This window comes from Nonomuraea sp. CA-218870, from assembly GCF_050936535.1.
Classification (GTDB): Bacteria; Actinomycetota; Actinomycetes; order Streptosporangiales; family Streptosporangiaceae; genus Nonomuraea; species Nonomuraea corallina.
Genome location: NZ_JBNJMN010000001.1, coordinates 1,668,483 through 1,895,732 on the forward strand (window position 1 = coordinate 1,668,483; position 227,250 = coordinate 1,895,732).

The window sequence follows — 227,250 nt, forward strand, 5'->3', positions numbered from 1 at the left end:
ATCTTCGCGGTGGCCACGATCGACGGCGTCACCGGCCTCTACCGCTCGGACGACACCGGCGCGAACTGGCTCCGGATCAATGACGACGAGCACCAGTGGGGCAACATGGGCGAGGCGCTCACCGGTGACCCCCGCGTGTACGGCCGCGTCTACCTGGGCACCAACGGCCGCGGCATCATCTACGGCGACCGCACCGGCCCGCCGGTCACCGTCACTCCCACCGTTACGCCCACCATCACTCCCACGGTCACCCCGACCGTCACTCCCGGGACCGGTTGCACGGCCACCTACACGCCGGGCAACCAGTGGCCCGGCGGCTTCCAGGCCGAGGTCGCGGTCCGCAACACCGGCGGCTCGGCCCTCACAGGCTGGCGGGTGACCTGGACCTGGCCGGGTGACCAGCGGATCACCCAGCTCTGGAGCGGCTCCCACACCCAGACCGGGGCGAACGTGAGCGTGACCGACGCCGGCTACAACGGCAACCTGGCGCCGAACGCCACCACGTCGTTCGGCTTCAACGCCAGCCAGTCCAGCGCCGGCTCCCCGCCGGCCCTCACCTGCACCCCCGAATAGCCTGAGGGCGCCTCTCGGCCTCATTAGTTGGTTTGCCGCCCAAACAAATTAGGTAGACTGTGACCGCGACCCCGAGGGAGCGTCGCGGTCACAGGTTGGTGGAGGGCGCCGGCGATGCGGCATGCTGGGGTCACTTCTCGGCGGGAACGGGGCTCAGATTGATCACTTCCACGACCGGCCCGCAGCCGGCCGACTTCGCGGACGTCCGGGCCACCAACCTCGCGGTCGTGCTCCGGTTCGTGCGCGAGCACGCGCCGTGCTCCCGCGCCGACATCGCGGCCGGCACCGGCCTCAACAAGGCGACCGTCTCCAGCCTGGTCGCCGACCTGATCGACCGCCGCCTGGTCCGCGAGACGGGCCTCACCGAGAACCGCGTGGGCAGGCCCGCCACCATGCTCGTCCTCGACGGCTCCCCGTACGCCGCGATCGGGGTCGAGATCAACGTCGACTACGTCTCCGCCGTGGCCACCGACCTGGCGGGGGAGCGGCTGCTGGCCTGGCGGCGCTCCTTCAGCGCCGGCGAGTCGGTCAACCAGGGGGTGGCCAACGTCGCCGCCGTCGTCCGGCGGGTGGTCAACCGCATGGCCAAGGAGGAGCGGCAGGTCCTCGGCCTGGCCGTGGCGGTGCCCGGCCTGATCGACGTGAACGGCACCGTGCGCATCGCGCCCAACCTCGGCTGGCGCGACGCCGACCTCGGCGGCGACCTGGCCAAGGCGCTGCGCGACCCCGGTTTCGCGATCCAGGTCGACAACGACGCCAACCTCGCGGCGCTGGCCGAGCAGCGCTTCGGCGCCGGCGCGGGGGCCTCCGACCTGGTCTACCTCACCGGGCAGATGGGCGTCGGGGCGGGCGTCATCCTCGACGGGAGGCTGCGCAGGGGCCGCCTCGGCTACAGCGGCGAGCTCGGCCACGTCCAGCTCGACCCCGAGGGCCCCGCCTGCCGCTGCGGGCGGCGCGGGTGCCTGGAGGCGATGGCCGGCGTCGGCGCCGTGCTGCGCCGCGCCGACCCGTCCCCGGCCGAGATCGAGATCGAGCTGGAGGAGGTCGTCAGGTCCGCGCGGGCCGGCGACGCGGCCACGCTGTCCACGCTCGGCGCCGTCGGCGCGGCCCTGGGCCGGGGTGTGTCGATCATCGCCAACCTGCTCAACCCTCAGCTGATCGTCCTGGGCGGCTACTACGTGCCGCTGGCGCCGTGGCTGCTGCCGCCGGCCCGCGCGGCCGTGCTCGACGCCGCCATCGCGCCGCAGGCCGGCGGCTGCGAGGTGGTGGCCTCCACGCTCGGCCACGACGCGGCGGCCCTGGGCGGCGCGGCGCGGGTGCTCGACTCCCTCGATTCCGGAAGATTGCCGGGCGGAATCTCACGAACCTCTTGACCCGGCTTCACGCCCGCGTGCACGCTTCAGGAAACCCGGAGAAACACTGAGGTAACTCCACCGGCCGGTCATCGAAGCGCTTCGACACTCCCCTCAGAGGATGGCCATGCACGAACCCTTCCGCGACCCTGAGCTCCCCCTCCACGACCGGATCGCCGACCTGTCGCGCAGGCTCACGCTCGACGAGAAGATCGGCCTGCTCCACCAGTACCAGGCGCCCGTCGACCGGCTCGGCGTGGCCGCGTTCCGCACCGGCACCGAGGCCCTGCACGGCCTGGCCTGGCTCGGCCCCGCCACCGTCTTCCCGCAGGCCGTCGGCCTGGCCTCGACCTGGGACCCGGACCTGGTCCGCCGCGTCGGCGAGGCCGCAGGCGACGAGGTGCTCGCCTTCCACCACAAGGACCCGACCGGCGCCGGCCGCAACGTCTGGGCCCCGGTGGTCAACCCGCTGCGCGACCCGCGCTGGGGGCGCAACGAGGAGGGCTACTCCGAAGACCCGTGGCTCACCGGGCTCATGGCCGCCGCCTACGCCTCCGGCCTGCGCGGCAGCGACCCCCGCGTGCTCAAGACCGCGCCCACGCTCAAGCACTTCCTCGCCTACAACAACGAGACCGACCGCTGCGTCACCTCCAGCAACGTGCCGCCCCGGGTGCTGCACGAGTACGAGCTGCCCGCCTTCAGGCCCGCCATCGAGCAGGGCGCCGCGGTCGCCGTCATGCCCTCCTACAACCTGGTCAACGGCCGGCCCGCGCACCTCAGCCCGCTCATCGGCGAGGTCCTGCGGGCCTGGGCGCCGGACGACCTGCTCGTGGTCAGCGACGCCTGCGCGCCCGGCAACCTGGTCTCGCCGCAGGGCTACCACGCCGACCCCGCCGAGGCGTACGCGCACGCGATCAGGGCCGGGCTGGACAGCTTCACGCAGGACGACGACCGGTCCGAGGCCACGCTCGGGCACATCAGGGAGGCGCTGGAGCGCGGACTGATCGGCGAGGCCGACCTCGACGCCGCCGTGCGGCACCTGCTGTCGATCCGGTTCCGGCTCGGCGAGTTCGACCCCGCGACCCCGTACGACCACCTCACCGAGGAAGTGGTCAACTGCCCGCGCCACCAGGACCTGGCCCGCGAGGCGGCGCGGCGCTCGTTCGTGCTGCTGGAGAACGACGGGCTGCTGCCGCTGCGCGACGTCGCCACCGTCGCGGTCGTCGGCCAGCTCGGCGACACGCTCATGGAGGACTGGTACAGCGGCACGCTCCCGTACGCCGTCACCGCCCGCGCAGGGCTGGCCGAACGGTGCGAGACCGTCTTCTGCGAGGCCGTCGACCGGGTGACGCTGACCGCCGAGGCGGGTCACGTGGCGGCCGACCCGGCCGGCGGGCCGCTCAGCCTCGGCGCCGAGCCCGGCCTGTTCGACGTGTTCGACTGGGGCGGCGGAGCCTACGCGCTGCGCGCCGCCGCCACCGGCCGGTTCGTCTCCGTGGACGACGGCGTGCTGGTCAACGACCAGCCGGGGCCGAACGGGTGGGAGGTGCGCCAGACGTTCCGGATGGAGGAGCGGCCGCGCGGCGCGGTGACGCTGCGCCACATCTCCACCGGCTGCTACGTCGGCGTCGCCGGCGACGGGACGCTGCGCCTGGTCGACGACGCCGACCAGGCGCTCTGGCTGTCGCTGGAAGTGGTCAGGAGCGGCGCCCGGCAGGCCGCCGAGCTGGCCGCCACCGCCGACGTGGCCGTCGTGGTCGTCGGCGACCACCCGCTGGTGAACGGCCGCGAGACCGAGGACCGCAGCACGCTCGCCCTCGCCCCCGCCCAGGACGCCGTGGTCCGGGCCGTGCTGGCCGCCAACCCGCGCACGGTCATGGTGATCAGCAGCGGCTACCCGCTCACCTGGACCGCCTCGGGGGTGCCGGCGGTGCTCTGGTCCGCGCACGGCGGGCAGGAGTACGGCCACGCCCTGGCCGAGGTGCTGCTCGGCGACGCGGAGCCGGAGGGTCGGCTCACGCAGACCTGGTACCGCTCCGAGCAGGAGCTGCCCGACCTGCTGGACTACGACATCATCACCGCCGACGCCACCTACCTGTACTTCCGCGGGACCCCCCGCTACCCGTTCGGGCACGGCCTCGGCTACACCGACTTCGCCTACTCCGGCCTGGAGGTCGCCTGCGACGGCGACCGGGTGCGCGCGACGGTGACCGTGACCAACACCGGGCCGCGCGAGGGCGCCGAGGTCGTCCAGTTCTACACGCACCAGCAGCGCTCCCGCGTCAAGCAACCGCTGCGCCGGCTGCGCGGCTTCGAGAGGGTGCGGCTCGCGCCCGGAGAGAGCCGCGCCGTCCATCTCGACCTGCCGGTACGCGAACTGGCCTGCTGGGACGTCACCAGCGGCCGGTTCGTCGTGGAACGCGCCCCGCACCGGCTCATGGCCGGCCGCAGCGCCACCGACCTGCGGGTCGGCGCCCGCTTCGAGGTCGACGGCGAGGTCATCCCGCCGCGCCGCGGCCTGCTGCGCGCCGTGGACCACGACGAGTACGACGCGATCACCTTCACCGCGTCGGACCGCGAGCGCGGCGAGGCGGTCCGGGCCGGCACCGAGGGCGCCTGGATCGTGTTCCGCCAGGTGGACCTCACCGGCGCGGCCTCCTGCCTGGCCGTGCTCGGGAGCACCGAGGGCGGCATGATCACCTTACGGATCGGCGACCCCCTCTACGGCCGGCCGATCGCCGCCTTCCCCGTGCCCAGGACCGGCAGGTACGACCTGCGCGCCGTCGCCGCCTCCCTTGCGGGCACGCGGGGAGTGCACGATCTTTATGTCGTGTTCGAGAACGAAGGGGTCACGCTGAGCCAGATCGACGTCGGGGCCGGGACTTGAGCGGGCGCACCGTCACCATCACGGAGGTCGCCCGGCACGCCGGCGTGGCCGTGAGCACCGTCTCGTACGTGCTCAGCGGCAAGCGCACGATCTCGGCCGGCACCCGGCGCCGGGTGCTCGACAGCATCGCCGCGCTCGGCTACCACCCGCACGCCGGCGCCCGCGCCCTGGCCAGCAAGCGGGCCAACGTCATCGCCCTGGTGCTGCCGCTGCGCGCCGGCATGCACGTGCCGGTGCTGATGCGCTTCGCCAGCGCCGTCGTCACAGCCGCCCGCCGCTACGACCACGACGTGCTGCTGCTCACCGCCGACGAGGGCACCGACGGCATCAGGCGGGTGGCGGCCAGCGCGCTGGTGGACGCGTTCGTGCTCATGGACGTCGAGCTGGACGACAGCCGGGTGCCGCTGCTGCGGGAGCTGGCCGAGCCCAGCGTGCTCATCGGCTTCCCGGCCGAGCCCGCCGGCCTCACCTGCGTCGACCTCGACTTCGCCGCCGCCGGCGGGCAGTGCGTCGCCCACCTGGCCGAGCGCGGCCACTCCAGGATCGCCCTGCTCGGCGCGCCCGCCGTGGTGTACGAGCGCGGCACCGGCTTCGCCCGCCGCACCCGCGAGGGCTTCGTCGCCGCGGTCGCCGCGCACCGGGTGGCGGGGGTGGCGCTGCCCTGCGAGGAGACGTTCGACGAGGTGTACGCGACCCTGGCCAGGCTCCTGCGGGACCAGCCGGACCTGTCCGGGCTCGTGGTGCACAACGAGGCCGCGGTCGGTCACGTGCTCAGCGCCCTGCGCCAGCTCGGCCGGCGCGTCCCCGCCGACGTGGCGGTGGTGGCGATCTGCCCGGACGACGTGGCGGAACGTGCCAGCCCGGCCCTCACCTCGGTCCTGATCCCGGCCGAGGAGGTGGGGCGGGAGGCGGTGCGGCTGCTGATGGAGAAACTGGACGGCAGGACCGTCCCGGACGCCACCCTGCTCGCGCCGCACCTCGCGCTGCGCGCCAGCACCTGACCGGGAACGGTCCTCCAGCGGATCAGGAAGTCTCTAGCGGATCAGGAAGAACGCGAACGCGGCCAGCAGCACGGCGGCGACCGCGGGGGACAGCCAGGTGTGCCACGTCACCGGCTTCGCGCTGACCGGCAGCACCGGCCGGCGGGCCACGGCGGCGGCCACGGCGGCGCCCAGCACACCCGCGCCCAGCGCCCACACGAACGGCGGCACCACGTCCCAGCCGCCCGCCGTGTGCCCCAGCCCGAGGAAGAGCACCGCCCACAGGGCCCGGGTCGCCACCGAGATCCGGTCCAGCCCCGACGCCCGGAACGCCGAGTGGAGCAGGCCGAGCCCGAGGAAGGGGAAGACCAGGGCGAAGATCAGCGGCCGGATCTCCGGACCGCCGCCGGCCGGCGGCTCGGCCCCGAGCAGGCGCAGGCCCACCCCGTCGACCGACGTGCCGGTGTTGCCCATGACCACCACGCCCCGGCCGGACGCCCGGTCGAAGCCCGCGTACGTGCGGAACCCGCCTGTCCCGCCGTTGTGCCAGGTGATCTCGCGCTCCCCGTACCGGGTGGTGAACCAGCCGTAGCCGATCCGCTCGCCGTCACCGGCGTCGAAGCGCGGGGTCGCCGCGTCCGCGCCCGGCGCGGAGCCCGCCATCACCGCCTGGACGAGCCGGGCGACGTCGTGCGCGGTGGACCAGACGGCGCCGCCCGCGCCCGCGTACCCGTGGTCGCGCCACGGCTCCATCGGCAGCCCGTTCACGTTCCGGCCGCGGGCGTGCCGGGCCGGCAGCGGCTCGTCCGGCTGGAGCACGACGGTGGAGCCCATGCCGAGCGGGGCGAGCAGCCGCGTGCGCAGCAGGGTCTCGTAGCCGGTGCCCGCGTGCTCGGCCAGCGCCTGGCCGAGCAGCGCCACGCCGAGGTTGGAGTAGGAGACCTCGCCTCGCCTCCCGGCTGAGACGGCCGCGGCGTCGTCCAGCATGCTCCGCGGCCCCGCGGCGGCGTACGGGTCCTCGCCGGCGAAGACGTACAGATACGAGCGCAGGAAGCCCACCGGCGTCATGCGCAGGTTGGGGATCCCCGCCCGGTGCGAGGACAGCTCGGCGAGGGTCGCCGCGGCCACGGCGGGGTCGGAGAAGGCGACGCCCGGCAGCAGGTCGCGCACCGGCGTGCCGGGGGAGAGCCCTTCGTCCGCCAGGTCGGCCAGCAGCATCCCGGTCATCGGCTTGGTGATCGACCCGAGCTCGTAGGCGGTGTCCTGGTCCACCGGCCGGGGGTCGGCCCCGCCGGTGTCGCCCACTCCGGCGTGGCGGATCCGGCCGTTCTCGATGAGCGCCACGGACAGGCCCCGGTATCCCTCCTGCCCGGCGGCGTTCCGTACCAGCTTCGCCAGGGCGGGGTCGCCGGTCGTCGCGGAGCCCAGCGTGGGCGGGGCCGGAGCGACGAACAGGGCGAGGGCGGCCACGACGAGGGCGGCCAGGGCGGAGGCTCGCTTCATGGTCCGAATCTACGTAACTTCGAAACTTCGGTCAAACCGATTTGCTGGGTTTGCCCGCTGTGCGCACCGGCACCCCGGCCGACATGCCCGCGTCTCGCCGTCCATCACGCTAAAGTTGGATAATCATCGAACTTAGGAGTTGGACATGCGTGCTGTGCGGATCGACCACTTGGGAGATCTTGAAGTGCTGGCGCCGGTCGACGTACCGGAACCGCGACCGGCCGAGGGCGAGGTGCTGGTCCGGGTCATCGCCTCGGCCGTCAACCCGGTCGATGAGAAGACGCGGGCAGGGGCCATCGGTGAAGGCACGCCGCCGTTGCCGATGACGCTGGGCTGGGAGCTGGCGGGGATCGTCGTCGATCCGGGCACGAGCGGGCTGCCGGTCGGCGAGCGGGTGTTCGGCATGGTGCATCAGCTGGCGACCGGGCGCGGCTCATGGGCCGACCTCGTCGCCGTCCCGGCCGCCTCCATCGCCCGGGCGCCCATGTCGGTCAGCCTGGCCGAGGCGGCGACCCTGCCCCTGCCGGGACTGACCGCGACGCAGACCCTGGACTGGCTGCGGATCGGACCGGGGGACAAACTGCTGGTGGCAGGCGCGGCAGGAGCCGTCGGCGGACTCGCGGTGCAACTCGCGCGCGCCCGCGGAGCGCGGGTGGACGCGCTGGTGTCCAGGCAGGCGCAGATCGAGGTGGCACACGAACTGGGAGCCGACCACGCCACCACCGACCGGGCCACCTTGCAGGTGGGCGGCTACGATGCCGTCTTCGACACCTTCGGCGCCTTTGTCACCGGCGCGGTGGCCGACGGCGGCAGGTACGCCTCGATCGCCACTCAAGCCGGGCCCGTGCCCGACCTGTCGCACCGCCGGGTGCGCACCACGGTCAACCAGGTTCGCGAAGACGGCCGCGGACTCGCCGAACTCGCCGCGGCCGTGGACGGCGGGCGGCTGAAGATCCGGGTCGAGGCGCAGTACGCGTTACAGGACATCAAAGCCGCGCACGAGCATTTCCGGCGAGGGAGCCTGAACGGGAAGATCGTGTTGATCTTCTGAACCTCCGCACCGCGATGGAGACGCCAGGCCTGGACGGTGCCCGCGGCGTGCTCCTCCTCCCGCGGAGGAAGAGGTCTCAGCGGACGGCGGCGGTCAGCGGGCCGGCCACCGCGTCGATGATGTCCCGCGCGGCGGCTTCCGGCAGCGGCCTGCTCTGGCGCACTTGCCGGCCGGGAACGTCGGAGCCGCTGGCTCTGATGGTGATCAGCACGTTGTGCTTACGGATGACCACAAAGCCCTCACCTCGCCTCGCTTCGGCGATCTGCCACACGTAATAGACGTAGTAGCCCTCGTCGAAGTCCCGCCCGGCTTTCGCGGACCCCACCTGCTTGATCATTCCCTTGCGCTGCGGGGCGCCGCCGAACCCACTGGGCCGGCGGTAGTCGGCGCGCCTCTTCTGGTCGAAGGACCTCTTGGCATCGTCGAGGTCGGTCACGCCCTCGAAGCCGACGGAGTAGCTGACCTTGAGGTCCCTGAACCTGAACGGCGGCCGGCGACCTGGATCGTTCGTCCACTGGCAGGAGACGTCGACAACCGAGCGTCTGCCCTTCTGGGTCTTCGGCATCCCGATCTTCGCCCGGATCCGCGCGTTGAGGGCCTGGCAGGGCCGGGCGGGAACCCGCAGCAAGGTGGCCTCGGCAGGCTGGGGACTCCGTGTGCCGGTACCGGCCGAGGTGATCACGGCCGGGGGCGCGGTGGAGGGTGGCGGCGCCGTCGGCAGGGCGCCGCAGCCCGTTGCCACTGCGGTGAGGCACAGCATGCTCACAGCTCCGCGCGTCCGTGTCGTCATAGCGGCCCCCAAGAACGTGATCAGGCTTCAGCGGAAGTGGGGGATCATCCTGCTGGCGTTTTCGAAGGCGGGAACAGAGTCCTTTCTGCCAATTCGGCTCGTCCCAGTGCCTTGATCACCGGCCCCTTCTCCGGACGGGGGCCGTGACGAGGACGTCATCCTCGCATTTCCGCCAAATATCGCTGAGATGCCGACACCCCCGCCATTTGCGGTATGCCGTGTCGGCGTGCCAACTACGGTGCGAAACCATCGCCTGCCCGCCACCCGGCGGGCGCCGGACGGGCAACGACGACAAGGGGACTTGGTGCAGGCGGACCAGACGCGACTGGGTGTGCTCGGACCGCTGGAGGTGCGGATCGGCGGCAGGCAGGTGTCCTTGCCCGCGGGCAAGCACCGCGTCCTGCTCGCCGCGCTCCTGCTCCGGGCCAATCGCACCGTCCGTACGGACGAACTGATCGACTACGTCTGGGACGGCGCGCCCCCGGCCGGCGCGCGCGGCACCGTGCAGACCTACATGGCGCGATTGCGAGCGGCCCTCCACCCGGCCGACGTCATCGTCACCCAGTCCGACGGCTACCTCATCGAAACGCCCGACACCACCCTGGACCTGAACCGTTTCCGGGATCTCCGCGACCGGGCCGAGACTGCGGTGGCACACGGCCGGGCCGCGGAGTCGGCCCTGCTGCGGCAGGCGCTGGCACTGTGGCGGGGGCCCGCCCTCGCCGACGTGCCGTCCGAGACCCTGCGCACGCTCGCCGCGCTCCCGCTCGCCGAGGAGCGGCTGGCGACGCTGGAGCGCCGCATCGAGGCGGACCTCTCCCTCGGCAGGCACCGCCAGGTCGTCGCCGAGCTGCGGACGCTCACCGCCGAGCACCCGCTGCACGAACGCTTCTGGGGGCAGCTGGTCATGGCGCTGCACGGCAGCGGCCGGCAGGCCGAGGCGCTGGAGGCGTTCCGCCGGCTCCGCCGGCTGCTGCATGACGAACTCGGCATCGAGCCGGGCGAGGACCTGCAGGACCTGCACCGTCAGGTGCTCAACGGCACCCCGGCCCTCCCCCTTGGGGCGCACTCCACCCCTGCGCCCCGCCCATGGCGGGCCTCCTGCCATCTGCCGCCGGACCTCGGCGCCTACGCCGGACGCGCGGAGCTGGTCGAGGAGGGCGTGTCCCTGATGGTGAGCCCTGCCCGCCGCACCGTGGTGCCCATCCTGGCGGTGTGCGGCGCGCCGGGGACCGGGAAGACGGCGCTGGCCGTCCGGATCGCGCACCGCGTCCGCTCCGCCTTCCCGGACGGCCAGTGGTTCGTCCGGCTGCGCGACGCCGAGGGCAGGCCGCGCGACCCCTCGGACATGCTCGCAGAGGCGCTCCTCGCCGCCGGGGTCGACCGCGCCTCCCTTCCCGACGACCTGGCGGCGCGAGCGGCCCGGCTGCGCGCCGAACTGGCCGGCCGCTCGCTGCTGCTGGTCCTGGACGACGCCGCCGAAGCGGCCCAGATCAGGCCCCTGCTGCCCGGAGTCGCGGGATGCGCGGTGCTGGTCACCTCCAGGACCGACCTGGGCGGCCTCGCCGCGCTGCACGACGCCCGCGTCGTCACGCTGGGACCGCTGCGGCGTGCGGAGTCGGTGGGGCTGCTCGCGGAGCTCGTCCCCGGCGGGGAGGCCGGCGACGAGCACGCGCGGGCGGAGATCGCCCGGCTCTGCGGCGACCTGCCGCTGGCGCTGCGGCTGGCCGCGGCCAACCTGATCGGCCGCTCTCCTGCCGAGGCGAGCCGCTACCTGGCCCGGCTGCGCTCGGGAGACCCGCTCGGCGCGCTTACGGTCGCGGGCGACCATGAGGCGTCGATCCGGGCCGCGTACGACCGCTCGTACTCGGCGTTGCCGCCCGCGGCCCGCCGGCTCTTCCGCCTCCTGGCCAAGACACCGGGCGACATCACACTCGACGCCGCGGCGGCGCTGCTGGCCGCGTCGGCCGGCGCGGCCGAGCCGCTGCTCGCCACGCTGACCGCCGCGCACCTCCTGCGGCGATCAGGCGCCGGCGACCGCTACCGGCTCGACCGGCTGCTGCGGCTGTACGCGGCCGAGCGGCTGGCCGCGGAGGAGCCCCTCGCCCTCCCGGTCCCGGACGGCCGCGGCGCGGCCGTCCGTCTCCCCGGACCCGAAGGCCGGGGACGCCCGACGCGGCGGCCCGGCGAGCCGCTCCGGTGCGCCGTCCTCAGCGACCGCCCCGCCCCGGCGGACGGGCGGTGACGGCGTCGCCGTCACCGCCCGCTGACTCCGGGGGCGGCAGGCCAGGGCAGAGGCGCGGCCCGGTCCGGGGGCGGCGCCGCGGACTCGACGGCCGCCGCCAGCGCGCCGAGGTCCACCGGCGTCTCCTGGATCCTGCGCAGCGCCTCCCCGACGGCCTCTATCCTGCCCTCCCGCCCGATCGGCAGGTGCTCCTGGCCGGTGAAGGCCGCGCTGACCTGGGCCGCCCACGCCTGTACGACCTCACGCAGCCGCGGCGGGTTCACCATGACGGACAGATGCAGCGAGCCCTCCGGCCCGGCCATCGCCCGGTGCCCCATGCCCAGCGGCACGTACAGTCCCTCGCCGGCGCGCAGCTCGACCTCCTCGGTGACGGCGTCCTCCCCGGGGATCTCGGCGAGGTCCCAGTCGTCGCCGGCCGGTAGGTCGTAGAGCGTCCAGCGCTTGCTCCCCTCCGCCTGGACGACGAACACGTGGGTGGCGTCCCGGTGGGCCCGCGTCCCGAAGTGCCCGGGAGGGGTCAGGAACGCGACGGTCTGGACGCGCGCCACCAACGCCCGTCCCAGCTCGGCCGACAGCCGGGCGAGGTGCTCGTCCCAGACCTCGATGCCCGTCAGCGACAGCGTGGCGCCCTCGCCGATCGCCGCGGCGATCCGGCCCGGGTCGGCGCAGCCGGTGTGCCGGTGTTCCCCGACGACCTGGGCCCGGGTGTAACGGTTGGGATGCAGCGCCTCGCCGCCGAAGGTGAGGCTGAACTGGGGGTAGCGCAGGTTGCCGTGGGCGAGCCAGCGCTCGACCCGCTCGCGGTCGATCAGCGCGCGGGCCTCGTCCGACGTGGTGAAGCGGAGCGCGCTCCGCCCCCAGTCGATGCGCTCGGCCTCCTGCGGCTCGGCGAACAGCCAGGCCCACGCCGATGCGAGGCCCTCCTGGACGCCCTCCATCAGCGTCTCCCGAGGGGACCGTCGCCTATAGGCGACGGGGGAATCGGGAGCGGGAGGGCCGGCAAGGCCCGAGTGTGCGGTGACCCGCCTGGTCTGCGCATCAGAGATCTCCGTTCGTCGCATGTCGGATGGGTGATGATCGTGTGACTCGTCGGGTGCGCACTACTCCCGGCGACGGCGCAGCGCGACCACCCCCGGAACCCCGAGCGTCGTCGCACCGCCGCTCACCGCACCAGCAGCGCCGCGTCCCAGCCGCTCTCCGCGGGCCGGTCGCCGGCGTACGCGTGCAGCGCCAGCGCGATCCCCGTCGCGCCCTCCAGGAACCCGGGCAGGTCGACGCTCGTCCCGTGCCGCTGCGTCGCCGCCCGGAATCCGAACGGGGCCTGCGGGTCGTACAGGTCGAGCGCCCGGACCGCGAGCCGGTCCGCGGCGCCGGCGAGCTCGGCGTCGTCCGCGTCCCGCGCCACCAGCCGGGTCAGGTGGAGCAGGCCCGCCCATCCATGGCACAGCCCCGCGTCCTGCACGCCGTGCTGCTCCTCGGGCAGCGCCAGCGTGCCGCGCAGCGCCTCCACCGCGAACCGGCACCAATCCGGCCGCCCCAGCGCCATTCCGGCCAGTTGCAGGGCGCGCGCCGCGCCGGGGACGCCGTAACACCACGCCGTGCGGCTGCGGGGCAGCTCTGCCGGGGGCCCGTCGAGGTCCTCGCGCCGCACCCAGCCGGGCCAGTACGTGCCCGCCCCGTCCGAGTCGTGCCAGTCGAGCATCCACCGGGCGATCCGCGCCATGGCCTCGTCCTGGCCGGGCACCCGCACGCCGGCACGCCAGGCCAGGGCCAGCAGGGCCAGCGGTCCCGGCGCTCCGTGGGCGAGTCCCAGGTTGCCGTGGCCGCCGTACCCGTCCGACCACTCGCCGAACGGTGTGTGGGACACCCACCAGCCCGGCAGGGCCGTCCCCCCGTCCTTTTGCGGCCTGCTCAGCGCGACCAGGTAGGCGAGGATCTCCTCCAGGACGGCGCGGGCGGGCTCGACGTCGAGGAGGTATCGCCCCACGCCCGTGACGCCGCCGATGACGTCGTAGGCCGCGAACGAGGTGCCGGCCCTGCCGTCCTCGATGCGCTGCCACTCGGGGCGCAGCCGCGCCTGGACCTCAGCCGTGAGCCGCTCGTCGATCGACGTGCGCAGCCTGGCGTACTCGCCGGGACGGCGCGCGGCCCGCGAGGCGGCGAAGGCGAGGGCCGTGTGGCCGCTGTAGAGCCCGCCCAGGGGAGCGTGCGCCGCCTGCGCGGCGGCCTGCGCCAGATATGCGTGCGCGACCCGGCGGCAGGCGGGGTCGTCGTGCGCCAGCTCGGCGTACAGCAGGGCCACGGCCGGATACCCGTCGGTGAGGCAGACCGGCTCCCAGATCGGCAGGCCCGCCCCGTCCGGCGTCGGACGGAGGTTGTCCGGGGCGGCCGCGCGGCCGGCGACGAAGGCGGGGTCGGCCAGCCGCCTGGCCAGGTCGGTCACGACCGCGGCGGCTCTGGCCCGTGTCGCTCCGGCGCTGCCGGTGTGTGTGGCTTCCTGGCCGGTGGCGGGTGTCACGAGGTGAACCTCTTCCTGGAAAGGCCGGCCTCCACGACGCCGCGCAGGATGGCCAGCGTCCGTTGCTCCGTGGTGGGGCGGATGCCGAGCAACCGGTTGTGGTGCATGTGCAAAAGCGCGCCGGTCACGGTGAATCGCGTGCCGGTGAGCCGCCGCGCGGCCAGCGCCTCCCGGACGGCCTGTCCGTAGGCCGCGAGGGCGGGCCGGCGGGCCTTCCAGGTCTCCAGCAGCTCGGCGCCGCCCGGCCGGGCCGCCAGCGCCGGCCAGTCCCCGTCGGGGTCGATGAGCGTGACCGCCTCCCGCCGCTGGTCGCGGAAGGCGGCGTGGTGCTCCCCCTTGGGCAGCACCGACAGCAGCCACGGCTGCCAGTCGGGATCGCCGAGGCCGCGCAGGATGTCCACGTAGTTGGCCGCCGCCAGCAGTTCCGGGCCGAGGTTCAGGCCGCGCTCGCGGAGGCGGAGCTGGGCCAGGACCGCCGCGCTGTCGGCGGCGAACACCCGTTCGGCGACCTCGACGGTGCCGGTGCCGCCGTACCTGGCGACCTCGGGCTCGTAGGCGTCGAGCGTGAGGCGCGCGGCCAGCCCGGCATCGCACAGCAGGCCGGCCCAGTCGTGCAGGGCGGGCAGCAGGAGCGCGTTGACCTGGGCCGGGTCCCCGTGGAAGCGGAGCCGCAGGTGCGGGTCGGGATCCTGGTAGCGGATGAAGAACCAGCGGTCCACCGAGGTGGGCAACTGCGCGATCAGGGCGGGCAGGTGCCGTTCCAGCAGCTCGTCCTGCCTGTCGCGGGTGCCGTACAGCTTGGCGTAGAGCCAGGCGCCGCCCGGCAGGTGGCGCGGGCGCGGCGCCCGCCCCGGCGGCAGAGGCCTGGGGCGGCGGGCGGCGCCGGTCACGAGCGTCAGCGGGACGACGAGCTCGTTGGCGTGCCCGTCCAGCCAGCCGGTGTCCTCCGGGGCGCCGGGCGGCTCGCACACCGATGCGTGCGGGCGGCGCGACAGCTCGTGCCGCAGCACCCTGCGGTGCAGGGGAGCGGTCAGGTCGAGCTCCACCCGATGGTCGCCGTGGACCACCTGCACCCGGTCGGGCACCCGCCATCGCGCCCGCCAGGCGTCCAGCTCGGCCGACCATTCGTCCTCGCCCAGCTCCCGTTCGCCCAGGCGGGCGGTGGGCCGCCAGCGGGCCGGCGCGAGCACGGTCCGGCCGTAACGGACCCTCGGCAGCCAGGGCAGCGCCTCGGCAGCCCCCCACGACCAGCTCCGCAGGTGGCGATGCCCGCCCTCGGCGATCTCCCGCACGAGGCGGACCGCGTTCGCGCTCAGCCGCGTGGTGTCGAGCATGTGCGGCGAGACGGGCGTGACCTCCCGGTCGTGCGGGCCGGACACCAGGTACAGCCGGTGGTCGTCGGCGCCGACCAGGAGGTCGCCCGCGCCGAGCACCCGCGGGTCCGACCGTTCGGCGAACGCGCCCAGGGCGAGGGTGTGCTCGCACACCACCGGCACCTGGGCCACGTTGGCCACGCGCGGGACCAGCGGCTGGAAGACGAGCTGGGCCCGAATCGGTCCGGCGCCCCCTGCGGCCTCGGCCACGGGTGCCATCGGATAGCTCCCCTCGGGGAACAGGTAGGCGAAGCGCCCGAACAGGGACCCGGCCATCGAGGAGCCCGTCGCGGGCGCGAGTGCCAGCCGGAACTCGCCCCGGCCGAGAGCCTCCGCGGACTCTGCCAGGAGCTGGACGCACAGCTCCGCGGACTCCGGCGGCGGCAGGTGGGGCTCCTCGTCGGCGGAGAGCCGGGCCACCAGCTCGTCGTCCAGCACGACCTCGCCCGTCCCGTCCAGGAGCGCCTGCTGGGCCAGTTCGGCGAGCAGCGCGTCGTGCGGGTCGTGACGCTCCGGGGCCGGCCGCGCCAGGCGTTCGCTCTCCGGCACCAGGTACCCGGCGGGGAAGCCGAGGCCGCGTTCGGCGTCGGTGAGCTCGGCGAAGGGGATGAGCTGGCCGGTGCCGTACCGTTCGAGGAACGCGGTGTGGTATTCCGCCAGGTGCGGCGGCGGCTGGGCGGGACCGGACATGCGCAGCAGCGCCGAGGCCGCGGCCGCGGCCTCGTCGGCGACCGCCTGCGGCAGCGTCACGTCGGCGTCGAAGCGCAGGTCCACCTGGATCGGCGACTTGTCGGCCGGGCGCAGCGCGCGCATCGACGCGACGGCCGCCCGCCACGCGGGACGGCCTTCCCCCGGGGCGCAGTCGGCGTAGCGGGCCAGCGCGGCGGCGACCTCGCCGAGCCTGGCCGCCTCGTTCAGGTCGTCCACGGCGGCGACCCGATCGAGCACGTAGGCCAAGGGGTCGGAGCTGCTCAGCGGCGGGCGCAGGTCGGTGAGCAGCACCTCGCGCTCGACGAGCTGCCCGGCCATGGCCTCCACGGCGGCCGGGGACGCCCCGGGGAACGCCGCCCGGAGGCGGCCGAGCAGTTCCTCGTACGCGATGGGCCGGGCCGCCCACTCCAGCGCCAGGCGTACCGGCTCGCTGTGGCGTACCGACAGCTCCTTGGCGCCGCCTCCGCCGTCCGGGCCGCCGTGCCGCACGTAGGGCAGCACCAGACGATCCCCGCGCACGACGCACAGGTCGTTGGCGACCACGCGCAGCCCGCGGCGCACTGCCGGGTCACGTTCCCATGCGGCCAGCAGGCCGGCGAGCCAGCCGGCGTCCGGACGCACTCCCTTGGCGTGGGCGCAGCCGAGCCGGACCTTCGCGGTGTCGCCGAAGCCGGCCAGTGCCACGCCGGCGAGCAGGCCGAAGGGCGTGGGGCGGCCGGCCATCCGCAGCAGGTAACGCGCCGTCGCCAGGACCGCGCGCCGCCGCTTCGCCTCCTCGACCGGCCGGCCGGCCTCGACGCGGTCCAGGACGCCGGCCAGCGACGGGCTGGACACCTCCAGAGCCTCGCGCAACAGCGGGTCGCGCAGCGCCTCCCGCAGGAAAGCCGTGTCCTCCCCGTCGCCGGCCCCCGCGCGGACGCCGGCGGCCCGCGCGACAGGCGCTACCGGGACGCGTAACAACGCGGCGCCCGCGGCGGCGAAGCGAGGCTGGTCACTCATGCGAACTCCCCGAATGTGAACGATCGCGGCCACCCTAGCCAGCCGTTTCCCGCCCGTAAGCGCACTCGCGGGCCGCGTGATCGCCGCGTAGGGGCGGCGTACTCGGCGCGTAAGCGCCTTGCCGAATACTGGTGTGCAGTCGCTTTCCGCTCGGGGAGCGGCCTTTTCGTGTTCCCGTCCCGGGCGCGGCGGGACGGGAACGCCACCAAGCTGACCATGAGGAGTGCTATGTCGACATTGACGTTGTCCGACGAGGACCTGCTGTTCGACCTGGACCTGGAGGTGGTGCCGGCGGACGGGCAGCAGGACACCACGATCTACGCGTCCAACAGCGGCGGGTACATCTGCGTGCCCGGCAGCTCCCAGTGCACGAACACCTGCTGGAACTGTTACTCCGTGAGCCGCTGCTGCATGCGGCCCGTCTGAGCACCACGCCGGCGGTTCCGGCCGGAGGGACGCTCCGTCCCTCCGGTTTTTCATGCATCGACCTGGAGGGGAGAGGCGTGGACGGCATGCGGCCGAACGCCCGCGCCGGCCGGCACCGCGCCGACGGCCGGGTGCGCATCCCGGAGGTCGACCCGCTGTTCGGCAGCGGCATCAGGATGAGCGCCGGCTGGGCCCAGCACGACGGGGCCGGAGTCGACCTCGGCTTCTGGACGCTGCTGTGGCGGCTGCCGAGGCTGATGCGGATCAGTTTCGGGCTGGCCTGGCACGCCGGGCACCTGCTGCTGCCCGTGGCCGTCGCGGCGAAGCTGCTCGCGGGCGCGGCCACGGGGGCGGTGCTGCTGGCCACGAACGAGGCCCTGGAGCTGCTCCTCGTCGGCCCGCCCACCGTGGAACGGCTGATGGACGCCCTTCCTGTCCTGCTGGCCGTGGCCGCCGGCGGGGTGGCGCGCAGCGTGCTGTCCTCGCTGGGCGACGCGACGAACGGCAAGCTCGCTCCCCGCATCGACCGCGCCGCGACGGTCAGGCTGCTCGAACGGGCCGTGCGGGTGGAACTCGTCATCATCAAGAACGCCGAGTTCCGCAATCTGATGTCGGCCGCGGCGCGCGGCGCGCTGTCGGCCCGGATGGTAACCGCCTACGCGATCGCGCTGGTGGAGGCGATGACCGGGCTGGTCGCCGCGGCCGGGGTGCTGACCGTGCTGCACCCGCTGCTGCTGCCGCTGATGGCGGCCGTCACGATCCCGTCGGCCTGGGGTGCGATGCGCATGGCGCGGGCCAGGTTCACCTCCATGAAGCGGTGGACGGAGCTGCAGCGGCAGCTCGAAACCCTGTCCGAGCTGCTGATCGGGGCCTCTCCCGCCGAGGAGGTGCGCGCCCATCGCGCGGACGGCTTCCTGCTCCACCACTACCAGCGGCTGGCCCGCCTGTCGGAGGCGGAACAGGCCCGCCTCGCCGGCCTCGAGGCGCGCACGACGCTGATGTCCGACGGCGTCGCCGGCCTGGCCAGGCTCGGGATGTACGGGGTGCTGGGCGCGCTGCTCGTGTCGGGTTCGGTGCCGCTGGCCGTGGCCGGGACGGTCCTGATCGCCATCCGCACCGGCACCCACCATCTCACCTCGCTGGTGTCGGCGGTGAACGACCTGTACGAGCAGGGCCTGTTCGTCCAGGACTGGAAGCAGGCGTGCGACCGGGCCGAGGCGGAGGCGATGCGCGGAGGAACGATCGAGCTGACCGCGCCGCCCGACCAGATCACCGTCAAGGACTTGTGGTTCACCTATCCGAACAACGAGCGGCCCTCCCTGGCCGGCGTGAACATGACCGTCCGCAGGGGCGAGATCGTCGCCCTGGTGGGCGAGAACGGCTCGGGCAAGACGACGCTGGCCAAGATCCTGGTCGGCCTGTACATGCCCCAGGCCGGGGCGGTCTGGTGGGACGGTTTCACCACCGGCGAGGTGAAGCGTGGCAGCCTCTACGATCAAGTCGCCCTGGTCGCGCAGGACTTCGTGGAGTGGCCGTTCACGGCCCGCGTCAACGTGACGATCGGCCGATCGACGCGCCCGCCGAACGCGACCGCGCTGGACGCCTCGGCCGCGTTCGGCCGGGCCGACGAGGTGGTCTCGCGGCTCGACGCGGGCTGGGACACGTTGCTGGCGCCCGAGTTCCTGGGCGGCACCATGCTGTCCGGAGGGCAGTGGCAGCGCATCGGGCTCGCCCGGGCGCACTACCGCGACGCCGGCGTGGTGATCTTCGACGAACCCACCGCCGCGCTGGACCCCCGGGCGGAGATCGAGGTGTTCGAACGGGTCAGCGATCTGGCCCAGGAGGGTCGCGCGGTCGTCCTCGTCACCCACCGGCTGGCCTCCGTGCGCCGTGCCGACCGCATCTACGTGCTGGACCGCGGCAAGGTGATCGAGCAGGGCACGCACGCGACCCTCATGGCGCTGAACGGCCGCTATGCCGAGCTGTACACGATGCAGGCCAGCCAGCACCAGGACCCGGTCTCTCCCTGATGACCCCGCACGCCGGCTCCGGCCGAGGAACCGGGAGCCGGCCAGGACGCCAAGGCTGGACGGCGAGACGCTCGGCAAGGATGCCCGGCCGAGCGTCTCACCGTGCTTCTCCTCGTCAGTGATCGGTCACCGTGTCGCAACGATCCCCGGAACGGCTCGGTGACCGTTCCTGACCGAGTTGCAGCCCGAGCTGGAAGCGGGTTTGGGCGCCGTAGCGGCCCATGAGCTCGTTCACCCGGCGTTGCACGGTGCCTGCGGCTGAGGTTGAGCGCGCGGGCGATCGCGGCCTGCCCCGCCGTCCCCGCCGGGGAGCCGTGCGCGATCCAGCCGCTGCTGCACGTGCGCTACGCCGTCACCCTCGACGAGCGCAACCAGGCGCAGGGGAGCGGCACCGTGGTGACGGTCACCGGCTACCACGAGGCGCGGACCGGGCGGGGCTCGTCGCTGGCCGGGCTGAAGCTGGAGGTCAGTTACGACGAGGGCGCGACCTGGACCGCCCTGCGGGTGACCGGCCAGGGCGACACGCGCTCGGCACGCCTGCCCGCCGCGCCCGCGAAGGCGACGTCGGTGTCGCTGCGGCTGGAGGCGAGCGACCGCGCGGGCTCCCGGGTCCGGCAGGAACTGCCTAAGGCGTTCGGCCTGACCGGCTGACCGCCAAGCCGTCGGCGGTCAGCCGACGGCAGGCGTCCGGGGCCGGCCGACGGGGTGCTCGCGTCTCAGAGACCTCGGCGGCCGGCCGGCGGAATGCCTCCTGCTGCTCCGCGGTGCGGCGCCGTCGGCGGCGATGGCGTTCTGATGCTCCTCCGTACAAACGAGAACGCGCCCCTCGGAGGGAGCGCGCTCGTGTGGGTGCGGGGTGTGGCTTACCAGTCGCCGCCGCCGAAGTCGCCGCCGCCGAAATCGCCCCAGCCGCCACCGCCGCCGAAGTCGCCGCCGCCGAGGTCACCGCCTCCGCCGAAGTCGCCGGCGCCGGCGTCGTAGCCGCCGCCCATCATGCCGCCCATCATCATGCCGCCCATGCCCCAGCCCATCATGGAGCCCATCATGGTGCCGATGAACATGCCGGTCATGATGTCGCCGAACCCACCGTAGTAGCCGTAGGCGTACGGCTGGTAGGCAGGGCCCGCGTCGTAGTAGGGGCGGCGCTGGCCGTTGACCATGACCTCGCGCGTCTGCGGGTCGAAGCCGCGCTCCACCGCCTCGGCGTCGGCCTTGCAGGCGGGCACGTCGCGCACCGCGCCACCGGGCGGGGCCCAGCGCACGTCGCGCGCCGAAGGACCGTGCTGCGGGTTGAAGAAGCAGGGCGCGCGCCGCTCGGGCACCGGCTGGTTGTCGACCCGGGCCTTGACGACCGCCAGAGCGTAGCGGCCCTCCTCGAGCGTGCCGGTGACCTCGCGGACCTGGTCGGCCCGCTCGACCGCGGCGAGCTGGGTCTTGGCCTTCTCGTAGGAGTCGAGGGCCTGCTGCCACTCGTCGATGTGCTTGCCGCCCTCGCCGGAGAGCACGACGTCGGTGTCGAGCGCGGTGATCTCCTCACCGAACTTGGTGACGTCCTCCTCGACGGTCTGCTTGACGGCGGCCAGGTCCTTGGCGTCCTGGATGGCCTGCTTCTTCTTCTTGTTGCGCGAGTAGAGGAAGTAGCCGCCACCGCCGGCCAGCGCGAGCACGCCCAGCGTGGCCAGCGCGCCGAAGCCGCTGCCGTCGTTGACCGGGCCGGAGTCGAGCGCGGAGCGCGACTTGCCCTCGGCCATGAGGTTGACCCGGGCGATGAAGTCCTGCATGCCGGACACGACGTCGTCGTTGTTGCGCACGGCGAGCTTCGACAGCTGGTCGGTCATGCCGGCTCTGCCGAAGTTGGAGGCGGCGAAGAGCGACGGGCCGTCGAGCACGGCCACGGTGAACTGGCCACCGGAACCGGACTTCTTGGCCTCGGAGACCGCGTCGCCGAGCTGCTTGATGTAGGCGGCGGGGTCGGTCACCGTGTTGTCGGGCAAGGCGGCCAGATAGATGTCGTTCTTCGAGTCCTTGAGCGCGTCGCGGATCTCGGACTGCTGGTCAGAGCTGAGCGCTGACCCCGACTGCACGTAGAGGGGGTCTCCGCTCTTCCAGTGGGCGAGCACCGTCTGGGCATCGGGCGGCGCCGCCGCCGCGTTGGCGGCAGGGGACAGCGCAAGAGTGACGAATAGACCGGCGATGAGAACCGCGATCGCGGCCCCTGCGCGGCGCAGCGGATGTGTCATTGGCAGCAAGCCTCCTTCGCCCATGAGGACGAACGGGCGGTCGGCAAAGTTCCTCACTTGGCACGCTACCCGCCCCGGACGTTCGGGGCGCACAGCGGATCCCGGGGAACATCCGCACCCGACCTTCCGGGCGCACGGCAAGTCCCGGGAACGGCCGGGCAGCGACCGCACATGTCCGGCATTTCGGGAATCGGCGGGATCGGGACCGATCCCGCCGCGCCGTCACGCTTCCTTGATCTCGCAGATCGTCGCCCCCGACGTGACCGTCTGGCCGACCTGCGCGGCCAGGCCGGTGATGACGCCGGACTTGTGCGCCGTCAGCGGCTGCTCCATCTTCATGGCCTCCAGCACCACCACGGTGTCGCCCTCGGCCACCGTGTCGCCGTCGCCGGCCACGACCTTGACGATCGTGCCCTGCATCGGGGAGACCAGCGCGTCGCCGCCCGCCGCCGCCTTCTTCGCGCCGCCCGCCGCGCGCCGGGACTTCTTGGCGCCGGAGGACGCCGCCGCGCCCGCGCCCAGACCCGCGGGCAGCACGACCTCCAGCCGCTTGCCGCCGACCTCGACGGTGACCGTCTCGCGCGCCTCCGGCTCGGCGGTCTCGGTCGCTCCCGCGTACGGGGCGATGGTGTTGTCGAACTCGGTCTCGATCCACCGTGTGTGGACGGCGAACGGCTCGGAGACGAAGGCCGGGTCGGACACGACCGCCCGGTGGAACGGCAGCACCGTCGGCATGCCGTCGATCTCGAACTCGGCCAGCGCGCGCCGCGACCGCTCCAGGGCCTCCCGGCGGGTGCGGCCGGTCACGATCAGCTTGGCCACGAGCGAGTCGAACGCGCCCGGCACCGTCATGCCGGCCTCGTAGCCGCCGTCGAGCCGCACGCCGGGGCCCGACGGCGCCCGCATGGCGGTGAGCGTGCCGGGGGCGGGCAGGAAGTCGCGGCCCGCGTCCTCGGCGTTGATCCGGAACTCGATCGAGTGGCCGCGCAGCTCGGGGTCGTCGTAGCCGAGCGGCTCGCCGTCGGCGATCCGGAACATCTCGCGGACGAGGTCGACACCCGCGACCTCCTCGGTCACCGGGTGCTCGACCTGGAGACGGGTGTTGACCTCCAGGAAGGAGATGGTGCCGTCCTGGCCGACGAGGAACTCGCAGGTGCCGGCCCCCACGTAGCCGGCCTCCTTGAGGATGGCCTTGGAGCTGGAGTAGAGGATGCCGAGCTGCTCGGGGCTGAGGAAGGGCGCGGGCGCCTCCTCCACCAGCTTCTGGTGGCGGCGCTGCAGCGAGCAGTCGCGCGTGCTGACCACGACGACGTTTCCGTGGCTGTCGGCCAGGCACTGGGTCTCGACGTGCCGCGGCCGGTCGAGGTAGCGCTCGACGAAGCACTCGCCGCGGCCGAAGGCGGCCACCGCCTCGCGCACCGCAGACTCGTACAGCTCGGGGACCTCCTCCAGGCGGCGCGCGACCTTGATGCCGCGACCGCCGCCGCCGTACGCGGCCTTGATCGCGATGGGCAGGCCGTGCTCCTCGGCGAACGCGACGACCTCCTCGACCCCGGACACCGGGTCCTTGGTGCCGGCGACCAGCGGCGCGCCCACCTTCTGGGCGATGTGCCTGGCCTGCACCTTGTCGCCGAGCGCGGCGATGGCGGCGGGCGGCGGGCCGATCCAGATCAGGCCCGCGTCGATGACCGCCCGGGCGAAGCCGGCGTTCTCGGCCAGAAAGCCGTAACCGGGGTGGACCGCGTCGGCGCCGGAACGGGCGGCCACGTCGAGCAGCTTGCCGATGTCGAGGTAGGTCTCCGCGGGCGACTGACCGGCCAGGGCGTACGCCTCGTCGGCCACTTTCACGTGGAGGGCGTCGCGGTCCTGGTCGGCGTAGACGGCCACGCTGCCGAGACCGGCGTCCTTACAGGCGCGGGCCACTCGTACGGCGATCTCGCCGCGATTGGCGATGAGAACCTTCTGCACCGACATCCATCCTTCCTGGGCGAGCACTGAGGGGGAGTGTAAGTGCTCGAAAACGATCAGCTACAGGTGGGTCAGGCCAGATGGTGCTGCATTCGACCATAGCCGCTCGGTATGGAGGCCGACGTGGCGGTGAGGGCGCATCTAGGGTGAGGGCGCTTCGTCCGATCCGGCGTCCCCAATCAGGAGGTATGCGTGAGCCAGAGCATGCTCGGCGGCGACCCTGCAGAGATGCAGACGATGTCCGCTCAGTTCAAGCAGCAGTCCGAGGCCGTGCGCGCCACGATGGCGGCGCTGGACAAGGAGGCCGCCAAGGTCGGCACGGCCTGGACGGGCCCCGGCGCCCAGAAGTTCCAGGGCGCGTGGCAGAGCTACCGGACCGCCTTCCAGCGCATGACCGAGGAGCTGACCGAGGCGTCCCGGGTCATCGACACCTATCGGGGCAACATCGAGTCCGCGACGCGCTGACGCGGCCATCGCGGAAGCCCCGGCGTCGCCGGGGCTTCCCGCGCGCGCGAAACGGGCACGCTACGCTTTCCCGACATGATCGGTCGCGCCTTCCTGGCGAGTCTGCTGGCCCTGCACGTCGTCGCGGCGCCGGCGGTGGCCGCCGCCGCGCCTGACCAGTGCAAGCCGGAGAAGGGCACGCTCAAGCTGCCCGCCGTTGAGCCCTGGGCGCAGAAACGGCTCGACATCAAGAGCGCCTGGCGGCTGACCAGGGGCGGGGGAGTGACCGTCGCCGTCGTCGACAGCGGCGTCGACTACGGCCACCCGCAGCTGCGCATCGCCAAGATCATCGACGAGACCCACACCGGCCATCACGACTGCGTCGGCCACGGCACCGCCGTCGCGGGCATCATCGGCGCCCGCTACCTGGAAGGGGTGCCCTTCCACGGCGTCGCGCCCGACGTCAGGATCGTGATGGTCAAGCAGAGCAACAAGCCCCAGGGCAGCATCAGCAAGCTGGTCGACGCGATCAACAACGCCGTCGACGCCAAGGCCGACGTGATCAACGTGTCCGTCCGCGCCTCCGACCATCCGGCGCTGAGGGCCGCGGTCCAGCGGGCGCTGGCCGACGACATCGTCGTGGTGGCCGCCGCCGGGAACGTCACCGGCCCGGACGACGAGGACGTGCCGGCCTACCCCGCCTCCTACGAGGGCGTCCTGTCGGTCGGCGGGGCCGGGCCCGACGGCGGCCGGGTCGACTCCTCCAACGCCGCCACCCCGGTCGGCGTCATCGGCCCCGGCATCGACATCACCGCCCCCTGGCCGGGGCGCAGCTACATGCGCGGCCTGGAGGGCACGAGCTACGCCACCCCGTACGTCGCGGGCACGGCCGCGCTGGTCCGGGCCCGCTTCCCTCAGCTCAACCAGGAGCAGGTGCGCCGCCGCATCGTCGCCACCGCCGACGGCACGGCGGGCACGGGCACCGGGGCCGGCATGGTGAACCCGGTGCTCGCGGTCACGGCGGTGCTGCCCTACGAGGCCGCGAACGTGCCGGTGGTCGCCGAACCGCCGCCGTCCGCGCTCCCGGCCGACGCGATCGCCAAGGTGCCTCCCCGCGACGAGACCGCCGTCGCCGTCGCCGCCGTCATCGGGGCGGGCGCGCTGATCGCCGCCACGCTGGTCGGCGCCCTCGCGGTGCTCGTCCCGCTCGGCCGGAGGCGAGGCTGGCGCGCCGGTCGCGGCCTTGATCACAAATTGTGAATGAATTCGGTAAAGGCTGATGAAAGTACTGATACAAAAGGGGCAGATGCGGTTGAATGTCCCTTCGAGATCTTGCCTTTAGTGAAGGGACGCAGATGCACCCCCTGCGGCCGGGTGATCCCGAAAAGCTCGGCGCGTACGTCATCTCAGGACGCTTGACCGATGGGCCGCGAGGCTCGGCCTTCCTCGGCAAGGAGTCCGACGACGCGCCATGGAGAGTCGTCAAGTTATTGCCTTCCTCCGAGGCGGGCAGCGATGACCTCGCCCGTCACACCGGAGTGCAGCGCGTGTCCAGCGCCTCCGTCGCCAGGACCCTGGAGGCGGGCACGTACGAGAACCACGTCTACGTGGCGCGCGAGCACGTCGAAGGACGCAGCCTCGCGGAGGTCGTGGCCGAGGACGGCCCCCTCGACGCCGACGCGGTCGAGCGGGTGGCCGTCGGCACGCTCACCGCGCTGACCGCGATCCACCTGGCGGGCATCACGCACCGCGGGCTCACGCCGCACAACGTGATCCTCGGGGGCGACGGCCCCCGAGTGACCGACATCGACCTCGGCGAGCCCGCCGGGGAGCTCGGCTACCGAGCGCCGGAGCAGATCCGGGGCCTGGCGTACGGGCCCTACGCCGACATCTTCGCCTGGGCCGCGACGGTGGTGTTCGCCGCGACCGGCCGGCCCCCGTTCGGCCAGGACGAGGACGCCGTGCTCAACGGGCAGCCGGAGCTGGGCGAGCTGGCCGAGCCGCTGCGCCGGGTGGTCATGTCCGCCCTCGCCAAGAACGTCGCCCAGCGCCCGACCACGGACATGGCGCTGCTGCAGCTCCTCGGCGACAAGCGCGGCACCGCCCTGGCCACCCAGAAGCCGCCGTCCCAGCCGATCGAGGGTGTCCCCGTGCCGGGCGTGCCCGTGGCGGGCGTCGTCCTTCCGGGCGTGCCCGTGGCGGGCGCCGTCCTTCCGGGCGTGCCGGTGGCCGGGGGTCCCGTGCCGGGCGCCGCGCTTCCGGGCGTGCCCGTGGCGGGCATGCCTCCGCAGCAGGTTCCGCCGGCGCAGAACTGGGGACCGCCTCTGGAGCCGCAGCAGGCGGCGCTCCCGCCCGGGTCCCACCCGGCGCCCGGCCCCGCCTGGGAGGCGCCGCGCGAGCAGCCGCCGCAGGTGGCCGTGCCCGCGCAGACCGTTTCCGCGACGCCCAAGCGCAAGTTCCCGATGGGGCTGGCCGCCGCCGTCGGCGCACTGGCGCTGCTGTCCGGCGCGGGCCTGTGGGGAGCCAACCACTACGCCTCGCCCGAGCGGTTCGAGCCGGCGGCCGCCGCGGGAGAGCGGGCGGACCAGCGCGGCTCGGGCACCGGCAAGGTGGAGAACGGCGTGAGCGTGCCCAGCCAGGCCCCCGCCCAGGTCGAGACACCCCCGGACCAGTCCGAAGTGGTCGTGCCGTGGGCCAGTCCCTCCAGCTCCGACCCCGACAGCGTCGGCCCGATGGTGCTGCCCAACGACTGGGAGGGCCAGGCCACCGCGACCCCTGAGCTGAGCACGGTGCCGACCCCGGCCCCGATCGTCACCCAGCCGGTCGCGCAGCCGACGGTGACCGTGACCGCTCCCGAGGCCCGGGAGGACACCCCGACCGCCACGGCCACGCCGACGCCGACGCGGTCGCGGAACATGGTCCACCCGACGGTCACCGTCACCGCCACGCCCACCCCGACCGTCACCGTCACGCCCACGCCGACCCCCACGCCGACCCCGACGCCCACGCCGACGGTCACGGTGACGGCGACCCCGAGCGTCTCCGCCACGTCGACCCAGGCACAGCCGGTGCAGAACCCGCACACGCCCGAGAAGGTCTGCGGTGAGGGCTTCAACGTCCAGCGCAGCAAGGCGTTCATCGGCGGCGAGATCTTCCTGCTCTACAACGAGAAGAGCGGTCAGGTCTGCGGTGTGACGATGAAGAGGATGGAGATCGGCAAGGCCTCCCCGGTGAGCATCACCCTCGACGTGCACGGCCATGGGAAGCCGTCCGCCACGGGCAACTTCGAGTACTACGCCGGTCCGGTCAAGCACTACGGCAAGGGCAAGTGCGTCCGGTTCTCCGGCGGCGTCGGACTCGAGACCGTGCACGACGACCTGCCCAAGTGCACCTGACCTGAGCGATGCGAAACCCCTCCGGTGCGTCCGGAGGGGTTTCGCTGTTTCGCGGCGTTTCACCGCCCGGTGACGTCAGTAGGGCCTGTAGCCGCCTCCGCGCTCCAGCGAGGCGATGCCGGGGTGCTCGGCCAGGCTGCCGTAGCGGCTGTAGGTGTAGAGCACCCCGGCGATGATGTTGTCCACCGGCTCCCGGATCTTGTCGTAGCCGGGCAGATGGTGCTTGTCGAACGTGGGCGGGATGGTCTGCATCAGCCCCTGGGACGGCACGCCGTCGCGCGCGTTCTGATCCCAGGTGTTGATGGCGTTCGGGTTGCCGCTGGACTCGTGGTGGATGATCGCCTGTTGCTTCGGCGCGGGGACGTCGCCGTACGAGGACGGCGGGCCTGCGCCGTCGCCGTTGTCCGGGGTGCCGGAGCCGGTCGGGGACGCCGAGGCGGGGGTCTGACCGCCCGGCTCCGTGGCGGGGGCGTCGTCCAAGGTGGGGCGGAAGCCGGGGACCTTGCTCCAGTCGGGCTTCTTGTCACCGGGAGTGAAGTCCGCCCCGCCGGGCTCCCTGTGGCGCTTTCCGCCCCGCGTCCACTGGACGTCGCAGCCGCCCGCGACTCCCGAGCTGAGCACCGTGCCCACGCCGGTCCTGGTGACCACCCAGCCGGTGCCGCAGCAGACCACGGCGCAGCCGACGGTGACCGTGACGGAAGACAGGAACGGGAAGCCGACGGCGCGTCCGACGAGGGCGCGGGACAGGGTCGAGCCGTCCAGGTCTGCGGCGAGGGCTTCTACGTTGCCAAGACCGCGCTGGGCAACTACGAGTACTACGCCGGCCCGGTGAAGGCGCCCGCCAAGGGCAAGTGCGTCCGCTTCGCCGGCAGCGTCGAGGACGAAGGCGTCCGCACCGGCTGGGCCAACTGCGGCTGACCCACCCGGCAGAAACCCCCTCCGGTGATCCGGAGGGGGTTTCGCGTTTTCTGACCGTTTCCCGCGCCGGAACGCCTTGCCCCGAACGCCGGAACGCCTTCCCCCGAACCCGGTCAGGGGAGGCGCGGGAGCAGGTCGGTCCTGGCGGCTTCTGCCTGGTTCTCGGCGGCGGTGATGGCCGCGAGGATGGCGTCGGCGAGGCGGCGGGCGTCCGCGCGGCTCCGGGTCAGCGGATGGACCCGCAGGTCGAGCAGGGTGCCGAGGGCGTCCGTGACGGCGACGACGCGGCCTTCGTCGGCCCTTCCGGTGAACCGGCGCGCGCGCCACTCCGCCGCCGCCCGCTCGGCCCGCCGCGCCGTGGCGATCAGCTCCTCCAAGCGGGCCATCGCCTCTTCCATCTCCCGCACCGTTCACCCCTCCCGCATGACACGCTCGACGTGGGCGGCCAGCGGATCGGTGGCGCCGTCCACCGGGCCGCCGGTCAGCTCCGTCAGCCGGTCGCCGAGTGCGCTCCGCGCCGCCGCGACGGCCTCCTTGACGGCCCAGGCCACTCCCTCGTGGTCCAGGTCGCGCAGGCCCCGAGCGTCGATGTCCAGCCCGGTCAACCGGCCGGTGCCCGAGACCCGGGCCCGGACGGCGCCGGTGGCGTCGGTGCCCTCCAGCCGCTCCCGCGCCAGCTCGTCCAGCGTGCGGGCGAGCCCGGCCGCCCAGCCGTCCACCTCACGCAGGAGGGCGGCGAGGTCGCCGTCCCAGGCGTCCGGCCCGCTCATCACGCCTCCCCTGCGGGCACCCACAGGTCCCGCACGGCGCCCGGGTCCTCGATGGTCGGCGACAACCGCAGATCGCGTGCTCCTCGCCCGGGGTCGCCGGATTCGTAGAAGGCCCCGCGCAGGTCGTTCAGCTTCAGCTCCAGCTTGTTGAGGTCGCCCTCGTACGAGTTGTAGACGTCGGCGAACTGCTTGACGAGGTTGCCGAGCGCGGTCGTGAACACGCCGACCTGGGTCATCAGGGCGACCCGGGCGACGGGCTGCGCGCTCATGGAGGTCAGGGTGCGCAGGATCGGCGCGGAGCCGGCGTACAGCCCGATGACCGACAGGTCGTACTCGAGAACCTCTTTGAACTGACCGTGCATGGCGCCGCTCATCTCGTCCCCGACCTTGCCGAGCTGGCCGAACAGGCCGTTGACGTTGAACCTGATGTACTGCTGCAGCATCCCGGCCGCCTGCCCCTTCCAGTGGGGCGAGACGTCGTCGAAATAGCCGCGCCAGAGATTCGCCCGGTCGCCCTCCAGCGAGCCGGACATCTCCTTCCAGGTCTCGCGCCGGTCGTAGAACAGGAAGGGGTTGCCCAGGTTGGCGGTGGCGGCGACGTCCATGGCGAGCGCGCCCCCGCCGAGCCCGGACAGCAGCATCGCGCCCCTGGTGGTCTGCCGCAGCGGGTTGAGCTGGGTGACCAGGCGCTTGAAGAAGCCGGGGTCGGTGCGCGTGGCGGCGGGCGGCACCTGGACGGTCCTGGTGACGTTGCCGCGGGTGTCTGTCAGGTGGAGCTGCTGGACACCCGGCGGGGGAGTGGTCCGGCCGGGGACGACCAGCCCCGAAGGCTCGGTCATCGGTGCTCCGCCCGCCGGTAGTTCAGGGCGGACCTGCTGATCTTGCCCGCGTCGGTGACGAGGACGTCGCGCAGGATGCCCGCGCTGTCGCTCCAGGTGTCGGCGATGGTGTTGAACCGGTTGACGAACATCAGGCCGACGACGGGCACCCCGGCGAGGGGAGCCAGGTTCCACCCCTCGAAGCGCGGTGTCCGCTGCCTGACCAGACCCACGCCTTCCGCGGCCTCGGTCATGGTGCCGGCGAAGCTGTCGAGGTAGCCGATGGCGGTCTCGTAGCCGGACTGGCCTGAGCCGCCCGGATCGCGGACGGGTGTGGTCCGCGTCCCGGCGGCGGTGGTGGGCAGCAGCGCCGGCGGCAGGCAGACGGGTGGCGGGCATCCGGGGGCGTGCGGGCACGGGCTGGTCAGCGCGGGCTCCTGATCAGTCGACACGTGATCTTTGTACCAGTGCGCCTCGCCGGAAATTTCGGTGTTTGCCCAGTTGAAGGGCAGTGTTCACGCCGCCGTTACTCCGTATGGGGGATCAGTACGGCTTGTAGCCGCCTCCGCGCTCCAGCGAGGCGATGCCGGGGTGCTCGGCCAGGCTGCCGTAGCGGCTGTAGGTGTAGAGCACCCCGGCGATGATGTTGTCCACCGGCTCCCGGATCTTGTCGTAGCCGGGCAGGTGGTGCTTGTCGAACGTGGGCGGGATGGTCTGCATCAGCCCCTGGGACGGCACGCCGTCGCGCGCGTTCTGATCCCAGGTGTTGATGGCGTTGGGGTTGCCGCTGGACTCGTGGTGGATGATCGCCCAGATGCGCTCGATGTCCTTCGGGTCGTTCGGATCCAGGTCGCTGACGTCCAGCCCGCGCTCTGCCAGCACCGCCGCCATCTCCGGCGACTTGATGACGGACAGCGCCTCCTTGATCCAGTCGACGACCTGTTGCTTCGGCGCGGGGACGTCGCCGTACGAGGACGGCGGGCCTGCGCCGTCGCCGTTGTCCGGGGTGCCGGAGCCGGTCGGGGACGCCGAGCCGGGGGTCTGACCGCCAGGCGAACCGGGGGACTCGCCGCCGGGCGAGGCGGGGGTCTGACCGCTCGGCTCCGTGGCGGGGGCGTCGTCCGTGGCGGGGGCGTCGTCCAAGGTGGGGCGGAAGCCGGGGACCTTGCTCCAGTCGGGCTTCTTGTCACCGGGAGTGAAGTCCGCCCCGCCGGGCTGGCGGATGTTCTGGAAGAAGCCGAAGCCGTCCTCGCCGAGCTGCTCGCCGAGCGCGGTCGCGGCGGTGGACAACGCCTTGTCCGCCTTGTTCGCGGCCGTGGTGGCCCTGCCGACAGGATCGCCGCCGAGCTTGACCTTCACGTGCTCGTCGGCCTGGGCCTGGGTGGCGTCGGGATTGGCCTTGAGGAACTCGCGGCGGGCGAACACCGCCATCTCGTGCAGTCCCTCGACGGTGCCCTGGGCCGTCCGCAGTTCGCCGGCGGCGGTGTCCAGAGCCGTGGCACAGGAGAAGAGCGCCCCCTGCAGCTTGCCGCCCGCCCCCGGATAGGCCCTCATGTAGGTGACGAAGGCGGTGGCGGACTCGCCCTGCCACGCCTTGCCGACCTCGGTCACACCCGAGGTGAGCCGGTCGGTGGAGGTGGTGACGTGGTTCCCCACCGTCCGCAGCCCGTTGGCCAGGTCGCCGATCGCCTGGAGGTCGCCGGTGACCTTCTTCCTCAGCGCGGCCAGTTCCGACACGACGCCCACGCTCAGGGCCTCTCGGCTTCGCGGAAGTTGGCGGCGACGTCGCCGAGGGAGCGTTCGACGTTCCCGAGGCGGTTGCGGGCCGCGCCGAGTTCGTCCCGTACGGCCTCCCAGACCTCGTCGACCTTGCTGGCGAGTTTCTTCGCGTTCTCCAGCTCGCCGAAGATGCCGGAGTCGGTGTCGCCCTGTGGCGCTTTCCGCCCCGCGTCCACGAACGCGTCGTCGAGGTCGAGCATGTTCCTGACCCGCAGTGCCTGCCTCCCGCACTCCTCGAGCGCCTGCACATGCACGTCGATCAAGGTCACCGGGCCTCCTGCCCAAGGTAAGCGGTCTGGATCAACCGCGAGCCGTTTCTGCGGTCCACGTAGAAGCCGCGCCCGACGGGCAGCGCCTGTGGCCGGACGTTGCCGAAGAGAGGGCCTTCGTCCCGGTTGCCGGACATGATCAGCGCCGGGCTGGCCATCTCCTTCATGCGCTGCACGGCCTGGTCGAACATGGCGCGGCTGGCGCCGCCGCTCTGCCGGGCCAGCACCAGGTGCAGGCCGATGTCGCGGGCCTGCGGCAGCAGCTCGGCCAGCGGCAGCAGCGGGTTGCTGGTGGTCGCCACGAGGTCGTAGTCGTCGACCACGATGTACAGGTCCGCGCCCTGCCACCAGCTCCGTGAGCGCAGCTGCTCCGGGGTGAGGTCGGCCGGCGGCAGCCGCTTGAGCAGCGCCGCGCGGGCGTCCTGGATCAGCTCCGTGGCGGCGGTGCTGGAGGCGGCGTAGCCGATGCGGTGGTCGGTCACCGCCGTGTCCAGCAGCGACCGCCGGTAGTCGATCACGATCATCATGGCCTCGTTCGGCGTCTTCCGCGCGACCAGGCCCTCCATGATCAGCTTCAGCACGTTGGACTTGCCGCACTCGTTGTCGCCGAACACGACGAAGTGGGGGTCGGTCTCGAAGTCGAGGGCGACGGGGGACAGCGACGCCTCGTCGATGCCGATCGCGATCCGGTTCGGCCCCGTCTGCTCCGGGCCCGGCAGGCCGGCCGCGGGCAGCAGCGCGGGCAGCAGCCGCACCGGCGCCGCCGAAGGCCCCTGCCACGACTGCCGTACGGCCTCGACGAGTGAGCGCATGCCGTCGGAGGCGTCGTTCGCGGTCCGCTGCCCGTCGATGCGCGGCAGCGCCGCGAGGAAGTGCATGCCGTCCCTGGTCAGGCCGCGTCCCGGCACGCCGTCCGGCACGGCGAGCGACGCCTTCCTGCTGATCTCCGACTCGTACGCGTCGCCCAGCTTGAACTCGATCCTGGTGCCGAACAGGTCACGGATGCTGGGCCGGAACTCCGACCACTTGTTGGTCGCGGCCACCACGTGGATGCCGTATCCCAGGCCGCGCGCCGCCAGGTCGGTGATCACGGCCTCCAGGCTCTCGAACTCCTGCCGGATCGTCAGCCATCCGTCCACGACCAGGAACACGTCGCCGAAGCCGTCGCCCTGGAGGCTGCCGTCCGCGACCATCCGGCGGTAGGTGGCGATGGAGTCGACGCCGTTCTCGGCGAAGCTCCGCTCGCGCTGGTGCAGGATGCCCGACACTTCGGCCACCGTCCGGCGCACCCGCTCGGCGTCGAGCCTGGTGGCCACGCCGCCCACGTGCGGCAGCCCTTCCAGCGTGGCCAGGCCGCCGCCGCCGAAGTCCAGGCAGTAGAACTGCACCTCGCGCGGCGTGTGGATGAGCGCCAGGCTGGAGACGAGCGTGCGCAGCACGGTGCTCTTGCCGCTCTGCGGGCCGCCGGCCACGCCGACGTGCCCGGCCGCGCCGGACAGGTCCAGCCAGTACGGGTCACGCCGCTGCTCGAAGGGCTTGTCGATGATGCCGATGACGGCGTGCAGCGTTCCCCTGCCGCTCCAGCCGGGTGTGGACAGGCCCAGCTCCGGCGTCACCGAGAGCTGCGGCAGCAGGTGCCCCAGCGTGGGCGGCTCGCCGAGCGGGGGCAGCCAGATGCGGTGCGCCGCCGGGCCGTGCCCCTGCAGGCGCCGCACCAGGATGTCGAGCAGGCTGTTCTGCGGGGAGCGTTCGTCCACCTCGGCCGCCGGCGCCTCCCGGGGCTTCTTCGGCATGACGGGGAGCGGCACGTACGCCGAGCCGTACTCGACGATCTGCCGCAGGATGGTGTGGCCCTCGTCGTCGCCCGCGTGGCGGTTGTCCGACTGGTAGGAGCCGGAAACGTACGCGGCCTTGAATCGGGTCATGCCGGTGGTGTCGAACTTGAGGTAGCCGTTGCCCGGCGCGGAGGGCAGCTCGTAGGCGTCGGCCACGCCCAGCACGACCCGGCTCTCCATGGCGGAGAACGTCCGCAGGCCGATCCGGTACGACAGGTGGGTGTCCAGGCCGCGCAGCCGCCCTTCCTCCAGGCGCTGCGAGGCCAGCAGCAGGTGCACGCCGAGCGAGCGGCCCAGGCGGCCGATCATGACGAACAGCTCGATGAACTCCGGCTTGGCCGACAGCAGCTCGCTGAACTCGTCCAGCACCACGAACAACGTCGGCAGGGGCGTCAGCTCCGCGCCCTGTTCCCTGGCCCGCTCGTAGTCGCGCAGCGAGGCGTAGTTGCCGGCCGAGCGGAGCAGCTCCTGGCGGCGCACCATCTCACCGTGCAGCGCGTCGTACATGCGGTCGACCAGCGGGAGCTCGTCCTCCAGGTTGGTGATGACGGCCGAGACGTGGGAGAGCGAGTCCAGCCCCAGGAAGGTCGCGCCGCCCTTGAAGTCGACCAGGACGAAGTTCAGGATCTCGGACGAGTGCGTGACCGCCAGGCCCAGCACCAGCGTGCGCAGCAGCTCGGACTTGCCGGAGCCGGTCGCGCCGATCACCAGCCCGTGCGGCCCCATGCCGCCCTGCGCGGACTCCTTGATGTCCAGCTCGACGACGCGGCCGTCGGCGCCGAGCCCGATGGGCACGCGCAGCCTGTTGCGGCCGGCCCGGGGCCGCCAGGCGAGCGACGGGTCCAGGATGGTGGGGTCGCCGATGCCGAGCAGGTCGGTGAGCGTGGTGTTGGCCGACAGCACGTCCTCGGCCTCGCCCACGGCCGACGCCGAGGCGCGCAGCGGCGCGAGCTGCCGGGCCAGGCCCTCGGCCCGCAGGTAGTCGAGCCGGTCGGGATCGCCGAGCCGGGTGCGGTGCTCCTTGCCGGTGTGGTCGATCTTGACCATGTGGAACCCGTCGGGCTGGACGTCCAGCCGCAGCGTGCTCTTCTCCTCGACCTCCGAGGTGCCGCGGGACAGGTCGATGACCGTCACGCCCTGGATGGCGTCGCTGCCGAGCTGCGAGTCCTGCGGCACGTGCCCGCCGTCCACGATGAGCACGTGGTACGGCAGCGCCTCCGCGGCGGCCCCGGGCCGGAAGCGGGCGCGCTCCTTGAGCTCGCCGCCGACCAGCCGGTCCAGCTCGGCCAGGTTCTCGGTCATCAGCCGTACCTGACCGGCCGCGTCGGCCTCCTCGGGGTGCAGCGCGTGCGGCAGCCACTTGACCCACTCCCAGTGCGGCATCGTCTCCGCCCCGGCGCACACCATGATCCGCATGTCGTCGGGCGAGTGGAAGACGGTGAGCTGCGCGATCATGGATCGGATCAGGTCGCGCACGGTGGTGGGGTCGCCGGTGACGCGGATCCTGGCGAACGAGCCGAGCGCCACGGCGACCGGCAGCCCGGCCACCGTCGAGTGCGCCCTGATGAACCTGCGCAGCGCGCCGGCCGCCAGCGCGTCCAGGTCCTCGACCGGCTTGGAGTCCGGCGGGATGAGCTGGATGGCGAGCTTCTGGACGCCGGTGCCGAGCCGTACGGTGGCGAAGTCCTCGTCGCGTGAGCGCCGTTCCCACAGCCGGGGGCCGAGGGCGATCCACCAGAGGGCCTCGGGCTCGGGGCCGCTCCACTCCAGGGCCTCGCGCTGCTGCTTGGCCGCGCGCCGGGTCCGCTTGCGCACCTGGCCCAGGTAGCGGAAGTAGTCGCGGCGGGCGCCGTTGAGCCGGTACTTGCGTTCGCCGACCTGGCGGGCGATCTGGCCCGCCGTCATGCCGAGCATGGACAGTGCGAACAGGCCGCTGGCCACGTACATGATCGGGTTGGCGTTGCCGAACGCGGTGAACATCAGGGCCATCGCGGCCGCGCCCGCCAGCATGGGCAGATAGGTCAGGACCATGGCGAAGCCCTGCGGCTGCACCTCCGGGATCTCGGGAGGTGATTCGAGTAACACCTCCCCGCGCGGGGGCTGGGGACCTGGGCGCCTCTCGGGGCGGCGCACGACGACGATGCTCATCGTGACGTTCTTACCAGATGCGACCAGATATGTTCTCTGTTGTCCGTGACCATTGGTGGGGACGGAGAGTTGGAAATGGGACAAATTGTTCAAGGACCTCCGCCTGGATCGCCGACCCCGATCCCCGGAGTTCCGGTCGGCCAGCCCCCGCATTACGGTCCGCCCCAGGGATTCCACGGGCCGGCCGGGTTCTCCGGACCTCCCGGGCCGCCGCGGGGACCGATCCAGCAGGGCGCCCTGGCGCAGGTGCCGGTGCCCCTGCCGGCCCAGTGCCACCTGACGATCGTGGGCCCCCGCCGCAAGGCGGACCTCTCGCTGCCCGCCGACATCCCGCTGCCGAACGTGATGCCCAGCCTGCTGCGCGCCCTGGGCGAGGTGAACGGCGAGGCCGCCGCGGCGCCCGGCTGGACGCTGCAACGGCTCGGCGGCGCGCCGCTCGACCTCGGGCAGAGCCTGGGATCGCTGGGGGTGCTCGACGGGGAGATCCTCTACCTCCGGCCGCGTACGGCCACCCTGCCGCCCGCCCTGTACGACGACGTGGCCGACGTGGTGGCCTCCGGGGTGCGCCGCAGAGGCACCTGGACGCCCGCGCACACCAGGATCGTCGGCGCCGGCGGCGCCCTGGGGCTGCTCGTGCTGGGCGCCACCGGCCTGGCGCTGTCCGGCATGCCCGCGCTGACCGTCACCATCGTGGCCGGGGTGCTGGCGCTGCTGCTGATCGTCACGGCCACCCTGCTGTCCCGGGCGGTCGGCGACTCCATGGCCGGAGCCCTGATCGGACACGCGGCTCTGCCGTACGCGTTCGTGGCGGGCCTGTTCGCCCCCGGGAACTCTCTGGGCTTCGGCACCCCGCACCTGCTCGCGGCGCTGGCCTGCACGGCCATGGCGGCCGCCGTGGCCGGTGCGCTGATCTCCGACGGCTTGCCCGGATTCCTCGGCATCGCCGGGGTCGCCACCGTGGGCGGAATCTGCTCGGCGATCATCATGGTGTGGTCGCCGCCGCCGGCGGGAGTGGCGGGGATGGCCATGGCCCTGCTGCTGGCGCTCAGCCCGCTGGTGCCCACCCTGTCGTTCCGGATGGCCAAGGTGCCGCTGCCGGCCCTGCCGACCACCGCCGAGGAGCTCCGCAGCGACAACCAGCGGCTGGACGCCGAGGCCATCCAGGAGCGCACGAAGGCGGCCCAGGGCTACGTCACCGGCCTGATCGTCATGATCGGGCTCTCGGCGCTGGTCACCCTGGTGCTGCTGGTGCTCCACGAGGGCTGGGTGGCGGACCTCATGACGGCGTCCCTGTCACTCACGCTCATCATGCGGGCCCGGGTGTTCCTCGGGCTCGGCCAGCGCCTCTGGCTGATCGGCGTGGGCCTGTCCGGGCTGGCCATGCTGGCGATGTCGATGGTCGGCCAGGGCGGGATCGTCGGCTCGGTCTCCGTGGCCATCGGGATCCTGTGGCTGGCGCTGATGTGCGTGGGCATCGGGCTCTGGCTGGCCACGGGGAAGCCGTCGCCGTTCTGGGGGCGCGCGGCCGACATCCTCGACATGGCGCTGATCGTCCAGCTCTTTCCGCTCGCGCTGGGCGTCCTGGACGTCTACACGTGGGTGCGCGGTCTGTCCGGCTGATCCGTAGGGGAGGTTGAGTGATGCAGGGATTCGGCGACTTCGCCAACATCGACGTCGAAAAGCTGATCAAGGGCATGGATCAGCAGCTCGCCGGGCTGGAGCGGTTCCAGCGGAGCGTCGGCGACTGCGTGGGCAAGGCCGAGGACGAGGACGGCTTCGTCTCGGTGGTGTACGACACGTCCGGTGTGCGCGATCTCACACTTCATCCCAAGGCCATGCGGATGAGCTCGGGCGAGCTCGCCGACCTGATCAAGACCGTGCTGGCCGAGGCCGCGGCCGACTTCCAGCGGAACTTCGCCGAACTGGCCGGGGAGGTGTTCGGGGAGGAGGACAACCCCATGAAGATGGGTGATCCCCAGGCGTTGTCCGCCCAGCTCAAGGAAGTGGAGGCGGTCCACGACCGGGCGTTCACCGACGTCATGGCCGAACTCGACCGCATCCGCCGCCGGTTGGACCTCTGACGCCCGCCCACACTGTCGCCATTTCTGGCGTCCCCGGCCTGTCACCAGCATGTTCACCGAAAAGTCGCCACAGCGCTGCCGATCCGTGATCTGACGTTTCTGGGAATGTTGGGGTTGATGTTGATTAACATGCCATTTGATGTTGATCGCGGGGATAGTCAGGTTCCTTCCTGACTGGGCATCCCCGTGACAGACCAGGCCATCTCGACTTGGAGGTCCAGTGGCACTGTACGGGGCGAGTCCCGCACAACTTCAGACCGCGGCAGGGCACTGCGAGAAGACCGCGCAGCAGATCGAAGCCATGCGGCAGCGGGTCGAGCAGATCAAGGGTGATCTCACCACGCAGGGCTGGAAGGGTGGCGCCGCGCAGCGGTTCGCTCAGGCGCTGACCGCGTGGGACGGCGAGTTCAAGCAGGTCATCAAGATCCTTGAGGACATCTACGACAGGCTCAACATGGGTGCCGGCGTCTACCGCAACGCCGCCGAGCAGAACATGGACATCGCCGGCAACTTCACCGGCGGCGGTCAGGGCGGCCGTATCGACTCCCTCATCAACACGCGCTGAGCAGGACGGACAACGCCATGGGCATGCCTGACGACTACACCTATGTTCGGTTCGCCTCGATGGAGGACGCCTACCTCCAGCTTCAGAAGATCATCACCGATCTCGACAAAGCGACCGACACCCTCTACCAGGACATCAAGCGCGAGCTCGGCGCCAGCTGGGAAGGCCAGGCCGAGCAGTTCTTCGACACCAAGCGCGCCCAGTGGAACGAGCGCGAGAAGGAAATGGGCAGGCAGCTCTTCGAAGCCGCCCAGGCGGTCAACATCGCCAAGGGCAACTACGAGAGCGCCGAGAAGCGCAACATCAGCATCTGGTCGGACTAGTCCGGTTCGTACTCCTCTCGGTCATCGCCCAGAAGCGGTGGCCGAGAGCTCTGCTGTCATAAAGGTGAGTAATGGCACAAAACGGTAACGATGGGGGCGGCGGCACGCACCTGCGGCCGGACCCCGGCCTGTTCGACGAGCGGTACAACTCGCCGGCCGCCCTGCGGACGATCGCCACGGAACTGCGCACCAGCCTCGACGCCATGCTCGGCAAGGGCGGGCGCCCCAACGGGAACATCGACCAGATCTCGACGGGCAACGGGCTCTCCGCGGCCGACATCGGCCAGTGGGACGACGCCCGCTCCCTGGCCTCGACCATCGGTTCGACCAACGCCGGCGCGAAGTTCGCCGAGGTGTACCAGAAGTTCATCGAGGCCTACCAGAGCGTGGTCGAGGCCGTCGAGACCAGTGCGGACAACCACGACCGGGCACGCCGGGCGAATGAGGGTGGATCCTGATGACCGAGGTCGTCCAGATCAAGTCCGGTGACCGTCCGTCCGGCCAGGCGCCACCGGTGAGCACGAAGAAGGCGCAGGTCAAGGGGCTTCTCGAGAACACGAACCCCTTCCTCATCGACGGCACCGGCCAGACGTACCGGGACGCCGCCACCAAGATCAACGCAGCCGTCAGCGCCCTGGAGGAACACGCCGGCCGGATCCTCGACATCTGGAAGGGACCGGACGCCAGCAAGGCGCGGCACGCGCTGGAGATGCTGCACACCTCGGGCCAGTACCTGTCGGAGAGGCTGACCCAGATGGGCGGCGCCCTGGCGACGTACGCCGGCGATCTCCAGGAGGCCCAGACGAAGGTCGACCAGGCGAAGATCCCTGCCGACACGGCCGACAACGTCTACGAGAGGATGGAGGACGCGCACGCCCGCAGGACGCTGCACGAGCTCAACCAGCAGATCGTCAAGGTCTACGACTCCAAGATCCCGGACGAGCTCGTCTTCGACCTGCCGAAGGTCACCCTCCCCGGCAGCACCGCCGAGACCCAGAACGTGACCTACCCCACGGGGTCCGGAACCCAGGGCCCGACCTTCGGCAACGGCCTCACCGACGGAAGCGCCCCCACGGGCCCGGGTTCCACGCCGGGCAGTTCCCGCCCGGACGGCTCCAACCCGGGCAGTTCCCACCCGGGCGGTTCCAACCCGGACGGCTCGACACCGGATGGCTCCAACCCGGACGGCTCGACACCGGGCGGCTCCAACCCCGACGGTTCCACCCCCGGCGGATCGGGCCCCGGCATGTCGGACCCGGCCAACCCGGACGGCTCGTCGCAGGATCCGTCCAGGAACCCCGACGGCACCGTGCCGCCGGTCATCGGCGCCGGCGAGACGACCACCACGGACGGCTCGCGGACAACGGACCCGCGCCTGACGGACCTGGCGACCACCGCGCCGACCATGACCACCCCGTTCACGCCCACCACGACCACCCCCTTCACGCCCACCACGACGTTCTCGCCGTCGCCGTTCACCCCCACCACCGCGGTGAACCCGCCCGGCACCCTCACTCCCATGGGCACGCCCCCCGGATCGGTGATCGGCGCACCCGGAGTCCTCGGCACCACGCCCGCGAGCGGCATCGGCGCACGCGGTCTCGGCGGGGCCGCCGGCGGTCTGCCGATGATGCCGTTCATGGGCGGTGGCGGCGGCGCCGCCGGAGAGAGCGGCGGCATCGAACGGACCACGTTCCTGTCCGAGGACCCCAACTCCTGGACGTCCAGCCATGACACAACGGATCCCGTGATCGGATGAACTGATGGGCACTCCTGGGTCGGACCCTTTCCCCAATCTCGGCAACCTCGGCGGCCTCGGCGGCAAGCCGTCGTCCGGCATCTCCTTCACCAAGGGCGAACTCAAGACGGCCGGCAATTCGATCGACGGCCAGGTCGCCTCTCTCGACGGCCTTGCTCAGAACAACGGGAAATTGAGGGTGCCCTGGCCCCACTTCGGGGTGCTCGGCTGGGGTGTGCACAGCGCTCATGAGTCGGCGATCCAGTCGCAGGCTCAAGCGCTGCAGCGGGCCAGGGAGGCGCTCGCGAGCTGGAAACCGGCACTCCACGCGGCCGACGAGAACTACCGCAAGGCCGACGACAACAGCAACCCGAACCTGCCGATCGGGCCGGGCCAGACGCCCCAGCTCCCCAAGATGCCCGCAGCGGACCTGCCCAAGAACCAGGCTCCCAAGCTGGGGGACATGGACCTGCCGCAGACCCCGGTGCCGACCACGCCGCTGCCGCAGGTGGACGTGCCCAATGGCGGCAATCCGCCCGGCACGGACCTCCCGGGCAACCCGCCGGGAACGGACGTGCCCGGCATCAACCCCTCCACAGGTCAGCCGAACGCGAATCTGCCCAACAACGGACTCCAGGATCCGAACCTGGCCGGCAAGGATCCGGCGGACATGCGGGTTCCCGATCTTGACTCGGCGCTGAACAATCCGAACAAGACCGACCTGTCGTCCTACCAGCCGCCTGCCACCCCGCAGGTGCCGTCCATCGACCCGAACCTCGCCAACCGCCTCAACCCGAACTCCCTCGGCATGAGCCCGGGCACCGGACTCACTCCCGGCACCACCGGGATCGCCCCCGGCGTCTCCGGGCTGAGCCCCGGTGGGATCGGCGCGAACGGGCTCACACCCGGCGCGGCGGGGGCGCGCCTCGCGGGCGCTCCCGGCATGCCGATGATGCCGATGATGCCCATGGGAGGCGCGGGCGCGGGCGGCAAAGAGGAGCGCGACCGTGACCAGACCGTCGGGCTGTCCGAGGACGAGGGCGTCTGGGGAGACGACGAGGACCTCGCGCCTCAGGTGATCGGTCAGGAGGACCTGTGAGCATCTACAAGGAGACGTACATGGCCGCGGCCACCATGGCCACGGTCGCAGCCCCCATGATCATGCGCCCGTGGGCGTTCTATGTCGCCGCCGCGCTCGGCACCATGATCTCCGATCCCGAAGGGATGATGGAGTCGGCCAAGGAATGGAAGGTGAACGACCTCGTCCAACTGGACGGGGAGATCGAGACTCTGAAGACCACGCTCAAGGACAAGGGGACCTGGGAGGGCGAGGCGTTCGAGGCCTTCGACAAGGTCCACACGAGCTTCAAGGAGTCGCTCAAGAACCTCAACGAGAGCAGGAACGCCACCGGCGAAGCCGTCGACTCGACGGCCGGCTTCTACAAGGTCGGGGCCTTCGTCTGCTCGGCCATCGCCGTCGGCATGATGGCGTACGGGGTCTGGAAGATGGCCGCGAGAAGCAATCCGGTCACGGCCGCGGCCGCGGAAGCGACGGACGCCGCCGTGGCCACGCCCGTGACCAACACCGTGAAGTCCATGCTCAAGAAGCACGGAATCGCTGTCGCGAGCCTCGTCGGGCTCCTGAGCATGCTCAAAATTCAGACGGAGAGCGCCGGCAAGGTCTTCCCCACGCTCAAGGCCATCCCGACCGAGATGTCCCTGATGCAGAGCGGCGGTTCGAAGCCGTTCATGAACGACGGCATGACCTATGACGACAACGTCGGCACCCTCCTGCCGAAGATGGACGAGTCGCTCACCCGGCCGGGCGGAGGTCTTCCGCTCTGACAGCCGGGGCGATCACTGACTGGTCTGCCCCGGTGTGACGGACTGCACGTCCTGGACCGGGACCCGCGCCGCCGCCGGGTCAAGGAGGGGCCCGTCCGGGATCAGCCGCAGCAGGTGGGCGGGCACGGGTGCGACGTCCGCGGCGTCGTACCCGAGCTTGCCCACCAGGTCCCCCGAGATCAGCCGGAACCGCTTGCCCTGGTCGGTGATGAGCGAGTACTGGTTCACCGCCGACAACTGCCCGTCGCCGGGCAGGGTTCCGGCCAGCACCGCGCCGCCCGGCGGCAGCAGCACCTGGTCGACCTTGTCCACGCCGGCGCTCGCGCCCGGGGTCGGGATGCCGATCCGGCTGCCCGTGGTCAGCACGGCCTTGGCCGAGCCCTTCACGGTGTCCTGGTAGACCGCGCAGAGCGGCGCCGACATGCCCGGGGTGCGGAACTGCGGCATCGTGGCCGGGAGGCCGCTGTCGAGCAGGCGCTGCCCGGCCGCCCTTGCCGCGTTGGCGGTCGCCGCGTCGATCACGGTCTCGCGGACGGGCAGCCTGCCGTAGGCCCTCTTGCTCACCGGGTCCAGCAGGATGAGCCGCGCCTGCGTCTGGTCGATCGGGGCGAGCCCGTCGGCGAGCAGCACGTACCACCGCTCACTCGCGCCCGCCACGGACTCCACCTTGTACACCCGTCCCACCCGGGACGCCCGCCCGTCCGGCCCGCGGACCGATTTGCCCCGCTGGCCGATGGCGGGCGGGACGAAGTCGACGCCAGCCGGGATGGCGTTGATCCACGAGGCCGGGACCCGGCGCGGCGTCTGGTCGGTGAGCCGGCTCACGTTGGGCGCCCGCATGCGGTGGTTGGCCCAGAGCACCCAGTCCTGCCGGCCGTCGTTGACGACCAGGGCGTCGTCGCCCACGGGGGTTCCGCCCAGTTCGGTCCCCGCCACCAGCGTCACGTACGGCTTGCGCACCCCCGCCGCGTCCTTGCCCTCCACTACGCACGCCGACCAGGGGCCTTTCACCAGCCGCTCCCGGGCGGGCAGCGAGTCGGGAGCGCCCTGGATCCCCACCTTCTGCCCGCGGGCGAAGCCGGCCAGCGACTCGGCGGACACCGTTCTGACCTTGATGTCCTGGTCGTCCAGGAGCAGGCGGGCGGACACGTAGTTGGCCACCGGCTGCAGCTTGCCGGACTGCTGGTTGTAGACGTAGGAGGCGCCGGTCTCCTCCTCGACCAGCAACTGCCCGGCGTCGGTCAGCTTGGTGGCGTTCCCCGGGTTGAGCAGCCCCCAGATGCCGAACGCGGCGATGATCAGAACGCCCACCAGGATCCCGGCGAACGTCGCGACGTTCTGACGGCGCATCGGCGACTCGGGGAGATCCGGCTCCCCTTGCAGCAGTGCCAGACCCAGCCGCTGGGTCATGAGGCGATGCGCCTGATAGAGATCCTTCTGGGTCTGCATAGCGCCACATGTTACGCAAGTTGACACTGCGTCTTCTGTACGGAAAAGGAACGGTTCGAGTAAGGTGCTTGATCAAACGGCCGACTGGGGGAGGTCTTGTGGCAGAACCGAAAGAACCCGCGGCCTGGCCCGGGTTGCAGGCTGAGCGGGACGGCGTCGGGTACGACGCCAAGAAGATCGCGAACATCGCCAGGGAACTGCGCGACGTGATGAAGCCGATCAACGGGAGCGGCTACGGCGAGAACCAGGGCTCGATCAACGATCTGCAGTCCTACGGCTCGCTCAAGGACGTGCGCGACCACCTGGCGACCATCCGCGACTTCGAGGCCGGCCAGACCTTCCAAGCCACCCTGGCCAAGGCCCACCAGGAGTTCCTCAACGCCTACGGGGACGTCCTGGAGAACTTCGGCATCGCCGTCGCCCTCGTGGAGGCGGGAGCCGGTACCTACCAGGGCACGGACATAGCCAACCAAGGGGGCTGACCGGCATGGGCGAGACCAGAAGGGAAACCCACCAGCTCAAAGTCGGCGGTGGATGGGACGCCCGAACCGACGGCCGCAACGTCGAAGAGGTCGTCAACTTCATCAAGGGCTTCAACGTCGGCAGCATCACCGGCGCGGCCGACGCCTACAAGAACGCCCACGCGGCGGTCGAGAAGGCCAGGGAGGACATCAAGGCCCAGGCGTACAAGCTCGCCGAGGTGTGGGAGGGCAAGGCCTCGGTCGAGGCTCAGCGGGGGCTGTACCAGCTCTACCAGACGATGGGCGAGCTGGCCGCCAAGCTGAAGGCGATGCACACGCCGCTCGACAACCTCGGCAACGTGGTCCGCCAGCACCAGGCGTTCATCGACGACACCTGGAAGGGTGTCATGCCGACGTGGGCGAACCAGTCCATCGGCAGCTGGAACGACAGCGTGCCCGACGTCTACAGCGCCTACACGGGCTACTACAACGGCGACGGCAAGGAGGCGAACGACGCCAAGACGGACTTCGGGTCCCAGGACGAACTCGCCGGCCTCCACCTTCGGACCTTCGGCAACGATCTGGCCCACGTCTACAACGCCATGCCGGAGAAGGTGGACACCAGCCTGCGCGACCTCACAACCCCGAAGCCCAACCTGGAAACACCGCCACCGATCACCTACCCGCCCGGCGCCCAGCCGACGGGGACCTCTCCGGGCAACGGCCCGTACAACGACCCGTACAACGGCCCGTACGGCGGTCCCAGCAATCCGTCGAACCCGATCGTCGCCCCGTACAACCCGGACACGTCCGGCCCGAACACGCCCGGCCTGAACGATCCCGGCCTCATCGACCCCATCGGCACGGACCCGAACGGGCCCAACCCGCCCGTCGGCACCACCCCCGGCACGGGCGCCACACCGCCGATCCACGGCGAGGGCCTCAACCGGAACCCGGCGACGGACATCCCCGACCCCAACACCAGCCTGGCCGACTACAACCCGTCCACCACCGGCCACACGCCCCCGAACACGACGAACCCGCTGTCCACCACGACCGGCACCACCCCGAACGGGACCACCCCCACGAACGGCTTCACCCCCACCACGAGCGGCTACAACGCGACGACCGGTAACACCCCCAGGGCGTCGACGGGGCTCACCCCCGGCGCGTACGGCGGCGGCGGCCGCGGCGCCTCCGGCCTGCCCCAGGCCACCACCATCAGCACCCGCGCCGGCACCGGCATGCCGCCCTTCATGCCCATGGGCGGCATGGGAGGCGCCGGCGGCGGTGGCGAGAACCAGGAGCGCGAGTCCACGACCTGGCTGCACGAGGACGACGACCTGTGGGGCGACGACACCGGCTCGGTGAACAGCAGGATCGGCTGACGTGACCTGACCGGCGCCGACCTGACTCGACCTCGCCTGGATTGGACCCGGACGGTCCGACCTGGCCTCGACGGCCTGGCCTGGCCTGACCGGCGCAGCAGACGGCGCCCGTCCATCCCCTGACGGGTGTCAGGGGTCGCCGGGGAGAGCGGCCTGGACGGGTGTCACCGTTCCGGCCGTCACCAGGAACCCCCGTCCGGGCGGCCCGCCGACCGTGCCGCGGGGTAACCGGATGGTGAACAGGTCGCCGTCGGCCTGACTCTGCACCGACAGGAGCAACCCGGTACGGGACTTGCGGGTCTCGGCGGCGAACCCGCGGTAGGCGACGGCCAGGTCACCGGTCGTACCGGCGATGAGCAGCCCGTGGTCGCCGTCCCTCCCCGACCTGAGCACCTCCTCCAGTGCCGTGCCCATGGGGGAGTCGGGATTGACCAGCTCCGCGTCGTCCACCAGCACCACGAACCGGCTCAGGTCGGCGACCAGCTCGGCGAGGCCGGCCGCGTCGCCGTCGAGCACCGCCAGCGCCCCGTCCAGATCCCGCAGCGGGCTGCGCCGCGGCGTCACGGCGATCACCGGAGTGCCCCGTGCGATCAGTGACCGGGCCGCCGTGAGCAGGGCGGACGATCGGCCGGAGCGCGACGGGCCCGCGATCACCGCGCCGGGACCGTACCCCAGCAGGTCGAGCCCGAGCGGGGAGAGTGCGTCACCGCCCGCCCCGACGAGCGCCCAGAGCGGCGACGGCGGCGTGAACGCCGGATCGAGATCCAGCGCCTGGGCGGCGGTGATGCGCATGGGCAGGGGGTCCACCCGCAACGGCGGCTCGCCCTCCCACAGCCAGACCCGGCTCAGCGGCTCTCCCGCCCCCACCCTCCGACGCCCGCCCACGCCTTCCCCGCCCATGCCCATCGCCTCGCCGGAGGCGTAGCAGGCGCGGGAGAGGGCCTGAAGCGCGGCCACCTGCGCCGGCCCCGAGGGGTCGGGGCTGAGCAGGGCGACCTGATGCTCGACGATGCCGTGCTCGCCCATGGACAGCGCGCGGCCCGGCGGCATGGACGCGGGCAGTCCCTTGAGGGGAAAGCCGGCGAGGCCGTAATCGGACGGATCGGTGAGACGCAGCAGCAGGCGGTCGTCGAACACCGTCGACACCTGGCCGAGCAGCCCCGAGCGGTCGCTGGTCACCACCGCCCGGAAGCCGACCGCCGGACCCTCGCGCATCAACTGGAGCAGGGACTCCAGCAGGCGGCCGTAGTCGTAGCCCTCGAACGCGGCGACGAACCCCTCCCAGCGGTCGAGCATGAACACCAGCCAGGGGAGGCGGTGACCGGCCTGGCGGTACTCGGCGAGGGAGGAGTGTCCGGCCTCGGCGAGGAGTTGCTGACGGCGGGCGATCTCGTCACGGAGCCGGGCCAGGAGGCGTTCGACCCGGTCGAGCTGGTCACGGGTGACGACGGCGCCGCAGTGCGGCATCGCGATCAACGGCAGCAGGGCGCCGGAGCCGCAGTCGACGGCATGCAGGTGCACGTCCGACGGAAGGGTGTGGGCGGCGATCGAGCCGGCGATCGTGCGCAGGACGGTGGACCGGCCGCTGCGCGCCGACCCGGCGATGAGCAGATGGCCGCCCTGGGGCAGGTCGAGCGCGAGAGCCCGGCGATCCTGCGCCCACGGCCGGTCGGTGAGCCCGAACGGCAGCGCGATCGTCTCGCCGGACCCGTCAGCCGCCCCCGAACCCGGGACGCCGGGCTCGACCACGGTGATCGACGACCTCTCCGCCCCGGACGCCGCGAGGCCGGGGAGCCCGAGGACCGCCTGAGCGGGCAGCGGCTCCAGCCATGGGCGGGGTTGCGCGGGGACGCCCGCGACGCGAGCGGCCTCGATCAGGGCGTCGGCGAGGATCGACAGGTCGGTGACCGATGACTCGTCGGCGCTCTGCGGCGGCGCGGGCAGCGGCCTGCCGAGGCCCGCCCACCCCACCTCGACCACGCGCACGTTCGCCTGCGGACGCGCGGGCTCCCAAGGCGGTCCGGCCAGTCCTGGGTGGTCGCCTCGCGAGGGCTCCCATGCGGGTCCGGTGAGCCCGGGACGGTGGCCGTGGGCGGGGCCCTGGGAGGGGTCGGCGGGAGGCGGGACATGGGGTGAGGGCGGGGGGATGGGCAGGGGCGCGCGGCCGCCCACCCTGGCGGCCTGCACCGCCGTCGGGCGGCCCGCGCCCGATCGCACGTAGCAGCGCCCGGGGGTGGACTTGGAGATGTGCGCGGCGTCCGGGGTGTCGATGACGTCGGCCGACTCGGCCGGCTCGGTGACCCGCAGCGCGATCCGCAGCGACGTGTTGGCCTGGATGTCGGCCGTCACCACGCCCGCCGGCCGCTGGGTGGCGAGGATCAGGTGGATGCCCAGGGAACGGCCGCGCCGGGCGATGTCGACCAGGCCCGCGACGAAGTCGGGCAGCTCCGCCACCAGCGCCGCGAACTCGTCGATGATGAGCACCAGCCGTGGCAGCGCCACCGGACCCGCGTAGTCGTCGAGGTCCTTGGCGCCCACCGCGAGCAGCAGGCGCTCGCGGCGGCGGATCTCGGCGGCCAGCGAGTCGAGGGCGCGCTGCGTCAGGTGGCCGTCGAGGTCGCTCACCATGCCGACCGTGTGGGGCAGGCGGGTGCACTCCTTGAAGGCGGCGCCGCCCTTGTAGTCGATCAGCACGAACGTGAGCTGGTCGGGCCGGTTGGCGACGGCCAGCGCGCAGATGAGCGTCTGCAGCAGCTCCGACTTGCCCGCGCCGGTGGTGCCGGCGATCAGCGCGTGCGGGCCGTCGACCCGCAGGTCGACCGCGAACGGGCCGTCGGGGTCCATGCCGATCACCGCTTCGGTGGAGCCCCGGTCGCGCCACCTGGCGGCCAGCTCGCCGCCCGTGGCGGCGCGCAGGCCCAGCAGGTCGAGCAGGCGTACCGCGTCGGGCAGGTCGCCGTCGGTGTCCTGCCTGCTGACGTCCCGGATCGGGGCGAGCGCCCTGGCCAGCCGGTCGCACCAGGACGGTGACACCTGGTCGGTCAGCACGGCGCCGATGAGGTCGAGGCCGGCGCCGCGCAGCACCACCTGGCCGTCGGGTCCGCACGCCGCGACCGTGGCGCACTCTTCCGGCAGCAGCCGCTGGTCGTCGTCCACGGCGACCGTGTAGACGCCGGCCCGCGGCCCCTGCCGCAGCACCTGCGGCATGCCCGGCAACCCTCTCAGGGCCTGGGCCCCGTCGACGACGACCAGCACGTCGTACGGGCGGGTGTCGAACGCGGCGAACGCCGGAGGCTCCGGCCCGCCCAGGTCGTCCCAGCCCGTCGGGATCTTGCCGAGCTCGGGGATCGCGGTGTTCTGGCGCTCGTCGATGAGCGCGGCCAGCTCGCCGACCCGCCGGGCCGCCGACTCCGGATCGGCGCTGATCAGCGCGACGCACTCCTCACCGCCGCGCGGGGCACAGTGGGGCAGCCAGCGGGCCCACCCCCAGCGGCGCTCGCCGTCGGGGTGCGCGGAGAGGATCACGATGGTCAGGTCGCGCGGGCTGTGGAGGGTCGCCGCCTGGCCGACCAGCCACCCGGCCAGGCCGGTGGCGTCGTCGCGGGGGCCGGTGACGCCCGCGACGCCGAGCCTGCGCATCGGCAGGCACACCGGCACCGCCCGGCACACGGGCGGATCGATCGAGCCGCCCTGCTCCTCGCTCAGCTCCAGGTTGGCGGGCAGGTCGGCGAGCCCGATCCGCAGCCGGAGCGCGTCGTCGTCGTGGATCCTGCGCTCCCACAGCCGCCTGCGCGGGCCGATGGCGGTCAGCAGCACCTGGGCCGGGTCGGGCGAGTCGGACCGGCGCCGCCGCTCGTCCTCGGCCCTGGCGGCCTCCACCTCCTCGTCGTAGGCGGCCAGCAGCGCGCGGTATTCCTTCATCGCCTTGCGATGCTGTTTCTTGCCGTGGCGGCGGTCGCTCCACCACTGACCGACCATGATGACCGGCGTCATCAGCGCGAACAGCAGGAAGTACCACTGGTTCAGCACGTACGCGAGCGTCACGCCGATGACGGCGGGCAGGAACGCGGCGAGCAGCTGCAGCCGCATCCCCTCGGCGCGGACGGGCTCCTTGGGCTTCTTGAACGTGCGCCTGCCGTCCGGGCGGCGCAGCCGCGGCGGCCGGTTGTAGGCGACGCCGCCCTCCAGCCGGGGGGTCAGGTGGGCGTCGCGGGGCTCGACGGCGGTCAGCGTGAACAGCGACGAGCCGCAGGCGAGCAGCGTGTCCTCCGGCCACTCGACGGCCTCGCCCAGCGGCCGGGCACCCAGCTCGGGCGGCGGCCTGCGCGCCTCGGCGGCGAACGCGGCGGCCTCCCGCTCCGCCACCCGGGCGGAGAGCTCGGCGACCTCGTCGGCCCAGCGGCCCTTGAGCTTGATCCGCGCCTGCTCGGGAGCCGTGCGCAGGGCGCGCTCCACGGTGATGGACTCGGGGGTCACACGGACGATCACCGCCTCGGGGGCGAGAGCGGGATCGGCCACCACGATGGCGCACAGAGGGTCGGCGCCGATGACGTGGGCGCCGAGCCCGAGCCGGTGCACCGCGCCGGCGGCGGGGCCGCCGACCACCCGGATCTCCGCGATCCCGGCGGGCTCCTCGACGATCGTCGCCCGGGCCAGCCGCTCGTCGAGGGTGACCTTGTCGCCGTCGTGCAGCACGGCCTTGGCGAGGGCACGCGGGTCGAGCGGCCGCCCGTTACGCCAGAGCGCGGCGCCCTCCCGCACGGAACCGGTGGAACCGGACCCAGGTGAACCGGACCCGGACCAGTCGGACGGGGGCGAACCGGAGGCGGGCCAGTTCGGCCCGGGACGGGCGGGGCCTGCTGGGGGAGGGGGGCGGTGGCCGTTGCCGGGGGCGCGCCTGCCCGGGCCGCGGCCGGGGAGCGCCGGCCCGCCGAGCGGCCCGGCGGACGCCGGTGACGACATGCCGTACGGGGCCCTGGCCCGGGGCAGGCGGACGACGGGGGCGAGCGGCTCCCGGTCGCCGAGGGCCGCGCTCACCGTGGCCACGGTGGCATCGTCGTCGCCGTCGAGCACGACGTCACGGTCGCCCTGCTCGCCGAGCACGGTGAGCCTGATCCGCATGGGCCGTCTCCTCGGTCGGATTCGGGCGCCAAGGTAACGCCCGGAGCGAGGCTAGGCCCTCAGGTTGACGGCAATGGCATGGATTCCCGGCCCTGTGGATAACCGGCACCGGCGATGGAGCAGCTTAAAGGGATAAATCGCAAAAAATCCCGTATTAAAGGACTGAGCCATAACCCAACGCCATATATCTAGATCAATCCCAGCCGTCAACCTGGTAGAAACAATAGGCATTGATTATGGCTGGTTGACACACGGAGTCCTGCGAAACCAGCATGGTTCCCCGCAATCGCCCCCCACCCCCGCAACGCGATGCACATAATGGGCGAGAATTCACCAATTCATCCTGGGAGCCCGATTGAGGACCAGTGAAAAACCCGCCGTAAACACGGCCGGGTTGTCAGGCCCGGCCTCGCGCAAGCTTCCCGTGCCGCCGCGCGAGCGCAAGCCTGCCCTGGCCGCCCTCGCCGTGCTCCTCATCCTGGGCGGCGCGCTGGCCACCACCCTGCTCGTGCTGCGCAGCGGCGACCGCGTCTCCGCGATCCGCATCACCCAGCAGATAGGCGCGGGCCAGCAGTTCACCGCCGACGCCCTGGAGGAGGTCCAGGTCGCCGACACCGGCGTCGACTTCGTCAGCTGGTCGCAGCGCGAGCAGGTGCTCGACAGCTTCGCGGCCGTCACGATCCTGCCGGGCACCCTCCTGACGAACGCGATGGGCGTCAAGGAGAGCGCCGAGCTGGGCCCCGGCAGGGCCATGGTGGGCCTGGCGCTCAAGCCCGGCCAGATGCCCTCGGGCCTGCGTGACGGGGATCGCGTCCAGGTGGTGTACGTCCCGGCCCGCGGCAGCGCGGACGAGAGCCGCGTGCTCGCGCAGAACGCCCTGGTCCACAGCGTCGGCGAGCGCGGCAGGACCGGCGCGGGCGGCCAGGTCACCGTGATCGTCGACACCCAGGTCTCACCGGTGGTGGTCCGTTACGCCTCCAGCGGCGAGATCGCCGTCGCCGAGTTGCCGGGAGCGCGCTGAGGTGGCCCTGATCGTGCTGGCCGCAGACAAGGGCGCGCCGGGGGTGACGACCGCCGCGACGGCGCTGGCCGCGGTGTGGCCGCGCCCGGTGCTGCTGGCCGAGTGCGACCCGGCAGGCGGCGACCTGGCCTACCGGCTGCCGGCCGCCGACGGCGGCGTGCTGAACCCCGGCAAGGGCCTGCTCACACTCGGCGCGACGGCCCGGCGCGGCCTGGACCCCGCGCAGATCCCGGCGCACACGCAGAAGATCATCGGAGGGCTGGACGTGCTGGTCGGCCTGACCCACGGCGAGCAGGCGGCCGGGCTCACCTGGCTGTGGGGCCCGCTCGGGCGCGCGCTGGCCGGCATCCACCAGGCCGACGTGATCGCCGACTGCGGCCGTCTCGGCGGCTGCCCCCAGCTCGGCGACCTGATGGCCGAGGCCGACCAGGTGATCCTGCTCACCCGCGCCACCCTCGACCACGTCGCCCACCTGCGCGAGCGCCTGACGATCAGCAAGGCCCACGGCGTCGTGGTGATCGCCGATCCGCGCACCTACCGCGCCTCCATCGAGGACGTGCGCCGGATCGTCGGCCCGTACGTCGGGTTCGTCCACGGCCTGGCCCACGATCCGAAGGGCGCCGAGCTGCTGCGCGGCCAGTGGGGCGGCAGGCTCGACCGCTCGCTGCTCATCCGTACCGCACGCGACCTCGCCGGACGGCTGGTGAGCCATCGATGATCGACCACGCACTCGTCAAGAGATTCCGCCAGGAGGTCGGCGACCGGCTGGCCCACCAGCGCAGGCTCGACCAGGCCAACGGCATGCCGCCGATGACCGGTGAGGACGAGCGCCAGTTCGCCAGGGCGCTGATCTCGCAGGTGCTGGAGGAGCACGCGCGCAGCGAGATCGGCCTCGGCCGCACCCCGCCCACCGTCGAGGAGGAGGAGGCGCTCGCGGCCGGCATCCACGCCGCGCTGTTCGGCGTGGGCCGCCTGCAGCCGCTGCTCGACGACCCCGAGGTGGAGAACATCGACATCAACGGCTGCGACCGGGTCTTCGTCGGCTACGCCGACGGCCAGGAGCTCATGCACGACCCGGTGGCCGAGTCCGACGAGGAGCTGACCGAGCTGATCCAGATCCTCGCCGCCTACTCGGGGCTGTCGAGCCGGCCGTTCGACACCGCCAACCCGCAGCTCGACCTGCGCCTGCCCGACGGCTCCCGGCTGAGCGCGGTGATGGACGTGACGGTCCGGCCGGCGGTGTCGATCAGGCGCGCCCGGCTGGGCAAGGTGTTCCTCTCCGACCTGGTCGGCAACAACACGATCAGCCCGGAGATCGGCCGGTTCCTGACGGCCGCCGTGGCGGCCAGGAAGAACATCATGATCGCCGGCTCGACCAACGCCGGCAAGACCACCCTGCTGCGCGCGCTGGCCAACGAGATCCCGCCGGGCGAGCGGCTCATCACCGTCGAGCGCGCCCTGGAGCTCGGCCTGGACCAGTTCGCCGAGCTCCACCCGAACGTGGTCGCCTTCGAGCAGCGCCTGCCCAACTCCGAGGGCCAGGGCGAGATCACCATGGCCGAGCTGGTCCGCAGGTCGCTGCGGATGAACCCGAGCCGCGTCATCGTCGGCGAGGTCCTCGGCGACGAGATCGTCACCATGCTCAACGCGATGACCCAGGGCAACGACGGCAGCCTGTCGACCATCCACGCGAACTCCAGCATGGAGGTCTTCAACCGCATCGCCACCTACGCGCTCCAGGCCGGTGAGCGGCTGCCGATCGACGCCACCCACATGCTCATCGCCGGCGCGATCGACTTCGTCGTCTTCATCGAGAAGCGCAACGACTACCACCGCGGCGGCACCCTGCGCCGCTACGTCTCCAGCATCCGCGAGGTCAACGGCTGCGACGGCCGCGTGCTGTCCAGCGAGATCTTCATCCCCGGCCCCGACGGCGCGGGGGTGCCGCACGCGCCGGTCTCCTGCCTGGAGGAGCTCATGGCGCACGGCTATCACCCGGGAGGCTGGTGACCATGCCGGGGCTCGACCCGCTCGCCCTGCTGACCGGCGCCGCCACCGGCGGCGGCCTGTTCCTGCTCGTGATCTCCCTGTACGGGATGCGCCCCCGGCCCTCGAAGCCCCGGCGCCACCTCGTCCAGACGCTGACCACCCGCACGGCCGTGGCGGCCGTCGCGTCCCTCGCGGTCCTGCTGGTCACCGGCTGGCCCGTGGTGGCGGCCGGCACGGTGCTGCTGGTGTTCGCCTGGCGCGGCCTGTCCGGCGGCGCCGCCGAAGAGCGGGCCGCCATGCGCCGCCTGGAGGCGCTGGCCGCCTGGACGGAGTCGCTGCGCGACACCATCGCCGGCGCCGCCGGGCTGGAGCAGGCCATCCCGGCGTCCATCCGGGCCGCCGCGCCCTCACTCCGGCCCCACCTGCGCGCGCTGGTCGACCGGCTGCACACCAGGATGGCGCTGCCCGACGCGCTCGGCCGGTTCGCCGACGACCTCGACGACCCGTCCGCCGACCTGGTCGTCGCGGCGCTCGTGCTGAACTCGAAGCTGCGCGGCCCCGGCCTGCGCGACGTGCTCGGCGCGCTGGCCGTGTCGGCCCGCGAGGAGCTCGACATGCGCCGCCGCGTCGAGGCGGAGCGCCGCGCCACCCGCCGCAGCGTCCAGATCGTGGTGATCACCGCGCTCGTCTTCGCGGCCCTGCTCGTCGTCTTCAACCCCTCGTACGTCGGCGAGTACGACGACGCGCTCGGCCAGGCCGTGCTCGTCGTGGTCGCCGGCCTGTTCGGCGCCGGGTTCGCCTGGATGCGCAGGCTGGCCAGGTTCGACAAGCCCACCCGGCTGCTGATGGGAGGCGACCATGGTTGAGGGCGTGCTGGCCGGCGGCCTCACCGGCCTGGGCCTCTTCCTGCTCGTACGGGCGATCTTCCCGGCCCGGCCCGGGCTGGTGGCGCGGCTGCTGGCGCTGGACGCGGTCCGCGAGAGCGCCGACGCCCCGCGTGTCAGCCTCCTGCTGCCCGAGGAGGAGGTGGGCGCGTTCCGCCGCGGTCTCGGCGCGCGGCTGGCGGCGCTGTACGCGGCGCGCGGCTGGGAGGTCCGGTCGGTCAAGGCGGACCTGGCGCTGGTGGGCCGCTCGTTCGAGGGCTTCCTGGCGACCAAGGCGCTGCTGGCGGCCGGCGGGCTGCTGGCGTTCCCGCTGCTGTTCGGCTGGCTGCTGCTGATGGGGCTGGGCACGTCGCCTGCGGTCCCGTTCTGGGTGGCGGTGCTGGCGGCGGCGGTCTTCTTCTTCCTGCCCGACCTGCAGGTCCGCAAGGAGGCGGCGGCTCGCCGGCGCGACTTCCGTCATGTGGTCGGCGCGTTCCTCGACCTGGTGTCGATGAACCTCGCGGGCGGCCGCGGCGTGCCCGAGGCGCTGATGATGGCGGTCTCGGTCAGCGGCGACCAGCCCAACTGGGCGATGGCCCGCATCCGCGACGCCCTGAGCGGCGCCAGGATCGTCGGCATCACCCCCTGGCAGGCGCTCGGGCAGCTCGGCGAGGAGATCAACATCGACGAGCTGCGCGACCTGTCGGCGGCGCTCGGGCTGGTCGCCGACGACGGCGCCAAGGTCCGCTCCTCGCTCACCGCGCGGGCGGCGACGCTGCGCCGCCGCGAGCTGGCCGAGATCGAGGGCCGGGCGGGCGAGCGTTCCCAGTCGATGCTGGTCGCCCAGCTCCTGCTCTGCGCCGGCTTCGTGATCTTTCTCAGTTTTCCCGCCGCTATGAAGATGTTGGGGTCCTGAATGAACCATCCGTGGATCATCTACGCCGTCGCGCTGCTGCACGTGCGCATCCACCGCGCCCGCACCGCCCCGAGCCGCGGCGCCTCCGCCGTGGAGTGGGTCATCATCACGGCCATCATCGCCGGGGTCGCGCTCGGTCTCGCCACGCTGATCAGAGGGCTCGTCGAGAGCAAGCAGGCCGAGATCGAGGGCAATTTCGGCGGTGGCGGTGGCGGTGGCGGCGAGTGAGCCGCCGGGGACGGCGCGACGGCGGCGCGACCGTGGTCGAGCTGGCCCTGCTGATGCCCGTCGTCCTCGCCGTGGTGCTGCTCATCGTGCAGGTGGCGCTCTGGTTCCACGGCCGACAGGTCGCCGAGGCCGCCGCCCGGGAGGGCGCCCGCGTGGCCCGTGCCGCCCCCGCCGACTCCGGCGGCTGGGAGGGCGAAGCCGAGGCGCGGGCCAGAGAGGTCGTCACCGCCATCGGCCCGCGGCTGCTGTCCGGCGCCGACGTGACCACGGCTGAACGCGAACCCGACGAGCGGCACGTCACCGTGACGGGCAGCGCCGTCCAGGTCATCCCGCTGCTGCCGGAGCTGGCCTTCACGATCACCGCCACCGCCGGCGGCCCGGTCGAGTGCTTCCGCCCCGACGACGGCGGGGAGGAGTGCGGATGAGCGGCCGGGACCGCGGTTCCATGGCGGTCGAGACCGTGCTGCTGGCCCCGGTCTTCGTGCTCTTCCTGCTGTTCCTGGCCGGGGCCGGGCGGCTGGTCGAGGCCCAGGGCGAGGTGAACGGCGCGGCCAGGGACGCCGCCAGGGCCGCCTCCGTCCAGCGCACGCTCGACGAGGCCGGCTCGGCCGCCGACGAGATCGCCGCCGCCGCGCTCGACGGGCAGTGCGCGGCGCCCGCCGTCTCGCTCGAAGGCTCCCGCTGGGAGGAGGGCGGCGAGGTGCGCGCCGAGGTCACCTGCGAGCTCGACCTGGGCTTCCTCGGGTTCGGCGCGGCCAAGAGCATGACCGGCACCGCGGTGGTGCCGCTGGAGCAGTTCAGGAGGGTCGAGTGAGGCGGCGCGATCGCGGGTCGATGTCGGTGTTCACCGTGCTCTTCTCCGTGGTGGTGTTCCTGCTGGCCGGGCTGCTCGTGGACGGCGGGGCGGCGATCAACGCCCGGCTGCGCGCCGCCGACATCGCCGAGCAGGCCGCCAGGGCGGGCGCCGACCAGGTCGACGTGGACCAGCTGCGCGAGACCGGCCAGGTCCGGCTGCTGGGCGAGGACGAGGTGTGCGCGCGGGCCGGCGAGGTGCTCGAAGCGCACGGCGACGACGGCGTCGCGGCGGAGAGGTGCGCCATCCAGGACGAGCAGGTCGTGGTCGCCGTCCGGGTGCCCTGGACGGCCTTCTTCCTGGGCGCGATCGGCTTCTCCGGCTCCGGCATGGTGGCGGAGGCCGCGGCGGCGCCCGAGGCGCGGTGAGTCAGACCGATTCCGGCCGGTCGGTGGAGAACGGACCGGCGAGTCGGGACGCTGGACGTGAGAAAGGGAGTGGTGATGCCAGGTCCGGCCCAGCACGCGCGCGGACGGACGCCCGCCCGGGCTCCCGCGCGCATCCCTGCCAGACGCCGCCTCGGCGACGTGCTGGCCGGGCTCGGCGCGCTCGCGCTGCTGCTGGCGCTCGTCGGCGGCGTGCCGTACGCGCTGCTGGTGTTCGTCGGGCCGCCGATCGGCCCCGAACTGCTCGACCTGGATCTGCTCACCGCCCGCGTCGGGCCCAGCACGATCACGGCGCTGCTGGTCCTGTTCGTCTGGCTGGCCTGGCTGCAGCTGTTCGCGTGCGTGGTGGTCGAGGTGTACGCGGGGGTGCGCCGGGTCGGGATGCCGGCCAGGGTGCCGCTGTCCGGCGGCACTCAGGTGCTGGCCAACAAGCTCGTCACGGCCGCGCTGGTGCTGTTCACCACGGGCGCCGCGGTCGCGCCGATCGCCAGGCTGGCCGGGCCGCCGCCGACCATCCCTCCGGTGACGGCGGTCGCGTTCACGGCCCCGGTCGTGGAGCAGCAGGTGGTCGACAACCAGCGGACCAAGAAGGTGTACGTGGTGCAGCCGCCGCACGGCCGTCACCACGAGAGCCTGTGGGAGATCGCCGAGAAGTGCCTCGGCGACGGGCGGCGCTACCCCGAGATCTTCCGGCTCAACCAGCACAAGGAGCAGCCCGACGGGGCTCGGCTGCGGATGGCCGACCTGATCAGGCCCGGGTGGGTGCTCGACATGCCCGACGACGCGCGCAACACGCACCTCGTGCCCGCCAACCAGGCCAGGGCGCAGACCCTCAAGGAACACCCGGGCCCGCCCAAGAAGGACCGCCCGGCCGACGTCGACCAGCGGCAGGGCGAGCAGGGGAAGGGCGGCCAGGGGAAGAGCGAGCAGGGGAAGGGCGAGCAGGGGAAGGGCGACCAGCGCTCGGGTGACCAGCGCGAGCGCGGCTCCGGAGACCAGCGGCAGGGCGACCGGGGTTCCGGCGACAGGACCGGCGCTGACCAGCACGGCGACCAGAACGGTAACGGCCACGGCGACCAGCAGGCGGGCGGCTCGGCCCTGCTGGACGTCCTGTCCGGGGCGTCGCTGGCCGCCGCCGGCCTGCTCGCCCTGCTCGCCGTGCGCCGGCGCGAGCAGCTCTGGCGCCGGCTGACCGGCCACCGGGTCGCGCGCCCGCAGGGCGACGCCGCCGACGCCGAGGTGGCGCTCCGGCTGGGCGCCGACAAGCCCGGCGCCCGCATCCTCGATCTCGGGCTCCGGCTGCTCGGCGCCGAGCTGGGCGCGCGGGGCCGCACCCCGCCCACCGTCTACGCCGCCCACCTGTCGGCGCGCTCGCTCGACCTGTGGGTCCACCCGCCCGACGAGCACCCGCCCGCCCCGTGGACCGCCGACGACGGCGGCCAGGTGTGGCGGCTGGCCGCGCAGGAAGGCCGCCTGCTGGACGACCAGCGGGGCGGGGCCCCGTACCCCGGGCTCGTGTCGATCGGGACCGACCGGAGCGGCCGGGTGCTGGTGGACCTGGAGGCGGCGCAGGGCCTGATCAACATCCGCGGCCCGCAGACCACGGCGGCGCTGGCCGCGCTCGCCGTGGAGCTGGCCACCAACCGGTGGTCCGACCGTATGCGGGTCACGCTCGTCGGGTTCGGCGAGGAGCTGACCGCGATCGCACCCGACCGGGTCAGGGCCGTCGGCGGGCTGGCCGAGGTGCTGCCGGAGCTGGAGGCGGGCGCGTCCCCGCGCCGGGAGGTGCTCACCGGCCGGATCAACGGACGCCCCGGCGTGGCCCACTACCTGCTGTCGGCTGTGGCGCCGACCCATGACGAGGCCCGCCGCCTGGCCCTGCTCGCCAGGAACGACTCGGCCGGGTACGTGGTCGCCGGCGACGTGCCGCACGCCACCTGGACCTGGGAGATCACCGAGGACGGCCTGGCCAGGCTGCCCGAGCTGGGCTTCGAGGTGAGAGCGCAGCTGCTGCCGCGCCGCCACTACCGGGCGCTGGTCGACCTGTTCCGCACCGCCGGCCGGGTCGACGGCGAGCGCATCCCCGGCCCGGAGCCGTTGACGGACCTGCGCCAGCCCGCGGTCGAGATCAGGATTCTCGGCCCTGTCGAGGTCGTCGGCCCGCGGCCGCTCGAAGAGGGCCGCATGGCGCTCGCCGCCGAGCTGCTGGTCTACCTCGCCACCCATCCGGGCGGCGTGCACCCGGTCGTGCTCGGCGGCGTGCTGTGGCCGCGCGGCGTGCAGCCCATGGTCAGGGACGCCACGATCGCCCGCGTCGTCGCCTGGCTCGGCCCCGAGCACCTGCGCGAGGACGAGTCCGGCCGGCTCTCGCTCGGGCCCGGCGTCCGCACGGACTGGGCGCTCTTCCGCGAGCTGGTACGGCGCTCGCACGGCGACCAGCTGGCCAGGACCGTGCTGCTGGAGAAGGCCCTCGGCCTGGTCAGGGGCCCGCTGCTGACCGGCAGGCCGCCGGGCCGGTACGCCTGGCTGGCGGCCGACGCGCTGGAGTACGACGTGGTCGCCGAGGTGGCCGACGCGGCCCGCCGCCTGTGCGAGATCCGGCTCGCCGAGGGGGAGCCGGACGCCGCCATCGCCGCCGTACGGGCCGCGTTGCTGCTGGCCGGCGACGACGAGAGCCTCTGGCGCGACCTGCTGCGCGCCGCGCACGCGACCGGCGACCTGGCCCGGCTGCGGGCCGTCATCGAGTGGCTGACCCGGCGGGCCGCCGGCGGCCTCGCCCCGGAAACCGAGGCGCTCATCGACGAGCTGCTGCCGTCGTGGCGCGTCCACCTCGTCAGGGAGTCCACGGCATGAAGACGATCACGGCCTTGCTCGCGTCGCTGCTGCTGGCAGGCTGCGGGCAGGCCGCCGAGCGGCCCTACCAGCCGCGCGAGGAGCCGGCCCCGGCCACCGGCGCGGCCGGGCCGTCGCCCACCCCGACTCGGGAGACGTCCGACCGGCCGGCGGCGTCGGACCGGCCGGCCTCCGTCGACGTCGGCGACCTGCGGGTGCGGATCGACTGGCCCGGCCAGGACACCGCGCTGCTGCGGCTGTTCCCCGACTACTACCTGGCCAAGTACCGGGCGGTCTTCTCCGGCGACGACGGCCACCTGCGGCACGCCGACCCGATGTTCCGGGAGGAGGCGATCCGCTGGGTCCGCGAGTTCACCGACGGGGGGTACGCGGTGGCCGGCCGGTCGCGGCTCTACCGGCTGAAGGTGAACGCGATCGTCGGCCGGGGCGCCGAGGTCGACGTCTGCGTGGACGAGACGCGGATGAAGGTCGTCACCGGCGCGGGTGAGCCGGTCACGCCGCAGCCCACCTCCATCCGCACCCCCTACCTGCAGCGGATGCTCGCCCGCAAGGACGACGACGGCAGGTGGCGGATCAAGCAGATCGCCTACGGCACGGAAGGATGCGGCCGATGAGACCGCTGATCGCGATGATCGTCGCCGGAACGCTGCTGGCCGGCGCCGCTCCCGACCCGCCGAACGAGGAGGCGAAGGTCAGAGGCACCCAGCAGGGCCGCACCGCCGGGGTCGTGCTGGAGCACTCGAAGATCCGCATCACCGGTGACGTCGGCAACGGCCGCAACGACGGCTACACGATGAGAAGCCCCTGCTGGTACGAGCCGGGCCTGGACGCGGAGAAGATGTTCGAGCAGATGTCCGACCCGGTGGCCAACCGGGGCCGGGCGCAGGCCGACGAGGAGGGGTTCCGCTCCTTCATCCAGCAGTTCAAGGACAAGGTGGGGCAGCCGGGGCTGTGGTGGTCCCCGGCGTACAACAGCGGCGACCCGAGGGGCGCCGCCTGCTGGGCGGGGCTGCAGCAGTTCGTGTTCGTCCCCCCCGGCGAGACGCCGCCGAGCGGGATCACGTTCCAGGAGCTGGCCGAGATCGCCAGGGCCGCGCTGACGGTGCCCGAGGGCACGGTCGCGCTGAACCCGGACGCCAAGAGCTACGTCAACCTGCCGACGTTCGTCTGGCTGGAGGGCGTCGGCGACACCACCCGGTCGGTGACCGCGACGCTGCCGGGCGTCATGAGCGCCACGGTGACGGCGACGCTGCGGGACATCCGGATCGACGCGGGCACCGGCTCCGACCGGGCCGAGGTGCGGGAGAAGGACTGCGGGGCCGCGGGCCGGCCGTACGCCCGGGGGGCGGAGTTCACCTGCGGGGTGCGTTACCTGCGCGCCTCGATCGACCGGCCGCGCCAGGTGTACGAGCTGACGGTGACCAGCGTGTGGCCGGTGACGGTGACGGGCGGAGCCGGCATCCAGTTCGACCCGATCGAGGTGGAGGTGTCCAGGGACGTGCCGGTCGGCGAGGTGCAGAGCAACGTCCGCCCGTGAGCCCCGGGGCCGTGCCGACCGGGCCCGGTCCCGCACCGTTCCGCACGGTCAGCGGCGGCCCGACTCGTGCCCGAGCAGCCACTCCTTGACGGCGACGCCGTAGTAGTAGCCGCCGAATCCGCCCGTGCTGGGCAGGACGCGGTGGCAGGGCACGAACGGGGCGATGAGGTTCCGGGCGCAGGCGCCGCCCGCCGCTCTGGCCGCCGACCTGGGCAGCCCCGCGCGTTCGGCCAGTTCGGCGTAGGTGACGGTGGTGCCCGCCTTGACCTCGCGCAGGGCCTGGTGCAGCGCCCGGCGGAGGGGCGAGCCCGGCTGCTCGGCCGGGATGGCGTCGAGGGCGTCGAGGTCGCCCGCGAAGTAGTCGCGCACCGCCCGCGACGCCGGGCCGAGGTCGTCGACCACGGTCAGGCCCTCGGCCTGGACGGCGGGAGCGAGCCTGGTGAACATCTCCTTGGGCTCGGGGGTGAAGCCGGCCGCGACGAGCACACCGTCGCGGACCAGCACGGACAGCTCTCCCACCGGCGTGGGCAGGACCTGTGCGTCGATCATCGATGACTCCAGAGGTGCAGGGCGGCGTAGGCCCGCCAGGGCCGCCACCGTTCGAGGTGATCCTTCGGGATGCCCAGCTCGGCCATGCGCCGGTCCAGCACCAGGTCGCCGGTGGGCCAGGCGTCGGGGTCGCGCAGCGCGCGCAGGGCGATGTAGCCGGCGGTCCACGGGCCGATGCCGGGGACCGCGAGCAGTGCCTTGACCGCCTCGGCGGGCTCCTGGCCGCCGTCGAGGTCGATCAGGCCGCCGGCCACGCGGGTGGCCAGCTCTTTCAGGGTGACGACGCGCCTGCCGGTCAGCCCGAGTCCGGTCAGGTCGGCGTCGAGCAGCCCGGCGGCGGTGGGGAACAGGCGCCCGTCGCGCCCGGCCCGCTCGACCAGGCGGCCCAGCAGGGTGCGGGCGCCCGCCACGGAGATCTGCTGACCGACGACGGCCCGTACCGCCAGCTCGAACCCGTCGAACGCGCCCGGCACCCGCAGCCCCGGCCTGGCCGCGACGAGCGGGCCCAGCGAGGTACGGCCGAGCACGTCGCGGACGGCGTCCGGGTCGGCGTCCAGGTCCATCAGCCGCCGGCAGCGGGCCACCACGCGGGCGAGGTGCCGCGTGTCGTCGACGGTCACGTCCAGCGCCAGATGGCCGGGGCGCGGGGTGAGCGTGATCGTGCCGCCGGGGACGGCCCTGCTGTACGCGTGCTCGTCCGCGGTCTCCAGCCCGGGGATCGCGCGGGCGGCCAGGAACGTCAGGACTCCGGCCACGTCGTACGGTTCGCGCCGGTGCAGCCGCAACCGCAGCGACGCCGCTCCGGGAGCCCCCTGGCCGGTGGCGGGCGCGGGCCCGCCCGCGGTGGCGCGCAGCTCGCTCGGCGGGAAGCCGTACGTCTCGCGCATGGTGGCGTTGAACTGGCGGACGCTGCCGAACCCGGCGGCGAACGCCACGTCCGTGACCGGCAGCGCCGTCTCCGTCAGCAGTTGCTTGGCCAGCAGCAGCCGCCTGGTCCTGGCCACCGCCAGCGGCCCGGCGCCGAGTTCGGCCACGAACAGCCGGTGCAGGTGGCGCTCGGTGATGTGCAGGCGTCTGGCCAGGCCCGAGACGCCGTCCTCGTCCGCGGCCCCGTCGTCGATCAGTCGCAGGGCCCGGCCGACGAGGTCGCCGCGGGCGTCCCAGCCGGGGTCGCCGGGGGAGAGCTCGGGCCGGCAGCGCTTGCAGGGCCGGAACCCCGCGGCCTCCGCCGAGGCGGCATGCCGGTAGAATCGCACGTTCCTGGCGGCCGGCGTGCGGGCCGGGCAGATCGGACGGCAGTAGATGCGCGTCGTCTTCACCGCCGTGTAGAACCGCCCGTCGAACCGGGCGTCCCGCGCCGAGGCGGCCCGGTAGCAGGCGTCGAAGTCGAGCTCCAGAGGAGACATACCTCTGAGACTATGCCTGCTCACCGGTGGCGACTGGCGGGAATCGGACCTCAGTGCGGGGTCCCGGTCTGGCGGCTATTTGGACGAGACGCCCACCCCCAGGTCGAACTCGCGGTAGACGCGCGCCCAGAACCCGTCGCGCAGCCAGACCCGCGCCTCCGGGTAGGGCCGCAGCGAGTGGCCCAGCTCCTTCTCCGCCTCGATCAGCAGCTCGGTGTCGATCACGGTCGGCAGGATGGGGCCGGGCAACAGGTCGCGGATGTTGTCGCGGCCCCGCGTCAGGATCCACTTCTGCGCCACGTGCTCGCCCACGTCCTCCACCCGTGGCCGGCTCGGCCCGAGCTTGGCGACCTGGCCGGGCTTGACGTGCGGCTTGACCGGGGAGCGGCCCGCGAACACCTGAGCGGGCGACGGCGCCGCCGCGGGCGGCGGGACCGCCACGGGCTGCGGAGCACGGCTGAAAAAGGGCCTCAGGAAATCAGCGTTGATCACTTCGACGGTGTCGGACTCCCAGACCAGGCGCTCGGCCTGGTTGGTGCCGTAGGGCGGCTCCACCCCCCACAGATGGATGCGCACCCCGTACGCCTGCGCGGCCTCGACGGCGGGGACCATGTCCTCGTCGCCGGCCAGCAGGATGGTGTCGGTCACCGCGTGGTGCCTGGCCAGCGCCTCCAGGTCGCTCCTGATCTGCGCGTCCACGCCTTTCTGCTGGCCGCGCGCGTTCAGGTTGCCCAGGCGCACCTTCACCCAGGGCAGCTGGGCGATGACGCGCTGGTCGACGGTGGGCACGCGGTCACGGGCGGCGTCATACCAATAGATCCGCAAGAGCTCACCAGAAATACGTTCCTCTGCATGTTTCTGAAGACTCTGGATGAGCTCATCCGCGGCCACACGATATTCCTTGCGTTCCTTCGCTCCAAGCAGCACTTCCCCTGCGGCAGCGTAGAGATATCCGACGTCCACCAGGACGGCGTACTTCGCTGCCACAGGGTGCGGCACCAGGTCTGGGATGGCCATGATGTCCTCCAGGCCGCGGCGTTAGTTGATCGGCCGACTATATACGCCTACTTTCTCTAGATAGTCCCAACTCCCGAGGAGATTGACACCCGATTCCCGGGATCGATCTAGGGCAGGGCGCTCATCCGCCAAGCCGCCTTCCCCGAGGTGAGCGGCTTACGCATGGTTCTTGCTGGGTTTCTCCACGATTGTGTACGGGTTCGCGACGGCGACTCCGGGGCGGCGGGCCGGGCCGCGAGGACGGCCACCAGAGCGGCGATCTCTTCGGGCGTGGCGTCGCCGCGCACGATGCGCAGGTGGGGACGTGATGGTTCGGTCACAGCGGGATGTTCCCATGCTTCTTGGGCGGCAGGGTGGCGCGCTTGTTGCGCAGGGCACGCAGCGCCTTGACGATCTGCGCGCGGGTCTCGGAGGGGCGGATCACGGCGTCCACGTAGCCGCGCTCGGCCGCGATGTAGGGGTTGGCCAGCGTGTCCTCGTACTGGGTGACCCGCTCGGCGCGCTCGGCGTCGGGGTCGTCGGCGGCGGCCAGCTCGCGGCGGTAGAGGATGTTGACCGCGCCCTGCGCGCCCATGACCGCGATCTGCGCGGTGGGCCAGGCGAGGTTCACGTCCGCGCCGAGGTGCTTGGAGCCCATGACGTCGTACGCGCCGCCGTACGCCTTGCGGGTGATGACGGTGACCAGCGGGACGGTCGCTTCGGCGTAGGCGTACAGCAGCTTGGCGCCGCGGCGGATGATTCCGTTCCATTCCTGATCCGTACCGGGGAGGAAACCCGGCACATCAACAAAAGTCAGGATTGGGATATTGAAGGCATCACATGTTCGAATAAATCGAGCGGCCTTCTCGGATGCGTCGATATCCAGACATCCGGCGAAATGCATGGGCTGGTTGGCGACGACGCCCACCGGCCGCCCGTCCACCCGCCCGAACCCGACGACGATGTTCGGCGCGAAGAGCTCCTGCACCTCCAGGAACTCCCCGTCGTCGAGCACGTGCTCGATCGCCCGGCGCATGTCGTACGGCTGGTTGGCCGAGTCCGGGATCAGCTCGTCCAGCTCCGCGTCGGGCTCGAGGTCCTCGGCGGCCTCGTACGCGGGCGCCTCGTCCAGGTTGTTGCTCGGCAGGTAGGACAGCAGAGCCTTGACGTACTCCAGCGCGTCGGTCTCGTCGGCGGCCTGGTAGTGGGCCACCCCCGACCTGGTGTTGTGCGCGTGAGCCCCGCCGAGCTCCTCGAACGTGACCTCCTCGCCGGTGACCGTCTTGATCACGTCGGGGCCGGTGATGAACATGTGGGAGGTCTGGTCGACCATGACCACGAAGTCGGTCAGCGCGGGGGAGTAGACGTGGCCGCCGGCCGCCGCGCCCATGATGAGCGAGATCTGCGGGATCACGCCGGAGGCGTGCACGTTGCGCTTGAAGATCTCGGCGTACAGGCCGAGCGCGACCACGCCCTCCTGGATGCGGGCGCCACCGCCCTCGTTGATCCCGATGATCGGGCACCCGGTCTTCAGCGCCATGTCGATCACCTTGACGATCTTCTCGCCGTACACCTCGCCGAGAGACCCGCCGAACACGGCCACGTCCTGTGAGAAGACGCACACCTGGCGGCCGTCGACGGTGCCGTAACCGGTGATCACTCCGTCGCCGTAGGGGCGCTTCTTCTCCAGCCCGAACATGGTCGACCGGTGCCGGGCGAACTCGTCGAACTCCACGAACGAGTCCTCGTCCAGCAGCGCGAGCACCCGCTCGCGGGCGGTCATCTTGCCCTTGGCGTGCTGTTTCTCGACCGCGGCCGCGGACCCGGCGTGCACCGCCTCGTCCCGCCGTCGCTCAAGATCAGCGATCTTCCCGGCCGTTGTGTGGATGTCCGGCATCGCCGGCATGGGTTCCGCAGCGCTCATGCGCGCAAGGGTAAACCCTGCTCATAGAGTGGTCGCATGAAGGATGCCGTTCGCACGACCGGCCTGTTCAAGAGGTATGGCGCGCAGGTCGCCGTCGCGGGGGTCGACCTGGTGGTGCCCGCGGGCAGCTTCGCCGGTCTGGTGGGGCCCAACGGAGCGGGCAAGACCACCACGCTGAGCATGATCACCGGACTGCTCCGGCCCGACGGCGGTCACGTGGAGATCGACGGCTTCCACGTCTGGCGCGACCCTGTCGAGGTCAAGGCCCGCATCGGCGTGCTGCCCGAAGGACTGCGGCTGTTCGAGCGGCTCTCCGGCCGCGAGCTGCTCCTCTACAACGGCAGGCTGCGCGGCATCCCCAAGGCCGAGGCCGAGCGGCGCGCCGCCGACCTGCTGCAGGTCATGGACCTGGCGGACGCGGCCGACAAGCTCGTCGTCGACTACTCCACCGGCATGCGCAAGAAGATCGGCCTGGCCGCCGCGCTGCTGCACAACCCGTCCGTGCTCTTCCTCGACGAGCCGTTCGAGGGCGTCGACCCGGTCAGCGCCAATACCCTCACCGAGGTGCTGCGCGGCTTCACCGCCTCCGGCTCCACCGTCATCTTCTCCAGTCACGTCATGGACCTGGTCGAGCGGCTGTGCGACTGGGTGTCGGTGATGGACCACGGCCACATCGTCGCCCAGGGCCCGCTGGAGCGGGTGCGCGGCGGGCGCAGCCTCAACGAGGCCTTCCTGGAGCTGGTCGGCGGCACGCGGACGGGCGAGTCCCAGCTGTCCTGGCTCGGGCGGCGTGACGAGCCGTGACGACCGTACGGCTCTTCGCCGAGCTCAAGCTCCGCCTGCTGGCCGGCAACCTGCGCGGCGACCTCGAACGCAAGCTCGGGTTCGTCTTCACGCTCGTCGTGGCCGTGCTCGCGGCCGGGGTCGGCTTCTTCCTGATGGGCCTGATCCGGCTCGCGCCGCCGGACGTCGCCGCCGACCTCGTCATCGTGGTGTTCACCCTGTTCCTGGTGGCGTGGATGACCCTGCCGCTGATGGCGTTCGGCCTGGACGACACCCTGGACCCGGCGCGGCTGGCGCTGTTCCCGCTGCCCACGTCGCGGCTGGCCGTCGGCATGTTCACCGCCTCGGCCACCGGGGTGTGGCCGACCGCCTCTCTGATCGTCACCGCCGGCGCGCTGGTCGCGCTCGCCTCCGGCGTCGGCGGCTTCCTGATCGGCACGCTGGCCGTGCTGCTGCAGTTCGCGCTCTGCCTGGTCGCCTCCCGGCTGGTGACCACCTCGCTGTCCGGCGCGCTGCGCAGCCGGCGCGGGCGCGACGTGCTGGCGGTCGCCGCGATCGGCGCGGTGCTCCTGTTCCAGCTGCCCAACCTGCTGATCGGCAGGGACCTGAGCGACCCGGTGGCGCTGCTCCACGGGGCCGCGCAGGTGCTGCGCTGGACGCCGTCCGGCCTGGCCGCCCACGCCATCGCCGACGGCGGCTGGGCCGGCCTGGCCGAGCTGGCCGCCGTGGCTCTCGTGGTCGTCGCCGCCGCCTGGCTGTGGATCAAGTCACTGAACCGCGCCCTGGTCACCACCGACGCCTCCAACCCGGCCGCCTCCGTACGCCGCGACAGCGGGCTCGTCGACCGGCTGCTGCCCGACGGGCCGCTCGCGGCCGTGGTCACCAAGGAGCTCAAGTACATGCGGCGCGAGCCCCGCTACCGCGTCGTGTGGTTCTCCGCGGTGGTGCTGACCGCCGTGCTGGCGATCTCGTTCGGCGGGGGCGGCGGGGGCGGCGGCCCTTCCGGCCCTGCCGTGCCGATCGCGCTCACCGCCTTCGGCGGGCTGCTGGTCACGATGCAGCTGTGCAACGCGTTCGGCATCGACGGCCGCTCCCTGTGGATGAACGCCGTGGCCATCGGCTCCGAACGCGGCCTCAGCGTCGACCTCGCGGGCCGCCACCTGGCCGGCGCGGTCGTCGGGATCCCGATCCTGGTGGCCGTCGCGGTCATCACCGGAGTGCTGACAGGCGGCACCGGCGGCATCGTCTGGGCGGTGCTCGCGGGCCTCGGCGTGCTCGGCATCGGGTTCGGCGTGGGCTCCGTCACCAGCGTCGTCATCCCGTACACGGTCCCCGAGCGGCTCAACGCCTTCACCGGCGCCGCGCCCGGCCAGGGCGGACTGGCGTTCGCCTCCTCCATGGGCGCGACGGCCGGGATCGTCCTGCTGACGCTGCCGCTCCTGGTGCCGATGCTCTTCGGCCTGCTCTGGGTGTGCGCGCTCGCTCCCTTCTACGGGCTGGCCGCCGAGGTGCTCGGACGCAGGCTCGCCGCGCGGATCGGCTTCGCCAGGATGCCGGAGATGCTGGCCGCCGTCTCGAAGCCCGCCTGACCAGTGGTCTAGTCCAATAAGTGAGACCCCTCTGCGGTGGCGCGGAAGCGGTGTATACGCTTCGAATCATGATTGACCAGGGGCTGGAGCATCGCAGTGCCGCCGTGACCGAGATGCCCGACGAGCTGCGCCGCGACGTGCGGCTGCTCGGCAGCCTGCTCGGACAGGTGATCGCCGAGCAGGGGGGCGAGGACCTGCTGGCCGACGTCGAACGCCTGCGCAAGGCCGTCATCGCGGCCCGCCGCGGCGAGACGTCCGCCGACGAGATCGCCGCGATGGTGTCCGCGTGGGAGATCGACCGGGCGGTGGAGATCGCCCGCGCCTTCACCTGCTACTTCCACCTGGCCAACCTGGCCGAGGAGCACTACCGCATCCGGTCCCTGCGCCGCCGCGACACCGAGGACGCGGTGCAGCGCGAGTCGCTGGCGCACGCCGTGGAGGAGCTGGGCCGCGAGCGCGTCGCCGAGCTCGTCCGCGACCTGGAGCTGCACCCCGTCCTGACCGCCCACCCGACCGAGGCGCGCCGGCGGGCCGTCGCCACCGCCATCCAGCGGGTCAGCCACCAGCTCACCGAGTTCAACACGCCCGGCAGGGGCGCCTCCGAGCGGGACGAGGCCAGGCGCCGCCTGCTGGAGGAGATCGACCTGCTCTGGCGTACGGCACAGCTCCGCAACACCCGGCTGGACCCGCTCGACGAGGTCCGCACCGCCATGGCCGCCTTCGACGAGACCCTGTTCCGGATGGTGCCGCAGGTCTACCGGTCGCTCGACGCGGCCCTGCACGACGGCACCGGCGAGCCGCTCGCCCGGCCGTTCATCCGCTTCGGCAGCTGGATCGGCGGCGACCGCGACGGCAACCCCAACGTCACCGCCAAGGTCACCCGCGAGGCGATCCAGATCCAGGCCGAGCACGTGCTCACCGCCCTGGAGAACGCCTGCTCGCGCATCGGCCGCACGCTCACCGCCTCCGCCCAGTTCGCCCCCGCCTCGGCCGGACTGGCGGCCGCGCTGGGCGCCTCCGTCGACCATCACCCCGACCTGGTCTCCGAACTGGCCACCCGGTCGCCGCGCGAGCCGCACCGGCAGTGGCTGCTGTTCGTGGCCACCCGCATCGCCGCCACCCGCCGCCGCGACCTCGACCTCGCCTACCGCGGCCCCGGCGAGCTGCTCGCCGACCTGCGCCTGGCGCAGGAAAGTCTGGCCCAGAGCGCGCCCCGCCAGGCGTACGGGGAGCTCCAGCACCTGATCTGGCAGGTGGAGACGTTCGGCTTCCACCTGGCCGAGCTGGAGATCCGCCAGCACTCCCAGGTGCACGCGGCCGCACTGGAGGAGATCCGCGCGGGCGGCGAACTGTCGGAGCGCACCGAGGAGGTGCTGGCCACGATCCGCGTCATCGCCTGGATCCAGGACCGCTTCGGCGTCGACGCCTGCTCCCGCTACGTGGTCTCCTTCACCCGCTCCGCCGACGACATCGCCGCCGTGTACGAGCTGGTCGCGCACGCCCTGGGCGGGCGCCCGCTCGCGCTGGACGTGGTGCCGCTCTTCGAGTCCGGCGAGGACCTGGCCAACTCGCCCCGGGTGCTCACCGGCATGCTCGACATCCCGCAGGTCCAGGAGCGCCTGGCGGCCGGCGGACGGCGCATGGAGATCATGCTGGGCTACTCCGACTCGGCCAAGGAGCTCGGCCCGGCCGCCGCGACCCTGCGCCTGTACGAGGCGCAGGAGCAGCTCACGGCGTGGGCCGCCGCGCACGGCGTACGGCTGCGCATGTTCCACGGCCGGGGCGGCGCGCTCGGCCGGGGCGGCGGGCCGGCCAACCGGGCCGTGCTGGCGCAGGCGCCCGGCTCGGTCGCCGGCCGGTTCAAGGTCACCGAGCAGGGCGAGGTCATCTTCGCCCGCTACGCCCACATGGCGATCGCCCGCCGCCACATGGAGCAGGTCGCCAACGCCGTCCTGCTGGCGTCCTCCGCCGCGGTCGGCGCCCGCACCGCCGCCGCGGCCGAACGCTTCCGCCCGCTGGCCGAGCGGGTCGCCAGGGCGTCCGAGGAGGCGTACCGCGCGCTCACCGAAGCCCCCGGCTTCCCCGAGTGGTTCGCCCTGGTCAGCCCGCTGGAGGAGATCGGCTCCCTGCGCCTCGGCTCCCGCCCGGCCCGCCGCGGCCTCGGCGCCCCGCGCTCGCTCGACGACCTGCGGGCCATCCCGTGGGTGTTCGCCTGGGCGCAGACCCGGGTCAACCTGCCTGGCTGGTACGGCCTCGGCACCGGCCTGGCCGCCGTCGACTCGCTGGAGGAGCTCCAGGCCGCCTACGTCGAATGGCCGCTGTTCAACGCGATGCTCGACAACGCCGAGATGTCGCTGGCCAAGACCGACCGCTCCATCGCGGCCCGCTACCTCGCCCTCGGCGGCAGGGACGACTTCACCGAGCGCGTCCTGGAGGAGTACGACCGCACCCGCACGCTGGTGCTGCGGGTCACCGGCCACAAGCGCCTCCTGGAGAACCGGAAGGTCCTGTCCCGCGCCGTCCAGCTCCGCGACCCGTACGTGGACGCGCTGTCGCACCTGCAACTGCGGGCCCTGACGGTGCTGCGCACCGGCGACCCGTCCGACCACGAACGCGACCGCCTGTCGACCCTGCTCCTGCTGTCGGTCAACGGCGTGGCGGCGGGCCTGCAGAACACGGGCTGACGCACGGCGATATGGCCTTGGTACGGATCAAGATCGATGAAGGGGGAGGCCGATGAGGTGGGAACAAGGGCCCTGCTGACGGGTGCGACGGCGGCGATCACGCGGGCTGACGGGGCGGGGTGGCGCGCAGGACGCCGCGGACGATCAGGAACTGGGCCAGGATGTAGGTCGTCATCAGCGCCACGCCGCGCCCGGTGAAGTCGGTGCCCGTCACGCCCAGCCCCACGAGGAAGTCGGAGAAGACGAACAGCGCGCCGCCGATCCCCGCGACCGCGTTCACCCCGGCGGCGAAGGCCGCCATCGCCACCAGGATCAGGCCGTACGCCAGCACCGGCGCCGCCAGCCCGCCGAGCGGCTGCCACAGCGCCACGGCGGCGGCCGCCCACACCAGCAGGTACGCGACGGCGGCCCGGCGCGGCCGGGAGCCCATCCGGACGAACACCACGATGTAGCAGATCTGCATCACCAGGAACGCGGTCATCCCTACGAGGAACGCGACCTGGCCGTCCACGAGCAGCGCCACGTCCCCGGCGGTGGCGAACACCAGCCCGGTGGCCAGCAGCCGTTGCCGGGGCGTGGTCCGGAGGACGTACGCGGCGAGCACGAGACAGAGCAGCGGCTTGGCCACCCACTCCAGCCACTCGATGCCCCAGGCCACGGCGATGAGGTCGGCCACGGCGACCACCGCGAAGAGGATGAGCACCGGGTCACTGTAGCCGCGGGCCCGGCCGGCCTCCCGGCCGGGCCGCGTCAGGACAGGCCGAGGAAGAAGTCGCGGACGTCCGAGGTCAGGGCGTCCGTCGCGGTGTGGGCCGTGTAGTGGCCCCGGGCCGGGGCGGGGAGCTTCTTCCAGGAGACGATGGCGGCGTGGTCGCGCTCCGCGAAGGCGCGGATCGAGACGAAGTCGCCCTCGCCCATGGCCAGCGCCAGCGGCACGGTCGTCGGCCCGGACGGCTGCTCGGCGCGGGCGTTCTCCCAGTAGAGCCGGATCGCCGAGGCCGCGGTCCCGGTGAGCCAGTACACGGCGGCGTTGGCCAGCACGAAGTCGTCGTCGAGGTCCTCGTCGAAGAGCTGGGCCAGCCAGCCGACCAGCCCTGAGGGCGAGTCCATCAGGGCGTGGGCCAGGGTCTGCGGCTGCTGGGACTGCAGCACGTTGAAGGCGCCCTTCTCCTTCCAGAACCAGTCGAGCACCCCCAGGCCCTGCTGATCCTCCTCCGAGAGCCCGGCGAACTCGGCCGGGTCGCCGGAGGGGAAGGAGAAGATCTGGGTCACGTGGACGCCGACGCAGTGCTCGGGGTCCACGCGGCCGACCTCGGGGGAGATCATCGAGCCGGCGTCGTTGCCCACTGCGCCGTAGCGGGTGTAGCCCAGGCGCGCCATGAGCTCGGCCCAGGCGCGGGCGATGCGCCGGTTGTCCCAGCCAGGCTCCGTGACCGGGCCGGAGAAGCCGTAGCCGGGCAGCGAGGGGATGACCAGGTGGAAGTGGCGCGACAGGGGTTCGACGGCGTCGAGGTACTCGACGATACTGCCGGGCCAGCCGTGGGTGAGGATCAGCGGGAGCGCGTCCGGGTCGGCCGAGCGGACGTGCAGGAAGTGGATGTTCTGCCCGTCGATCTCGGTGGTGAACTGCGGGTGGGCGTTGAGCCCGGCCTCCAGGGCGCGCCAGTCGAAGCCGTCGCGCCAGCGCGACACGAGCCGCTTGACGCGCTCGACCGGGACGCCCTGGTCGGCTCCGGGGATCTCGTCGGCGAAGCGGGTCCTGGCCAGCCGGGCGCGCAGGTCGTCGAGGTCGGTCTGAGGAATCTCGATGCGGTACGGACGGATCACGGCGGACTCCTCGCAAAGGAACGGAACGGTTTGTTCTGTTCCCAGAATATCAGAACGGAATGCTTCATTCCATAAGAATCCGCTCATGGCCCGCGTACACGTTGCACCGCTCACCGCGCAGGAAGCCCACCAGCGTCAGCCCGAACTCCCTGGCCAGGTCGACCGCCAGCGACGACGGCGCCGAGACCGCGCACACCACCGGCACGCCCGCCGCCAGCGCCTTCTGCATGATCTCGTAACCGGCCCGGCCGCTCACCATGAGCACGTGCCCGGCCAGCGGGAGCCGGCCGCCCATGGCGGACCAGCCGACGAGCTTGTCCACGGCGTTGTGCCGGCCCACGTCCTCCCGTACCGCCAGCCGGACGCCGTCGGCCGTGAACAGGCCCGCCGCGTGCAGCCCGCCCGTCTTGCCGAACACGCCCTGACCGGCGCGGAGCGCGTCCGGCAGCCCGTACAGCACCTCGGGGGCGATCGGCGGCCCGCCGGGCGGGAGCGGATCGCACCGCTCGTGCAGCCGGTCCAGCCCCGCCGAACCGCACACGCCGCACGCGCTGGAGGTCACGAAGTGACGCTCCAGCGCCGGCAGGTCGGGGACCGGCCCGCGCAGCCGCACGGTGACCGTGTTGTAGCGCTCCTCGGGCGGCAGGTCCTCGTCGGAGCAGTACGCGATCGACGCGATGCCGTCCGCCCCGGTCAGGCCCTCGCCGTGCAGGAACCCCGCGGCCAGCTCGAAGTCGTGCCCCGGCGTCCGCATGGTGATCGCCACGGTCCTGCGCGTCCCGTCGGCCCCGATCAGCCGGATCTCCAGCGGCTCCTCGGTGGCCAGGTCGTCGCGGCGCTCGCGCACCGTGCGCCCGGACAGCTGGCGGATCCGGGCGCGGGTGGTGGGGCCCGGCCTGGTCACAGCGGCCGCACGGTGACGAAGGCGTTGTAGTCGGGGATCCGCGCCTGCGGGGAGCGGCGCGCCTCGTCCAGCAGCACGTTGCCCTCCGGCCAGTGAATCTGGAGGTTCCCGGGGACGAGCGGGGCGCGCAGCACCTTGCCCCGGTACGTCCGCTCGCCCGCGCGCAGCTCGACCGGGGCGCCGTCGGGCAGGCCGAGCCGGTCGGCGTCGTACGGGCTCATCAGCACGGCCTCGCGCATGGCGCCGTTGAAGCCGTCGACGCGCTCGTGGACCATGCTGTTGAACTGCTTGCCGCGCCGCGTGGCGACGGAGAACGTGCCGTCGGGCCGCTCCAGTGCCGGCGGCTCGACCGCGGAGAACCCGCCCCGCCCGTCGGGCGTCGGGAAGCGGCCTCCGGGGCACAGGTGCCGCCCGCCGTACTGGACGCTGTCGCCGAACCGCCGCAGCCCGGCGATGCCCTGGTAGAAGGGCACCGCGCGCTCGATCTCGGCGCGGATCGCGGGCGTGCCGGTGAACCGTATGAGTCGCGAAATTTCGGGACGTGTGGTGGCGGCCAGCTCGGTGAAGATCTTCCACTCCGGCCACGCCTCGCCGATCCGCGGCCCCTCCACCTCCGGCGAGTAGATCACCCGCCGTTCGGTCGAGGTCTCGGTCACCCCGCCCGCCATCTCGTAGCGCGTCTGCGCGGGCAGCAGCAGCACGTCACCCTCGGCCGGCACGAGCATCTGCGACGACAGCACGATGTCGACGTGCACCCGCAGCCGGAGCCGGGACAGCGCCTCCCGGCAGTAGCCCGGGTCGGGCAGCACCTCCAGGAAGTTGCCGCCCGAGGAGATCAGCGCGTCCAGCTCCCGCGCGTGCGCCGCGTCGATCATGTCGGTCGCGGTCAGCCCCGGCGCCGCCGGCACCTCGAACCCCCACAGCTCGGAGAACCTCGCCGCGTTCTCCGGCGTGACCGGCAGCCCGCCCGGCAGCCCCGTCGCGTACGCCCCCATCTCGGCCCCGCCCTGCACGCCGCTGTGGCCGCGGATCGGCATCAGCCCGCACCCGTCGCGCCCCACGAAGCCGCGGGCCAGCGCCAGGTTGACGATCGCGCGTACGTTGTCCTCGCCGTGGGTGTGCTGGGTGATGCCCATCGACCACACCAGCACGGCCGAGCGCGCCTCGCCCAGCATCCTGGCCAGCCGCAGCATCTCGTCCCTGGTCGACCCGGACAGCGCCTCCAGCACCTCCCACGACTGCGCCGACACGGCCCGGCGGACCTCGTCGAAGCCGGTGGTGTGCCGCTCGACGAAGTCCTCGTCGATCCAGCCGTTCTCGATCAGGTGCTTGAGCACCCCGTTCAGGAAGCCGATGTCGCCGCCCTGGTGGACCCCGAAGAACTCATCAGTGATCTTCGTGCCGAACACGGCCGACTCGGCGTTCGACGGCACCCAGTACCGTTCCATCCCCGGCTCGCGGTAGGCGTTGACCATCGCGATCCGGGTGCCGGCCTTCTTGGCGTGGTAGAGGTACTTCATCGCCACCGGCTGGTTGTTCGACGGGTTCGACCCGATGAACACGATCAGGTCCGAGCCGATCCAGTCCTGGTAGGAGCAGGTCGTGGCCGCCGCCCCGATGGTCTCCTTGAGCGCCACCGTCGACGGCGAGTGGCAGATGCGCGCGGCGTTGTCGACGTTGTTCGTGCCGAGGGCGCGCACCGCCTTCTGGGCCGCGTAGTAGTTCTCGTTCGGCATGCCGCGGCTGGTCAGGTAGGCGCCGAAGCGCGCGCCGCGCAGCCCGTCCGCGGCCACCCCCAGCGCCTCCTCCCACGACACGCGGGTGAAGCCCGGCTCGCCGGCGCGCCGCAGCATCGGGTACGGCAGCCGCCCCAGCGCGCGCAGCTCCGCGCTCTTCCTCCCCGCGAGCCTGTCGGCGTCCGCGAGCACCGACACGTCGAGCGCGGGCATCGTGTTGAGCGGCAGCAGCCGCAACCTGATGTTGCACAGGTGGACCTCCCGCATGGTCCAGTCGCGCATCCCCTTGGTGCCGAGCGCGCACCCGTCGCACGTCCCCCGGGTGAGGATCCGCCACGCGTAGCGCCGGTTGCCCTTGACCGAGCGGAAGGCCTTGACCAGCTCCAGATAGTTGTTCGGCTTGCGCAGCCCGAGGCCGAACGGTCGCCACGACGCCCAGTTGCGCGGATCCCATCGCTTGCTCATGCATCCATCTTGCTCCCGGCCGGCGCCTGCCTTCGCCCGGCCTCCCCGCGTACGGGAGGATGGTGAGGTGTCTCGATACTCCGACCTCGACCGCCCGCCCCTGTCCGAGGCGGCGCTCAACCGGGCGCTGGTCCGCCCCGGCTCGCTGTGGACGGGCGTCACGGTCGTCGACAGCACCGGCTCCACCAACGCCGACCTCGCCGGGGCCGCCAGGGCGGGCGCGCGGGAGGGCGCGGTGCTGGTCGCCGAGGAGCAGGTCGCGGGCCGGGGCAGACTGGGCCGGGCGTGGACCGTGCCCGCCTACGCGGGGCTGACGTTCTCGGTCCTGCTCAGGCCCGCCGTGCCCGTCGCCGCGTACGGGTGGCTGCCGCTGCTGTTCGGCGTGGCCGCCGCGTCGGCGGTGCGCCGCCTGGCCGAGCTGGACGTGCGCCTCAAGTGGCCCAACGACCTGCTGATCGGGGAGCGGAAGCTGGCCGGGGTGCTGGCCGAGCGGGTCGACGACGGGGTGGTCGTCGGCATGGGGCTGAACGTGCTGCCGCGCGAGGACGAGCTGCCCGTCGCCACCGCGACCTCGCTCGCCGTGGAGAAGGCCGCCTGCCTCGACCGCGACCCGCTGCTGCGGGCCGTGCTGCGCGAGGTCGACGTCCACTACCGGGAGTGGAGCCGGGCCGGCGGTGACGCCGACGCCTGCGGGCTGCGCGCCGCCTACCTGGCCGTCTCCGCCACCGTCGGCCGCGACGTGCGGGTCGAGCTGCCCGGGGACGGCGTGCTCACCGGCCGCGCCACCGGCGTCGACCACGCCGGCCACCTGCGGGTGAACGCCGGCGGCCGGGACCACACGCTCAGCGCGGGAGACGTCGTACACGTCCGCGCGACGCCGTAGCCTCTGATCAGGCCGGGGTGGCACCATGTGCCCATGACCATTCCCGACCACCACCTGACCCAAGGTGAGCGCCGCGTCCGGTCCTTCAACCCGCACTGGAAGCGGCTGGTCGTCCCCTTCATCGCGCTCATCCTCATCGCCGCCGCCACCGGCGCGGCCATGTACTACATCCCCGGCACGTGGGAGTACGCCGGCTGGGCCCGCATCGCGGTCGCCGTCGTCGGGCTGTTCCTGCTGACGACCTGGTCGTTCTTCCCGTACCTGCAGTGGAAGAACACCGGTTACGTGCTCACCACCCACCGGTTCACGATCAGCACGGGCGTGCTCAACAAGTCGACCGACGACATCCCGATGTCGAAGGTCAACACCGTCAGTTCCGACCAGACGTTCTTCGAACGGCTGCTGGGGTGCGGCACCCTCACCGTCGAGTCCGCGAGCGAGCGGGGCGAGATCGTGCTGCGCGACATCCCGCGGATCCAGGAGGTCCGCACCGAGCTGTTCCGGCTGCTGGAGGACGCGGCCGACGGCGAGGTGGACGGCCGGTAACCTGCACGCGTGGACGAGCGCGCGCCGACGGCCAGGCAGATCGAGCGGCTCCTGTCCGGCCTGCCCTCCCGCTTCACCCGCAAGGAGGTCTCGGCCGAGGCGGGCGTCTCACGAGAGCTGGCCGAGCGGATCTGGCGGGCGCTCGGCTTCGCCACCCTCGCCGACGACGCGGTGGCGTTCTCCGACGCCGACGTCGAGGCGCTTTCGCGGGTGCGCGCCATGCTCGACAGCGGGACGTTCGACGAGGAGAGCGTCGTCCGCATGGCGCGGGCGCTCGGCCAGACCACGTCCCGGCTGGCCCAGTGGCAGGCCGAGATCGTGATCGGGGCCATGGTCCCCGGCGGCCGCGAGCCGTCGGCCGGGGACCTCGACCGGGTGCTGGAGACGGCCAGGACCCTGCTGCCGGACTTCGAGCGGCTGCTCATCCACGTCTGGCGCGCCCAGCTCGCCGCGGCCAGCGCCCGCCTGCTGGCCGTCGCAGCCGTCGGCGACGAGCCCGTGCCGATCGCGGTGGGCTTCGCCGACCTGGTGTCCTTCACCCGGCGCTCGCGCGACCTGCCCGAGCGCGACCTGGCCGCGCTGGTGGAGGGGTTCGAGTCGCGGGCCGCCGACGTGGTGGCCGCGCACGGCGCCCGCCTGGTCAAGACGCTCGGCGACGAGGTGCTGTTCACCGCGTCCACCCCCGCCCAGGCCGCCGCCATCGCGCTCGACCTGATCGACGCCGAGGAGCTGCGCGTCGGCCTGGCGTACGGGCCGGTGCTGCCGATGCTGGGCGACGTCTTCGGCACCACCGTCAACCTGGCGGCCCGGCTCACCGCCATCGCCGGGCCCGGCATGATCCTGACCGACGACGCGCTGGCCGGGGCGCTGAAGGGTGACAGGCGGTTCGTCGTCCACCGGCACAGGAAGCGTCAGGCGAGAGGTCTCGGCGTGGTGCGCCCGCATGTCTTGCGGAGATCAGCCTCCTAGACACAAGATGGCTGGCATGCCGTACGAAGTGCAGGGTGTCATCGCCCGAGGCAAGGGCCAGGAAGTCTCTCTCGAAACCGTGCTCGTCCCGGACCCCGGGCCGGGAGAGGCGGTGGTGACCGTGCAGGCCTGCGGCGTCTGCCACACCGACCTCCACTATCGCCAGGGGGGCATCAGCGACGACTTCCCGTTCCTGCTCGGGCACGAGGCGGCGGGCGTCGTGGAGGCGGTCGGCGAGGGCGTGACCGGCCTGGAGCCGGGCGACTTCGTCATCCTCAACTGGCGGGCCGTGTGCGGTCAGTGCCGGGCCTGCCTGCGCGGCCGGCCGTGGTACTGCTTCAACACCCACAACGCCACCCAGAAGATGACCCTCGCCGACGGCACCGAGCTGTCGGCCGCGCTCGGCATCGGCGCGTTCCTCGGCAAGACCCTGGTCGCCGCCGGGCAGTGCACGAAAGTCTCGGCCGAGGCGCCCGCGACCGTGGCCGGGCTGCTGGGCTGCGGCGTGATGGCGGGCATCGGCGCCGCCATCAACACCGGCGGCGTCACCCGCGGCGACTCGGTCGCGGTGATCGGCTGCGGCGGTGTCGGCGATGCCGCGATCCTCGGCGCCTCCCTGGCCGGCGCCGCCAGGATCATCGCCGTGGACGTGGACGACCGCAAGCTCGAATGGGCGCGCGGCTTCGGCGCCACCGACACCGTCAACTCCCGCGAGAGCGACCCGGTCGAGGCGATCCGCGACCTCACCGGCGGCTTCGGCGCCGACGTGGTCATCGAGGCGGTCGGCCGCCCCGAGACCTACGAGCAGGCCTTCTACGCCCGCGACCTGGCCGGCACCGTCGTGCTGGTGGGCGTGCCCACGCCGGAGATGCGCCTCGACCTGCCGCTGCTGGACGTGTTCGGCCGGGGCGGCGCGCTCAAGTCGTCCTGGTACGGCGACTGCCTGCCCAGCCGCGACTTCCCGATGCTCATCGACCTGTTCCTGCAGCACCGGCTGCCGCTCGACAAGTTCGTCACCGAGACGATCGCGCTGGACCAGGTCGAGGAGTCCTTCCACAAGATGGAGCGCGGCGACGTGCTGCGGTCGGTGGTGATCCTCTGATGCTCGACAGGGTCATCACCTCCGGCACGTTCTCCCTCGACGGCGGCACGTGGGACGTCGACAACAACGTCTGGCTGGTCGGCGACGCCCGCGAGGTCGTCGTGATCGACGCCGCGCACGACGCCGAGGCCATCGCGCGGCGGGTCGGCGGGCGCCGGGTGCGCGCCATCGTCTGCACCCACGGGCACAACGACCACATCAACGCCGCCGCCGAACTGTCCCGCCGCACCGGCGCGCCGATCCGGCTGCACCCCGACGACCAGGTGCTCTGGGACCAGGTCTACGGGAGCGACGTCGCGTACGAGCCGCTCGCCGACGGCGAGAAGATCGAGGTCGGCGGGATCGAGCTGCGGGTGCTCCACACCCCCGGCCACTCGCCCGGCGCGGTCTGCCTGCACGCGCCCGAGGTGTGCGCGCTGTTCAGCGGCGACACGCTGTTCAAGGGCGGGCCGGGGGCGACCGGGCGGTCCTACTCGTCGTTCGACACCATCATCGAGTCGATCAAGAAGCGGCTGCTCGTGCTGCCGTCCGAGACCGTCGTCCACACCGGGCACGGCGACTCGACCTCGATCGGCGCGGAGGCCCCCCACCTGGACGAATGGATCGCCCGCGGCCACTGACGCCGCTTTATGGCGGAGCCCACATAGGCAAGCCTTACCTCAGTGAGCTACCTTAGGTATGCCTTACCTATCCAGCTCCCCCGAGAGGCTGCCCCGATGTACGTGTGTGTCTGTCGTGCCGTGACCGAGAACGACGTCCACGACTGCATCTCCGCGGGCGCCAGGAGCGCGAAGCAGATCCGCGACACCACGGGCGCAGGGGGCGACTGCGCCCGTTGTGTACGGAAGATCTGTGCGATGCTGAAAAGGTCTGAGGACCTGACCACGGCATAGCACAAGGGGCCCGTTCCATGCAGGGTGACAAGCAGATCATCGAGTTGCTCAACGAGCAGCTCACGGCGGAGCTCACGGCCATCAACCAGTACTTCCTGCACGCCAAGATGCAGGAGAACTGGGGCTACACCAAACTGGCCGGGCACACCCGCGACGAGTCGTTCGAAGAGATGCGACACGCCGAGCGACTCACCGATCGCATCCTGTTCCTGGAAGGGCTGCCCAACTACCAGCGGCTGGGCACGCTCCACATCGGGCAGACCGTGCGCGAGCAGCTCCAGGCAGACCTGGAGGTCGAGCTGGGCGTCGTGCAGCGGCTGCGGCCCGCCATCGCGCTGATGCGCGAGAAGGGCGACATCACCTCCGCCCGCATCTTCGAGGAGATCCTCGAGGACGAGGAGGAGCACATCGACTACCTGGAGACCGAGCTCGAGCTCATGGAGACGCTGGGCGAGCCGCTCTACCTCGCCCGCTACGCCGAGCCGCGGTCCGTCGACGACTGAGCCCGCCGCCCTCTCGCGCGCCGTCCGCCACCACGCCCTTCGAGGCTCGCCGCCGTGACCCCCGCCCGCCGGTTTTCCCGGCGGGCGGTCGCGTTTCTCGGAGGCGTAAGGGTTTGTCCCCGAGAAACGCGCTAATTTAATCACGACTAACCGACATTTAGTCGCGTTTGCCCAGGTCAATAGATAGGTCAACTACGAGTCAAACCGCGCGCTGTGCCCGGGAAACGATCGCCTAAGGTCCTACGATCGCCATATGACCTGCGTACTTCTCGCCGAGGATGACACCTCGATTTCCGAGCCGCTCGCGCGCGCCCTGCGCCGCGAGGGCTACCAGGTTGAGGTGAGCCCCGACGGCCCGCAGGCCCTGGAGAGGGCACTGTCGGGTGGGATCGACCTCATCGTTCTGGACCTTGGGCTGCCCGAGATGGACGGCCTCGAGGTGGCGCGGCGCATCCGCGCCGAAGGCCACGGCACTCCGGTGCTCATCCTCACCGCCCGCGTCGACGAGGTCGACACGGTGGTCGGCCTCGACGCCGGCGCCGACGACTACGTCACCAAACCGTTCCGGCTCGCCGAACTGCTCGCCCGGGTCCGCGCCCTGCTGCGGCGCGGCACGTCGGAGACCCCGGTCGTCCAGGGCGTCCGCATCGACGCCGACTCCCGGCGCGCCTGGATGGGCGACAAGGAGCTCCACCTCACCACCAAGGAGTTCGACCTGCTGCGGGTGCTCGTACGCGACGCCGGCAAGGTCGTCACCCGCGAGCAGATCATGCGGGAGGTGTGGGACACCAACTGGTGGGGCTCCACCAAGACCCTGGACATGCACATCTCGTGGCTGCGCCGCAAGCTGGGCGACGACGCCGCCAAGCCCCGCTACATCACCACCGTCCGGGGAGTCGGCTTCCGCTTCGAGCGCGAGTAGGCATGCGCCGACGCCTGCTCTCCTCAACCCTCCTCGTCGCGGCCATCGCCGTTCTGCTGCTGGGGGTGCCTCTGGGGGTCGTGGTCAGCCGTCTGATCGTCGACGAGGCCGCCCAGGAGCTCAGGGCCGAGGCGACCCGCCTGGTGGGGGAGGTCGAGTACGCCCGCATCCAGGAGACGCCGCTCGACCCGCAGCAGCTGGAGCAGAAGTACCCGGACCGCTACATCCAGATATTCGAGCGCGGGAACCCCCCCAAGGCCACCGTCGTCGGCACGCCGCCGCCCTCGGGCCAGGAGATGACCGAGGACGCCGAGTCCGACAGCGGCATCTTCGTCCGGGTGAGCCGTGACCGGGCCCAGGTCGAGCAGGACGTGTACGCGCGCCTGCTGCTGATCGTCGCCCTGGCCGTCGCGGCTCTCGCCGTCGCCGTCGGCCTGGCGATCGTCCAGTCGCGCCGGCTCTCGCTGCCGCTGCGCGACCTGGCCATGATCGCCGAACGGCTCGGCTCGGGAGACGCCCGGCCGAGCAGGCACCGCTACGGCATCCCCGAACTCGACCGGGTCGCCCAGGTCCTCGACCGCAGCGCCACGCGCATCTCCGACCTGCTCACCCGCGAGCGCGAGTTCGCCACCGACGCCTCACACCAGCTCCGCACCCCGCTGACCGGCCTCACCATGCGGCTTGAGGAGATCGTCGCCGCCTCCGACCACCCCGACGTCGTCCGCGAGGAGGGCGAGGCGGCTATCGTGCAGGCCGAGCGGCTCACGGCGGTGATCGACGAACTGCTCGCCGCGGCCCGCCGCCAGCGCCACTCCCAGGCCGAGCCCATCTCCATCGACGAGGTGCTGGTCCAGCAGGTGACCGAGTGGGATCCGGTGTTCCGCGGCGTGGGCCGCAGGCTCGTCCTGGCCGGCACCCGCGACCTCAAGGCCCTGGCCACCACCGGCGGCTTCGGCCAGGTCATCGCCACACTGCTGGAGAACTCGCTGCGCCACGGCGGCGGCACCGTCACCGTGACCACGACGAGCGGCGACAACTACGTGGTGATCGAGGTGACCGACGAGGGTCCCGGCATCGACGACGAGATCGCGCCCAAGATCTTCCAGCGGAACGTGAGCGGGGGCGGGGGCACCGGCCTCGGGCTGACGCTCGCCCGCGCGCTGGCCGCCGCAGACGGCGGCCGGCTGGAGCTGGTACGCAGGAGGCCCGTCACCTTCGCCGTCTTCCTGCGCCCGGCCGACGGCCAGGACCGGACCCGCGTCGTCAGCGGTCCTGCCTGATGCCGACCCCGGGCAGCTCGGCCGGGATCGGCGTGGTGGCCTCCAGGAACACCCACTTCTTGTAGGACCAGTAGCGGAACAGGGTGCCGAGGCCGACGCCGATGATGTTGGCGACGTTGAGGCTGACCGGGTCGTCGAGCTTGAGCGTGTAGGTGGTGAACCCGATCACCAGCACGCCGAACAGCAGCGCGATGCCGTTCATCAGGAAGAACAGGAAGTATTCGCGCCCCAGCCCGCTCTGCTCGCGATGGCGGAACGTCCAGAAGCGGTTGCCCGCGTAGGCGAACGTGGTCGAGATCGTCGTGGCCGCCACCTTCGAGGTCATCGGCCCGATGCCGACGACCAGGTGGAAGAAGTTGAGCGCGCCCAGGTCGATCAGGAACGCGAGGCCGCCGATGATGCCGAACTTGGTCAGTTCGTGCAGAAGGGCGGCGAACCGCTGGTACAAGCTCTTGACGAACCGCACGTTTCTGCTCGGCCCTTCTGCCTCGTCAATCACGACCACTTCAGCGTACCGGCGTACCTTACCGCCCGCGTCAGGATCCCCTTTCCTGAACACTTCCCCCATAGCGCCATTTCGACCTGATGACCGCGTAAGGGTCTCTACCTGGGAACGTCCAGGAGGCGGCCGGTATGCTCACCTCACGTGAACGCATACAGTCCCATCGGCCCCGTCGTCGGCATCGTCGGCGCCGGGCAGCTCGCCCGGATGACCCAGCCCCCGGCCATCGCCCTCGGCGTGGAGCTGCGCGTGCTCGCCGGCGCCCCCGACGAGAGCGCGGCCCGGGTCGTCGTCGACACCGTCGTCGGCGACTACCGCTCCCTCGACGACCTGCGCGCCTTCGCCCAGGGCTGTCACGCGATCACGTTCGACCACGAACACGTCCCCGGCGAGCTCATCCGGGCCCTCGTCGACGACGGTCACGCCGTCCACCCCGGCCCCGACGCCCTCCTCCACGCCCAGGACAAGGCCGTCATGCGCGAGCGGCTGACCGCGATCGGCGCCCCGTGCCCCGCCTGGGCCCGCGTCTCCGATCCCGGCGAGGCGGCCGCGTTCGCCGCCGAGCACGGCTGGCCGGTGGTCCTCAAGGCCATCACCGGCGGCTACGACGGCCGCGGCGTGTGGGTGTGCGACTCCGAGGCGGCCGCGGCCGAGGCGTTCGCTGCCGGGTCGCCGCTGCTGGCGGAGGCGTTCGTCCCGTTCGAACGCGAGCTGGCCGTGCTCGTCGCCCGCTCCCCGCACGGCCAGGGCGTCAGCTATCCCGTCGTCGAGACCGTGCAGCGCGACGGCATCTGCGTCGAGGTGCTCGCCCCCGCCCCCGGGCTCGACCCCGAGGAGGCGGCCGAGGCGCAGCGGGTCGCCCTGCGGATCGCCGAGGAACTGGGCGTCACCGGCCTGCTGGCCGTCGAGATGTTCCAGACCGCCCGCGGCCTCGTCGTCAACGAGCTGGCCATGCGCCCGCACAACAGCGGCCACTGGACGATCGAGGGCTCCCGCACCTCCCAGTTCGAGCAGCACCTGCGGGCCGTGCTGGACCTGCCGCTCGGCTCGCCCGCGATGACCGCCCCCGCGGTCGTCATGGCCAACCTGCTCGGCGGCGACGACCCCGACCTGTTCAAGCGGTACGAGCACGTCATGGCCCACGACCCCGGCGTGAAGGTGCACTTCTACGGCAAGCAGGTGCGCCCCGGCCGTAAGATCGGCCACGTCACCGCCGTCGGCGACGACCTCGACGAGGTCAGGGCCCGCGCCCGCCACGCCGCCGTCTACCTCATGACCGGGGAGTACACGTGAGCATCGGCATCGTCATGGGCAGCGACTCCGACTGGCCGGTGATGAAGGCCGCGGCGGAGGCGGTCGCCGAGTTCGGCGTCCCGTTCGAGGCCGACGTGGTCTCCGCCCACCGGATGCCCACGGAGATGATCGAGTACGGCCGCCGGGCCGCCGACCGCGGCGTGGAGGTCATCATCGCGGGCGCGGGCGGCGCCGCCCACCTGCCCGGCATGCTGGCCTCGGTGACGCCGCTGCCGGTGATCGGGGTGCCGGTGCCGCTGAAGTACCTCGACGGCCTGGACTCCCTCCTGTCGATCGTGCAGATGCCCGCCGGGGTGCCCGTCGCGACCGTCGCCGTCGGCGGCGCGCGCAACGCCGGCCTGCTCGCCGTACGCATCCTCGCCGCCACCGACGCCACCCTGCGCGCCCGCATGGTCGAGTTCCAGGAGCGGCTCAAGGAGCAGGCGCACGCCAAGGGCGAGCGGCTGCGCGCCGAGGCCGCGGCGCTCAAGCCGGCCGATTGATCCGCCCGCCGGCGGAGACGGTCGTGCCGGCCGTGCTGGCGGTCCACGCCGCCCGGGTCCGCGCCGCCGACCCGCTGGCAGGAGGTCAGGACCGGCTGGCCAGGCCCGGCCCCGGTGAGGAACTCGTCGAGGTGCCCGGCGGCGTCGGCCTGGCCACGATGGACCGTGCCACCCCCGACGCGCTCGCCGCCACCTGGAGCCCGCTCGTCGTCCACCGGCTGCACGCCCGCGTCAGCGGGCCCGACCCGGAGGCGGCGCTCGGCGCGCTGCTGGACGCCTGGACGGCCGCGCCCCGGCCGGAGCCTGGCCCGCTCGCGGTGCTCTGGCCCAGCCGCGACACCGCCGCCGTCCGCGCCCTGTCCCTGCGCGGCTTCGCGCCGCTGGTCGCGGTCGCCGCCCGCCCGCGCGGCGCCGTACGGGCGAGGCCCGGCCCGCGGGTGCGCCCCGCCGCCCCCGGCGATCTGGAGGGCGTCGCGCGCCTGTACGAGGCGCTGGTGGCCTACGACGCGCAGTTCGGCTGGGTCACGCCGCGGCCGTCCACCCCCGCCAGGATCAGGGAGCACCTGGCCGAGACGCTGCCGCACTCGTGGGCCTGGGTCGCCGAGGACCGGGGCGCGGTGACCGGCGTCGTCATCGTCGACCCGCCGCCCCGGTCGCGCTGGGTCGCGTCCCTGGTGACGCGGACGCCGGCCGCCTATCTGGCCGTCATGTACGCCCATCCCGCCGTACGGGGGAGCGGGGTGGGAGCGGCGCTGGCCGCCGCCGCGCACGCCCGGCTGGACGCGTCGGGCGTTGCCGTGACGGTGCTGCACCACGCCGTGCCGAACCCGCTGTCGGGCCCGTTCTGGGCCAGGCAGGGCTACCGGCCGGTGTTCACCCAGTGGGTGCGCCGCTGATCAGGGGCGGCCCAGCGCCCGGTAGTGCCACCCGGCGGAGCGCCACGCCTCGGCGTTGAGCGCGTTGCGCCCGTCGACGATCTTGCGGGCGGCCACGACCGAGCCCAGCGCCTCCGGGTCCAGGTCGACGAACTCCTTCCACTCCGTCAGCAGCAGCACGACGTGCGCGCCGCGTACCGCGTCGACAGCGGACTGACCGTAGGCGAGCTCGGGGTGCGCCTTGCGGACGTTGTCGAGCGCGATCGGGTCGTACACCGTCACCTTGCCGCCCTGACGCTCTATCGTGAGCGCCACGTCCAGGGCGGGGGAGTCGCGGATGTCGTCGGAGTTCGGCTTGAAGGCGGCGCCGAGCACGCCGACCGTGCAGCCGTGGAAAGAGCCCCCGGCCAGCCCTCGGGCCAGGTCGACCATGCGGGCGCGGCGACGCATGTTGATCGCGTCCACCTCGCGCAGGAACGTCAGCGCCTGGTCGGCCCCCAGCTCGCCGGCCCGCGCCATGAACGCCCTGATGTCCTTGGGCAGGCAGCCGCCGCCGAAGCCGAGCCCCGGGTTCAGGTAGCGGCCGCCGATCCGGTCGTCGTACGAGAGCGCGAGCGAGAGCTGCTGCACGTCGGCGTGGGCGGCCTCGCACACCTCGGCCATCGCGTTGATGAAGGAGATCTTGGTGGCCAGGAAGGAGTTGGCGGCGGACTTGACCAGCTCGGCCGTCGCGAAGTCGGTCACCACCATCGGCACGTCGCCGAGCGGCTCGTAGATCTCGCGCAGCACCTTCTCGGCCCGCTCGGTGCGGACGCCCAGCACGATGCGGTCGGGGTTGAGGGTGTCCTGCACCGCGAAGCCCTCGCGCAGGAACTCCGGGTTCCACGCCAGCTCGGCCTGCGCGCCCGTCGGGGCCAGCATGGTCAGCCGGTCGGCCAGCCGGGACGCGGTGCCGACCGGGACCGTCGACTTGCCGACGACCAGGCACTCGCGGTCGAGGTAGGGGGCCAGTGAGTCGATCGCGGCGTCCATGTAGGACACGTCGGCGGCGTACTCGCCCTTCTTCTGCGGCGTGCCCACGCAGATGAAGTGGACGTCGCCGAACGCGCCCGCCTCCTCGTAGGAGGTGGTGAAACGCAGGCGGCCGGACTCCAGCCCGCGGCGGAGCACCGGCTCCAGCCCCGGTTCGTGGATGGGGAGCTCACCGTCGTTGAGGCAGCGGACCTTGCCGGCGTCGATGTCGAGGCCGAGCACCTCGTACCCGAGATCCGCCATGCAGGCCGCATGCGTGATGCCCAGGTAGCCGGTCCCGATCACCGTCAGGCGATATGGCACGAGTAGCTCCTTTCCATCGCGGAGGCATGCTACAGGCCCGCGTTACCCCTTCTTCGTGCCACCTTGCCAACTCGACAAACCGTACCGGTTGGTAGCAAGATGCTTGGACGTCCTACTATCTGAGGTATGAGCTTTCCTCTGTACGCGCCCGCCGAAGAGCACGACATGCTCCGGGAGACGGTCCGGGCCCTCGCCGACGAGAAGATCGCCCCCCGCGCCGCCGAGGCGGACGAGGCCGAGGAGTTCCCGTGGGACGTCTACAAGGCCCTCGTCGCCGCTGACCTGCACGCCATCCACGTCCCCGAGCAGTACGGGGGCGCCGGCGGCGACGCGCTGGCCGCCGTCATCGTCATCGAGGAGGTCGCCCGCGCCTGCGCCTCCTCCTCCCTGATCCCCGCGGTCAACAAGCTCGGCACCGTCCCGATCATGCTGTCGGCGTCCGAGGAGCTCAAGCAGCAGTACCTGTCCGCCGTGGCCCGCGGCGACGCCATGTTCTCGTACGCGCTCTCCGAGCCGGAGGCCGGCTCCGACGCCGCCGGCATGAAGACCCGCGCCGTCCGCGACGGCGACCACTACGTGCTCAACGGCACCAAGATGTGGATCACCAACGCCGGCGTGTCCGAGTACTACACGGTCATGGCCGTCACCGACCCGTCCGCCGGGGGCGCCCGCGGCATCTCCGCCTTCGTCGTGGAGAAGTCGGACGAGGGCGTCTCGTTCGGGCCGAAGGAGCGCAAGCTCGGCATCAAGGCATCCCCGACCCGCCAGGTGATCCTCGAAGACGTGCGGATCCCCGAGTCCCGCATGATCGGCGCACCCGGCACCGGCTTCAAGACCGCCCTGGCCACCCTCGACCACACCCGCGTCACCATCGCCGCCCAGGCGCTCGGCATCGCCCAGGGCGCGCTCGACTACGCGGTCGGTTACGTGAAGGAACGCAAGCAGTTCGGCAAGGCCATCGCCGACTTCCAGGGCGTGCAGTTCATGCTCGCCGACATGGCCATGAAGCTGGAGGCGGCGCGGCAGCTGACCTACCACGCGGCGGCCAAGTCCGAGCTGGCCATGAAGGGCCAGCCCCAGAAGGACCTCACGTTCCTGTCCAGCGCCGCGAAGTGTGCTGCTTCGGACGCGGCCATGGAGATCACCGTGGACGCGGTGCAGTTGCTGGGCGGGTACGGGTACACGAAGGACTTCCCGGTGGAACGCATGATGCGAGACGCCAAGATCACCCAGATCTACGAGGGCACCAACCAGATCCAGCGCATGGTGATGGCCCGGCAGCTCCTCAAGTAGCTGGTAACGCGGAAACCTTCCGCCTGGCCGTGCTTGGATGCGGAGGCCCTCCAGGGGGAGCTGGAAGGGCCTCCGTAAGCTGTGTTGTGGGCAGGCGGCGTCAATCCAACCAGGTGACACGAACGATCAGCAGGTGTTCCGCGGTGATGAAGCTGAGGAACCCGCGGCCGCCGAAGAGGTCGAGCGTCCGAAGACCTCCTCCATGCAGCGGGCCTCGGCCGGCGTGGGTCCAGTCCTTTCCGGGGACTGCGAGCTGGTCGGCAAGCCGCTCTACTGGTCCCGCAGGAGAACCTTCCGCGTTCCCTTGGCACGTCGCTGTTCGCCACTGGTCAGGTCGATGAGGTTTGTCAGGTGCCCGTTCAGCGTGTCCAGAGCGCCCATGAGCGCGGCGAGGGGATCGTCGGCGGCCGGGTGGGAGAACGCTCGGCGGACCTCCTTCTGGGTCCGTGCGATCTGGTCCTCCAGCGTGGCGAACGGATCATTGTCCCTCATGGGGACTGGAGTCGTGTGACTCGGTCGTCGAGGGTGGAGGCTTTCGCGCGGACGGCTCTCCATCTCGATGGCTACGGCGTCGTTGTAGTGGAATCGCAACTGGTCTTTGAGCGAGGAATCGGCCGAGTTCAACACCACCTCGCCCGAGGCGATCGGCTTCGTATGGACCCCGAACCTCGCCTGGCCCCACGGTTTTCTCCTGGTTACCACCTTGGCCCGCTGCAGCAGGCGGTGGGATCCTGGCCAGCTGTCCGGGCGAGCCAAGACACGTTCGCCCTCGTGCTTGGCCGAGTGGTACCAGTAGGTTTTGGTGCCAATGACGACGTCGCCCTGTTTGACCTTGTCCGGAGCCAGACTGCCTGCGATCCCCACCATGAGTACGGCACGGGGCGAGTATCGCTGGATCGCCTGTGTCGTGACCACGGCGGCTCCAAGGTTGCCGGGACCGAGTTCGGCCATCACCACCTGCCACGGGCAGCCGCGCATCGTGCCGATTTCGAAGGTGGTCCCGGATTCGTGCTCATCCGTCTCCAACTCCGTCAGATGCTGGTAGACAGCGTTGTACTCGACTTCGAGGGCTGTCAGCACGATGATCTGTTCCGGCATCGAGAACCTCACCTAGCCGCGGGCCCTCATTATCAGCTCCCGCAACTGGCACGAACAGAGCCCAGTAGGCCGGGGCGGTCTGAGCGACTGCCGTCCGGCGAGCAGCGGCGGGCGTGGGATCAGCGCCTCGCTGTCGTGATGCGGGGTGGACATCGTTGGCCTCCAAGCTGTTACCGATACGCGGAATCCCGGAGGCCCGGATGGATCACTCCAGCTCGGCCAGCCCGGCCAGGATCCGGTCGAGGCCGAACGTGAAGTCCTCGGCGGTGTATCCGATGGAACCGGTGTTCGCCTCGTCGGCGAAAAGGCGGCAGAACATGGGATACCGGTCGGGGGTCATGACCTTGCCGAGGAATCGGAAGTAGTCCTCCGCCGCGCCGTCGGCGATGACCGGGTCGAGGCTGAGGCGGGCCTGCTCGCGTACGTAGCCGAAGATGAGGGTGACGGCGCGGAGCTGGTCGTGGGGGCCCAGGCGGGTGCGGGACAGGGCTTTGAGCATGAGTTCTCCCCACAGCAGGTAGTTCGGGGTGTTCGGCGGGCCGAACGTGGGGACCTGCAGCGTCCAGGGGTGTCGCCGGTAGAGGTCGTAGATCTGCCAGGCGATGTCGGCGAGGGACTCCCGCCATCGCGCCGGGTCGGGGGCCGGTAGATCGGGCGGCGGCGCGGCGGCGGCGTCGCGCATCACCATCACGAGGTCGTCTTTGGCGCGGACGTGCCGGTACAGCGAGGTGGTCGCGGTGCCGAGGGCGGAGGCGACCCGCGCGAGCGACACGGCGGCGAGCCCTTCGCGGTCGGCGATGTCGATCGCGGCCGCGACGATCCGTTCCAGGCTCAGACCTGGCCGCGGGCCCGGTCTGTGCCTGCCGTCCGCCTGGTGGTCGGCTCGGGTCCGGGAGGCGCGCCAGGCCAGTTCGATGCCCGCTGGTGTGGGTCTCCTGTGCTGCTCGCCCATCGCGGCTGTCTCCCTCGCGGTGCCGTACGTTCAGACGAACCCTATAGTGGCGTACACAATTCACCGTTATGGTGTACGAGATACGCCACTAACCGGAGGGTGAGGACATGAGAGACAGGGCGGCAGTCGTTTCCGTGGGGACCTGGGCGGGTGGCGGGTTCGTCGCCCTGCTGGTGGTCTACATGGCGGCTCTGGCCGTGATGACGGTGCGAGGGCTGCCGTTCCCACCCGAGGAGCCCTTCGCGACGACCTTCCACGTGATCATGATGCTCGCGGGCCTGATCATGGTGCCGCTGTGGTGCGCCATCCATCTCGCCGCCCCGGCCGGGAAGCAGGTCTACACGCTCGTCTCGCTGACGTTCGTCGTCCTGTGTGCCGTGTGCACCTGTGCCAACCGGTTCGTGGCGTTGACGATGGTCAGGCAGAGTGCCGGCCGGGACGCGGCGGCTGGCCTGGAGTGGTTCCAGCCCTACGGGCTGCCGTCGCTGACGTTCACCTTGGAGATGCTCGGCTGGGGTGTGTTCTTCTCCCTGGCTTGCCTGTTCCTGGCCCCCGCTTTCTGGGCCGGCGGGATCGGCGTGGCCTTCGGGGTCACGGGGGTGCTCAGCCTGGGCGGTGCGCTCGGGCTCTTCCTCGACTCCACCGCGCTCATGGGCGCCGTCGCGCCGCTGGCTTGGGGGATCGGCCCCGCCGTCGCCGTGCTCATGGTCCTGGCCCGGCTGCGGGTCCGGCCGCGCGACGCCGCCGCGGCGTGATCGCCACGAGGCTTGGCTTTCCATCCGGTTACCGGACCACGCGAGCCGGAGGTCATCTGCGCATGAAAGGGATGTCGTACGCGGGCGGCCCGGCCGTCATGGCGGTCAGGTCGTCATCGGTGAGTTCCAGGAGGAAGGCGCTGCCCGCTCGCCGTGGGTCCCAGCCGCGATCGAGCGCCAGGCGGATGGCCGCCGTCACGAGCGCCGGCCGGATGGCGATGGCTCGCTCTCCCAGCCAGGCGTCCGGTCTGGAGCAGGGGAGTGACACCAGCAGTACGCGCCCCGGAGCGCCGTCCCGTTCCACCGCGAACGTCATGGGGGACCAACTGTTCCCCTGGCAGTACGTCGGTTTGCGCCGGACGCGCCAGCGGAATCGGGTATCGCCGACGGTGATCGGCCGCGAGTACTTCCTCGGAATCGCCATGGAACCTCTGAGCCGTACGAGTGCCGGAAGTCAGGTGAAACCGTAGCCCATGTCTGGCGTCGCCGTTTCGGGAGTGAGCGATCTCTGAGCCAGAAGGGCGACGCGCCAGCCGTAGGTGACGGAACGAGGCTTTGACGTCACCGCTGACGGCGATCAGGTCTGTCTGGGGTGCTTCCAACTCCATGCCGATACGGTCGATGAGGGCGTACAGGTGGGGAGCCTCGGAACGCTTGAGGGTATGGCGGAGGCGGGGAGGGGGCGGGGCGCATCAGCCAGGCGAAGTCCATGGCCACAAGACCGAACAGGACGCCCGGGGTTCTGCGCGGCTGGTCAGGTCTGGTCCAGGCCTGCATCTCCTGGCCAGTGACGGGCGCCGCTACTTCGTTAAGGCTCGGGGGGCGCCAGGAGTCCGCGCGTAGCCTTCTTGCCGTCGAGAACGTGCCGTCGGAGTGGGCTGCATGATCGACGCGTTGGTGTGTGACTCTGATCAGGATCCCGAGAGTTGATCTAGAAGGGGAGGCCGGTCCCATGAGTCGTTTTGTCTACTCGATTGTTCGCTGTCTCCCGGACCCGCACACCGGTGAGTTCGTCAACATCGGAGCTGTTGCCGTAGATCCTCTCGCTGGCCGGTGGGCGGTCAGGCAACTGAGCGATACCGATAGGATCCGTAAGTTCGTCGGCGGGCCAGCTCTCGAGGCCGCCACGAGTTGCCTCCTAGCCCTCGGCGAGAAGAGCGATCAGAACCAGGCCGCCCTCATGGAGGATGAGGCCGAGCCTCTCGGCGAGGATTGGTTGGCGAAACCACACCGCGATCACCGCAACGTCGCGCAGTTCAGCGAGCCTGCTACTGGCGAACGACCCTCAAGAAGCTCTCGCGTTTGTACCAGGATCGCGAGTTCGATAACCGTGATCACACCTAACACTGTGGTGGCTTTCGGTGTGGATCTAGCCTGTCTCTTCGGCCGCATGAGGTGACGAGGGGGCGATTGCTTCGGCTTTCTTGAGTTCTTCGTCGAAAATGCGGACGAACTTCTGCTGACGTCGAGTCGATCATCTCTGTGGCCGGTCCCGATCTCTCGCCAGTATATTCTCCCTGTTTCACCTCGGAAGAACGCGCGGGCGACGCGGCGCACGTCGACCTCAGTGAGTGTTTGAGATCGACGATCTTGCTTAGGCGCAGACGATTTTGGCCTGTCGCCGAGCGGGGCCGCTCCGGGTGAGGCGGCGGGCCATGCCGGCGATGGCAGCCCAACGCGATCGGAGACAGCAGGAGGGCGCTCCCCGCGGCAACTGCGAAGACTAGGACGAATGCTGAAATAGCTGCTCGTGATACCCATTTTGCCATATTGAGCTGCTCTGATCTGTTCAGATGGCTGCCTTGACGCAGTCCTACTGCCAAAAGGCCATAATGGGATGTTGCCTCCTCCCTTGCTTGACTGTTCCTGGCTCCGGCCTTCCAGGTTGGCGCGATCGCTTGCCCTTCGAGGCCGCGGGGGCGCTCGGCTGTGGTGGCCTGCTTGGGCTCTTCCTATACTCCGCCGCGCTTATGGGTGCCGTCGCGCCGCTGGTCAGCGGGATCGGCCCTGCGGCAGCGGGAATCACGGGCAGGGCCCTATCGGGTGCCGCCGTAGCACAGGGCATTCCGCCATCACGACTGCCTGCCTCACACTCCGTACGCCGCCAGAAAGGCCTCCGCCGCCTGGTCGGCGATGTGGTCGAGCTCCTCGGGGTCCGGGCCCGCGTGGGTGCCGGCGAACATGAGCTGGTTCATCGGCTTGTACATGACCAGCCCGGCGAACTGGTACGCGGCCAGCGTCGGGTCCGCTGGCCTCCGCAGCAGCCCGCGGTCCGCCAGGCGTTCCAGCGCCTCGCCCAGCAGCACCAGCGACTGGTGGAAGCCGCGCTCGAACCACGCCCCGGAGATGTCGGGGAACCGGTCGGCCTCGGCGATGACCAGGCGGCGCAGCTGGAGGACGTCCGGCCGGGTGAGGTTGGCGAGGAAGACGCGGGCGAGGTCGCGCAGGGCCTGGCGCGGGTCGGTGGCCTCGTCGAGGACGCTGCCGTACGTCTGCTCGAAGCCGTCCACGAGTTGGGCGGTGGTGCCGAGGATGATCTCGGCGAAGAGGTGCTTCTTGTCCGCGAACTGCTTGTAGACGGTCTGCTTGGACACGGCGGCCTTGGCGGCGACCTCGTCCATGCTGGCGCCGAGGTAGCCGTTCTGCAGGAACACCTCGGTGGCGGCGGCCAGGATGGCGCGCCGTTTCCTGGCGGTGCGTCCGCCGTCCGGCTGGGCACCGCTCTGCTGTGGGTCCACAACGCCTCCTCGAAGCCTCGGCACAGGATAGTACTGGACAGTTCCGTACCGATGTGAGTACTGTACCGTCCAGTTCCGAAACAGAGGAGAGCCAATCATGGGAACGGTTCGCTCCAAGGACGGCACCATCATCGCGTTCGACGCGGTGGGCGAAGGACAGCCGCTGATCATGGTCGACGGCGCGACCTCCCACCGGGCCGTCAACCCGCTGGGAGCGCAGGTCGGGGAGCTGCTCCGCGACGGATTCCGGACGTACTCCTACGACCGGCGCGGGCGGGGCCAGAGCGCCGACACCGCCCCGTACGCGACGGAGCGCGAGATCGAGGACCTCGCGGCGCTGATCGACGACGCCGGAGCGCCGGCCATGGTCTGCGGCGCCTCCTCCGGCGCGGCCCTCGCGCTCGACGCCGCGGCGGCCGGGCTGCCGATCAGCCGGCTGGTGCTGTGGGAGCCGCCGTTCATCGTCGACGACACCCGCCCGCCCGTGCCGCCCGACTACGTCCAGCGGCTCGACGACGCCATCGCCAAGGGCCGTCCGGGCGACGCCGTGGAGATGTTCTTCACCGCGGCGATCGGCATGCCCGCCGAGGTCGTGGCCGGCATGCGGCAGAGCCCGTTCTGGCCCGCCGTCGAGGAGGTGGCGCACACGATCGCCTACGACGGGCGGTTCGTGGCCGACACCATGGCGGGCAACCCGCTCGATAAGGACCGCTGGGCCAGGGTCGACGTCCCTGTGCTCGCCATGCACGGCGACGGCACCGAGCCGTGGCTGATGGTCGGCGCCCGCGCCATCGCCGAGCTGCTGCCGACCGCGACCTTCCAGGTCGTCAAGGGCGAGAACCACGGCGTCGAGCCCGAGGTGCTTGCCCCCGTGCTCAGGCGATTCGCCGAGTCCGGGTGAGCGCCGAGCTTACAGAAGCGTACTTCTGAGAAGTACGCTTCTGTAAGTTCTGGGGGAGGACGAGTGCTGGCGAAGCCGGGGCGGGTCTCCGGCCGGCGCCGGCGGGGGAAGAGTTTCTTGCTGCAGGCGTTGGCCGAGGTGGCCGACGGCATGTACTTCGGCGCGGTCGAGGCCACAGAGGCCGAGTCGCTCCGGTTGTTCACCGAGGCGCTGACGCGGAGGAAACCGATATCCGCGACCCTGCTCTCTACCACTCAGTGTTGGCCGCGATTGCCGGCGGCAACGCCACCAACGGCGGGATCGCCGGCTTCGTGGGCCGCAGATCGGACCAGATCACTCATCCGCTGAACGTCCTGGAGAAGGGCGCGGGACCTGCTGGGTCGTAAAGGCTACGACACGCGCGACACCATCCTGGCCTGTTACGGCGGAGCCGGGTTCACGGACGAACTGAAGGCCGAGGCCGGGCACGATTCGCGCATCCTCCTCATTGGCCTTGAGCGGATGTACTCGTCCTGACGCCCTTCGCGAGATCGCCGGGGCGGCTGGGGCCAGTCGCGCCTCGTGCAGCGCGAAGAGCCGCCGGACGCCCCTGGGAGCGCGCAGGGCGGGGGAGCGGATCCGCTCGGTCAGCCCGGACGGCTGGAGAGGTATCCGCTCGACCTGCGGATCCACCAGGAGTACAGCGTGCTCATGAGCCCGCCGGGCACGCGCCTGCCCGGCTGGTTGGTGATCTCGGCCCCGGCCAGCCGGGCGGGCAGGCGCAGTTGCCCGGCCCGGGTCCTCTCGTATCCGCGCAGATCCGACAGCGAGCGGGCCAGCAGCCAGGCGTCCTCCACCGCCTGGTTCGTGCCGGGGGCCAGGCTGGGCGGCATCGTGTGGGCCGCGTCCCCGAGCAGCGTGGTCGGCCCTCGTCCCCAGGTCCGCGGCACCTTGTGACGCCAGTGCGGGAACGCCTCCAGGTCGGTCACCACCGACAGCACCTCGGGCACCAGGCCCCGCCAGCCGCCGAACACCTCCTTGAGCCGGACGACCGGGTCGGCCTCGTCGAGCCAGAGCGGCCGGCCCGGTGCGGTCCGCACCTCGAACCAGCACAGCACCCGGCCGGGACCCGCCGGGGACAGTCCGCACATCCCCTCCTCGCCGGTGATGACCAGGGACCGGCCGCTGCCGACCAGTTCTTCGGGCGCGCCGGCGAAGGTCTGCCAGGTGACCCAGGGGGTGCGCTCGGCGGGGTCCTCGCGCCACAGCGCCCGCCGGACGGCCGAGTCGCGGCCGTCCGCACCCACGAGAACGTCCCCGCTGATCGTGCGTCCGTCGGCCAGCGTCACCTCGGCCCGCTCGGGGGCGACGGCCACGACCTCGCTCCCGTACTCGACGGGGACCCCTTCGGCCAGGCGTTCCGCCAGGGCGCGGCGGGTCAGGTGCACGCTGGGCGCGCCGTGGGCGCGTTCGGCGCGGGTGAGGTCGATGGTCATCAGCCGTTCGCCGTCGGGCGCCCACCCTTCCAGCCGGGTCAGGCGGCTGCCGAGGTCGGACGGGTCGGCGCCGAGCTCCCGCAGGATGCGGATCGAGCCGGGCCACAGGGTCACCGATCCGCCCGAGGTGCGCAGGGCCGGGGCCTGTTCGAGGATCCGTACCCGGTGCCCGGCGGCGGTCAGCGAGCGCGCCGCCGTCAGCCCACCTGGACCGGCGCCTATGATAACTATTCTGATACCCATAGTATCTGATACTAGGAGTCTCATATATGGCCCGCAAGCCCGACCCTGAGGTTGATCTGCGCATCAAACAGGCGGCTGCCGCCCTGCTCTTCACCAAGGGCTTGGACTTCACCATGGACGAGGTGGCGCAGGCCGCCTCCGTGGGCAGGGCGAGCGTGTTCCGCCGCTACGCCACCAAGCGCGACCTCCTGCTCGACGCGCTCGCCGCCGCGATGGACGCACAGGTCGCGATGCCCGACACCGGGTCGTTCGCGGGCGACCTGCGCGTGGTCGCCGAAGAGACGCTGGAGGCGTGGCGGGCGTCCGCGACGATGGCCGGGCAGATCTACGGCGAGGCCGGGCGCGACCCCGCCGTGGCCGAGGTCATGCGCTCGGCGATGCGGTCGCGGATGGAGCGCTCCTGGGGCATCTACGACAGGGCGCTCGCGCGGGGCGAGGTGCGGGCCGATGTGGACCTGTGGCTGATCAGCGACATGCTCGTCGGGGTCATCGTCTATCGGGGGCTCCTGGGCAAGCCGCTGCCGTCCGCCGACGAGGTCGTCGAGGCGTTGCTGCACGGCTTCGCACCGCGCTGACCGACGTACACCTACCGCTTAACCTGCAGAAACAGGGTTGACGGGGGTCAACCCGTGGGCGACAGGATCGTGGCGGACGCCGCCGTCTCCTTCGGGCCCCGGGCCAACGTGGTCAGCGGCGGCGACTACAAGGTGGCCGCCGGCAGCCGCAGCGACGCCTTCTTCTTCAACACCGACGACACGAAGGAGGAGTACAACGCGGGCGAGCCGGCCGACGACCGGGAACGGTGGACGGATCAGTTCGTCCACCTGCTGGGCCACACGGGCGGCTACTCCCGGGACGAGGCGGTCGCCGCGATCGACGACCCGGCCTCCTGCCGGACGTGCTGCACTTCGACCCGTCCAAGCCGGCCGCGTACCCCAACGGCCGGACCTTCACCGAGGACGTCATCGACATGCGCGTCGCGCTCCTCACGAAGAACGAGGCGCCGCCCACCGGCCTGTCGCCGCACACCGACACCCTGGACCGGTTCCCGCACCTCGGAGACCCGCACTCCTGACGATGAGGACGGGAACAGTCCGCGTTCCACGGCAAGCTGGGCGGCATGCCGAACCCCACCGCACGCGCGCTCGCCCTCCTCAACCTGCTGCAGACGCACCGGCACTGGACGGGTCCCGAGCTGGCGGAGCGGCTCGGGGTCTCGCAGCGCACGGTACGCCGGGACGTCGAACGCCTGCGTGACCTCGGCTACCGGATCGAGTCGGCTCCGGGGCTCGCCGGCGGCTACCGTCTCGAACCCGGTGAAGGGGTGCCGCCGCTGCTCCTCACCGACGAGGAGGCGGTGGCCATGGCGGCGGGCCTGCGGCTGGCGGCGACGCGGCAGCTCACCGACGGCGCGGACACGACGGTACGGGCGCTCGCCAAGCTCGAACGGGTGCTGCCCGCCGCGCTGCGGGAACGGGTCAACGCGCTCGCCACAGCGGTCCGGCCGGCCGGGACCGGGGCCGGGGTGTCCCCGGCCGTGCTGACCGAACTGGCGCTGGCCTGCCGGGACGGCGAGCGGGTCCGCTTCACTCACAGGTCGCGGTCGCGCCACGTCGAGCCGCACCACTTGACGCCGTCCGAACGGCACTGGTACCTGCTCTGCTGGGACCTCGACCACGACGGCTGGCGCACGTTCCGCATCGATCGGATCTCCGGCGTGCTCCGCACCGGAGCGTTCTTCGAGCCGCGCCCGCTCTCGCCGCGGCAGGTCGAGGAGTACGTGGCCGTCGCGGCGTCATGGGGCAAGCAGGCGAACGACGCGACGGCCACCATCCGGATGCCGATCGAACGGCTGCGGCGGCTGTTCGGCGCGTGGGCGCAGGGCGCCGAACCGGCGGGCGCCGACACCACGATCTGGCCGGTGGGCGGGGCCGACATCCGGGAGACGATGTACGGGCTGTCGTGGATTCCGGAGGGCGTCACGTACAGCGTCGACCTTACCGACCCAGCCCGCGCGGAACTGCGCGCGGCGCTCGTACGGATGCTGCACGCCCTCGACACCTCCCCGTCGGTCGACGCGGACAGGAGGTGACCTCATCCGCTGCCATCATGCGGTCACCACCGATCCCCTCAAGGGAAGGACCACCATGACCGCGACACCCGCCGGCTCGAACACGGTGAACCCGTTCATCATCACCGACAGCGCGGCCGAGCTGATCGGCTTCCTCATCGACGTGTTCGGCGCGGCCGACGTGCCGGAGGCCCGGACCGCAGACAAGGACGGGCTCATCCTCCACGCCGAGCTGCGGCTGGGCGACTCGCTGCTGAGCCTCGCCGACCGCAAGCCCGACTGGCCGTTCACCCCCGCGCTCACCCGCGTCTACGTGGACGACGTGGCGGCCACCCTCGCCCGAGCGGAGGCCCGCGGGGCGCGCATCGTCACCCGCCCGACCGACTTCTTCGGTGACACCCTCGCACGCTTCCAGGACCCCTCGGGGAACCTCTGGTGGGTCTACCGGCACGAACTCGCGGCCGCCCAGGACTGGTCCAGCGAGGAATCATCTGACGACTGGTCGAGCTACTCCACACCTGAGCTGGAGTACATCCACGAAACCCTGATGGAGGCGATGAGCTCACTCCGCGACCCGAGAACCCGCTGACCCCGGAGGCTCCGCACCCGGGCGTCCGGCCCGTTCGACGGTGAAGCGGAGCGGGGCCGGGTCCTCGCCTCGTCGGCGGCCCGCCTTGGAACGCACCCGCCACCGATAGCCGACGCCGTCGACGGCGACGAACCGCGTCCCCTTGCTCGGCCTCGCCACAGTCGCCTGCCCTTCTGGCGTGGGGCGTCAATCCAGCCACGTAACGCGAACGATCAGCACGAGGCTCAGACGCTCCGCGGTAATGAGGTCGAGGAACCCGCGACCACCGAACAGGTCGAGGGTTGGAGGAGCGCGGGAGATACCCGCCCGCCCGTGCCGCGCGACTACGTCCAGCGGCTCGACGAAGCCATCGCCAAGGGCCGTCCGGGCGACGCCGTGGAGATGTTCTTCACCGCGGCGATCGGCTCGCCGAGGTCGTGGCCGGCATGCGGTAGAGCCCGTTCTGGCCCGCCGTCGAGGAGGTGGCGCACACGATCGCCTACGACGGGCGGTTCGTGGCTGACACCATGGCGGGCATGGCGCCCGCGCCGTCGCCGAGCTGCTGCCGACCGCGACCCTCCAGGTCGTCAAGGGTGAGAACCACGGCGTCGAGCCCGACGTGCTCGCCCCCGTGCTCAGGCGGTTCGCCGAGTCCGGCTGACGCGGAAACACAGAAGTACGCTTCTGTGACTCCGTGGCCTGTCAGAGGCGCGCTGCCGCGCGCAGGAAGAGGGGCTCGGCGGCGGCGCGGGACTCGGCGCTGATCGGGGTGGGGCGGAGCGTCGCCGGGTCGAGGTTGACCAGGGCACGGTAGCCCTCGGCATAGGTGGTCTCGTGGTCGGGCGAGAGGACGAGGAAGCCGTACACCACGCTGCTGTTGCCCATGTTCTCGATCCACAGGCGCACCGCCAGCTCGCCGGCCTTCGCGACGGGCGTCCGGTATGTGATCTTGAATTCGCGCACGGCGAAGGAGACGTCCTTGAAGGCCGACGTGGCGGGGTCCGGCGACCAGCCGAGCCTGTTCCAGTAGGCGGAGATCGCGCGCTCCACCAGCAGGGCGTAGCGCGAGTTGTGCAGCAGGCCCATGAGGTCGAGGTCGTCGAAGTGGACGTGGACGGACTCGTAGTGCCCTTCGTCGGTCATTCAGTCCTCCGGCAGGAGTGCGGGGTCGGGGCAGAGCGCGCGCAGCCTCTGCAGGACGGCGCGGCGCGAGTAGGTGATGGCCTGAGGCTCTCTGAACAGCCGTGAATGGGCGACGGCCAGCTCACCGAGGGCCTCGATCTCGTACGCGAGCTGGGCGGGATCGACGTCGGGCCGGAGCTCGCCGCACGCGACCGCCTCGGCGGCGAGGCGCTGCACGAGCGTCAGCCAGTCGCGCCTCGCCTGTGAGACGCGTTCGCGCACCGGGCCGGGGCGGTCGTCGAACTCGGTCTGCACCGCCAGGAAGAAGCACCCGCCGGGCAGCACCCGGTCGGTGTAGAAGCGCAGCCGCGCCTCGTGCAGCGCGAAGAGCCGCCGGACGCCCCTGGGAGCGCGCAGGGCGGGGGAGATGATCCGCTCGGTCCACTGGCGGACCGCCCAGTCGACGGCGTCGAGCTGGAGCTGCTCCTTGTCACGCCAGTGGGCGAAGAACCCCGACTTGCTGATGCCGAGCGCGGTGGCCAGGCGGCTGAGGGACAGCCCGTCGAGGCCTTCCACGGAGGCCAGGCTGACGGCCTGGCCGAGGATCGCCTCCCTGCTGCGCCGGCCGCGCAGCAGGCGTCCGTCGTCTGTCATGCCGCCATACTATATGAACGATCGGTCGTTTATTTTGAGGTCCGTATGATCGCGTGGCTCACCTGTTAAACCCGCTGTTCGGCGGTTAAGGAGAAAGCGACAGTAAAGACCTTGAGCTGAGGAGATGCGCATGCTGCGTCGGAGGAGCCACAAGGCCATGCTCGCCACGGCCGCCATGGTGGGCGTGCTCGGGCTGACGGGTGCCTGCGGGGGCGGGGGCGACGGTGGGGACGACGATCCGGACGTCGTGGTCACCAACCCGCAGGACGACGACGGCCAGGACGACAACGACCAGGACGGCGACTGACGACAGCCGGACGACCGCGCTCCGCGGCCACCTGCCACCGGCCGGCCACGGTGGCCGCGGAGCGCGGATCAGCCGGACGGCCGCTCCGCGTCCGCCTTCCGGCGAGGCTTCCCGTGTACGCGAGGGCGTCAGAGCGCGGCGAGCAGGGCCTTGACGTGGGGGAGAGGGTCGGCGGCGACGGGGCGGACCAGCACCGTGCCGGCGCCCGCCGCCCACAGGGCCCTGACGTGCGCCGCCGCCTCCTCGGGGGTGCCGACCGCCATCGCCACCTCCTCGGGGGCCACGTCCAGGAACGCCGCCTGCTCCGCCGCGAGGTGACCGGGGAACCCCGGCCCGACGTGCAGGTAGGTGAAGACGACGAGTTCGTGGTCGCCGGCGGCGGCGATCTGGCCGAGTGCCTGCCGGACCCGGTCGGGGCCGAAGCCCTCGGGCAGGATCGTGCCCTGCGCCACCTGGCCCGAGAGCGCCAGCGAGCGGGGTCGCAGGACGCCCGCCAGAACCGGCGGGACCACCTGAGGCGGATGCACCAGGGACAGCCCGTCCAGCTGGACCGACCGGCCCGCCATGGTCACCGTCTCGCCCCGCAGCAGCGACCGTACGGCGCTGATCGTCTCCTCCAGGAGGGCGAGCGGCGACGGCGCCGCGGCCCCCGCCCGCGCCATCCAGGCCGGCACCCCGTGCCCGATCCCCGCGGCCAGCCGGCCGGGGTGCAGCCGGGCGAGGTTGGCCAGCTCCATGGCCAGCAGCATCGGGTTGCGCAGCGGCGCCGGGGCGATGCCGAGGCCGACGCGCAGCCGGGAGGTGGCGGCCAGGGCGGTGGCGGCGGAGGAGATCCCGCCGGTCCAGCCCAGGTCCTCGACCACCCACAGGTCGTCCACCCGGTCCAGGTCGTCGAGCGCCCGCGCCACCGGCACCAGCCGTTCGGGCGGCAGCTCCCTGTCGAAGATCACGCCCAGTCTCATGGTGCCTCCCGAGCCGCACGCCAGTAGTAACGGTACAGGCGGCCGACCTCGGAGTAGCCGGCCCGCAGGAACGCCGCCGCGGTCGGCGTGTTGGCCACGTCGGTGGCGGCCACGACGCGTTCGACCCCGGCCTCGGCGAGCGTCCGCGTGCCGTGGGCCAGCAGGTCGTCGACGTAGCCGCGGCCGCGGTGCTCCGGCACCACCCCGATGTAGGCGATCGAGTGGTCGTCGGGCGCGACCAGGCCGACCGGCTCGTCGTCCAGGTAGCCGATCACGAACCAGCCGGGCTTGCCCCTGCGGTTCATCAGGTCGTCGTACATCCAGCGGGCCTCGTGCTCGGCTCCCGCCGTCGCCAGCTCCTGCCGCGTGTCGTAGTCGAGCGACCCGTACGAGATGCGTACGAGCACGTCGAGCACATGCGCGGGGTCGAGTTCCCTGGCCGGGCGGTAGGTCAGCCGGCCGGGGTCGGCGGGCAGGTCGCTGCCGAGCCGCCATTCGAGCAGCAGCCGTTCGACCTCCATCGTGAACCCGGCGCCGGTCAGCGACTCGTGCTGGACCGCCCGGTCGACGAGCGGCGACAGGCCCGGCGGCAGCGGGATGTCATGGATGAGCTTGGAGACGCCGGCGGCGGCCTGGGCGCGGCGCAGCAGGCGCGCGGCGGCGGCCGGGTCGGGGCCCGGTTCGAACTGCCAGACGAGCACCGGCTCGGCGCCGGCGAACGGGGCCCAGAGCGCCAGGCGGGCCGGGCCTTCCACGAAACACCACTCCGGCCGTGTCCTGCCCTCGCCGTGGGCGGACCCGAGCTGCGACCGCGCGGGCTCGGGGAACTCATCGAACAACGCATGCCTCCACAGGCCAGGGGACGACCATGGACATCGTCTCGTATGCCCGGCCGGGGTCTACGCCGCGGTGCCGAGCGCCGCGCGCGCGTCGGCGAGCGAAGGGCTCGTCTCGAAGTGGCGGTCCAGGTTCGTGATCGTCAGCAGGTGGCTGATCATGCCCTCCTGGAGGACCAGGATCAGCCTGCCGCCGGTGCGCCGCACGTGGTTGAGCGTCGAGACCAGCACGCCCAGCCCCACCGAGTCGCAGAACGGCACCTCGCTCAGGTCCATGACCAGCTTGAGCGGGCCCGGAGTGGAGAGGACCGGCTCCAGCTCGGCGCGCAGCCGGGGCGCGCCCGCCACGTCGAGCTCACCCGAGACGCCGACGACCGTGCAGAGATCCTCCTGCCAGCACCTGACCACCATGGGGAAAAGGTTGCCCTCGTGGAGGATTGTTAATCTATTTCTTGCAGATGTTCTGTGTTGCGGTTTCCGCGGTCGGGGTAGCGCTGGGCTTCGCCGAAGGGCTCGTCCTGGGCTTGGCCACCTTCGGCTGGTCGGCGCCGAGGACGACCTCGATCCCGTCCACGTCCGCCTGACGCAGGTCGGCCCCCGGGATGGCGGCGGCGACCGCGCGGGCGGCGGCCTCCTGGCCGGGGGCGTGCCGTACCACGGTCTTCTTGTAGTCCTTGCGTTTGGTGTTGCCCGCGTCCTCGGGCACCCGGAAGCCGTAGGCGATCAGGGCGGTCCGCGTCCGGGCGCCGAGACCGCTGATCAGCGTGCCGTTGAGCACCTTGACCGTGACCTGCTCCGGCGCGACCGCGGCCGGCTTGGCGGACGACTTGCCCGAAGGGCTCGCCTTGGGGGTGGGCTTGACCAGGTCCTGGTCGGCCTCGATGGCCCGGAACAGCTCTCGCGCCTTCTGCTTGTCCCACAGCACCGCCGACTCGCCGGTGGGGGTGCGGTGGTCGACGTCGGCCAGCGGCACGTCGGCGAACTGGACGTTGTCGAGCTTGACGTCCCTGAGCTGGGCGGCCAGGCCGAGCAGCCCGTCGTCGGGGTCCACCTTGATCGTGCCGAGCGTGGTGTTGACGAACGACGCCAGCTTGGCCGGGTTGGCCAGCGTGTCGGCGCTCAGCGCGCGGTTCAGCAGGGCCGAGATCACCTGCTGCTGGCGGTCGATCCGGTCGAGGTCGGAGCGGGCGGTGGCGCGGGTGCGGGCGTAGCCCAGCGCCTGCACGCCCTGGAGCTCGTGGGTGCCGGCGGCGAGTTCGAGCCCGGTCTTGGGGTCGTTGATCGGCACGGGGGTGCAGACGGTGACGCCGCCGAGCGAGTCGACCACGTCGATGAAGCCGAGCACGTTGACCTCGATGTACCGGTTGATCTTCAGGCCGGTGGCCTGCTGGACCGTCTGCACGGTCAGCTTCGGGCCGCCGAACTGGTAGGCCGCATTGATCTTGTGGTCGCCCTTGCCGGGGATCGTCGTCCAGGTGTCACGCGGCAGGCTGACGACGGTGATCCTGCTGTGGTCCTCCGACAGGTGGATCACCATCATGGTGTCGGTGCGCTGCCCGGACTCGCGGCCGAGCTTGAGCTCGTTCTGCTTCTTACGGGTGAGGTCGTCGCGCTTGTCGACGCCGACCAGCAGGATGTTCTCCGCCCCGCGCGGCGCCGTCTCCTCCACCCCCGCGTCGACGGTGCCGATCTGGCGCGGGGTCGCCCACACGACGCCGGTGCCGACCAGCACGCCCATGGACAGCAGGCCGGCGACGAGCGCGTTGCGCCGGCGGACCCGGGCGCTCCTGCGCGGCCTGCGCCGTACGCCGGCGAGCTTGACGCCGCCGTAGGCGTCGCCGCCCACGATCACCCCGGCGTCGTCCTCGCTCGGGTCGCGCATGGCCGTGTCCCCCCTCCGTGCCGCCGGAGGATCTCGCCGTCGATTGCCGTCCTCCCGTGGTCGTACAGTAGCGTGAGCCCCGCCATGAAGCAGTTCCCCGACTCGCCGCACGCGCCAGCGGAGACGCGTGGCTGGCCCCCCATCTCCGTCGTCATGCCGGTCCTCAACGAGGAGCGCCATCTCCGCGAAGCCGTCGACCAGGTCCTCGCCCAGCACTACCCGGGTGAGATCGAGGTCGTCCTCGCCATCGGACCGTCACGCGACCGCACGCAAGAGGTCGCCGACGCGATCGCCGCCGCCGACCGCCGCGTGGTCGTCGTGCCCAACCCCACCGGCCGCACGCCCAACGCGCTCAACGCCGCCATCGCCGCCTCCCGCAACGGCATCATCGCCAGGGTCGACGGCCACGCCATGCTCCCGCCCGACTACCTGCGGGTGGCGGTCGAGACCCTGTACGAGACGGGCGCCGACAACGTCGGCGGCGTGATGGCGGCCGAGGGCGTCAGCCCGTTCCAGCAGGCCGTCGCGCGCGCGATGACCTCGAAGATCGGGGTGGGCGCCGCGGCCTTCCACGTCGGGGGCACGGCCGGGCCCGCCGACACCGTCTATCTCGGCGTGTTCCGGCGCTCGGCGCTCGACCGGGTGGGCGGCTACGACGAGCACTTCCAGCGCGCCCAGGACTGGGAGATGAACCACCGCATCCGCCAGACCGGCGGCCTGGTGTGGTTCCAGCCGCGGATGCGGGTCTCCTACCGGCCCAGGCCCAACGTCAGGGCGCTGGCCAAGCAGTACTTCCACTACGGCAGGTGGCGGCGGGTGGTCGCGCGCACCCACGAGGGCACGATCAACCTGCGCTACCTCGCGCCGCCGGTCGCGGTGCTGGCGATCCTGCTCGGGCTGGTGGTCGCGCCGTTCTTCCCGCTGGGGCTGATCGTCCCGGGCGGGTACGCCGCGGCCATCGTGGCGGGGTCGGCGCTGACTGGGAGCGGGCTGCCGTGGAAGGCCAGGCTGTGGCTGCCCGTGGTGTACGCGACCATGCACATGTCGTGGGGCTGGGGCTTCCTCACCAGCCCGCGCAGGCTGGCCCGCCCGCCGCGCTGACGCCTCCCCGCGCAGGCTGGCCCGCCCGCCGCGCTGACGCCTCCCCGCGCCGCCTCGCCACCCACCGGCGGGGCGGCGCCCTCATGCCGCCCGGGCCCGCGTACGGGTGGCCCGAAGGCAGGCGACGAAGCCGGGAGCCGGGCGCTCAGGTCTCGGCGACCTGGCCGGTCAGGCCGGACACCAGGGCGTCCAGGCAGGCTCGGGCCGCCTCGCCGCCCGTCATGGGCGACGGCCCGGTGAGCACCGCGTTGACGCGGACGCCGTGCGCGGCCCACTCGGCGGCCAGCGTGCGCGCCAGCTCGGCGGTCGCCGCCCTGGCCGGCGCGGCGACGCTCCCCCCGCCGCCGCCCGCCAGCAGGACGAGCGCGCCGCCGCTCTCCCTGAGCACCGGGTACGCCGCCCGCGCGACGTTCGCCGCCCCGAGGCAGGCCAGCGCCACCGTCCGCGCGTGGGCGCCCGCCAGCTCGTCGTCCACGGGGACGGACAGGTGGATCACGTGGTCCACCGGGCCCGCCTCGGCCAGGGACTTGGCCGCCTGCTCCTCCGTACCGGCCAGTTCGGCGGGGAAGGACCGCACCGCCGCGCCGTGCTCCCCGGCCAGCGCGGCGAGCCGCGCGCCGTCGCCGAAGACCGCCAGCGTCCGGCCGTCGAGGACGCGCCGGTAGTCGGCCGGGGCGGGGGCTGGCGTGCCCGCGGCGGCCAGGCGCAGCAGCCGCTCGGCGATGGACAGGTCGAGCGGGTGGGTGACCTTCAGGTTGCGCTCGCTGCCAGGCACCAGGTGGATCGGCACCTCCGGCAGGTAGCGCAGCACCACGCCGCAGTCGTCGGTCGCCTGACGGGTGGCGAAGTCCGGGTCGGCCATGGCCCGCCGGTACGCCTCGCGGATCACCGACAGCCGGAAAGCCTGAGGCGTCTGCGCGCGCCGCAGCCGCGACCGGTCCAGCACCTCCCGGACCAGGTCGCCCTCGGCCACCAGCACCGTGTCGGAGCTCGGGATGGCCACCTCCACGGCCTCGTACGTCTCCAGGGCGCGGACGCAGTCGGCGATGATCCGCGGCTCCAGCAGGGGGCGTACGGCGTCGTGCAGGAGGACGTTGCACTCCCGCTCGCCCACGGCCAGCAACGCCCGCCAGGTGCTCTCGGTGCGGCTCGCGCCGCCCTCGACGACCGCGGTCACCTTGCCGAACCCGCACCGCTGCACCAGCTCGCGCACCGGCTCGACGAAGCCCGGCGTCATCAGCACGACCACCTCGTCGATGTCGTCGGAGGCGTCGAACAGCGCGATGGTGTGCTCCAGGATCGTCCGCCCGGCGAGCTTGATGAGCTGTTTCGGCTCGGCGTGTCCGACACGCAGACCGACGCCGCCCGCGAGAACCACGCCGATGGAGGGCAGCCGAGAAATCATAGTTCGAGGGTAACGGTCCTGGTCCGTGCTATCGCGTGGACCGATCGCTACGCTGTGTGTCACGCGCTCCCTCATCGCACGGGAGGATCCGCGCCTTGACAGACTCACTCACGGGGAGCGGCACGGCCGTGTCGGCGGTGCTGCTCGCCACGACTCCCGGGGGCCGGCTCGGCTGCCGCGAGGGCACACTGCTGGACCGGCTCACCGGTCAGCTCACCACGCTGCGGGTGCGCGAGGTCCAGGTCCTGACGTCGGACGGCGGGCTCGCCGCCGACCTGCGCGGCGTGGCCAAGCTGGCCCGCGTGGCGGTAGGGCCGGTCGCCCTGGTCCCCGGCGACCTGGTGGCCCACACCGAGGCGCTGGCGATGCTGCTGGAGCACCCGGCGCGCGACACGCGGGCGCTGGTCGCCGCCGAGTCCGCGGTGGGGCCGACGCGGCCGCCGCTCCGGGTCCAGGGCGGGCGGATCAGCGCAGCGGGCAGCTCGTTCCACACCGTTCCCGAGGCCAACGCCGCGTTCGCGGGCGTGGTGCAGGTCGGCGAGGCCGACCTGGGCGCGCTCGCCGACGTCGCCGAGGAGCTGGCCGAGCTGGCGGAGTCGGGCAGGCTCGGCGCGGTCACCCCGGCGGAGGCCGCCGACCTGCTGCTGGTCGGCCTGGTGAGGTCGGGCGCGCGGGTGCGCCCGGCGGCGCTCGGGCCGCTCCACAGCACCCGGGCCACCGCCCAGACCTCCGCCGACGCGGCGATCGAGCGGCTGGCCGAGGTGGACGAGGACGAGGTCCGCCTCGACCGCGCGGTGAAGTCCGACGACGGCTTCTTCGCCTCGTACTGCGTCTCGCCGCTGACCCGGCGCCTGATCAAGCCCGCGCACGCGCTCAGGCTCACCCCGAACGCCGTCACCGGCATCTCGATCGCCCTGGCGGGACTGGCGGCGATCTGGTTCTCGGCCGGCGGCCGGGGCGCGCTGGTGGCGGGGGCCGTGCTGTTCTACCTGTCGTTCGCGCTCGACTGCCTCGACGGTCAGCTCGCGCGCTACACGCGCGGGTTCACGCCGCTCGGGGCGTGGGCCGACGGGATGGCCGACCGGCTCAAGGAGTACGCGGTCTACGTCGGGCTGGCCTACGGCTACCTGGCCACGCACGCCTCCGGCGGCGGCAACCCGGACGGGATCTGGTTCCTCGCCGTGGCCGCGATGATCCTGCAGTCGGTCCGCCACTCGATCCACTTCTCGTACGCCGGATCGGTGTGGGACGCCGGCCAGGTCGGCGCGCTGTGGGCGGGGCCGGTGCGCTCGCTGCAGGAGCCGGCCGCCGCCGGCCACGGCGCCCGTCCCCGGCAGGGGCTGCTGAGGATCGCCCAGCGGGTGCGGCACGGCTCGGCCGTCCACTGGCTGCGCAGGATCATCGCGCTGCCCATCGGGGAGCGCACGGCGCTGATCGCCGTCACGGCGGCGCTGTCCGACGCCCGGGTGACGTTCGTGGCGCTGCTCGGCTGGGGCGGCGTGGCGGCCCTCTACCAGCTCGCCGGCCGGATGGTGAGGTCCGCGGAATGATCTCTGTTCACATGGTCCCGGTGCCGCGCGGCAAGGTCGTCGCCTACCGCGACGACGGGCCGCTCTCGCGCGGCATGGGCATGCTCGTGGCCGGGCAGCTCCCGCCGCTGCCGCCGCTCGCCGCCGCCGCGTTCGTCACAGGGATCCTGCTGCTGATGGGGATGGCGGGGGCCGGCGGGCTGGCCGTGTTCGCGCCGCTGGTGACGCTGCTGCTGGCCGGGCCCGGCAGCTCCCACCCGCACGACGGCCGGTACGACTGGATGGCGCCGCCCATCCTGCGCGCGATCGAGTACTCCTTCATCGCCGCCTGCGGCTTCGCCTACGGCGTGCCCCCGGTGCTGATCTTCCTGGTGCTCGGGGCCGCCGCCTTCCACCACTACGACCTGGTCTACCGGATGCGGCAGCGCGTCTACCCGCCGCCCTGGCTGGCCGCGCTCGGCCTGGGCTGGGAGGGGCGGATGCTGGTGCTCGGCCTGTTCGCGCTCGTGGGCTGGGTGACCGGCGGGTTCGCGCTGCTGGCCGCGTACCTGTGGGGGGCGTTCGGCTGGGAGAGCCTCACGTGCTGGCTCGCCGCGCCGAGGACCGGGGCCCGCGCGGCGGAAGCCGGAACACAAGACTGAGGCCGGATTACCCGCAGCGGGCCGAAAGCCAACTAACCTTTGGGCCTACGTAGTCATGCTCGACTGAGGAGTGCACGTTGCTGGGAATGGTGCTGGCCGCTGGAGCCGGACGACGCCTGCGGCCGTACACCGACACGCTGCCTAAGGCGCTCGTGCCGGTCGACGGCGACACCACGATCATGGACATCTCGCTGCGCAACCTGGCCGCCGTGGGCCTGCGCGAGGTCGTGGTCGTCGTCGGTTACGCGGCGCAGACCGTACACGAGCGCAAGCGCGAGCTCGAGGAGCGCCACGGCGTCGAGCTCACCCTCGTGCACAACGACAAGGCCGAGGAGTGGAACAACGCCTACTCCCTGTGGTGCGCGCGCGACCACTTCGCCCGCGGCGCGCTGCTGGTCAACGGCGACACCGTGCACCCCGTGTCGGTCGAGAAGACGCTGCTCGCCGCCCCCGAGACCAGCGACATCCTGCTCGCCGTCGACGACGTGAAGAAGCTGGCCGACGAGGAGATGAAGGTGACGCTCTCCGAGGAGGGGGCGCTGCGCCGCATCACCAAGCTGATGGACCCGTCCGAGGCCTACGGCGAGTACATCGGGGCCACGCTCATCAGGCCCGGCGCCGCCGAGCGCCTGGCCGACGCGCTCAAGGCCACGTTCGAGCGCGACCCGCAGCTCTATTACGAGGACGGCTACCAGGAGATGGTGGAGCGCGGCGAGGCGATCCACGTCGCGCCCATCGGCGAGGTCGACTGGGTCGAGGTGGACAACCACGACGACCTCGCCAAGGCCCGCGCCATCGCCGTCCGCTACTGAGGGGGCCGGATGCCGCTTCTAGCGAGGATGCTGCCCGCGCCGCTCACCATGGAGGTCAGGCGCGGCGCCGTCGCCCAGCTCGGCGCGCTGCTCGCCGACAGCAGGGTCGCCACCTCGGGCCGGGTGGCGGTCGCGGTCGGCCCCGGTCAGGGCGACCACATCGAGAGCCTGATCGCGCCGACGCTCGACGAGGCGGAGGTGTTCCGCGTCTCCGACGGCAGCGTGGAGGCCGCCGTCACCCTCGGCGGCGAGCTGCGCAAGGGCGCCTACGAGGTGGTCGTGGGCGTGGGCGGCGGCAAGACCATCGACACGACCAAGTACGCCGCCTCGCTGGCCGGCATCCCCATGGTCGCCGTCGCCACCAACCTGTCCCACGACGGCATCTGCTCGCCGACGGCCTCCCTGCTGTACGAGGGCGGCAAGGGCACGTTCGGCGTGCCGATGCCGCTGGCGGTCCTGGTCGACCTGGACTTCGTGCACAACGCGCCCCGGTCGCTGGTCCGCTCGGGCGTGGGCGACGTGCTCAGCAACCTGTCGGCGTGCGAGGACTGGCAGCTCAGCAACGTCGAGCGGGGCGAGCCGATCGACGGGCTGGCCTGCTCGATGGCGCGCACGGCGGCCGAGGCGCTGCTGGGCAGGGCCGACTCCATCGAGTCCGACGCGTTCCTGACCGTGCTGGCCGAGTCTCTGATCCTGTCGGGCATGTCGATGGTGGTCGCCGGGTCATCTCGGCCCGCGAGCGGTGGGGACCATGAAATCATGCATGCCGTGGACCAGCTTTTCCCCGGCACCTCCAACCACGGCGAGCTCGCCGGGATCGGCACCGCCTTCTGCTACTTCCTACGGGAGGACGAGGCGCGACTCCGGCAGGTCACCGACTGCCTGCGCCGCCACGAGCTGCCGGTGCTGCCCGGCGACATCGGGCTGAGCAACGAGCAGTTCGCCCAGTCGGTGGCGCTCGCGCCGTCCACCCGTCCCGGCCGTTACACGATCCTGGAGCACCTGCGCCTGCAGGACTCGGAGATCCGCGATCGGGTGGAGGACTATGTCCGGGCCTACGGTCGCTGAGCTGCGCGGGGTCGCCCAGCCCGCCGGCCATCTTGAGCGCCGCAACGGTGAGCACTGGGCGGGCGTCCTCTACATGCGCAGGCTGTCGATCTACGTCACCTGGCTGATGACCAAGACCTCCGTCACGCCCAACCAGCTCACCTGGGTGATGACGGTGGCGGGGGTCGCGGCCGGGGTGGTGGTGGCGCTGCCGGGGCTGTGGGCCGCGGTGGGGGCGGCCCTGCTGGTGCAGGTCTACCTGCTGCTCGACTGCTCCGACGGCGAGCTGGCCCGCTGGACAGGCAAGACCTCGCTGACCGGCGTCTACCTCGACCGGGTCGGCGCCTACTTCGCCGAGGCGGCGCTGCTGGCCGGGCTGGGCTGGCGGGCGTCGGCCGTGCTGCCCGACTGGTACACGGTGCTGGGCTTCGCGGCGGCGCTCGGCGCCATCCTGATCAAGGCGGAGTCCGACCTGGTGGAGGTCGCGCGGGCCAAGGGCGGCCTGCCCGCCGCCACCGAGGCGGCGGCCGTGCAGTTCCGCTCGGGGCTGCTGGGGCTGGGCCGCCGGGTGCTGGCGGCGACCGGGTTCCACCGCATCGTGCAGCCGATCGAGCTGTCGCTGCTCGCGCTGGCGACGGCGGTGATCGACGTGGTGCGGGGCGATCTGATGGCCACCCGGGTGCTCGTGGTGGCCTGTGTGGTCGCGGCCGGGCTACAGGTCGTCCTGCATTTGGTCAGCATCCTGGCGTCGAGGCGGCTGGCGTGATGCGATTCCAGGAACCAGCGGGGGCCCTCGTCCGTCCTATTGATCGGACATTCACGGTTCGGTGGGGGTTCACTACCGGTTCCGATACGCTTAGCTCCACCAATATCAGGAAAAATGCGACCCAGCAGACTCGGTGATCATGAAAGATTGCTCCGCCCGTGCTCCCGACGCGTCAGGACGATGATGCGTTGAAGATCTCGTGCGTCATCCTCACCATGGGAAACCGGGTCGCGGAGCTGGACCGGGCGGTCGCGTCCGCGCTCAACCAGATCGACGGCGACGTCGAGGTGGTGGTCGTGGGCAACGGCGCGGACGTGCCCGAGCTGTCCGCGACGCCACCCGCTGGTTCGTCGGCGACCGTGAAAACGATCCGGCTCGACCACAATACGGGCATCCCCGCAGGCCGTAACCGGGGGGTCGAGGAGTGCTCCGGTGACGTGGTGCTGTTCCTCGACGACGACGGCTGGTACGCCAACCAGAAGGTGGCCGCGCACGTCAGGGACCGCTTCGCCACCGAGCCCGACCTGGCCGTCATCTCCTTCCGGGTGATGGACCCCGACGGCGGCGTCGGGCAGCGGCGGCACGTCCCCCGCCTGCGTGCCGGCGACCCGGAGCGCAGCTCGCCGGTGACGACCTTCCTGGGTGGCGCCTCCGCCGTCAGGCGCTCGGCCTTCCTCCAGGTGGGCGGGCTGCCGGAGCGGTTCTTCTACGCCCATGAGGAGACCGACCTGGCCTGGCGGCTGCTCGGCGAGGGCTACCGGATCGAGTACGACGCCGAGACGGTCATGTACCACCCGCAGGTGCCGCCGACCCGCCACGCCCAGTTCTACCGGCTGAACGCGCGCAACCGGGTGTGGCTGGCCCGCCGCAACCTGCCGTGGCCGCTGGCGGTGATCTACCTGCTCGACTGGGTGGTGCTGACCCTGATCCGGGAGCTGGGCTCCAAGGAGTCGCTCAAGGCCTGGTTCACCGGCTTCTACGAGGGCCTGCGCACCCCCGCGGGCGAGCGCCGCCCGATGGCCTGGAAGACGGCCTGGCGCATGGTGAAGCTCGGCCGCCCGCCCATCGTCTGAGGCCCTCTCAGAGGATCTCCGCCTCTTCCAGCGCCATGGTGGCGTGCGCGACCGTGCCGGCCAGCAGGGGGCGCTTGGGCAGGCCCAGCTCGCTCAGCTCCTTGGCGATGGGATGGTTGCCGAGCCGGATGAGCGCGCCCCCGGGCCGCGCCCGTACCCCCCGGGTCCGCAGGGCCCAGGGGATGCGCCGGGTGCGGCCGTCGCGGTGGGTGTAGGCGTCCAGGGCGACCACCGGGCCGGGGCCGGGCAGCGGGGCGCCCGGCTTGATCAGCATGTCGAGCACGAGCCGGCCGTCCCTGCGCAGGACGCAGCGCTTGTACGGGGAGCCGAGCCGCAGGTCGATGTCCGCCAGTTCCTTCGGCACCCCCCACAGCGCGCGCCCCGCCTCCAGCGTGAAGCCCTGGTCGACCGGCATCCAGTGGACGAACGCGGCCGCGTTCCGCAGGTCGCCGAGCCCCACCGAGCCCGTCGTGCCCGGTCGCCGGATCAGGAACGCCATGCCGAACTCGTGGTAGGAGTCGAGATCACCGTCGCGGTAGTCGGCGAACACCAGCACGCAGACGGCCTTGCCGGGCAGCACCTCGGCCACGTCCAGCCCCGAGTACGCGAGCACGGCCCGCGCGGCGTCGGCCCGGACCAGGTAGAGAGCGCCGCACACCATCACGTCCCGCACCCGGACGGGCATGGTCACCGTCCTGCCCTGGATCAGATGCGATGCCATGGCTCCTAGTACATCAACCGCCGAACGCCGTGACCATCACCCCATGGACCGGCTCTGTACCGCGGACGACGGGGCGGGGGGACCGCCGCTCAGCTTCCGGCCGCCCGGCCTCTCGAAGGACGGCGGTAGAGCCAGGTCAGGCGCGGCTCCAGCACCCACTTGAAGACCGTCCGGGTCTCCGGCAGGCAGAGCACGATCGCCAGCGCGAAGCAGCTGAAGCTGATCGCCAGGGCGCCCAGCGGGCCGTGCAGCCACGGCAGGTTGAGCCAGCCCTGCTCCTTGGCGATGAGCACCGGGATGCCGTGGAGGAGGTAGCAGTAGAGCGTGCGGGTGCCGAGATCGGAGTACCACGTCTCGCCTCTGGGCACCAGCGCGAGCAGCGCGAAGCAGAGTGCCAGGCTGCAGAGCAGCAGCCCGGTGCGCACGCCGAGCCCCATGTACCAGGACAGGTCCATCTTCTCGTAGCTGTTCTTGAAGTAGAACGGCGCGAGCGGGGCCTTGGGCGCGATGAGGATGGCCACGGCCGCGGCGGCGAGGATGGTGACCACCGACACGATCTTGATCCACAGCCGGTTGAGCAGCTCGAAGTGCTCCGGCTGCATGACCAGCCCGATCACGAAGAACGGCAGCAGGCCGAAGAACCGGTCCATGCTGAAGTCGCCGGAGATCTCGGAGAACCCGGCGAACAGGTAGATAGCGATGGCCACCGGGATGGGGAACTTCATCCGCTTCCACACCGGCGTCGACAGCCGCCAGAACAGCAGCGCCAGCAGATACCAGTTGAGCCAGGCCGGGTCGATGATCGTCAGGCTCCACTTCGCCCCGAGGGCGAAGCGCAGCGCGGCGTAGCCGACCTCGACGATCACGTACGGCACGAGGAACGTGTCGACCAGCTTGTTGGTCTTGGCGTTGGAGTTCCAGAAGTTCCTGGACAGGTAGCCGCTGATCAGCACGAACAGCGGCATGTGGAAGGTGTAGATGAAGATGTAGAGGGCCCGGTTGGAGTCGGCGTCGAGGGTCGGCACCAGCGAGTGGCCCACGACGACGAGCGCGATGAGCACGAACTTGACGTTGTCGAGGTAGGGGTCGCGCCTGCGCTTGGGCGGCTGCTCGGCCTGTGGCTCCGATTCGCGCGCCGGCTCCCGCGCCGGGTCGGCCGGCGCCTGGTCCGGGCGGGGGGTGAAGAGCCCTTCGCCGGGGAGCGGCCACCGGGCTCCCGTGTTGGCCGGTCCCGCACTCTCATCGCCGGGAGCGTGGACCGGTGGGGAGTACTTGGTGTCAGACACAGGGAAGTCGCTCAGCTTCGCTCGGGGCCGGGGAACACGACAGGCGACAGCGCCTGCGAGGGCGAGCCGCGTCGCCGACCCGCACCACGATATCCCGTGGCGCGGGTCCTGTCTCACGGCCTGACTGTTCCACAGACAACTTGCAGGTGGCTTACACGCAGACGTTGCGCTGCTGGGACGCGCTGATCGTGTTCTTCTCCACGGCCTCCGACAGCTTGGTGACCCTGACGCCCTTGAAGTCGCTGCCGATGACCAGCTGGAGCACCGGCCCCTTCTTGCCGGCGGCGGCCGGCGTGGTGGTGGGGGCCACCGTGGGCACGTAGGGCTCGGTGGTGCCGGGCTTGACCTTGCCGGCCTGGGGGTCCGGCCCCGGGTTGAGCTTCTTGGCCAGGACGCCGGCGTGGTCGGCACCGGTCTCGGCCGTCTTCGGATAGCGCACCTCGGTGGCCGCCACCGGGGTGCCGTCCGCGGCGGAGTAGTTGCCCAGCCCGACGACCTGGAAGCCCTCCTTGGCGAGCTGGTCCGCGACCTCGCGCGCCTTGCCCGGCACCCCGGTGGCGTTGAGCACCTGGATGCGGACCTGGCCGGGCTTGACGGCGACCTTCGGCGCGGCCGTCGCGGACGGCTCGGGTTCGGGCATCTCGGTGTCGTTGACGATCGAGTTGAACAGCTCGCCCGCCGCGGGCTGCTCCCAGACGACGCGGTTCTTGTCCTCGGGGTCGGGCATCCACGGGACGGTGGTCAGCTTGACGCCCTTGGCGGTCAGGTCCTTGGCGCTGTTGGCGATGTCGAGCAGCTTCTGCGGGTCGTTGGCCAGGTCGGGGTCCATGGTCACCGACTGGGCGGCCGACTTGATGAAGCCGGTGAGCTTGACCGGGTCGGTGAGCAGGTCGTTGCTCGTGGCCTTGGCGATGACCTTGCTGAGGAAGATCTGCTGGCGCTTGATGCGCTGGATGTCGCTGCCGTCACCGTAGTTGCGCAGGCGTACGTAGCCGAGCGCCTTCTCACCGTTGAGCAGGCTCTTGCCGGGAGGGAGGACCAGCTTGGAGTTCTTGTCGTTGACGCCGGACTTGAGGCAGATCTCGATGCCGCCGAGGGAGTCGACGATGTTCTTGAAGCCGCTGAAGTCGACCTCGGCGAAGTGGTTGATGCGGATGCCCGTCAGCGTCTCAAGGGTGGAGATCGTGCAGGCGATGCCGCCGTCGTTGTACGCCGAGTTGATCATCGCTCTGTGGGGCGGCATCTCCTGCTTGGTCTTCTCGTTCTTGCACTTGGGGATGTCGACCATCGAGTCGCGCGGGAAGCTGACGAGCCGCGCCTGGTCGCGGTTGGGGGAGATGTGCAGCAGGATGATCGTGTCGGTGCGCTTGCCGCCCGCGTCGGCCAGCCGGGCCGTCTCCTGGCCGTATCTCGCGTTGCCGTCGCCCGCGCGGGTGTCGGAGCCGACCAGCAGCACGTTCAACGCGCCGGTGTCGCGGGGGCGGGGGGTGATGATGTCTTCCTTGACGTTCTTCTTGTTGATCGCGTCGAACGCGTCGCGGTAGACGACGTAGCCGGTCAGGGAGCCGGCGACCATGAGGGAGGTGGCGGCGATGCTGACCCAGGCCAGCACGCGCATCCTGCCGCCGCCTCCGCCGCCGTCCCTGCCGCGGTGGCCGCGCTGGGGGTCCTTGGGGGGCGGCGCCGCGGCGGCGAGCCTGCGTGCCATCCTGCTGCCGGGCTGGGGCGGGGCGGCCCTGGTGTCCTCTACGGACACGCCTCTGTAGTCACTCATGCGCCCCCTAGCCTCGTCACTGCGCGTCATACGCCGGCTCGGTCGTTCTGCGCCATGAGACTAGGTCACTCGCGGCGCCGCCGCAGCCATGACTGGAGGAATCGACCGTGACCCAGGCGTGATGATACAGGGGCAAAGCATACTCAGACCTGGACATCTCGTGGAATATCGCGTGTAAATTCTTTGTCCTTCCCGCAGCTCAGCGCCGCCGCCAGACAGGCGAGCGGCACCGCCGGCAGCACGTACCGGTAGTCGAACTCGGCGGCGGCCGCCGGAGTGACCAAGAGCACAACGGCCACGGACCAGGGGAGAATCCAGAGGGCAGGGCCGGAACCCCCGCTCGCGCCGTACCGGAGGCGCCGCCGGCCGGAGACGATCGGCGGCACGAGCAGGACCGCCAGCAGGACCGTGCCCGGCAGGCGCGCCACGTCCTGGTAGCCGCGCATCCAGCCGGCGTACGGCTCGACGATCGAGGTGCCGATGGGGCCCTGCTCGTAGAGCTTGGCGAACTCGGTCCCGACCCGCGCCGGGTAGCGGCCCGGCGGGCCCGGCGGGGTCTCGGGGAACTGGTAGTAGTCGTAGATCTCCTGGTCGGGGTAGACGGGCCGGCCCCACAGGAACGAGCGGCCCAGCTCCGCCAGCACCGAGCCGGCGTAGTCGAGCGGCTGAGTGCGGATGGCCAGCAGCGCGAACCGCATGGCCAGGTCGTCGGTCTCCTCGGTGAATGTGATCCCCGGCAGGGCGACGATCGGGGCGTCCTTGGCCCAGATGTACTCCTGCGACGGCGGCCTGCGGTCGGCCGGGCGCGGGTCGCAGAGCGCCTTCAGGTCGGCGGGCGGGTTCATCCTGGCGCAGTCGGCGAACGACATCGTGCGGGCGTAGAGGAAGACGCCGTTGGCGCCGACGATGCCGGCCCGCTGGTAGGTGGCGTAGAACCAGCCGCCGTAGGCCAGGATCGGCACCAGCGCCGCCACCAGCATGATCCAGGCGGGCCTGACCTGCCGCCGCAGCACGAACCAGGCCGCCAGCAGCACGATCAGCGGCTGTCCCACGGTCCGGGTGAGCGAGGCGGCGGCCAGCAGCAGCCCGACCGTGACCGCCCTGGGCCGCCCGGAGAGCGCGAGCGCGACGGCGGCGACGACCAGGAACATGAAGAGCGTGTCGGAGACGAGCAGGTGCTCCAGCTGGATCTGGTACGGCTCCACCAGCACGGGGACGGCGGCCAGGGTCGCGATCCACCGGCGGGCGCGCCGTACCGCCACCCAGTAGACCAGCACCCCGGTGGCCAGCCCGAGCAGGTGCTGCGCCGCGGTGACCGCGCCGAAGGAGTGGAGCGGCTCCAGCAGCTTCATGAACATCGAGTAGCCCGCCGGGCGGACCAGGTCCGGCCGCGGCCGCATGACGGTGACCACGTACGTGTAGGAGTCGGGGAACCACAGCGCCGGCCGGTAGCCGAGCATCGTGATCACCCGCAGGGCGGTCCCGGCCGCCAGGATCGCCAGGAACCAGCCGTGCCGTCGCGCGAACCCCGCCCGCGCGACCTCCCGATCTTCCGCCACGCCGCGTACGCTACCGGCCCCCGCCGCCCGCGCCGTCATCACGGAAGAGGGGGAGAGCGGAAGGCCCCACCGATGGCGGCGGGCCGGTTCGCGGCGCGGCGCCGCGGTGCGCACGGTGCCGTCGTGATGTTGGATACGCTCGCTCACCTGATGAGAATCGCCTGGTTGGACCCGACGCGGAGGCCGCCGGCGGGCCGGGTGCTCGCCGTGGTCTCGGTGCTGCCCGCGCTGGCCGTGGCGGGCTGGCTGCTGGTCGCGCTGCCGCTGCTCGCGCTCGGCGTCTACCGGCCGGCGATCGCGGTGCCGCTCGGGCTGGTGGCCGCCGCGCTGCTGTGCCTGGCGGGCACGCGCGGGCCGGTCAAGGCGGTGGAGGCGGTGGAGGCCACCGCCGGGCAGGTGGCGGCGGTGGCCGCGGTCGCGCTCGGCTCCGGCCTGTTCAACGCGGTCATGCACGGCGAGCAGCTCGCGGTCCGCCGCGACCCGTCCACCTACGCGCAGTACGCCATCTGGCTGGCCCGCGAGGGCTTCCTGCCGATCCCCACGCAGGTGGCGGCGTTCGGCGGCCCCGACCCGTCGCTGATCTTCGAGAGCGTGGGCTTCTACGCCTACGACGGCGCCGTGGTGCCGCAGTTCATGCCGGGCGCCCCCCTGCTGTTCGCGTTCGGGGAGTGGGCGGGCGGGCTGTTCCTGATGCCGGCCGTGCTGGGCGCGCTGGCGGTGCTCACCCTGGCCGGGCTGGCGGCGCGGCTGGCGGGCGGGCGCTGGGCGGCGGTGGCGGCGACGGCGTTCGCCTGCTGCCTGCCGATCCTCTACACCTCGCGGACCACGTTCAGCGAGATCCCGTCGGCGCTGCTGCTGCTCGGCGGGCTGGCGCTGGTGTACGACGCCCTCTACGGGCAGGGGCGGCGGCTCGGGGCGGCGCTGGGCGGGCTGACGCTCGGGCTGGCCGTGCTGGTGCGGGTGGACGCGCTGCGCGACGTGCTGCCGGTGCTGGCGTTCGCGGGCGTGCTCGTCGCGATGGGCCGCCGGTCGCCGGGCCGCCCGGGAGAGCTGGGAGCGCCGCTGCTGGCCGGTCTCGCCGCCGGGGCGGGCCTCGGCCTGGCCGCCGGCTACGGGCTGTCGCGGCCCTATCTGACCTATCTGTCGAGCTCGCTCCGCCCGCTGCTGCTGATCTGCGCCGCCGTCGTGGTGCTCACGCTCGCCGGTACGGCCGCCGCGCCGCTGCTGGCCAGGCTCCGGCCGCCGCGATGGCTGCCGACGGCCGGGGCGGCGCTGGTGGTGCTCGTCGTGGCCGCGCTGGCGGTGCGGCCGTGGGTGCAGACGGTGCGCCGCGTCCCCGACAACGAGGAGGACCGGCTCACCGCCACCTTCATCGAGCAGATCCAGCGGGCCAACGGCCTGCCCGCCGACGGCACCCGCCTGTACTTCGAGAACACCCTGCACTGGCTGGCCTGGTACGTCGGCGTCCCGGCCCTCGTGCTCGCCACCCTGGCCGCGGCGGTGCTGACGCGCCGGCTGCTGCGCGGACGCGGCCTGCCGTGGCTGCTGCCGCTGCTGGTCATCGGCTGGGCCACACTCGCCACGCTGCTGCGCCCGGCCATCACCCCGGACCATCCGTGGGCCGCGCGCCGGCTGGTGCCCCTGGTGATCCCCGGCGTGATCCTGCTGGCCGTGTGGGGCGCGGAGCGGCTGCGCGAACGGGCGGCCAAGGGCACGCGGCCGCGCCGCTGGGTCGTGCCCGCCTGCGCGCTGCTGCTGGTGGCGCCGCCCGCGGTGATCTCGATCGGCACCGCGTTCACGCCCGTCGGCCGGGGCGAGGCGGCGGCGGTGGCGGCCATGTGCGCGCGCATCCCGCGCGACGCCTCGGTGCTCGTGGTCGAACGGGTCACCGGCGACCGGTTCACCCAGGTCGTCCGCGGCACCTGCGGCGTCCCGGCCGCCCAGGTGAAGAGGCAGGACGGCGACACCGCGTCGGGGCGCGACGTGCGCCGCCTGATCGAGCGCGTGCGGGCCGCCGGGCGGGTCCCGGTCGTGCTGGCCGCCGAGGAGAGCCAGGTGGCCCCGTACGGGCCGGCCACGTGGCTGATCGGGCTGGTCACCCGGCAGGACGAGCGGTCGCTCACCGAGCCGCCCGACGGCACCTGGTCACTGCGGATCAACGTGTGGATGGCCCTGCCTTGACCTGCGATGTGCACGCGGCCACCAGCGGGGCAGAGTACCCTCGTCCCACGTGAGCACGCACAGAGCCCCCGTGTCCCCAGCCTTCGCGACAAGGTGGATTCGCCGTGGATGAGGAAACCCCGTACGTCACCATCGTCCTGCCGTGTTACAACGAGCAGGACCATGTCATCGACGAGGTCGACCGCATCACCAGGGCGATGGACTCCAGCGGCTACACCTACGAGCTGGTCGCGGTCGACGACTGCTCGACCGACGACACGCTGGACCGGCTCAAGCAGGCCGCGCCTCTCTACCCGCACCTGCGCATCCGGGCCTTCCACCGCAACGGCGGCTCGGGCACCGTGCGCAGGATCGGCACACAGGAGGCCAGGGGCGAGATCGTCGTCTGGACCGACGCCGACATGACCTACCCCAACGAGCGCATCCCCGAGCTGGTGCAGATGCTGGAGAAGGACCAGACGATCGACCAGGTCGTCGGGGCCCGCACCAGCGAGGAGGGCTCGCACAAGCTGCTCCGGGTGCCCGCCAAGTGGGTCATCCGCAAGGTCGCCGAGATGCTCGCCGGGCAGAAGATCCCCGACCTCAACTCCGGGCTGCGCGCCTTCCGCAAGTCAGTGGCCAGGCCCTACCTGCGGCTGCTGCCGCCCGGGTTCTCCTGCGTCACCACGATCACGCTGTCGTTCCTGTCCAACCAGCACGACATCTACTACCTGCCGATCGACTACGCCAAGCGGGCCGGCAAGTCGAAGTTCAGCTTCGTCTCCGACGCCTACCGCTACATCCTGCAGGTGCTGCGGATGATCATGTACTTCAACCCGCTCAAGGTGCTCATGCCGCCCGCGCTGTGGCTGGTCGGCATCGGGTTCGCGAAGGGCGTGTGGGACATGATCCAGCACCCGTTCTACTTCCCGGCCAACACCGTCATGATCTTCCTGTCGGGGATGCTGATCGGGTCGGTGGCGCTGCTGGCCGACCTGATCGTGCGGTCCCGGGGGGACTGAGCGTGCGCATCGCGATCGTCGGCCCCACCTACCCCTACAAGGGCGGCGGGGCCCAGCACACCACCGAGCTGGCCCACCGGCTGGCGGCGCTCGGTCACGACGTGGTCATCGAGTCCTGGCGGGCGCAGTACCCGTCGTTCCTCTACCCGGGGCAGCAGACGATCGACGCGCCGGAAGGCGTCCCGTACCCGAAGGTGCTGCGCGAGCTCGACTGGCGCCGGCCCGACGGGTGGGTGGCGGCCGGGCGGCGGCTGCGCGCCGCCGACCTGGTGGTACTTGCCGTGCTCAGCCCGGTGCAGGTGCCGCCCTACCTCGGCGTCCTGGCCGGGCTGCGGGGCCGGGCCCGTACGGTCGCGCTCTGCCACAACGTGCTGCCGCACGAGCGCAAGCCGTACGACCGGCCGCTGATGAAGGCGCTGCTCAGGCGGACCGGGGTGGTGCTCACCCACTCCGAGCAGCAGGCCGGGCTGGCCCGCGAGCTGACCTCCAGGCCGGTCCGGGTGGCCGCGCTGCCGCCGCACCTGCCCTCCACCCACGCCGCGCGCTCCGACCGGGTGCACCGGCGGCTGCTGTTCTTCGGCATCGTGCGCCCGTACAAGGGGCTCGACCTGCTGCTGCGGGCGCTGCCGCCGGAGGTGTCGCTGACCGTGGCCGGGGAGTTCTGGGGCGGGCTCGACGAGACCCGGGCGCTGGTCCGCGAGCTGGGCCTCGGCGACCGGGTCGACCTGCGGCCCGGTTACGTCGCCGCCGAGGACGTGCCGGGGCTGTTCGCCGGGGCCGACGCGCTCGTGCTGCCCTACCGCAGCGCCACGGCCAGCCAGAACGTGTGGCTCGCGCACGAGCACGGCGTCCCGGTGATCGCGACCCGGGTGGGGGCGCTCGCCGACCACGTCACCGACGGCGTCGACGGGCTGCTCGTGGAGCCGGGCAGCGCCGACGCGCTCAGGGACGCGATCGAGCGGTTCTACGTCTCGGGCGAGCCGGAGAGGTTGCGGTCGGGGGTCAAGGCCGTCGACCCCGACCCCTTCTGGGTCGCGTACACCGCGGCCCTGCTCGGCTGACGGCCCAGCAGGAGCGCCAGCCCTGCGGCCGTCACGTCGGCGAAGGTGAACGCCAGCCGCGACACCACCGCGATCGCGAGCGCCGGGCCGGTGCCGAGGATGGGGTGGAGCACCAGCACCAGCGCGCCCTCCCGGACGCCCACCCCGGCCGGCACCAGGAACGCCAGCAGCCCGGTCGACCAGGCGAACGCGTAGGCCCCGGTCGCGATCACGTACAGGTCCCAGCGGCCCGCCAGCATCCAGATGTGGAGCCCGTACACGAGCCAGCCGACCACCGTCCACGCGACCGTGACCAGCACCGTGCGGCCGGGCAGCACGGTGTCGAGCGTGTCGCGGCGGGCCAGCCGCAGGGCGAGGTTGAGTCCCCAGGTGAGCACCTTCGGGTGCATGCAGACGGCGATCACCGGCAGCAGGAGCAGCAGGTACCACGCCTGCCGCACCACCTCCTGGGTGGCCAGCGTGGCGGCGGCGATGGCGATGCCCACGCCCAGGTTGATCACCAGCGCCAGCGAGATGCACGCGAACGTGCGGCGCGGCGGGCTGCCGTGGTCGCGGCCCAGGTCCATCATCGCGGCGTACGCCCAGATCGCCCCGGGGATGTACTTGCCGAGCTGGCCCACGAACATGATCCGCCCGGCGGTCCGCACCGGCATCGGCGAGCCCAGCCCGGCCAGCACCTGCCGCCAGGCGAGCAGCATGAAGAACTGGCCGAGCAGCACGGCGGCGAACGCGCCGGCGACCGCCCACGGTGAGATCTCGGCGACGGCCGCCGCCGTGTCGTCCCAGTTGACGGCCAGGCCGTAGCCCAGGAACCCGAGCGCGACCAGCGCCAGGACGATGCGCAACAGGCGACGGAGCATCCCGCAAGGCTACGGTGTTCGCGCAGGTGAAAGCCAGTCACCGAATGACGAACAGGCACACAGCGCGTGAGATCGGTACGGCCGGGCGTGACCGGGATCGGCCGCCGGCCGGGGCGGGCGCGGGTACTGTTGGGCGACGTGGGGAAGCAACGGGTCGCGCAGCTGGCCTACTCCGAGTTCCAGGCGGCGATGCTCGACGAGGAGAAGCGCCGGCGCAAGGCCGCGAAGATCATCGCGGTGCTGGAGCACTTCCACGGGCCGCTCGGCGGGCTGACCGTCGGCGACGTCGGCTGCTCGGCCGGGTTCATCGCCGACGAACTGGCCGCAGCCGGGGCCAAGCACACCCTCGGCATCGACATCGACGTGCCGGGGCTGCGCAAGGCGGCCGACCGGTTCGGCGAGCGGGTGGCGTTCGTCTGCGGCGACGGCACGGCGCTGCCGTTCCCCGACGGGTCGATCGACGTGCTGGTGTTCAACCACATCTACGAGCACGTGGTCGACCCCGACGCCGTGGTGGCCGAGATGCACCGGGTGCTCGCCGACGACGGCGTGCTCTACCTCGGGCTGGGCAACCGGCTGGGCGTCATGGAGCCGCACTACAAGCTGCCGTTCCTGTCCTACCTGCCGCCCTCGCTCGCCGACCGGTACGTGCGCGCGTCCGGGCGGGCCGACCACTACTACGAGCGCTTCCGCACGCGGCGCGGGCTGCGCAGGATGCTGCGCGCCTTCCACGTGTGGGACTACACGTTCCCGGTCCTCGCGACGCCCGAGCGGTTCGCGGGCGGCGAGCTGTTCCCCGGCGTCCCGGGCCGCGCGGCCCGGGCGCTGCTGGCCCGCACCCCGCGCGCGGCGCTGCGGCTGCTGCTTCCGCTCGTGCCCACGTACCTCTGGGTCGCGACCAAGACGCCGCGCCGGCCGGTCGGCGCGGCCCTGCCCCAGCCACCCGAACGGGTCCGGCCGCTGTGACGGACCGTCCCCGCTCCGGCGCCTCCCCGATCCCCCGCGACGACGAGGGAACGATGGACTCGCCCGCTCCCGCCTCCACCGGTAGGGGCTGGTGGCGTAAGGCGGTCCGGGGCGGGTTCCTGGTGGTGGCGCTGGGGTTCGGGGCGTGGGCCGTGGCGTCGCGGTGGGACGAGGTCGCCGCCGGGTTCCGCGAGCTGACCCCGGCGATGGTGGCCGCCTCGCTGGCCGCCGTGGTGGGCGCGCTGCTGGGCGCGATGCTGACGTGGCGGACGCTGCTGGCCGACCTCGGGTCGCGGCTGCCCGTACGGAGCGCCGCCAAGGTGTTCTTCGTGGGCCAGCTCGGCAAGTACATCCCGGGGGCCGTGTGGCCGATGCTGGCGCAGATGGAGATGGGCCGCGAGCTGGGGGTGCCGCGGGCGCGGAGCGCGGCGGCGTTCTTCCTGATGATGCCGGTCCAGCTCGCCAGCGGGCTGCTGGTGGCGTTCGGCACGCTGGGGTGGGACCGGTTCGGGTGGCTGCTGCTCCTGGTTCCTGTGCTGCTCGTGCTGCTGGAGCCGAAGGTGGTCAACGCGGTGATCGGCTTCGGGCTGCGCAGGCTGAAGCGGGAGCCGCTGGAGCGGCCGCTCACCCGCAAGGGGATGCTCGCGGCGCTCGGCTGGGCGCTGGCGGGCTGGGCCTGTTACGGGGTGCACCTCTATTTCGTCGCCCCGCAGGGCGGGCTGCTCTTCGCCGTGGGGGCGTTCGCGCTGTCGTGGTGCCTGGGCATCATGACGTTCGTGGTGCCCGCCGGGGCGGGGGTCAGGGAGGTGGCCATGGTGGCGGCGCTGGCGCCGGTGATGGACGCCGGACCGGCCATCGCGGTCGCGCTCACGTCCCGGGTGGTGATCGTGCTGGGCGACCTGCTCTGCGCTGGAGTAGCTGGATTGTCCGCAAGGCGTATCTCCGTGTGATTTGGCACACGTTTTAGGGGACGCTGGTCATAAGGTGGAAGAAGAGGGGGGCTGCCGAGCCCCGCGTTGATCTTGAGGGGAGAAGATCACCGTATGCCTCGAGTGCTCATCGACGCGGCGGCGGTTCCCGCCGACCGCGGAGCTCTGATCAGATACGTCGACGGATTGGTCGCGGCGCTCGACCGGGGGGGCGCCGACCTGGCCGTGGTCTGCCAGCGGGCCGACGCCGGCCGCTACAGACGCCTCGCGCCCTCGGCGCAGGTCCTCCCCGGCCCCGTCTCGATCACGAACCGGGCCGCCCGGCTCGCCTGGGAGCAGACCGGCCTGCCGCTGCTCGCCCGTCAGACCGGCGCCGACGTGATCCACGCCCCCTACTACTCCATCCCGCTCCGCTCGGGCCTGCGGACGGTGGTGACCGTGCACGACGTCACCTGGTTCACCGAGCCCGAGCAGCACAGCCCGGCCAAGGCCTCGTTCTTCCGCTCCGCGACCCGCACCGCCGTGCGCCACGCGAACCGGGTGATCGTGCCCTCCAAGGCGACCAGGGACGAACTGGTGCGGGTGCTCGACGCCGACCCGACCCGCATCGACGTCGCCTACCACGGCGTCGACCAGAGCCAGTTCCACCCGCCCTCGGAGGCGGAGATCCGGCGGGCGGCCAGCCGGTGCGGGCTGCACGGGCAGCAGTACGTGGCCTTCCTGGGCGCGCTGGAGCCGCGCAAGAACGTGCCCAACCTGATCCGCGGCTTCGCCAGGGCGGTCAAGGACCTGGACAAGCCGCCGGCGCTGGTGCTCGGCGGCGGCGTGCACGAGAACGACGTCGACGCGGCCTGCCGCGAGGTGGAGGCCACGGTCAAGGTGGTGCGGCCGGGCTTCATGGCGGCGCCCGACCTGGCCGGGTTCCTCGGCGGCGCGCTCGTGGTGGCGTTCCCGTCGCGGGGCGAGGGGTTCGGGCTGCCGGTGCTGGAGGCCATGGCCTGCGGCGCGCCGGTGCTCACCACCCACCGCACGTCGCTGCCCGAGGTCGGCGGTGACGCGGTCGCCTACACCGAGCCCGACGCCGACGGCATCGCCCGGGGGCTGGCCGAACTGCTGGCCTCGCCCGGCAGGAGGCGGCAGCTCAGCGAGGCGGGACTGGCCAGAGCGCGCGAGTTCACCTGGGAGGCGTCGGCGGAGGCCCACCTGAGCTCCTACCAGCGGGCGACCGAATAGTTCGCTACCCTCGCACAACTATGGAGAGCTCTTTGCCGGACCTCGAGGCGATCCTCCTTGTCGGAGGGCGTGGCACGCGCCTGCACCCGCTGACGCTGGGCACGCCGAAACCGCTGTTGCCGACGGCCGGTGTGCCGTTCCTGGCCCACCAGCTCGCGCGGGCCCGCGCGGCCGGGGTGCGCCGGATCGTCTTCGCGACCTCGTACAAGGCGGCGATGTTCGAGCCGGTGTTCGGCGACGGGGCGGAGCTGGGGCTCTCGCTGGAGTACATGACGGAGGAGACGCCGCTCGGCACCGGCGGCGCCATCCGCAACGCCGCCGAGGCGCTCGGCTCCGGGCCGTCCGATCCGGTCCTGGTGCTCAACGGCGACATCCTGTCGGGTCACGACATCGGCGAGCAGGTGCGCCTCCACCTGGCGCGCCAGGCCGCTGTAACGCTCCATTTGACCGAGGTGGAGGATCCGGCCAGGTTCGGCTGCGTGCCCACCGACGACGACGGGCGGGTGACCGCGTTCCTGGAGAAGACGCCCAACCCGGTGACCAACCGGATCAACGCCGGCTGCTATGTGTTCACCCGGTCGGTCATCGACGAGATCCCGCGTGACGAGGTCGTGTCGGTGGAGCGCGAGACGTTCCCCGGGCTGATCGAGTCGGGACAGCCGGTGCTGGGGTACGCGACCCGCACCTACTGGCTGGACGTCGGCACCCCGGCGGCCTTCGTGCAGGGCTCGCGCGACCTGGTGCTCGGCCGGCTGGAGTCGCCGGCGATGCCGGGCCCCACCGGCGAGTTCCTGGCGCTGCCCGGCTCGTCGGTCTCGCCGGAGGCCAAGGTGCGCGACGGCACGTCCGTGTGCGCGGGCGCGACGGTCGAGGCGGGCGCCACGGTGGCCGGGTCCGTGCTGTGCGAGGGCGCGGTGGTCGAGGGCGGCGCGGTCGTCACCGACTCGGTCCTGGGCCGGGGCGCGCGGGTGCGGACGGGCGCGGTGGTGAGCGACGCGGTGATCGGCGACGGCGCGGTCGTGGGGCCGGGCAACGAGCTGCGGGCCGGGGTGCGCGTCTGGCCGGGCGTGGAGCTGCCGGAGCGTTCCATCCGCTACTCCAGCGACGCCTGACTCCACGGATCCGCCCGCCGTCCCGCCGGGTGGCCGGGTGGCGGCAGACTGGAAGGGTGGAGGAGCGCACCTGGGTCCCGGAGGGCCCGCTGGACGTGGCGCTGGCGCTGGCGCCGCACCGCCGGGGCGGCGGCGACCCGGCCTGGCGGCGGACGCCCGACGGCGCGATCTGGCGCACCTGCCGCACCCCCTCCGGGCCCGCGACGCTGCGGGTGTCGGTGACGGGCGGGCGGGTGCGCGGCCAGGCCTGGGGGCCGGGAGCCGGGTGGATGCTCGACGGCCTGCCTGCGCTGCTCGGCGCCGAGGACGACTTCTCCGGGTTCGAGATCAGGCACGAGATCCTGCGCGAGGCGGTGCGCCGGCACGCCGGGCTGCGGATCGGCAGGACGGGCCGGGTGATGGAGGCCCTGGTGCCGGCGGTGCTGGAGCAGAAGGTCGTCGGCCAGGAGGCCTGGCGGGCGTGGCGCTGGCTGCTGCACCGCTACGGGGAGCCCGCTCCCGGGCCGGCCCCCGAGGGCATGCGGGTGGTGCCTGAGCCGTCGGCGTGGCGGGAGATCCCGGTCTGGCACTGGCACCGCTCGGGCGCGGAGACGGTGCGCGCCAGGACGATCGCCACCGCCGCCTGGCACGCCGCCAAGCTGGAGGCGGCCGCCACCAGCGAGGAGCTCGACCGGCTGCTGCGGGCGCTGCCGGGCGTCGGGGTGTGGACGTCGGCGGAGGTGCGCCAGCGGGTCTTCGGCGACCCCGACGCGATCAGCGTCGGCGACTACCACCTGGCCAAGATCGTGGGGTACGCGCTGACCGGCGAGAAGACCGACGATCCGGGCATGCTGCGCCTGCTGGAGCCGTACCGGGGCCATCGCCACCGGGCCGGCCTGTTCATCACGCTCACCGGCCGGCGGCCGCCCGCCCGCGGCCCCCGGATGGCGCCCAGGGACTACCGCGCCTTTTAGCCGCCCCTGAGTGCGATGCGGGAACCCAGGCCGACGTAGTGTGCCGCTATGACCGTTGTCAGTGATTCGGCCATGCGCCGCGCCCTCGCCCGAGCCCGTGACGGCAAGGCGCTCGACCGTACCGAGGCGACCGTGCTGCTGCACGCGCGCGGCGAGCACCTCGACACCCTGCTCGGGCATGCCTCCCGGGTGCGGGACGCCGGGCTGGAGGCCGTCGGCCGCGCCGGGATCATCACCTACAGCCGGAAGGTGTTCATCCCGCTGACCAGATTGTGCCGGGACCGCTGCGGCTACTGCACGTTCGCCACCGCCCCGCACAAGCTGCCGTCGCCGTTCCTGTCCCCTGACGAGGTGCTGGAGATCGCCAGGCAGGGCGCCGCGCTGGGCTGCAAGGAGGCGCTGTTCACGCTGGGCGACCGGCCGGAGGACCGCTGGCACCAGGCCCGAGAGTGGCTGGACGCGCACGGCTACGACGACACGCTGTCGTACGTGCGCGCGATGGCGATCAGGGTGCTGGAGGAGACCGGGCTGCTGCCGCACCTCAACCCGGGCGTGCTGAGCTGGCGTGACCTGCAGCGGCTCAAGCCGGTGGCGCCGTCCATGGGCATGATGCTGGAGACCACCTCGCGCCGCCTGTTCGAGGAGAAGGGGCAGCCCCACTACGGATCGCCGGACAAGGATCCGGCGGTGCGGCTGCGGGTGCTGGAGGACGCGGGGCGCAGCAACGTGCCGTTCACCACCGGCATCCTCATCGGCATCGGGGAGACGGTCGAGGACCGGGCCGAGTCGATCTTCGCGATCCGGCGGGTGGCCCGCGAGTACGGCGGCATCCAGGAAGTGATCGTGCAGAACTTCCGCGCCAAGCCGGACACGGCGATGCGCGGCCTGCCGGACGCCGACCTGGAGGAGCTGGCCGCCACCATCGCCGTGACCCGGCTCGTGCTCGGGCCGAAGGCGCGCGTGCAGGCCCCGCCGAACCTCGTCGACGCCGAGTACGCGCTCATGATCAGGGCCGGGATCGACGACTGGGGCGGCGTGTCGCCGCTGACCCCGGACCACGTGAACCCGGAGCGGCCGTGGCCGCAGATCGACGAGCTGGCGGCCCGTACCGCCGAGTCGGGGTTCCGGCTCAGGGAAAGGCTGACGATCTACCCCGAGTACGTCCAGGCGGGCGAGCCGTGGCTGGACCCGCGGCTGGCGGCGCACGTCGCCGCGCTGGCGGAGCCGGAGACCGGGCTGGCCAGGGAGGGCGCGCTGCCCGAAGGGCTGCCCTGGCAGGAGCCCGACGGCGGCTTCGCCCCGGGCGGGCGGGTGGACCTGCACGTCGAGGTCGACACCACGGGCCGCACCCACGACCGGAGGGACGACTTCGACCACGTGTACGGCGACTGGGAGGCCCTGCGCGACCGCCTCCCCGCCGCGACCGGCGGCGCCGGGACGCCCGCCGAGATCAGGAAGGCGCTGAGCAGGGCCGCGAGCGACCCCGCGGGGCTCACCGACGACGAGGCGGTGGCGCTGCTGTCCGCCGACGGCCGGGCGCTGGAGGAGCTGGCCGGGATCGCCGACGACCTGCGCCGGGAGGCGGCCGGCGACGACGTGACGTACGTGGTCAACAGGAACATCAACTTCACCAATGTCTGCTACACCGGCTGCCGGTTCTGCGCCTTCGCCCAGCGCCGGACGGACGCGGACGCGTACACGCTCAGCCTGGAGCAGGTGGCCGACCGGGCGGAGGAGGCGTGGCAGGCGGGCGCCACCGAGGTGTGCATGCAGGGCGGCATCCACCCGGACCTGCCCGGGACCGCGTACTTCGACATCGCCAGGGCGGTCAAGGCGCGCACGCCCGGCATGCACGTGCACGCGTTCTCGCCGATGGAGGTCATCAACGGCGCCAGCCGGGCGAACCTGTCCATCGAGGAGTGGCTGCGCGGGGCGCGCGAGGCCGGGGTCGACTCGCTGCCGGGGACGGCCGCCGAGATCCTCGACGACGACGTGCGCTGGGTGCTCACCAAGGGCAAGCTGCCCGCCGCCGAGTGGATCGAGGTCGTCACCACCGCCCACCGGGTGGGCCTGCCGACCACGGCCACCATGATGTACGGGCACGTGGACAACCACCTGCACTGGGTGCGGCACATCAAGCTGATCAGGCGGCTGCAGGAGGAGACCGGCGGCTTCTCCGAGTTCGTGCTGCTGCCGTTCGTGCACACCAGCGCGCCCATCTACCTGGCGGGCGTGGCCAGGCCGGGGCCCACCGCGCGGGAGAACCGCGCCGTGCACGCGCTGGCCAGGATCCTGCTGCACGGCGCGATCCGCAACATCCAGTGCTCCTGGGTCAAGCTCCAGGACGACCTGTGCCGCCAGGTGCTCCAAGGCGGCGTGAACGACCTGGGCGGCACCCTCATGGAGGAGACGATCAGCCGGATGGCCGGCTCGGAGAACGGCTCGTACAAGACCATCAGCGAGCTGCGGGCCATGGCGGAGGTCACCGGGCGGCCGGTCCGTCAGCGCACCACCGAGTACGGCACGCCGACGGAGGAGCGGCTGGCCGCCTCGGCCGCCAGTGACGGCGTGTGCCAGAGCGTGCGCAGGGTGCTGCCGCTCGCCTAGATATAACGAGTTCTAGTTAGACTTGCGTCCGCACCGGGAGGCACTGGGAGAATCGCCAACCCCCTTCGGAGAGAGGTTCACCGTGCGTTTGGGCCGACATCGCGCCGCGCTGTCTCCCCAGCAGAGACGGGCCAGAGCGCTGCGGCGCGGCATGCTGGCGGGCACGACCGTCGTGGCCGTGGTCGCGGCGGCGGTCGTCGTGGTGTTCGGCGGCGGCGCGGCGGTGTGCGCCACGCGAGAGCCGGTTCTGGTCAGCGTGGCGGCCGCGGTGGACGTGGCCCCGGCCGTCATGGAGGCGGCCGGGCGGTTCAACGAGACCAAGACCACCGCCGGCGGCCGGTGCGTGCTCGTCCAGGTCACCGAGCAGCCGCCGGCCACGGTGTTACGCACGCTGATCGGCGACCGGGTGGGCGTGCTGCGCGACCGGCCCGACGGGTGGGTGGCCGACTCGTCGGCCTGGATCCGGCTGGCGCGCAACCAGGGCGCCGGCGCGCTGCCGGGCGGCGAGACGGTGGTGGCGACCTCCCCGCTGGTGTTCGCCACCCGCTCGTCCCTGGCCGAGCGGTTCGCGGTCGGCAAGACGGAGATGAACTGGCGGATGGTGTTCCCGGCCACCGTCCGCGGCCGGCTCGCGCCCACGGAGGACGAGCCGGACGTCGTCCGGGTGCCCGACCCGTCGCTGGTGGGCGCGGGCATCGCCACCGTCGCCGCCGCCCGCGACGTGGTCGGCACGGGGCCCGACGCGGACAAGGCGCTGACCGCGTTCGTCCGCTGGGCGCAGGCCGGTTCGGCGCCCGACTACCGCAGCATGCTGGCCGCGGTGGACGACCGCACCTTCTGGGAGCGGCCGGTCGTGATCGTGCCCGAGCAGTCGGTGTGGATCCACAACCGCGCCCCGTCGGACGACCCGGTGGTCGCGCTGCACCCGCGGGAGGGCACGATCGCGCTCGACTACCCGTACGTGGTCACCGCCACCGACCCCGCCGTGGCCGAGGCGTCCAAGTCCTTCGCCGACTGGCTGGGCGGCGCCGAGGGCCAGGAGATCGTGCGCCGGGCCGGGTTCCGGTCGGGGGACGGCACGCGGGGGCCCATCTCGCCCGGGCCGGAGCTCCCGACCACGACGCCGAAGGTACGGCCGTCGGTGTCGCCGGAGGACATCGACGAGGCGCTGCGGGCCTGGAGCAGGCTCGCCCCGCCGACGAACATCCTCGTGCTGACCGACACCTCCAAGCACATGGCGCAGAAGCTGAAGGGCGGCGCCACCACCAAGGCGGGCGTCGCGCTGGAGGCGGCCAGGATCGGGCTCCAGCTCTTCCCCGAGTCCACGCGCATGGGGCTGTGGGAGTTCGCGCACCGGGTCGGCGGCATCCAGGACTACCGCGAGCGGGTCGGCCTGGGGTCGATCAACGAGCCGGAGTCAGGCCAGGTGGTCCGGCGCGGCGAGCTGAACCGGCTCACCGCCACCATGCGGGCCCACCCGGAACGGGACAGCTCGCTGTACGACTCGATCCTGCGCGGCTTCCGCAAGGTCGGCGCCGAGTACCGCGAGGAGATGAACAACTCGCTCCTGGTGATCACGGCGGGGAAGGACGACGGCCGCGGCATCAAGATGCCGGCCCTGGTGGAGCGACTGCGCGACGAATGGGACCCGGACCGGCCGGTGCAGATCATCGTCATCGCCTTCGGCGACGGCGTGGACCGCGAAGGGCTGACGGCCATCACCGAGGCCACCAACGGCTCGCTGCACGTGGCCCAGCAGCCGGGGGAGATCATCGACGTGTTCCTGGCCGCCCTGGCCCGCCGCCTGTGCCGCCCCACCTGCAAGCCGGCCCCGTGAGGAAGGGGGCGCCCGGAGGGACGCCCCCTTCGGGTCAGAGGCGCTGCCAGAGGGCGGGCACGTTCGGCGGCTCCCAGCCGGTGAGCGCCGTGTGGGCCTGGATGCAGCGGTAGGTGGCGCCGCCGTACGTCACGGTGGAGCCGACCGCGTAGGCGGTGCCGGCCTTCCAGGTGCCGCCCGGGTTCGAGGTGGGGGTGACCGTCGGGGTCGGGGTGGGCGTGGGCGTCGGGGTGGGGGTCGGGGTGGGCGTCGGGGTGGGGCTCGGGGTGCCGCCGCCGCCGATCTGGAGGTCGATGCAGGCGTAGAAGGCGTTGGGGGTGTCGGCGACGTTCCAGATGGCCAGCACCTTCTGCCTGCCGCTGTAGCCGGAGAGGTTCACGGTGTGGTTGACCTGGGCCGCGGGCTGCCGGCCGCCGTCGTTGAACACGGCGACGCGGTTGGCGCCGACGTAGTACTCCCAGGTGCTGGTGGCGTGGCGGGCTGTGAGCGTCCAGGTGAAGTTGACGGTGCTGCCGACCGAGGTCGCGGGCCAGGGCTTGGACTCGTCGCTGAGCTGGGCGAACCTGCTGATCCCGCCGTGGCAGTTGCGCTGGCCCTTGGGGCCTTCCACGCTCTGCGGCTCGTAGACGATGTCGCCGCAGCCGGAGACCCGGCCCTGGGCGCAGTGCGCCTGCCGGCTGGGCGGCGCGTTGACGTACCCGTGGGCGAGGGCGGGGGTGGCGGAGACGACCGTGGTGGCGGCGGCGGTCGCCGCCACCGACAGGACCGTGAGCAACCTTCGCATCGAGGGCTCCTTTACCTTGGGGGGTTGGCCCAAATGTAAAGGAAAGTTTCCTAACAGTGAACTGGTTCGTGACTTTTCATGAGAACGGCCGGTCAACAGCAGGCACGGTCACGGATCACCGGGTCAGGATGAAGTCCGCGGCCTCACGCGGCGCCCGGTCACGCGGGGGAGCGGCGGCGTGGCCGACCGCGACGCACCCCATCGGGTCCCACGCCTCCGGCAGGTCGAGCACCTCACGCACCACCGGACGGCAGAACATGGTCGACGACACCCACGCCGAGCCCAGCCCTTCGACGGCGAGCTGGACCAGGAAGTTCTGCACCCCCGCGCCCGTCGCCACCACGAACATCTCCCGCTCCGCCGCGTTGCGCCGCTCGTCGCGGTACGTGTGCGAGCCCGCCATCACCAGGCACGGCACCACCAGGTAGGGGGCGTGGCGCAGCACGTCGCCGCGCCTGACCCGCTTGGCGATCGACTCCTCGGTGAACCCGTCGCCGCGCAGGTCGGCGATCCACGCCTCGCGCATGGCGTCGAGCAGCCGCGCCCGGGTCGCGGCGGACTCCACCAGCACGAACCGCCACGGCGTCGTGTGGTGCGGGGCCGGCGCCGCGATGCCCGCCGCCACGGCCCGCCGCACCGCCTGCGGATCGACCGGCCGGTCGGCGAACTCCCTGATGGTCCGGCGGGCGAACACCACGTCGCGCGACCCGTACCGGAACAGGTCCTCGTCGGCGGGCCGCAGCAGCGGCCGGACCCCGGGACCGTCGTCCTCGGTCACCAGGTGGGACAGTCCGCGCACGACCGCCACCGGGACCCCGTCGAGCTTGCCCTTGACCAGCTCGGCGGCGGCGGCGATCTCGTCGGCCAGGGCCGTCACGGTGGCGCTGAGCGGGTTGCCGTGGGTGTCGGTGCCGCCCCTGAAGTCGGCCAGCGGGACCACCCCGGCCGCACCGATGGCCACGTCCGTCAGCCCGTGACGCCACGGCCGGCCGAAGGTGTCGGAGACGATCACACCGACGCGGCGGCCCAGCCCGGCCCTGATCCGGCGCGCCGAGGCGTCGGGGTCCTCGGGGAGCAGCAGGACCGTGCCGGGCGCGGTGTTGGACGCGTCGACCCCGGCGGCGGCCATGACGAAGCCGTGGCGGGTCTGCGCGATCACGGTGTCGCCGCGCCGGGCGACCACCCGTTCGGTCTCGTCCTCGATGGCCTTGGCCCGGTCCGGGGCCTCGCGGACGCGGCCCTCGGCCTTGCTCACGATCTTGGACGTGACCACGACGATGTCGCCGTCGCGCACGTCCGCGCCGGCCAGCAGGGCGGCCAGATCGTCGCCGGGGCGCACCTCGCCGAGACCCGGCACGCCGAACACCTCCAGGCGCGCGGCGGCGGAGTGGGTGGGGTCAGCGGTCATCGGGAGAGCTCCTGTGCGAGATCGAGGGCGGCGCGGGCGATGGCGGCCGCCGCGTCCTGGTCGGTCATGAGCAGGGGACGGGCCGCCACCCGTACGCCCTCCAGGGCCACCCCCGCGTCCTCCGGCGCCACCAGCCAGCCGTCGACCAGGCCGGCGCCGTACAGCTCCAGCACCGCCTGGGCGCTGGTCTCCACCCCGATCGCGGTCAGGCAGGCGTCGGCCATGCCGCGCACCGGGGCGCCGCCGATGATGGGGGAGACGCCCACCACGGTCTTCGCCGTCAGCGCCTCACGGATGCCGGGAACCTGGAGGATCGTCCCGATGCTGACCACGGGGTTGGACGGCGGCAGGATCACCACGTCCGCGTCGGCGATCGCCTCCAGGACGCCCGGCGCAGGCTTGGCCGCGTCGACGCCGACCAGCGCGAACGACTCCGCCGGGACCGAGGCCCGCAACCGCACCCACCATTCCTGGAAGTGCACGGCGCGCCTGCCGTGCTCGTCGGAGATGATCACGTGCGTCTCGCACCGGTCGTCGGTCATCGGCAGCAGGCGGACCCCCGGCTGCCAGCGGGCGCAGAGCGCCTGGGTGATCTGGGAGAGCGGATAGCCGGCCTCCAGCATCTGGGAGCGGACGATGTGGGTGGCGAAGTCGCGGTCGCCCAGCCCGAACCACTGCGGCTCGACCCCGTACGCGGCCAGTTCCTCCTTGACCGTGTGGGTCTCGCCCGCCCGGCCCCAGCCCTGTTCCTCGTCGATGCCGCCGCCCAGGGTGTACATGACGGTGTCGAGGTCAGGGCAGACCCGCAGGCCGAACAGCGTGATGTCGTCACCGGTGTTGCCGATCACGGTGATCTGGTCGTCGGGGGCGGTGGCGCGCAGCCCGCGCAGGAACCGGGCGCCGCCGATGCCGCCCGCCAGGGACACGATGTGCATGCGGCCAGTCTTCCATCGTGCCGTTTTCGCCCTGCTCCGGTGCCGCGCATGACGGTGGTCGGGGCGCGTATTGAGACCAACGCGCGACCTGTGATCGGAGCGGGTTCTGTGACGATATGGCAAACTCCCTTCGGGCTAAAGGGTCTGATGGGGGTAGTTGTGAACAAACTTGACGTCACCCGGCTGAGAGAGCCGGCCGCCTGGATCATGCTGGCGGCCGGCGGTCTCGACATCCTGCTCGCGATCGGGCGGATCCTGATCGGCTCGGGCGTCGGCTCGATCACCGAGCGCGCGGCCGCGTACGCAGGCGGCCTGACGAGCCCTGTCGTGACCGCGCTGCTGCTCGGGGCGGTGCTCCTGCTCACCAAGGTCGGCCCGCCCTCGCCCAAGGCGAAGATCGTGGCGTACGCGTCGGCGGCCTTCCTGGCGCTGGCCACCCTGTTCGGGGCGCTGTCGCTGCTGCTCGGCCTGTTCGCGGACCTGGGCGCGCGCTCCACCGTGGAGTTCGTGCTCGGCGTCGCGCCCACCCTGGCGCTGACCGCCATCGCCCTGGTCTACCTGCTGCCCCAGGTGCTGCCCCAGCGCCGGCCCGCCGCCCAGGGCTACCCGCAGGGCTTCCCGCCCCAGCAGGGGTACGGCCCGCAGGGCTTCGGCCAGCAGCCCGGGCAGCAGGGGTACGGTCAGCCTCCCCAGCCGGGCCACGGCCCGCAGCCCGGCTTCGGGCAGCCCGCCCCCGGGTACGCGCCGCAGCCCCCGTCCCAGGCCCCTGGTTACTCCCCCCAGCCTCCGTCGCAGGAGTACGCCCCGCAGCCGCCGTCCCAGGGCATCCCCGGGTACGCGCAGCAGGGACCGGACGCCTACCCGCCGCAGTCCGCGTCCCAGCAGCCCATAGCCGCGCTCCCGGCCGCCCCGGCGGACCGCGAGCAGGGGCAGGACCATCAGGCCTTCGACCAGGGCTTCCCCCAGCAGCCCCCGGCCCAGGACCCCTACGCGCCGCCCGCCGCCCAGGACCCGGCGGCCCCGCCCGCCCAGGAGCAGTACGCCCCCGCCCAGGGCGCGTACGCGGCCCCCGCCCCGGCGCAGGACCCGTACACGCCCGCTCAGGACCCGTACGCCCAGCCCGCGCAGGGCTCGTACGCGCCGTCCGCGCAGGGCTCGTACGCCCCGCCTGCACAGGGCTCGTATGCCCCGCCTGCGCAGGACCCGTACGCGCCGCCTTCGCCGGGACAGGAGCAGTACGCGCCGTCCGCGCAGGAGCAGTACGTGCCGCCCGGTCAGGGTCAGGACCCGTACGCGCAGGAACCCGCCCAGGCGCAGTACGCCCCGCCGGCGCAGGACCCCTACGCGCCGCCTCCTCAGGAGCAGTACGCGCCGCCTGGCCAGGGTCAGGACCCGTACGCGCAGCAGCCCGCCCAGGCGCAGTACGCGTCGCCCGCGCAGGACCCGTACGCCTCCCAGGCCCAGCAGCCCGCCTACAACTCCGGTGACACCTCACCGGACGCCGGGTTCAAGCCGCAGGAGTACCAGCCCGCCCCTTACGTCCCCGCCGACAGCCAGCCGAACGTCCACGCCGCGTCGAACCCGTACGCTCCGGCCGACAGCCAGCCTGACGTCTTCGCCCAGCCCGGCTCGTACGCCCCGGCCGACAGTCAGCCGAACGTCCACGCCGCGTCCAACCCGTACGCTCCGGCCGACAGCCAGCCCGACGTCTACGCCCAGCCCCAGTCCTATGCCTCCGGTGACAGCCGGCCCAACGTGTACGGCTCGTACGGGCAGCAGCCGGACAGCCAGGCACAGGCGGGCGGCGGGTTCGGCCAGGCCTACTCCTCGAGCGAGACCGCGCCCAGCGTCCCCTACCCCCCGACCGGGCAGGCCGGGCAGCAGCCGTACTACGACCAGGCGCCGGCGTTCGACCAGCAGTCCCAGGGCGGCCAGCCGTTCACCGGGTACTCCGGCCGGGAGTTCGGGGCGGCCGCCCAGGAGCCCGACGCGCCCGTGGACCCGCGCTCGCAGCAGCTGCTCGACGCCTACCAGCAGGCCGAGACGTACCAGTCGGGCATCGGCACCCAGCCCGACCTGCGCGTGCCCGACTACTCCAGCCGGCCCAGGCCGTACGACGACCCGCTCGGCAACCCGCAGCAGCACCAGCCGCAGCACGGTCAGCATCAGGCCCCCCAGCAGAACCCGTACGAGCCGCAGAGCTATCAGCCGACCCACCAGGCGCCGGACTCGACGGTCAGGCTCGACCCGAACAGCTACCGGGGGGACGACCCCATCGACCCGACGGCCATCTACACGCCGAACGAGCCGCGGAAGTAAGGGGTCCGCAAAGTACTGCTTAAGAAGAGGTGGCTGAAGGGCGGAGCTCTATCCCGCCCTGATACGGTTCCGACCGCTGGCAGCGTTGAACACCCCCGCCCACGCCGTGCGGCAGAACGGCGTGAACCGGGCGTGAACCGCACACGCGACGCTGGACCGGGGCGAGACCAGGTCTTTCCCCGGATACCGGCATGCCGCTTGACGTCGCGTACGGCACACGCGTGTAATTACAACCATGTTGTTACGCCTTCCTGTGGGTGGGTACTAAGGAAGGCGTTCCATGGGGGGCTCCATTGCGGGCGGGCGGCAGGGAGGTGTGCAGTGACCGATCTGGTCATCGCACAGGATCAGCTTGACGCTGAAGAACTGGGCTGGCAGGAGCGCGCTCTGTGCGCGCAGACTGATCCAGAGGCGTTCTTCCCGGAAAAGGGCGGCTCCACCAGAGAAGCCAAGAAGGTGTGCCGGTCGTGCGAGGTGCGTGCCGAGTGCTTGGAATACGCGCTCGAGCACGACGAACGCTTCGGCATCTGGGGTGGGCTGTCCGAACGGGAGCGCAGAAGGATCAAGCGCCAGGCCGTTTAGTGATATGCGGGTGAAGGGGTCATGCGGGGTTCCCGTGTGACCCCTTTTTCACGTGGGTGACCCGGTTCGACCGGTAGGGTGAGCGCGCCTGATCATCCGCCCCTTGGAGCCCGATGACTCGTCCCTACGTCACCGTGGTCGTCGTCTCGCACGACGGGGCGCGCTGGCTCGGGGAGACCCTGCGCGGCCTGCTCGGGCAGAGCCGGCGCCCGGACCGCGTGATCGGCGTCGACAACGGCAGCCGCGACGGCTCGGCCGATCTGCTCACCCAGGCGCTCGGCCCCGGCAACGTCCGCGCGCTGCCCCGGTCCGCCTCCTTCGGCGAGGCCGTGGCGGACGCGCTGAGCGCCGCGCCCGCCACCGGCGACAACGAGTGGATCTGGCTGCTGCACGACGACTGCGCTCCCGACCGGCGGGCGCTGGAAGCGCTGCTGCACGCCGCCGACCAGGACCGCAAGGCCACGGTGCTGGGCCCCAAGCTGCGCGACTGGCTCGACCGCCGGCGGCTGCTGGAGATCGGCGTGACCGTCGGGCTCACCGGGCGCAGGGACACCGGGCTGGAGCCCCACGAGTTCGACCAGGGACAGCACGACGGCACCCGCGAGGTGCTGTCGGTGTCCACCGCCGGGATGCTGATCCGCCGCGACGTGTGGGAGGCGGCCGGCGGCCTCGACCCGTTCTTCCCGCTCTTCCGCGACGACCTCGACCTGTGCTGGCGGGTCCGCGACGCCGGTCACCGGGTGCTCGTCGTCACGGACGCCGTCGCCTGGCACGCGGAGGCGGCGGCCCGCAGACGGCGGCGCATCACCGTCAGCGGCGACCACCCGCGCCGCCTCGACCGGCGCAACGCGATCTTCGTCGTCATGGCGAACCTGCCGTTCCGCACCATGCTGTGGGCCCTGGCCAGGAACCTGGCCGGCTCGCTCGTCCGTACGCTGCTGTTCCTGGTGGGCAAGCAGCCGGCGAACGCACTGGACGAACTGGTCGCGCTCGGGTCCATCCTGGTCCACCCGCTGCGGCTGACGCGTGCGCGGCGGGCCAGGCGGGCGGGGCGCAAGAAGGGGTTCGCGCGGGTCAGGCCGCTGCTCACCCCCCGGGGCGCGGGGTTGCGGCGGCTGGCCGACATGGGGCGCGGCTTCCTGAACGGCGACCGGCCGGTCGAGTCCGCGGGGCGCCACCACCACGCCGCTCCCGACGGCGCGCAGGACCAGGAGGAGCTCCCCGAGGACCGCGGCGCCGTCAAACGCTTCCTCGGCCGGCCGGGGGTGCTGCTGGTGCTGGCGCTCACCCTGGTCACGCTGGTGGCCGAGCGGTCGCTGCTCGGCGGCGACCGGCTCGGCGGCGGCGCGCTCGTCCCGGTGACCGGGGACGCGGCGGACCTCTGGGCGTTCTACACCGACGGCTCCTCGGGGTGGGCGCCGCCGTACACGGCTGTGGTGGCGGGGCTGGCCACGCTCGCGTTCGGGCAGACGTGGGCGGTGGTGTCGGTGCTGCTGCTCGGTACGGTGCCGCTGGCCGGCGCCTCGGCCTACCTGGCCACCCGCCGCCTGCCGGCCTTCTCCCGCGTCGCCCCGCGGGCCGAGGTCGCGGCACCGGGTCCCGGCCCGGCCTCGGGCCAGATGGCCTCCTCGGCTTCCGCCTCCTCGGGTTCCGCCTTCGCCTCGGGTCCGGGGCCGGACTCGGGTCGTGCCTCGGCGTCGGGTCCTTCTCCGGTCGCCGGGCGGGCCACGGTCTCCGACCTCTCCACGGCCGGGAACCTCTTCTCCGCCGCGAGCCTCTTCTCCGACGCGGCCCCGTCTCCTCGCCCCGCCGAGACTCCAGACTCCGCCCGTACTCCGGACTCCAGTGAGACGCCGGGCTCCGCCAGGACCTCAGGCACCGGTGACACCCCTGTCCGTTGGGGCGGCGGGATGCGGGCCCGTGGAGGGAAACGCCGCCGAACCGGACGGCACGGGCGCGATGCCAACGGCCCCGCGGAAGCCGAACCCGGCATCACCTCCGACTCCGGGCCCCACGGTTCAGAGGCCGGCGTCCTCGGGTCCCATCGTTCTGGGATTCAGGGTTCCGGGGTTGAAGGGCTCGGGGGCGATGAGGCCCGAGGTGGCGGCCCTGTGGCCGGGGTGGCGGTGCGGGTGTGGATCGCGGCCACGTACGCGCTGCTCCCGGTCGCGACGGGAGCCGTCGCGACCGGGAGGCTGGGGACGGCGGTGGTGTTCGTGCTGCTGCCCGCCTACGCGGTGCTCGGCGCGCATCTGCTGTTCGGCGACCGGCGGCGGTCGCGCCGCGCCGCCTGGGGGCTGGGCCTGCTGCTGGCCGTGGGGACCGCGTTCGTCCCGATCGTCTACGTGCTGGCCGCCGCGCTGGGCGCGGCGGCGGCCTGGTCGCTGCGCCGGCGGCGCCCGGAGGTGGTGACCTCGGCCGGCATCGCGCTGGCGGCGCCTGTCGCGCTGCTGCTGCCGTGGCTGGTGGATCTGGTGCTGGACCCGGGCCGGCTGCTGCTGGAGGCGGGGCTGCACGGTCCGGGGCTGAGTGACGCCCGGCTGGCGCCGGAGTTCCTGCTGGCGTTGAACCCCGGCGGGCCGGGCGTGCCGCCGTTCTGGGTGACCGGCGGGCTGGTGGCCGCGGGGCTGGCCGCGCTGCTGGTGCGCGGGCGCCGCAGGGCGGTGGCGGCCGGGTGGGCGGCGGCGCTGTTCGGCGTGCTGGTGGCGCTCGTGGTCGCCAGGGTCGGCGTGTCCGGCGCGCCCGCCTGGCCCGGCGTGCCGCTGGCGGTGGCCGCCGCCGCGCTGCTCGTGGTCGCGGGCCTGGTCGCGGGGAGTCTTTCCGCGCTGTGGGCGGCGGGCGGGCCGCGCCGGATGGCGGCGGGGCTGGTCGCGGCCGTGGCGTTCGGCGCTCCGCTGCTGGCCGCGGGCCACTGGGTGGTGCACGGGGTACGCGGGCCGCTCCGGCCGGACGTGCCCGACCCGCTGCCCGCGCTGGCCGCCATCCACTCGCGCGGCGGCGAGCAGACCCTGCTCATCAGGGGATCGGAGTTCACGGTGCTGCGCGGCCGGGCCCCGCTGATCGGCGAGGCGGAGGTGCCCGTCGTGTCCGAGGCCCGCGCCCGCGTCCGCACCGCCGCCGAGGGTCTCGCCGGCGGGCGCGGCGGCACCGACGCGGCGACGCTGGCCCAGCACGGCGTGGCCATGGTCGCGGTCGCGCCACCGGTGCCGCCGCCGCTGGCGGAGACGCTGGACTCCCAGCCGTCGCTGCAGCGGATGAGCCTGTCCGAGGCCGGCGGGCTGTGGCGGGTGGCCGAACCCGTCACCCCGGTCCCGCCGTCGTCCGCCCACTTCCTGCACACTCCCTGGCTGTGGGCCCAGGGCGCCATGGTCGTGGCCGTCGTGGTGCTGGCCGCCCCGGGCAGGCGGGAGCCCGAGGAGGAGACCGAGCCCGTCCCGGTCCTGGCGGGCGCTCTGCCGGAGCGGCCCGAGGAAGGCGGTCAGGCCCGGCGGGGCGCGGCGGGGTTCCGGACGGTCGCCGCGGGTGGCCGGCGGCGTGGGGCGGGTGGTGGGTCGTGAGGACGTTCGCGGCGAGCCGGTTCGGGCTGGGCGTGCTGGTGGTGGCGGCGCTCGTGGCCCTGTACGGGGTCGCGTACGTGACGAGGCCCGCTCCGCGGCCGCCGGTCGAGGCGCAGGCGAGGAAGGTGCCGGTGGAGGCGGCGACGGCGACGTGCCCGGCCGCCCGCGGCGAGAAGGTCAGCGTCTACCTGCCGGGCACGCTGTCGCGGGAGCCGATGAACGACGCGGGACCGTACACCGTGAACGGCCCGGGCGGCCTGGAGGCCGGCTACATCACGCGGGCGACCGGCGGCGCCGGGCGCGGGCTCGCCGGGCTGCGGTGCGCCGAGCCCGCGGCCGAGAGCTGGCTCGTCGGCCCGGGACCCGCCCGTGCCCGTGTCACGCTGCACCTGGTCAACGCCGACAAGGCGCCGGCCTTCGCCGACGTCGAGGTGTACGCCGCAGAAGGGCCGGTGTCGGGCGACGAGGGGCTCGGGATGGAGATCGCGCCCGGAGAGCACCGCCGGATCGACCTCCGCACGCTGGCCGCCGCCGCCGACGTGATGGCGGTCAGCGTGACCACGTTCACCGGGAGGCTGGCGGTCTCGGCCCGTGCCGAACTGGAGACCGGCGGGGTCGACTGGCTGCCGCCGGCCGCCGCTCCCGCCACCGAGGTCGTGGTGCCGGCCATCCCCGGCGGCGGCGGGCGGCGCGAGCTCCTGGTCGCCGCGCCCGGCGAGACCGACGCCACGGTGCGGATCAAGGCCGTGACCGAGGGGGCCGCGTACGCCATGCGCGGCCGCGAGTCCGTCGACGTGCCCGCGGGCGGCGTGCTGCCGCTGGACGTGACCACCGGCATCGGCGGCGAGTCGGCGGCCCTGGTGCTCACCTCGACGGTGCCGGTGGTGGCGGGTGTCGTGATCACCGGTACGGGCCGGCAGCCGGACGTGGCGTTCACCGCCGGCACTCCCGCTCTCGACCTGGGCAGCGCGGTGGCGGCGAACGGGGCGGGGTCCCGGCTCGTGCTGACGGCGCCGGACGGCGCGGGGAAGGTGCGGGTGCAGGTGGTGCCGGAGGGCGGCGAGCCGAGGGCGCCGGTGGAGGTGACGGTCCCGGCGGGGCGGACCAGGAACGTGCGGCTGGCGGGCGAGGGCGCGTACGCGGTGCTGGTCACGCCGGTGTCGGGGCGGGTGTACGGGGGTCGGGTGGTGGAGGAGCGGCTCAGGACCGGAGTCCTCATCACGGCTCAGCCGCTGGCGCCGGCCCGGCTGTGGACCGTGCTCCGGCCGCTCACGGACACCGCCCGCGCGGTCCTTCCCTGATCGGCCCCCTGACCCTTGGCCGGGCACGCGCCGGTGCGGGGGGCCGCCGGGCGTCAGCGGCGTTCGTCGTAGCCGGGGTCGACGGTGTCGGGGGAGAGGCCGAGGAGAGAGGCCACCTGCTCCACCACCGTATCGTGCACGAGGGCGCCGAGCGTGTCGCGGTCGCGGGCGCGGGCCTCCAGGGGGCGCCGGTAGAGGACGATGGAGGCGGGGGACTGGCCGCGGGCGCCGGCGGCGCGGCCGAGCGGGATCGGGCCGGCGCCGAAGCCGGGCCCGTCGCCCAGCTCGCTGAGCGGCGGCACCTCTTCCACCGCGAACTCCACCGCGGAGAGCTGCCTGCCCCACTTGGGCCGGAGCCGGTCGACCGCGTCGAGCACCAGGTCGTCGAAGCGCTCGCTGCGCGCCCTGGCCATGGGGACGTAGGAAGGGGCGATCGGGCCGCGCAGGCCGCGCCCGTGCCTGTCGCGCCGTCGGGGACCGCGCTTGCTAGTCACAACGGCAAGTCTACGGGTGACCGGCGAAGAACACCGGCATCGGTGCATGTAGGTGGATAGCCTGCGACAGCTGTCCGAATTGTGGCGACACGCTCTTTAAGAGCGCTCAGATAGTGGCGTCCCGCCCCCTTACCAGATACGGTCCCTCCGTGAGCCCCGTCCGCCGCTGTTCCCGCACCGCCTGCAGTCAGCCTGCCGTCTTCACGCTCACGTACGTTTACGCCGACTCGACCGCAGTTCTCGGCCCCTTGGCGACGTACGCCGAGCCGCACTGTTATGACCTGTGCGCCGAACATGCCGAGCGGCTCACCGCGCCCAGGGGCTGGGAGGTCGTGCGCCTGCCCACGGACGGCGCCGCCCCGAGCACCGACGATCTGGAGGCGCTGGCCAACGCGGTCAGGGAGGCCGCGAGGCCGAGCGGGCCCGGCGCGGGGGAGCCCGTCGGCCAGGGCGTGGAGGTCGGCCGGCGCGGGCATCTGCGCGTTCTCAGGTCGGCCCAGCAGCACCGCGACCGGTAGGCTCGGCTCTGGCCGGAGTCACGACCTAAGGGCGGAGCTGGATGGGCGACCTCGCCAAGATCTTCAAGGCGTACGACGTGCGTGGCCTGGTGCCCGACGAGCTCGACGAGCCGGCGGCCGAGGCGGTGGGGGCCGCGTTCGTCGAGGTGACCGGGGCCCGGTCGGCGGTGGTGGCCCACGACATGCGCGATTCGTCGCCGGTGCTGGCCGACGCGTTCATCCGGGGGGCCCGTTCGCGCGGCGCCGACGTGGTGCACGCCGGGCTGGGCTCGACCGACCTGCTCTACTTCGCCAGCGGCACGCTCGGCCTGCCGGGCGTGATGTTCACCGCCAGCCACAACCCCGCCCAGTACAACGGGATGAAGATGTGCCGCGCGGGCGCGGTGCCGATCGGCGGCGACACCGGCCTGACCGAGATCCGCGACCGGGCGGCCGAGCTGATCGGCGTCACGGGCACGCCCACCGGCTCGCTGATCGAGAAGGACCTGCTGCCGGCCTACGCCGACTACCTGCGCTCGCTCGTCGACCTGTCCGCCATCAGGCGGCTGAAGGTCGTGGTCGACGCCGGCAACGGCATGGGCGGCCACACCGTGCCGGCGGTCCTCGACGGGCTGCCGATCGACCTCACCCCTCTCTACTTCGAGCTCGACGGCTCGTTCCCCAACCACGACGCCAACCCGCTGGAGCCGGCCAACCTGGTCGACGTGCGGCGGGCCGTGGTGGCGGAGGGCGCCGACCTCGGCCTGGCCTTCGACGGCGACGCCGACCGGTGCTGGGTGATCGACGAGCGCGGCGAGTCGGTCTCGCCGTCCGCGATCACCGCCCTGGTGGCGGTCCGCGAGCTGGCCAAGAACCCCGGGGCGACGATCATCCACAACCTGATCACCTCGCTGGGCGTGCCGGAGATCGTCCGCGAGCACGGCGGCGACCCGGTCCGCACCCGCGTCGGCCACTCCTTCATCAAGGCCGAGATGGCCCGCACCGGCGCCGTCTTCGGCGGCGAGCACTCCGCTCATTACTACTTCCGCGACTTCTGGTTCGCCGACTCCGGCATGCTGGCCGCGCTCCACGTGCTGGCGGCGCTCGGCGAGCAGTCCGACCCGTTGTCGCGGGTGGTGTCCGCCTACTCCCGTTACCACGCCTCGGGCGAGGTCAACAGCACGGTCGCCGATCACGAGGCGGCCGTGCGCCGGGTGCGTGCGGCGTTCGCCGACAGGGGCGCGTTCGACGAGCTCGACGGGCTCACCGTGACCGGCGGCGGCTGGTGGTTCAACCTGCGCGCGTCCAACACCGAGCCGCTGCTCAGGCTCAACGCCGAAGCGGCCGACGAGACCACGATGGCGGCGGTCCGGGACGAGGTTCTCGACCTGCTGAGAGAGGTATGACCGTGAAGATCGACGACTGGCTGCTGGAGATCCTGGCGTGCCCGGCCTGCAAAGCGGCCCTGCGGGTGGAGGGCGAGAGCGCGGAGCTGGCCTGCACCGGCTGCGGCCTGATCTACCCCGTCCGTGACGACATCCCCGTCCTGCTCGTCGACGAGGCCAGGAAGCCGTGACCTGGGAGCCCGAGAGGCTCGACGATCAGCATCATCTGACCGAGTGCGACCCGGGAGGCATGCTCCGCGCGGTCGCCGGCTCCGCCGCCCAGGTCCGCACCGGTCACCGCGTCGCGGTCGAGTCGGGCGTCGACCGGCTCGTCGCCGACGTGCGGCCCCGGGCCGTCGTGGTCGTGGGCATGGGCGGCTCCGCCCTCGCCGGCGACCTCCTGGCCGCGGTGTGCGGGCAGGGCGCTCCGATCCCCGTGGTCACGGTCCGCTCCTACCAGCTGCCCGGCTGGGTGGGGGCGACCGACCTGGTGATCGCCGTCTCCTGGTCGGGCGAGACCGGCGAGACGATCTCCATGGCGACCGAGGCGGTGCGGCGCGGCTGCACCCTCCTCGCGGTGGGCCCCGCCGGCTCGGCGCTGGAGGCGGTGGCGGTGCAGTCGTCCTCGGTGTACGTGCCGATCCCGACCGAGGGCCGGCCCCGGGCCGACCTGTGGCTCGTGACCACCCCGCTGGTGGTGGCCGCCTCCGCGCTGGGCCTGGTGCGGACCGAGCCGACGGTCTACGAGCGGGTGGCCAGGGTGCTGGAGGAGGTCGCGCACCGCTGCCGGCCGTCGAGCGACTCGTTCCTCAACCCCGGCAAGACCCTCGCGATGGACCTGGCCGAGACCGTGCCGATGATCTGGGGCTCGTCCCCGCTGGCCGCCGCGGCGGCGGCCCGTTTCGCCGCCCGGCTCAACGAGGACGCCAAATACCCCGCCGTGTTCGGCGAGCTGCCCGAGGCCGGCCACAACCAGGTGGCGGTGTTCGACGGGCCGCTGGCCGAGCGCGACATCTTCGCCGACACCGCCACCCGCACGCTGCGGCTGGTGCTGCTGCGCGACCTCGACGAGCACCCCCGGGTGACCAGTGCCAGGGAGGCCGTCGTACGGCTGGCGCAGGACCGCGACGTGCTCGTCACCGAGCTGGCGGCCGACGGCGACCACCCGCTGGAGCGGCTCGCCTCCCTCATCGGGCCGGCCGATTTCGCGACCACGTACCTCGCGCTGGGCTACGGCCTGGACCCGACTCCGGTGGGTCCCATCACCGAGTTGCGGGCCCGGGTCACCCACTAAGATCCGTCCAGACTTGAAAAGGGTTCGTACGACGGGAGACGACCGGTGAGCGCGAGCGGCGGAACCAAGGCGATCTTGGCGGCTCTGGCCGCCAACCTGTCCATTGCGGTGGCGAAGTTCGTGGCGGCGGCCTTCACGGGGTCATCGTCGATGCTGGCCGAGGGCATCCACTCGGTCGCCGACTCCGGCAACCAGGCACTGCTGCTGCTGGGCGGCAGGAAAGCGAAACGGGCCAGCACCCGCGAGCATCCGTTCGGCTACGGGCGGGAGCGCTATTTCTACGCGTTCGTGGTGGCCGTGGTGCTGTTCGCGATCGGCGCGCTGTTCTCGCTGTACGAGGGCTACCACAAGCTGACCCACGCCGAGCCGCTCAGCTCGCCCCAGTGGGCGTTCGGCGTCCTGATCTTCGCGATCATCGCCGAGATCTTCTCGTTCCGCACGGCCATCAAGGAGGCCAACGCGGTCCGCGGCGACCAGAGCTGGATGGCGTTCATCCGCCGGTCCAAGTCGCCCGAGCTGCCCGTCATCCTGCTGGAGGACCTCGGGGCGCTGCTCGGCCTGGTCTTCGCGCTGTTCGGCGTGACGATGGCCGTGGTGACGGGCAACCCCGTCTGGGACGCCGTCGGCACGCTGATGATCGGTTTCCTGCTCGCCGTCATCTCGGTGGTGCTGGCCGTGGAGACCAAGTCGCTGCTGCTCGGCGAGAGCGCCGCCCCCGAGATGGAGTCCCGCATCCGCGCCGCGCTGGACGCCACGCCGCAGGTCGACCGCGTCATCCACATGAAGACGCTGCACATCGGCCCGGAGGAGCTGCTGGTGGCCGCGAAGATCGCGGTGACCCGTTCCGACACCGCTCCGGAGATCGCCGCGGGCATCGACGAGGCGGAGCGGCGCATCCGCGAGGCCGTGCCGATCGCCCGCGTGATCTACCTGGAGCCGGACCTCGACCGGGAGGCGGTCGGCAGGGTCTGACCGGTCACTCGCGCCCGGTCAGGCACGACGTGCCCGACTCGGTCTGGTCGAACAGGCAGCGGCCGTCCCTGGCCAGCGTCACCACCCTCTTGACCGTGGGGAACTGCTTGAGCGTCCTGTCGATCGTACGGAGCGCGCGGGCGTCGGAGCCGACACCGGCGCCCCAGACCGTGCGGCAGAAGCGGAGCGTGGCGGTGCCCTTGCGGATCTTGAGGGAGAAGTCGGCGCCGCAGTCGGACCGGCCGCGGAGCTTGCCGGTCAGCTCGGAGTGCAGGCCCCGGCGCCGTTCGGCGGCGGTGGGGCCCTTGATGAGCTGCTCGACGGCGAACCGGGCGACGCCGGCGTGCGGGGAGGTACGGGTGACCGGCACGACCTTGCCGGGCACGCCGTGCCCTTGGGAGAAGTAGACCTTCACGTTCACGGTGGTCTGCGCGGGGGTGACGGCCAGCATGGCGGCCAGCAGCAGCTCCTTCATGCCCTGTTCGACGTATCCCCGGCGGGCCGGGTTCGCAACAGGCGCAACGCCTTCTCCTTCTCGAAGTCCAGCGCCCGGCGCGGCACCTGGATGCGGCCGATGCGCACGCCGAGCTCGCGCACGGCCGCGGCGACGCCAGGATCGCTCAGCGCGCGCAGCGCGAACGCCAGCTCGGCGGGGGAGACGTCGAACCGTTTCTCCAGCTCCACCGCCTGGGCCACGGCGGCCAGTTCCTCGGGGCCGAAGCGGCGGTGCGCGCCCCGCTCGCGCACGGGCGGCAGCAGCCCCAGGGAATCCCGGTATCGGAGCATCCGGGGTGACATGTCGAGCCGCTTGGCCGCTTCCGTGATACGCATTCTTACATTCTTACGTCAACTTCGGGGTCCTCGGGGTGCCACCTCGCCTGAGGGCCGCCTAGACTCGTCGGCGACCACACGATGACGCGAGGGGTAAAGCAGATGGACTTCAAGGTCTCCGACCTGTCACTGGCCGAGTTCGGCCGCAAGGAGATCCGGCTGGCCGAGCACGAGATGCCCGGCCTCATGGCGATCCGCAAGGAGTACGCGGCCTCCCAGCCCCTCCGCGGCGCGAAGATCATGGGCTCGCTCCACATGACCATCCAGACCGCCGTCCTCATCGAGACGCTGGTCGCGCTCGGCGCCGAGGTGCGCTGGGTGAGCTGCAACATCTTCTCCACGCAGGACCACGCCGCCGCCGCGGTGGTCGTCGGCCCCGACGGCACGCCCGAGGACCCCAAGGGCGTCCCCGTGTTCGCCTGGAAGGGCGAGACGCTGGAGGAATACTGGTGGTGCACCGAGCAGGCGCTCGCCTGGCCCGGCGCCGACGGCCCCAACATGATCCTCGACGACGGCGGCGACGCCACGCTCCTGGTCCACAAGGGCGCCGAGTACGAGAAGGCGGGCTTCGTCCCCGAGGCCACCGGTGACGACCCCGAGGAGTGGCACGTCATCATCGACCTGCTCAAGCGCACGGTCACCGACGAGAAGCGGTGGAGCCGGATCGCCGAGGGCATCAAGGGCGTCACCGAGGAGACGACCACCGGCGTGCACCGCCTGTACGAGATGCACAAGAACGGCCAGCTGCTGTTCCCGGCGATCAACGTCAACGACTCGGTCACCAAGTCCAAGTTCGACAACAAGTACGGCTGCCGCCACTCCGTCATCGACGGCCTCAACCGCGCCACCGACGTGCTCATCGGCGGCAAGGTGGCCGTGGTGTGCGGCTACGGCGACGTCGGCAAGGGCTGCGCCGACGCGCTGCGCGGCCAGGGCGCCCGGGTCATCGTCACCGAGATCGACCCGATCTGCGCGCTCCAGGCGGCGATGGACGGCTTCCAGGTCACCACGCTGGAGGACGTCGTCGGCATCGCCGACATCTTCGTCACCACCACCGGCAACTTCAACATCATCCGGGCCGACCACATGGCCCAGATGAAGCACCAGGCGATCGTGTCCAACATCGGCCACTTCGACAACGAGATCGACATGGCCGGCCTGGCCAAGACCCCCGGCATCGAGCGGCGCACCATCAAGCCGCAGGTCGACGAGTGGGTGTTCCCCGACGGTCACTCCATCCTCGTGCTCGCCGAGGGCCGCCTGATGAACCTCGGCTGCGCCACCGGCCACCCGTCGTTCGTCATGTCCAACTCCTTCACCAACCAGGTGATCGCGCAGATCGAGCTGTTCACCAAGACGGCCGACTACCCGATCGGCGTCTACACGCTGCCCAAGCACCTCGACGAGAAGGTCGCCCGGCTGCACCTCGACGCCCTCGGCGTAAAGCTCACCCAGCTGACCAAGGAGCAGGCGGCCTACATCGGCGTCCACGTCGAGGGCCCGTACAAGTCCGACCACTACCGCTACTGATCTCCCGCGTGTTCGACGCTCCGGAGGGGTGGGCGCCCCTCCGGAGCCTTGGTGTCTGAGAGCTTGCATGGAACTGTGGGAGAGCGGGGAGCGGCACATCTCGTGGGCGGCCCGGTCGATGCCGGTGCTGACCGCGCTGGGGGAGAGGTTCGCCGCGGAAAGGCCGCTCGACGGGCTGCGCGTGGCCGCGTGCCTGCACGTCACGGCGGAGACCGCGGTGCTCATGGGGGCGCTCAAGGCGGGCGGCGCCGAGATCGCGCTGGCCGCCTCCAACCCGCTGTCGACCCAGGACGACGTGGCCGAGGCGCTGCGCGGCTACGGGATGGCCGTGCACGCCAGGGCGGGCGTCGACCGGGCCACCTACTACCGTCATATCCACCAGGCCCTCGACGTCCGGCCCGACCTGGTGCTCGACGACGGCTGCGACCTGGTCAACATCCTCCACACCGAGCGGACCGACCTGCTCGACGGGGTGTCCGGAGGGTGTGAGGAGACCACGACCGGCATCATCAGGCTCCGTCAGATGGCCGCTGAGGGGGCGCTGCGCTTCCCCGTGGTGGCGGTCAACGACACCCGGACCAAGCGGATGTTCGACAACCGCTACGGCACCGGCCAGTCGACCTTCGACGGCATCATGCGGGCCACCAACACCATGCTGGCCGGGCGCACGGTCGTGGTCGCGGGGTTCGGCTACTGCGGGCGCGGGGTGGCCGAGCGGGCCAGGGGACTGGGCGCCCGGGTGATCGTTACGGAGATCGACGCGGTCAAGGCCCTCGACGCGACCCTCCAGGGGTACGAGGTGCGCACGATGGAGCGGGCCGCTCCGGCGGGCGACCTGTTCATCACGGTCACCGGCAACCGCGACGTGATCACGGCCGAGCATGCCGCGGCCATGAAGGACGGGGCGATCCTGGCCAACGCCGGCCACTTCGACGTGGAGATCGACGTGCGGGCGCTGGACGAGCTGGCCGGCGAGGTGCGCCGCGGGATCCGCCCCAACACCGACGAGTACGTGCTGCCCGACGGCCGCCGCCTGCTGCTGCTGGCCGAGGGCCGCGTGGTCAACCTCACGGCCGCGGAGGGCCATCCCGCGGCCGTGATGGACATGTCGTTCTCCGCGCAGGCGCTCGCCGTCGCCTGGCTCGCCCGCGAGCGGACGGGGCTGGAGCCGGGCGTGTACGACGTGCCGGAGGAGATCGACCAGGAGGTGGCCAGGCTCAAGCTGGCGGCCGCCGGCATCGGCATCGACGCGCTCACCGGCGACCAGGAGGCCTACCTCCGCTCGTGGCGCAGCGGCTCCTAGCCTGCCGCCTGCATCTCGCGCATCCGCCGGATCTCGGAGAGCTGGGTGACGCCCACGTCGTTGGCCAGCTCCTCGATGCGCAGGTGGGAGCCGCCCTTCAGCACCTGGGTGGACATCTCGATGGCGCCCTCGTGGTGCTTGATCATCAGCTCCAGGAACAGCCGGTCGAACGCCTGGCCCGAGGCCGCCTTCAGCTGTTCCATCTCCTCGGGGGTGGCCATGCCGGCCATGCCCTCGTGCGCGCCGTGATGGTCGGGCAGCCGCTGGCCCTGCTGCTGCAGCCAGGTCCGCATCCACTGGATCTCGGGCCCCTGGCTGTCCTTGATCCGCGACGCCAGGCTCTTGAGCTTGGCCGACTCCGCCCGGCTCGGCGCCAGGATGGCCATGTCGAGCGCCTGCTGGTGATGGACGATCATGTCCTGCACGTAGGCGATGTCCGCCGCGTTCGCTGTGGCCTGGGGGACGGCGCTGACGGCCTCGTCCGGGGCGAGGGTCCTGGCCTCCTCACCGGGCTTGCCCGGGGCGATCACGGGAGCGGTCGAGTCGGCGCGCGGCGCCGGGGTCTCGGACGCGCAGCCGGACATGGTGGTCACCGTGAGGGCGGCGGTGACGATGACGAGCGCGAGGCGCACTCAGCCTCCTGAAGTTCTGGTACGAACGTCGCATTCTAGGAGAAATGGGTGATCGTTTACAGAGAGCACAGTGCTCGAACATTTGACAGTCTGAAAGCTGGTCTCGGGAGGTCTCGAAGAGTGAAGATTTGACCACTTATATACCCTTTATAGGAGGATCTCTCCGTGCACTCCCCCCGCAGGTTCCTAGTCCTCGCGGGTGCCGCCATCGCACTAGCCATGGCAGGTCTCCCCGCGCACGCTGCGGACATCCCGGCTCCCGGCGAGATCGTCAAGAGCCCGAACATCACGCACGTCACCACGGTGCCCAAGCCCGAGGCCCTCGCCGACATCAACACGGACATGGCCTTCCAGGGTGACTATGCCTACGTAGGCAACTACTACGGCTTCTCGATCTACGACATCAAGAACCCGAAGAAGACCAAGGTCGTCAGCTCCGTGGTCTGCCCCGGCGGCCAGATGGACATCAGCGTCTACGGTGACCTGGTCTTCGGCTCCGTCGACTCCTCCCGCAACGACGACTCCTGCAACAGCACCGGCCAGAGCGCGGCCGTGAAGGAGTCGTGGGAGGGCATGCGGATCTTCGACGTCCGCGACAAGCGCAACCCGCGCTACATCAAGTCCGTCGAGACGAACTGCGGCTCCCACACCCACACGCTCGTCCCCGACCGCAGGGGCAAGAACGTCTACATCTACATCTCCTCGTACGGCCCGAACGACGCCTTCCCCGACTGCAAGACGCCGCACGACCTGATTTCGATCATCAAGGTGCCGGTGAAGGACCCGGGCTCGGCCTCGGTCATCGCCACGCCGAACCTGTTCCCCGACGGCGGCTTCCCCGGCGTGCCGGGCTCGTACCCCAACGGCAAGTCGGCCACCACCGGCTGCCACGACATCACCGCCTACCCGGAGAAGGGCATCGCCGCGGGCGCCTGCATGGGTGAGGGCATCCTCATGGACATCAGCGACCCGGAGAACCCGAGGGTCACCGCGACCGTCCGTGACGAGGTCAACTTCGCCTTCTGGCACTCCGCCACCTTCAACAACGACGCCACGCGGGTGATCTTCACCGACGAGCTCGGCGGCGGCACCAGGGCGACCTGCAACGAGGCCATCGGCCCGAACCGCGGCGCCAACGCCTACTACGACATCGGCGCCGACGGTCAGATGAGCTTCCGCGGCTACTTCAAGATCCCGAGGCACCAGGCCGACACCGAGAACTGCGTGGCCCACAACGGCTCGCTGATCCCGGTCAAGGGCAAGGACATCATGGTCCAGGCCTGGTACCAGGGCGGCATCTCGGTCGTGGACTTCACCGACCCGGGCAACGCCCAGGAGATCGCCTTCTTCGAGCGCGGCCCCGACGCGCCGAACCCGCTCAGCGGCGGCCACTGGTCGGCCTACTACTACAACGGCTACATCTACGGCTCGGACTTCAACCTGGGACTCGACGTCCTCAAGATCAACGACCCGCGGACCAACAAGGCCAACGGCGTGAAGTTCGACATCCTCAACGCCCAGACCCAGGCGTCCTACCGGGACCACGGGCGCAACCACTGATCACCGACGGCGGCGGGACCTCACCGAGGCCCCGCCGCCTTCGGCATGTGACACATGAGACCAAGGAGGCACCCCTATATGACCCGCACGCTCCGCGCGCTGCTCGCAGCCGGCGCCGGCCTCGCCCTCGGCCTGACGGCTTTACCGGCGACCGCCAGTGACATCCCCCCCGCGGACACGGTCGTCACCAGCCCGAACGTGAGCCACGTGCTCAACATCCCCAAGCCCGCGCCTCTGGCCGGCACCATCAACACCGACATCGCCTTCCAGGGCGACTACGCCTACGTCGGCAACTACGGCGGCTTCTCGATCTACGACATCAAGAACCCCAAGAAGGCCAAGGTCGTCAGCTCGGTCGTCTGCCCCGGCAGCCAGATGGACCTCAGCGTCTACGGCGACCTGCTGTTCGCCGCCGTCGACAACTCCCGCAGCGACGACTCGTGCAACAGCACCGGGCAGAGCGCCGCGATCAAGGAGTCGTGGGAGGGCGTCCGGATCTTCGACATCCGGGACAAGCGCAACCCGCGCTACATCAAGTCGGTCGAGACCGACTGCGGCTCCCACACCCTGACGCTGGTGCCCGGCAAGGGCCGCGACCGGGACCAGAACGTCTACGTCTACGTCTCCTCGTACCTGCCGGCGGCCAACCTGCCCGACTGCCAGCCGCCGCACGACAAGATCTCCATCATCAAGGTTCCGCTGCGCAACCCGACGCAGGCGCACGTGGCCGCCACGCCGGTCGTCTTCCCCGACGGCGGCAACGAGACCCAGCCGGGGCTGCTCGTGCCCACCACCGGCTGCCACGACATCACCGTCTACGCGGAGAAGGACATCGCGGCCGGCGCCTGCATGGGTGACGGCGTGCTGTTCGACATCCGTGACCGGGTCAACCCGCGGGTGACCGCCAGGATGACCGACGAGAACTTCGCGTTCTGGCACTCGGCGACCTTCACCAACGACGCCAAGACCGTGCTGTTCACCGACGAGCTCGGCGGCGGCGGCGCGGCCACCTGCAACGAGGCGGTCGGGCCGAACCGCGGCGCGAACGCCATCTACCGCATCGACCGCGGCGAGCTCGTCTTCCAGAGCTACTTCAAGATCCCGAGGCACCAGGCCGACACCGAGAACTGCGTGGCGCACAACGGCTCGCTGATCCCGGTCAAGGGCAAGAACATCATGGTCCAGGCCTGGTACATGGGCGGCGTCTCGTTCCTCGACTTCACCGACCCGACCAGCCCGCGCGAGTTCGGCTACTTCGAGCGCGGCCCGAAGGCCGACGGCAGCGGCGGCGGCGTCTGGTCGGCGTACTACTACAACGGGTACGTGTACGCGGCCGACTTCGACAACGGCCTCGACGTCCTCAAGATCAACGACCCGCTGACCAACAAGGCCAACGGCGTGAAGTCCGACATCCTCAACGTGCAGACCCAGCAGTCCTACCGCGAGTAGGACCGGGGCTCGACCACGACGAGGACCGACCTTCCTTCCGCGCCGGCTCCGGGAACCTTCCCGGGGCCGGCGCCCTCGTGTCGGCGTCCTACCGCGGCGGGGCGAAGCCGCCGGGTGCGTCGCCGCGGGTCTCCGGGGAGAGCCGCGGGGGAGGCGCGGGGACCGGCGGGCCCTGAGGAGGCGGGCCCTGAGGAGGCGGGCCCTGAGGAGGCGGCGGAGCCTGCGCCGGCCCGTGGGGAGCCTGCGGGGCGGGGGCGGCGTGGCGCATCAGCCTGGCCTGGTCGCGACGGCGGCGCTCGGCCAGGACGGCGCTGAGGTAGGCGTGCGGCGGCACGCCCGCCGGCGCGGCGGGCGACACGTACGACGCCGTCTGGGTGGCGATCCGCATCCCCATCTCGTACTGGATCTGCGGCGACAGGTCATGCCAGCGGGTGAGGTACTGCCTGGCAGCCGCCGCCACCTCCTCCGGCAGCTGCGACAGCTCCAGGGACGCCGCCCAGTGCGCGAGCTGCGGCGGCATCACGACGGCGTCGGCGCGGCTCCGCGGCACCCGCTCCGAGATCACGATCGTCCCGGCGAACAGGTCGCCCACCCGCTTGCCCTGCGGCGAGATGAGCGAGGAGATCAGCGCCGGCGCCCCGAAGAACGCCCAGATCTCCACCACCCCCGTCACCCCGCGGACCAGCGCCTGCCGGAACCGCTCAGGGCCGCCGTCGTCGCTCACCACGCGCAGCCCGAGGATCAGCTTGCCGAGGCTGCGCCCCCGCGTCAGCGACTCGACCGCCACCGGGTAGCCGACCAGGACGAGCACCGAGATCCCGATGGCCATGACCGTGAGCATCGACACGTCGGTGAAGTCCGCGAACGGCCGCAACGCGTAGAAGCCCGCCGCCTGCAGCACCAGCTGAACGAGGACGTCGATGAGAAGGGCCACGGCACGCGAGGGGAACTGCGCGACCCGTACCTCGAGGACGACGGCATCGCCGGTCACAACCTCTGACATAAGTGGAGCCTAACGGCAATGACCGTCCCCGTGAGCGGCCACAATGGTCTCTGTGGACATCGACGCGTTCGTCTCGGCCCACCGCCCGACCTGGGACCGGCTGGACCACCTCGTCAAGCATCGCTCCTCCTTGACGGGGGCCGAGGTGGACGAGCTCGTCGAGCTCTACCAGCGGGTGTCCACCCATCTGTCGATCGTCCGTTCCTCCTCCTCCGACGCGATGCTGGCCGGAAGGCTGTCCGCGCTGGTCGCCAAGGCCCGCTCGGCCGTCACCGGCGCCCGCAGCCCCGCCTGGCGGGAGGTGGTGCGCTTCTTCACGGTCTCCTTCCCCGCGGTGGCCTACCGGACGCGCTGGTGGTGGCTGGCCACCTCGCTGGCGTTCGTGGCCGTGGCCTGGGTGGTCGGCGCCTGGGTGGCCGGCGACCCCCAGGTGCAGGCGGTGATCGCCACCGAGGAGGAGATCACCCAGCTGGTCGAGCACGACTTCGCCGACTACTACTCGGAGAACCCCGCGGCCTCCTTCGCCACTCACGTGTGGGTCAACAACGCGTGGGTGTCGTTCCAGGTCATCGCGTACGCCGCCGTGCTCGGCCTGCCGATCCCCTACGTCCTGTGGCAGAACGCCGCCAACGTCGGCGTCTCCGGCGGCCTCATGGCCTCCAGGGACAAGCTCGACATCTTCTTCGGCCTCATCACCCCGCACGGCCTGCTGGAGCTCACCGGCGTGTTCCTGGCCGCGGCCGCCGGCATGCGGCTCGGCTGGGCCGTCATCGCGCCCGGCACGCGCCGGCGCGTCGAGGCCCTGGCCGAAGAGGGCCGGGCGGTCATGGCGGTCGGGCTCGGCCTCATCGTGGTGCTGTTCCTGTCGGGGCTGATCGAGGGGTTCGTCACCCCGTCCGGGCTGCCCACCGCGGCCCGCGTCGGCATCGGGGTGTTCGCCGAGGTGGTCTTCCTCGTGTACGTGATCGTGCTCGGACGCCGCGCGACCCGCGACGGGCAGACCGGCGATTTGGAGGACGCCCCCGACGTCGCCCCGAGCGTCTAGAGCCGCCCGGCCGCCTTCAGGGCCAGGTAGTGGTCGGCCAGCGCGGGCGCGAGGTCGTCGGGCGGCGCGTCGACCACCTCGACGCCGTGGCGGCGCAGCCTGGCCGTGATCCGCCTGCGTTCCAGCCGGGCGTGCTCGGCCGCCGCCGCGTCGTACACCTCCTCGGCCGTGCCGCGCCCGGCGGCCATCGCCGCCACCCTCGGGTCCGACACGCCGGCCACCAGCACCAGGTGACGGGAGGAGAGCTGCGGCAGCACCGGCATCAGGCCCTCGTCCATCGCGGCCGCGTTCAGGTCGGTGAGGAGCACGACCAGGCAGCGCCGCTTGGCGCGGGCCAGGATCGCCGCCACCATGCCCTGCGCGTCGGCCTCGACCAGCTCGGCCTCGATCGGCGCCATCGCGTTGACCAGCGACGACAGCAGCTCCGTGCGGGATGCGCCGCTCACCCAGGTCCGCACCGACCGGTCGTAGGCCAGGAGGTCCACCCGGTCGCCGGCCCTGGCGGCGAGGGCGGCCAGCAGCAGGGCCGCGTCCATCGACCAGTCCAGCCTCGGCCATCCGGGCTCGGGACGCGCCGGCTGTCCGGCCGGGCCCTTCGGGACCGCCCCGGCCAGCGGGATCGGCGCCGCGCCGACCCGGCCCGCCGAGGTGCGGCCGGTGTCGAGCACGATCAGCACCCGGCGGTCGCGCTCCGGCCGCCAGGTGCGGACCACCACGTCGTGCCGGCGCGCGGTGGCGCGCCAGTCGATCGAGCGCACGTCGTCGCCGGCCACGTACTCGCGCAGCGAGTCGAACTCGGTGCCCTGCCCGCGCACCAGCGCGGGATGCCGGCCGTCCAGCTCGCGCAGCCTGGCCAGCCGGGCCGGCAGGTGCTTGCGCGACAGGAACGGCGGCAGCACCCGCACCGTCCATGGGGAGCGGTGGCTGCCCTGGCGGGCGGCCAGCCCCAGCGGCCCGAGCGAGCGCACGGCCACCGCCACCGACTCGCGGTCGCCGCGCCTGGCCGGGGTGAGCGTCACCACCACCTTGCGGCGCTCGCCGGCCGGCACGTCCAGCGGCGCCTCACGCGGCGCCGCCCCGGCCGACGGCTGCCAGGCGTCGCGCAGCACGCCGCGCACCCGCCTGCCGCCGGGGTTCTCGACCGTCAGCTCCACCGTCGTGCTCTCGCCGAGCCGCACCAGCCGCTCACCCGACCGGTGAAAGCGCAGCGGCCGCACCGCGCCCGCGAGGACCAGGTCCACGAGGATGCCGGCGGCCAGCAGCAGGCACACTCCGGCCAGCGCCGGACCGGGCTGGGGCGCGAACAGCACCACCACGATCCCGAGCGCCGCGACCAGCCCGGCGCGTCCCGTCAGAGCCATCGGCGGGCCGTCACCGCGGGACCGGGACCGAGGCGAGGATGCCGTCGAGCAGGCCGTCGGCGGTCGCGCCCTCCAGCTCCGCCTCCGGCCGCAGCTGGACGCGGTGCCGGAGCGCGGGCCTGGCCAGCGCCTTCACGTCGTCGGGCGTCACGTAGGCGCGGCCCGACAGCCACGCCCACGCGCGCGAGGCGGCCAGCAGCGCGGTCGCCCCGCGCGGTGAGACGCCGAGCTGGAGCGACGGCGAGTTCCGCGTGGCGCGGGCGACGTCCACGATGTAGCCGAGCACCTCGGGGGCGACGTGCACCCGCGCCACCGCCTCGCGGCCCGCCGCCAGGTCGGCGGCCGTCGCCACCGGCTTGATCTCCGACAGGTCGCGCGGGTCGAAGCCGGACGCGTGCCGCTCCAGCACCGCGATCTCCTCCTCACGCGGCGGCAGCGGCACCGTCAGCTTCACCAGGAACCGGTCCAGCTGGGCCTCGGGGAGCTGGTAGGTGCCCTCGTACTCGACGGGGTTCTGCGTGGCGCACACCACGAACGGGTCGGGCAGCTTCCTGGCCGCGCCCTCCACGCTGACCTGCCGTTCCTCCATCGCCTCCAGCAGCGCCGCCTGCGTCTTCGGCGGGGTCCGGTTGATCTCGTCGGCGAGCAGCAGGTTCGTGAACACCGGGCCCTCGCGGAACTCGAACTCCGCGGTCCTGGCGTCGTAGATCAGCGAGCCGGTGACGTCACCCGGCATCAGGTCGGGGGTGAACTGCAGCCGCTTGGAATCCAGCGCCAGCGCCGCGGCGAGGGTACGCACCAGCAGCGTCTTGGCCACGCCAGGCACGCCCTCAAGCAGCACGTGACCCCGGCACAGCAGGGCGATGACCAGCCCGGTCACCACCGCGTCCTGCCCGACCACGGCCTTGGACACCTCGGCGCGGAGCGCGCCCAGCGCCTCCCTGGCCGCGTCCGCGGGGGCCGCCACTCCGGCGAAATGCTCAGAGCTCACTGACCTTCCTTTCGATGTGCTCAACGTATCCGGCCAGGGCGACCAGCCCTTCGTCGTTCTCCGGCGGCGGGCCGTACAGCGCGTCGCCCACCTGCCGGGGGTCCTCGTCCGTGCGGGCGGCGATCGCCGCCACCACTTCGTGGCCGCTCGCGCCCCGCCCCAGCCCGAGCCGCGGGATCAGCCGGTCGAGCGCGCCGGCCCGCAGCGCTCCGGCGGCCCTGGCCCTGGCCTTCCTGGCACGGTAGAGCCTGCCGCGGCCCTCCACGGTCTCGGCGGCCCGCACCACGACCGGCAGCCGTTCCACTACGACCGGCCCGAGCCGCCTGCCCCGCCAGAACGCGACCAGCACGACCGTCACGACCGCCATGAGCAGCGACCAGCCGACGCCGGCCGGCATCAGGTCGTACAGCGACCGGCCATCGGCGCCCGCCAGGTCACCGGGGGCCGGCGCCTCGGGGCGCACCAGCCAGGTGACGGGCTTGCCGGTGTCGAGCAGGTTGATGGCCAGCGCGGCGTTGCCGTCCTCGGCCAGGCGCAGGTTCGTCATGAAGGAGCCGCTGCCGACGACCGTGGTGGTGCCGGTCGGGGCGGTGTGGGTGACCAGCGTCCAGCCCTCGCGCGACGGGTAGCAGCCGGTGCCGCCCCCGGGGAGCTCGAACGCGATCCCGCCGATGAACGCGCTCCCGGCGGCGACCGCGGCCGGCAGCGCGCATTCGGGCGCGCGCGAGCGCTCCCGCACGGGCTCCGGCACCGGCTCTACACCGGGCCCGAGCTGCTCCAGGTCGAACGGGCCGACGAGCAGCCGGTCACCGGGAAGGTCCGCCAGTTGGTCCGTGGCGAGGTACAGGGTGTCGGAGGCGAACAGCAGCCGGTCGCCGCCCAGCGCCCTGGCCTTCTCCACGGAGTCGACCCGGTCCACCGTGACGCCTCTGACCCGCAGCAGCTCCGCCAGAGCCTTGGAGCCGCGCAGCGAGGTGTCGTCGGGATCGAGGAAGCGCTCCTGGCGCGGCTCGGGGCCGAGCAGCGTGGTGAGCGCGGCGATCGCCACGACGATCAGGCCGAGCAGCGCGATGAGCCGGCCGCCCCGCCACATCGACCTCAGGGTCGGCGACGTCGGCGCCGACCCGCTCCCGGCCGCCGGCGGAGCCTCCTGCGGCGTGGTCATGAGGCGGCGCCCAGGGAGGCCGGGCGGGCGGCCGCGAGCCGGGTGTCCAGCGTGGCCATGGACGTGTAGGCCGCGGGGGTGCCGGGGACGCCGCCGTAGGTGACGTCGTCGAAGGAGCGGGCCGCCGCCGTCAGGTCGGCGGCGAAGGGCGGGAGCGCCAGGCCGGCCTCGGCGGCGAGCTCGTCGGCGGTGCGGCCCGGCATCCCGTCGACCAGGGCGCGCTCCTCCAGGTCACGGGCGATGGCCCGCATCCGCTCCTGGACGGCCTCGGTCCAGCGGCTCTCGGCGGCGAACCGCTCGGCCGCCTCCCGGTGCTCGGCCGCGGTCAGCCGCCGCACGTCGAACAGCTCGCCGGGCCCGGCCCGGCGCCGGCTGGAGCGGCGGATCTGCCGGGCGACCAGCAGGGCGGTGCCCACGAGCAGCAGCAGGATGACGATCGCCGCCAGGACGCCGCCCGCGGCCCCGCCGCCGGCGGTCATGTCCAGCAGGTCGCCGACGAACTGGTCGAAGTGGCGCGTCAACCGGTCGAACAGCGACTCCTGCGCGTACTGGGGTTTGAGGAGTTCGCGCGCCGCGCCCCAGGCGGCGTCCTCCCTGTCGATCGGGCTCACGACCGGGCGGAGTGGGACGGGTGCCACAGCTCGTCGGCCGAGGTGGGCACCCAGCCCTGTCGCTGCTGCTCGATGGCCGCCGTCTGCAGGACGAGGTCGAAGGCCTCGGACCGCATGCGGCGGTCCGCGTACAGGAGCCCGGAGACGCCCGCCTCCAGCGGGTAGGTGAGCATGGCGCCGAGCATGCCGGCGACGGCGATCAGGACGGAGCTGATCACGACCGATCCCACCGACCCCTCGCCCAGGATGCCGATGAGGGATCCGGCGATGGTGAACGGCAGCTGCAGGACGGCCGCGATCAGCCCGACGATGAGCATGGTGAGCACCAGGATGCCCAGGACGCGCCAGAACTGGCCGGTCACCAGGTTCCACGAGCGGCGCATCGCGTCGATCGGCCCTCTGCCCTCCAGCACCACGGCGGCCGGCGCGAAGGCGAAGCGCGCACGGAAGAACAGCACGTACGCCAAGGAGACCAGGAACATCAGCAGGAACAGCGCGACGGTCGCCCCGGCCGAGACGCCCGCCGTGATGGCGACCGCGAGCACCGCGACCGTCACGGCCGCCGGGACCAGCATGATGAGACCCTGCAGCGCGACCACGCCGAACAGGGCGGGCAGCCTGCTCTTGGTCGTCCGCCACGCCTCCTGAGCGGTGATCCTGCCCCCGAACACGGACCGGCCGAGGATGCGCGTCAGCACCCCGGTCAGCACGGTCACCGCGACGAAGCTGATCGCCGCCGAGACGAGCGAGCCGGCGAGCTGGGCCACGAGCGAGCCGGAGGTGAGGGCCGGGTCCCCCGCGCCGAAGGCGGTGGACTCGTCCAGGTACGGGGTCATGGCCCCGAACACGAAGCCCTGCCCGACGGCCACCGGGATGGCGACGAGCAGGGCCGCGATCGCCGACAGGCCGAGCACGGCCTTCGGGTTGGCGCGGATCATCTTGATCGTGCCGTCGTAGATGTCGCCCAGAGCGAGCGGCCGCAGGGGGATGATGCCGGGCCGCAGCGCCGGGGCATAGGGCGGATGCCCGTAGGGCGGAGGGGCGAGCGGCGTGAAGGACGGTTGCCCGAAGGACGGTTGCCCGCCCTCCGGGGGCGCGAACGAAGGGCCGGAGGGCTGCTGCTGTGCACCGGCGGGGGCGGTCCACGGCGATGCCGGAGGCGCGCCGTAGGGCGGGGGTTGCTCCGCGGCCCAGCCTGTAGGCCTCTCTGACGTGGGACCGTGACCGTCTGACATATCCCAATCCTGGCACGCTGGGCGGGTGGGTGGTGTCCAGCCCTGGACAAGACCGCGTCCCCGGCCGTTTCCGGCACGCGTTCCGGCGCCGAGGATCTCGCCCAGGGTGGCCGAAAGACCTTCTGTTACCGCAGACTGAAGGGGAGCGGTCGTGGTGCGAGCCGGATGTCCGCCTTCCGCGGGACTCATGTCACACTCATGGGCCGGGCGGGGGTAACCTTCACCGACCGTGCAGGTATGTCCCAAAATGCGTAGAACGAATGAGGGGCCATGAAAGGTCGCGTGCTGGTCGTCGACGACGATGCCGCTCTCGCCGAGATGCTGGGCATCGTGTTGCGCGGAGAGGGCTTCGAACCATCCTTTGTCAGTGACGGCGACAAGGCGCTGGACGCGTTCCGTGACACGCGTCCCGATCTCGTCCTGCTCGACCTGATGCTGCCCGGCGCCGACGGCATCGACGTCGCCCGCCGGATCCGGGCGGAGTCCGGGGTGCCGATCGTCATGCTCACGGCCAAGAGCGACACCATCGACGTGGTGCTGGGGCTGGAGTCGGGCGCCGACGACTACATCGTCAAGCCGTTCAAGCCGAAGGAGCTGGTGGCCCGCGTGCGGGCGCGGCTGCGCCGCACCGACGAGCCCACCCCCGAGATCCTGCAGATCGGCGACATCACCATCGACGTGGCCGGCCACTCGGTCAAGCGCGGCGAGGGGACCATCAACCTCACGCCGCTCGAGTTCGACCTGCTCGTCGCCCTGGCCCGCAAGCCGCGCCAGGTGTTCACCCGCGAGGTCCTGCTGGAGCAGGTCTGGGGCTACCGCCACGCGGCCGACACCCGCCTGGTCAACGTGCACGTGCAGCGTCTCCGGGCCAAGATCGAGAAGGACCCCGAGCACCCCGAGATCGTGGTGACGGTCCGCGGCGTGGGCTACAAGGCCGGCCCCGCCTAGCGTCCCGCCTCCCCCGCCATGCCCCCGGCCAAGACCAGACGCCCGCGCCGCCGGACGCTCCGCCAGATACTCGGCGGAGTCCGGCGGCGGGCTCGTCGTGCCGCGGGCAGGATCCGGCGGCTGTGGCGGCGCTCGCTCCAGCTCCAGGTCGTCACCAGCACCCTGGTGATCTCGGTGATCGTGGTCATGGTGCTCGGCATCTTCCTGTCCGACCAGATCAACAACTCCGTCATCGAGCGCCGGCAGCAGTCCGCCGCGAGCGAGGCGGCCGCCGACCGGCTGCAGATCGCCGACGCGCTCATCCGGCGCGAGGACGACCAGGCCAAACCCTCCGACTCCGGCAACAGTGTGCCGCCCGACCCGCTCGACGAGGTGATGGACACCATCATCGGCACCGGCAGGGACGGCTGGAAGAAGCGCTACGAGGTGCTGATCCTCAACGTCGACGAGCCGGGCAGGTCACGCGCGTCGGGCAACGTCAGCGAACGGAACATCCCCCTGGCCCTCCAGCAGATGCTGCGCCGCCAGGCGGAGAAGTTCATCGACAGGCCGCAGCGCTACACCGAGCCGATCAGCTTCCCCGGCGAGAGCCAGCCCAGGCAGACCCTCGTCATCGGCGCCATCCTCCACGTCAACGGCAGCTACGAGGTCTACCACTTCTTCCCGTTCGACGAGGAAGAGCAGATGCTGTCCAACGTCCGGCTGGCCATCGTCGTGGTCGGCTTCGGGCTGGTGCTGCTGCTCGCCGCGATCGCGTACCTCGTGGCCCGCCAGGTCGTCACGCCGGTCAGGCTGGCCCGCCAGGCGGCGGAGCGCCTGGCGGCGGGCAAGCTCGACGAACGGCTCAAGGTACGCGGCGAGGACGACCTGGCCAGGCTCGCGACCTCGTTCAACGAGATGGCCGCCAACCTGGCGCTGAAGATCCACCAGCTGGAGGAGCTGTCGCAGGTGCAGCGGCAGTTCGTCTCCGACGTCTCGCACGAGCTGCGCACCCCGCTCACCACCGTCCGCATGGCCGCCGACCTGCTGTACGACGCGCGCGAGGACTTCGAGCCGATGGCCTCCCGCTCCGCCGAGCTGATGCAGGCCCAGCTCGAACGGTTCGAGTCGATGCTGGCCGACCTGCTGGAGATCAGCCGGTACGACGCCGGCGCCGCCACCCTGGACCTCGACTCCGTCGACGTCCGTGACGTGGTGCTGCGGGCCATAGCCGACTCCGAGGCGCTGGCCGAACGCCACAGCACCCGCTTCGAGCTGCGGCTGCCCAACGAGCCGTGCATGGCCGAGATCGACAACCGCCGGGTCGAGCGCATCCTGCGCAACCTGCTGTTCAACGCCATCGAGCACGGCGAGGGCCGCGATGTCGTGGTCACCGTGGGCGCCGACAGGGACGCGGTGGCGGTCGCCGTGCGCGACCACGGCATCGGGCTCAAACCCGGCGAGGAGACCCTGGTCTTCGACCGGTTCTGGCGGGCCGACCCGTCGCGGGCCAGGACCATCGGCGGCACCGGCCTCGGCCTGGCCATCTCCCGCGAGGACGCGGTGCTGCACGGCGGCTGGCTGCAGGCGTGGGGCCAGCCGGGCGAAGGCTCGCAGTTCCGGCTCACCCTGCCCAGGAAGGCCGGCATCGGCCTCAAGGGCTCCCCGCTGTCGCTGGTGCCGCCCGAGATCGAGATGCGCCGCACCTGGCGCGGCCAGATGACGCCGGTGCTGCTGCCGGCCACCGGCGACGGGGGCGGGCATGACGAGGTCTAGGCGACTCAGGGCCGCCGCCTTCGCGCTCGCGCTGTTCACGGCCGTCGCCGGGTGCGCCGTCATCCCCGTGGGCGGGCCGTTCCCGGTGGACGAGGCGGGCAGCGGCGACTCCGTCACCGTGCCGTTCCAGCGGATGGTCGCCGTCGCGCCGCAGCCCGACTGGGGGCCGCAGCAGGTCGTGGAGGGCCTGCTGGCCGCCATGGCCGCCTACCACGACGACCCTTCCGTCCTGCCCGGCTACCTCACCGAGGAGGCCCGGCGCGTCTGGAAACCCGACGGTGCGATCACCGTGATCGACAACTCGTTCCGGTTCGGCGAGCTCATCGAGGACAAGGAGAAGCGGGAGACCGCCGTCACCGTCCAGGGCAACAAGATCGCGCAGATCAACGAGGACGACACGTACGTGCCGGTCAGCCGGTCCGACGACCCCAAGATCACCCGCCAGTTCACCCTGGTCAAGGACGCGAGCGGCGCCTACAGGGTCAACGGGCTGCAGCAGGGCCTGCTGCTCACCGACGCAGACGTGCGCCGCGCGTACCGGCCCACCAACCTCTACTACCTCAACGGCTCCTCCGGCGCCGACCCGCAGCCCGACCGGCTGGTCGTCGACCGGGTGCGGCTGCGCATCGACCCCGACAAGAGCTTCGCCCAGACCATCATCGAGCGCCTGATCGAAGGGCCCACCAGCGCGCTGCAGGGCGCGGTCGGCAACGAGTTCCCCGACGGCGTCAGGGTGCGGTGGATCCGGTCCAGCGAGGACCGGGTGCTGATCAACGTGAGCGGCCCGTTCAACCCCCTCTCCACCTTCACCCAGGGCATCCAGGCCCAGCTCAGGGCCAGCCTGAGCAGCAACAACCTGGCCAACGGGCGCACGCTCGAAGTGCTGCTCGACGGCGAGCAGTTCTTCTCGTCGGGCTCGCTCACCGTGCCCGCCAACCTGCCGGAGAGCTGGCTGGGCAGCGAGGACAAGCAGGTCTTCTACACCAGCGACGGCGCCGTCTTCATCCTCGCCCCCGACGGCGAGGGCCACCCGGTGACCGGTCCCGCCGGGCAGCCCAGCGAGGGCTACACCGGCTTCGCGATCTCCAAGGACCGCGACCGCATCGCCGCCAGGTCCGCCGCGGGCGGCATCTGGGTGACCCGTCACTCTCCCGACGGCCGCTGGCAGGAGTCCATCCCCGGCCCCGACCTCACGGACCCGTCCTGGCACCGCGACGGCAGCCTGTGGACGTTCGACCGGCGCAACGACGCCGTCATCCGCTCACACCCCGTCGTCGGCCGCGGCCCCGAACGCATCGCCGCCCCCGCGCTCAGAGGGCAGGACGTGACCTCCCTGCGGATGGCCAGGGACGGCGTCCGGGTCGCGGTCACCGTCGGCGACAGCGAGGTCCAGGTCGGCGCGCTCACGGGCGGCGGCGGCAACGCGATGCTGAGCAACTTCCAGACGCTGACGACGGTGTCCGGCGGCGACGAGATCGTCGACATCGCCTGGAGCGACGGCGGCCACCTGCTGGTCCTGGTCCAGACCAAGGCCGGCCAGTTCGTCAACGAGATCAACGTCGGCGACGGCGAGGCCGCGCAGTTGCCGACGACCAGCAAACGGCTGAAGCGCCTGGCCGCCCTGGGCGACGCGATCCTGGCGACGACCGAGGAGAGCAACGAGATCCTCGAATACAGCCGCGACAAGCGGACCTGGACCCCCAAACCGGCCACAGCCGTCGACCACCCCCTCTTCACCCTGGGCTGACCGCGATGCCGGCCATGGCCTCCGGGCTGGTGGCGCGGCGGGCTCCTTTGGGCGGTCCCGTCTCGGTGATCGGGTCGATACGGAAAGTGTCGGTGGAGGGCGGCATCCTGAGGTGGTGTTCGCCGCTCTGCTCGACGCCGTCCTGCCGCAGCCGTGCCTGGGCTGCGGCGTCGCGGGGGGTCGCCTGTGCGATGCCTGCCTGGCGCGCCTCGCCGATCCCGCCTGCCGCATGCCAAGCCCCGTCCCTGACGGGCTGCCCGCGTGCTGGTCCGCCTCCCCGTACGCGGGCGTGGTGCGCGCGGCGGTCATCGCCTACAAGGAAAGGGGCGAGGCGGCCCTGGCCGGACGTCTGGCCGACCTTCTGGCCTTCACCCTCATGACCGCCCTGCGCCATCCTCACCAGGACGCTGAGGGCCTTGTGGGCGCCGTCCAGGGCGCGGGGGAGGGCCTTCCCGCGCGTGCCGGGCGGAGCGGCCCAAGGGCGTGCGGGCCGGCCGGGGAGCCGGTGATCGTGGTGCCCGTGCCCAGCGGCCGGGCGGCGGTCAAGGGGCGGGGCCATGATCACGTGGCCGCGCTGGCGGACCGGGTGGTGCGCCGCCTGTGCCGCCAGAAGGTTCCCGCCCTCCTCTGGCCCGCGCTGCGGCAACGCCGGAAGGTGGCCGACCAGGCAGGGCTGAGCTCCGCCGACCGGGTGGCGAACCTGGCCGGCTCCTTCCACGTACCACCGGAAGCCATCCGCCTCCTGGACCACTCCACCCGCCCACGTCCTCCCCGCGACCTCGCTCCACCGGAAGCACTCGTACGGGGCCGTTCGACCGACCGGATGGACCACGGCGCGGATGGGGCCGTGCGCTGCGGCGCGCCGGGCGGTCCCGGTCGGCTCGGAGACCGGCTGGAACGGGCCCGGGTGGTGATCGTGGACGACGTGGTCACGACCGGCGCCACGCTCGCCGACGCCGCGCGGGCCCTGCGGGAGGCGGGAGCGGCCGTGCCGCTGGCCGTCACCGTCGCCGCGACACGCCGAAGCTCACGAAATGGTTACGGTGACCCTCGGTGAGGAAAGATCGTCTCTGCCTTGTCTCTCCGGGGCTACATCTTCGTACCTGGGAGAGGTCGCTCAAGCAGCTCAGGGCCATGCCATCTCTTCCCGTACAGGGCGGCGAGGGACCAAACCCGGCATCTGATCAGGCCGTAACCCAGCGAGAAAATCACGGAAAGTGATCGTTTGAGGCTCGCCCCGGCTGACATTCGCCGCCGATCCGGATAGCGTCTGAACATGGCACCCGTTCGGGTCCGTGGTTGCGCAGAGCCGGAGCACCCGGCTCCGCTAGCCGATGCCAGCCGCAGGCGAAACGGCCCACGTAAGGCGACTTTTCGTCGACCGATCACGGTGCGGCTTAGGGGTAAGTCCTGCCTCCCCGGGGGTCCAGATGTCCCCCGTCAGGAGAGAAGGGCGGTAGTGGCATCAGAGCTGCGAAACCCTCAGCAGGCGGATGTGGGGTCGAAGACCAGGTCGGCCGGACGGGTGCCATCCGCGTTCCCGGTGACGAGGAGTCGGAAGAGGGTAAGCGTGAGAGAAAGGCAGACCGGACTGGACCCCGCCCGGCACCTGGCAGGTCGTCGGGCGCTCTATCTCAGTCGTTAGGCGAAGGGGGGCTGTTGCATGGACATCATCGTCAAGGGCCGGCACACAGGAGTGAGTGATCGGTTCCGCGACCAGGTGACGACCAAGCTGGCCAGGATCGAGCGTCTGGACAACAAACTCATCCGAGTCGATGTGGAGGTGTCGAAAGAGCGCAACGCCCGGGTGGCCGACCAGCGAGAGCGGGTCGAGCTGACCATTCACACCCGCGGGCCCGCCATCCGCGCGGAGGCCTGCGCCGACGACCGGTTCGCCGCCCTCGACATCGCGATGGACAAGCTGGAAGGGCGCCTGCGCAGGCTCGCCGACCGGCGCAAGGTCCATCACGGCAACCACAAGCCCGCCTCGGTGGCGGAGTTCACGGCCGGCGTGCCCGACCTGGCCGCGCCCATGCCCCAGCAGGCCGTGCCGGCCCGCGAGGAGGCCGAGTCCGAGGAGGACCGGCTGCCTGACGAGAAGCAGTACGACGACATCGTCCCCATCGAGATGGACGGCGACGGCCCTCTGATCGTCCGGGAGAAGTTCCACAAGGCAGAGCCCATGACCATCGACCAGGCCCTCCTCGAGATGGAGCTGGTCGGCCACGACTTCTATCTGTTCCGTGACAAGGAGAGCGGTCTTCCGTCCGTCGTCTACAACCGTCGTGGGTACAACTACGGCGTGCTGCGGCTCGTAGAGCCCTGACGGACCGCCAGAAAGATCTTCTCGGACCACCCGAGGACCGCGGCACACGTGCGATCATGGCGGTCCGACGGCTCTGGCCCCCCGACGAGGAGGAGACGTGAGCGAGCTCAGTCAGGCGAGGATGAGCGAGCGGATCGACGACACGACGGTCGCGAGGCGGATCAAGGAGGCCCTGTGACCGAGTCCGGCGAGGCGCGCCCCTCCAGCGGCGAGCCGATCCGTGTGCTGATCGTGGACGATCACGAGCTGATCAGGCGCAGCCTGGCCCTGGCGCTGGCCGCGGAGCCTGACATCGAGGTGGTCGGGGAAGCGAGCGACGGGCAGGAGGCGGTCGAGCTGGCCGACCGCCTCATGCCCGACGTGGCGCTGATGGACGTGCGCATGCCGAGGCAGGACGGCATCGAGGCGACCAAGGGCATCAAGGCCTCGGTGCCGAGCACCCGCATCATCATGCTGACGGTGAGCGACGAGGAGGAGGACCTCTTCGAGGCGATCAAGGCAGGCGCGACCGGTTACCTGCTCAAGGACGTCCAGATCAACGACGTGCCGGCGGCCGTGCGCGGCGTCCACGAAGGCCAGTCGTTAATCAACCCGGCCATGGCGGCCAAGCTCATCAGCGAGTTCGCCAACATGAGCCGTAAGGGGACCGAGCGCCCGGCGCAGCTCCCGGTCCCACGCCTGACGGACCGGGAGATGGAGGTCCTGCGGCTGGTCGCCAAGGGCATGAACAACCGGGAGATCGCCAAGCAGCTGTTCATCTCCGAGAACACCGTGAAGAACCACGTCCGCAACATCCTGGACAAACTGCAGCTGCACTCGCGCATGGAGGCCGTGGTGTACGCGGTCCGCGAGCGCATGCTGGAAATCACGTGACCCGGCTTCACCCCGCCCGCCCTCGCTGAGGACGGGCGGGGGACCGGCCGGGCCCCAGAGAGCGCGCGTTGTGTTGAGGACGGGCGAGGGCCGGCCGGGGCTCAGAGAGCGGGCGCCGTGTTGAGCGCCGCGGCGAGCTCCGGCGGGTCGGTGCGTTCGACGCGGACGGCGTCGCAGCCCACCCAGGCGGCGGCCGACCAGAGCGCCTCCCGCATCGCCTCCACCCATCGGGCGCTGGTCAGGCCCGGCTCCAGGCTGAGCTGCCTGGCCACCAGGGTGGTGCCCTCACGGGCCGGGTCGACGCGGCCGATCAGACGGCCCCCGGCCAGCACCGGCATCGTGAAGTAGCCGTGCACCCGCTTGTGCTTGGGCACGTACAGCTCAAGCTGGTAGGCGAAGCCGAAGACGCGCTCGGTGCGGCCGCGGTGCCAGATCAGCGAGTCGAACGGCGAGACCAGGGTCGTCCGGTGGCGGCCGCGCGGCTCGGACTCCAGCGCGGCCGGGTCGGCCCAGGCGTTGGGCCCGCCGCCGGCGCCGTTGCGTCCGGCCTTGGCGTTGGGCCAGCCGTGGACGCGCACCGGCGTCAGCCCGGCGGCGCCGCTCGCCAGGGCCTCGTCGAGCAGCGCGGTGGTGCGGCCCTGCAGCCGGAGGAAGTCGATCAGGTCGGCCCGGGTGGCGACGCCGAGTGACCGGCCGGCGATGGCCGCGAGCCGGGTGACGCACTCCTCGTCGGAGAGCTCCTGGGCCAGCAGCTCGGCGGGCACCACGCGCTCGGCCAGGTCGTAGACGCGGCGCCAGCCGACCCGGCGGGTGCAGACGACCTCACCGATGTCGAGCAGCCACTCCAGGCCGATCTTGGAGTCGGACCAGTCCCACCACGGGCCGCCGTTTTTGGCGCCGCCCACGTCGGAGGTGGTGAGCGGGCCGCTCTCGCGCACCTGGTCGAGCAGCTTGCCGACGCTGTCGGGCACCTCGTGCCAGCGGAAGCGGCGCTCGCGGTAGGCGCGCCGCCGGAACGCGAAGAGCGGCCAGTGCTCGATCGGCAGGATGCAGGCGGCGTGGCACCAGTATTCGAAGCTGCGGGCCGGCTCGTCCCAGTAGGCCCGCTCGACGGCGGGCCTGCCCACCGCGCCGAGCCGGGCGTAGGCGACGAGCTCGTGGGAGCGCGCGAGCACCGAGATGGTGTCGAGCTGGACCGCGCCGAGCCTGCGGAGCATGCCGTGAACCCCGCCGCGGCGGCCGTCGGAGCCGAGCAGACCCTGGGCGCGCAGGATCAGCCGGCGCGCCTCGTCGGGGGTCAGGTCAGTCATGTCTGCGATTCCGTACGGGGGAGCATGGCCGGAATGCTAGTCACGGCCACTGACAGAACGCCGGGGAATGAAGCGGCGGCAGGCTCGCGTTGACACGCTGAAGACCCGTCGCCGTCGGGGGTGCCTCGGAGGGGCCGCCTTCGACGGGAGCCCCGTACCCGAGGGAGATGTCAGCGGTGGTCTTCGGCGCGCATGCCCGCGCGGGGCGCGTCGATGACCACATCGGTGAAGATGTCGAAGACGAGGGCGAGGATGCCCCCCACCACGAAGAGGCCGACGCCGATCCAGACGATCATCCAGTTGTCCATGGTCAGACCGAATCCGCCGACCGTGAACCCGATCAGCATCACCGTCACGGCCAGCCATGAGGACGCGCGGCCGCCGTGGCTTCCCAGATTCTCGGTCTGCTCAGACTTCTGGCCTTCAACCATGACAAATCCCTCCTTGCCCGGATATCCCGGTTATCGGGGCGAACCGGTCTTTGACCGGCGTACCATCTGCCCTCACGACATTCTCCCAGACAAGTCCTGTGCCCTTGTCGGCACGGTGGCTGTGTCTGGTTGGAGAACGGCCTACGATGGCAGCGGGGAAGTTTGTCTCGGCCTCTCCTCTCGGCGGCGCCGCCGGGGTAGACCTGCGAGGAGCTTTACATAAAGTGGCAGCCATTCTCGACAAGATCCTACGTGCCGGCGAGGGCAAGACTCTGCGCAAGCTCAAGCGGATCGCAGATCAGGTCAACTCCATCGAGGACGACTTCACGAGCCTGTCCGACGCGGAGTTGCGCGCCCTGACGGACGAATTCAAGCAGCGCCATGCCGATGGCGAGTCGCTCGACGACCTGCTTCCCGAGGCGTTCGCCACCGTGCGCGAGGCCGCGCGCCGCGTGCTCGGCCAGCGCCACTTCGATGTGCAGATCATGGGCGGCGCCAATCTCCACATGGGCAACATCTCGGAGATGAAGACCGGTGAGGGCAAGACCCTGACCTGCACCCTGCCCGCCTACCTCAACGCCCTGTCGGGCAAGGGCGTGCACGTCGTCACGGTCAACGACTACCTCGCCAAGCGCGACGCCGAGAACATGGGCCGGGTCCACCGCTTCCTCGGCCTCGAGGTCGGCGTGATCCTGTCCGGCCAGACGCCCGACGACCGCCGCAAGCAGTACCTCGCCGACATCACGTACGGCACCAACAACGAGTTCGGCTTCGACTACCTGCGCGACAACATGGCGTGGGGCCTCGACGAGTGCGTGCAGCGCGGCCACAACTACGCCATCGTCGACGAGGTCGACTCGATCCTCATCGACGAGGCCAGGACCCCGCTGATCATCTCCGGCCCGGGCGAGCAGTCCGGGAAGTGGTACCAGGAGTTCGCCAAGATCGTCCCGCGGCTGCGCCGCGGCGTCGAGGCGAAGAACCCCGGCGAGGAGAGCACCGGCGACTACATCGTCGACGAGAAGAAGCGCACGGTCGGCATCCTCGAGTCCGGCGTGGAGAAGGTCGAGGACTGGCTCGGCATCGACAACCTCTACAAGCCCGAGCACACCCACCTCGTCGGCTTCCTGAACAACGCCCTGAAGGCCAAGGAGCTGTTCAAGAAGGACAAGGACTACATCGTCGCCGACGGCGAGGTGCTCATCGTCGACGAGTTCACCGGCCGCATCCTCCACGGCCGCCGCTACAACGAGGGCATGCACCAGGCCATCGAGGCCAAAGAGGGCGTGAAGATCAAGGACGAGAACCAGACCCTCGCCACGATCACCCTGCAGAACTACTTCCGCCTCTACGAGAAGCTCGCCGGCATGACCGGCACCGCGACCACCGAGGCCAACGAGTTCCACCAGACCTACAAGCTCGGCGTGGTCCCGATCCCGACCAACCGGCCGATGGTCCGCAAGGACCAGCCCGACGTCGTCTACAAGACCGAGGACGCCAAGTTCAACGCGGTGGTCGACGACATCAAGGAGCGCCACGAGCACGGCCAGCCGGTTCTCGTCGGCACCACCTCGGTGGAGAAGTCCGAGCGGCTGTCCAAGGCGCTCAAGCGCCGCGGCGTCACCCACGAGGTGCTCAACGCGAAGAACCACGCGCGTGAGGCGTCGATCATCGCCGAGGCGGGCCGCAGGGGCGCCGTCACCGTCGCCACCAACATGGCCGGTCGAGGCACCGACATCATGCTCGGCGGCAACCCCGAGTTCCGCGCCGACGTGGAGCTGCGCCAGCGCGGCCTCGACCCGGTCGAGACTCCGGAGGAGTACGAGAAGGCCTACCCCGAGGCGCTGGAGAAGGCCAAGGCCGCGGTGAAGGCCGAGCACGACGAGGTCACCGAGCTGGGCGGCCTCTACGTGCTGGGCACCGAGCGCCACGAGTCGCGCCGCATCGACAACCAGCTCCGCGGCCGCTCCGGCCGTCAGGGCGACCCCGGCGAGTCCCGCTTCTACCTGTCGCTCGGCGACGACCTGATGCGCCTGTTCAACGCGGCCAAGGTCGAGGTGATCATGAATCGCCTCAACATCCCCGAGGAGCAGCCGATCGAGTCGGGCATCGTCTCCAAGGCCATCGCCTCCGCCCAGCACCAGGTCGAGCAGCAGAACTTCGAGATCCGCAAGGAAGTTCTCAAGTACGACGAGGTGATGAACCGCCAGCGCAAGGTGATCTACGCCGAGCGCCGGCGCGTGCTGGAGGGCGCCGACCTGCACGACCAGGTCAGCGGCTTCATCGGCAACGTCATCGACGGCTACGTCGACGGCGCCACCTCCGACGGCTTCGCCGAGGAGTGGGACCTCGAGAAGCTGTGGAAGGCGTTCGCGGGCCTCTACCCCGTCTCGGTCAGCCTCGAAGACCTCGTCGCGGAGGCCGGCGGCCAGGAGAACATCACCGACGAGCTCATCAGGGAGCGCATCAAGAAGGACGCGCTGGAGGCGTACGCGAGGCGCGAGGAGGAGTGGGGCCCCGAGGCGACCCGCGACCTGGAGCGGCGCGTCATCCTGTCGGTTCTCGACCGCAAGTGGCGCGAGCACCTCTACGAGATGGACTATCTCCGCGAGGGCATCGGCATGCGGGCCTACGCGCAGAAGGACCCGCAGATCGAGTACCAGCGCGAAGGCTACGAGATGTTCAACGCGATGCTCGAGGGCATCAAGGAGGACTCCGTGGGCTTCCTGTTCAACCTGGAGGTGGAGGTTCAGGAGAACCCCATCGTCGAGGAGCAGGAGGACCCGATGCTGGCCGAGACGCGGGGCATCATCGCCCGCGGCCTGCGCGGCCCCGACCGTCCGGCGGAGCTCGAGTACACCGCCCCGGGCGAGCAGGGCGACGTGGAGCACACCCGCGTCCGCACCACCCAGGCCGAGCGCGCCGCCTACGGCAACGTCGAGCGCAATGCGCCGTGCCCGTGCGGCTCGGGCAAGAAGTACAAGCGCTGCCACGGCGACCCGAAGCACGCCAACAACTGACACGCGGCACCGAGACCCCTGCCCGGCTCACGGGCGGGGGTCTCGCCTTCCCGGGCCCCGCCGGGGGCGGTCAGGCGGTCTCGAAGTCCGTGCACAGCCACTGGACGCCCCGGCGCTCCAGGCGCAGGGCCAGGACGTGGTCGCGCTCGCCGCAGTGGACCAGGAGACACATCTCCACCACGCCGTCGCGGGGCTCCTTGACGTGGGGGACGCCGACGAAGGGCGGGCGGCGGGTGTCGAGCATGCGGCCGGCCCGTACCAGCTCGCGGTGGGCCTGGTCGGTGAGGCGGTCGGCGACCGTCTGCGGGGGCCTGCGGCCGGCGAGGACCTCCGCGATGGCCTGCCCGAGCTGGCGGAGCCGGCGCTCGTCGGGGAGTGCGCCCGGCGGTCCCCAGACGAGGGGCGTGTCGAGCGCGAGCGAGCCGTGGACCTCGGGAAAGGGCGACATCACGGGCCTCCGGGGGGTTCGGGGGAGAGACGGTACTAAGAGGTTCCGGTCACGCCCCGGGATACGCGGCCCGCCAACTTCCCCGATCGGCGCCCCGGTTCGCGGGGGATGGCGAAGAAGGTCACCACGACCTGGAGCGGTGGCGCCCCGCGAGGCCCCAGGTTGCGGACCGGTGGACCGGCCATGAGGTCATGACCGAATCGGGGTGGCCTCGCCCGAGTCCACGTCGGGCTCCGGCTCGCGGCCTGGGGTCATGAAGTTCAGCCGCCGGATGAGGAAGCTGAACACGAAGTAGTAGACCACCCCGTACGCGACGCCGAGCAGCAGGATGCCGGGCACGTTCTGGGTGTTGGACTTGCCGGCGTTGAGCAGCAGGTCGAGCAGCCCCGCCGAGAAGCCGAAGCCGAGCTGCCCGCCGATCAGCGTGGTGAGCGCCATCGCCAGCCCGGTGAGCACGGCGTGCACGGCCAGCAGCAGCGGCGCGACGAAGATGAACGCGAACTCGATCGGCTCGGTGATGCCGGTGACGAAGGAGGCCAGCGCCGCCGAGAGCATGATGCCGCCCACGGTGGCCCGCCGGTGCGGGGGCGCGGCCCGCCACATGGCGAGCGCGGCGGCGGGCAGCGCGAACATCATGACGGGGAAGAAGCCGGCCATGAACTGGCCGGACTCCGGCGCTCCGCCGAAGTAGCAGTTCCAGTCGCCGCCGAGCGTGCGCCCGTCCACCTCGCAGGTCGGCACCACGTGCCAGACGATCGAGTTGACGAAGTGATGCAGCCCCAGCGGGATGAGCAGCCGGTTGATCAGCCCGTACAGGCCGGTGCCGAGCGGCCCGAGGGTGGTCAGCGCCTCCCCGGCCTGGCCGATCCACTCGCCGAGGATCGGCCACACCCAGCCGATGAGCACGCCGAGCCCGAGCGCCACGAACGCGGTGAGGATGGGCACGAACCGCCGCCCGCCGAAGAACGCCAGCCACGACGGCAGCTTGATCCGGTGGAACCGCTGCCAGAGCAGGGCGGTGACCAGCCCCATCAGGATGCCGCCGAGCACCTTGGTGGGGTTCTGCATGCCGTGGTTGATGATCTCGATGACGCCCTGGTCCTGGACCTGGCGCAGGGTCACGGTGTCGCGGATGGTCGAGCCGGCGAACATCACCTTGCTCACCCGGTCGAAGACGAGGTAGCCGACCACGGCGGCGAGCGCCGTGGTGCCGTCGGACTTGCGCGCGAAGCCGATGGCCACGCCCACCGCGAACAGCAGCGGCAGGTTCTCGAACAGGGCCTCGCCGGCCGCCGCCAGCACCGCGGCGACCTCGGTCATCCACGCGAAGCCCGCCACGTCGGCCAGGCCGCCACGCTCGGCGCCGTTGGACCCGAGCATGTCGGGCTGGCCGAAGCGGAGCAGCAGGGCGGCCGCGGGCAGGGCGGCGATGGGCAGCATCAGCGAGCGGCCCAGCCTCTGGAGCACGGTCATCAGGCGCGAGAACGGCGAAGGCCGGTCGGCGGTGGTCTCGTTCACCGGGTGTTCCTCCGGGTCGGCCCTCAACCCCGCTTTGCGGGCATTTCGAGTATGGTGCGCAGCTGGTAGCGGTCCGCCCGGTAGGTGGACACGCCCAGTTCGGCGCAGACACCTCCGGAGAACGACCTGCGCTGGAGCAGCAGCACGGCGCCGCCGGGGGGCAGTTTGAGCAGGTCGGCGTCGCTCGGGTCGGCGATGCCGCCGTCGATGGTCAGTTCGCCCGCGTCCATGACCAGCCCGTAGCGGCTTTCCAGCAGCTCGTACAGGGATCTGCCGGTCAGGTCGTGTTCGGCCAGGTCGGGGGCGAGCTTGACCGGGATGTGGGCGCGTTCGATGGACAGCGGCTCGCCGTCGGCGGTGCGCAGCCGCTCGATGAAGTGGACCTCCTCGCCCGGCGCGATGCCGAGCTCCTTGGCCAGGTGGGCGCTGGCGCGCATGATCCGCCGGTCGAGGTCGCGCGAGCCGGGCGCCATGCCGCGGGCCCGCATGTCCTCGGTGAACGACGTGAGCTGCAGCGACAGCTCGATCTTGGGCCGGGCGACGAACGTGCCCTTGCCCGGCACCCGGTGCAGGCGTCCCTCGGAGACCAGGTGGTCGACCGCCTGCCGCACGGTCATCCGCGACAGCCCGAAGCGCTGGCACAGCTCGCGCTCGGACGGGATCGCGGCGCCGATGCTCAGCTCGTCGCTGTCGATCAGGTCCAGCAGGATCTCGCGAAGCTGGAAGTATTTGGGCACCGGGCTGTCCGGGTCGATGTGGGCCACGGGATCCTCCCCTCGATCGGGCCTGTCCGATGAGCTATGGTTCGTACTGGTCTAGTCCGGACTAGACCACAAGACGCGAAACAGGGTCAAGTTCGATGCCGACACGGAGGAACGATCGCCGAGATGACCAAGATGCGCAGCGAGATCGCCGAGCAGCCCGAGGCGCTGCGAGCCACCCTCGACTCCCTGCTGCCCAGGATCGACGAGGTGCGGGCGCTGGGCGAGCGGACCCGGCAGTTGCTGTTCATCGCGCGTGGCACCTCCGACAACGCCGCAGTCTACGGCCGCTACCTGGTGGAGGCGCACGCCGGGCGGCTCTCGTCCCTCGCCGCGCCGTCCATCGCCACGACCTACCGCCGCAAGCTGGACCTGGAGGGCGTGCTGGCCGTCGCGATCTCCCAGTCGGGCCGTACGGAGGAGATCGCCGAGACGCTGGCCTGGGCCAAGGACTGCGGGGCCGCCACCGTCGGCGTCACCAACGGCGGCCCGGACAGCCCGCTCGCCCAGGCGGCCGACCTGGCGCTGTGCACGGTCGCCGGGACGGAGGAGGCGGTCCCCGCCACCAAGACCTACACCACCCAGCTCGCCGCGCTGGCCGTGCTGGCGCTCGGGCTCGGCGCGGACGTGGACCGGACCGACCTGCTGCGGGTGCCCGAGGCCGTGGAGAAGCTGATCGCCGAGCCGGGTGACCTGGACGCCGTCGTGGCGGGGCTGGCCGACAGGCACGGCGTGGTCGTCTCCGGCCGCGGCCTGGCCTTCTCCACCGCGCTGGAGACCGCGCTCAAGCTCAAGGAGGCCTGCTACCTGCACGCCATGGGCCTGTCGTACGCCGACCTGCTGCACGGCCCGATCGCCGTGGTCGACCGGGACACCCCGGCGCTGCTCGTCGCGGCGGAGGACGGCCCGACCCTCCAGGGCACGGTGGCGCTGGCCGAGCGGGTCGTCTCGGCGGGCGCGGCGGCGTACACGATCGGCGGCGGCAGGGCGCTGGCCGCGGCGGGCACGGCCGCGCTGAACGGCCCCGACCTGCCCGAGTGGGTGGCCCCGATGGGACTCGTGATCCCCGGGCAACTGCTCACCGAGGCGCTCGCGAGGCGGCTGGGCATCGACCCGGACGCGCCGCGCGGCCTGAACAAGGTCACCCAGACGGACTGATCCCCGGGGCGGTCTGTCGCCCCTGAGCAGCCTGGTCACACAGCCACGGACGAGGAGGGCCTGATGGCGGCGGACGTGAACGCGCTGATCGCCGGTCTGGGCGGAGTCGGCAACATCATCGACATCGAACCCTGCATCACCCGTCTGCGCACGGAGGTGCGCGACGCGTCCAAGGTCGACCAGGCCGCCCTCAAGGCCGCGGGCGCCCACGGCGTGATGGCCGCGGGGAACGTGGTCCAGGTCGTCGTCGGGCCGGAGGCGGACACGATCGCCAGCGACATCGAGGATCTCATCGGCTAGAGGGCGAGACACATGACGACTGTCCTCGCCCCGGTGGAGGGGGCGGCGGTGGGGCTGACCGCCGTGCCCGACCCGGTGTTCTCGGCCGGCATGGTGGGGCCGGGAACCGCGATCGACCCCTGCAGGGGGCCGGGCGAGGCCGTCGCCCCCATAACTGGAAAAATCGTGAAGCTGCATCCGCATGCCTATGTGATCGTGGGAGATGACGGCAGGGGCGTGCTGGTGCATCTGGGCATCGACACGGTGCAGCTTCGAGGGAGGGGATTCCGACTGCTCGCGATGGAGGGCGACAGGGTGAGCGCCGGCCAGCCGGTCGTGGCCTGGGATCCCGCCGAGATCGAGGCGGGCGGCCGCTCGCCCGTCTGCCCGGTCGTCGCGCTGGACGCGCTCGACGGCGCCGTCACCCCCCTCGCCGAGGGCGCGGTGCGGGCCGGCGACGCGCTGTTCCGATGGACGTGAGAAAGGGTCCGGCCGGTCTGGACCAGAGACGAGAAGGAGGTCCCATGGGGGAGCGGACGGCGACGGTGGCCGCGGAGGTGGGGCTGCACGCCCGCCCGGCGGCCACGTTCGTGCAGACGGCGATGAAGGCCCCGATGGACATCACGGTGGCGCGTTCGACGGGCGGTGACCCGGTCAACGGCAAGAGCATCCTGCAGATCATGGCGCTCGACGTCCGCAAGGGTGAGCAGATCGTCATCAGGGCCGAGGGCGAGGGCTCGGAGGAGATCCTCGACAAGCTCGCGGCCATCGCCTCGACGCCCTGACCCGCCCGCCCGCCGCTCCCCGAGAGCCGAGCGGGCGGCCGGAGGGGACCGGCGAGTTCGCGGAGCGGGAAAAGGGGACGGCACATCCCCCGGTCATGGATAGCGTGGGACCATGTTTCGACGGATCGGTACGGCAGGTCTCCTGACGGTGTCACTCGCGGCGTGCGGTTTCGCGGCGGACGGCGCCCCCGCCGCGAGACCGCCCGCCTCCCAGGCGAGCCCCACCGCCGAGCCGGTCCCCTCCGGCACCCCCGCCACCGGCGGCGTCAGCACCACCGCCCCGGCCGGTGACCCGGTCAGGCGGACGCTCGCGCGGATGAGCGTGCGCGAGAAGGTCGGCCAGCTGTTCATGCCGGTCGTCCACGGCACCGCGGCCGACACCGTCTCCGGCGAGAACCAGGCCCGCTACGGCGCGCAGACCCCCGCGAAGGTCGTCGCCAAGTACCACCTGGGCGGCGTCATCCTGTTCCCCGGCAACGTCAAGAGCGTCGGGCAGGTGGTCGGGCTGACCAACGGCCTGCAGAAGTCCTCGGACGTCCCGCTCCTGATCGGCACCGACCAGGAGAACGGCCTGGTGTCGCGGATGTCGGCGGTGATGACCCGCTTCCCCGGCGCCGCCGAGATCGGCGCGACCGGCAGGCCCACCCTGGCGCGCGACGTGGCCAGGGCGACCGGCGCGGAGCTGCGCGCGATGGGCGTGAACCTCGACTTCGCCCCGGTGGCCGACGTCAACGTGGATCCGCGCAACCCGGTCATCGGCAAACGCGCGTACGGTAACAAGCCCGACCAGGTGGCCAAGATGGTCGGGGCCGCCGTCAAGGGCTTCGACGCCGCGGGCGTGGCGGCCAGCGCCAAGCACTTCCCCGGCCACGGCGACACCCGGGTCGACAGCCACACCGGCCTGCCGGTCGTCAAGCACACCAGGGCCGAGTGGGAGCGCCTGGACGCGCCGCCGTTCAGGGCCGCCATCGACGCCGGGGTGGACGCGATCATGACGGCGCACATCGTGTACCCCAAGCTGGACCCGTCGGGCGATCCGGCCACGCTGTCCAAGCCGATCCTGACCGGGCTGCTGCGGAAGGAGCTCGGCTTCAAGGGCGTCATCTCCACCGACGCGCTCAACATGGCCGGGGCCCGGGTCAAGTACGACGACGGCGAGGTCGCGGTCCGCGCCGTGCTGGCCGGCGCCGACCTGCTGCTGATGCCCAACGACCTGCCGAAGCAGTATCAGGCGGTGCTGAAGGCGGTCGAGTCCGGCCGCGTCTCCGAGGCCCGGCTGGACCAGTCGGTCACCCGGCTCCTCACCCTCAAGAAGAACCGCGGCCTGCTCGGCAAGGCGCCCGTCGTCTCGGCCGCGAAGGCCGCCGAGGTGGTCCGCTCGGCCGAGCACCGCAGGCTGGCGGCCCGCGTGCGCTGAGCCCGTTCCGGCGATCCGTCATGGGGCGCCCGGTGGCGAAAATTCCCCTTGTGCGACGCTCTACCCTGGAACCTGATCTAAGGAGGCAATGTGGTCACCGGGGTGCTGATCGACTGGGGCGGTGTGCTCACCACCAGCATGACCGACTCCATCGCCAAGTGGATCATCGCTGACCGCATCGACGGCGATCACTACCGGAAGGTCATGCGCGAACTGGTCGACGCCGCCTACAACGGCGACGGGGAGACCCTGATCCACGCCCTGGAGCGCGGCGAGATCGACGGCACCGCGTTCGAGCACGACCTGGCGGCCCGGCTGCTCACCCTCGACGGCGTCCCGCCCGCCCCCGAGGGCCTCCTGGCCCGCATGTTCGCCGGTTTCGAACGCGTCGAGGCCATGTACGACATGCTGCGCGAGGTGCGCGGGCACGGCGTCAAGACCTGCCTGCTGTCCAACTCCTGGTCCAACACCTACGAGCGCGACGGCTGGGACGAGGCCTTCGACGCGGTCGTCATCTCCGGCGAGGTCGGCATGCGCAAGCCCGAGCCGCGCATCTTCCACCACGCGCTCGGCCTGATCGGCCAGCCGGGCGAGGCGTGCGTGTTCATCGACGACATCGAGGCCAACATCCTGGCCGCCCGCGCGCTCGGCCTGGCCGGGATCCACCACCGCGACGCGGACACGACCATCCTGGAACTCGAGTCTCTCCTCCGGCTCCCGTTGCGACGGGCATGATGGTGCCCGTGCAAGCTGCGAAAGGTTCCTGATGCGCGTCTACCTGCCGTGCACCCTGCCGGCGCTGGCCAGGATGGTCCAGGACGGCGAGCTGGGCCCCGCCCCGCTGACCGGCTACGCGGTGACGCCCGCGCTGATCGAGTGGTACGCCTCCGGCGACACCGAGGAGCTCGAGTACGTCGCACTCACCGAGGCCGCCCGCGCCTCCCTGCGCCTGCTCGCCGCGGCGACGGGGGAGCCCTCCGGGGTAGGCCGCCGCGTCGTGGTGGCCGCCGAGGTGGCCGACCACGCCGTCCAGGCGAGCGCCGACCTGGGGGAGAAGGGCAGGGTGCGGGTCGCGGGGCCGGTCCCGCTGGCCAAGGTGGCGGCCGTGCACGTCGACGACGAGTACGCGGTCGCGGACGTCACGGCGGCCGTCGCCGCCCTGCCCGACGCCGACAAGGGCGACGACGACGCCCGCTTCGTCGTCGACGGCGCCGAGGCCCACGAGCTGATGTGGTACGCGACGCAGGAGATTCCCGATCTTCTCGGCTCCTGACTAGTCTGGTACGCGACATGACACAACACATCGTCTGGGACTGGAACGGCACGCTCTTCCACGACATCGACGCCGTGGTCGGAGCCACCAACGAGGTCTTCAAGCCGTACGAGCTTCCCCCGCTCACCGCCGACGCCTTCCGCGCCGTCTACACCAGGCCCATCTGGGTCGCGTACGAACGCATGCTGGGCAGGCCGCTGACCGAGGGCGAGTGGGAGCTGCTCGACCACGGCTTCCACGACGCCTACAACCGGCTGGCCGACGTCTGCGGGCTGGCCGTGGACGCGGAGCTGGCGCTGACCACGTGGGACGGCACGCAGTCGCTCTGCTCGATGGCGCCGCACTCGCACCTGGTGCCGAAGGTCGACTCGTTCGGCATCACCCGCCACTTCACCAGGGTCGACGGGCTGGTCGGCGTGACCGGCGGGGAGAAGGCGGCCCACATGGAGGCGCACATCATCTCGCTCGGCGTGCGCCCGCGCGAGGTGCTGGTGATCGGCGACAGCGTCGACGACGGGGTGGCGGCCGCTCACGTGGGCGCCCGCGCCGTGCTCTACACCGGCGGCATGTCGACCAGGGCGGAGCTGGAGTCGACCGGCTTCCCGGTCGTCGACACGCTCGCCGAAGCGCTCGGCCATGCCTGATCCGACCGGTTCGTCCGGGCGGCCCGACCGCCAGGTTTCCCCTGGGTAACCTGGCAGGGTTCGGTTACAGGAGGCTGCCATCAACCGCTTGGTGCTGTGGAACGTCGACCTGACGCTGGTCGACGTGGCGATCGTGACCAGGGACGCCTACGCCGAGGCGTTCCGCGCCGTGACGGGGCGTCCGCTGGTCAAGCTGGTGCCGGCGATGGGCCGGCCCGACTCCGAGATCATCTTCGAGACGCTGGCCGTCAACGGCGTCGTCGCCGACGACGGTCACCTGCCGCGCTTCCTCGACGCGCTGGCCGCGGCCTTCGCCGACCGGCGCAGGAGGCTGGCCAAGGAGGGCCGGATGATGGCCGGGGCCAGGGACGCGCTCCGGTCCGTGGCCCGGCTCGACGGCGTCGTCCAGACGGTGCTGACCGGCACGATCAAGAGCAACGCGGTGCTCAAGCTCCAGGCGTTCAAGCTCGACAGGTACGTCGACTTCGAGCTGGGCGGCTACGGCGAGGAGCCCTATCCGAAGGCCGGCCTGCTGCAGGTGGCCCAGGGGAGGGCCAAGGCGCGCCTGGGCGTGCCGTTCACCCCCGCCAACACGGTGATGATCGGCGACTCGGCGCGTGACGTGCAGGCGGCGCGGATCGGCGGCGCCGGGATGATCGCGGTGGCCTCGGGGCGTTCGACGGCGACGGAGCTGCGCCAGGCCGGGGCCGACCTCGTGCTCCCCGACCTGTCGGACGCCGCCGAGGTGGTGGCGGCGGTGACCGCGCTCACCACCCCGGCCGACCGCAGAGCCGGCTGACCCGGCACCTGCGCGGCCCGATCAGGACAGTTCGCGCAGGAAGCGGGCCGCGATCGGGGCGGCCACCCCGGAGCCCGCGCCGCCGCCCTCCACCACGACGGCGAAGGCCAGGTCGCCCCGGTAGCCGATGAACCACGCGTGCGAGGGCGGCTCCGCGCCTGAACCGTACTCGGCGGTCCCGGTCTTGCCGGCGGAGCCGGACGGGAAGCGCACGGCGTGCGCGGTGCCGTCGGTGACGACGGCGGGCATGAGGTCGCGCAGCGCGGCCACCACGCCCTCCTCCAGCGGCCGCGGCCGCAGCGTGCGGCCGGGCACCAGGTCCTCCGGCACCAGCCGGGGCGGACGCCAGGCGCCGTCGGCGATGGCGGCGGCCACCGACGCCATGTTGAGCGGGCTGGCCAGCACCCTACCCTGCCCGATGGAGGCCGAGGCGAGGTCGGTGGCGTCCTTGGGGGCCGGGAACCGGGCCGCGACCGCCGGCACCCCCGGGGTGATCTTCTCGCCGAAGCCGAAGCTCCGCGCCACCTCGGCCAGCCGCGCCGCGCCCAGCTCGGACACCGCCAGGTCGCCGAACGTCGTGTTGCACGAGTGCGCGAACGCGTCGCGGAACGGCAGCGTGCCGAAGTCCTTGAACCCGGCGTTGTGAAACGGGAAGCCGCCGATGTTCTGCTCGGCCGGGCAGGACACCCGGGAGTCCGGCCCGACCCCGCCGGCGACCAGCGCGGAGGCGGTCACCACCTTGAACGTCGAGCCCGGCGGGTACGCGCCGAGCAGCGCCCGGTTGAACCCGCCCGGCTTGTTGACCGCGGCCAGGATCTCCCCCGTGGAGGGCCGCAGCGCCACCAGCGCGGCGGGCTTGTCCACGTCCTCCAGCGCCGCCGCGCCGGCGGCGTGCACCTTCAGGTCGACCGTGATGCGGACCGGCTCCTTCTCCCGCGTTCCCGACAGGATCCTGAGCAGCCTGCCGCCCTCGTACAGCTGGACGTGGTGGGCCGCGCTCCCGGAGAACCGGTCGGGGTAGGTCTCGCGCAGTCCCGCGACGAGCTGCTGCACCGAGCCGGGGGAGCCCGGGGTGTCGACGCGGGTGCCGTCGGCAGCGAGGACCGGTGTCGGATCGGCCTCCACCCGCGCCACCCGGATCGACCGCTTCCCGGTCAGCTCGGGGTGGAGGGCCGCCGGAGTCCAGTCGATCTTCCAGGTGCTGTCCCGCTCGACGACCTTCAGTTCGCTCTCGTACGTCCAGTCGGCCGCGCCCTGCACGGTGGCTTGGAAGGAGACCACGCCGGTGTCCGCGGCGCCCGCGGCGAAGACGCCGCCGGGCACGTGCCGCCGCGCCGTGAGGTGTTCGGCCTTGAGGTCGGCGAGGAAGCGCCGGTGGCGCCGTTCGAAGTCGGCGGGCGGGTCGGCGACCAGCTCCCGCATCGCCGCGTGGTCGCCGCGGCTCCACGCGTCGAGGTAGGCGTCGGCCACCTCCTCCGGCGAGCCGGTGGTGCGCAGCGCCCAGACGACCCCCGCCGCCAGCACCATGATCGCCGCTCCGGCCCACGGCCATCGGCGTCGCCTGCGCCGTGGCGGAGCCTCCGGCCGCAGATGGGCGTACGTGTCCGCCACATGATCTGCCCCCTGATGTGAACCCATGCGTCAGACCACAGCAGAGCCCTACACGGACTGTCCAATACTGATATATCGCCCTGATCAATATAAGTCTGGATATAGTGGCTGGCCATGGACCTGGTCCGCCATCTCCGTTACTTCACCGTCGTCGCGGAGGAGCTCCACTTCGGCAACGCCGCCATCCGGCTCGGCATGGCCCAGCCGCCTCTCAGCCAGCGCATCAAGCGCCTGGAGGAGGAGCTGGGCGTGCGCCTGTTCGACCGCGGCGGACGCCAGGTCCGGCTGACCGAGGCGGGGCGGCTCCTGCTCGGCGAGGCCAGGGAGATCGTGGCCAGGGTCGACCGGCTGCACGAGCTGGCCCGCCACGGCGCGGGCACCGCGCTGAAGGTCGGGGTCCCGCCCGACCTCGCCGCCGCTGTGATCGCCGCGCTGGTGGAGGGCTTCCGCGCGACCAACCCTGAGGTACGGCTGACACCGGCGGAGAGCTGGACGGCCGACCAGGTGACGGCGCTGACCGGCGGCACGCTCGACGTGGGCCTGGTGCGCCACCCGGTGAACGCCCCGGGGCTGGGCTTCGGCCCGCTGCTGGTGCAGCCGCAGGGCGTGCTGCTGGCGGCGGGCGACCCGCTGGCCCGCGCGGGCGAGCTGCACCTGGCCGACCTGGCCGGGCGCGAGCTGCTGATGCCGCCCAGAGAGGGCGAGCCGGGCATGCACGCCGAGACGCTCACCGAGTGCCGCCGCCACGGCTACGTGCCCGGCCAGGTGCACGAGGGCGCCGGGCTGGGGCTGGTGCTGGCCGGGATGGCGGTGACGTTCGCGCCTAGAGCCGATCTGCCGGGCCTGACCTGGCGGCCGCTGCTAGGCTCGCCCATCGCCTATCGGGTCTCCACGGCCTGGCGGGCCGAGACGGCGGCGGTCAAGGGCTTCTCCGCGCTGGCCGTACGGATTCTGAAGGAGCGGGCCGGGATGACGGACGAGGCGGCGGCGCCCGTGCGGCGGGTCAGCCGGAGGCCGGGGATGCTGGCATGACCGGGCCGGCGTTCGCGGAGCTGTTCCGGGTGGCGGGGGTGACCGGCTGGCTGTCCGCCGTCGACCTCGACACCGGGCGGGAGGTCGGCCACGGCGCCGACGAGCGGCTCCCGATAGCCTCGATGTTCAAGGTGGCGCTGCTGGTCGAGCTCTGCCGGCAGGCCGACGCGGGGCTGCTCGACCTGGCGAGCCGGGTGACCGTCACCTCCGCCGACCGGGTCCCCGGCCCCACGGGGCTGTCGGCCATGTCCGACGAGGTCACCATGTCGCTGCGCGACCTGGCCTACCTGATGATCGCGGTGAGTGACAACACCGCCGCCGACGTGCTGCTGTCCAGGGTCGGCATGGACGCGGTCAACGCCATGCTGGAGGGCCTCGGGTTCGAGGTCACCCGCGTGCTGATGACCGCGGGCGAGTCCAACGCGAGCATGGCCGAGGACACCGGCCACGGCTGGCCGTACCTCGACCAGGAGGACCTCGACAAGATGCGGGTGCTCGACCCCGCCCGCGCCAACCGCGGCACGCCGCGCGAGCTGGCCCGCCTGTTCGGGCTGATCTGGCGCGACGAGGCCGCCGCCCCCGACTCCTGCGCGTGGATGCGCGCCGTGCTCAACCTCCAGGTCTGGCCGCACCGGCTGGCCTCCGGGTTCCCGTACGACGACGTGGCGGTCAGCGGGAAGACGGGGACGCTGCCGACGATCCGCGGCGAGGCGGGCGTGGTCGAGTATCCCGACGGCGGCCGCTACGCGGTGGCGGTCATCACCCGGTCCGTCAGCGCCGCGCTCAACCACCCGCGCGCCGACGCGGTGATCGGCACGGCCGCGCATATGGCGGTGGACCACCTCAGGCGCTAGCAAGTTATGTGGGCGCGCGGGTATGACTTCCGCCCGAGCTGCCGACAGGATGGGGCACATGGTTGCTGAAGGTGCACTTCTCTGGGAACCGACTGACGAGATCGTGGCCCGGGCCGCGCTGACCCGCTATCTGGAGTGGCTGGGCCGCCCGGGCGCGGCGTACGAAGAGGTGTGGCAGTGGTCGGTCGACCACCCGGCGGAGTTCTGGACGTCGATCTGGGACCACTTCGGCGTGGTCGGGAAGCGTGGTGACGGGCCCGTCATCACTGGGACGATGCCGGACGCCGAATGGTTCACCGGATCCACGGTGAATTACGCGGAGAACGCCCTGCGGCGCGACGCCGGCACCGCCGTGGTGTTCGTCTCCGAGGACGGCGCGCGTCAGGAGATCTCGTACGCGGAGCTGCGCGAGGAGGTCGCCCGGGTCCGCGCCGGCCTGGTGCGGCTGGGGGTCGGGCGCGGCGACCGGGTGGCGGCCTACCTGCCGAACATCCCGCAGGCGCTGGTCGCGTTCCTGGCGACGGCCTCGCTCGGGGCGATCTGGTCGGCCGCCTCGCCCGACTTCGGGGTGCCGAGCGTGGTCGACCGGTTCAAGCAGATCGAGCCCACGGTGCTGATCGCGGTCGACGGCTACCGCTACAACGGCAAGGCCTACGACCGGTCGGCCGCGGTCAACGAGATCGCCGGGGGACTGCCCAGCCTGCGCGCCACCGTGTGGATCCCGTACCTGTCGGCCGCGGAGGAGGGCCGGCCGCCGCAGCGGGGCGAGCCCGCGCCGCCGGTCACGCGCGAGGTCCCGCACGGCGAGGTGATCGGCTGGGAGGGGCTGCGCGCCGAGGAGGGGCCGCTGGAGTTCGAGCCGGTGCCCTTCGGCCACCCGCTGTGGATCCTCTACTCCAGCGGCACCACCGGGCTGCCCAAGCCGATCGTGCACGGCCACGGCGGCGTCGTGCTGGAGCACCTGAAGTCGCTCTCCTTCCACCAGGACCTGGGCGAGGGCGATGTGTTCTTCTGGTACACCACGACCGGCTGGATGATGTGGAACTACCTCGTCGGCGCCCTGCTGGTGGGGGCCACCGCGGTGCTCTACGACGGCGCGGCAGCCCACCCGTCGCCCGCCGCGCTGTGGCGGATCGCCGCCTCCGAGGGGGTGACCTACTTCGGGGTGGGCGCTCCGTACCTGATGGCGTCGATGAAGGCCGGGGTCGTCCCCGAAGGGCTGGAGCGGCTGCGCGGGGTCGGCTCGACCGGGTCGCCGCTGCCGCCGGAGGGGTTCGCCTGGGTGGCCGAGCGACTGCCCGGGGTGCCCGTCGGGTCGTTCTCCGGCGGCACCGACGTCTGCACCGGATTCGTCGGCGCCACCGTGCTCCACCCGATCAGGGCCGGGGTCATCCCGTGCCGGTCGCTGGGGGCGAAGGTGGAGTCCTTCGACCCCACAGGGCGGCCGGTCGTCGGCGAGGTCGGCGAGCTGGTGATCACCGAGCCGATGCCGTCCATGCCGGTCATGTTCTGGAACGACCCCGGCGGCGAGCGCTACCGGGAGAGCTACTTCGACGTCTACCCCGGCGTCTGGCGCCACGGCGACTGGATCAAGCTGAACGACGACGGAAGCTGCGTCATCTACGGCCGCTCCGACTCGACGCTGAACCGGGGCGGCGTCCGGATGGGCACCAGCGAGTTCTACCGGGTCGTGGAGCGGTTCGAGGAGGTGGCCGACAGCCTCGTCATCGACACCGGCCAGCTCGGCCAGGAGGGGCGGCTGCTGCTGTACGTGACGCTCGCCGAGGGGGCCGACATGACCCCCGAGGTCGAGCGGGCGATCCGCGTGGCGCTGCGCGAGGAGCTGTCGCCCCGGCACGTGCCGGACGAGATCCACGCCGTGCCCGGCATCCCGCGCACGCTGTCGGGCAAGAAGCTCGAGGTGCCGGTACGCAAGATCCTGCTCGGCACTCCCGTCGAGCAGGCGGCCAACCCCGACGCCATGGCCAACCCCGAGGTGCTGCGCTACTTCACGCCCTGAGCGGGCTTCACGCCCTGAGCGGGCTTCACACCCTGAGCGGGCGCAGCGCCGTCGCCCAGGAGAGGAGCTGGTCGAGCATGGCCGTGAGCCGTTCCTCGTGCTGCGGGGCCGGCCGCGGCACGCTGAAGTCCTCGAAGTCGGCGTAGATCGACAGTGTGACCTGGGCGGGCACGTCGGCGACCTTGAGCCGGCCGAGCACCTGCCGCAGGTGCTCGGCCGCGCGGGCGCCGCCGTCGACGCCGTAGCTGACGAAGGCCGCCGCCTTGTCGGCCCACTCGGCGAACAGGAAGTCGATGGCGTTCTTCAGCGCCCCCGAGGTCGAGCTGTTGTATTCGGGGGTGACGAAGACGAACCCGTCGAAGGAGGAGATCCGCTCCGACCACGCGGCGGTGTGCTCGCGCGCGTACTGCCCCGTGGCGGCGGGCAGCGGCTCGTCCAGGTGCGGCAGCGCGTAGTCCGCCAGGTCGACCAGCTCGTACTCCGCGTCGCCGCGTTTGACGGCCAGGTCGTGCACCCAGCGGGCGACGCTCTCGCCGACCCTGCCGGGCCTGGTGCTGCCGATGACGATGCCAATCCTGATCATGAACAGGCTCCTCAGAGAGTGATGACGATCTTGCCGCGCGTCTGGCCGGCCTCGGCCCTGCGGTGCAGATCGGCCAGCGCGGTGAGCGGGTGGGTCTCGGCGACCTCGACGACGAGCTCGCCCCGGTCGATCAGCGCGGCCATCGCGGCGAGCTGGGCGGCATCGCCGCGGCTGACGAAATGGCGGGCGTTCGGGGCGTCGATCGGTGTGGCGGCGGTGATGACCAGGTCGCCGAGCGGGGCCAGCGCCGCCGCCTCGGCCTCCGGCACGGCCGCCAGGTTGAGCACCACGTCCATGCCGCCGGGCAGCGGCTCCGCCGTGTAGTCGACGATCGTGTCCGCGCCCAGCCGGGCCACCGCCTCGCGGCTGCGCGGGCTCGCCGTGGCGATCACCTGCGCGCCCGCCCGCTTGGCGAGCTGCACGGCGAACAGGCCGATCCCGCCGCCCGCGCCGTTGACCAGCACCCGCTGCCCCGCCTGGATCCGCGCCTCCTCGTGCACCGCCTGCCAGGCGGTCAGCCCGGCGACGGGGACCGCGGCGGCGTGGGACAGCGGGATGGCGGCCGGCGCCGCCGCCAGGTCGTGCTCGGGCGCCACCGCGTACTCGGCGGCGCTCCCGCTGACCAGGCCGAACACCGCGTCGCCCGGAGCCCAGCGGGTGACGCCAGGGCCGGTCTCGGCGACGGTTCCCGCCAGGTCCCAGCCCAGCGTGTGCGGGAGCGTCACGTCGAGCAGGCCCTTCAGGAAACCCGCCCGCAGGCCCACCTCCGACGGGTTGAACGAGGTGGCCGCCATCCGGACGAGGACCTCGCCGGGTCCCGGTGCGGGTCTCGGGACGTCGTCGAAGCGGATCACGTCGGCGTCGCCGTACTCGTGGATGCGCGCGGCGCGCATCAGGGTCGTGGACACAGGGCCTCCTTTTCGCTGGGAGCAACGCTAGGAGGGCCGGCTGCGCGGTCCAATGTGCCTGTGTCTGTTTTTCATACGCGATCGTCTTGGCGGCTAGACTCGCCGCGTGGACGTTCTCAGTGATGTGATCGCCGGCATGCGGATCGGGCTGCCGCACTCGGTCCGCGTCGCCTGGAGCGCGCCCTGGGGGCAGCGCTTCCCCTCGATGCAGGGCTCCGCCGGGTTCCAGGTGATCCTCCAGGGCTCCTGCTGGCTGCTTCCCGACACGGGTGACCCGATCCAGCTCCACGTCGGCGACGTGCTCTTCGTCCCGCACGGCCGCGGCTACGCGCTGGCCGACTCGCCCTCCACCGACCTCGCCGACAGCCACTGCGAGCCCGACCGGGAGGTCGGGCTGTTCTCCTCCACCTCCGCGGGCGGGTCCGGCGCGGTCACGGTGACGCTCTGCGGCGGCTACCGGCTCGACCAGACCCGCGGCCACCCGATCCTGCGCGAGCTGCCCGACCTGATCCACCTGCCCGCGCGCCTGGGGCAGCAGCGGGAGCTGCGCGCGGCCGTCGACCTGCTCGCCGCCGAGATCGCCGACCCGCGGCTGGGCGCGGACACCGTCGTGGCGTCCCTGCTCGACACCCTGCTCCTCTACATCCTGCGCGCCTACCTGGACCTCGACTTCGAGCACTGCGCGGTCGGCCGCTGGGCCGCCGCTCTGGCCGACCCCGGCATCAGCGCGGCGCTGGAGGCCGTCCACCGCGACCCCGCCCACCCGTGGACGGTCGCCTCGCTCGCCGACCTGGCCGGGCTCTCCCGGGCCGCGTTCGCCCGCCGCTTCGCGCTGCTGGTCGGCCAGCCGCCGCTCGGCTACCTGACGTGGTGGCGGCTCAGCACCGCCTCGCGGCTGCTGCGCACGACGGACGCGCCGCTCAGCGAGGTGGCCCACCGCGTCGGCTACGGCTCGGAGTACGCCTTCGCCAACGCGTTCAAGCGCGAGTTCGGCACGCCTCCGGGCAGGTTCCGCCGCCAGACCTGCTCGCTGTCGCCGGCTCCCGCCCGCTGAGAGCCATCATGAAGGACAGCGGGCGGGGTTTTCTCGGTTTCGCGGTTCATTGACAGTACTGAGAAAAGTGTTCTCTAGTATCGCCTATTGGTGGAAATATGAAGAAGTATGCGCAATTGGCCGTTTTTCCGACTTTCCATCACCACGCCGCGACTCGAACTCCGCTACCCCTCGATTGAGGACCTGGACGAGCTCGCGGACCGGGCGGCCGAAGGCATCCACGAAGCCGGCGTCATGCCGTTCGTGTTCCCCTGGTCCGAGGCGGCCCCGGCCGAGCGGGCCCGCAGCACCGTCCAGTACCACTTCCGCCAGTGGGGTGAGCTGTCCCCGGCCAGGTGGGCGCTCGGCTTCGTGGTGGTCTTCGAAGGCCGGGTCGTCGGCATGCAGGAGCTGTCGGCCCAGGACTTCACCGTCCTGCGCGAGGTGACCTCGGGCTCCTGGCTTGGTCTGCCCTTCCAGGGCAGGGGCATCGGCACCGAGATGCGCGCCGCCGTGCTCCACCTGGCCTTCGCCGGCCTGGGCGCCGCGTACGCGACCACCGGGGCGTTCGAGGACAACCACTCCTCGATCGCGGTGACCAGGAAGCTCGGCTACCACGAGGACGGCATCGCCCTGCACCGGAGGCAGGGCGGGCCGGCCGTCACCCGCAACTTCCGCCTGCCCCGCGGCGACTGGGCCCCGGTGGAGGGGATCGAGATCCACCACCTGGGCCCGTGCCTCCCGCTGCTCGGCCTCTGACGGTCATCCGGCCTCGGCGACCCGGAGGGCCAGCGCCGGGCACATGTCCACCGCCCGGCGGGCCTCCTTGAACATCCAGCCGGGCACCGGCTGGAACGACGGGAACCCGTAGTCGTCCAGCTTCACGAACTCCGGCAGCAGGTGCGCGCAGAGGCCGTGGCCCTGGCAGCGGGTCCAGTCCACGTCCAGGCGGTACTCCGGCTCCTCCTCGCGCTCCGGCAGCGGCAGCACGCCGCGCACCGGCCGCCCGCACGAGCCGTGCTCCAGGTGCAGCGCGACGTCCTCCTCGAACGCGTCCAGCGACGACAGCACGAACCTGGCCGTGCCGTCCGGGTGGAAGCAGGCCCCCCGCCGCTCCACCGCGCGCACCGAGCGGCGCACCGCGTCGATCGAGCCCGTGCCGTCGGTCAGCGCCGTCAGGCCTCTGGCCACGTCCGGCAGGCCGAGCCGGCACGGGCCGCATTGCCCGGACGACTGGGCCGCGAGGTACGCTGCCACCCGGGCCGCCTCGCCGACGGGGCACGTCGAGTCGCCCAGCGGCACCACGATGCCGGCCCCCAGGCTGCCGCCCGCCTCCTTCATCCCCTCGCGGGAGACGATGGCCGACAGGGCGGTGCGGGCGTCCAGCCAGGCGCCGTGGTAGCCGCCGATCAGCACGCCGTCGCCGACCTCCGCCTCGCACACGTCGAGCACGTCGATCAGGCGGGTGCCGGTCGGGACCTCCACCACCGCCGGGTTCGCGGCGCCGCCGCTCACCGTCAGCAGCACGGTCCCGGGCTCCCGGGTGGTGCCGACCTTCGCGTACTGCTCGGGGCCGAGCTCGGCCAGCACCGCGAGCTGCGCGTACGTCTCGGTGTTCGACAACAGCGTGGGCAGGCCGTCCACGCCGCTGGTGCTGGCCCGCCGCTTCCTGCCGGGCGGCACCGGCTCCAGGCCGTTGACGGCGCGCACCAGCGCGCCGCCCTCGCCGGAGATGAACCGCTCCCGCAGGCCGACGACGCGGATCCCGATGCGGCTCTCGGCGGCGCCCGCCACGTTGGCGGCGCGCCGCTCGGCCACGGCGGCGATGATCGACGCCTCGGCCACCTCGCCCGCCACGGTGGCGACCACCACCTCGCGGGCGTTCAGCGCCTCCGCCGCCAGCACGGCGCCGTCCAGCACCAGGTGCGGGTTGCGGACCAGCAGCATCGCGTCCTTGGAACTGGCGGGCTCCCCCTCGGCCCCGTTCACCAGGACCACGCACTCGCCCGAGCGGGCGGCGTCGGCGACCGCCCGCAGCTTGCGTGCGAACGGGAACGCCGCGCCGCCGCGCCCGCGCATGTCCACCTCCTCCACCTGCGCGATGATGTCGTCGAGCGTGCGGGGCACCTGGTCGCCGTGGAGCGTGCGGTGCGCCGGCAGGTCCAGCCTCCTGGTGTGGTCGAGCCCGGCGGTGAGCCGGGCCGGTCCCAGCCGCAGCACGCGCGGCACGGAATGGGGGATCACGGATTCTCCTGGTCGATCACGGTCGGGGTCATCCCGCCTCCCGATACTTCCGCCGGGCCTCGGCGAGGCTCACCGGCGCGTTGACCCCCGTGGGCACCTCGACGGGTGCGTCGCTGACCTCGGGCGCGTCGACCCACTCCGCCGTCTGCGGCGGCCGCAGCGCGGTGGCCAGCAGGCGGACGAGCAGCGCCGACGCGACGGCGGCCAGGCAGGCGATGTACGACCAGGTGACCCAGCTCGCCGCCCACCGGCCCGCGGTCAGCCCGTGCAGGATGGCGACCGGCCAGGCCACGTAGGCGGAGGCGTGCATCAGCCGCCACACCCACGGCCTGCCGGTCACCGCGAACCTCCCCCGTACGATCCCCGTGATCACGACCACGACCATCGCGTCGAAGGCGATCGTCCCGAAGCCGATCCAGATGCCCGCGACGGGGATCACGGCCGCGATCGGCGGGACGTGCAGCAGCGAGATCATGAGCGCTACGTGCGTGAGCAGGAACGCCGTCCCGGCGAACGCGGCGGCCCGGTGCGCGAGCTGCGCGCGGACCCGGTTCGCCGGGGACAGGAAAACGCGTTCGGTGGTGAGCAGCCCCAGGGCGACCGTCGCTGTCAGGGACATCAGCGCCAGCACACCCGCGTAGTACTCGAGGAAGCCCACTCCTCGGCCGAGCATCTCCATGCCGCGGTCCGTCAGTGTCAGAGCGAAGACCGACAGAAGGACCGCGGCGATCGACGTGCTCGCCCCGAGCCGGATGTTCCTGGTGTCCAGCTGGGTCGGGGCGTGCCGGGGGTGTCGTCTGTGGAGCATTCATTCCCTCCAAGGTCGGATGAGGGTGCGACTCGGGAGGGCCTACTCGGCCTCGTTGCCGTTCCCGGGGCCGGAGGTCAGCAACGGCGGCCTCTGTTGATGCAGTTGATGACGGTGGACATGAGCCGCTCCGGCATCACGTTCACGAAGTCGCCGTGGTCGGTGACCGGGTTGTGCAACTGCTCAGGGAAGGCGTCGAGGGCGAACGAGGGACCTCGCGGCGCCGAGTAGGCGAGCGTCATCCGCAGCTGCGGGATCGGCTGGGTGCCCTGCGGGCAGGCGCCGCCCTGGTCGGGGAAGACCACGTGCGTGCGGTGGTTGGCGCTGTCGGTGTTCTGGCCGTCCCAGCAGCTCGGGAAGTCCAGGATGCGCAGCACCTGGCTGCCGCGCGGGCACAGCGGGTACTTGTCGGGGCTGACCCGGTTGGTGAAGCCGCTGCAGGACCAGCCGGCGCGGGCGTTGGCCGGGCCGTTGGTCGCGGCCTTGGCGTCACCGGTGATGAGCCGCAGGAAGCGCGGCATCGCCACGACCCGCGCGGTCGCGTTGCCGCGGAACTGCAGGATCACCGCCCGTGGACGGAGCACCTGGCCGACGTTGCGATCCGGGTCGTCGACGTTCTCGTCGACCAGGCGGTTGCGCAGGACCGGCCAGAAGTACGTGGACTTGTCGCCCAGGCGGCACGTGGTGCCCGCGGCTTCCAGGCTCTCGTCGGTCGAGAAGGCGTCTGCCGACAGGTTGCCCACGTAGTCGTGCAGGTGGTGTGCTCCATTGCGCACTCCGGGAGCGACGATGAAGTTGTCCGGGTTGTTGTGGCCCTCGCCGTTCGTGCCGCAGCGGGAGACGAACGTGCCGCGGGAGCCGCCGCGGCCGATGCGGGCGTCGAGCCGCCTGGCCGGGATCTGCCTGATGTCCACGAAGTCGCTCACGAACGGGCCGATGTCGTCGCAGTCGCTCTCGTTCCCGGTGGGCGAGGGCGAGGGCGACGCGGTGCCCGACGGCCGCCGGCTCGGCGTGGGACGGTTCCTGGAGCGGTCGCCGTCGCGCCGGCCGAAGGTCTCGGCCGACGCCTCGGGGTCAGCCTCGGGGTCCGCCACGGGGTCCGCGTCGGGGTCCGCTACGGGGTCACGGACCAGTGCGCCGCCCTGGTTCTGATCCTGGCCGTTCCGGTCCTGCTGGTCCTGCTGGTCCTGTTGAGCCCCCTGGTCCTGGTCCTGCCGGCCGTCCTGGTTCTGGTTCTCCTGGTCCTGCTGGGCGCCCTGGTCCTGGTCCTGGTCCTGGTCCTGGTTCCGGTTCTCCTGATCCCGCGGGGCCTCGTCCTGCTGCTGGGGCTGGTCCTGGGGCTGGTCCTGGGGCTGGTCCTGGGGCTGGTCCTGGGGCTGGTCCTGGGGTTGTTCCTCGGGTTGTTCCTGCTCCTGCTGCTGCCCCTGCTGCGGGGGACGCTGTTCGGTGATCTCGCAGTCGGCGAAGGCGGGCTGGGCGCCGCCGACGACCGCCGCGGACACCAGCCCGCCGGCCACCACCGCTAAGGCAGACATGGCCGCGGCCATGCGTCTGGATCTCATGGTTGTCTCCTCGGGTCGACCGCCGCTGGGGCGGGTGCTGCGGGTGAGGGCGTCGGCGGTTCCGGCAGCTCGTCGTAGTTGACCAGTCCGGTGGACTCCAGCAGCGTCATGTGCCGCATGACCACGGTCACGGCCGTCCCGGCGAACTTCCTGATCACGGAGTTGCGCGTGCCCGCCCTCACGTTCGCCACGACGGCGAACACCTTGCCGTGCGCCGCGCGCAGCAGCCTGGCGAAGTCCCGGTCGAACGCCGGACCGGTCTCGGCGGCCAGTTGCGCCATCCACCGTTGCTGGTCCGGGCTCGGCCGGTCGGGCAGCGGCACGTCGAGCTGCGCCGCCACCCGGCGTACCTGGGCGTCGAGTTTCGTGTGGTCCTCCACGAGATGCGCCCCGACGTCCTTGACCCGCGCGGAGTCCGCGCGGACCTGCGCCCACTGGCCGACGGGGATCTCCCAGAGGCCCGCTTGCCGCACCTTGACGAGGAAGTCGCGGTCCGCGGGCCCGAGCGGGCCCGAGGACGTCTGCGTCACCTCGGTGAGCACGGCCGTGTTCGCCTGCGGCATGACCAGGAGGATGGTGACCGCTGCCGCGAGTGCGAAGCCGCCGAACATCACTACTTCGCCACGCAAAAGCCTGTGCATGGTGGGAGGTACGCGGCCTTATCACGGCCGGTTCACCCATCCTGAGGAATAGTCAGAAATGACCGGAGTTATCGGAGTGGCTACCGGACTGATAACGAAGGTGTAAAGATGTGCCCCGTGCTGAGTCACCTCGACGGCAGGTTCGAGAGTGCTGATGCCGAGGCGGAGCACCGCATCGCGGTGCTGTACCAGGAGTTCGGCGGCCCTCTACTGCGCCACGTACGCAAGTCGACCGGTAACGATCTGCAATGGGCTGAGGATGTGGTGCAGGAGACGCTCGTCCGAGCCTGGCGCAACTCGGCCAGACTGCAATGGGAACCGGGCCTCCTCTGGGCGTGGCTGCTCACGGTGGCCCGCCGCATTGTCATCGACGGACGTCGGCGAAAGAGCGTTCGGCCCCATGAGGTCGAGCCTCCGGAAGTCGACATGATGGCGGTGCCCGACGGCTCCGAGAGAGCGCTGTCCGCGATCGTCGTGGCGGACGCTCTGCGCAGCCTGTCGGATGAACACCGCGAAGTTATTGAGCAGACCTACCTACGGGACCGTACGATAAGTGAAGCGGCGGAGATTCTGGGGATCCCGCCGGGCACGGTGAAGTCCCGGCTCTACTACGGCATCCGGGCTCTCCGCGAACTTCTGCGGGACAAGGGGGTAGCCGGCTGATGCATGACGGGGTGGCCGCCTACGTCCTCGGTGTGCTCGATGATTCGGAGCACGAGGCGTTCGAACGCCACCTCGACGTGTGTGAGCAGTGCCAGGCCGAGCTCATGGAGCTCTCCGAAGTGCCGGAGAAGCTCGACGAGCTCAAGCAGGCGCCCTCCGCATCAGAGGACGACCCGCCGATGTCGATGTCACGTTGACGTCTTTGCCCTTTTCGGGTGATATCGGTACGGCGAGGCGTTCGCCCGGCTTTCACCGGGGATGTGGGGGAGGTGTGCGGTGGGCATCGACGATGATGCGGCCGTCCCTCGCGACAGGCAGTTCGGTGAGGAGGGCCGCCGGGTTTCCTACGGCGGCTATCTCCGCTTGCCGGCCCTGCTCGCGCAACAGCAGCCGCAGTCGGAAGCGCCCGACGAGCTGCTGTTCATCACCGTTCACCAGGTCTACGAGCTCTGGTTCAAACTGCTGCTGCACGAGCTGGAGAACGTCCGCGACGCGATGTTCGCCGGTGAGCTGTGGCAGGCCAGGCATCTGTTCCGGCGCGTCCACGCGGTGGAACGGGTGCTGGTCGGGCAGGTCGAGGTCCTGGAGACGATGACGCCCCAGGACTTCCTGGCCTTCCGGGCCAAGCTCGCGCCGGCCAGCGGCTTCCAGTCCGTGCAGTTCCGCGAGCTGGAGTTCCTGTCCGGGGTGAAGGACGCACGCTACCTCGACCGGCTCAAGGACGCCGGCGACGAGGAACGCCTGCGGCTGCGCCGCCGCCTCGGCGAGCCCACCCTCTGGGACGCGTACGTCGCCGCGCTCTCCCGGCGGGGGCTGCCGGTCTCCGACGACGAGGAGATCAGGGAGTCGCTGCTGACCGTCGCCAGGGACCGCAGGTCCCACGACGATCTGTGGCAGCTGGCCGAGGATCTGCTCACCCACGACGAGACCACCGCCCTGTGGCGGATGCGGCACGTCCAGATGGTGGAGCGGCAGATCGGCACCAAGTCGGGCACTGGCGGCTCGACGGGTGCCCCTTATCTGCGCAGTCGTACTCAAATGCACTACTTCCCGCTGTTGTGGGAACTCAGAGCCTGGCTGTGAATGTGCCATGGCGAACCCTCACAAAGGAGTGAGAGCGAAAATGCCGCTCGACGAGGCCAAGGATGAGCTGCTCCAGAGAGCCGCGCGACAGTGCGCGGTGGGCGGCGACCATGTGAGCCCCGAGGAGGCACTGTCCTTCCTGCGCGTCTACTACCGGCACGTGGCCCCGGAAGACCTGCTCGACCGCAATCCGGTGGACGTGTACGGACCGGCGATGTCGCAGCGGCAGCTGGCCGAGACGCGCCCGCAGGGCAGGCCGGTCGTCCGGGCCTTCACCCCCACCCTCGACGAGAACGGCTGGGACCCCGGCCACTCGGTGGTCGAGGTGGTCACCGACGACATGCCGTTCCTGGTCGACTCGGTCACGATGGAGCTCGACCGGCACGGCATCGGCGTCCACCTCGTGGTCCACCCGCAGATCCGGGTCCGGCGCGACATGACCGGCAAGATGCTCGGCGGCGGCGAGGAGGACGTCACCGGGCAGATCCTGGCCGAGTCGTGGATGCACATCGAGATCGACCGCCTGTCCGACGCCGGGACGCTGAAGGACCTGGAGACCGACCTGCTGCGGGTGCTCACCGACGTACGCCACGCGGTCGAGGACTTCCGCAAGATGCGCGCGCTGGCCGTGCAGACCGCGGAGGACCTGTCGGTCAACCCGCCGCCGCTGCCGCCCGCCGAGGTCGAGGACAGCCTCGACCTGCTGCGCTGGCTCGCCGACGGGCACTTCACGTTCCTCGGCTACCGCGAGTACCGGCTGGAGAGCGGCGAGGAGGGCGAGACGCTGCGCGCCCTGCCTGGAGCAGCGCTCGGCATCCTGCGCGACGACAAGGTCCACTCCGACAGCTTCTCCTCGCTCCCCGCCGAACTGCGCGCCAGGGCCCGCGAGAAGCAGCTGCTCATCATCACCAAGGCCAACTCCCGCGCCACCGTGCACCGCGCCGCCTACCTGGACTACATCGGCGTCAAGCTCTTCTCGCCCGAGGGCGAGGTCATCGGCGAGCGCCGCTTCCTCGGCCTGTTCACGCACGTCGCGTACAGCGAGTCGATCTCCCGCATCCCGGTGCTGCGCCGCAAGCTGGCGGCGGTGATCGAGGCCGCCGGCCTGACCCCGGAGAGCCACGACGGCAAGGACCTCATCGAGATCCTGGAGACCTTCCCCCGCGACGAGCTGTTCCAGACCTCGGTCGAACAGCTGCTGCCGATCGCCCTCGGCGTGCTGCGGCTGCGCGAGCGCAAGCAGGTCAAGCTGTTCCTGCGGCGCGACGACTACGGCCGCTACATCTCCTGCCTGATCTACCTCCCGCGCGACCGCTACACCACCAAGGTCCGCCTGCAGATGCAGGACCTGCTGCTCAAGGCGCTGGGCGGCCACGGGCTCGACTACAGCGCGATGATCGGCGAATCCGCCCTGGCCCGGCTGCACGTGGTGATCCGCGGCGAGCGCGGCAAGCAGCTCCCGCCGCCCGGCGTGAACGTCGAGGAACTGGAGGCGCGGCTGGCCGCGATCACCCGCTCCTGGGAGGACGACCTGGGCGCGGCCATCGCCGGGATGGTCTCCGACGAGGAGGCGCCGGAGCTGATCAGGCGCTACCACACCGCGTTCCCCGAGGCGTACAAGGTCGACTTCCCGCCCAAGATAGCCGTGGTCGACCTGCGCCGGCTGGAGCAGCTCGACGGCGCGGGCGACGACCGGATCGACCTCAACCTGTACGAGCCGTACGACGCGGCCGAGGGGGAGCGGCGGCTCAAGATCTACCGGCTCGGGTCGCCCATCTCGCTGTCGAAGATGCTGCCGCTGCTCCAACGGCTCGGGGTCGAGGTGGTCGACGAGCGCCCGTACGAGGTCGACAGGGACAACAACCCCGCCACCAAGAACGCCTGGATCTACGACTTCGGGCTGCGCTACACGCCGTCGCCCGAGGTCGAGCGGGACGACTTCAAGCAGCTCTTCCAGGACGGGCTGATGGCGCTCTGGCACAGGGTGGTCCCGGCCGACGACTTCAACGCGCTCATCCTCAAGGCCGGGCTGACCTCGCAGCAGGTGGAGATCCTGCGGGTGTACGCCAAGTACCTGCACCAGGCCGGCAGCGCCTTCTCGCAGCGCTACATCGAGCAGGTCCTGCTCGGCAACGTGCGGCTGTCCCGGCTGCTGGTGCGGCTGTTCGAGGCCAGGCTGGACCCGCGCCGCCCCGACGAGGCGCGCGAGGAGCTGACGGGGGCGCTGAAGGAGGAGATCCTGGGGGCGCTGGACGAGGTGGCCTCGCTGGACCAGGACCGGATCCTGCGCGCCTACCTGGAGATGATCGAGGCGACCCTCCGGACGAACTACTTCCAGCGCGTCGACGGCGCACGCAAGCCGTACATCTCGCTGAAGTTCGACCCGCAGGCGATCAGCGTGCTGCCGTTGCCGCGGCCGAAGTACGAGATCTTCGTGTACTCCCCCCGGGTGGAGGGCGTCCACCTGCGTTTCGGCAAGGTCGCCCGGGGCGGGCTGCGCTGGTCGGACCGGATGGAGGACTTCCGCACGGAGATCCTCGGCCTGGTCAAGGCCCAGATGGTGAAGAACACCGTCATCGTGCCCACGGGTTCCAAAGGCGGATTCGTCGTCAAGCGCCCGCCCGAGTCCGCCTCCCGGGAAGAGCTCCTGGCCGAGGGCGTCGCGTGCTACCGGATGTTCATCTCCGGCCTGCTCGACCTCACCGACAATCTCGTCGACGGCAAGGTCGTGCCGCCGCCCGACACGGTCAGGCACGACGGCGACGACACGTACCTGGTGGTCGCCGCCGACAAGGGCACCGCGACGTTCTCCGACATCGCCAACGAGGTCGCCCGGGAGTACGGGTTCTGGCTCGGCGACGCGTTCGCCTCCGGCGGCTCCATCGGGTACGACCACAAGGCCATGGGCATCACCGCCCGCGGCGCCTGGGAGTCGGTCAAGTACCACTTCCGCACCATGGGCGTGGACGTGCAGACCACCGACTTCACCGTGGCCGGCATCGGCGACATGTCGGGCGACGTGTTCGGCAACGGCATGCTGCTGTCGCGGCACATCCGGCTCGTGGCCGCCTTCGACCACCGCCACATCTTCATCGACCCCACCCCCGACGCGGCCCGCTCCCACGCCGAGCGGCAGCGCCTGTTCGAGCTGCCGCGCAGCTCCTGGGCCGACTACGACACCTCCCTGATCTCCAAGGGCGGCGGCGTGTTCCCCCGTACCGCCAAGTCCGTCCAGCTCACCCCGCAGATCCGCGACGCGCTCGGCCTGCCGGGCGAGGTGGCCTCGCTGGCGCCCAACGACCTGATCAGCGCCATCCTGCGCGCGCCCGTCGACCTGCTGTGGAACGGCGGCATCGGCACCTACGTGAAGGCCGCGGCCGAGTCCCACGCCGACGTCGGCGACAAGGCCAACGACCCGGTCCGGGTCGACGCCGCGGACCTGCGCTGCAAGGTCGTCGGCGAGGGCGGCAACCTCGGCCTCACCCAGCTCGCCCGCATCGAGTTCGCGCTGAACGGCGGCCTCGTCAACACCGACTTCATCGACAACTCGGCCGGCGTCGACACCTCCGACCACGAGGTCAACATCAAGATCCTGCTCGACCAGGTGGTCCGCGACGGCGAGCTGACCGACAAGCAGCGCAACCAGCTCTTCACCTCGATGACAGACGAGGTGGCCCAGCTGGTGCTGCGCGACAACTACGCGCAGAACGTCGTCCTGGCCGCCGCCCGCGCCCAGGCCGTCGAGATGCTCCACATCCACGCCCGCTACCTGCGCCGCCTGGAACGTGACGGGCAGGTCAACCGCAAGCTGGAGTTCCTGCCCTCGGACAAGGCGCTCGCCGAGCGCCGCCAGGCCAGGCTCGGGCTGACCGCGCCCGAGTTCTCCGTGCTGCTCGCCTACACCAAGCTCGTCGCCGACGCCGACCTGCTCGGCACCGACCTACCCGACGACCCGTACCTCGCGCCCCGGCTCGTCACGTACTTCCCGTCGGCGCTGCGCGAGCGGTTCCGGCCGTACATGGACGCGCACCCGCTGCGGCGCGAGATCATCGTCACCGGCATCGTGAACGACCTGGTCAACTCCATGGGGACCACGTTCCTGTTCCGGGTACGCGAGGAGACCGGCGCCTCCATGCCCGACATCGTCCGCGCCTTCCTCGTCACCCGGGAGGTCTTCGACCTGGCCAGCTTCCACCGCATGGTGGAGTCGCTGGACAACGAGATCGACACGGCCACGCAGCTCGCCATGCTGCTGGAAGCCCGCAAGCTGGGCGAGCGCGGCACCCGATGGCTGCTCACCAACCGCCGCCCGCCGCTCGACCTGGCGGGCTCCGCCGGCTTCTTCGTCAAGGGCGTCAACGGCCTGCTCGGTCACCTGCCGAAGCTCCTCACCGGGCCCGACCTGGCCGCCTTCGAGGACCGGCGCGACTCCTTCGTGGCCCGGGGGGTGCCCGCCGACCTGGCCGAGCGGGTCGCCGCCATGGTGCCCGCGTACTCCACGTTCGACCTGGTCGAGATCTCCTCGCTCACCGGCCGCCCGGTCAACGAGGTCGCCGAGGTCTACTTCGACCTGGCGGACCGCCTCCAGTTGGCCCGTCTGAGGGAACGCGTCATCGCCCTGCCCCGCGACAACCGGTGGAACGCGATGGCCCGCGCCGCCCTGCGCGACGACCTCTACGCCGCCCACGCCGCGCTCACCCGTGACGTACTGGCCCACAGCGCCCCCGGGCTGCCCCCGGAGGAGCGGCTGGCCCGGTGGGTGGAGGCCAACTCGGCGGCGGTCCGGCGCAGCAGGCAGACGCTCTCCGAGATCTGGGAGAGCGACAACTTCGACCTGGCGACGCTTTCGGTGGCGCTGCGCGCGATCCGCACCCTGGTGTCCTCCACCAGCCTCCCGCATACGGAGGCATGACCCAGGCGTCCGGGGCGGCACCCTTCAGGGGGTGCCGCCCCGGCGCTTTTCCCCTTCCGATCCGCTTCCGCGCCTCGAACGTCAAGTCTGTTCCACGTTTTCCGTTATGTGGTCCTTTATCCGTTTTCGGGGTAGGGCACGCCGCGGCGAGCAGGCGCTGACACGTTCGGGTCTGTCCGCCTGTACGGCACCAGTACGGGGCGAGATGGGAGCGAACCGGAAGGAGCGCTGATCATGTCGGACAAATTGCAGGTGGCCTTCGCCGTACTCGCCGGCTACTTCCTCGGAAGGCGCCGCAAGTTCCGCACGGCGGCGGCGCTGGCGGCGGCGGGGCTGGCGGGACGGGCGAGCTCCGGTGAGGGCGGATCGCTCGCGCAGGGCGTCAAGGCTCTCGGCTCCACCACGGAGGTCCAGCAGCTCACCGACCGCCTTCGCGGCGAACTCGTGGAGATCGGCAAGCAGGCCGTCGTCACCGCGGCGACCAGGCAGATCGACTCCCTGAGCGAGAGGCTGCAGGAACGCGCGGCAGGCCGTCACGGCACCCGGGCCGAGCAGGAGGAGCCCGGCGGCGAAGAGGACTACGAGGAAGAGGACTACGAGGAAGAGGGCACCGAGGAGCAGGGCGCAGAGGAGGGCGCCGAGGAAGAAGGCACTGAGGAAGAGGGCGCCGAAGAGGGCGCCGAGGAAGAAGGCGCCGAGAAGGCGGCCGAGCGACCGGCGCGGCCCAAGAGAAGGCCGGCGCGAACCGAGGAGCGGCCCGAGCGCGGTAAGGCACAGCGGCGTACGCGTACCGCAAGGCAGGCCGCCCAGTCACGGGGGTGACTGAAGTGACCGAGACGGTGACGAAGACGGCGAAGAAGGCCCGCGATACCGGCGAAGCCGCGACGCGAACGGCTCAGGACCGGACGGAGGACGTCGCGGGGAAGGCGGGCGAGGCCGGCAAGGGAGTCGCAGGCAACCTGCCGATGAGCCGGCTGGCGCAGTCCGCTCAGGGGCTGGCGCAGGCGGCGGGGGCGCGCGTGCTGTCCTCCGTCGGGGACAAGGTCGACGGCCTGACCGGCCGGCTCACCGAGTACGTGGAACACGGCGGCAAGGGTTTGGTGAGCGCGGTGACAGGCTCCGACAAAGCGGGCGGCGGTTTCCTGGGCGGAGCCCTGAAAGGAGGGCTCAAGGGCGTGATGCAGAAGGTCACTGGCGGTGGTGGCGGTAAAGGCGGCGGCAGCGGCCACGAGAAGGTCACCAACATCGTGGAGTCGATCGACATCGGGGCGCCCCGGCGCCTGGTGTACGACCAGTGGACCCAGTTCCAGGACTTCCCGACGTTCATGAAGAAGGTCGAGACGGTCAAGCAGGACGCGGACGAGGAGCTTACCTGGAAGACCCAGGTCTTCATGTCCCACCGGACCTGGAAGGCCCACATCGTCGAGCAGGTCCCCGACCAGCGGGTCATCTGGCGCTCGGAGGCCGAGAAGGGCCGCGTCGACGGCGCGGTGACCTTCCACGAGCTCACACCCGACCTGACCCGGGTGCTCGTGGTGCTGGAGTACCACCCGCAGGGCTTCTTCGAGCGGACCGGCAACCTGTGGCGTGCGCAGGGGCGTCGGGTGCGGTTGGAGCTCAAGCACTTCCGGCGGCACGTGATGTCCCACGTCCTGCTGAATCCCGACGAGCTGGAGGGTTGGCGCGGCGAGATCCGCGACAGCGAGGTCGTCAAGGATCAGGAGACCGCCCTCAAGGAGGAACAGGGCGAAGAGGGCCCAGAGGAAGAGGAGCCCGAAGAGGGCGAGACGGCGGAAGCGGAAGAGCCTGAGGACGAGGGAGAAGGGGAAGCCGAGGAAGAGCCCGAGGAGGAGGAAGAGGAGCCCGAGGAAGAAGAGGAGCCTGCCGGAGAGGAAGCCGTAGCCGAGGAGGAGGAAGAGGAGGAGCCGGAAGAGCCGGAGGAGCCCGAGGCGGCGGCACCCGAGGAGGACGAGGAAGCCGAGGAGGAAGAAGAGGAAGAGAAGGCGGAGCCCGAAGAGGAGCCCGAAGAGGAGTCCGAGGAGGAAGGGGAGCCTGCGGAGGAGCCGGCCCCGGCCACCGCGCGGCATCGGGCCGGAAAGCGCAGACGCCCGGCCGAGATCGAGCGGCCCGTCCGCCGGCGCAAGGTCCGAGCCCAGTAACGACCACCCGTCAAGGCCGGTCGTGAAGGACGCGGTCGGCCGGTATCAGGGGGGATGACATGAGCGTGCAGACTGCCAGTCGCGGCACGGCGGCGAGCGGCGGCGGCGGAGGCACCAACCTGGCGGACGTCATCGACACCATTCTCGACAAAGGGCTGGTCATCGATGCCTTCGTCCGGGTCTCGCTCGTCGGCATCGAGGTGCTGACCATCGACAGCCGGATCGTCGTGGCCAGCGTCGACACCTATCTGCGCTTCGCGGAGGCGGCCAACCGGCTCGACCTCTCGTCCACGCAGAAGGACCTGCCGGAGGTCGTCCAGGGCATGACCCAGGGCAAGGCCGTCGAGCAGGGGCAGGGAGCGGCCGGTGGAGAGCTGGAAGCAGCCGGCGGGTCCGACGTTCAGGAGGAGTTCGCCGAGCCGGAGAGGCGGCCGCGCAAGGCACGTCGTGGAGGGGAGGGCTGATGTCGCCACGCAGGAGGGCTCCCAGGCACGAGGGCACCTCGGCAGTGGAGGAGCCGCACGACAACGCGTCGTACGTGTACGGGATCGTCCCCGTGGACGTCGAGGTCGAGCCCGGGACCGAGGGGGTGGGGGAGCCCGCCGGACAGGTGCGCCTCGTGACGTACGACCAGGTCGCGGCCCTGGTCAGCGATGTCGAGACGGATCGCCCGCTGGGCCGTCCGCGAGATCTTGAGACGCACCAGCGACTGCTCGACCGGGCCGCGGCGGAGGTGCCGGTGCTGCCGTTCCGGTTCGGGGCGGTGCTGACGGACTCCGACGCCGTGGTGGAGGAGCTGCTGAAGCCGTACCACGACGCGTTCGTCGGCGCCCTCCACGACGTGGAGGGCCGCACGCAGTACGTCGTCAACGCCAGGTACGACGAGCGGGCGATCCTCGGTGAGGTGCTGCGGGCCAACGACGAGGCGGCGATGCTCCGGGAGCGGATCGCCGGCCGTCCGGAGGGGGCGACGCGCAACGAGCGGATGCGGCTGGGAGAGATCATCGAGCACTCGATCGCGGAGGAACGCGAGGAGGACACGGCGACGGTGGTCGAGGACCTGGAGGACCGGTGCGAACAACTGGTCGTGCGCGACCCCGGCCACGAGCGCGACGCCGCGCACGTGGCCGCGCTGGTGGAGCGGGACCGGCAGGCCGAGTTCGAGCAGGCCGTGGACGAACTGGCCCGCGACTGGTCGGGCCGGGCCGAGGTGCGCCTGCTCGGCCCGATGGCGCCGTACGACTTCGTCAGCACGTCCTGACCGCCGACCGGCCACGTCTTCACCGGTCACGTCCTGACCGCGGATCGGGCACGTCCTGACCGTAGGCCGGGCGCGTCCTGACCGCGGACCGGGCACCTCCTGACTGAGGACGGGCACGCTCCGACCGCTGAACAGGCACGTCCTGATCGCGGACCACGGACGGTTACGCGATGGAAGGAGTGAACGACGTTGGGACTGGGGACGTTGCTCTTTGGCTGGCCGCTGCTGCCGCTCTACTCGATCGTCAAGATGGGCGAACTCGTGAGAGACCAGGTGGAGCGGGAACTGCGCGATCCGGCCGTGGTCCGGCGCCGCCTGGAGGAGGTGGAGCAGGCCAGAGTCGCCGGCGCCATCTCCGAGGAGGAGGAGGCCCGGGCGGTGGACGAGATCCTGCAGGGGATGATCGGCTGGTGAGGCGCTAGCGGGGGGCCGCACCAGGGGGATACGGGGGTGATCACGTGCCTGCGAGGCAAGGGACCGAGCGCCAGCACGCGCCAGGCAGAGACAGACCGGATGGCGGCCGCGAGGAGCGCCCGCGTTCGGAGGATCTCCCGGCCGCCGCGGTGGCCGACGTGGGGCTGCGGGTGGTGACCGAGCTGACCGGCAGGGAAGCCGAAGGCGTCACGCGGGTGGAGCCGTCGGACGACGGGTGGCTGGTCGGCGTGGAGGTCGTGGAGGACCGTCGCATCCCGTCGTCAGGTGACACCCTGGCCCTGTACGAGCTCGACCTCGACCTGGACGGCGAACTGCTGTCCTACCACCGGGTGCGCCGCTACAAGCGGAGCAGCGGCGACCCCGGCGAGGCCTCGCGGTGAGCGCCTCCGCGCGGTCGGGCCCGTACGTTCCGGGAACCTCGGCGCAGCCGTCCTACGGCGGCGGCCGCGACTCGGCCAACCTCGGGGACATCCTGGAACGGGTGCTCGACCGGGGAGTCGTGATCGCCGGTGACATCCAGGTGAACCTGCTCGACATCGAGCTGCTCACGATCAAGCTCCGCCTGCTCATCGCCTCGGTCGACACGGCCCGCGAGATGGGCATCGACTGGTGGGAGCACGACCCGTGGCTCACCGGCGACACCCAGCAGCTGGCGAAGCAGAACCGCAAGCTGCGCCGCCGCCTCGCGGCACTGGAGGAGATCGTCGCCACGCGGGCGGAGGGCGTCCGCGGCCACGAGCCCGAGGCGGTCGAGCGTGGCCGCTGACCAGGGCTTCTACCTGTACGCGGTGACCCGCGACGAGGGTGAGGAGCCTGACGGCCTGGAAGGCGTGGCCGGAGCCCCGGTGCGCCGTCTCGCCCACCGGGGTCTGGCCGCCGTCCTGAGCCCGGTGTCGCTCCGGGAGTTCGGCGAGGAGGCGCTGCGGCGCTCGATGGAGGACCTCGCCTGGCTGGAGGAGACGGCGCGGGCCCATCACCGGGTGGTGGAGGCCGTCGCCCGCCTGCGACCCGCGGCCCCGGTCAGGCTGGTCACCGTCTACACGGGGGAGGCGCAGGTACGGGAGCTGCTCGACGAACGGCACGACGCGTTCGACGCGGTGCTGCGCCGGCTTTCGGGCCGGTGGGAGTGGGGCGTGAAGGCCTACGCCGCCCCCGCCTCAGCCGAGCGACACCCCACCGAGCACCCCACCGAGCACCCCACTGAGGACCCCACCGAGGGCTCTGCCGAGGGCTCTGCCGGGGCGAGGGCCGGGGCGAGGGCCGGGGCGGGGGCCGGGTCGCGGGGTGGGGCGCCGGGCGCGGCGTATCTGAACCGCCGCCGGGCGGCCCTGCGCGGGCGGGAGGCGGACTGGCGCCGGGCCGCCGAGCACGCCCAGGCCGTGCACGAGGCGCTGATGGGCGTCGCCGTCGCCGGCAGACGCCACCGGGCCCAGGACCCGCAGCTGTCGGGACGCCGCGAGCAGATGGTGCTCAACGGCGCCTACCTGGTGGACGAGGGGCGCGCCGCCGAGTTCACGCGGGTGGTCGAGGAGGTGGCCGGGCAGGGCGTCGCCGTGGAGCTGGTCGGCCCGTGGGCGCCGTACTCCTTCGCAGCGCTCGATCATGACGGTGAGGCGGCGCGCGGTGACGCGTCCTGAGCCGAGAGGGGGCCGGCTCGCCGCCGAGGGCTACCTGCCTGAGAAGCGGGTGGCGCTCGTCGACCTGCTGGACCGCCTCCTGACGGGCGGGGTGGTCGTGACGGGTGACGTGGTGCTGTCCATTTCCGGCCTCGACCTCGTACGGATCTCCCTGCGGGCGTTGCTGGTGTCCGTGCGGGAGGACGACGCGATCGAAGGAGGGATGCGACATGACGGAGTGGACCGACGAGCAGGCGGTGCGCCGTGGGGAGTGGCGGCTGGAGACGGACGCTGACTCGGTGCAGCGCGACCTGAGCCGCCTGGTGCTGACGCTGGTCGAGCTGATCCGCCAGCTGGTGGAACGCCAGTGTGTGCGGCGGATGGACCGGGGCGAGCTGACCGGGGAGCAGCTGGAGGCGGTGGGGCTGACCCTGATGCGGCTGGAGGAGGCCATGACCGAGCTGTGTGACCGCTTCGGGCTGTCGCCCGCCGACCTCAACCTCGATCTCGGGCCGCTCGGCACCCTGCTCCCGGCGGACTGACGCCGGGCCTCCGGCTCACTGCCCGGTGGCCTTGGTCAGCGCGCCCGCGTGGCCGACGACCTTCGCCGCGGCCGGGGCCCGCGCCGGGGGGACCGCCGTCACGTACGTGTTGATCTCCGTGAGGCGGAGGTTGCGCCGCACGACCGGCGCCGAGATCGACCAGCGCGCCGACTCCGGGACGGGGATGTAGTCGTCCTCCGCCGTCTTGGTCGTCGTCGTGGTGGTGCGGGACAGTGAGTACTGGATGAGCGCGCCCCCGTCGGCGGTGCGCAGCCCGTAGACCGGGAAGTCGCCGGCCTGGAAGATCGAGTCGTAGCTGAAGCCGTTCTTCTTGGCCCTCTCCCTGGCCTCGGTGATCTGGCGGGCCACCTCGGTGGTGTGGGGGCCGTCGGCGAGGAGGCCGGCCGCGACGCCGTCGGTGCCGGTCTCGGCCACGGTGGCGTGCAGGGGGCCGATGAGCTGGGGGCGGATGGTGACGCTCCGGTCGTCGTCGGCGATCGCGGTCGCGTAGCCCTGGGCGTCGAGTTCGATGGACGGCCGGCTGTCCGCGTCGAGCAGCCGGGCGGCGGCGCTGAGCCGCCAGTCGCCGTTTCTCGCGAAGGTCAGCATGGTGAGCTCGCCGTCGCGGTCGGCCAGCACCGAGAACCATGCCGCGGAGGCGCCCTGCGGGAAGCGCGGCACGTACAGGGTGGGGGTGCCCCACGTGTGGCGGGGCGGCCTGCCGCCGCTCGACAGGTAGGCGACGGCGGTGAGCCGGGCCTCGGCGTCGCGGACGTACTCCATGGCGAGCCTCAGGTCGCCGGAGGCGCGCAGCACGTTGTCGGTGGCGACGAAGGTGGAGAACACCTCGGCCGCCTCGTCGAGCGTGACCTCGGGCTCGGCGGGGACGGGGCTCGCGGACGGCGCCGCGCTCGCCGAGGCGGCCGCCGCACTGGTGGACGGGCCGGTCGACGGGCCGCCTGCGGGGCCCGAACAGCCCGACGCCCCCGCCAGCAGGACGGCGGCGAGCGCCAGCGCCTTCCGCCGACCGTGTACACGCACCTGGCCATGTTATTCGGCCCCCCGCCGGTCGCGTACTCTAGGGAGGCGTGGCAGACATCGATCCAGCAGATGAGATCAGCGAGCTCGCCGGCACGCTCCGCAGCATCAAAGACGTGCTCGACCTCGACTCCATGCGCAAGCAGATCGAGGAGCTGGAGACCCAGGTTGCCGCCCCCGACCTGTGGGACGACCCCGACAAGGCGCAGAAGGTCACCAGCCGGCTCTCCCACATGCAGGGGGAGCTCAACCGCGTGGACGGCCTGTCCCGCCGGCTCGACGACCTCTCGGTCCTGTACGAGCTGGCGGCCGAGGAGGCCGACGACGACACGCGGGCCGAGGCCGACAAGGAGCTGTCCTCGCTGCGCTCCGACATCGGCGCGCTGGAGGTCCGCACCCTCCTGTCGGGCGAGTACGACGCGCGCGAGGCCCTGGTGACGATCAACTCCCAGGCCGGCGGCGTCGACGCGGCCGACTGGGCGGAGATGCTGCTGCGGATGTACCTGCGCTGGGCCGAGCGCAAGGGCTATCCCACGGAGGTCTACGAGACCTCCTACGCCGAGGAGGCCGGCATCAAGTCGGCCACCTTCGCGATCAAGTCGCCCTACGCCTACGGCACGCTCAGGGGCGAGCACGGCACCCACCGCCTGGTGCGGATCAGCCCGTTCGACAACCAGGGGCGCCGCCAGACCTCGTTCGCGGGCGTCGACGTGGTGCCGGTCGTGGAGCAGACCGACCACATCGACATCAACGAGGACGAGATCCGCGTCGACGTCTACCGTTCGTCGGGCCCCGGCGGCCAGGGCGTCAACACGACCGACTCGGCCGTGCGCATCACCCACCTGCCGTCCGGCATCGTCGTCTCCTGCCAGAACGAGCGTTCACAGCTGCAGAACCGCGCGACCGCCATGAACGTCCTGCAGGCCAAGCTGCTGGAGCGCAAGCGGCAGGAGGAGGCGGAGAAGATGTCGGAGCTGCGCGGCGCGACGACCACGTCATGGGGCACGCAGATCCGCAACTACGTCCTGCACCCCTACCAGATCGTGAAGGACCTGCGGACGGGCACCGAGGCGGGCAACCCGTCCGGCGTGCTCGACGGTGATCTCGACCAGTTCATCGAGTCGGAGATCCGCTGGATGCGGCGCCAGGAGTCAGACGCCCAGTAGGTGTTCGAGCACCAGGGTCGCGAAGAGCGCCACGAGGAGCACGATCGCGATCAGGGCGGGTGAGAGGCCGGCGAGGCCATGGCCGTGCAGCCGCTCCCGGTTGGCGCGGCAGACGGCGCAGCGGCCTTCGATGACAGGGTGAGCGCACTGGGCGCATACGAGGTGTTGGCAACTCATGTCAGCCCCAAGTCTAGCCGCACAATCGTTTTGTTTCCGTTATGGACGTTCCATGCCAGTCTTCCCCCTAGACTGTGCTCCAGCCAATCGGAACGTCGATCCACGGTAAAGCCGGGCGTCCCCGATCGGCGAGCGACGGGAAGTGGGCATGTGCCACCCTCGCATCCGTCCTGACCCCTAGACTGGCATGCCGTGATGCTCTCGTGATCCATTTCGATAATGTCACCAAGGTCTACACGAACCAGAACAGGCCCGCCCTGGACCACGTCTCGGTCGACGTGGACAAGGGCGAGTTCGTGTTCCTCGTCGGTCCCTCGGGATCAGGCAAGTCCACGTTCCTCCGTCTGGTCCTCAAGGAGGAGCGGCCCAACTCCGGCGCGATCCACGTCGCCGGCAAGGACCTGGCCCGCCTCTCCAACTTCAAGGTGCCTCACCTGCGCCGCCGCATCGGCTGCGTGTTCCAGGACTTCAGGCTGCTCCCGAACAAGAACGTCTACGAGAACGTGGCGTTCGCGCTCGAGGTCATCGGCAAGCCCCGGCGGTTCATCCGCAAGGTGGTGCCGGAGGTGATCGAGCTGGTCGGCCTGGAAGGCAAGGCCCACCGCATGCCCGACGAGCTGTCCGGCGGCGAGCAGCAGCGCGTCGCCATGGCCCGCGCGTTCGTCAACCGGCCCATGATCCTGCTGGCGGACGAGCCGACGGGCAACATCGACCCCGCGACGAGCATCGGCATCATGAAGGTGCTCGACCGGATCAACCGAACCGGCACTACGGTCGTGATGGCAACGCACGACGCGGCCATCGTCGACTCCATGCGCAAACGTGTCGTGGAGCTGGAGGACGGCAAGATCGTCCGCGACCAGTCGCGTGGCGTGTACGGCCAGGCGTACTGACAGGGAGCAGCAGAGAGAATCATGCGGGCGAACTTCATCTTCTCCGAGGTCTGGATCGGCCTCCGTCGCAATTTGACCATGACGATCGCGGTCATCATCACCGTGGCGGTCGGCATGGCGATGCTGGGCGTCGGTTTGATGATCAACGCCCAGGTCGGCATGATGAAGGACTACTGGTACGACAAGGTCGAAGTATCCGTATTCCTCTGCACCAAGAACAGCGACATGCCCTCCTGCAAGGGCAAGGCGGTCACCCAGGCGCAGACCCAGGCGCTCAAGCAGCAGATCGAGGGGCTGCCCGGCGTCGAGCAGGTCTTCTACGAGGACCAGGCCACGGCGTACAAGAACTTCCGGGACGCCTACAGCAACCAGAAGGCGCTGGCCGACGCCGCCAAGGTCGAGGACATGCCGACGTCCTTCCGCATCAAGCTGGAGAACCCGGACAACTACCAGCCGGTGATCCAGGCGCTCCAGGGGCAGCCGGGCGTCGCACAGGTGATCAACCAGAGGGACCTGATCGCCCAGTTCTTCACCATGCTCGACAAGCTGCGCTACGCCGCCGTGGTCGTGGCCGTGGTGCTGGTGCTGGCCGCCGCCCTGCTGATCGGCAACACGGTCCGGCTGTCGGCGTTCAACCGGCGCCGCGAGACGGGCATCATGCGCCTCGTCGGCGCCTCCAACCTCTACATCCAGCTGCCCTTCGTCATGGAAGGCATGATCGCGGGCCTGATCGGCGGCGTGTTCGCCGCGGTCATGCTGATCGTGACCAAGGTGCTGCTGTTCGACGAGGTCGCGCAGTTCCTGTCGTCCACGGCGGCGACGATCGGCTGGGACGACGTCGCGTCGGTGATCACTTTGACTATGATCATCGGTGTGGTCATCTGTGTTCTGGCATCGTTCGTCACGCTTCGTCGTTACCTCAGGGTCTGACGGAACGCCGGTAAGGTCGAAGCATGCCACGTGAGACCGGGCGGAAGGTCATCGCCCAGAACAAGCGTGCCCGGCACGACTTCCACATCGAAGACACCTTCGAGGCGGGGCTGGTGCTGCAGGGCACGGAGGTGAAGTCGCTGCGTGAGGGCCGCGCCTCGCTGGTCGACGGCTACGCCGCCATCGAGGGCGGCGAAGCGTGGCTGCTCAACGTCCACATCCCCGAGTACGCGCAGGGCACCTGGACCAACCACGCGGCCCGGCGCAAGCGCAAGCTCCTGCTCCACCGCAAGGAGATCGACAAGCTCGCCGCCCGGACCAAGGAGGGCGGCCTCACGATCGTGCCGCTCCAGCTCTACTTCAGGGACGGCAAGGCCAAGATCGAGCTCGGCGTCGCCCGCGGTAAGAAGGACTGGGACAAGCGTCAGTCGCTGGCCGAGAAGCAGGCCAAGCGGGAGATGGCGCGGGCGCTCCGCCACCGCAACCGATGAGCCGAGCCCGCCGCACGTTCGCCGCGGCCGTCACGCTGGCGGTCGCGAGCACGACCCTGACCGGCTGCCTCGAGGAGGCGTCCCCGCACGAAGCGGTGCGCGACTTCCTCGTCGGCTGGCAGTCCAACGACTACGAGCTGGCCGCCTCCCGCGCCGACGGCGACCCCGCCGCCGTGCGCAGGGCGCTGGCCGACGCCAAGCTGCAGCTCGACGCCGCCTCTTTCCGGTTCCGGATCAAGAGCTTGACGGTGACCGGTGAGGAGTCGCGGGCCGAGTTCGGCGTCGAGGTCGACCTGGGCGACAACAACCCGCTGTGGACGTACGACAGCGTGCTGCCGCTCCACCTCGACGGCGGCTCCTGGAAGGTGAAGTGGTCACCGTCGGTGCTCCATCCGCAGCTCAAGGAGGGGCAGCGGTTCGCGGTGAAGGCCGAGCCGAAGCCGCGCCAGCCGGTCGTCGACCGCGGCGGCGACCCGCTGCAGCAGGACACGTTCCTGTACGTGGCCCGCGTGGTGCCCGCGCGGCTCGGCGACCGCGCCGAGGAGGTCGTCAAGCAGCTCTCCCAGATCACCGGCTACGCCGAGGACCGGCTGCTCAGCCGGATCCGTTCCGCGCCGCCCAACGAGACCGTGCCGCTGATCACGTTCGGCCGCACCCGCTACCAGTCGGTCAAGCAGAAGCTCGACGCGCTGCCCGAGGTCGAGACCGTCACGGAGAAGCAGCCGGTCGACCCCGCCGACCCCAAGCAGATCGTCGGCCGGGTCAGCGCCCTCACCCCGGAGACCGAGCAGAAGCTCGGCGGGCCCCAGCGGGCGGGCGACTCGATCGGCCAGAGCGGGCTCCAGCAGGCCTACCAGGGCTACCTGACCGGCTCCACGGAGACCGAGGTCATCATCCTCGACCTCAAGTCGGGTGAGGAGGTGGCCTCCCTCCAGCAGTGGCCCGGCCGCCAGAACCGGTCGGTGCAGACCACGATCGACGACGGCGTGCAGGCGGCCGCCGAGCGCGCCGTCTCCAGCACCCGCACCAGCGCCATGGTGGCGGTCGACCGCACCAGCGGCGAGATCCGCGCCGTCGCCACCCGCGGCCTGCACCAGGAGAAGGACGCGCTGGCCGGCAAGTTCCCGGCCGGCACGGCGTTCTCCGTCGTCGCGGCCGACGCCCTGCTGCGGGCCGGGGTACGGACCGGGCAGCGGCTTCCCTGCCCCGCGGAGCGCACGGTCGGCGGCGCCCGGTTCGTCAACGTCGGTCAGGCCACCGGCTCCTCGCCCACGTTCCAGGAGAACTTCGCCCAGGGCTGCGTCACCGCGCTGGCCTCGCTCGCCCGCCGGGTGAGCGGCGACGACCTGGCCAAGAGCGCCAAGACCTTCGGCATCGGGCAGCCGTGGCGGCTGCCGCTGAAGTCGTTCAGCGGCTCCCTGCCGGCCTTCGGCAGCGACGCCGACAAGGCCAAGGCCATCGCGGGCCAGAACGTCCAGGTGAGCCCGCTCAGCATGGCCCTGGTCGCTGCGGCGGTGGCCTCCGGCACCTGGCGTCCGCCGGTGCTGGTGACCGACCCCGACGCCCCCGACACGGCGGCGGCCGAGGTGACGCCCGCGCCGCAGCCCCAGCCCCAGCAGCTCGACCCGGAGGTCCGCAAGGCGCTGGCCGCCATGATGCGGGCCGGCGCCCAGGGCACCCCCGCGCAGGCGGGCGGCGGGCGCGTCCACGGCGTGGCGTCCGCGCCCACCGGCAAGGACAACAACGCCTGGTTCGTCGGCTGGCAGGGCGATCTGGCGATCTCCGTGTACACCCGCGACTACGACCCCGCGGCCGTGGCCGGCAGCTTCTTCGCCGCCCTCGGCGACTCTCCGTGATTTTCGTGAAGCGGAGCAACCATCCGGCGGGCCGGTCGCGTCTTACCAAGTGACCGGTCCCGCTCGGGGGGTTGCGGGACCAGTCGCCGTGATGAGATCAGGACTTCATCTCGGGGGAAGTCCTGCCGTCATTTGACCGGCTCGACCCTGCCGGTCGCCCCCGGGAGCGTGATGCTGCTGTGCCGCGCTCCCGGGGGCCCACGGGGCCCCGCGTCCGCGAGCTCGACGTCGCGGGAATCAAGTTGGCATCCAGGGTGTTGTCAGAGGTATCGTCATGATGCTCGGTCTCCTCGGAGATCGTGTTGACAACTCCACAGGGGGTGACTGGTTTCGACTTTGGCCTTGCAAGTCAGGTGAAGCGGGCCGAGGACTGCGGACATAACCTCGTTAATCCTGTGACCGCGAACAATAAGTGCCAATAAGAAGCACTCTGAGGTCAGCCAGGGTTCCCTGGCTCTCGCTGCCTAAGTAGCGAAGCCTCTGCCAGCCCGAGAGCGCCTTCGGCTCGGAATCTGGCATCGCTAGAAGGCTCAACCGTTCAACCCGGCCACGGGGGTGAGCGGGAAACCAAACAGTGGCTGAGCCCGTCGGCGACTCGCCTGCGTGATCGCCGGGGCTGAGAAAAGCACAGCAGGCTGCGCCCGGAGAAGCCCTTTCTTGGGGTTGAAGGACGCGGGTTCGATTCCCGCCACCTCCACTGTCACGCGACAGGCCCGGCCGGATCCATCCGGCCGGGCCTGTCGCGTTCGTGCGCCCGTCAGGAGTCCTGTTTGACCATGTCACGCAGGCGGTTCTTGAGGATCTTGCCCGAGGCGTTGCGGGGCAGCTCGGGCACCACGACGGCCTGGGTGGGCTTCTTGTACGAGGCGAGCCGGGTGACGCAGAACTCGGCCAGTTCGGACACCGTCGGCGGGTCCTGCTCGTCGTTCGGGACGACCACGGCCACGGGCGTCTCGCCCCACTTCTCGTGGGGGGTGCCGACCAGGGCGACCTCGCGGACCTTGGGGTGGTCGGCGAGCACGGCCTCGACCTCGGCGCTGTAGATGTTCTCGCCCCCGGAGATGATCATGTCCTTGAGGCGGTCGACGACGTAGAAGAAGCCCTCCTCGTCCACGCGGACCAGGTCGCCCGAGTGGAACCAGCCGCCCCGGAACGCCTCCTCGGTGGCCTTGGGGTTGTTCCAGTAGCCGACCATGGTCTGCGGGCCCTGGTAGACGATCTCCCCGATCTCGCCCTGGGGAACGTCGTTCATGTCCTGGTCCACCACGCGCACCGAGACCAGGGGCACCGGCTTGCCGACCGAGCCGATCTTGCGGATCGCGTCGTCGCCGGGCAGCGACGTGGTGATGGGCGACATCTCGGTCTGCCCGAACACCGACACGTTGGCCACGCCGGGGAAGGCCTTCTCCATCGCCCGCAGGATGGCCGTGGTCGCGGGCGCCGCTCCCCACGAGATCGTGCGCAGGCGGATGTCGCGCTGGGCGAGCGTGGGGCTGGCGCAGACGGCCTGCCACTGGACCGGCACCAGGAAGGCGTTCGTGGCCCGCTCCGACTCGACCAGGTCGAGGAACGCCTCCGGGTCGAAGGCGCCGGTCGGGGTGATGACCATGGTGTGGCCGAAGATGAGGTTCGGCACGATCACGCCGACCGCGGCGATGTGGAACATCGGCGACGTGACGACGCAGATCTCATCGTTGCCCGGCCGGAGCGTCTGCAGCAGGGTGATCGTCTGGCCGAGGAGGTTCTCGTACGAGAGCATGGCGCCCTTGGGCAGGCCCGTCGTCCCCGACGTGTACATGATCAGGGCGACCGTGCCGACGTCGTCGGGGCCGCTCGCGGTGCTCGGCTCGGCGGCCGCGACGGCGTCCTCGTAGCGTTCGGCGCCCGCGCCGGCGGCGTCAGGGGAGTCGCCGACCACCAGGCAGGGCAGCTCCGCCTCCTTACCCGCCCGCACCGCGGCCACCACCGGCGCGAGCGCCTGCTCCACCACGACCGCGCAGGAGCCCGAGTCCTCCGCCAAATAGGAGACCTCGGCCGCGACCAGCCGGAAGTTCACCGGGACGGCGATGGCGCCGAGCCGGTTGATCGCCACCAGGGTCTCGACGAACTCGGGACGGTTGGTCAGCAGGACCAGCACCCGGTCGCCCCGGCCGACGCCCCGGGCTTCGAGCGCGGTGGACAGGCGGCGGCTGCGCTCGTCCAGCTCGGCCCAGGTCGTCGTCTCGCCCTTGAACCTGATCGCGGGCTGCCCAGGCTGCGCCGTGGCGTGCTTGGTCACCTGGTGGACCCAGGTGAGTCGGTGATGCGGGTGGGCACTGCGGACCGTGCTCATGTTCTTCCTTCCGGCACCGGCAGACGCGGGCTCCGGCCACCCGCCCCTGACGCTCAGTTGTAAGCGCGAACTTACCTCTGGGCCCCCCTCAAGGTCGATACGTCGGCACGTCTTGATCGCGTACGCGCGGGACGCCCCCGCCCAGCCAGGCTCGGCGCGCGCCTCTTGACCTCGGAGAACAGGCCCACCGGCACCGGAACGGCGGCGCCCATCCCGGCGCCGCCGTTTCCCGGTCCCCCGCTCAGTGGGCGCAGCCCGCGAACTCGTCCAGGCGGCGCAGCATGACGGCCAGCATGGCCGGGAACATCGCCACGTGCGCCGCCATCATCACCCCGTCGCCGTCGATGAGCCCCAGCCACAGCAGCGGGAAGAGCGGCACGGCCGGCGCGAACATGGCCGCGCACATCTCCAGCGTCGACCCCCAGCCGTGCCCGCGGAAGAGCATCCACGCGGCCATGCCGATCGACATGTTGAGCGCCATCAGCAGGTAGGCGGCCTCCGGCTGCGTCTCGTACGAGAAGCTCAGACCCGCCAGGGATTCGAGCCAGTCCAGCAGGAACATGCCGGCGAACATCGCGATGATCATCTCGACGTAGTGGAGGGTGAACCGGCCCCAGTTGCGGCCCCTGGTGTGCGCTGTCGTCTGTGTCATGTCCTCGACTGTGACGGTGTCCGGACGGGAGCACGAGGACAGGCGGCGGGCGCGTCCGTAAACTTGGGATGCTCGTCCCCCGGACCTTGACCCGGGCACCTGTGCGGTTCAGTCCGTCTTGAGCTCGCTCAGGGTGACGGTGACCTTCTGCGGTTCGCCGTCGCGTACGAACTCGACCTCGACCTTGTCGCCCGGTTTGTAGCCGGTGAGCAGTTCGGTGAGCGCGGCGATGGTGGGGGTCTCCTTGCCGCCGACCGAGACGATGACGTCGCCCTCGCGGATGCCCGCCTTGGCGGCGCCGCCACCGCTCTGGACCGAGCGGACGCCGACGCCGGCGGGCTGGCCGGTGTCGCCGATCACCGTGGATCCCGTGATGCCGAGCGCCGCCCGGTGGCTGTTGATCACGCGGCCGTGCTTGACGATCTGGGCGGAGATGTCCGTGGCGGTGTTGCTGGGGATCGCGAAGCCGATGCCCGGGGCCGCGCCGCCGCCGAGCGACGGGTCGGTGGCGGCGAGGGTCGGGATGCCGATCACCTGGCCGGCCATGTCGACGAGGGCGCCGCCGCTGTTGCCCGGGTTGATGGCGGCCGAGGTCTGGATGGCTCCGGCGATCGTCGCGCCGGGGGAGCCGGAGCCCTCGGGCTCGGTGACCGTGCGGCCGACGGCGGAGACGATGCCGTCGGTGACGCTGCCCGACAGGCCCAGCGGGTTGCCCATGGCGAGCACGAGCTGGCCCACGCGGAGCTTGGACGAGTCGCCGAACGTCGCCGGGCGCAGGTCCTGCGGGTCGTCCACCTTGATCACCGCGAGGTCGCCGGCCGGGAAGGACTGGACCACCTTGGCGACGCGCGAACCCCCGCCGGTGGCGAGCGTGACCTCCACCTCGGTGGCCTCGCCGATGACGTGGGCGTTGGTCACGATGTGGCCCTGGTCATCGTAGACCACGCCGGAGCCGAGACCCGTGGCCGTGGTGATCTGCACGATCGAGGGCAGCACCTGCGAGATCACGCGCTCGTACGTCTGCTCCAGCGGCAGGGAGGGAGCGGTGGCGCCGGGTGTGGCGGACGTGGCCTGAGTGGTCGGCGAGGTGGTCGGTGAGGCGGTGGGCGAGGTCGCGCCAGGAGCGCCGGGCACGCCGGCGCATCCGGTGACCAGGACGGCGGCGGCCAGCCCTCCAGCGATCTTGCGCATGTCTCGTAGTCTGCCCAGCTCAAGGCGAAAGATACGCCTTCCTGCACGTCGCCGGTCGGCCGGTTCGCCGGGGTGGTGGACAATCGCGGATGAAGGGAACGGTACAGAATGTAGTTCTGCTGGGGTTCTGGCGGAAATGTCGCCCCTCGGGGTGACGTAGCCTCGACTCCATGGCGGACGTCGGCGATCAGAACAACGACAACGATGCTCCCACCGCTCCCTTTCGCAAGATCGTCGTGCCCGCGGAGGAGGAAACGACCGTCTTCCGCCGGGACCGTCCCGAAGGAGCCTCGTCACCCCCCGACGCCGGCCCGAAGAGCGCGGGTCCCGAACCCGCGAACGAGGGCGGCTCCACGGCGGCAGGTACCGAGGAGACGGACGGCGGGGTGACGTCGCCGTCCTTCGGTGACACGTGGCCCGCCGGTCCGCGGGCGCGGGTCGGGCCCGTGCGGGTGGGGTCGGGGCCGGTCCGCGACGGAGGGCTCTCCGGGGCGGGGACGGCCGGCGGGCCGTTCCGGCCGGCCGAGACGCCGCCCGCGCCACCCGCGACGCCGGGACCGCCGCCTCCGCCGAAGGGCGGGCTGCTCAGCCGGATCGGCGATATCCCGATCAAGGTCGTCTACCTGCTGGGCGCGATCGTCGCCACGGTGGCCGCCGTCCTCCTGGTGTTCGTGATCTTCTCCGGCGACGTGCCCACCCAGCCCGGGAACGAGGAGGACGTCGCCCCGGTCCCCTCGGTGTCGGACAGCCCCACGCCCGGTGCCGCCGGCGGAGGGGCGACGCTGCCGGCGGCGCCCGCGCGGCTGGCGTTCCCCGAGCTGCCCGGCAGGGCCTCCGTCGTCGCCGGCACCGTCAGGGACACCCGGACCGGCATCAGCTATCCCCGGCTGGGCGGCCCGTGGCGGTCCAGGTCGTTCGCCCCGTTCGCGTACGCGCAGCGGGTCGGCGAGACCGAGGTGCCGCAGACCGTGGTCGCGTCGGCGATGCTGCCGGGCGCGACCCCGGAGACGAAGCCCGCGTCCGACGCCGACTACCGCGCGATCGCGGCCAGGGCCGCCCGCTGGGCGCTGCGTACGCAGTATCCGGAGGGCGCCACCCTGACCTGGACCGGCTCCCGGAAGGCGTCCGGGGGCGAGGGCTGGACGCTCGCCTTCCGGGTGGCCTACCCCGACGGCGGCGAGCGGCGTACCGGTCACGCGCTGGTGTCCGTCCTGGAGGTGGGGAAGGTCAAGCCCGCGATGCTGCTGGCCTCGATCCCGGAGAGTGGCCGGGCGTACTGGGCGGATCTGAACACGTTGGCAGAGAAAGTTCGCCCACTCTAGGCCAGAAGCGTCCTCTAGAATATGGTTCTGGCATCTACGGAAACCGCCTGGAGGATGAGCGATGGCGATCGGGTTGAGCGAGGAGCACGAGGCGCTCCACGAGTCGGTGAGCCGCTGGGCGGAGCGCGGCATTCCCACCGACACGCTGCGCTCCGCCGCCGACGAGCGGCCGGCCTTCTGGCCGGGCCTGGCGGAGCAGGGTCTTCTCGGCCTCCACCTGCCGGAGGAGGCGGGCGGCTCGGGATACGGGCTGCTGGAGGCGGCCGTCGCCGTCGAGGCGCTGGCCGAGCGGATGGCGCCCGGCCCGTACGTGCCGACCGTGCTGGCAAGCGCGGTCATCCACGCATCCAAGCACCACGAGCTGCTGGCCGGCCTGGCCGACGGCACCAGCACCGGCGCGCTGGCCCTGTCCGGCGCCCTCACCGGCACGCGGGCGGGTGACGGCTCGCTGACCGTGTCCGGCGCCGCGGAGCCCGTCCTCGGCGGCGCCACGGCCGACGTGATCGTGCTGCCGGTCGCCACCGAAGACGGCGAGCTGTGGGTCGCGGTCGACGCCGCGGCGGCGACCGTCACCTCGCTCCAGTCGCTCGACCTCACCAGGTCCGTGGCCAAGGTCGAGCTGGACGGCGTCAGCGTGCCCGCCGACCGGGTGCTCGACGGGGTGGAGAGCGCCGACGTCCGCAACATCGCCGCCGTCCTGCTCGGCGCCGAGGCCGCGGGCATCGCCTCCTGGTGCGTCAGCTCCGCCGCCGCCTACGCCAAGGTGCGGGTGCAGTTCGGCCGGCCGATCGGCCAGTTCCAGGGCATCAAGCACAAGCTGTCGCGCATGCTGGTCGCGCTGGAGCAGGCCCGCGCCACGGTCTGGGACGCCACCCGCGCCGACGGCCAGGAGCTCGACTACGCGGCCGCGGTCGCCGGGGTCATGGCTCCGGACGCCGCCGTGCAGTGCGCCAAGGACGCCATCCAGACCTTCGGCGGCATCGGCTACACCTTCGAGCACGACGCGCACCTCTACTACCGGCGCGCGCTCACCCTGCGCGCGCTGCTCGGGCCGTCAGCCGAGTGGGCCGCCCGCGTCAGCGAGCTGGCCCTGCGCGGCGTCGGCCGCGAGATGGAGCTCGACCTGCCGGAGGACGCCGAGCCGCTGCGCGAGGCCCTGCGCGCCGAGATCGCGGAGATCGCTCAGCTGGAGGGCAAGGAGCAGCGGCGGGCGCTGGCCGCGCGCGGCTTCGTCATGCCGCACCTGCCCAGGCCGTGGGGGCGCGGCGCGAGCCCGCTGGAGCAGGTGCTCATCGCCCAGGAGCTGAAGGCCGCCAAGGTCAAGCTCCCCGCGCTGATCATCGGCGCCTGGGTGGTGCCGTCCGTCGCCGTCTACGGCACGCCGGAGCAGCAGGAGCGGTTCCTGCCCAAGACGCTCAGCGGCGAGATCATCTGGTGCCAGCTCTTCTCCGAGCCCGGCGCCGGCTCCGACCTGGCCTCCCTGCAGATGAAGGCGGAGAAGGTCGAGGGCGGCTGGCGGCTCAACGGCCAGAAGATCTGGACGTCGGTCGCGCACGTCGCCGAATGGGGCATCTGCATCGCCCGCAACTCCAGTGAGGGCTCCAAGCACGAGGGCATCACGTACTTCCTCGTCGACATGAAGTCCCCCGGCGTCACCGTCCGTCCGCTCACCGAGATGACCGGTGAGAACCTGTTCAACGAGGTCTTCCTGGACGACGTGTTCGTCCCCGACGACCTCGTGGTGGGCGAGGTCGGCGACGGCTGGAAGGTCGCCAGGAACACGCTCTCGAACGAGCGCGTCTCGCTCTCCTCCGGCTCCGGCGGCACCGGCGCGTCCGTGCCCGACCTGCTCGGGCTGGTCGGCCGGCTCGGCCGCGAGCTCACGCCGGTCGAGGCGGACCAGCTCGCGGGCGTCATCTGCGAGGGCCACTCGATCAACGCGCTGTCGTTGCGGGTGACGCTCAAGCAGCTCGCCGGCAACGAGCCGGGCGCCGACGCCTCGGTGCGCAAGCTGCTGTCCACCTCGCACGCCCAGCACGTCTCCGAGACCGCCGTGAGCCTGATCGGCGCGCAGGCCACGCTGGCCGCCGACATGAAGCTCGGCGACCCCGGCTACTGGAACCGCGCCGTGCTCGCCACCCGGGCGATGACCATCTACGGCGGCACGACCGAGGTGCAGCTGAACATCATCGGCGAGCGCCTGCTCGGCCTGCCCAGGGACCCCGAGCCGGGCAAGTGACCCCCACCCGGTCCCCTCACGGCAGCGCCGGCCGTGCGGGGACCGGCGTGCCGTTCTCGGCCGGCACGGGCTTGCCCGCCTTGATCTCGCCGACGCACGCGCCCGCCCCGCCGATCGTCCGCAGAGCCAGTTCGGAGCCCGCGCCGCTGACGGTGGCGTAGGTGACGCCGAGGTCCCGGCCCGCCCGGACCTCGGCCTGCGAGCCGCCCAGCCGGACGACGAGCGTGGTCTCCGCGCCGTTCAGGTACGCGACCCGTACCGTCCACTCGTCACCCGGCAGCGGCTCGGGCAGCGGGAAGACCACCTCGTCGGCGCCGACGGGCGTGCAGGAGGCGCCGGCGGGCACGGTGACGCCGTCGAGGTCGACCGGGTTGAGCCGGCCCTGCGCGTCGAACATGAGCGGGGCGCCGACCGGCCCGGACAGCCGTTCCGTCCAGTTCACGGGGCCGGGCGCGAGCGGGCCGAGGACGGTGGAGACGCGGGCGTACTGGTAGAAGAAGATCGGTTCGGCCACCTTGGCCGGCACGTACGTGTCCAGCACGACCGAGCCGGAGGGCGCCCGGGCCAGCGCGACGCGGGCCGTCTCCACGTACCCTTCGACGTTCCTGCCGAGGGGGAGCGCGCCGAAGGCCGTCACCGACCAGACCGAGCCCGCCGCGACCACGGCCGCCACCGGCGCCCAGGCCCGCCGCGACCACGACGGCGGGGGCCGCAGCCAGGGCCGTTCCTCGCCCGCCACCGGGATGAACGCCAGCCCGATCACCACGGTCACCAGGACCGCCGTCGAGGAGACGTACCGCAGCTCGAACCCGGCCAGGTCGGCGCCCAGCTGGGCGGCCCG

207 protein-coding genes, 1 other RNA gene and 1 pseudogene (2 of these 209 running past the window's edge) are annotated in these 227,250 nt (G+C 71.9%); 133 read left to right on the forward strand and 76 right to left on the reverse strand.

The window, feature by feature from the left end; translation table 11 throughout:
- The 4 genes from ACQEUU_RS08390 to ACQEUU_RS08405 all read left to right on the forward strand — a co-directional run.
- Positions 1–573 carry the end of a cellulose binding domain-containing protein gene (locus ACQEUU_RS08390; protein WP_433062497.1) on the forward strand. 2,076 nt of this gene lie to the left of the window's left edge, so the window shows 573 of its 2,649 coding nt (coding positions 2,077–2,649); its start codon lies beyond the left edge, outside the window; it ends in the stop codon at positions 571–573.
- Between the two features lie 158 nt (positions 574–731).
- Positions 732–1,946: an ROK family protein gene (locus ACQEUU_RS08395; protein WP_433062499.1), complete on the forward strand. Its 1,215-nt coding sequence runs from the start codon at positions 732–734 to the stop codon at positions 1,944–1,946.
- A 106-nt stretch (positions 1,947–2,052) separates the two neighbouring features.
- Complete coding sequence (locus tag ACQEUU_RS08400) at positions 2,053–4,812, forward strand: glycoside hydrolase family 3 C-terminal domain-containing protein (RefSeq protein ID WP_433062502.1); 2,760 nt, start codon at positions 2,053–2,055, stop codon at positions 4,810–4,812.
- Positions 4,809–5,813 carry a LacI family DNA-binding transcriptional regulator gene (locus ACQEUU_RS08405; RefSeq protein WP_433062505.1) on the forward strand — a complete coding sequence of 335 codons (1,005 nt, stop codon included), beginning with the start codon at positions 4,809–4,811 and terminating at the stop codon, positions 5,811–5,813. The genes ACQEUU_RS08400 and ACQEUU_RS08405 overlap by 4 nt, the downstream gene beginning before the upstream one ends.
- Before the next feature lie 33 nt (positions 5,814–5,846).
- Here the strand turns inward: ACQEUU_RS08405 and ACQEUU_RS08410 are convergent, their stop codons facing one another.
- On the reverse strand, positions 5,847–7,295 hold the full coding sequence (locus tag ACQEUU_RS08410) for a serine hydrolase domain-containing protein (protein ID WP_433062508.1): 1,449 nt from the start codon (positions 7,293–7,295) through the stop codon (positions 5,847–5,849).
- 145 nt (positions 7,296–7,440) lie between these two features.
- On the opposite strand from ACQEUU_RS08410, the gene ACQEUU_RS08415 reads away from it, so the two are divergent.
- Positions 7,441–8,346 (forward strand): NADP-dependent oxidoreductase, encoded by a 906-nt coding sequence (locus ACQEUU_RS08415; protein ID WP_433062511.1) that lies wholly within the window; start codon positions 7,441–7,443, stop codon positions 8,344–8,346.
- Between the two features lie 76 nt (positions 8,347–8,422).
- Here the strand turns inward: ACQEUU_RS08415 and ACQEUU_RS08420 are convergent, their stop codons facing one another.
- On the reverse strand, positions 8,423–9,106 hold the full coding sequence (locus ACQEUU_RS08420) for a hypothetical protein (RefSeq protein WP_433062513.1): 684 nt from the start codon (positions 9,104–9,106) through the stop codon (positions 8,423–8,425).
- A 334-nt stretch (positions 9,107–9,440) separates the two neighbouring features.
- Here ACQEUU_RS08420 and ACQEUU_RS08425 point away from each other — a divergent pair, with 334 nt between their 5' ends.
- The gene (locus ACQEUU_RS08425) at positions 9,441–11,381 is read left to right on the forward strand and encodes a BTAD domain-containing putative transcriptional regulator (RefSeq protein ID WP_433062516.1); all 1,941 of its coding nucleotides are present in this window, start codon (positions 9,441–9,443) and stop codon (positions 11,379–11,381) included.
- An 11-nt stretch (positions 11,382–11,392) separates the two neighbouring features.
- Here the strand turns inward: ACQEUU_RS08425 and ACQEUU_RS08430 are convergent, their stop codons facing one another.
- The 3 genes from ACQEUU_RS08430 to ACQEUU_RS08440 form a co-directional block, all read right to left on the reverse strand.
- Positions 11,393–12,319, reverse strand: coding sequence for a JmjC domain-containing protein (locus ACQEUU_RS08430; RefSeq protein WP_433062519.1), 927 nt, complete (start codon positions 12,317–12,319; stop codon positions 11,393–11,395).
- A gap of 224 nt (positions 12,320–12,543) precedes the next feature.
- Complete coding sequence (locus ACQEUU_RS08435; protein WP_433062522.1) at positions 12,544–13,899, reverse strand: lanthionine synthetase C family protein; 1,356 nt, start codon at positions 13,897–13,899, stop codon at positions 12,544–12,546.
- On the reverse strand, positions 13,896–16,982 hold the full coding sequence (locus tag ACQEUU_RS08440; protein WP_433062525.1) for a lantibiotic dehydratase: 3,087 nt from the start codon (positions 16,980–16,982) through the stop codon (positions 13,896–13,898). Before ACQEUU_RS08440 ends, ACQEUU_RS08435 begins: the two co-directional genes overlap by 4 nt.
- A 228-nt stretch (positions 16,983–17,210) precedes the next feature.
- Here ACQEUU_RS08440 and ACQEUU_RS08445 point away from each other — a divergent pair, with 228 nt between their 5' ends.
- The 3 genes from ACQEUU_RS08445 (at position 17,211) to ACQEUU_RS08455 (ending at position 20,089) form a co-directional block, all read left to right on the forward strand.
- Positions 17,211–17,408, forward strand: coding sequence for a hypothetical protein (locus tag ACQEUU_RS08445; protein WP_433062528.1), 198 nt, complete (start codon positions 17,211–17,213; stop codon positions 17,406–17,408).
- An 86-nt stretch (positions 17,409–17,494) separates the two neighbouring features.
- On the forward strand, positions 17,495–19,438 hold the full coding sequence (locus tag ACQEUU_RS08450) for an ABC transporter ATP-binding protein (RefSeq protein WP_433071779.1): 1,944 nt from the start codon (positions 17,495–17,497) through the stop codon (positions 19,436–19,438).
- A 264-nt stretch (positions 19,439–19,702) separates the two neighbouring features.
- On the forward strand, positions 19,703–20,089 hold the full coding sequence (locus ACQEUU_RS08455; protein ID WP_433062531.1) for a hypothetical protein: 387 nt from the start codon (positions 19,703–19,705) through the stop codon (positions 20,087–20,089).
- Between the two features lie 212 nt (positions 20,090–20,301).
- Here ACQEUU_RS08455 and ACQEUU_RS08460 read toward each other — a convergent pair whose 3' ends face one another.
- Both ACQEUU_RS08460 and ACQEUU_RS08465 read right to left on the reverse strand, forming a co-directional pair.
- Positions 20,302–21,678 (reverse strand): hypothetical protein, encoded by a 1,377-nt coding sequence (locus ACQEUU_RS08460; protein ID WP_433062533.1) that lies wholly within the window; start codon positions 21,676–21,678, stop codon positions 20,302–20,304.
- Between the two features lie 222 nt (positions 21,679–21,900).
- A complete protein-coding gene (locus ACQEUU_RS08465) occupies positions 21,901–23,646 on the reverse strand; it encodes an acetyl/propionyl/methylcrotonyl-CoA carboxylase subunit alpha (protein WP_433062536.1) in 1,746 nt (581 codons plus the stop codon).
- Between the two features lie 192 nt (positions 23,647–23,838).
- Between ACQEUU_RS08465 and ACQEUU_RS08470 the strand changes: the two genes are divergently transcribed.
- The 3 genes from ACQEUU_RS08470 (at position 23,839) to ACQEUU_RS08480 (ending at position 27,485) form a co-directional block, all read left to right on the forward strand.
- A complete protein-coding gene (locus ACQEUU_RS08470; RefSeq protein ID WP_270153731.1) occupies positions 23,839–24,111 on the forward strand; it encodes a WXG100 family type VII secretion target in 273 nt (90 codons plus the stop codon).
- 75 nt (positions 24,112–24,186) lie between these two features.
- Entirely contained in the window at positions 24,187–25,350 is a 1,164-nt protein-coding gene (locus ACQEUU_RS08475; RefSeq protein WP_433062541.1) for a S8 family serine peptidase, read from the forward strand.
- Positions 25,351–25,445: 95 nt separating this feature from the next.
- Entirely contained in the window at positions 25,446–27,485 is a 2,040-nt protein-coding gene (locus tag ACQEUU_RS08480) for a serine/threonine protein kinase (RefSeq protein ID WP_433062543.1), read from the forward strand.
- 75 nt (positions 27,486–27,560) lie between these two features.
- Here the strand turns inward: ACQEUU_RS08480 and ACQEUU_RS08485 are convergent, their stop codons facing one another.
- The 8 genes from ACQEUU_RS08485 to eccCa form a co-directional block, all read right to left on the reverse strand.
- A complete protein-coding gene (locus ACQEUU_RS08485; RefSeq protein ID WP_433062546.1) occupies positions 27,561–28,157 on the reverse strand; it encodes a transglycosylase SLT domain-containing protein in 597 nt (198 codons plus the stop codon).
- A 359-nt stretch (positions 28,158–28,516) separates the two neighbouring features.
- Positions 28,517–28,801, reverse strand: coding sequence for a YbaB/EbfC family nucleoid-associated protein (locus ACQEUU_RS08490; protein ID WP_433071780.1), 285 nt, complete (start codon positions 28,799–28,801; stop codon positions 28,517–28,519).
- A 12-nt stretch (positions 28,802–28,813) separates the two neighbouring features.
- Positions 28,814–29,173 carry a YbaB/EbfC family nucleoid-associated protein gene (locus tag ACQEUU_RS08495; RefSeq protein ID WP_433062548.1) on the reverse strand — a complete coding sequence of 120 codons (360 nt, stop codon included), beginning with the start codon at positions 29,171–29,173 and terminating at the stop codon, positions 28,814–28,816.
- The gene (locus ACQEUU_RS08500) at positions 29,173–30,012 is read right to left on the reverse strand and encodes a hypothetical protein (RefSeq protein WP_433062551.1); all 840 of its coding nucleotides are present in this window, start codon (positions 30,010–30,012) and stop codon (positions 29,173–29,175) included. The genes ACQEUU_RS08495 and ACQEUU_RS08500 overlap by 1 nt, the downstream gene beginning before the upstream one ends.
- Complete coding sequence (locus tag ACQEUU_RS08505; protein WP_433062553.1) at positions 30,009–30,443, reverse strand: hypothetical protein; 435 nt, start codon at positions 30,441–30,443, stop codon at positions 30,009–30,011. Before ACQEUU_RS08505 ends, ACQEUU_RS08500 begins: the two co-directional genes overlap by 4 nt.
- 91 nt (positions 30,444–30,534) lie before the next feature.
- Positions 30,535–31,728 (reverse strand): transglycosylase SLT domain-containing protein, encoded by a 1,194-nt coding sequence (locus ACQEUU_RS08510; RefSeq protein WP_433062555.1) that lies wholly within the window; start codon positions 31,726–31,728, stop codon positions 30,535–30,537.
- Positions 31,729–31,739: 11 nt separating this feature from the next.
- The gene (locus tag ACQEUU_RS08515; RefSeq protein WP_433062557.1) at positions 31,740–32,039 is read right to left on the reverse strand and encodes a hypothetical protein; all 300 of its coding nucleotides are present in this window, start codon (positions 32,037–32,039) and stop codon (positions 31,740–31,742) included.
- Positions 32,036–36,022 (reverse strand): type VII secretion protein EccCa, encoded by a 3,987-nt coding sequence (gene eccCa, locus ACQEUU_RS08520; RefSeq protein WP_433062559.1) that lies wholly within the window; start codon positions 36,020–36,022, stop codon positions 32,036–32,038. The genes ACQEUU_RS08515 and eccCa overlap by 4 nt, the downstream gene beginning before the upstream one ends.
- Positions 36,023–36,268: 246 nt before the next feature.
- Here eccCa and eccD point away from each other — a divergent pair, with 246 nt between their 5' ends.
- From eccD to ACQEUU_RS08560, 8 genes are all read left to right on the forward strand, one after another.
- Positions 36,269–37,642, forward strand: a complete 1,374-nt coding sequence (gene eccD, locus ACQEUU_RS08525) for a type VII secretion integral membrane protein EccD (RefSeq protein ID WP_433062562.1) — start codon at positions 36,269–36,271, stop codon at positions 37,640–37,642.
- A 20-nt stretch (positions 37,643–37,662) separates the two neighbouring features.
- Positions 37,663–38,103, forward strand: coding sequence for a YbaB/EbfC family DNA-binding protein (locus tag ACQEUU_RS08530; RefSeq protein ID WP_433062565.1), 441 nt, complete (start codon positions 37,663–37,665; stop codon positions 38,101–38,103).
- 220 nt (positions 38,104–38,323) lie between these two features.
- Complete coding sequence (locus ACQEUU_RS08535) at positions 38,324–38,668, forward strand: WXG100 family type VII secretion target (protein ID WP_433062568.1); 345 nt, start codon at positions 38,324–38,326, stop codon at positions 38,666–38,668.
- A 17-nt stretch (positions 38,669–38,685) separates the two neighbouring features.
- Positions 38,686–38,991 (forward strand): WXG100 family type VII secretion target, encoded by a 306-nt coding sequence (locus tag ACQEUU_RS08540; protein ID WP_270158068.1) that lies wholly within the window; start codon positions 38,686–38,688, stop codon positions 38,989–38,991.
- Between the two features lie 71 nt (positions 38,992–39,062).
- Positions 39,063–39,449: a hypothetical protein gene (locus ACQEUU_RS08545; RefSeq protein ID WP_433062574.1), complete on the forward strand. Its 387-nt coding sequence runs from the start codon at positions 39,063–39,065 to the stop codon at positions 39,447–39,449.
- A complete protein-coding gene (locus tag ACQEUU_RS08550; RefSeq protein WP_433062576.1) occupies positions 39,449–40,750 on the forward strand; it encodes a WXG100 family type VII secretion target in 1,302 nt (433 codons plus the stop codon). The genes ACQEUU_RS08545 and ACQEUU_RS08550 overlap by 1 nt, the downstream gene beginning before the upstream one ends.
- Positions 40,751–40,754: 4 nt before the next feature.
- Complete coding sequence (locus tag ACQEUU_RS08555) at positions 40,755–41,828, forward strand: hypothetical protein (protein WP_433062579.1); 1,074 nt, start codon at positions 40,755–40,757, stop codon at positions 41,826–41,828.
- Entirely contained in the window at positions 41,825–42,574 is a 750-nt protein-coding gene (locus tag ACQEUU_RS08560) for a WXG100 family type VII secretion target (protein ID WP_433062582.1), read from the forward strand. The genes ACQEUU_RS08555 and ACQEUU_RS08560 overlap by 4 nt, the downstream gene beginning before the upstream one ends.
- Positions 42,575–42,586: 12 nt before the next feature.
- Here ACQEUU_RS08560 and eccB read toward each other — a convergent pair whose 3' ends face one another.
- Positions 42,587–44,023: a type VII secretion protein EccB gene (gene eccB, locus ACQEUU_RS08565; protein WP_433062585.1), complete on the reverse strand. Its 1,437-nt coding sequence runs from the start codon at positions 44,021–44,023 to the stop codon at positions 42,587–42,589.
- A gap of 98 nt (positions 44,024–44,121) precedes the next feature.
- Between eccB and ACQEUU_RS08570 the strand changes: the two genes are divergently transcribed.
- Positions 44,122–44,505: a hypothetical protein gene (locus ACQEUU_RS08570; protein WP_433062588.1), complete on the forward strand. Its 384-nt coding sequence runs from the start codon at positions 44,122–44,124 to the stop codon at positions 44,503–44,505.
- Between the two features lie 5 nt (positions 44,506–44,510).
- Positions 44,511–45,872, forward strand: a complete 1,362-nt coding sequence (locus ACQEUU_RS08575; RefSeq protein ID WP_433062591.1) for a WXG100 family type VII secretion target — start codon at positions 44,511–44,513, stop codon at positions 45,870–45,872.
- A 129-nt stretch (positions 45,873–46,001) separates the two neighbouring features.
- On the opposite strand, the gene ACQEUU_RS08580 is transcribed toward ACQEUU_RS08575, so the two are convergent.
- Positions 46,002–50,993 (reverse strand): FtsK/SpoIIIE domain-containing protein, encoded by a 4,992-nt coding sequence (locus ACQEUU_RS08580; RefSeq protein ID WP_433062593.1) that lies wholly within the window; start codon positions 50,991–50,993, stop codon positions 46,002–46,004.
- A 394-nt stretch (positions 50,994–51,387) separates the two neighbouring features.
- Here ACQEUU_RS08580 and ACQEUU_RS08585 point away from each other — a divergent pair, with 394 nt between their 5' ends.
- From ACQEUU_RS08585 to ACQEUU_RS08640, 12 genes are all read left to right on the forward strand, one after another.
- Positions 51,388–52,014 (forward strand): hypothetical protein, encoded by a 627-nt coding sequence (locus tag ACQEUU_RS08585; RefSeq protein ID WP_433062595.1) that lies wholly within the window; start codon positions 51,388–51,390, stop codon positions 52,012–52,014.
- A gap of 1 nt (position 52,015) precedes the next feature.
- Positions 52,016–52,732 (forward strand): hypothetical protein, encoded by a 717-nt coding sequence (locus ACQEUU_RS08590; protein ID WP_433062597.1) that lies wholly within the window; start codon positions 52,016–52,018, stop codon positions 52,730–52,732.
- Positions 52,729–54,024, forward strand: coding sequence for a CpaF family protein (locus ACQEUU_RS08595; RefSeq protein WP_433062600.1), 1,296 nt, complete (start codon positions 52,729–52,731; stop codon positions 54,022–54,024). Before ACQEUU_RS08590 ends, ACQEUU_RS08595 begins: the two co-directional genes overlap by 4 nt.
- Positions 54,025–54,026: 2 nt before the next feature.
- Positions 54,027–54,869 carry a type II secretion system F family protein gene (locus ACQEUU_RS08600; protein ID WP_433062603.1) on the forward strand — a complete coding sequence of 281 codons (843 nt, stop codon included), beginning with the start codon at positions 54,027–54,029 and terminating at the stop codon, positions 54,867–54,869.
- The gene (locus ACQEUU_RS08605) at positions 54,862–55,782 is read left to right on the forward strand and encodes a type II secretion system F family protein (protein ID WP_433062606.1); all 921 of its coding nucleotides are present in this window, start codon (positions 54,862–54,864) and stop codon (positions 55,780–55,782) included. Before ACQEUU_RS08600 ends, ACQEUU_RS08605 begins: the two co-directional genes overlap by 8 nt.
- A complete protein-coding gene (locus tag ACQEUU_RS08610; RefSeq protein ID WP_433062608.1) occupies positions 55,783–56,010 on the forward strand; it encodes a hypothetical protein in 228 nt (75 codons plus the stop codon). It begins immediately after the preceding gene.
- Positions 56,007–56,435: a TadE/TadG family type IV pilus assembly protein gene (locus ACQEUU_RS08615; protein ID WP_433062611.1), complete on the forward strand. Its 429-nt coding sequence runs from the start codon at positions 56,007–56,009 to the stop codon at positions 56,433–56,435. Before ACQEUU_RS08610 ends, ACQEUU_RS08615 begins: the two co-directional genes overlap by 4 nt.
- The gene (locus tag ACQEUU_RS08620; protein ID WP_270156145.1) at positions 56,432–56,824 is read left to right on the forward strand and encodes a TadE family protein; all 393 of its coding nucleotides are present in this window, start codon (positions 56,432–56,434) and stop codon (positions 56,822–56,824) included. Before ACQEUU_RS08615 ends, ACQEUU_RS08620 begins: the two co-directional genes overlap by 4 nt.
- Positions 56,821–57,231, forward strand: coding sequence for a pilus assembly protein TadG-related protein (locus ACQEUU_RS08625; protein ID WP_433062615.1), 411 nt, complete (start codon positions 56,821–56,823; stop codon positions 57,229–57,231). Before ACQEUU_RS08620 ends, ACQEUU_RS08625 begins: the two co-directional genes overlap by 4 nt.
- Positions 57,232–57,306: 75 nt before the next feature.
- Entirely contained in the window at positions 57,307–60,102 is a 2,796-nt protein-coding gene (locus tag ACQEUU_RS08630; RefSeq protein ID WP_433062618.1) for a BTAD domain-containing putative transcriptional regulator, read from the forward strand.
- On the forward strand, positions 60,099–60,716 hold the full coding sequence (locus tag ACQEUU_RS08635) for a hypothetical protein (RefSeq protein WP_433062621.1): 618 nt from the start codon (positions 60,099–60,101) through the stop codon (positions 60,714–60,716). Before ACQEUU_RS08630 ends, ACQEUU_RS08635 begins: the two co-directional genes overlap by 4 nt.
- Positions 60,713–61,639, forward strand: a complete 927-nt coding sequence (locus ACQEUU_RS08640; RefSeq protein WP_433062624.1) for a hypothetical protein — start codon at positions 60,713–60,715, stop codon at positions 61,637–61,639. Before ACQEUU_RS08635 ends, ACQEUU_RS08640 begins: the two co-directional genes overlap by 4 nt.
- Before the next feature lie 48 nt (positions 61,640–61,687).
- On the opposite strand, the gene ACQEUU_RS08645 is transcribed toward ACQEUU_RS08640, so the two are convergent.
- From ACQEUU_RS08645 to ACQEUU_RS08665, 5 genes are all read right to left on the reverse strand, one after another.
- Positions 61,688–62,188, reverse strand: coding sequence for a methylated-DNA--[protein]-cysteine S-methyltransferase (locus tag ACQEUU_RS08645; protein ID WP_433062627.1), 501 nt, complete (start codon positions 62,186–62,188; stop codon positions 61,688–61,690).
- On the reverse strand, positions 62,185–63,594 hold the full coding sequence (locus ACQEUU_RS08650) for an AlkA N-terminal domain-containing protein (protein ID WP_433062630.1): 1,410 nt from the start codon (positions 63,592–63,594) through the stop codon (positions 62,185–62,187). The genes ACQEUU_RS08645 and ACQEUU_RS08650 overlap by 4 nt, the downstream gene beginning before the upstream one ends.
- 75 nt (positions 63,595–63,669) lie before the next feature.
- Positions 63,670–64,611 carry an NYN domain-containing protein gene (locus ACQEUU_RS08655; RefSeq protein ID WP_433062633.1) on the reverse strand — a complete coding sequence of 314 codons (942 nt, stop codon included), beginning with the start codon at positions 64,609–64,611 and terminating at the stop codon, positions 63,670–63,672.
- A gap of 107 nt (positions 64,612–64,718) precedes the next feature.
- Entirely contained in the window at positions 64,719–64,931 is a 213-nt protein-coding gene (locus ACQEUU_RS08660) for an acyl-CoA carboxylase subunit epsilon (protein WP_433062636.1), read from the reverse strand.
- Positions 64,928–66,514, reverse strand: coding sequence for an acyl-CoA carboxylase subunit beta (locus ACQEUU_RS08665; RefSeq protein WP_433062638.1), 1,587 nt, complete (start codon positions 66,512–66,514; stop codon positions 64,928–64,930). The genes ACQEUU_RS08660 and ACQEUU_RS08665 overlap by 4 nt, the downstream gene beginning before the upstream one ends.
- 36 nt (positions 66,515–66,550) lie before the next feature.
- On the opposite strand from ACQEUU_RS08665, the gene ACQEUU_RS08670 reads away from it, so the two are divergent.
- The 3 genes from ACQEUU_RS08670 to ACQEUU_RS08680 all read left to right on the forward strand — a co-directional run bounded on the left by ACQEUU_RS08670 (position 66,551) and on the right by ACQEUU_RS08680 (position 71,570).
- On the forward strand, positions 66,551–67,318 hold the full coding sequence (locus ACQEUU_RS08670) for an ABC transporter ATP-binding protein (RefSeq protein WP_433062641.1): 768 nt from the start codon (positions 66,551–66,553) through the stop codon (positions 67,316–67,318).
- The gene (locus tag ACQEUU_RS08675) at positions 67,315–68,886 is read left to right on the forward strand and encodes a hypothetical protein (RefSeq protein ID WP_433062644.1); all 1,572 of its coding nucleotides are present in this window, start codon (positions 67,315–67,317) and stop codon (positions 68,884–68,886) included. The genes ACQEUU_RS08670 and ACQEUU_RS08675 overlap by 4 nt, the downstream gene beginning before the upstream one ends.
- Before the next feature lie 68 nt (positions 68,887–68,954).
- Positions 68,955–71,570, forward strand: a complete 2,616-nt coding sequence (locus ACQEUU_RS08680; RefSeq protein ID WP_433062646.1) for a phosphoenolpyruvate carboxylase — start codon at positions 68,955–68,957, stop codon at positions 71,568–71,570.
- 97 nt (positions 71,571–71,667) lie between these two features.
- Here the strand turns inward: ACQEUU_RS08680 and ACQEUU_RS08685 are convergent, their stop codons facing one another.
- The 4 genes from ACQEUU_RS08685 to ACQEUU_RS08700 form a co-directional block, all read right to left on the reverse strand.
- Complete coding sequence (locus ACQEUU_RS08685) at positions 71,668–72,273, reverse strand: lysoplasmalogenase (RefSeq protein WP_433062649.1); 606 nt, start codon at positions 72,271–72,273, stop codon at positions 71,668–71,670.
- A gap of 47 nt (positions 72,274–72,320) precedes the next feature.
- A complete protein-coding gene (locus ACQEUU_RS08690) occupies positions 72,321–73,397 on the reverse strand; it encodes an epoxide hydrolase family protein (RefSeq protein ID WP_433062652.1) in 1,077 nt (358 codons plus the stop codon).
- 64 nt (positions 73,398–73,461) lie between these two features.
- The gene (gene fdhD, locus ACQEUU_RS08695; protein WP_433062655.1) at positions 73,462–74,301 is read right to left on the reverse strand and encodes a formate dehydrogenase accessory sulfurtransferase FdhD; all 840 of its coding nucleotides are present in this window, start codon (positions 74,299–74,301) and stop codon (positions 73,462–73,464) included.
- Entirely contained in the window at positions 74,298–76,502 is a 2,205-nt protein-coding gene (locus ACQEUU_RS08700; RefSeq protein WP_433062658.1) for an FdhF/YdeP family oxidoreductase, read from the reverse strand. The genes fdhD and ACQEUU_RS08700 overlap by 4 nt, the downstream gene beginning before the upstream one ends.
- A 67-nt stretch (positions 76,503–76,569) precedes the next feature.
- On the opposite strand from ACQEUU_RS08700, the gene ACQEUU_RS08705 reads away from it, so the two are divergent.
- The 9 genes from ACQEUU_RS08705 to ACQEUU_RS08745 all read left to right on the forward strand — a co-directional run bounded on the left by ACQEUU_RS08705 (position 76,570) and on the right by ACQEUU_RS08745 (position 83,600).
- The gene (locus tag ACQEUU_RS08705; protein WP_433062661.1) at positions 76,570–77,385 is read left to right on the forward strand and encodes a biotin--[acetyl-CoA-carboxylase] ligase; all 816 of its coding nucleotides are present in this window, start codon (positions 76,570–76,572) and stop codon (positions 77,383–77,385) included.
- Between the two features lie 33 nt (positions 77,386–77,418).
- Entirely contained in the window at positions 77,419–77,931 is a 513-nt protein-coding gene (locus tag ACQEUU_RS08710; protein WP_433062663.1) for a PH domain-containing protein, read from the forward strand.
- Positions 77,932–77,940: 9 nt separating this feature from the next.
- The gene (locus ACQEUU_RS08715; protein WP_433062666.1) at positions 77,941–78,900 is read left to right on the forward strand and encodes an adenylate/guanylate cyclase domain-containing protein; all 960 of its coding nucleotides are present in this window, start codon (positions 77,941–77,943) and stop codon (positions 78,898–78,900) included.
- A gap of 16 nt (positions 78,901–78,916) precedes the next feature.
- A complete protein-coding gene (locus ACQEUU_RS08720) occupies positions 78,917–80,002 on the forward strand; it encodes an S-(hydroxymethyl)mycothiol dehydrogenase (RefSeq protein WP_433062669.1) in 1,086 nt (361 codons plus the stop codon).
- Complete coding sequence (locus tag ACQEUU_RS08725) at positions 80,002–80,622, forward strand: MBL fold metallo-hydrolase (RefSeq protein WP_433062671.1); 621 nt, start codon at positions 80,002–80,004, stop codon at positions 80,620–80,622. The genes ACQEUU_RS08720 and ACQEUU_RS08725 overlap by 1 nt, the downstream gene beginning before the upstream one ends.
- A 96-nt stretch (positions 80,623–80,718) precedes the next feature.
- Entirely contained in the window at positions 80,719–80,895 is a 177-nt protein-coding gene (locus ACQEUU_RS08730) for a (2Fe-2S)-binding protein (RefSeq protein ID WP_433071782.1), read from the forward strand.
- A gap of 17 nt (positions 80,896–80,912) precedes the next feature.
- Complete coding sequence (gene bfr / locus ACQEUU_RS08735) at positions 80,913–81,398, forward strand: bacterioferritin (RefSeq protein WP_433062673.1); 486 nt, start codon at positions 80,913–80,915, stop codon at positions 81,396–81,398.
- 253 nt (positions 81,399–81,651) lie between these two features.
- Positions 81,652–82,320 (forward strand): response regulator transcription factor, encoded by a 669-nt coding sequence (locus tag ACQEUU_RS08740; RefSeq protein ID WP_012888073.1) that lies wholly within the window; start codon positions 81,652–81,654, stop codon positions 82,318–82,320.
- A 2-nt stretch (positions 82,321–82,322) separates the two neighbouring features.
- The gene (locus ACQEUU_RS08745; protein ID WP_433062678.1) at positions 82,323–83,600 is read left to right on the forward strand and encodes an ATP-binding protein; all 1,278 of its coding nucleotides are present in this window, start codon (positions 82,323–82,325) and stop codon (positions 83,598–83,600) included.
- Here the strand turns inward: ACQEUU_RS08745 and ACQEUU_RS08750 are convergent.
- Positions 83,584–84,099, reverse strand: a complete 516-nt coding sequence (locus ACQEUU_RS08750) for a GtrA family protein (RefSeq protein ID WP_433062681.1) — start codon at positions 84,097–84,099, stop codon at positions 83,584–83,586. The two genes, ACQEUU_RS08745 and ACQEUU_RS08750, sit on opposite strands and share 17 nt — an antisense overlap.
- 147 nt (positions 84,100–84,246) lie before the next feature.
- Here ACQEUU_RS08750 and ACQEUU_RS08755 point away from each other — a divergent pair, with 147 nt between their 5' ends.
- From ACQEUU_RS08755 to ACQEUU_RS08765, 3 genes are read left to right on the forward strand one after another with little or no spacing between them, the layout of a single operon-like run.
- Positions 84,247–85,395 (forward strand): 5-(carboxyamino)imidazole ribonucleotide synthase, encoded by a 1,149-nt coding sequence (locus ACQEUU_RS08755; protein WP_433062684.1) that lies wholly within the window; start codon positions 84,247–84,249, stop codon positions 85,393–85,395.
- A gap of 14 nt (positions 85,396–85,409) precedes the next feature.
- The gene (gene purE / locus ACQEUU_RS08760) at positions 85,410–85,898 is read left to right on the forward strand and encodes a 5-(carboxyamino)imidazole ribonucleotide mutase (RefSeq protein ID WP_433071784.1); all 489 of its coding nucleotides are present in this window, start codon (positions 85,410–85,412) and stop codon (positions 85,896–85,898) included.
- A 23-nt stretch (positions 85,899–85,921) separates the two neighbouring features.
- Positions 85,922–86,794: a GNAT family N-acetyltransferase gene (locus ACQEUU_RS08765; protein WP_433062687.1), complete on the forward strand. Its 873-nt coding sequence runs from the start codon at positions 85,922–85,924 to the stop codon at positions 86,792–86,794.
- On the opposite strand, the gene ACQEUU_RS08770 is transcribed toward ACQEUU_RS08765, so the two are convergent.
- Positions 86,795–88,108 (reverse strand): UDP-glucose dehydrogenase family protein, encoded by a 1,314-nt coding sequence (locus ACQEUU_RS08770; RefSeq protein ID WP_433062690.1) that lies wholly within the window; start codon positions 88,106–88,108, stop codon positions 86,795–86,797.
- Positions 88,109–88,234: 126 nt separating this feature from the next.
- Here ACQEUU_RS08770 and ACQEUU_RS08775 point away from each other — a divergent pair, with 126 nt between their 5' ends.
- Positions 88,235–89,401, forward strand: a complete 1,167-nt coding sequence (locus ACQEUU_RS08775; protein ID WP_433062692.1) for an acyl-CoA dehydrogenase family protein — start codon at positions 88,235–88,237, stop codon at positions 89,399–89,401.
- Between the two features lie 270 nt (positions 89,402–89,671).
- Here ACQEUU_RS08775 and ACQEUU_RS08780 read toward each other — a convergent pair whose 3' ends face one another.
- Together ACQEUU_RS08780 and ACQEUU_RS08785 are read right to left on the reverse strand one after the other, a co-directional pair.
- Positions 89,672–90,499: a 5'-methylthioadenosine/S-adenosylhomocysteine nucleosidase gene (locus tag ACQEUU_RS08780; RefSeq protein ID WP_433062695.1), complete on the reverse strand. Its 828-nt coding sequence runs from the start codon at positions 90,497–90,499 to the stop codon at positions 89,672–89,674.
- Positions 90,500–90,704: 205 nt separating this feature from the next.
- A complete protein-coding gene (locus ACQEUU_RS08785) occupies positions 90,705–91,451 on the reverse strand; it encodes a TetR/AcrR family transcriptional regulator (protein ID WP_433062698.1) in 747 nt (248 codons plus the stop codon).
- A 107-nt stretch (positions 91,452–91,558) separates the two neighbouring features.
- Between ACQEUU_RS08785 and ACQEUU_RS08790 the strand changes: the two genes are divergently transcribed.
- Positions 91,559–92,206: a hypothetical protein gene (locus ACQEUU_RS08790; protein WP_433062701.1), complete on the forward strand. Its 648-nt coding sequence runs from the start codon at positions 91,559–91,561 to the stop codon at positions 92,204–92,206.
- A 52-nt stretch (positions 92,207–92,258) separates the two neighbouring features.
- Here ACQEUU_RS08790 and ACQEUU_RS08795 read toward each other — a convergent pair whose 3' ends face one another.
- Positions 92,259–92,522: a hypothetical protein gene (locus tag ACQEUU_RS08795; protein WP_433062703.1), complete on the reverse strand. Its 264-nt coding sequence runs from the start codon at positions 92,520–92,522 to the stop codon at positions 92,259–92,261.
- Between the two features lie 636 nt (positions 92,523–93,158).
- Here ACQEUU_RS08795 and ACQEUU_RS08800 point away from each other — a divergent pair.
- Positions 93,159–93,605, forward strand: a complete 447-nt coding sequence (locus tag ACQEUU_RS08800) for a DUF3037 domain-containing protein (RefSeq protein WP_433062706.1) — start codon at positions 93,159–93,161, stop codon at positions 93,603–93,605.
- 688 nt (positions 93,606–94,293) lie between these two features.
- Here the strand turns inward: ACQEUU_RS08800 and ACQEUU_RS08805 are convergent.
- Positions 94,294–94,944 (reverse strand): TetR/AcrR family transcriptional regulator, encoded by a 651-nt coding sequence (locus ACQEUU_RS08805; RefSeq protein WP_433062708.1) that lies wholly within the window; start codon positions 94,942–94,944, stop codon positions 94,294–94,296.
- 97 nt (positions 94,945–95,041) lie between these two features.
- Here ACQEUU_RS08805 and ACQEUU_RS08810 point away from each other — a divergent pair, with 97 nt between their 5' ends.
- Positions 95,042–95,845, forward strand: a complete 804-nt coding sequence (locus ACQEUU_RS08810; protein ID WP_433062711.1) for an alpha/beta fold hydrolase — start codon at positions 95,042–95,044, stop codon at positions 95,843–95,845.
- A 260-nt stretch (positions 95,846–96,105) separates the two neighbouring features.
- A complete protein-coding gene (locus tag ACQEUU_RS08815; RefSeq protein WP_433062714.1) occupies positions 96,106–96,231 on the forward strand; it encodes a hypothetical protein in 126 nt (41 codons plus the stop codon).
- A 240-nt stretch (positions 96,232–96,471) separates the two neighbouring features.
- Here ACQEUU_RS08815 and ACQEUU_RS08820 read toward each other — a convergent pair whose 3' ends face one another.
- The gene (locus ACQEUU_RS08820; RefSeq protein WP_433062716.1) at positions 96,472–97,563 is read right to left on the reverse strand and encodes an FAD-dependent oxidoreductase; all 1,092 of its coding nucleotides are present in this window, start codon (positions 97,561–97,563) and stop codon (positions 96,472–96,474) included.
- Between the two features lie 26 nt (positions 97,564–97,589).
- On the opposite strand from ACQEUU_RS08820, the gene ACQEUU_RS08825 reads away from it, so the two are divergent.
- From ACQEUU_RS08825 to ACQEUU_RS08840, 4 genes are all read left to right on the forward strand, one after another.
- Positions 97,590–98,138, forward strand: a complete 549-nt coding sequence (locus ACQEUU_RS08825) for a TetR-like C-terminal domain-containing protein (RefSeq protein WP_433062719.1) — start codon at positions 97,590–97,592, stop codon at positions 98,136–98,138.
- A 323-nt stretch (positions 98,139–98,461) separates the two neighbouring features.
- Entirely contained in the window at positions 98,462–98,638 is a 177-nt protein-coding gene (locus ACQEUU_RS08830) for a hypothetical protein (RefSeq protein WP_433062722.1), read from the forward strand.
- Positions 98,639–98,683: 45 nt separating this feature from the next.
- A complete protein-coding gene (locus ACQEUU_RS08835; RefSeq protein WP_433062725.1) occupies positions 98,684–99,655 on the forward strand; it encodes a helix-turn-helix transcriptional regulator in 972 nt (323 codons plus the stop codon).
- A 55-nt stretch (positions 99,656–99,710) separates the two neighbouring features.
- Positions 99,711–100,223 (forward strand): VOC family protein, encoded by a 513-nt coding sequence (locus tag ACQEUU_RS08840; RefSeq protein ID WP_433062728.1) that lies wholly within the window; start codon positions 99,711–99,713, stop codon positions 100,221–100,223.
- Between the two features lie 681 nt (positions 100,224–100,904).
- Here the strand turns inward: ACQEUU_RS08840 and ACQEUU_RS08845 are convergent.
- Positions 100,905–101,345, reverse strand: a complete 441-nt coding sequence (locus ACQEUU_RS08845; RefSeq protein WP_433062730.1) for an acyl-CoA thioesterase — start codon at positions 101,343–101,345, stop codon at positions 100,905–100,907.
- Positions 101,346–101,978 (reverse strand): TetR/AcrR family transcriptional regulator, encoded by a 633-nt coding sequence (locus tag ACQEUU_RS08850; protein ID WP_433062733.1) that lies wholly within the window; start codon positions 101,976–101,978, stop codon positions 101,346–101,348. It abuts the gene before it with no gap.
- A 130-nt stretch (positions 101,979–102,108) separates the two neighbouring features.
- Between ACQEUU_RS08850 and ACQEUU_RS08855 the strand changes: the two genes are divergently transcribed.
- Positions 102,109–102,285, forward strand: coding sequence for a hypothetical protein (locus ACQEUU_RS08855; protein WP_433062736.1), 177 nt, complete (start codon positions 102,109–102,111; stop codon positions 102,283–102,285).
- 128 nt (positions 102,286–102,413) lie between these two features.
- On the opposite strand, the gene ACQEUU_RS08860 is transcribed toward ACQEUU_RS08855, so the two are convergent.
- The 4 genes from ACQEUU_RS08860 to ACQEUU_RS08875 are packed head-to-tail and all read right to left on the reverse strand — an operon-like array spanning position 102,414 to position 105,965.
- Positions 102,414–103,247: an LLM class flavin-dependent oxidoreductase gene (locus ACQEUU_RS08860; RefSeq protein ID WP_433062739.1), complete on the reverse strand. Its 834-nt coding sequence runs from the start codon at positions 103,245–103,247 to the stop codon at positions 102,414–102,416.
- Positions 103,244–104,086 carry a GNAT family N-acetyltransferase gene (locus tag ACQEUU_RS08865; protein WP_433062742.1) on the reverse strand — a complete coding sequence of 281 codons (843 nt, stop codon included), beginning with the start codon at positions 104,084–104,086 and terminating at the stop codon, positions 103,244–103,246. Before ACQEUU_RS08865 ends, ACQEUU_RS08860 begins: the two co-directional genes overlap by 4 nt.
- A gap of 60 nt (positions 104,087–104,146) precedes the next feature.
- Positions 104,147–104,494 (reverse strand): STAS domain-containing protein, encoded by a 348-nt coding sequence (locus ACQEUU_RS08870; RefSeq protein WP_433062745.1) that lies wholly within the window; start codon positions 104,492–104,494, stop codon positions 104,147–104,149.
- Positions 104,495–104,528: 34 nt separating this feature from the next.
- Positions 104,529–105,965: an LCP family protein gene (locus tag ACQEUU_RS08875; protein ID WP_433062748.1), complete on the reverse strand. Its 1,437-nt coding sequence runs from the start codon at positions 105,963–105,965 to the stop codon at positions 104,529–104,531.
- 84 nt (positions 105,966–106,049) lie between these two features.
- On the opposite strand from ACQEUU_RS08875, the gene ACQEUU_RS08880 reads away from it, so the two are divergent.
- The gene (locus tag ACQEUU_RS08880) at positions 106,050–107,066 is read left to right on the forward strand and encodes a glycosyltransferase family 2 protein (protein ID WP_433062751.1); all 1,017 of its coding nucleotides are present in this window, start codon (positions 106,050–106,052) and stop codon (positions 107,064–107,066) included.
- 145 nt (positions 107,067–107,211) lie between these two features.
- Here ACQEUU_RS08880 and ACQEUU_RS08885 read toward each other — a convergent pair whose 3' ends face one another.
- Positions 107,212–108,471, reverse strand: a complete 1,260-nt coding sequence (locus ACQEUU_RS08885; protein WP_433062753.1) for an SDR family oxidoreductase — start codon at positions 108,469–108,471, stop codon at positions 107,212–107,214.
- A 95-nt stretch (positions 108,472–108,566) separates the two neighbouring features.
- Here ACQEUU_RS08885 and ACQEUU_RS08890 point away from each other — a divergent pair, with 95 nt between their 5' ends.
- From ACQEUU_RS08890 to ACQEUU_RS08915, 6 genes are all read left to right on the forward strand, one after another.
- A complete protein-coding gene (locus ACQEUU_RS08890) occupies positions 108,567–110,021 on the forward strand; it encodes a CDP-alcohol phosphatidyltransferase family protein (protein WP_433062756.1) in 1,455 nt (484 codons plus the stop codon).
- On the forward strand, positions 110,018–110,641 hold the full coding sequence (locus ACQEUU_RS08895) for a DUF5941 domain-containing protein (RefSeq protein WP_433062759.1): 624 nt from the start codon (positions 110,018–110,020) through the stop codon (positions 110,639–110,641). The genes ACQEUU_RS08890 and ACQEUU_RS08895 overlap by 4 nt, the downstream gene beginning before the upstream one ends.
- 77 nt (positions 110,642–110,718) lie before the next feature.
- On the forward strand, positions 110,719–111,453 hold the full coding sequence (locus tag ACQEUU_RS08900) for a sugar phosphate nucleotidyltransferase (RefSeq protein ID WP_433062762.1): 735 nt from the start codon (positions 110,719–110,721) through the stop codon (positions 111,451–111,453).
- Between the two features lie 27 nt (positions 111,454–111,480).
- A complete protein-coding gene (locus ACQEUU_RS08905) occupies positions 111,481–112,521 on the forward strand; it encodes an iron-containing alcohol dehydrogenase family protein (protein ID WP_433071786.1) in 1,041 nt (346 codons plus the stop codon).
- On the forward strand, positions 112,499–113,266 hold the full coding sequence (locus ACQEUU_RS08910; RefSeq protein ID WP_433062765.1) for a CDP-alcohol phosphatidyltransferase family protein: 768 nt from the start codon (positions 112,499–112,501) through the stop codon (positions 113,264–113,266). The genes ACQEUU_RS08905 and ACQEUU_RS08910 overlap by 23 nt, the downstream gene beginning before the upstream one ends.
- 188 nt (positions 113,267–113,454) lie before the next feature.
- Entirely contained in the window at positions 113,455–114,339 is an 885-nt protein-coding gene (locus tag ACQEUU_RS08915; protein ID WP_433062768.1) for a glycosyltransferase, read from the forward strand.
- Positions 114,340–114,346: 7 nt separating this feature from the next.
- Here the strand turns inward: ACQEUU_RS08915 and ACQEUU_RS08920 are convergent, their stop codons facing one another.
- The 4 genes from ACQEUU_RS08920 to ACQEUU_RS08935 form a co-directional block, all read right to left on the reverse strand.
- A complete protein-coding gene (locus ACQEUU_RS08920; protein WP_433062771.1) occupies positions 114,347–115,060 on the reverse strand; it encodes an acetoacetate decarboxylase family protein in 714 nt (237 codons plus the stop codon).
- Between the two features lie 89 nt (positions 115,061–115,149).
- Positions 115,150–116,346 (reverse strand): acyltransferase family protein, encoded by a 1,197-nt coding sequence (locus tag ACQEUU_RS08925; RefSeq protein WP_433062774.1) that lies wholly within the window; start codon positions 116,344–116,346, stop codon positions 115,150–115,152.
- 151 nt (positions 116,347–116,497) lie between these two features.
- A complete protein-coding gene (locus ACQEUU_RS08930) occupies positions 116,498–118,120 on the reverse strand; it encodes an LCP family protein (RefSeq protein ID WP_433062777.1) in 1,623 nt (540 codons plus the stop codon).
- 143 nt (positions 118,121–118,263) lie between these two features.
- Positions 118,264–119,679, reverse strand: a complete 1,416-nt coding sequence (locus ACQEUU_RS08935; RefSeq protein ID WP_433062780.1) for a hypothetical protein — start codon at positions 119,677–119,679, stop codon at positions 118,264–118,266.
- 150 nt (positions 119,680–119,829) lie between these two features.
- On the opposite strand from ACQEUU_RS08935, the gene ACQEUU_RS08940 reads away from it, so the two are divergent.
- The 3 genes from ACQEUU_RS08940 (at position 119,830) to ACQEUU_RS08950 (ending at position 123,922) form a co-directional block, all read left to right on the forward strand.
- Positions 119,830–121,860, forward strand: a complete 2,031-nt coding sequence (locus ACQEUU_RS08940; protein ID WP_433062783.1) for a hypothetical protein — start codon at positions 119,830–119,832, stop codon at positions 121,858–121,860.
- Positions 121,861–121,964: 104 nt separating this feature from the next.
- A complete protein-coding gene (locus ACQEUU_RS08945; RefSeq protein ID WP_433062786.1) occupies positions 121,965–122,861 on the forward strand; it encodes a glycosyltransferase family 2 protein in 897 nt (298 codons plus the stop codon).
- A 2-nt stretch (positions 122,862–122,863) separates the two neighbouring features.
- The gene (locus tag ACQEUU_RS08950; protein WP_433062788.1) at positions 122,864–123,922 is read left to right on the forward strand and encodes a glycosyltransferase family 4 protein; all 1,059 of its coding nucleotides are present in this window, start codon (positions 122,864–122,866) and stop codon (positions 123,920–123,922) included.
- On the opposite strand, the gene ACQEUU_RS08955 is transcribed toward ACQEUU_RS08950, so the two are convergent.
- Positions 123,826–124,782, reverse strand: coding sequence for a lysylphosphatidylglycerol synthase domain-containing protein (locus ACQEUU_RS08955; protein ID WP_433062791.1), 957 nt, complete (start codon positions 124,780–124,782; stop codon positions 123,826–123,828). The genes ACQEUU_RS08950 and ACQEUU_RS08955 overlap by 97 nt on opposite strands.
- 138 nt (positions 124,783–124,920) lie before the next feature.
- Between ACQEUU_RS08955 and ACQEUU_RS08960 the strand changes: the two genes are divergently transcribed.
- The 7 genes from ACQEUU_RS08960 (at position 124,921) to ACQEUU_RS08990 (ending at position 134,419) form a co-directional block, all read left to right on the forward strand.
- Positions 124,921–125,748 (forward strand): methyltransferase domain-containing protein, encoded by an 828-nt coding sequence (locus ACQEUU_RS08960; RefSeq protein ID WP_433062793.1) that lies wholly within the window; start codon positions 124,921–124,923, stop codon positions 125,746–125,748.
- Positions 125,745–126,698 carry a lysylphosphatidylglycerol synthase transmembrane domain-containing protein gene (locus ACQEUU_RS08965; RefSeq protein WP_433062796.1) on the forward strand — a complete coding sequence of 318 codons (954 nt, stop codon included), beginning with the start codon at positions 125,745–125,747 and terminating at the stop codon, positions 126,696–126,698. Before ACQEUU_RS08960 ends, ACQEUU_RS08965 begins: the two co-directional genes overlap by 4 nt.
- A 93-nt stretch (positions 126,699–126,791) precedes the next feature.
- Complete coding sequence (locus ACQEUU_RS08970) at positions 126,792–127,910, forward strand: glycosyltransferase family 4 protein (RefSeq protein ID WP_433062799.1); 1,119 nt, start codon at positions 126,792–126,794, stop codon at positions 127,908–127,910.
- A gap of 32 nt (positions 127,911–127,942) precedes the next feature.
- Entirely contained in the window at positions 127,943–129,022 is a 1,080-nt protein-coding gene (locus ACQEUU_RS08975; RefSeq protein ID WP_433062801.1) for a sugar phosphate nucleotidyltransferase, read from the forward strand.
- Positions 129,023–129,078: 56 nt separating this feature from the next.
- Positions 129,079–129,975, forward strand: coding sequence for a DNA-3-methyladenine glycosylase family protein (locus ACQEUU_RS08980; protein WP_433062804.1), 897 nt, complete (start codon positions 129,079–129,081; stop codon positions 129,973–129,975).
- 48 nt (positions 129,976–130,023) lie between these two features.
- Entirely contained in the window at positions 130,024–132,582 is a 2,559-nt protein-coding gene (locus ACQEUU_RS08985) for a bifunctional FO biosynthesis protein CofGH (RefSeq protein WP_433062807.1), read from the forward strand.
- A gap of 82 nt (positions 132,583–132,664) precedes the next feature.
- Positions 132,665–134,419: a substrate-binding and VWA domain-containing protein gene (locus tag ACQEUU_RS08990; protein WP_433062810.1), complete on the forward strand. Its 1,755-nt coding sequence runs from the start codon at positions 132,665–132,667 to the stop codon at positions 134,417–134,419.
- A 34-nt stretch (positions 134,420–134,453) separates the two neighbouring features.
- On the opposite strand, the gene ACQEUU_RS08995 is transcribed toward ACQEUU_RS08990, so the two are convergent.
- The 3 genes from ACQEUU_RS08995 to cofD form a co-directional block, all read right to left on the reverse strand.
- Positions 134,454–135,203 (reverse strand): lytic polysaccharide monooxygenase, encoded by a 750-nt coding sequence (locus ACQEUU_RS08995; protein ID WP_433062812.1) that lies wholly within the window; start codon positions 135,201–135,203, stop codon positions 134,454–134,456.
- A gap of 115 nt (positions 135,204–135,318) precedes the next feature.
- Positions 135,319–136,611: a coenzyme F420-0:L-glutamate ligase gene (locus ACQEUU_RS09000; RefSeq protein WP_433062815.1), complete on the reverse strand. Its 1,293-nt coding sequence runs from the start codon at positions 136,609–136,611 to the stop codon at positions 135,319–135,321.
- Entirely contained in the window at positions 136,608–137,546 is a 939-nt protein-coding gene (cofD, locus tag ACQEUU_RS09005; RefSeq protein ID WP_433062818.1) for a 2-phospho-L-lactate transferase, read from the reverse strand. The genes ACQEUU_RS09000 and cofD overlap by 4 nt, the downstream gene beginning before the upstream one ends.
- 159 nt (positions 137,547–137,705) lie before the next feature.
- Here cofD and ACQEUU_RS09010 point away from each other — a divergent pair, with 159 nt between their 5' ends.
- The 4 genes from ACQEUU_RS09010 (at position 137,706) to ACQEUU_RS09025 (ending at position 145,305) form a co-directional block, all read left to right on the forward strand.
- Positions 137,706–139,865, forward strand: coding sequence for a hypothetical protein (locus ACQEUU_RS09010; RefSeq protein WP_433062821.1), 2,160 nt, complete (start codon positions 137,706–137,708; stop codon positions 139,863–139,865).
- Between the two features lie 321 nt (positions 139,866–140,186).
- Positions 140,187–140,447 carry a WhiB family transcriptional regulator gene (locus ACQEUU_RS09015; RefSeq protein ID WP_049564653.1) on the forward strand — a complete coding sequence of 87 codons (261 nt, stop codon included), beginning with the start codon at positions 140,187–140,189 and terminating at the stop codon, positions 140,445–140,447.
- Positions 140,448–140,560: 113 nt separating this feature from the next.
- A complete protein-coding gene (locus tag ACQEUU_RS09020; protein WP_433062826.1) occupies positions 140,561–144,004 on the forward strand; it encodes a glycosyltransferase in 3,444 nt (1,147 codons plus the stop codon).
- Positions 144,001–145,305 carry a DUF5719 family protein gene (locus ACQEUU_RS09025; RefSeq protein ID WP_433062828.1) on the forward strand — a complete coding sequence of 435 codons (1,305 nt, stop codon included), beginning with the start codon at positions 144,001–144,003 and terminating at the stop codon, positions 145,303–145,305. The genes ACQEUU_RS09020 and ACQEUU_RS09025 overlap by 4 nt, the downstream gene beginning before the upstream one ends.
- Before the next feature lie 53 nt (positions 145,306–145,358).
- On the opposite strand, the gene ACQEUU_RS09030 is transcribed toward ACQEUU_RS09025, so the two are convergent.
- Positions 145,359–145,799 (reverse strand): metallopeptidase family protein, encoded by a 441-nt coding sequence (locus ACQEUU_RS09030; protein ID WP_433062831.1) that lies wholly within the window; start codon positions 145,797–145,799, stop codon positions 145,359–145,361.
- A 149-nt stretch (positions 145,800–145,948) separates the two neighbouring features.
- Between ACQEUU_RS09030 and ACQEUU_RS09035 the strand changes: the two genes are divergently transcribed.
- From ACQEUU_RS09035 to ACQEUU_RS09055, 5 genes are read left to right on the forward strand one after another with little or no spacing between them, the layout of a single operon-like run.
- Positions 145,949–146,317, forward strand: a complete 369-nt coding sequence (locus tag ACQEUU_RS09035; protein ID WP_270153581.1) for a DUF3499 domain-containing protein — start codon at positions 145,949–145,951, stop codon at positions 146,315–146,317.
- A gap of 41 nt (positions 146,318–146,358) precedes the next feature.
- On the forward strand, positions 146,359–147,702 hold the full coding sequence (locus tag ACQEUU_RS09040; protein ID WP_433062833.1) for a phosphomannomutase/phosphoglucomutase: 1,344 nt from the start codon (positions 146,359–146,361) through the stop codon (positions 147,700–147,702).
- Positions 147,699–147,872: a Trm112 family protein gene (locus ACQEUU_RS09045; RefSeq protein ID WP_270153583.1), complete on the forward strand. Its 174-nt coding sequence runs from the start codon at positions 147,699–147,701 to the stop codon at positions 147,870–147,872. Before ACQEUU_RS09040 ends, ACQEUU_RS09045 begins: the two co-directional genes overlap by 4 nt.
- The gene (locus ACQEUU_RS09050; RefSeq protein WP_433062837.1) at positions 147,869–148,975 is read left to right on the forward strand and encodes an SIS domain-containing protein; all 1,107 of its coding nucleotides are present in this window, start codon (positions 147,869–147,871) and stop codon (positions 148,973–148,975) included. Before ACQEUU_RS09045 ends, ACQEUU_RS09050 begins: the two co-directional genes overlap by 4 nt.
- A gap of 45 nt (positions 148,976–149,020) precedes the next feature.
- A complete protein-coding gene (locus ACQEUU_RS09055; RefSeq protein ID WP_270153585.1) occupies positions 149,021–149,947 on the forward strand; it encodes a cation diffusion facilitator family transporter in 927 nt (308 codons plus the stop codon).
- A 4-nt stretch (positions 149,948–149,951) separates the two neighbouring features.
- Here ACQEUU_RS09055 and ACQEUU_RS09060 read toward each other — a convergent pair whose 3' ends face one another.
- Complete coding sequence (locus tag ACQEUU_RS09060; RefSeq protein WP_433062840.1) at positions 149,952–150,422, reverse strand: GerMN domain-containing protein; 471 nt, start codon at positions 150,420–150,422, stop codon at positions 149,952–149,954.
- Positions 150,419–150,778 (reverse strand): MerR family transcriptional regulator, encoded by a 360-nt coding sequence (locus ACQEUU_RS09065; protein ID WP_270153587.1) that lies wholly within the window; start codon positions 150,776–150,778, stop codon positions 150,419–150,421. Before ACQEUU_RS09065 ends, ACQEUU_RS09060 begins: the two co-directional genes overlap by 4 nt.
- Positions 150,779–150,880: 102 nt before the next feature.
- Here ACQEUU_RS09065 and ahcY point away from each other — a divergent pair, with 102 nt between their 5' ends.
- A complete protein-coding gene (ahcY, locus tag ACQEUU_RS09070; RefSeq protein ID WP_433062844.1) occupies positions 150,881–152,308 on the forward strand; it encodes an adenosylhomocysteinase in 1,428 nt (475 codons plus the stop codon).
- Positions 152,309–152,375: 67 nt separating this feature from the next.
- Positions 152,376–153,611 (forward strand): adenosylhomocysteinase, encoded by a 1,236-nt coding sequence (locus ACQEUU_RS09075; protein ID WP_433062846.1) that lies wholly within the window; start codon positions 152,376–152,378, stop codon positions 153,609–153,611.
- Here the strand turns inward: ACQEUU_RS09075 and ACQEUU_RS09080 are convergent.
- A complete protein-coding gene (locus ACQEUU_RS09080; protein WP_433062849.1) occupies positions 153,608–154,243 on the reverse strand; it encodes a DUF305 domain-containing protein in 636 nt (211 codons plus the stop codon). The two genes, ACQEUU_RS09075 and ACQEUU_RS09080, sit on opposite strands and share 4 nt — an antisense overlap.
- A 219-nt stretch (positions 154,244–154,462) precedes the next feature.
- Between ACQEUU_RS09080 and ACQEUU_RS09085 the strand changes: the two genes are divergently transcribed.
- Together ACQEUU_RS09085 and ACQEUU_RS09090 are read left to right on the forward strand one after the other, a co-directional pair.
- Positions 154,463–155,803, forward strand: a complete 1,341-nt coding sequence (locus ACQEUU_RS09085; RefSeq protein WP_433062852.1) for an LVIVD repeat-containing protein — start codon at positions 154,463–154,465, stop codon at positions 155,801–155,803.
- Between the two features lie 78 nt (positions 155,804–155,881).
- The gene (locus tag ACQEUU_RS09090; RefSeq protein ID WP_433062855.1) at positions 155,882–157,252 is read left to right on the forward strand and encodes an LVIVD repeat-containing protein; all 1,371 of its coding nucleotides are present in this window, start codon (positions 155,882–155,884) and stop codon (positions 157,250–157,252) included.
- Positions 157,253–157,340: 88 nt separating this feature from the next.
- Here ACQEUU_RS09090 and ACQEUU_RS09095 read toward each other — a convergent pair whose 3' ends face one another.
- Complete coding sequence (locus ACQEUU_RS09095; RefSeq protein ID WP_433062858.1) at positions 157,341–158,255, reverse strand: RDD family protein; 915 nt, start codon at positions 158,253–158,255, stop codon at positions 157,341–157,343.
- Between the two features lie 52 nt (positions 158,256–158,307).
- Here ACQEUU_RS09095 and ACQEUU_RS09100 point away from each other — a divergent pair, with 52 nt between their 5' ends.
- The gene (locus ACQEUU_RS09100; RefSeq protein WP_433062861.1) at positions 158,308–159,300 is read left to right on the forward strand and encodes a stage II sporulation protein M; all 993 of its coding nucleotides are present in this window, start codon (positions 158,308–158,310) and stop codon (positions 159,298–159,300) included.
- Here the strand turns inward: ACQEUU_RS09100 and ACQEUU_RS09105 are convergent.
- The 5 genes from ACQEUU_RS09105 to ACQEUU_RS09125 are packed head-to-tail and all read right to left on the reverse strand — an operon-like array spanning position 159,297 to position 164,663.
- A complete protein-coding gene (locus ACQEUU_RS09105; RefSeq protein ID WP_433062864.1) occupies positions 159,297–160,661 on the reverse strand; it encodes a DUF58 domain-containing protein in 1,365 nt (454 codons plus the stop codon). The two genes, ACQEUU_RS09100 and ACQEUU_RS09105, sit on opposite strands and share 4 nt — an antisense overlap.
- Positions 160,662–160,671: 10 nt before the next feature.
- Positions 160,672–161,652: an AAA family ATPase gene (locus ACQEUU_RS09110; protein WP_433062867.1), complete on the reverse strand. Its 981-nt coding sequence runs from the start codon at positions 161,650–161,652 to the stop codon at positions 160,672–160,674.
- Positions 161,642–162,817, reverse strand: a complete 1,176-nt coding sequence (locus tag ACQEUU_RS09115; protein WP_433062870.1) for a DUF4350 domain-containing protein — start codon at positions 162,815–162,817, stop codon at positions 161,642–161,644. The genes ACQEUU_RS09110 and ACQEUU_RS09115 overlap by 11 nt, the downstream gene beginning before the upstream one ends.
- Complete coding sequence (locus tag ACQEUU_RS09120; protein ID WP_433062873.1) at positions 162,814–163,428, reverse strand: DUF4129 domain-containing protein; 615 nt, start codon at positions 163,426–163,428, stop codon at positions 162,814–162,816. The genes ACQEUU_RS09115 and ACQEUU_RS09120 overlap by 4 nt, the downstream gene beginning before the upstream one ends.
- Positions 163,425–164,663: a glycerophosphoryl diester phosphodiesterase membrane domain-containing protein gene (locus ACQEUU_RS09125; protein ID WP_433062875.1), complete on the reverse strand. Its 1,239-nt coding sequence runs from the start codon at positions 164,661–164,663 to the stop codon at positions 163,425–163,427. The genes ACQEUU_RS09120 and ACQEUU_RS09125 overlap by 4 nt, the downstream gene beginning before the upstream one ends.
- A 270-nt stretch (positions 164,664–164,933) precedes the next feature.
- On the opposite strand from ACQEUU_RS09125, the gene mtrA reads away from it, so the two are divergent.
- From mtrA to ACQEUU_RS09155, 6 genes are all read left to right on the forward strand, one after another.
- Positions 164,934–165,611 (forward strand): MtrAB system response regulator MtrA, encoded by a 678-nt coding sequence (gene mtrA / locus ACQEUU_RS09130; protein WP_433062878.1) that lies wholly within the window; start codon positions 164,934–164,936, stop codon positions 165,609–165,611.
- Positions 165,612–165,629: 18 nt separating this feature from the next.
- On the forward strand, positions 165,630–167,366 hold the full coding sequence (gene mtrB / locus ACQEUU_RS09135) for an MtrAB system histidine kinase MtrB (RefSeq protein ID WP_433062881.1): 1,737 nt from the start codon (positions 165,630–165,632) through the stop codon (positions 167,364–167,366).
- Complete coding sequence (locus ACQEUU_RS09140; protein WP_433062884.1) at positions 167,353–169,113, forward strand: LpqB family beta-propeller domain-containing protein; 1,761 nt, start codon at positions 167,353–167,355, stop codon at positions 169,111–169,113. Before mtrB ends, ACQEUU_RS09140 begins: the two co-directional genes overlap by 14 nt.
- Positions 169,114–169,228: 115 nt before the next feature.
- Positions 169,229–170,170: a ComF family protein gene (locus ACQEUU_RS09145; protein WP_433062886.1), complete on the forward strand. Its 942-nt coding sequence runs from the start codon at positions 169,229–169,231 to the stop codon at positions 170,168–170,170.
- 606 nt (positions 170,171–170,776) lie between these two features.
- A complete protein-coding gene (hpf, locus tag ACQEUU_RS09150; RefSeq protein WP_433062888.1) occupies positions 170,777–171,439 on the forward strand; it encodes a ribosome hibernation-promoting factor, HPF/YfiA family in 663 nt (220 codons plus the stop codon).
- Between the two features lie 174 nt (positions 171,440–171,613).
- Positions 171,614–172,312, forward strand: coding sequence for a response regulator (locus ACQEUU_RS09155; protein ID WP_433062890.1), 699 nt, complete (start codon positions 171,614–171,616; stop codon positions 172,310–172,312).
- Positions 172,313–172,413: 101 nt separating this feature from the next.
- Here ACQEUU_RS09155 and ACQEUU_RS09160 read toward each other — a convergent pair whose 3' ends face one another.
- On the reverse strand, positions 172,414–173,622 hold the full coding sequence (locus tag ACQEUU_RS09160) for a winged helix-turn-helix domain-containing protein (RefSeq protein WP_433062892.1): 1,209 nt from the start codon (positions 173,620–173,622) through the stop codon (positions 172,414–172,416).
- A 170-nt stretch (positions 173,623–173,792) separates the two neighbouring features.
- A complete protein-coding gene (locus ACQEUU_RS09165; protein WP_433062895.1) occupies positions 173,793–174,053 on the reverse strand; it encodes an HGxxPAAW family protein in 261 nt (86 codons plus the stop codon).
- Positions 174,054–174,277: 224 nt separating this feature from the next.
- Here ACQEUU_RS09165 and secA point away from each other — a divergent pair, with 224 nt between their 5' ends.
- On the forward strand, positions 174,278–177,073 hold the full coding sequence (gene secA, locus ACQEUU_RS09170; protein WP_433062897.1) for a preprotein translocase subunit SecA: 2,796 nt from the start codon (positions 174,278–174,280) through the stop codon (positions 177,071–177,073).
- A gap of 70 nt (positions 177,074–177,143) precedes the next feature.
- Here the strand turns inward: secA and ACQEUU_RS09175 are convergent, their stop codons facing one another.
- The 3 genes from ACQEUU_RS09175 to ACQEUU_RS09185 form a co-directional block, all read right to left on the reverse strand.
- Positions 177,144–177,521 (reverse strand): Rv3235 family protein, encoded by a 378-nt coding sequence (locus ACQEUU_RS09175; RefSeq protein ID WP_433062900.1) that lies wholly within the window; start codon positions 177,519–177,521, stop codon positions 177,144–177,146.
- 189 nt (positions 177,522–177,710) lie between these two features.
- Positions 177,711–179,039, reverse strand: coding sequence for a PTS transporter subunit EIIC (locus ACQEUU_RS09180; RefSeq protein ID WP_433062902.1), 1,329 nt, complete (start codon positions 179,037–179,039; stop codon positions 177,711–177,713).
- Positions 179,040–179,062: 23 nt separating this feature from the next.
- Positions 179,063–179,803, reverse strand: a complete 741-nt coding sequence (locus tag ACQEUU_RS09185; protein WP_433062905.1) for a GntR family transcriptional regulator — start codon at positions 179,801–179,803, stop codon at positions 179,063–179,065.
- A gap of 132 nt (positions 179,804–179,935) precedes the next feature.
- On the opposite strand from ACQEUU_RS09185, the gene ACQEUU_RS09190 reads away from it, so the two are divergent.
- From ACQEUU_RS09190 to ACQEUU_RS09230, 9 genes and pseudogenes are all read left to right on the forward strand, one after another.
- The gene (locus tag ACQEUU_RS09190) at positions 179,936–180,958 is read left to right on the forward strand and encodes an SIS domain-containing protein (protein WP_433071788.1); all 1,023 of its coding nucleotides are present in this window, start codon (positions 179,936–179,938) and stop codon (positions 180,956–180,958) included.
- A 51-nt stretch (positions 180,959–181,009) separates the two neighbouring features.
- A pseudogene (locus ACQEUU_RS09195) lies at positions 181,010–181,258 on the forward strand (glucose PTS transporter subunit EIIB); the annotation flags it as partial.
- A gap of 12 nt (positions 181,259–181,270) precedes the next feature.
- Positions 181,271–181,717 (forward strand): PTS sugar transporter subunit IIA, encoded by a 447-nt coding sequence (locus tag ACQEUU_RS09200; RefSeq protein WP_433062908.1) that lies wholly within the window; start codon positions 181,271–181,273, stop codon positions 181,715–181,717.
- A 44-nt stretch (positions 181,718–181,761) separates the two neighbouring features.
- Complete coding sequence (locus ACQEUU_RS09205) at positions 181,762–182,022, forward strand: HPr family phosphocarrier protein (protein ID WP_433062911.1); 261 nt, start codon at positions 181,762–181,764, stop codon at positions 182,020–182,022.
- Between the two features lie 112 nt (positions 182,023–182,134).
- Positions 182,135–183,439 carry a beta-N-acetylhexosaminidase gene (gene nagZ / locus ACQEUU_RS09210; RefSeq protein ID WP_433062914.1) on the forward strand — a complete coding sequence of 435 codons (1,305 nt, stop codon included), beginning with the start codon at positions 182,135–182,137 and terminating at the stop codon, positions 183,437–183,439.
- Between the two features lie 90 nt (positions 183,440–183,529).
- A complete protein-coding gene (locus tag ACQEUU_RS09215; RefSeq protein WP_433062917.1) occupies positions 183,530–184,174 on the forward strand; it encodes an HAD family hydrolase in 645 nt (214 codons plus the stop codon).
- Positions 184,175–184,205: 31 nt separating this feature from the next.
- Complete coding sequence (locus ACQEUU_RS09220) at positions 184,206–184,712, forward strand: DUF6912 family protein (protein ID WP_433062919.1); 507 nt, start codon at positions 184,206–184,208, stop codon at positions 184,710–184,712.
- A gap of 17 nt (positions 184,713–184,729) precedes the next feature.
- Entirely contained in the window at positions 184,730–185,356 is a 627-nt protein-coding gene (locus ACQEUU_RS09225; RefSeq protein WP_433062922.1) for an HAD family hydrolase, read from the forward strand.
- A 91-nt stretch (positions 185,357–185,447) separates the two neighbouring features.
- Positions 185,448–186,155, forward strand: coding sequence for an HAD family hydrolase (locus ACQEUU_RS09230; protein ID WP_433071790.1), 708 nt, complete (start codon positions 185,448–185,450; stop codon positions 186,153–186,155).
- A 21-nt stretch (positions 186,156–186,176) separates the two neighbouring features.
- Here the strand turns inward: ACQEUU_RS09230 and ACQEUU_RS09235 are convergent, their stop codons facing one another.
- The gene (locus tag ACQEUU_RS09235) at positions 186,177–187,766 is read right to left on the reverse strand and encodes a penicillin-binding transpeptidase domain-containing protein (RefSeq protein WP_433062925.1); all 1,590 of its coding nucleotides are present in this window, start codon (positions 187,764–187,766) and stop codon (positions 186,177–186,179) included.
- 114 nt (positions 187,767–187,880) lie between these two features.
- On the opposite strand from ACQEUU_RS09235, the gene ACQEUU_RS09240 reads away from it, so the two are divergent.
- The 3 genes from ACQEUU_RS09240 to ACQEUU_RS09250 are packed head-to-tail and all read left to right on the forward strand — an operon-like array spanning position 187,881 to position 191,672.
- Positions 187,881–188,798, forward strand: coding sequence for a LysR family transcriptional regulator (locus ACQEUU_RS09240; protein ID WP_433062927.1), 918 nt, complete (start codon positions 187,881–187,883; stop codon positions 188,796–188,798).
- Positions 188,795–189,652, forward strand: coding sequence for a serine hydrolase (locus ACQEUU_RS09245; protein ID WP_433062930.1), 858 nt, complete (start codon positions 188,795–188,797; stop codon positions 189,650–189,652). Before ACQEUU_RS09240 ends, ACQEUU_RS09245 begins: the two co-directional genes overlap by 4 nt.
- Before the next feature lie 58 nt (positions 189,653–189,710).
- Positions 189,711–191,672, forward strand: coding sequence for an acetoacetate--CoA ligase (locus ACQEUU_RS09250; RefSeq protein ID WP_433062933.1), 1,962 nt, complete (start codon positions 189,711–189,713; stop codon positions 191,670–191,672).
- Positions 191,673–191,697: 25 nt separating this feature from the next.
- Here the strand turns inward: ACQEUU_RS09250 and ACQEUU_RS09255 are convergent, their stop codons facing one another.
- Positions 191,698–192,255: an NADPH-dependent FMN reductase gene (locus tag ACQEUU_RS09255; protein ID WP_433062935.1), complete on the reverse strand. Its 558-nt coding sequence runs from the start codon at positions 192,253–192,255 to the stop codon at positions 191,698–191,700.
- Positions 192,256–192,266: 11 nt separating this feature from the next.
- A complete protein-coding gene (locus tag ACQEUU_RS09260) occupies positions 192,267–193,163 on the reverse strand; it encodes an NADP-dependent oxidoreductase (RefSeq protein ID WP_433062938.1) in 897 nt (298 codons plus the stop codon).
- A gap of 106 nt (positions 193,164–193,269) precedes the next feature.
- Between ACQEUU_RS09260 and ACQEUU_RS09265 the strand changes: the two genes are divergently transcribed.
- Both ACQEUU_RS09265 and ACQEUU_RS09270 read left to right on the forward strand, forming a co-directional pair.
- Positions 193,270–194,217: an AraC family transcriptional regulator gene (locus tag ACQEUU_RS09265; RefSeq protein ID WP_433062940.1), complete on the forward strand. Its 948-nt coding sequence runs from the start codon at positions 193,270–193,272 to the stop codon at positions 194,215–194,217.
- Positions 194,218–194,325: 108 nt separating this feature from the next.
- Entirely contained in the window at positions 194,326–194,955 is a 630-nt protein-coding gene (locus tag ACQEUU_RS09270) for a GNAT family N-acetyltransferase (protein ID WP_433062943.1), read from the forward strand.
- Positions 194,956–194,958: 3 nt separating this feature from the next.
- Here ACQEUU_RS09270 and ACQEUU_RS09275 read toward each other — a convergent pair whose 3' ends face one another.
- From ACQEUU_RS09275 to ACQEUU_RS09290, 4 genes are all read right to left on the reverse strand, one after another.
- The gene (locus ACQEUU_RS09275) at positions 194,959–196,440 is read right to left on the reverse strand and encodes an NADH-ubiquinone oxidoreductase-F iron-sulfur binding region domain-containing protein (protein ID WP_433062946.1); all 1,482 of its coding nucleotides are present in this window, start codon (positions 196,438–196,440) and stop codon (positions 194,959–194,961) included.
- 28 nt (positions 196,441–196,468) lie between these two features.
- Positions 196,469–197,248, reverse strand: coding sequence for a hypothetical protein (locus tag ACQEUU_RS09280; protein ID WP_433062949.1), 780 nt, complete (start codon positions 197,246–197,248; stop codon positions 196,469–196,471).
- Between the two features lie 77 nt (positions 197,249–197,325).
- On the reverse strand, positions 197,326–198,810 hold the full coding sequence (locus tag ACQEUU_RS09285) for a DUF1996 domain-containing protein (protein WP_433062952.1): 1,485 nt from the start codon (positions 198,808–198,810) through the stop codon (positions 197,326–197,328).
- Positions 198,807–199,439, reverse strand: coding sequence for a DUF4142 domain-containing protein (locus ACQEUU_RS09290; RefSeq protein ID WP_433062954.1), 633 nt, complete (start codon positions 199,437–199,439; stop codon positions 198,807–198,809). The genes ACQEUU_RS09285 and ACQEUU_RS09290 overlap by 4 nt, the downstream gene beginning before the upstream one ends.
- 120 nt (positions 199,440–199,559) lie before the next feature.
- Between ACQEUU_RS09290 and ACQEUU_RS09295 the strand changes: the two genes are divergently transcribed.
- The 14 genes from ACQEUU_RS09295 (at position 199,560) to ACQEUU_RS09360 (ending at position 212,122) form a co-directional block, all read left to right on the forward strand.
- Entirely contained in the window at positions 199,560–200,114 is a 555-nt protein-coding gene (locus ACQEUU_RS09295) for a sigma-70 family RNA polymerase sigma factor (RefSeq protein WP_433062956.1), read from the forward strand.
- The gene (locus tag ACQEUU_RS09300; protein ID WP_433062959.1) at positions 200,114–200,311 is read left to right on the forward strand and encodes a zf-HC2 domain-containing protein; all 198 of its coding nucleotides are present in this window, start codon (positions 200,114–200,116) and stop codon (positions 200,309–200,311) included. Before ACQEUU_RS09295 ends, ACQEUU_RS09300 begins: the two co-directional genes overlap by 1 nt.
- A gap of 79 nt (positions 200,312–200,390) precedes the next feature.
- Positions 200,391–201,197 (forward strand): tryptophan 2,3-dioxygenase, encoded by an 807-nt coding sequence (locus ACQEUU_RS09305; protein WP_433062962.1) that lies wholly within the window; start codon positions 200,391–200,393, stop codon positions 201,195–201,197.
- Positions 201,198–201,237: 40 nt separating this feature from the next.
- Positions 201,238–206,109: an NAD-glutamate dehydrogenase gene (locus tag ACQEUU_RS09310; RefSeq protein ID WP_433062965.1), complete on the forward strand. Its 4,872-nt coding sequence runs from the start codon at positions 201,238–201,240 to the stop codon at positions 206,107–206,109.
- A gap of 234 nt (positions 206,110–206,343) precedes the next feature.
- Complete coding sequence (locus tag ACQEUU_RS09315; RefSeq protein ID WP_433062968.1) at positions 206,344–206,931, forward strand: hypothetical protein; 588 nt, start codon at positions 206,344–206,346, stop codon at positions 206,929–206,931.
- Positions 206,928–208,268 carry an SRPBCC family protein gene (locus tag ACQEUU_RS09320; protein ID WP_433062971.1) on the forward strand — a complete coding sequence of 447 codons (1,341 nt, stop codon included), beginning with the start codon at positions 206,928–206,930 and terminating at the stop codon, positions 208,266–208,268. The genes ACQEUU_RS09315 and ACQEUU_RS09320 overlap by 4 nt, the downstream gene beginning before the upstream one ends.
- Before the next feature lie 59 nt (positions 208,269–208,327).
- Complete coding sequence (gene gvpJ, locus ACQEUU_RS09325; protein WP_433062973.1) at positions 208,328–208,732, forward strand: gas vesicle protein GvpJ; 405 nt, start codon at positions 208,328–208,330, stop codon at positions 208,730–208,732.
- Positions 208,732–209,529: a GvpL/GvpF family gas vesicle protein gene (locus tag ACQEUU_RS09330; protein ID WP_433062976.1), complete on the forward strand. Its 798-nt coding sequence runs from the start codon at positions 208,732–208,734 to the stop codon at positions 209,527–209,529. The genes gvpJ (ACQEUU_RS09325) and ACQEUU_RS09330 overlap by 1 nt, the downstream gene beginning before the upstream one ends.
- 204 nt (positions 209,530–209,733) lie before the next feature.
- Positions 209,734–209,943, forward strand: a complete 210-nt coding sequence (locus tag ACQEUU_RS09335) for a gas vesicle protein GvpG (RefSeq protein WP_433062978.1) — start codon at positions 209,734–209,736, stop codon at positions 209,941–209,943.
- A 44-nt stretch (positions 209,944–209,987) separates the two neighbouring features.
- Complete coding sequence (gene gvpO / locus ACQEUU_RS09340) at positions 209,988–210,344, forward strand: gas vesicle protein GvpO (RefSeq protein WP_433062981.1); 357 nt, start codon at positions 209,988–209,990, stop codon at positions 210,342–210,344.
- Positions 210,341–210,730, forward strand: coding sequence for a gas vesicle protein GvpJ (gene gvpJ, locus ACQEUU_RS09345; protein ID WP_433062983.1), 390 nt, complete (start codon positions 210,341–210,343; stop codon positions 210,728–210,730). Before gvpO ends, gvpJ (ACQEUU_RS09345) begins: the two co-directional genes overlap by 4 nt.
- Complete coding sequence (locus ACQEUU_RS09350) at positions 210,720–211,601, forward strand: GvpL/GvpF family gas vesicle protein (protein WP_433062986.1); 882 nt, start codon at positions 210,720–210,722, stop codon at positions 211,599–211,601. The genes gvpJ (ACQEUU_RS09345) and ACQEUU_RS09350 overlap by 11 nt, the downstream gene beginning before the upstream one ends.
- Positions 211,588–211,875, forward strand: coding sequence for a gas vesicle protein GvpJ (gene gvpJ / locus ACQEUU_RS09355; RefSeq protein WP_433062989.1), 288 nt, complete (start codon positions 211,588–211,590; stop codon positions 211,873–211,875). The genes ACQEUU_RS09350 and gvpJ (ACQEUU_RS09355) overlap by 14 nt, the downstream gene beginning before the upstream one ends.
- Positions 211,811–212,122, forward strand: coding sequence for a gas vesicle protein K (locus ACQEUU_RS09360; protein WP_433062991.1), 312 nt, complete (start codon positions 211,811–211,813; stop codon positions 212,120–212,122). Before gvpJ (ACQEUU_RS09355) ends, ACQEUU_RS09360 begins: the two co-directional genes overlap by 65 nt.
- 15 nt (positions 212,123–212,137) lie before the next feature.
- On the opposite strand, the gene ACQEUU_RS09365 is transcribed toward ACQEUU_RS09360, so the two are convergent.
- Entirely contained in the window at positions 212,138–213,163 is a 1,026-nt protein-coding gene (locus ACQEUU_RS09365) for a hypothetical protein (protein WP_433062994.1), read from the reverse strand.
- Positions 213,164–213,210: 47 nt separating this feature from the next.
- Between ACQEUU_RS09365 and prfB the strand changes: the two genes are divergently transcribed.
- Positions 213,211–214,326 (forward strand): peptide chain release factor 2, encoded by a 1,116-nt coding sequence (gene prfB, locus ACQEUU_RS09370; protein ID WP_270153646.1) that lies wholly within the window; start codon positions 213,211–213,213, stop codon positions 214,324–214,326.
- Here prfB and ACQEUU_RS09375 read toward each other — a convergent pair.
- The gene (locus ACQEUU_RS09375) at positions 214,312–214,503 is read right to left on the reverse strand and encodes a hypothetical protein (protein ID WP_433062997.1); all 192 of its coding nucleotides are present in this window, start codon (positions 214,501–214,503) and stop codon (positions 214,312–214,314) included. The genes prfB and ACQEUU_RS09375 overlap by 15 nt on opposite strands.
- Before the next feature lie 203 nt (positions 214,504–214,706).
- On the opposite strand from ACQEUU_RS09375, the gene ftsE reads away from it, so the two are divergent.
- The 5 genes from ftsE to ssrA all read left to right on the forward strand — a co-directional run bounded on the left by ftsE (position 214,707) and on the right by ssrA (position 219,373).
- The gene (gene ftsE, locus ACQEUU_RS09380; protein WP_049564761.1) at positions 214,707–215,396 is read left to right on the forward strand and encodes a cell division ATP-binding protein FtsE; all 690 of its coding nucleotides are present in this window, start codon (positions 214,707–214,709) and stop codon (positions 215,394–215,396) included.
- A gap of 21 nt (positions 215,397–215,417) precedes the next feature.
- Complete coding sequence (gene ftsX / locus ACQEUU_RS09385; protein ID WP_433063000.1) at positions 215,418–216,326, forward strand: permease-like cell division protein FtsX; 909 nt, start codon at positions 215,418–215,420, stop codon at positions 216,324–216,326.
- Positions 216,327–216,349: 23 nt separating this feature from the next.
- Positions 216,350–216,817, forward strand: coding sequence for an SsrA-binding protein SmpB (gene smpB, locus ACQEUU_RS09390; protein WP_270153649.1), 468 nt, complete (start codon positions 216,350–216,352; stop codon positions 216,815–216,817).
- Positions 216,814–218,673, forward strand: coding sequence for a penicillin-binding transpeptidase domain-containing protein (locus ACQEUU_RS09395; protein WP_433063004.1), 1,860 nt, complete (start codon positions 216,814–216,816; stop codon positions 218,671–218,673). The genes smpB and ACQEUU_RS09395 overlap by 4 nt, the downstream gene beginning before the upstream one ends.
- 316 nt (positions 218,674–218,989) lie before the next feature.
- Positions 218,990–219,373: a transfer-messenger RNA gene (gene ssrA / locus ACQEUU_RS09400) on the forward strand.
- A 57-nt stretch (positions 219,374–219,430) separates the two neighbouring features.
- Here the strand turns inward: ssrA and ACQEUU_RS09405 are convergent.
- From ACQEUU_RS09405 to ACQEUU_RS09415, 3 genes are all read right to left on the reverse strand, one after another.
- Positions 219,431–221,005 (reverse strand): long-chain-fatty-acid--CoA ligase, encoded by a 1,575-nt coding sequence (locus ACQEUU_RS09405; RefSeq protein ID WP_433063007.1) that lies wholly within the window; start codon positions 221,003–221,005, stop codon positions 219,431–219,433.
- Positions 221,006–221,246: 241 nt separating this feature from the next.
- Positions 221,247–221,657 carry a hypothetical protein gene (locus tag ACQEUU_RS09410; protein ID WP_433063009.1) on the reverse strand — a complete coding sequence of 137 codons (411 nt, stop codon included), beginning with the start codon at positions 221,655–221,657 and terminating at the stop codon, positions 221,247–221,249.
- A gap of 108 nt (positions 221,658–221,765) precedes the next feature.
- Positions 221,766–222,848 (reverse strand): S1C family serine protease, encoded by a 1,083-nt coding sequence (locus tag ACQEUU_RS09415; protein WP_433063011.1) that lies wholly within the window; start codon positions 222,846–222,848, stop codon positions 221,766–221,768.
- A gap of 170 nt (positions 222,849–223,018) precedes the next feature.
- Between ACQEUU_RS09415 and ACQEUU_RS09420 the strand changes: the two genes are divergently transcribed.
- The gene (locus tag ACQEUU_RS09420; protein WP_433063013.1) at positions 223,019–224,170 is read left to right on the forward strand and encodes a hypothetical protein; all 1,152 of its coding nucleotides are present in this window, start codon (positions 223,019–223,021) and stop codon (positions 224,168–224,170) included.
- Between the two features lie 61 nt (positions 224,171–224,231).
- The gene (locus ACQEUU_RS09425) at positions 224,232–226,409 is read left to right on the forward strand and encodes an acyl-CoA dehydrogenase (protein WP_433063016.1); all 2,178 of its coding nucleotides are present in this window, start codon (positions 224,232–224,234) and stop codon (positions 226,407–226,409) included.
- A 16-nt stretch (positions 226,410–226,425) separates the two neighbouring features.
- Here ACQEUU_RS09425 and ACQEUU_RS09430 read toward each other — a convergent pair whose 3' ends face one another.
- Positions 226,426–227,250, reverse strand: partial view of a hypothetical protein gene (locus ACQEUU_RS09430; RefSeq protein ID WP_433063019.1) — the 3' end only. Its footprint extends 990 nt past the window's final position; 825 of the gene's 1,815 nt are visible here — the last part of the coding sequence; its start codon lies off the right edge, out of view; the stop codon is at positions 226,426–226,428.

What these genes read in the sequence shown, in the direction of transcription:
- ACQEUU_RS08400 (WP_433062502.1), top strand. Translation starts at nt 2,053, where the DNA reads ATGCACGAACCCTTCCGCGACCCTGAGCTCCCCCTCCACGACCGGATC.
- ACQEUU_RS08410 (WP_433062508.1), bottom strand. Translation starts at nt 7,295, where the DNA reads ATGAAGCGAGCCTCCGCCCTGGCCGCCCTCGTCGTGGCCGCCCTCGCC.
- ACQEUU_RS08415 (WP_433062511.1), top strand. Translation starts at nt 7,441, where the DNA reads ATGCGTGCTGTGCGGATCGACCACTTGGGAGATCTTGAAGTGCTGGCG.
- ACQEUU_RS08420 (WP_433062513.1), bottom strand. Translation starts at nt 9,106, where the DNA reads ATGCTGTGCCTCACCGCAGTGGCAACGGGCTGCGGCGCCCTGCCGACG.
- ACQEUU_RS08430 (WP_433062519.1), bottom strand. Translation starts at nt 12,319, where the DNA reads ATGGAGGGCGTCCAGGAGGGCCTCGCATCGGCGTGGGCCTGGCTGTTC.
- ACQEUU_RS08440 (WP_433062525.1), bottom strand. Translation starts at nt 16,982, where the DNA reads ATGAGTGACCAGCCTCGCTTCGCCGCCGCGGGCGCCGCGTTGTTACGC.
- ACQEUU_RS08445 (WP_433062528.1), top strand. Translation starts at nt 17,211, where the DNA reads ATGTCGACATTGACGTTGTCCGACGAGGACCTGCTGTTCGACCTGGAC.
- ACQEUU_RS08450 (WP_433071779.1), top strand. Translation starts at nt 17,495, where the DNA reads ATGCGGCCGAACGCCCGCGCCGGCCGGCACCGCGCCGACGGCCGGGTG.
- ACQEUU_RS08460 (WP_433062533.1), bottom strand. Translation starts at nt 21,678, where the DNA reads ATGACACATCCGCTGCGCCGCGCAGGGGCCGCGATCGCGGTTCTCATC.
- ACQEUU_RS08475 (WP_433062541.1), top strand. Translation starts at nt 24,187, where the DNA reads ATGATCGGTCGCGCCTTCCTGGCGAGTCTGCTGGCCCTGCACGTCGTC.
- ACQEUU_RS08480 (WP_433062543.1), top strand. Translation starts at nt 25,446, where the DNA reads ATGCACCCCCTGCGGCCGGGTGATCCCGAAAAGCTCGGCGCGTACGTC.
- ACQEUU_RS08490 (WP_433071780.1), bottom strand. Translation starts at nt 28,801, where the DNA reads ATGGAAGAGGCGATGGCCCGCTTGGAGGAGCTGATCGCCACGGCGCGG.
- ACQEUU_RS08495 (WP_433062548.1), bottom strand. Translation starts at nt 29,173, where the DNA reads ATGAGCGGGCCGGACGCCTGGGACGGCGACCTCGCCGCCCTCCTGCGT.
- ACQEUU_RS08500 (WP_433062551.1), bottom strand. Translation starts at nt 30,012, where the DNA reads ATGACCGAGCCTTCGGGGCTGGTCGTCCCCGGCCGGACCACTCCCCCG.
- eccCa (WP_433062559.1), bottom strand. Translation starts at nt 36,022, where the DNA reads ATGAGCATCGTCGTCGTGCGCCGCCCCGAGAGGCGCCCAGGTCCCCAG.
- ACQEUU_RS08530 (WP_433062565.1), top strand. Translation starts at nt 37,663, where the DNA reads ATGCAGGGATTCGGCGACTTCGCCAACATCGACGTCGAAAAGCTGATC.
- ACQEUU_RS08540 (WP_270158068.1), top strand. Translation starts at nt 38,686, where the DNA reads ATGGGCATGCCTGACGACTACACCTATGTTCGGTTCGCCTCGATGGAG.
- ACQEUU_RS08545 (WP_433062574.1), top strand. Translation starts at nt 39,063, where the DNA reads ATGGCACAAAACGGTAACGATGGGGGCGGCGGCACGCACCTGCGGCCG.
- ACQEUU_RS08550 (WP_433062576.1), top strand. Translation starts at nt 39,449, where the DNA reads ATGACCGAGGTCGTCCAGATCAAGTCCGGTGACCGTCCGTCCGGCCAG.
- ACQEUU_RS08555 (WP_433062579.1), top strand. Translation starts at nt 40,755, where the DNA reads ATGGGCACTCCTGGGTCGGACCCTTTCCCCAATCTCGGCAACCTCGGC.
- eccB (WP_433062585.1), bottom strand. Translation starts at nt 44,023, where the DNA reads ATGCAGACCCAGAAGGATCTCTATCAGGCGCATCGCCTCATGACCCAG.
- ACQEUU_RS08575 (WP_433062591.1), top strand. Translation starts at nt 44,511, where the DNA reads ATGGGCGAGACCAGAAGGGAAACCCACCAGCTCAAAGTCGGCGGTGGA.
- ACQEUU_RS08580 (WP_433062593.1), bottom strand. Translation starts at nt 50,993, where the DNA reads ATGCGGATCAGGCTCACCGTGCTCGGCGAGCAGGGCGACCGTGACGTC.
- ACQEUU_RS08595 (WP_433062600.1), top strand. Translation starts at nt 52,729, where the DNA reads ATGATCGACCACGCACTCGTCAAGAGATTCCGCCAGGAGGTCGGCGAC.
- ACQEUU_RS08600 (WP_433062603.1), top strand. Translation starts at nt 54,027, where the DNA reads ATGCCGGGGCTCGACCCGCTCGCCCTGCTGACCGGCGCCGCCACCGGC.
- ACQEUU_RS08605 (WP_433062606.1), top strand. Translation starts at nt 54,862, where the DNA reads ATGGTTGAGGGCGTGCTGGCCGGCGGCCTCACCGGCCTGGGCCTCTTC.
- ACQEUU_RS08610 (WP_433062608.1), top strand. Translation starts at nt 55,783, where the DNA reads ATGAACCATCCGTGGATCATCTACGCCGTCGCGCTGCTGCACGTGCGC.
- ACQEUU_RS08620 (WP_270156145.1), top strand. Translation starts at nt 56,432, where the DNA reads ATGAGCGGCCGGGACCGCGGTTCCATGGCGGTCGAGACCGTGCTGCTG.
- ACQEUU_RS08630 (WP_433062618.1), top strand. Translation starts at nt 57,307, where the DNA reads ATGCCAGGTCCGGCCCAGCACGCGCGCGGACGGACGCCCGCCCGGGCT.
- ACQEUU_RS08635 (WP_433062621.1), top strand. Translation starts at nt 60,099, where the DNA reads ATGAAGACGATCACGGCCTTGCTCGCGTCGCTGCTGCTGGCAGGCTGC.
- ACQEUU_RS08640 (WP_433062624.1), top strand. Translation starts at nt 60,713, where the DNA reads ATGAGACCGCTGATCGCGATGATCGTCGCCGGAACGCTGCTGGCCGGC.
- ACQEUU_RS08645 (WP_433062627.1), bottom strand. Translation starts at nt 62,188, where the DNA reads ATGATCGACGCACAGGTCCTGCCCACGCCGGTGGGAGAGCTGTCCGTG.
- ACQEUU_RS08650 (WP_433062630.1), bottom strand. Translation starts at nt 63,594, where the DNA reads ATGTCTCCTCTGGAGCTCGACTTCGACGCCTGCTACCGGGCCGCCTCG.
- ACQEUU_RS08655 (WP_433062633.1), bottom strand. Translation starts at nt 64,611, where the DNA reads ATGGCCATCCCAGACCTGGTGCCGCACCCTGTGGCAGCGAAGTACGCC.
- ACQEUU_RS08665 (WP_433062638.1), bottom strand. Translation starts at nt 66,514, where the DNA reads ATGAGCGCTGCGGAACCCATGCCGGCGATGCCGGACATCCACACAACG.
- ACQEUU_RS08670 (WP_433062641.1), top strand. Translation starts at nt 66,551, where the DNA reads ATGAAGGATGCCGTTCGCACGACCGGCCTGTTCAAGAGGTATGGCGCG.
- ACQEUU_RS08680 (WP_433062646.1), top strand. Translation starts at nt 68,955, where the DNA reads ATGATTGACCAGGGGCTGGAGCATCGCAGTGCCGCCGTGACCGAGATG.
- ACQEUU_RS08700 (WP_433062658.1), bottom strand. Translation starts at nt 76,502, where the DNA reads ATGAGCAAGCGATGGGATCCGCGCAACTGGGCGTCGTGGCGACCGTTC.
- ACQEUU_RS08710 (WP_433062663.1), top strand. Translation starts at nt 77,419, where the DNA reads ATGACCATTCCCGACCACCACCTGACCCAAGGTGAGCGCCGCGTCCGG.
- ACQEUU_RS08720 (WP_433062669.1), top strand. Translation starts at nt 78,917, where the DNA reads ATGCCGTACGAAGTGCAGGGTGTCATCGCCCGAGGCAAGGGCCAGGAA.
- ACQEUU_RS08725 (WP_433062671.1), top strand. Translation starts at nt 80,002, where the DNA reads ATGCTCGACAGGGTCATCACCTCCGGCACGTTCTCCCTCGACGGCGGC.
- ACQEUU_RS08730 (WP_433071782.1), top strand. Translation starts at nt 80,719, where the DNA reads ATGTACGTGTGTGTCTGTCGTGCCGTGACCGAGAACGACGTCCACGAC.
- bfr (WP_433062673.1), top strand. Translation starts at nt 80,913, where the DNA reads ATGCAGGGTGACAAGCAGATCATCGAGTTGCTCAACGAGCAGCTCACG.
- ACQEUU_RS08740 (WP_012888073.1), top strand. Translation starts at nt 81,652, where the DNA reads ATGACCTGCGTACTTCTCGCCGAGGATGACACCTCGATTTCCGAGCCG.
- ACQEUU_RS08745 (WP_433062678.1), top strand. Translation starts at nt 82,323, where the DNA reads ATGCGCCGACGCCTGCTCTCCTCAACCCTCCTCGTCGCGGCCATCGCC.
- purE (WP_433071784.1), top strand. Translation starts at nt 85,410, where the DNA reads ATGGGCAGCGACTCCGACTGGCCGGTGATGAAGGCCGCGGCGGAGGCG.
- ACQEUU_RS08775 (WP_433062692.1), top strand. Translation starts at nt 88,235, where the DNA reads ATGAGCTTTCCTCTGTACGCGCCCGCCGAAGAGCACGACATGCTCCGG.
- ACQEUU_RS08780 (WP_433062695.1), bottom strand. Translation starts at nt 90,499, where the DNA reads ATGCCGGAACAGATCATCGTGCTGACAGCCCTCGAAGTCGAGTACAAC.
- ACQEUU_RS08785 (WP_433062698.1), bottom strand. Translation starts at nt 91,451, where the DNA reads ATGGGCGAGCAGCACAGGAGACCCACACCAGCGGGCATCGAACTGGCC.
- ACQEUU_RS08790 (WP_433062701.1), top strand. Translation starts at nt 91,559, where the DNA reads ATGAGAGACAGGGCGGCAGTCGTTTCCGTGGGGACCTGGGCGGGTGGC.
- ACQEUU_RS08795 (WP_433062703.1), bottom strand. Translation starts at nt 92,522, where the DNA reads ATGACGTTCGCGGTGGAACGGGACGGCGCTCCGGGGCGCGTACTGCTG.
- ACQEUU_RS08800 (WP_433062706.1), top strand. Translation starts at nt 93,159, where the DNA reads ATGAGTCGTTTTGTCTACTCGATTGTTCGCTGTCTCCCGGACCCGCAC.
- ACQEUU_RS08810 (WP_433062711.1), top strand. Translation starts at nt 95,042, where the DNA reads ATGGGAACGGTTCGCTCCAAGGACGGCACCATCATCGCGTTCGACGCG.
- ACQEUU_RS08820 (WP_433062716.1), bottom strand. Translation starts at nt 97,563, where the DNA reads ATGGGTATCAGAATAGTTATCATAGGCGCCGGTCCAGGTGGGCTGACG.
- ACQEUU_RS08825 (WP_433062719.1), top strand. Translation starts at nt 97,590, where the DNA reads ATGGCCCGCAAGCCCGACCCTGAGGTTGATCTGCGCATCAAACAGGCG.
- ACQEUU_RS08835 (WP_433062725.1), top strand. Translation starts at nt 98,684, where the DNA reads ATGCCGAACCCCACCGCACGCGCGCTCGCCCTCCTCAACCTGCTGCAG.
- ACQEUU_RS08840 (WP_433062728.1), top strand. Translation starts at nt 99,711, where the DNA reads ATGACCGCGACACCCGCCGGCTCGAACACGGTGAACCCGTTCATCATC.
- ACQEUU_RS08845 (WP_433062730.1), bottom strand. Translation starts at nt 101,345, where the DNA reads ATGACCGACGAAGGGCACTACGAGTCCGTCCACGTCCACTTCGACGAC.
- ACQEUU_RS08850 (WP_433062733.1), bottom strand. Translation starts at nt 101,978, where the DNA reads ATGACAGACGACGGACGCCTGCTGCGCGGCCGGCGCAGCAGGGAGGCG.
- ACQEUU_RS08855 (WP_433062736.1), top strand. Translation starts at nt 102,109, where the DNA reads ATGCTGCGTCGGAGGAGCCACAAGGCCATGCTCGCCACGGCCGCCATG.
- ACQEUU_RS08860 (WP_433062739.1), bottom strand. Translation starts at nt 103,247, where the DNA reads ATGAGACTGGGCGTGATCTTCGACAGGGAGCTGCCGCCCGAACGGCTG.
- ACQEUU_RS08870 (WP_433062745.1), bottom strand. Translation starts at nt 104,494, where the DNA reads ATGGTGGTCAGGTGCTGGCAGGAGGATCTCTGCACGGTCGTCGGCGTC.
- ACQEUU_RS08875 (WP_433062748.1), bottom strand. Translation starts at nt 105,965, where the DNA reads ATGCGCGACCCGAGCGAGGACGACGCCGGGGTGATCGTGGGCGGCGAC.
- ACQEUU_RS08880 (WP_433062751.1), top strand. Translation starts at nt 106,050, where the DNA reads ATGAAGCAGTTCCCCGACTCGCCGCACGCGCCAGCGGAGACGCGTGGC.
- ACQEUU_RS08885 (WP_433062753.1), bottom strand. Translation starts at nt 108,471, where the DNA reads ATGATTTCTCGGCTGCCCTCCATCGGCGTGGTTCTCGCGGGCGGCGTC.
- ACQEUU_RS08895 (WP_433062759.1), top strand. Translation starts at nt 110,018, where the DNA reads ATGATCTCTGTTCACATGGTCCCGGTGCCGCGCGGCAAGGTCGTCGCC.
- ACQEUU_RS08905 (WP_433071786.1), top strand. Translation starts at nt 111,481, where the DNA reads ATGCTGCCCGCGCCGCTCACCATGGAGGTCAGGCGCGGCGCCGTCGCC.
- ACQEUU_RS08910 (WP_433062765.1), top strand. Translation starts at nt 112,499, where the DNA reads ATGTCCGGGCCTACGGTCGCTGAGCTGCGCGGGGTCGCCCAGCCCGCC.
- ACQEUU_RS08920 (WP_433062771.1), bottom strand. Translation starts at nt 115,060, where the DNA reads ATGGCATCGCATCTGATCCAGGGCAGGACGGTGACCATGCCCGTCCGG.
- ACQEUU_RS08930 (WP_433062777.1), bottom strand. Translation starts at nt 118,120, where the DNA reads ATGAGTGACTACAGAGGCGTGTCCGTAGAGGACACCAGGGCCGCCCCG.
- ACQEUU_RS08940 (WP_433062783.1), top strand. Translation starts at nt 119,830, where the DNA reads ATGAGAATCGCCTGGTTGGACCCGACGCGGAGGCCGCCGGCGGGCCGG.
- ACQEUU_RS08955 (WP_433062791.1), bottom strand. Translation starts at nt 124,782, where the DNA reads ATGCTCCGTCGCCTGTTGCGCATCGTCCTGGCGCTGGTCGCGCTCGGG.
- ACQEUU_RS08970 (WP_433062799.1), top strand. Translation starts at nt 126,792, where the DNA reads ATGCCTCGAGTGCTCATCGACGCGGCGGCGGTTCCCGCCGACCGCGGA.
- ACQEUU_RS08985 (WP_433062807.1), top strand. Translation starts at nt 130,024, where the DNA reads ATGACCGTTGTCAGTGATTCGGCCATGCGCCGCGCCCTCGCCCGAGCC.
- ACQEUU_RS08995 (WP_433062812.1), bottom strand. Translation starts at nt 135,203, where the DNA reads ATGCGAAGGTTGCTCACGGTCCTGTCGGTGGCGGCGACCGCCGCCGCC.
- ACQEUU_RS09000 (WP_433062815.1), bottom strand. Translation starts at nt 136,611, where the DNA reads ATGACCGCTGACCCCACCCACTCCGCCGCCGCGCGCCTGGAGGTGTTC.
- cofD (WP_433062818.1), bottom strand. Translation starts at nt 137,546, where the DNA reads ATGCACATCGTGTCCCTGGCGGGCGGCATCGGCGGCGCCCGGTTCCTG.
- ACQEUU_RS09020 (WP_433062826.1), top strand. Translation starts at nt 140,561, where the DNA reads ATGACTCGTCCCTACGTCACCGTGGTCGTCGTCTCGCACGACGGGGCG.
- ACQEUU_RS09040 (WP_433062833.1), top strand. Translation starts at nt 146,359, where the DNA reads ATGGGCGACCTCGCCAAGATCTTCAAGGCGTACGACGTGCGTGGCCTG.
- ACQEUU_RS09045 (WP_270153583.1), top strand. Translation starts at nt 147,699, where the DNA reads ATGACCGTGAAGATCGACGACTGGCTGCTGGAGATCCTGGCGTGCCCG.
- ACQEUU_RS09060 (WP_433062840.1), bottom strand. Translation starts at nt 150,422, where the DNA reads ATGAAGGAGCTGCTGCTGGCCGCCATGCTGGCCGTCACCCCCGCGCAG.
- ACQEUU_RS09065 (WP_270153587.1), bottom strand. Translation starts at nt 150,778, where the DNA reads ATGCGTATCACGGAAGCGGCCAAGCGGCTCGACATGTCACCCCGGATG.
- ahcY (WP_433062844.1), top strand. Translation starts at nt 150,881, where the DNA reads ATGGACTTCAAGGTCTCCGACCTGTCACTGGCCGAGTTCGGCCGCAAG.
- ACQEUU_RS09075 (WP_433062846.1), top strand. Translation starts at nt 152,376, where the DNA reads ATGGAACTGTGGGAGAGCGGGGAGCGGCACATCTCGTGGGCGGCCCGG.
- ACQEUU_RS09085 (WP_433062852.1), top strand. Translation starts at nt 154,463, where the DNA reads ATGGCAGGTCTCCCCGCGCACGCTGCGGACATCCCGGCTCCCGGCGAG.
- ACQEUU_RS09090 (WP_433062855.1), top strand. Translation starts at nt 155,882, where the DNA reads ATGACCCGCACGCTCCGCGCGCTGCTCGCAGCCGGCGCCGGCCTCGCC.
- ACQEUU_RS09095 (WP_433062858.1), bottom strand. Translation starts at nt 158,255, where the DNA reads ATGTCAGAGGTTGTGACCGGCGATGCCGTCGTCCTCGAGGTACGGGTC.
- ACQEUU_RS09105 (WP_433062864.1), bottom strand. Translation starts at nt 160,661, where the DNA reads ATGGCTCTGACGGGACGCGCCGGGCTGGTCGCGGCGCTCGGGATCGTG.
- ACQEUU_RS09115 (WP_433062870.1), bottom strand. Translation starts at nt 162,817, where the DNA reads ATGACCACGCCGCAGGAGGCTCCGCCGGCGGCCGGGAGCGGGTCGGCG.
- ACQEUU_RS09125 (WP_433062875.1), bottom strand. Translation starts at nt 164,663, where the DNA reads ATGTCAGACGGTCACGGTCCCACGTCAGAGAGGCCTACAGGCTGGGCC.
- mtrA (WP_433062878.1), top strand. Translation starts at nt 164,934, where the DNA reads ATGAAAGGTCGCGTGCTGGTCGTCGACGACGATGCCGCTCTCGCCGAG.
- mtrB (WP_433062881.1), top strand. Translation starts at nt 165,630, where the DNA reads ATGCCCCCGGCCAAGACCAGACGCCCGCGCCGCCGGACGCTCCGCCAG.
- ACQEUU_RS09140 (WP_433062884.1), top strand. Translation starts at nt 167,353, where the DNA reads ATGACGAGGTCTAGGCGACTCAGGGCCGCCGCCTTCGCGCTCGCGCTG.
- hpf (WP_433062888.1), top strand. Translation starts at nt 170,777, where the DNA reads ATGGACATCATCGTCAAGGGCCGGCACACAGGAGTGAGTGATCGGTTC.
- ACQEUU_RS09160 (WP_433062892.1), bottom strand. Translation starts at nt 173,622, where the DNA reads ATGACTGACCTGACCCCCGACGAGGCGCGCCGGCTGATCCTGCGCGCC.
- ACQEUU_RS09165 (WP_433062895.1), bottom strand. Translation starts at nt 174,053, where the DNA reads ATGGTTGAAGGCCAGAAGTCTGAGCAGACCGAGAATCTGGGAAGCCAC.
- ACQEUU_RS09175 (WP_433062900.1), bottom strand. Translation starts at nt 177,521, where the DNA reads ATGTCGCCCTTTCCCGAGGTCCACGGCTCGCTCGCGCTCGACACGCCC.
- ACQEUU_RS09190 (WP_433071788.1), top strand. Translation starts at nt 179,936, where the DNA reads ATGCGCAGCGAGATCGCCGAGCAGCCCGAGGCGCTGCGAGCCACCCTC.
- ACQEUU_RS09200 (WP_433062908.1), top strand. Translation starts at nt 181,271, where the DNA reads ATGACGACTGTCCTCGCCCCGGTGGAGGGGGCGGCGGTGGGGCTGACC.
- ACQEUU_RS09205 (WP_433062911.1), top strand. Translation starts at nt 181,762, where the DNA reads ATGGGGGAGCGGACGGCGACGGTGGCCGCGGAGGTGGGGCTGCACGCC.
- nagZ (WP_433062914.1), top strand. Translation starts at nt 182,135, where the DNA reads ATGTTTCGACGGATCGGTACGGCAGGTCTCCTGACGGTGTCACTCGCG.
- ACQEUU_RS09220 (WP_433062919.1), top strand. Translation starts at nt 184,206, where the DNA reads ATGCGCGTCTACCTGCCGTGCACCCTGCCGGCGCTGGCCAGGATGGTC.
- ACQEUU_RS09225 (WP_433062922.1), top strand. Translation starts at nt 184,730, where the DNA reads ATGACACAACACATCGTCTGGGACTGGAACGGCACGCTCTTCCACGAC.
- ACQEUU_RS09240 (WP_433062927.1), top strand. Translation starts at nt 187,881, where the DNA reads ATGGACCTGGTCCGCCATCTCCGTTACTTCACCGTCGTCGCGGAGGAG.
- ACQEUU_RS09245 (WP_433062930.1), top strand. Translation starts at nt 188,795, where the DNA reads ATGACCGGGCCGGCGTTCGCGGAGCTGTTCCGGGTGGCGGGGGTGACC.
- ACQEUU_RS09250 (WP_433062933.1), top strand. Translation starts at nt 189,711, where the DNA reads ATGGTTGCTGAAGGTGCACTTCTCTGGGAACCGACTGACGAGATCGTG.
- ACQEUU_RS09255 (WP_433062935.1), bottom strand. Translation starts at nt 192,255, where the DNA reads ATGATCAGGATTGGCATCGTCATCGGCAGCACCAGGCCCGGCAGGGTC.
- ACQEUU_RS09270 (WP_433062943.1), top strand. Translation starts at nt 194,326, where the DNA reads ATGCGCAATTGGCCGTTTTTCCGACTTTCCATCACCACGCCGCGACTC.
- ACQEUU_RS09280 (WP_433062949.1), bottom strand. Translation starts at nt 197,248, where the DNA reads ATGCTCCACAGACGACACCCCCGGCACGCCCCGACCCAGCTGGACACC.
- ACQEUU_RS09285 (WP_433062952.1), bottom strand. Translation starts at nt 198,810, where the DNA reads ATGAGATCCAGACGCATGGCCGCGGCCATGTCTGCCTTAGCGGTGGTG.
- ACQEUU_RS09295 (WP_433062956.1), top strand. Translation starts at nt 199,560, where the DNA reads ATGTGCCCCGTGCTGAGTCACCTCGACGGCAGGTTCGAGAGTGCTGAT.
- ACQEUU_RS09300 (WP_433062959.1), top strand. Translation starts at nt 200,114, where the DNA reads ATGCATGACGGGGTGGCCGCCTACGTCCTCGGTGTGCTCGATGATTCG.
- ACQEUU_RS09310 (WP_433062965.1), top strand. Translation starts at nt 201,238, where the DNA reads ATGCCGCTCGACGAGGCCAAGGATGAGCTGCTCCAGAGAGCCGCGCGA.
- ACQEUU_RS09315 (WP_433062968.1), top strand. Translation starts at nt 206,344, where the DNA reads ATGTCGGACAAATTGCAGGTGGCCTTCGCCGTACTCGCCGGCTACTTC.
- gvpJ (WP_433062973.1), top strand. Translation starts at nt 208,328, where the DNA reads ATGAGCGTGCAGACTGCCAGTCGCGGCACGGCGGCGAGCGGCGGCGGC.
- ACQEUU_RS09330 (WP_433062976.1), top strand. Translation starts at nt 208,732, where the DNA reads ATGTCGCCACGCAGGAGGGCTCCCAGGCACGAGGGCACCTCGGCAGTG.
- ACQEUU_RS09360 (WP_433062991.1), top strand. Translation starts at nt 211,811, where the DNA reads ATGACGGAGTGGACCGACGAGCAGGCGGTGCGCCGTGGGGAGTGGCGG.
- ACQEUU_RS09375 (WP_433062997.1), bottom strand. Translation starts at nt 214,503, where the DNA reads ATGAGTTGCCAACACCTCGTATGCGCCCAGTGCGCTCACCCTGTCATC.
- ftsX (WP_433063000.1), top strand. Translation starts at nt 215,418, where the DNA reads ATGCGGGCGAACTTCATCTTCTCCGAGGTCTGGATCGGCCTCCGTCGC.
- smpB (WP_270153649.1), top strand. Translation starts at nt 216,350, where the DNA reads ATGCCACGTGAGACCGGGCGGAAGGTCATCGCCCAGAACAAGCGTGCC.
- ACQEUU_RS09395 (WP_433063004.1), top strand. Translation starts at nt 216,814, where the DNA reads ATGAGCCGAGCCCGCCGCACGTTCGCCGCGGCCGTCACGCTGGCGGTC.
- ACQEUU_RS09405 (WP_433063007.1), bottom strand. Translation starts at nt 221,005, where the DNA reads ATGAGCACGGTCCGCAGTGCCCACCCGCATCACCGACTCACCTGGGTC.
- ACQEUU_RS09410 (WP_433063009.1), bottom strand. Translation starts at nt 221,657, where the DNA reads ATGACACAGACGACAGCGCACACCAGGGGCCGCAACTGGGGCCGGTTC.
- ACQEUU_RS09415 (WP_433063011.1), bottom strand. Translation starts at nt 222,848, where the DNA reads ATGCGCAAGATCGCTGGAGGGCTGGCCGCCGCCGTCCTGGTCACCGGA.
- ACQEUU_RS09420 (WP_433063013.1), top strand. Translation starts at nt 223,019, where the DNA reads ATGGCGGACGTCGGCGATCAGAACAACGACAACGATGCTCCCACCGCT.
- ACQEUU_RS09425 (WP_433063016.1), top strand. Translation starts at nt 224,232, where the DNA reads ATGGCGATCGGGTTGAGCGAGGAGCACGAGGCGCTCCACGAGTCGGTG.